165 protein-coding genes, 1 tRNA gene, 3 pseudogenes, 1 riboswitch and 1 other annotated feature are annotated in these 180,647 nt (G+C 43.0%); of the genes and pseudogenes, 138 read left to right on the top strand and 31 right to left on the bottom strand.

What is annotated here, in order from left to right; genetic code table 11:
- Positions 1-166 precede the first annotated feature (166 nt).
- The 12 genes from LIZ08_RS00840 to LIZ08_RS00785 all read left to right on the top strand — a co-directional run bounded on the left by LIZ08_RS00840 (position 167) and on the right by LIZ08_RS00785 (position 13,079).
- Complete coding sequence (locus LIZ08_RS00840) at positions 167-1,264, top strand: cystathionine gamma-synthase (RefSeq protein WP_227038072.1); 1,098 nt, start codon at positions 167-169, stop codon at positions 1,262-1,264.
- Between the two features lies 1 nt (position 1,265).
- The gene (locus LIZ08_RS00835) at positions 1,266-2,429 is read left to right on the top strand and encodes a MalY/PatB family protein (RefSeq protein WP_227038070.1); all 1,164 of its coding nucleotides are present in this window, start codon (positions 1,266-1,268) and stop codon (positions 2,427-2,429) included.
- A 35-nt stretch (positions 2,430-2,464) separates the two neighbouring features.
- A riboswitch (M-box (ykoK) riboswitch) is annotated at positions 2,465-2,621 on the top strand.
- Positions 2,622-2,829: 208 nt separating this feature from the next.
- The gene (gene mgtA / locus LIZ08_RS00830; RefSeq protein WP_227038067.1) at positions 2,830-5,490 is read left to right on the top strand and encodes a magnesium-translocating P-type ATPase; all 2,661 of its coding nucleotides are present in this window, start codon (positions 2,830-2,832) and stop codon (positions 5,488-5,490) included.
- 219 nt (positions 5,491-5,709) lie between these two features.
- On the top strand, positions 5,710-6,339 hold the full coding sequence (gene upp, locus LIZ08_RS00825; RefSeq protein WP_003005574.1) for a uracil phosphoribosyltransferase: 630 nt from the start codon (positions 5,710-5,712) through the stop codon (positions 6,337-6,339).
- 128 nt (positions 6,340-6,467) lie between these two features.
- Positions 6,468-7,058 carry an ATP-dependent Clp protease proteolytic subunit gene (locus tag LIZ08_RS00820; RefSeq protein ID WP_003008286.1) on the top strand — a complete coding sequence of 197 codons (591 nt, stop codon included), beginning with the start codon at positions 6,468-6,470 and terminating at the stop codon, positions 7,056-7,058.
- A gap of 277 nt (positions 7,059-7,335) precedes the next feature.
- On the top strand, positions 7,336-7,614 hold the full coding sequence (locus LIZ08_RS00815; RefSeq protein WP_223345218.1) for a DUF2129 domain-containing protein: 279 nt from the start codon (positions 7,336-7,338) through the stop codon (positions 7,612-7,614).
- Positions 7,615-7,722: 108 nt separating this feature from the next.
- The gene (locus LIZ08_RS00810) at positions 7,723-8,880 is read left to right on the top strand and encodes an ABC transporter substrate-binding protein (protein ID WP_223345219.1); all 1,158 of its coding nucleotides are present in this window, start codon (positions 7,723-7,725) and stop codon (positions 8,878-8,880) included.
- Between the two features lie 81 nt (positions 8,881-8,961).
- Entirely contained in the window at positions 8,962-9,831 is an 870-nt protein-coding gene (locus LIZ08_RS00805; protein ID WP_021153669.1) for a branched-chain amino acid ABC transporter permease, read from the top strand.
- A 3-nt stretch (positions 9,832-9,834) separates the two neighbouring features.
- Positions 9,835-10,782, top strand: coding sequence for a branched-chain amino acid ABC transporter permease (locus LIZ08_RS00800; RefSeq protein ID WP_031576352.1), 948 nt, complete (start codon positions 9,835-9,837; stop codon positions 10,780-10,782).
- Positions 10,782-11,546 carry an ABC transporter ATP-binding protein gene (locus LIZ08_RS00795; RefSeq protein WP_195487790.1) on the top strand — a complete coding sequence of 255 codons (765 nt, stop codon included), beginning with the start codon at positions 10,782-10,784 and terminating at the stop codon, positions 11,544-11,546. The genes LIZ08_RS00800 and LIZ08_RS00795 overlap by 1 nt, the downstream gene beginning before the upstream one ends.
- Positions 11,546-12,256 carry an ABC transporter ATP-binding protein gene (locus LIZ08_RS00790; protein WP_003005434.1) on the top strand — a complete coding sequence of 237 codons (711 nt, stop codon included), beginning with the start codon at positions 11,546-11,548 and terminating at the stop codon, positions 12,254-12,256. Before LIZ08_RS00795 ends, LIZ08_RS00790 begins: the two co-directional genes overlap by 1 nt.
- Before the next feature lie 166 nt (positions 12,257-12,422).
- Complete coding sequence (locus tag LIZ08_RS00785; protein ID WP_003005183.1) at positions 12,423-13,079, top strand: CBS domain-containing protein; 657 nt, start codon at positions 12,423-12,425, stop codon at positions 13,077-13,079.
- Between the two features lie 42 nt (positions 13,080-13,121).
- Here the strand turns inward: LIZ08_RS00785 and LIZ08_RS00780 are convergent, their stop codons facing one another.
- On the bottom strand, positions 13,122-14,009 hold the full coding sequence (locus tag LIZ08_RS00780) for a YitT family protein (RefSeq protein ID WP_227038065.1): 888 nt from the start codon (positions 14,007-14,009) through the stop codon (positions 13,122-13,124).
- A gap of 149 nt (positions 14,010-14,158) precedes the next feature.
- Between LIZ08_RS00780 and tmk the strand changes: the two genes are divergently transcribed.
- From tmk to LIZ08_RS00740, 8 genes are all read left to right on the top strand, one after another.
- Positions 14,159-14,797, top strand: coding sequence for a dTMP kinase (tmk, locus tag LIZ08_RS00775; RefSeq protein WP_227038063.1), 639 nt, complete (start codon positions 14,159-14,161; stop codon positions 14,795-14,797).
- Positions 14,794-15,687, top strand: coding sequence for a DNA polymerase III subunit delta' (locus tag LIZ08_RS00770; RefSeq protein ID WP_227038062.1), 894 nt, complete (start codon positions 14,794-14,796; stop codon positions 15,685-15,687). The genes tmk and LIZ08_RS00770 overlap by 4 nt, the downstream gene beginning before the upstream one ends.
- A 9-nt stretch (positions 15,688-15,696) precedes the next feature.
- Positions 15,697-16,017 carry a DNA replication initiation control protein YabA gene (gene yabA / locus LIZ08_RS00765; RefSeq protein ID WP_003005416.1) on the top strand — a complete coding sequence of 107 codons (321 nt, stop codon included), beginning with the start codon at positions 15,697-15,699 and terminating at the stop codon, positions 16,015-16,017.
- A 2-nt stretch (positions 16,018-16,019) separates the two neighbouring features.
- Positions 16,020-16,877 carry a 16S rRNA (cytidine(1402)-2'-O)-methyltransferase gene (gene rsmI, locus LIZ08_RS00760; protein WP_227038060.1) on the top strand — a complete coding sequence of 286 codons (858 nt, stop codon included), beginning with the start codon at positions 16,020-16,022 and terminating at the stop codon, positions 16,875-16,877.
- Positions 16,878-16,894: 17 nt separating this feature from the next.
- Positions 16,895-17,476: a GNAT family N-acetyltransferase gene (locus LIZ08_RS00755; protein ID WP_031576369.1), complete on the top strand. Its 582-nt coding sequence runs from the start codon at positions 16,895-16,897 to the stop codon at positions 17,474-17,476.
- On the top strand, positions 17,460-17,951 hold the full coding sequence (locus tag LIZ08_RS00750) for a methylated-DNA--[protein]-cysteine S-methyltransferase (protein ID WP_227038058.1): 492 nt from the start codon (positions 17,460-17,462) through the stop codon (positions 17,949-17,951). Before LIZ08_RS00755 ends, LIZ08_RS00750 begins: the two co-directional genes overlap by 17 nt.
- Before the next feature lie 5 nt (positions 17,952-17,956).
- Positions 17,957-18,310, top strand: coding sequence for an arsenate reductase family protein (locus tag LIZ08_RS00745; RefSeq protein WP_070595289.1), 354 nt, complete (start codon positions 17,957-17,959; stop codon positions 18,308-18,310).
- A 363-nt stretch (positions 18,311-18,673) separates the two neighbouring features.
- Positions 18,674-20,215 (top strand): ABC-F family ATP-binding cassette domain-containing protein, encoded by a 1,542-nt coding sequence (locus LIZ08_RS00740; protein WP_227038056.1) that lies wholly within the window; start codon positions 18,674-18,676, stop codon positions 20,213-20,215.
- Between the two features lie 311 nt (positions 20,216-20,526).
- On the opposite strand, the gene LIZ08_RS00735 is transcribed toward LIZ08_RS00740, so the two are convergent.
- Positions 20,527-21,372 (bottom strand): peptidylprolyl isomerase, encoded by an 846-nt coding sequence (locus LIZ08_RS00735; protein WP_201089560.1) that lies wholly within the window; start codon positions 21,370-21,372, stop codon positions 20,527-20,529.
- A gap of 222 nt (positions 21,373-21,594) precedes the next feature.
- On the opposite strand from LIZ08_RS00735, the gene LIZ08_RS00730 reads away from it, so the two are divergent.
- The 8 genes and pseudogenes from LIZ08_RS00730 to LIZ08_RS00700 all read left to right on the top strand — a co-directional run bounded on the left by LIZ08_RS00730 (position 21,595) and on the right by LIZ08_RS00700 (position 30,032).
- On the top strand, positions 21,595-22,500 hold the full coding sequence (locus LIZ08_RS00730; RefSeq protein ID WP_201089562.1) for a hypothetical protein: 906 nt from the start codon (positions 21,595-21,597) through the stop codon (positions 22,498-22,500).
- Between the two features lie 42 nt (positions 22,501-22,542).
- Positions 22,543-23,307 (top strand): hypothetical protein, encoded by a 765-nt coding sequence (locus LIZ08_RS00725; RefSeq protein WP_201089564.1) that lies wholly within the window; start codon positions 22,543-22,545, stop codon positions 23,305-23,307.
- A gap of 69 nt (positions 23,308-23,376) precedes the next feature.
- Complete coding sequence (locus tag LIZ08_RS00720; RefSeq protein ID WP_201089566.1) at positions 23,377-24,243, top strand: hypothetical protein; 867 nt, start codon at positions 23,377-23,379, stop codon at positions 24,241-24,243.
- Positions 24,236-24,739 (top strand): hypothetical protein, encoded by a 504-nt coding sequence (locus LIZ08_RS00715; RefSeq protein WP_227038054.1) that lies wholly within the window; start codon positions 24,236-24,238, stop codon positions 24,737-24,739. Before LIZ08_RS00720 ends, LIZ08_RS00715 begins: the two co-directional genes overlap by 8 nt.
- Before the next feature lie 152 nt (positions 24,740-24,891).
- Positions 24,892-25,554, top strand: a pseudogene (locus LIZ08_RS10450) (DNA translocase FtsK); the annotation flags it as partial.
- A 243-nt stretch (positions 25,555-25,797) separates the two neighbouring features.
- A pseudogene (locus LIZ08_RS10445) lies at positions 25,798-27,252 on the top strand (DNA translocase FtsK); the annotation flags it as partial.
- 66 nt (positions 27,253-27,318) lie between these two features.
- Positions 27,319-27,705 carry a VOC family protein gene (locus LIZ08_RS00705; RefSeq protein ID WP_195326747.1) on the top strand — a complete coding sequence of 129 codons (387 nt, stop codon included), beginning with the start codon at positions 27,319-27,321 and terminating at the stop codon, positions 27,703-27,705.
- Between the two features lie 8 nt (positions 27,706-27,713).
- Positions 27,714-30,032 carry an HAD-IC family P-type ATPase gene (locus LIZ08_RS00700; protein ID WP_227038051.1) on the top strand — a complete coding sequence of 773 codons (2,319 nt, stop codon included), beginning with the start codon at positions 27,714-27,716 and terminating at the stop codon, positions 30,030-30,032.
- A 191-nt stretch (positions 30,033-30,223) separates the two neighbouring features.
- Here LIZ08_RS00700 and LIZ08_RS00695 read toward each other — a convergent pair whose 3' ends face one another.
- On the bottom strand, positions 30,224-30,568 hold the full coding sequence (locus LIZ08_RS00695) for a DUF3397 family protein (protein WP_021153646.1): 345 nt from the start codon (positions 30,566-30,568) through the stop codon (positions 30,224-30,226).
- Positions 30,569-30,728: 160 nt separating this feature from the next.
- Here LIZ08_RS00695 and rplK point away from each other — a divergent pair, with 160 nt between their 5' ends.
- The 7 genes from rplK (at position 30,729) to LIZ08_RS00660 (ending at position 35,665) form a co-directional block, all read left to right on the top strand.
- Positions 30,729-31,154, top strand: a complete 426-nt coding sequence (gene rplK, locus LIZ08_RS00690; RefSeq protein ID WP_003005369.1) for a 50S ribosomal protein L11 — start codon at positions 30,729-30,731, stop codon at positions 31,152-31,154.
- A gap of 97 nt (positions 31,155-31,251) precedes the next feature.
- Entirely contained in the window at positions 31,252-31,941 is a 690-nt protein-coding gene (rplA, locus tag LIZ08_RS00685; protein WP_003005355.1) for a 50S ribosomal protein L1, read from the top strand.
- A 163-nt stretch (positions 31,942-32,104) separates the two neighbouring features.
- Positions 32,105-32,836, top strand: coding sequence for a UMP kinase (gene pyrH, locus LIZ08_RS00680; protein WP_003005706.1), 732 nt, complete (start codon positions 32,105-32,107; stop codon positions 32,834-32,836).
- A gap of 19 nt (positions 32,837-32,855) precedes the next feature.
- Positions 32,856-33,413 carry a ribosome recycling factor gene (frr, locus tag LIZ08_RS00675; RefSeq protein WP_003005165.1) on the top strand — a complete coding sequence of 186 codons (558 nt, stop codon included), beginning with the start codon at positions 32,856-32,858 and terminating at the stop codon, positions 33,411-33,413.
- A gap of 99 nt (positions 33,414-33,512) precedes the next feature.
- Positions 33,513-34,367, top strand: a complete 855-nt coding sequence (gene cvfB, locus LIZ08_RS00670) for an RNA-binding virulence regulatory protein CvfB (RefSeq protein ID WP_125826753.1) — start codon at positions 33,513-33,515, stop codon at positions 34,365-34,367.
- A gap of 10 nt (positions 34,368-34,377) precedes the next feature.
- Entirely contained in the window at positions 34,378-34,593 is a 216-nt protein-coding gene (locus LIZ08_RS00665; protein ID WP_031576407.1) for a YozE family protein, read from the top strand.
- Positions 34,594-34,672: 79 nt separating this feature from the next.
- Entirely contained in the window at positions 34,673-35,665 is a 993-nt protein-coding gene (locus LIZ08_RS00660) for a PhoH family protein (RefSeq protein WP_125826752.1), read from the top strand.
- A gap of 335 nt (positions 35,666-36,000) precedes the next feature.
- Here LIZ08_RS00660 and ald read toward each other — a convergent pair whose 3' ends face one another.
- On the bottom strand, positions 36,001-37,113 hold the full coding sequence (ald, locus tag LIZ08_RS00655; protein ID WP_049498637.1) for an alanine dehydrogenase: 1,113 nt from the start codon (positions 37,111-37,113) through the stop codon (positions 36,001-36,003).
- Between the two features lie 200 nt (positions 37,114-37,313).
- Here ald and LIZ08_RS00650 point away from each other — a divergent pair, with 200 nt between their 5' ends.
- The 15 genes from LIZ08_RS00650 (at position 37,314) to tehB (ending at position 50,739) form a co-directional block, all read left to right on the top strand.
- On the top strand, positions 37,314-37,922 hold the full coding sequence (locus LIZ08_RS00650) for a GNAT family N-acetyltransferase (protein ID WP_003008216.1): 609 nt from the start codon (positions 37,314-37,316) through the stop codon (positions 37,920-37,922).
- A gap of 12 nt (positions 37,923-37,934) precedes the next feature.
- A tRNA-Thr gene (locus LIZ08_RS00645) sits at positions 37,935-38,007 on the top strand.
- Positions 38,008-38,400: 393 nt separating this feature from the next.
- Entirely contained in the window at positions 38,401-40,125 is a 1,725-nt protein-coding gene (tetA(46), locus tag LIZ08_RS00640) for a tetracycline efflux ABC transporter Tet(46) subunit A (RefSeq protein ID WP_227038049.1), read from the top strand.
- 1 nt (position 40,126) lies between these two features.
- A complete protein-coding gene (gene tetB(46), locus LIZ08_RS00635) occupies positions 40,127-41,863 on the top strand; it encodes a tetracycline efflux ABC transporter Tet(46) subunit B (protein WP_227038048.1) in 1,737 nt (578 codons plus the stop codon).
- Between the two features lie 96 nt (positions 41,864-41,959).
- Positions 41,960-42,457 carry an rRNA maturation RNase YbeY gene (gene ybeY, locus LIZ08_RS00630; protein ID WP_003005431.1) on the top strand — a complete coding sequence of 166 codons (498 nt, stop codon included), beginning with the start codon at positions 41,960-41,962 and terminating at the stop codon, positions 42,455-42,457.
- A complete protein-coding gene (locus LIZ08_RS00625) occupies positions 42,438-42,836 on the top strand; it encodes a diacylglycerol kinase family protein (protein WP_024055698.1) in 399 nt (132 codons plus the stop codon). Before ybeY ends, LIZ08_RS00625 begins: the two co-directional genes overlap by 20 nt.
- A gap of 29 nt (positions 42,837-42,865) precedes the next feature.
- A complete protein-coding gene (gene era / locus LIZ08_RS00620) occupies positions 42,866-43,765 on the top strand; it encodes a GTPase Era (protein ID WP_003004993.1) in 900 nt (299 codons plus the stop codon).
- A gap of 45 nt (positions 43,766-43,810) precedes the next feature.
- Entirely contained in the window at positions 43,811-44,635 is an 825-nt protein-coding gene (mutM, locus tag LIZ08_RS00615; RefSeq protein ID WP_129824032.1) for a DNA-formamidopyrimidine glycosylase, read from the top strand.
- The gene (gene coaE, locus LIZ08_RS00610) at positions 44,636-45,232 is read left to right on the top strand and encodes a dephospho-CoA kinase (RefSeq protein ID WP_227038046.1); all 597 of its coding nucleotides are present in this window, start codon (positions 44,636-44,638) and stop codon (positions 45,230-45,232) included. It begins immediately after the preceding gene.
- A 16-nt stretch (positions 45,233-45,248) separates the two neighbouring features.
- A complete protein-coding gene (locus LIZ08_RS00605) occupies positions 45,249-46,448 on the top strand; it encodes a multidrug efflux MFS transporter (RefSeq protein WP_227038078.1) in 1,200 nt (399 codons plus the stop codon).
- Positions 46,438-46,587: a 50S ribosomal protein L33 gene (gene rpmG / locus LIZ08_RS00600; protein ID WP_227038044.1), complete on the top strand. Its 150-nt coding sequence runs from the start codon at positions 46,438-46,440 to the stop codon at positions 46,585-46,587. Before LIZ08_RS00605 ends, rpmG begins: the two co-directional genes overlap by 11 nt.
- A gap of 41 nt (positions 46,588-46,628) precedes the next feature.
- Positions 46,629-46,862: a preprotein translocase subunit SecG gene (gene secG, locus LIZ08_RS00595; RefSeq protein ID WP_003008189.1), complete on the top strand. Its 234-nt coding sequence runs from the start codon at positions 46,629-46,631 to the stop codon at positions 46,860-46,862.
- Positions 46,863-46,958: 96 nt separating this feature from the next.
- Complete coding sequence (gene rnr, locus LIZ08_RS00590; RefSeq protein WP_227038042.1) at positions 46,959-49,319, top strand: ribonuclease R; 2,361 nt, start codon at positions 46,959-46,961, stop codon at positions 49,317-49,319.
- Positions 49,282-49,749 (top strand): SsrA-binding protein SmpB, encoded by a 468-nt coding sequence (smpB, locus tag LIZ08_RS00585; RefSeq protein ID WP_009731435.1) that lies wholly within the window; start codon positions 49,282-49,284, stop codon positions 49,747-49,749. Before rnr ends, smpB begins: the two co-directional genes overlap by 38 nt.
- Positions 49,750-49,878: 129 nt before the next feature.
- Positions 49,879-50,739: an SAM-dependent methyltransferase TehB gene (gene tehB, locus LIZ08_RS00580; protein WP_003005609.1), complete on the top strand. Its 861-nt coding sequence runs from the start codon at positions 49,879-49,881 to the stop codon at positions 50,737-50,739.
- 128 nt (positions 50,740-50,867) lie between these two features.
- Here tehB and LIZ08_RS00575 read toward each other — a convergent pair whose 3' ends face one another.
- Together LIZ08_RS00575 and LIZ08_RS00570 are read right to left on the bottom strand one after the other, a co-directional pair.
- The gene (locus LIZ08_RS00575; RefSeq protein ID WP_003005482.1) at positions 50,868-51,410 is read right to left on the bottom strand and encodes a TetR/AcrR family transcriptional regulator; all 543 of its coding nucleotides are present in this window, start codon (positions 51,408-51,410) and stop codon (positions 50,868-50,870) included.
- Positions 51,411-51,903: 493 nt separating this feature from the next.
- Positions 51,904-53,250: an Nramp family divalent metal transporter gene (locus LIZ08_RS00570; RefSeq protein ID WP_003005441.1), complete on the bottom strand. Its 1,347-nt coding sequence runs from the start codon at positions 53,248-53,250 to the stop codon at positions 51,904-51,906.
- A 168-nt stretch (positions 53,251-53,418) separates the two neighbouring features.
- Here LIZ08_RS00570 and LIZ08_RS00565 point away from each other — a divergent pair, with 168 nt between their 5' ends.
- The 4 genes from LIZ08_RS00565 to LIZ08_RS00550 all read left to right on the top strand — a co-directional run bounded on the left by LIZ08_RS00565 (position 53,419) and on the right by LIZ08_RS00550 (position 58,426).
- Positions 53,419-54,120: an ABC transporter ATP-binding protein gene (locus tag LIZ08_RS00565; RefSeq protein WP_227038041.1), complete on the top strand. Its 702-nt coding sequence runs from the start codon at positions 53,419-53,421 to the stop codon at positions 54,118-54,120.
- Between the two features lie 13 nt (positions 54,121-54,133).
- Entirely contained in the window at positions 54,134-56,857 is a 2,724-nt protein-coding gene (locus LIZ08_RS00560) for an ABC transporter permease (RefSeq protein WP_227038039.1), read from the top strand.
- A gap of 165 nt (positions 56,858-57,022) precedes the next feature.
- Positions 57,023-57,865: a metallophosphoesterase family protein gene (locus LIZ08_RS00555; RefSeq protein ID WP_227038037.1), complete on the top strand. Its 843-nt coding sequence runs from the start codon at positions 57,023-57,025 to the stop codon at positions 57,863-57,865.
- A 111-nt stretch (positions 57,866-57,976) separates the two neighbouring features.
- Positions 57,977-58,426, top strand: a complete 450-nt coding sequence (locus LIZ08_RS00550) for an Rrf2 family transcriptional regulator (protein ID WP_023918737.1) — start codon at positions 57,977-57,979, stop codon at positions 58,424-58,426.
- Positions 58,427-58,666: 240 nt separating this feature from the next.
- Here LIZ08_RS00550 and LIZ08_RS00545 read toward each other — a convergent pair whose 3' ends face one another.
- Positions 58,667-59,749, bottom strand: a complete 1,083-nt coding sequence (locus tag LIZ08_RS00545; RefSeq protein WP_227038036.1) for a M24 family metallopeptidase — start codon at positions 59,747-59,749, stop codon at positions 58,667-58,669.
- 160 nt (positions 59,750-59,909) lie between these two features.
- Between LIZ08_RS00545 and ccpA the strand changes: the two genes are divergently transcribed.
- From ccpA to thrS, 5 genes are all read left to right on the top strand, one after another.
- Positions 59,910-60,914: a catabolite control protein A gene (gene ccpA, locus LIZ08_RS00540; RefSeq protein ID WP_227038034.1), complete on the top strand. Its 1,005-nt coding sequence runs from the start codon at positions 59,910-59,912 to the stop codon at positions 60,912-60,914.
- 141 nt (positions 60,915-61,055) lie between these two features.
- A complete protein-coding gene (locus tag LIZ08_RS00535) occupies positions 61,056-62,054 on the top strand; it encodes a glycosyltransferase family 4 protein (protein WP_227038033.1) in 999 nt (332 codons plus the stop codon).
- Position 62,055: 1 nt separating this feature from the next.
- Complete coding sequence (locus LIZ08_RS00530) at positions 62,056-63,378, top strand: glycosyltransferase family 4 protein (RefSeq protein ID WP_227038032.1); 1,323 nt, start codon at positions 62,056-62,058, stop codon at positions 63,376-63,378.
- A gap of 302 nt (positions 63,379-63,680) precedes the next feature.
- The gene (locus LIZ08_RS00525; protein WP_223345244.1) at positions 63,681-64,076 is read left to right on the top strand and encodes a hypothetical protein; all 396 of its coding nucleotides are present in this window, start codon (positions 63,681-63,683) and stop codon (positions 64,074-64,076) included.
- An 87-nt stretch (positions 64,077-64,163) separates the two neighbouring features.
- The gene (thrS, locus tag LIZ08_RS00520; protein WP_227038030.1) at positions 64,164-66,107 is read left to right on the top strand and encodes a threonine--tRNA ligase; all 1,944 of its coding nucleotides are present in this window, start codon (positions 64,164-64,166) and stop codon (positions 66,105-66,107) included.
- A gap of 211 nt (positions 66,108-66,318) precedes the next feature.
- On the opposite strand, the gene LIZ08_RS00515 is transcribed toward thrS, so the two are convergent.
- Positions 66,319-67,368 (bottom strand): DUF389 domain-containing protein, encoded by a 1,050-nt coding sequence (locus LIZ08_RS00515; RefSeq protein WP_227038029.1) that lies wholly within the window; start codon positions 67,366-67,368, stop codon positions 66,319-66,321.
- Between the two features lie 500 nt (positions 67,369-67,868).
- Between LIZ08_RS00515 and yycF the strand changes: the two genes are divergently transcribed.
- The 12 genes from yycF to ftsY all read left to right on the top strand — a co-directional run bounded on the left by yycF (position 67,869) and on the right by ftsY (position 80,951).
- On the top strand, positions 67,869-68,570 hold the full coding sequence (gene yycF, locus LIZ08_RS00510; protein ID WP_227038028.1) for a response regulator YycF: 702 nt from the start codon (positions 67,869-67,871) through the stop codon (positions 68,568-68,570).
- Positions 68,563-69,915, top strand: a complete 1,353-nt coding sequence (gene vicK / locus LIZ08_RS00505; protein WP_227038026.1) for a cell wall metabolism sensor histidine kinase VicK — start codon at positions 68,563-68,565, stop codon at positions 69,913-69,915. The genes yycF and vicK overlap by 8 nt, the downstream gene beginning before the upstream one ends.
- Positions 69,916-69,922: 7 nt before the next feature.
- Positions 69,923-70,732 carry an MBL fold metallo-hydrolase gene (locus LIZ08_RS00500; RefSeq protein WP_023918725.1) on the top strand — a complete coding sequence of 270 codons (810 nt, stop codon included), beginning with the start codon at positions 69,923-69,925 and terminating at the stop codon, positions 70,730-70,732.
- Positions 70,733-71,337: 605 nt separating this feature from the next.
- Positions 71,338-71,886 (top strand): hypothetical protein, encoded by a 549-nt coding sequence (locus tag LIZ08_RS00495; protein ID WP_227038025.1) that lies wholly within the window; start codon positions 71,338-71,340, stop codon positions 71,884-71,886.
- Between the two features lie 40 nt (positions 71,887-71,926).
- On the top strand, positions 71,927-72,343 hold the full coding sequence (locus tag LIZ08_RS00490) for a hypothetical protein (RefSeq protein ID WP_227038024.1): 417 nt from the start codon (positions 71,927-71,929) through the stop codon (positions 72,341-72,343).
- Positions 72,344-72,883, top strand: a complete 540-nt coding sequence (locus LIZ08_RS00485) for a DUF3592 domain-containing protein (RefSeq protein ID WP_024054734.1) — start codon at positions 72,344-72,346, stop codon at positions 72,881-72,883. It begins immediately after the preceding gene.
- Positions 72,884-72,960: 77 nt separating this feature from the next.
- Positions 72,961-73,347 (top strand): YbaN family protein, encoded by a 387-nt coding sequence (locus LIZ08_RS00480; protein WP_023918721.1) that lies wholly within the window; start codon positions 72,961-72,963, stop codon positions 73,345-73,347.
- A 99-nt stretch (positions 73,348-73,446) separates the two neighbouring features.
- Positions 73,447-74,148, top strand: a complete 702-nt coding sequence (rnc, locus tag LIZ08_RS00475; protein WP_041826398.1) for a ribonuclease III — start codon at positions 73,447-73,449, stop codon at positions 74,146-74,148.
- The gene (gene smc, locus LIZ08_RS00470) at positions 74,139-77,675 is read left to right on the top strand and encodes a chromosome segregation protein SMC (RefSeq protein ID WP_227038023.1); all 3,537 of its coding nucleotides are present in this window, start codon (positions 74,139-74,141) and stop codon (positions 77,673-77,675) included. Before rnc ends, smc begins: the two co-directional genes overlap by 10 nt.
- A complete protein-coding gene (locus LIZ08_RS00465; RefSeq protein ID WP_061591312.1) occupies positions 77,665-78,471 on the top strand; it encodes a Cof-type HAD-IIB family hydrolase in 807 nt (268 codons plus the stop codon). The genes smc and LIZ08_RS00465 overlap by 11 nt, the downstream gene beginning before the upstream one ends.
- Entirely contained in the window at positions 78,468-79,289 is an 822-nt protein-coding gene (locus LIZ08_RS00460) for a Cof-type HAD-IIB family hydrolase (protein WP_227038021.1), read from the top strand. The genes LIZ08_RS00465 and LIZ08_RS00460 overlap by 4 nt, the downstream gene beginning before the upstream one ends.
- On the top strand, positions 79,290-80,951 hold the full coding sequence (ftsY, locus tag LIZ08_RS00455; protein ID WP_227038020.1) for a signal recognition particle-docking protein FtsY: 1,662 nt from the start codon (positions 79,290-79,292) through the stop codon (positions 80,949-80,951). It abuts the gene before it with no gap.
- 91 nt (positions 80,952-81,042) lie between these two features.
- Here ftsY and zwf read toward each other — a convergent pair whose 3' ends face one another.
- The 4 genes from zwf to LIZ08_RS00435 form a co-directional block, all read right to left on the bottom strand.
- A complete protein-coding gene (gene zwf / locus LIZ08_RS00450) occupies positions 81,043-82,509 on the bottom strand; it encodes a glucose-6-phosphate dehydrogenase (RefSeq protein WP_125826491.1) in 1,467 nt (488 codons plus the stop codon).
- Positions 82,510-82,702: 193 nt separating this feature from the next.
- Complete coding sequence (locus LIZ08_RS00445; protein WP_070466311.1) at positions 82,703-83,518, bottom strand: TIGR03943 family putative permease subunit; 816 nt, start codon at positions 83,516-83,518, stop codon at positions 82,703-82,705.
- Entirely contained in the window at positions 83,515-84,420 is a 906-nt protein-coding gene (locus LIZ08_RS00440; protein WP_070846006.1) for a permease, read from the bottom strand. Before LIZ08_RS00440 ends, LIZ08_RS00445 begins: the two co-directional genes overlap by 4 nt.
- Positions 84,420-84,569, bottom strand: coding sequence for an SPJ_0845 family protein (locus LIZ08_RS00435; RefSeq protein WP_173018773.1), 150 nt, complete (start codon positions 84,567-84,569; stop codon positions 84,420-84,422). The genes LIZ08_RS00440 and LIZ08_RS00435 overlap by 1 nt, the downstream gene beginning before the upstream one ends.
- A 148-nt stretch (positions 84,570-84,717) precedes the next feature.
- On the opposite strand from LIZ08_RS00435, the gene LIZ08_RS00430 reads away from it, so the two are divergent.
- From LIZ08_RS00430 to LIZ08_RS00395, 8 genes are all read left to right on the top strand, one after another.
- On the top strand, positions 84,718-86,874 hold the full coding sequence (locus LIZ08_RS00430) for a Tex family protein (RefSeq protein ID WP_413743224.1): 2,157 nt from the start codon (positions 84,718-84,720) through the stop codon (positions 86,872-86,874).
- Positions 86,861-87,316, top strand: coding sequence for a SprT family protein (locus LIZ08_RS00425; protein WP_227038018.1), 456 nt, complete (start codon positions 86,861-86,863; stop codon positions 87,314-87,316). Before LIZ08_RS00430 ends, LIZ08_RS00425 begins: the two co-directional genes overlap by 14 nt.
- A 74-nt stretch (positions 87,317-87,390) precedes the next feature.
- On the top strand, positions 87,391-87,672 hold the full coding sequence (locus LIZ08_RS00420; protein ID WP_070595071.1) for a PspC domain-containing protein: 282 nt from the start codon (positions 87,391-87,393) through the stop codon (positions 87,670-87,672).
- A 12-nt stretch (positions 87,673-87,684) separates the two neighbouring features.
- Entirely contained in the window at positions 87,685-88,059 is a 375-nt protein-coding gene (locus tag LIZ08_RS00415) for a hypothetical protein (protein ID WP_070595070.1), read from the top strand.
- Between the two features lie 170 nt (positions 88,060-88,229).
- Positions 88,230-89,162, top strand: a complete 933-nt coding sequence (gene hprK / locus LIZ08_RS00410) for an HPr(Ser) kinase/phosphatase (RefSeq protein ID WP_021153591.1) — start codon at positions 88,230-88,232, stop codon at positions 89,160-89,162.
- Complete coding sequence (lgt, locus tag LIZ08_RS00405) at positions 89,159-89,941, top strand: prolipoprotein diacylglyceryl transferase (protein ID WP_049482776.1); 783 nt, start codon at positions 89,159-89,161, stop codon at positions 89,939-89,941. Before hprK ends, lgt begins: the two co-directional genes overlap by 4 nt.
- Positions 89,942-89,944: 3 nt before the next feature.
- Positions 89,945-90,328 carry a DUF948 domain-containing protein gene (locus LIZ08_RS00400; RefSeq protein WP_013903891.1) on the top strand — a complete coding sequence of 128 codons (384 nt, stop codon included), beginning with the start codon at positions 89,945-89,947 and terminating at the stop codon, positions 90,326-90,328.
- Between the two features lie 14 nt (positions 90,329-90,342).
- On the top strand, positions 90,343-90,801 hold the full coding sequence (locus LIZ08_RS00395; protein ID WP_003008108.1) for a YtxH domain-containing protein: 459 nt from the start codon (positions 90,343-90,345) through the stop codon (positions 90,799-90,801).
- Between the two features lie 285 nt (positions 90,802-91,086).
- Here the strand turns inward: LIZ08_RS00395 and LIZ08_RS00390 are convergent, their stop codons facing one another.
- Positions 91,087-91,380 (bottom strand): DUF3270 family protein, encoded by a 294-nt coding sequence (locus LIZ08_RS00390; protein WP_201088058.1) that lies wholly within the window; start codon positions 91,378-91,380, stop codon positions 91,087-91,089.
- A gap of 129 nt (positions 91,381-91,509) precedes the next feature.
- On the opposite strand from LIZ08_RS00390, the gene LIZ08_RS00385 reads away from it, so the two are divergent.
- Positions 91,510-92,439, top strand: a complete 930-nt coding sequence (locus LIZ08_RS00385; RefSeq protein WP_049482781.1) for a peptidase U32 family protein — start codon at positions 91,510-91,512, stop codon at positions 92,437-92,439.
- A 95-nt stretch (positions 92,440-92,534) separates the two neighbouring features.
- On the top strand, positions 92,535-93,821 hold the full coding sequence (locus LIZ08_RS00380; protein WP_003002878.1) for a peptidase U32 family protein: 1,287 nt from the start codon (positions 92,535-92,537) through the stop codon (positions 93,819-93,821).
- A 15-nt stretch (positions 93,822-93,836) separates the two neighbouring features.
- Here the strand turns inward: LIZ08_RS00380 and LIZ08_RS00375 are convergent, their stop codons facing one another.
- Complete coding sequence (locus LIZ08_RS00375; protein WP_227038017.1) at positions 93,837-94,169, bottom strand: hypothetical protein; 333 nt, start codon at positions 94,167-94,169, stop codon at positions 93,837-93,839.
- A 90-nt stretch (positions 94,170-94,259) separates the two neighbouring features.
- On the opposite strand from LIZ08_RS00375, the gene LIZ08_RS00370 reads away from it, so the two are divergent.
- The 3 genes from LIZ08_RS00370 to LIZ08_RS00360 all read left to right on the top strand — a co-directional run bounded on the left by LIZ08_RS00370 (position 94,260) and on the right by LIZ08_RS00360 (position 96,519).
- Positions 94,260-94,472 carry a YdbC family protein gene (locus tag LIZ08_RS00370; protein WP_003002541.1) on the top strand — a complete coding sequence of 71 codons (213 nt, stop codon included), beginning with the start codon at positions 94,260-94,262 and terminating at the stop codon, positions 94,470-94,472.
- Between the two features lie 160 nt (positions 94,473-94,632).
- Entirely contained in the window at positions 94,633-95,775 is a 1,143-nt protein-coding gene (locus LIZ08_RS00365) for a 5-methyltetrahydropteroyltriglutamate--homocysteine S-methyltransferase (protein ID WP_227038016.1), read from the top strand.
- A 12-nt stretch (positions 95,776-95,787) separates the two neighbouring features.
- Positions 95,788-96,519 (top strand): cyclase family protein, encoded by a 732-nt coding sequence (locus LIZ08_RS00360; RefSeq protein WP_003015569.1) that lies wholly within the window; start codon positions 95,788-95,790, stop codon positions 96,517-96,519.
- Between the two features lie 193 nt (positions 96,520-96,712).
- Here the strand turns inward: LIZ08_RS00360 and gorA are convergent, their stop codons facing one another.
- Entirely contained in the window at positions 96,713-98,062 is a 1,350-nt protein-coding gene (gene gorA, locus LIZ08_RS00355) for a glutathione-disulfide reductase (protein WP_070595068.1), read from the bottom strand.
- A gap of 179 nt (positions 98,063-98,241) precedes the next feature.
- On the opposite strand from gorA, the gene LIZ08_RS00350 reads away from it, so the two are divergent.
- The 4 genes from LIZ08_RS00350 (at position 98,242) to lysS (ending at position 103,175) form a co-directional block, all read left to right on the top strand.
- Entirely contained in the window at positions 98,242-99,399 is a 1,158-nt protein-coding gene (locus tag LIZ08_RS00350) for an efflux RND transporter periplasmic adaptor subunit (protein WP_070595067.1), read from the top strand.
- Positions 99,383-100,078, top strand: coding sequence for an ABC transporter ATP-binding protein (locus tag LIZ08_RS00345; protein WP_003002759.1), 696 nt, complete (start codon positions 99,383-99,385; stop codon positions 100,076-100,078). Before LIZ08_RS00350 ends, LIZ08_RS00345 begins: the two co-directional genes overlap by 17 nt.
- Complete coding sequence (locus tag LIZ08_RS00340) at positions 100,078-101,415, top strand: ABC transporter permease (RefSeq protein ID WP_070595066.1); 1,338 nt, start codon at positions 100,078-100,080, stop codon at positions 101,413-101,415. Before LIZ08_RS00345 ends, LIZ08_RS00340 begins: the two co-directional genes overlap by 1 nt.
- Positions 101,416-101,684: 269 nt before the next feature.
- On the top strand, positions 101,685-103,175 hold the full coding sequence (gene lysS, locus LIZ08_RS00335; protein WP_003016025.1) for a lysine--tRNA ligase: 1,491 nt from the start codon (positions 101,685-101,687) through the stop codon (positions 103,173-103,175).
- Positions 103,176-103,211: 36 nt separating this feature from the next.
- Here the strand turns inward: lysS and LIZ08_RS00330 are convergent, their stop codons facing one another.
- From LIZ08_RS00330 to LIZ08_RS00320, 3 genes are all read right to left on the bottom strand, one after another.
- Positions 103,212-103,835 (bottom strand): histidine phosphatase family protein, encoded by a 624-nt coding sequence (locus tag LIZ08_RS00330; protein ID WP_049497414.1) that lies wholly within the window; start codon positions 103,833-103,835, stop codon positions 103,212-103,214.
- A gap of 22 nt (positions 103,836-103,857) precedes the next feature.
- Positions 103,858-104,331, bottom strand: a complete 474-nt coding sequence (locus tag LIZ08_RS00325) for an aminoacyl-tRNA deacylase (protein WP_227038015.1) — start codon at positions 104,329-104,331, stop codon at positions 103,858-103,860.
- A gap of 140 nt (positions 104,332-104,471) precedes the next feature.
- Positions 104,472-105,347 (bottom strand): GH25 family lysozyme, encoded by an 876-nt coding sequence (locus LIZ08_RS00320; RefSeq protein WP_070674302.1) that lies wholly within the window; start codon positions 105,345-105,347, stop codon positions 104,472-104,474.
- 249 nt (positions 105,348-105,596) lie between these two features.
- On the opposite strand from LIZ08_RS00320, the gene ftsW reads away from it, so the two are divergent.
- The 4 genes from ftsW to tpiA all read left to right on the top strand — a co-directional run bounded on the left by ftsW (position 105,597) and on the right by tpiA (position 112,099).
- A complete protein-coding gene (ftsW, locus tag LIZ08_RS00315; RefSeq protein WP_227038014.1) occupies positions 105,597-106,838 on the top strand; it encodes a cell division peptidoglycan polymerase FtsW in 1,242 nt (413 codons plus the stop codon).
- 38 nt (positions 106,839-106,876) lie between these two features.
- On the top strand, positions 106,877-109,702 hold the full coding sequence (ppc, locus tag LIZ08_RS00310; RefSeq protein WP_227038013.1) for a phosphoenolpyruvate carboxylase: 2,826 nt from the start codon (positions 106,877-106,879) through the stop codon (positions 109,700-109,702).
- A 277-nt stretch (positions 109,703-109,979) separates the two neighbouring features.
- Positions 109,980-111,176 (top strand): elongation factor Tu, encoded by a 1,197-nt coding sequence (tuf, locus tag LIZ08_RS00305; protein ID WP_003008055.1) that lies wholly within the window; start codon positions 109,980-109,982, stop codon positions 111,174-111,176.
- Between the two features lie 164 nt (positions 111,177-111,340).
- Complete coding sequence (gene tpiA, locus LIZ08_RS00300) at positions 111,341-112,099, top strand: triose-phosphate isomerase (RefSeq protein ID WP_003002560.1); 759 nt, start codon at positions 111,341-111,343, stop codon at positions 112,097-112,099.
- A 351-nt stretch (positions 112,100-112,450) separates the two neighbouring features.
- Here tpiA and LIZ08_RS00295 read toward each other — a convergent pair whose 3' ends face one another.
- From LIZ08_RS00295 to LIZ08_RS00280, 4 genes are read right to left on the bottom strand one after another with little or no spacing between them, the layout of a single operon-like run.
- Positions 112,451-113,626 (bottom strand): aminoacyltransferase, encoded by a 1,176-nt coding sequence (locus LIZ08_RS00295; protein ID WP_227038011.1) that lies wholly within the window; start codon positions 113,624-113,626, stop codon positions 112,451-112,453.
- Positions 113,627-113,631: 5 nt separating this feature from the next.
- Complete coding sequence (locus LIZ08_RS00290; protein ID WP_227038010.1) at positions 113,632-114,843, bottom strand: aminoacyltransferase; 1,212 nt, start codon at positions 114,841-114,843, stop codon at positions 113,632-113,634.
- 3 nt (positions 114,844-114,846) lie between these two features.
- The gene (gene yidA / locus LIZ08_RS00285; RefSeq protein WP_227038009.1) at positions 114,847-115,653 is read right to left on the bottom strand and encodes a sugar-phosphatase; all 807 of its coding nucleotides are present in this window, start codon (positions 115,651-115,653) and stop codon (positions 114,847-114,849) included.
- Entirely contained in the window at positions 115,643-116,953 is a 1,311-nt protein-coding gene (locus LIZ08_RS00280; RefSeq protein ID WP_049488865.1) for an HD domain-containing protein, read from the bottom strand. The genes yidA and LIZ08_RS00280 overlap by 11 nt, the downstream gene beginning before the upstream one ends.
- Before the next feature lie 115 nt (positions 116,954-117,068).
- Here LIZ08_RS00280 and LIZ08_RS00275 point away from each other — a divergent pair, with 115 nt between their 5' ends.
- The 3 genes from LIZ08_RS00275 to LIZ08_RS00265 all read left to right on the top strand — a co-directional run bounded on the left by LIZ08_RS00275 (position 117,069) and on the right by LIZ08_RS00265 (position 121,130).
- Positions 117,069-117,452 (top strand): DUF1934 domain-containing protein, encoded by a 384-nt coding sequence (locus LIZ08_RS00275; RefSeq protein ID WP_003008038.1) that lies wholly within the window; start codon positions 117,069-117,071, stop codon positions 117,450-117,452.
- 203 nt (positions 117,453-117,655) lie between these two features.
- Complete coding sequence (locus LIZ08_RS00270; protein WP_227038008.1) at positions 117,656-120,340, top strand: calcium-translocating P-type ATPase, PMCA-type; 2,685 nt, start codon at positions 117,656-117,658, stop codon at positions 120,338-120,340.
- 121 nt (positions 120,341-120,461) lie between these two features.
- Positions 120,462-121,130, top strand: coding sequence for an MIP/aquaporin family protein (locus tag LIZ08_RS00265; RefSeq protein ID WP_227038007.1), 669 nt, complete (start codon positions 120,462-120,464; stop codon positions 121,128-121,130).
- Positions 121,131-121,158: 28 nt separating this feature from the next.
- Here LIZ08_RS00265 and LIZ08_RS00260 read toward each other — a convergent pair whose 3' ends face one another.
- Positions 121,159-122,016 (bottom strand): metallophosphoesterase, encoded by an 858-nt coding sequence (locus LIZ08_RS00260; protein ID WP_125826479.1) that lies wholly within the window; start codon positions 122,014-122,016, stop codon positions 121,159-121,161.
- Between the two features lie 175 nt (positions 122,017-122,191).
- Here LIZ08_RS00260 and prfB point away from each other — a divergent pair.
- From prfB to ftsX, 3 genes are all read left to right on the top strand, one after another.
- A protein-coding gene (gene prfB / locus LIZ08_RS00255; protein ID WP_100209015.1) for a peptide chain release factor 2 occupies positions 122,192-123,287 on the top strand; the annotation gives its coding sequence in 2 pieces (ribosomal slippage) (positions 122,192-122,263 and positions 122,265-123,287; 1,095 coding nt in all).
- Positions 123,288-123,331: 44 nt separating this feature from the next.
- Positions 123,332-124,024 (top strand): cell division ATP-binding protein FtsE, encoded by a 693-nt coding sequence (gene ftsE, locus LIZ08_RS00250; RefSeq protein ID WP_003008021.1) that lies wholly within the window; start codon positions 123,332-123,334, stop codon positions 124,022-124,024.
- Positions 124,017-124,943, top strand: a complete 927-nt coding sequence (ftsX, locus tag LIZ08_RS00245; RefSeq protein WP_070588819.1) for a permease-like cell division protein FtsX — start codon at positions 124,017-124,019, stop codon at positions 124,941-124,943. Before ftsE ends, ftsX begins: the two co-directional genes overlap by 8 nt.
- Before the next feature lie 75 nt (positions 124,944-125,018).
- Here the strand turns inward: ftsX and LIZ08_RS00240 are convergent, their stop codons facing one another.
- Positions 125,019-125,654, bottom strand: coding sequence for an MBL fold metallo-hydrolase (locus LIZ08_RS00240; protein WP_227038006.1), 636 nt, complete (start codon positions 125,652-125,654; stop codon positions 125,019-125,021).
- Positions 125,655-125,772: 118 nt separating this feature from the next.
- On the opposite strand from LIZ08_RS00240, the gene LIZ08_RS00235 reads away from it, so the two are divergent.
- The 9 genes from LIZ08_RS00235 to LIZ08_RS00195 all read left to right on the top strand — a co-directional run bounded on the left by LIZ08_RS00235 (position 125,773) and on the right by LIZ08_RS00195 (position 137,429).
- Positions 125,773-128,226, top strand: coding sequence for a bifunctional DnaQ family exonuclease/ATP-dependent helicase (locus LIZ08_RS00235; protein WP_227038076.1), 2,454 nt, complete (start codon positions 125,773-125,775; stop codon positions 128,224-128,226).
- A 4-nt stretch (positions 128,227-128,230) separates the two neighbouring features.
- A complete protein-coding gene (locus LIZ08_RS00230) occupies positions 128,231-129,211 on the top strand; it encodes a YeiH family protein (RefSeq protein ID WP_061590999.1) in 981 nt (326 codons plus the stop codon).
- Positions 129,212-129,244: 33 nt separating this feature from the next.
- Positions 129,245-130,474 carry an FtsW/RodA/SpoVE family cell cycle protein gene (locus LIZ08_RS00225; RefSeq protein WP_227038005.1) on the top strand — a complete coding sequence of 410 codons (1,230 nt, stop codon included), beginning with the start codon at positions 129,245-129,247 and terminating at the stop codon, positions 130,472-130,474.
- 19 nt (positions 130,475-130,493) lie between these two features.
- Complete coding sequence (locus tag LIZ08_RS00220; RefSeq protein WP_227038004.1) at positions 130,494-131,045, top strand: DJ-1 family glyoxalase III; 552 nt, start codon at positions 130,494-130,496, stop codon at positions 131,043-131,045.
- A gap of 165 nt (positions 131,046-131,210) precedes the next feature.
- Positions 131,211-131,774, top strand: coding sequence for an HAD-IA family hydrolase (locus LIZ08_RS00215; RefSeq protein WP_227038003.1), 564 nt, complete (start codon positions 131,211-131,213; stop codon positions 131,772-131,774).
- A 12-nt stretch (positions 131,775-131,786) separates the two neighbouring features.
- A complete protein-coding gene (gyrB, locus tag LIZ08_RS00210) occupies positions 131,787-133,736 on the top strand; it encodes a DNA topoisomerase (ATP-hydrolyzing) subunit B (RefSeq protein ID WP_227038002.1) in 1,950 nt (649 codons plus the stop codon).
- An 86-nt stretch (positions 133,737-133,822) separates the two neighbouring features.
- Positions 133,823-135,547 carry a septation ring formation regulator EzrA gene (ezrA, locus tag LIZ08_RS00205; RefSeq protein WP_227038000.1) on the top strand — a complete coding sequence of 575 codons (1,725 nt, stop codon included), beginning with the start codon at positions 133,823-133,825 and terminating at the stop codon, positions 135,545-135,547.
- A gap of 113 nt (positions 135,548-135,660) precedes the next feature.
- Complete coding sequence (serB, locus tag LIZ08_RS00200; protein ID WP_031574069.1) at positions 135,661-136,329, top strand: phosphoserine phosphatase SerB; 669 nt, start codon at positions 135,661-135,663, stop codon at positions 136,327-136,329.
- Positions 136,314-137,429 carry a glycerate kinase gene (locus LIZ08_RS00195; RefSeq protein WP_227037998.1) on the top strand — a complete coding sequence of 372 codons (1,116 nt, stop codon included), beginning with the start codon at positions 136,314-136,316 and terminating at the stop codon, positions 137,427-137,429. The genes serB and LIZ08_RS00195 overlap by 16 nt, the downstream gene beginning before the upstream one ends.
- A gap of 43 nt (positions 137,430-137,472) precedes the next feature.
- On the opposite strand, the gene LIZ08_RS00190 is transcribed toward LIZ08_RS00195, so the two are convergent.
- Positions 137,473-137,925, bottom strand: coding sequence for a DUF1694 domain-containing protein (locus tag LIZ08_RS00190; protein WP_227037997.1), 453 nt, complete (start codon positions 137,923-137,925; stop codon positions 137,473-137,475).
- Between the two features lie 211 nt (positions 137,926-138,136).
- On the opposite strand from LIZ08_RS00190, the gene eno reads away from it, so the two are divergent.
- The gene (eno, locus tag LIZ08_RS00185; protein ID WP_227037996.1) at positions 138,137-139,441 is read left to right on the top strand and encodes a surface-displayed alpha-enolase; all 1,305 of its coding nucleotides are present in this window, start codon (positions 138,137-138,139) and stop codon (positions 139,439-139,441) included.
- A 258-nt stretch (positions 139,442-139,699) separates the two neighbouring features.
- Here the strand turns inward: eno and LIZ08_RS00180 are convergent, their stop codons facing one another.
- Positions 139,700-139,885: a hypothetical protein gene (locus LIZ08_RS00180; RefSeq protein WP_031574544.1), complete on the bottom strand. Its 186-nt coding sequence runs from the start codon at positions 139,883-139,885 to the stop codon at positions 139,700-139,702.
- 94 nt (positions 139,886-139,979) lie between these two features.
- Positions 139,980-140,990, bottom strand: coding sequence for a lactonase family protein (locus LIZ08_RS00175; RefSeq protein WP_031574541.1), 1,011 nt, complete (start codon positions 140,988-140,990; stop codon positions 139,980-139,982).
- Between the two features lie 168 nt (positions 140,991-141,158).
- Between LIZ08_RS00175 and LIZ08_RS00170 the strand changes: the two genes are divergently transcribed.
- From LIZ08_RS00170 to budA, 3 genes are all read left to right on the top strand, one after another.
- The gene (locus LIZ08_RS00170; protein WP_024054839.1) at positions 141,159-142,334 is read left to right on the top strand and encodes an AI-2E family transporter; all 1,176 of its coding nucleotides are present in this window, start codon (positions 141,159-141,161) and stop codon (positions 142,332-142,334) included.
- Positions 142,324-143,553, top strand: a complete 1,230-nt coding sequence (locus tag LIZ08_RS00165) for a tetratricopeptide repeat protein (RefSeq protein ID WP_024054840.1) — start codon at positions 142,324-142,326, stop codon at positions 143,551-143,553. The genes LIZ08_RS00170 and LIZ08_RS00165 overlap by 11 nt, the downstream gene beginning before the upstream one ends.
- Positions 143,554-143,625: 72 nt before the next feature.
- The gene (budA, locus tag LIZ08_RS00160; RefSeq protein WP_227037995.1) at positions 143,626-144,342 is read left to right on the top strand and encodes an acetolactate decarboxylase; all 717 of its coding nucleotides are present in this window, start codon (positions 143,626-143,628) and stop codon (positions 144,340-144,342) included.
- Between the two features lie 192 nt (positions 144,343-144,534).
- Here budA and LIZ08_RS00155 read toward each other — a convergent pair whose 3' ends face one another.
- Complete coding sequence (locus LIZ08_RS00155; RefSeq protein ID WP_227037994.1) at positions 144,535-146,196, bottom strand: NFACT family protein; 1,662 nt, start codon at positions 146,194-146,196, stop codon at positions 144,535-144,537.
- A gap of 150 nt (positions 146,197-146,346) precedes the next feature.
- Positions 146,347-146,579 (top strand) — a binding site (T-box leader).
- Positions 146,580-146,712: 133 nt separating this feature from the next.
- On the opposite strand from LIZ08_RS00155, the gene trpX reads away from it, so the two are divergent.
- From trpX to pheT, 5 genes are all read left to right on the top strand, one after another.
- The gene (trpX, locus tag LIZ08_RS00150; protein ID WP_024055230.1) at positions 146,713-147,714 is read left to right on the top strand and encodes a tryptophan ABC transporter substrate-binding protein; all 1,002 of its coding nucleotides are present in this window, start codon (positions 146,713-146,715) and stop codon (positions 147,712-147,714) included.
- A 123-nt stretch (positions 147,715-147,837) separates the two neighbouring features.
- Positions 147,838-148,257 carry a ParB-like protein gene (locus LIZ08_RS00145; protein WP_227037993.1) on the top strand — a complete coding sequence of 140 codons (420 nt, stop codon included), beginning with the start codon at positions 147,838-147,840 and terminating at the stop codon, positions 148,255-148,257.
- Positions 148,258-148,571: 314 nt separating this feature from the next.
- Positions 148,572-149,618: a phenylalanine--tRNA ligase subunit alpha gene (pheS, locus tag LIZ08_RS00140; protein WP_013903845.1), complete on the top strand. Its 1,047-nt coding sequence runs from the start codon at positions 148,572-148,574 to the stop codon at positions 149,616-149,618.
- A 2-nt stretch (positions 149,619-149,620) separates the two neighbouring features.
- The gene (locus tag LIZ08_RS00135) at positions 149,621-150,136 is read left to right on the top strand and encodes a GNAT family N-acetyltransferase (RefSeq protein ID WP_227037992.1); all 516 of its coding nucleotides are present in this window, start codon (positions 149,621-149,623) and stop codon (positions 150,134-150,136) included.
- A gap of 157 nt (positions 150,137-150,293) precedes the next feature.
- Positions 150,294-152,699, top strand: a complete 2,406-nt coding sequence (pheT, locus tag LIZ08_RS00130; RefSeq protein WP_227037991.1) for a phenylalanine--tRNA ligase subunit beta — start codon at positions 150,294-150,296, stop codon at positions 152,697-152,699.
- Positions 152,700-152,752: 53 nt separating this feature from the next.
- Here the strand turns inward: pheT and LIZ08_RS00125 are convergent, their stop codons facing one another.
- Complete coding sequence (locus LIZ08_RS00125) at positions 152,753-153,223, bottom strand: GNAT family N-acetyltransferase (protein ID WP_049472354.1); 471 nt, start codon at positions 153,221-153,223, stop codon at positions 152,753-152,755.
- A gap of 235 nt (positions 153,224-153,458) precedes the next feature.
- Between LIZ08_RS00125 and LIZ08_RS00120 the strand changes: the two genes are divergently transcribed.
- From LIZ08_RS00120 to LIZ08_RS00065, 12 genes are all read left to right on the top strand, one after another.
- Positions 153,459-153,767 carry a hypothetical protein gene (locus tag LIZ08_RS00120; RefSeq protein WP_227038074.1) on the top strand — a complete coding sequence of 103 codons (309 nt, stop codon included), beginning with the start codon at positions 153,459-153,461 and terminating at the stop codon, positions 153,765-153,767.
- A 12-nt stretch (positions 153,768-153,779) separates the two neighbouring features.
- Entirely contained in the window at positions 153,780-153,989 is a 210-nt protein-coding gene (locus LIZ08_RS00115; protein WP_227037990.1) for a helix-turn-helix transcriptional regulator, read from the top strand.
- 2 nt (positions 153,990-153,991) lie between these two features.
- Positions 153,992-154,777 (top strand): DUF3169 family protein, encoded by a 786-nt coding sequence (locus tag LIZ08_RS00110; protein WP_227037989.1) that lies wholly within the window; start codon positions 153,992-153,994, stop codon positions 154,775-154,777.
- A gap of 11 nt (positions 154,778-154,788) precedes the next feature.
- The gene (locus tag LIZ08_RS00105) at positions 154,789-155,682 is read left to right on the top strand and encodes an ABC transporter ATP-binding protein (RefSeq protein ID WP_227037988.1); all 894 of its coding nucleotides are present in this window, start codon (positions 154,789-154,791) and stop codon (positions 155,680-155,682) included.
- Positions 155,679-156,893: an ABC transporter permease gene (locus tag LIZ08_RS00100; RefSeq protein WP_227037987.1), complete on the top strand. Its 1,215-nt coding sequence runs from the start codon at positions 155,679-155,681 to the stop codon at positions 156,891-156,893. The genes LIZ08_RS00105 and LIZ08_RS00100 overlap by 4 nt, the downstream gene beginning before the upstream one ends.
- A gap of 97 nt (positions 156,894-156,990) precedes the next feature.
- Positions 156,991-157,914, top strand: coding sequence for an aldo/keto reductase (locus tag LIZ08_RS00095; RefSeq protein WP_227037985.1), 924 nt, complete (start codon positions 156,991-156,993; stop codon positions 157,912-157,914).
- A 149-nt stretch (positions 157,915-158,063) separates the two neighbouring features.
- Positions 158,064-158,639: a TetR/AcrR family transcriptional regulator gene (locus LIZ08_RS00090; RefSeq protein WP_227037984.1), complete on the top strand. Its 576-nt coding sequence runs from the start codon at positions 158,064-158,066 to the stop codon at positions 158,637-158,639.
- On the top strand, positions 158,636-159,316 hold the full coding sequence (locus tag LIZ08_RS00085) for an ABC transporter ATP-binding protein (RefSeq protein WP_004182281.1): 681 nt from the start codon (positions 158,636-158,638) through the stop codon (positions 159,314-159,316). The genes LIZ08_RS00090 and LIZ08_RS00085 overlap by 4 nt, the downstream gene beginning before the upstream one ends.
- A 3-nt stretch (positions 159,317-159,319) precedes the next feature.
- Positions 159,320-160,465 carry an FtsX-like permease family protein gene (locus tag LIZ08_RS00080; protein ID WP_227037983.1) on the top strand — a complete coding sequence of 382 codons (1,146 nt, stop codon included), beginning with the start codon at positions 159,320-159,322 and terminating at the stop codon, positions 160,463-160,465.
- 258 nt (positions 160,466-160,723) lie between these two features.
- Positions 160,724-162,487: a glycerophosphoryl diester phosphodiesterase membrane domain-containing protein gene (locus LIZ08_RS00075; RefSeq protein ID WP_227037982.1), complete on the top strand. Its 1,764-nt coding sequence runs from the start codon at positions 160,724-160,726 to the stop codon at positions 162,485-162,487.
- A gap of 394 nt (positions 162,488-162,881) precedes the next feature.
- A complete protein-coding gene (locus LIZ08_RS00070) occupies positions 162,882-164,627 on the top strand; it encodes an ABC transporter ATP-binding protein (protein ID WP_227037981.1) in 1,746 nt (581 codons plus the stop codon).
- On the top strand, positions 164,617-166,485 hold the full coding sequence (locus LIZ08_RS00065; protein ID WP_227037980.1) for an ABC transporter ATP-binding protein: 1,869 nt from the start codon (positions 164,617-164,619) through the stop codon (positions 166,483-166,485). The genes LIZ08_RS00070 and LIZ08_RS00065 overlap by 11 nt, the downstream gene beginning before the upstream one ends.
- A gap of 35 nt (positions 166,486-166,520) precedes the next feature.
- Here LIZ08_RS00065 and LIZ08_RS00060 read toward each other — a convergent pair whose 3' ends face one another.
- Positions 166,521-167,003: a glutathione peroxidase gene (locus tag LIZ08_RS00060; protein WP_227037979.1), complete on the bottom strand. Its 483-nt coding sequence runs from the start codon at positions 167,001-167,003 to the stop codon at positions 166,521-166,523.
- Between the two features lie 159 nt (positions 167,004-167,162).
- On the opposite strand from LIZ08_RS00060, the gene rexB reads away from it, so the two are divergent.
- Genes rexB through LIZ08_RS00045 form a run of 3 tightly spaced genes read left to right on the top strand, consistent with a single transcriptional unit; the run spans position 167,163 to position 174,412 of the window.
- Positions 167,163-170,429 carry an ATP-dependent nuclease subunit B gene (gene rexB / locus LIZ08_RS00055; RefSeq protein ID WP_227037978.1) on the top strand — a complete coding sequence of 1,089 codons (3,267 nt, stop codon included), beginning with the start codon at positions 167,163-167,165 and terminating at the stop codon, positions 170,427-170,429.
- Complete coding sequence (addA, locus tag LIZ08_RS00050; protein ID WP_227037977.1) at positions 170,426-174,091, top strand: helicase-exonuclease AddAB subunit AddA; 3,666 nt, start codon at positions 170,426-170,428, stop codon at positions 174,089-174,091. The genes rexB and addA overlap by 4 nt, the downstream gene beginning before the upstream one ends.
- A gap of 3 nt (positions 174,092-174,094) precedes the next feature.
- Positions 174,095-174,412, top strand: a complete 318-nt coding sequence (locus LIZ08_RS00045) for a DUF4298 domain-containing protein (protein ID WP_049475317.1) — start codon at positions 174,095-174,097, stop codon at positions 174,410-174,412.
- 364 nt (positions 174,413-174,776) lie between these two features.
- Here the strand turns inward: LIZ08_RS00045 and LIZ08_RS00040 are convergent, their stop codons facing one another.
- The gene (locus LIZ08_RS00040; RefSeq protein WP_003014881.1) at positions 174,777-174,947 is read right to left on the bottom strand and encodes a DUF3042 family protein; all 171 of its coding nucleotides are present in this window, start codon (positions 174,945-174,947) and stop codon (positions 174,777-174,779) included.
- Positions 174,948-175,030: 83 nt separating this feature from the next.
- Between LIZ08_RS00040 and miaA the strand changes: the two genes are divergently transcribed.
- From miaA to LIZ08_RS00005, 7 genes and pseudogenes are all read left to right on the top strand, one after another.
- Entirely contained in the window at positions 175,031-175,918 is an 888-nt protein-coding gene (miaA, locus tag LIZ08_RS00035; RefSeq protein ID WP_227037976.1) for a tRNA (adenosine(37)-N6)-dimethylallyltransferase MiaA, read from the top strand.
- Positions 175,911-177,158, top strand: a complete 1,248-nt coding sequence (gene hflX / locus LIZ08_RS00030; RefSeq protein WP_227037975.1) for a GTPase HflX — start codon at positions 175,911-175,913, stop codon at positions 177,156-177,158. Before miaA ends, hflX begins: the two co-directional genes overlap by 8 nt.
- A complete protein-coding gene (locus LIZ08_RS00025) occupies positions 177,142-177,771 on the top strand; it encodes a cystathionine beta-lyase (RefSeq protein ID WP_227037974.1) in 630 nt (209 codons plus the stop codon). Before hflX ends, LIZ08_RS00025 begins: the two co-directional genes overlap by 17 nt.
- Positions 177,772-177,774: 3 nt before the next feature.
- Entirely contained in the window at positions 177,775-178,704 is a 930-nt protein-coding gene (rnz, locus tag LIZ08_RS00020) for a ribonuclease Z (RefSeq protein ID WP_227037973.1), read from the top strand.
- A 1-nt stretch (position 178,705) separates the two neighbouring features.
- Complete coding sequence (locus LIZ08_RS00015; RefSeq protein WP_045759634.1) at positions 178,706-179,461, top strand: SDR family NAD(P)-dependent oxidoreductase; 756 nt, start codon at positions 178,706-178,708, stop codon at positions 179,459-179,461.
- A gap of 10 nt (positions 179,462-179,471) precedes the next feature.
- Positions 179,472-180,182: a class I SAM-dependent methyltransferase gene (locus tag LIZ08_RS00010; protein WP_045759633.1), complete on the top strand. Its 711-nt coding sequence runs from the start codon at positions 179,472-179,474 to the stop codon at positions 180,180-180,182.
- 1 nt (position 180,183) lies between these two features.
- Positions 180,184-180,586: pseudogene (locus tag LIZ08_RS00005) on the top strand (GNAT family N-acetyltransferase).
- The last annotated feature ends 61 nt before the right edge of the window (positions 180,587-180,647 follow it).

Genomic DNA, 180,647 nt, shown 5'->3' with positions numbered 1-180,647 from the left:
GGAGGTGGGACGACGAAATCGAATTCTAACGAATTACCGATTTCTGTCCCACTCTATTTTCTTATAGTTTGAAACTATAGCTAGGTCTTGAAAATGGGAAAACCGCTCTCCTCATAATAGTGATAAAATAGTAATCAGTTAGATTGAATGTTTATCGGAGGGCGATATGAGTAAAAAACGCAATATCAATACGATTTTGGCACAGGCAGGAATCAAGTCGGATAAAGCAACGGGAGCTTTGACAACTCCTTTGCATTTCTCTACGACTTACCAACACCCAGAATTTGGTCAGTCTACAGGTTTTGACTATACCCGTACGAAAAATCCAACACGCGCAACAGCTGAGAAGACTTTGGCAGCTATCGAAAGTGCAGACTATGCTTTGGCGACAAGCTCTGGAATGTCAGCCATCGTGCTTGCTTTTAGCATTTTCCCAGTTGGTTCAAAAGTCTTAGCCGTTCGTGACCTTTATGGAGGTTCTTTCCGTTGGTTTAACCAACAAGAGCAAGAAGGTCGTTTCTCTTTCACCTATGCCAATACAGAAGAAGAACTGATCCACCATCTAGATAATGATCCGGTGGATGTCCTCTATATTGAAACACCAACAAATCCATTGATGTTGGAATTTGATATTGCTCATTTAGCCAAATTGGCCCATGCAAAAGGTGCCAAAGTCGTGGTGGACAATACTTTCTATAGCCCTATCTATCAACGCCCAATTGAAGAGGGAGCGGATATTGTTCTTCATTCAGCAACCAAGTACCTAGCTGGTCACAACGATGTCTTGGCTGGTGTTGTCGTGACAAATGAGGCAGACTTGTATGACAAACTCTTTTACAACTTGAACACGACAGGTGCTGTTCTTTCCCCATTTGACAGCTATCTGCTGATCCGTGGTCTCAAGACGCTCTCTATCCGGATGGAGCGCTCTACAGAGAATGCTCGCAAGGTGGTCGAGTTTTTGAAAACCTCCCCTCAGGTCAAAGAAGTCCTCTACACTGGAAAAGGTGGAATGGTCTCCTTTAAAATTCAAGATGAGAAAAAAATTCCTAACTTGTTGAATTCCCTTCAAGTCTTTACCTTTGCAGAAAGCCTGGGCGGAGTTGAAAGTTTGATCACTTATCCTACCACTCAAACTCATGCGGACATTCCTGCAGAAGTTCGTCATTCATATGGTTTGACAGATGATCTTCTTCGTTTGTCCATCGGAATCGAAGAAGCGGATGATTTGATTGAAGATTTGAAACAAGCATTGGAGGCTTAAGATGACCAAATATGATTTCACGACTTTACCGAATCGCTTGACCCACCATACTTACAAGTGGAAAGAAACAGAGACAGATCCAGAAATCATTCCGGCTTGGATCGCGGACATGGATTTTAATGTCATTCCAGAAGTACGAGAAGCTGTTATCGGCTATGCAGACCAAATGGTCTATGGCTACACCTATGCATCGGATAGCCTCTACCAGTCTATCCTTGATTGGGAAAAAGAAGAGCATGGCTATTCCTTTGACAAGGAAGCTGTCGTCTTTATCGAAGGTGTTGTTCCGGCTATTTCAACAGCTATTCAAGCCTTTACTAAGGAAGAGGATGCTGTCTTAATCAATACGCCGGTCTATCCTCCATTTGCCAGAAGTGTCAAACTCAATCGTCGAAAATTGATCGAAAATTCATTGGTTGAAAAGGATGGTCTTTTCCAAATTGATTTTGATCAGCTGGAAAAAGACATTGTGGAGCAAGAGGTGAAACTCTATGTTTTGTGTAATCCGCACAACCCTGGAGGCCGTGTATGGGATCGTGAAGTCTTGGAAAAAATCGGCCACCTCTGTCAAAAACATGGTGTCCTTCTCGTTTCAGATGAGATCCACCAAGATTTGGCCTTGTTTGGCCACCGTCATACCAGCTTTAACACGGTTGATCCAAGCTTTAAAGATTTCAGCTTGATCTTAACCAGTGCAACTAAGACTTTCAATATTGCAGGAACAAAAAATTCCTATGTGGTCATTGAAAATCCAAAGCTTCGTACGGCTTTTAAACAACGGCAATTGGCCAATAACCAACATGAAATCTCAGGCTTGGGCTATATTGCTACAGAAGCAGCTTATCGCCATGGCAAACCTTGGTTGACAGAGCTCAAGCAAGTCTTTGAAAAACACATTGACTATGTTGTAGATGAATTGCAGGAAAAGACCAATATCCGAGTCATGAAGCCCCAAGGAACCTATCTTCTTTGGTTGGACTTTTCAGCCTATCCTTATACCGATGATGAGCTACATGCTAGAATCCATGACCAAGCCAAATTGATTTTGAACCGTGGAACAGATTTCGGAAAAGAAGGAACCTTGCACGCCCGCCTTAATGTAGCGGCTCCTTTCTCTCTTATTGAAGAAATTACCAAACGTTTAGTTGATACTTTTCACAAATAAGTGTTGACTTTCTGTAAGTGAAGGAGTAAAATATACTCGAAATACGGTAGGTGAGGCTACCACAAGGATACGGATGACTACCGCAAAGCAGTGGAGACACTACTCGTTGGTCAACAGTCCTGATCGCAAAGGTCAAGACTAAGCTCATTTCATTGCCTTGCGGAGCTAAAGCTTGAACGGTCAATTTTTTAAGAGTTTTGATTAAAAAATAAATGATGAGTTTCATGAGTCCTACCGATCGAGGGTAGGACTCTTTTTTATGCCTTACCAAGAAAAGTGAAAGGAGAGAGCTATGATACAAATCGACGATCATCCCGAGCCGCACCGAGCCAGCCAATCGCTGATTTGTGTCGTAGGGACTCCAAAAGTGATTGGCTCCTGATTGAAAAAGGAGATACCAATGCAAACAAATAAAGAAAGATTCATTACTGCTCTTCAAGAACCACTTGAAACCACCTTTGCCACCTACAAAACCAGTGCCCTTGGTCTAGTTGACGATCAAGTAGAAGAAAACCGCGATACCTATGGCGAAAATGTCATCACAAAAGGTCAAGAAGATTCTATGATCAAAAAGATCTACGAATCGATCATCAATCCTTTTACGGTGATTTTGTTGGTCATTGCGCTGGTTTCCTTCATCACCAATGTCTGGCTAGCGAAGCCAGGTGAGCAGGACCCAACGACCTCCATCATCATTGTGACCTTGGTCTTGATTTCTGGTGGGATCCGCTTCATTCAAGAATTGCGAAGCGACAAAGCTGCCAGCAACTTATCACGTATGATTGTCAATACAGCGACCGTTCTGCGTGATGGATCCGAACAAGAAATTCCGATCGATGAAATCGTTGTCGGAGATGTGATCAAACTGAGTGCCGGCGATATGATCCCAGCAGATGTGGTCTTGATTGATTCTCGTGACTTTTTTGTCCAACAATCTGGCCTCACAGGGGAAAGTGATGCTGTTGAAAAGGTTTGTCTCAGAAAAGCCGACAGTCAAAATTTAGATAGTCTCTTGGAGAGTGAAAGCTTGGCCTTCATGGGGACCAATGTCATCTCCGGCCGGGCGACAGCCTTGGTCTTGGTCGTGGGAGATGAAACCATGATGGGCGCCATTGAGCAAACCATCAACACCTATGACGAACCAACTTCATTTGAGAGAGAAATGAATACCATCTCTTGGCTCTTGATTCGGCTCATGTTAGTCATGGTGCCCGTTGTCTTTGTGATCAATGGCCTCACAGACGGTGACTGGTTAGAAGCAGGCGTCTTTGCCCTCAGCGTTGGGGTTGGTTTGACTCCTGAAATGTTGCCGATGATTATTACGGCGAGTCTTGCCAAAGGCTCCATCATCATGGCCAAGGAAAAAGTCGTCATCAAAAAACTCAATGCGATCCAAGACCTTGGGGCTATCGATATTTTGTGTACAGATAAGACAGGAACCTTGACCCAAGATGAAATCGTTTTGGAGTATCCGCTTGATATCCATGGCGATTTGGATCTATCAGTCCTTCGCCGGGCTTATTTGAATTCCTATTTCCAAACTGGGCTAAAAAATTTGATGGACCGGGCGATTATCAATCGAACCCATAAAGAAGCCAAGAAACATGAGATCGTCCGAGATCTAGATCAAACCTTCCATAAGATAGATGAATTGCCCTTTGATTTTGAACGTCGTCGCATGAGTGTCATTGTTAAAGACGAAGACGGTGTGGTCAGCATGGTGACCAAGGGTGCCTTGGAAGAAATGCTTTCTGTATCGACTTATGTTGAGTACAAGGGTGATATCAAACGATTAACAGACGAGGTCCGTCAAGAGGTCCTCGCTGAGGTCGCTCAATTAAATGAACAAGGTCTTCGTGTTTTGGGCGTCAGCTACAAAACCGACTTGGACGAAAATGACATCTTTAGTGTTGAAGATGAAGGAGACATGATCCTAACCGGTTACCTGGCCTTTCTTGATCCACCAAAACCTTCTGCAGCTCCAGCGATCAAAGCTCTTGCAGAATATGGGGTTACCACTAAGATCTTAACTGGCGACAATGATAAGGTCACCCAAGCTGTCTGTGAAAAAGTAGGACTAGATGTCGAGCGGATACTTTTGGGAAGCGAAATCGATACGATGACAGACCAAGAGTTAGCACAAGTTGTGGAAACAACAACGGTCTTTGCCAAATTATCACCAGATCAAAAAGCGCGGATCATCCTCTGTCTCAAGAACAATGGCCACAAGGTGGGTTACATGGGAGATGGGATTAACGATGCTCCATCCATGAAGGTCTCAGACGTTGGGATCTCCGTGGATACCGCTGTGGATATTGCCAAGGAAACAGCAGATGTCATCCTTCTAGATAAGGACTTGATGGTTCTTGAAAAAGGCTTGGTCGAAGGCCGCAAGGTCTATGCCAATATGACCAAGTACATCAAGATGACGGTCTCTTCTAACTTCGGGAACATCTTTTCTCTGCTCTTTGCCAGCATCTTTTTGCCTTTCCTTCCAATGGCTCCCGTTCATTTGATTGTGCTCAATCTTATCTATGATCTTTCTTGTATCGCCCTTCCTTTTGACAATGTCGACAAGGAATTCCTCAAGAAACCTCGTATCTGGGAAGCAAACTCTATCATGCGTTTTATGGCCTGGATTGGTCCCATTTCATCTGTATTTGATATTATTACCTACATGCTTCTTTACTTCCTTGTTGTTCCTATGATTTTAGGTCATGGCTACAACCATGGAGCAGCAGATGCAGCAGCCTTTATCATGGTGTTCCAAACTGGATGGTTTATCGAATCCATGTGGTCTCAAACCATGGTTATCCATATGTTGCGTTCACCAAAACTGCCATTTATCCAAAGTCGTCCAGCCTTCTCAGTCGTGGTGACGACCCTAGCAGCAGCCTTCTTTGTAACCTCCCTTCCATATAGTCCTTTGGCTTCTATCTTGAAGTTGAGCCAACTAAATGGATTGTACTTTGTTCTATTGTTTGCTATTATCGTCCTTTATATGCTGAGTGTGACGGTTGTCAAACGTATCTATATTAAGAAATACAAAGAATGGTTGTAATTGATTGATAGAAAGAGTGAGTCCGAACTTAAAAAATTAAGTGTAAGGGCTCTCTTTTTTTTGTAAAATTTGGTATAATAAGAGGAATGTAAAGTTGGAAATGAAGATTTCCATGTGCTGTGAGTATCAAAGAGGGACTGAAAGAAAGAGTAGAGCTTGACTCCACTTTTATCATAGTTCTTTTTTGAAAAATAACAGCTTAGAAAGAAGGATCTCAAAATGGGAAAATTAGAAGTTATTACACATCCACTGATTCAACACAAATTGTCTATTCTCCGCCGCACGGATACCTCTACGAAGGCCTTTCGTGAATTGGTAGATGAAATTGCTATGTTGATGGGCTACGAAGTGTTGCGTGAATTGCCTCTTGAAGATGTTGAAATTGAAACTCCTATTACTAAAACCGTTCAAAAGCAAATCGCAGGGAAGAAGTTGGCTATTGTCCCAATTCTTCGTGCAGGGATTGGGATGGTCGATGGTCTCTTGAGTTTGGTACCAGCTGCTAAGGTTGGCCATATCGGGATGTACCGTGATGAAGAAACCTTGAAACCAGTTGAATACTTGGTGAAATTGCCAGAAGATATTGATCAACGTCGTATCTTTGTAGTAGACCCGATGCTTGCTACGGGTGGATCCGCTATTCTAGCGATTGATTCCTTGAAAAAACGTGGCGCTAGCCATATCAAATTTGTCTGCCTAGTATCAGCGCCAGAAGGGGTGAAAGCTCTTCAAGAAGCTCACCCAGATGTTGATATCTTTACAGCAGCCCTCGATGATCATTTGAATGAACATGGCTACATTGTTCCTGGTCTTGGAGATGCGGGTGACCGTTTATTCGGTACCAAATAAGAAACCATTCATGATTCGTCCGAAAGGTGCTTAAGATTTGACCTTTTTTGACCATTGGTTTATAATAGCACATATACTTTGAACCTCACGAATTGTGAGAATGAATGGATACTAAAGGAGAAGAATAGATGATTCCAGTAGTTATTGAACAAACCAGTCGTGGAGAACGTTCTTACGATATTTATTCCCGTCTGTTGAAAGATCGAATTATCATGGTAACAGGACCAGTTGAGGACCAAATGGCTAACTCCATTATCGCTCAATTGCTCTTCTTGGATGCCCAAGATAATACAAAAGATATCTATATGTATATCAATACACCAGGTGGCTCTGTCTCGGCAGGTCTAGCCATTGTAGATACCATGAACTTTATCAAGTCAGATGTCCAAACCATTGTCATGGGGATGGCAGCTTCTATGGGAACAATTATCGCTTCAAGCGGCGCGAAGGGCAAACGCTTCATGTTGCCAAACGCCGAGTATATGATTCACCAACCAATGGGTGGTACTGGTGGTGGTACCCAACAAACCGATATGGCGATTGCAGCAGAACACTTGCTCAAAACACGGAATAACTTGGAAAAAATCCTTGCGGAAAATTCAGGTCAATCCATTGAAAAAGTGCATGCTGATGCTGAACGTGACAATTGGATGAGCGCGCAAGAAACACTTGAATATGGCTTTATTGATGAAATCATGGCCAATAATAAATTGGACTAAACCATCCTATGGGAAGGTCCGTCAAGAGGCTGGGACAAAAGTCCTAGCCTCTCAATTATTTTTGGATTGTCGAGCAAAACGTAGTGGTTGAGTGGGCTCTACTACGCTGATTTCATCAGCTTTTACAGCCCTACTCAACTGTGCGGAGGTGGGACGATGAAATCGAATTCTAACGAATTACCATTTTCTGTCCCACTCTCTTTTTTGCTCTCATAAAAGAGTAGTTCTTTTTCTTGAAATTTGATATACTAGTAACAGAACGAGAAAGGGATTGACCATGTTTGAGAAACAAGAAAGAACAGGCTTGATTGTTAAATTGTATTACAATCGAGACGGAAAAAAATTACAATCTGTCGGAGATGTCTTGTACCATTCTAAGAAATGCCGTTATGTCCAATTGTATGTGGACAGTGACAAGGCCGATCAAGTCATGGAAGACTTAAAAAAAGAACGTTATGTCAAAAAGGTCTTGCCTTGCCATCTCAAAGATTTAGATACAGATTTTGTGGGGAGTTTGCAACGATTGGAGACCCCATCTGTGGTCATAGAAGTTTAGAAAACGCAATCATTTGATGGATTGTGCTTTTTTTATTGACAATTGTCAGATAATTCGGTATATTCTTAATGTATTTAATTTAAGATTCATTTAAGGAGATCATTACAAATGAAGAAAAAATTTGCTCTTTCATTTTTAACCATTGCAAGCATCGCTCTTCTTGCTGCTTGTGGTGAAGTTTCTACTTCAGGTTCAAACACAACTGGTAACGAAATCGGCAAGGAACTAAAAGTCGGTTTTAACTTTGAAAAAACTGGTGAAGTAGCAGCCTACGGTAGCGCTGAACAAAAAGGTGCTCAATTGGCCGTTGATGAAATCAACGCTAAGGGTGGAGCTGATGGCAAAAAGATCGTTGTCACAGATAAAGATAACAAGTCTGAAACAGCTGAAGCAGCTACAGTCACTACAAACCTTGTCACTCAATCAAAAGTGAACGCTCTTGTTGGACCTGCAACTTCAGGTGCTACTGCAGCAGCGGTTGCCAACGCTGGTAAAGCAGGTGTTCCATTGGTAACACCATCTGCAACTCAAGATGATTTGACAAAAGGTCAAGATTACCTCTTCCGTGCTACCTTCATCGATAGCTTCCAAGGAAAAATCATTGCCAAATACACAACTGATAACTTGAAAGCGAAGAAAGTCGTTCTTTACTACGATAACTCATCTGACTATGCGAAAGGGATTGCTGAAGCCTTCAAGAAATCTTACAAAGGTGAAATCGTAGCAACAGAAACCTTCCAATCTAAGGATACAGACTTCCAAGCTGCTCTTACAAAAATCAAAGATAAAGATTTCGATGCGATTGTTCTTCCAGGTTACTACACAGAAACTGGTAAGATCGTAAACCAAGCGCGTGGTATGGGAATCAAACAACCAATCATTGGTGGGGATGGATTTAGCGATGCTAAGTTCGTTGAACAAGCAACACCTGCCGCAGCTACAGATATCTACTACGTAGCTGGATTCTCTACTGAAGGTGAAATGACTGATAAAGCCAAGAAATTCGTAGAAGCCTACAAAGCGAAATACAATGAAGAACCTTCAATGTTCGCAGCTTTGGCTTATGATTCAGTTTACATGGTTGCAGAAGCATCTAAAGGTGCTAAGAACTCTGTCGAATTGAAAGATAACCTTGCGAAGTTGAAAGACTTGGAAGGTGTGACTGGTACAATGTCAATTGACAAGAACCACAACCCGGTTAAATCAGCTCTTATGATTGGCTTGAAAGATGGTAAAGTCAAATCAGTTGAGTCTGTTAAACCATAATTATCATTTGTTGTTTGTACAAGAGGCTGGGAGAATGAAAATTCCTGGCCTCGCTCTTTATTGTTAGAAAGGATGGTTCAAATGCTCCAGCAATTAGTGAACGGTCTAATCTTGGGGAGTGTCTATGCACTCTTGGCCCTTGGTTATACCATGGTGTATGGAATTATCAAATTGATCAACTTTGCCCATGGGGATATCTACATGGTAGGTGCCTTTATGGGATATTTCTTATTGAACTCATGGAAAGTGAACTTCTTTGTCGCCTTGCTCCTAGCCATGGTTGGGACAGCTATTTTAGGGGTTGTAATTGAATACCTGGCTTATCGTCCGCTTCGTCATTCGACTCGGATTGCAGCCTTGATCACAGCCATCGGGGTTTCCTTCTTGCTCGAATATGGGATGGTCTTCTTCGTCGGTGCCAATACCCGTTCCTTCCCGCAAGTGATTAAAACGGTTCGTTACAACTTCGGTCCTATTTCAATCTCCAATATTCAGTTGATGATCTTGGGAGTATCTGTTTTCTTGATGGTCGCTCTTCAATTTATTATTCAAAAAACAAAGATGGGGAAAGCCATGCGGGCTGTATCTGTGGATAGTGATGCCGCTCAATTGATGGGGATTAACGTAAACCGTACGATCAGCTTTACCTTTGCTTTGGGATCAGCCTTGGCAGGTGCTGGTGGTGTCTTGATTGGTTTGTATTACAACTCGATCGAGCCTTTGATGGGGATGACACCAGGGATCAAAGCCTTTGTCGCAGCCGTTCTTGGAGGAATCGGAATCATTCCAGGTGCTGCCCTAGGTGGATTTGTTATCGGTTTGTTGGAAACCTTCGCTACAGCGATCGGTCTTTCAGACTTCCGTGATGCCATTGTGTATGCCATCTTGATTGTGATCTTGCTCATCCGTCCAGCAGGTATCCTCGGTAAAAATGTGAAAGAGAAGGTGTAAGCCATGAAACAAAATTTAAAACTGAATTTAGTCTGGCTTGGTCTTTTGGTCGCAGGTTTTGCCTTGATCCAAGTCTTGGTTGCAGCGGGTGTGCTCAACCTCTTCTATATCCAAATTTTAGAACAAATTGGAATTAATATTATCCTTGCAGTTGGCTTGAACCTCATTGTTGGTTTCTCAGGTCAATTCTCACTCGGGCATGCCGGATTTATGGCGATTGGTGCCTATTCTGCAGCCATTCTCGGTTCCAAATCACCAACCTATGGGGCTTTCTTTGGCGCGATGGTTTTAGGTGCTTTGATTGCTGGTGTCGTTGCCTTGATCGTTGGGGTTCCAACCCTTCGTTTGAAAGGGGACTACCTCGCGATTGCGACACTTGGGGTTTCTGAAATCATCCGGATCTTGATCGTCAATGGGGGTACCCTCACCAATGGTGCTGCTGGGATCCTTGGTTTGCCAGCCTTTACAACTTGGCAATTGGTTTACCTCTTTGTTGTCATTACAACGATCTTTACGATTAACTTCTTACGTAGTCCAATTGGACGCTCTACCCTTTCTGTTCGTGAAGATGAAATCGCAGCAGAATCTGTTGGGATCAATACGACCAAAGTCAAAGTCATCGCCTTTGTATTTGGTGCGATCACAGCGGCGATTGCTGGATCTCTCCAAGCCGGCTTTATCGGCTCTGTTGTTCCTAAAGATTACTCTTTCACCAATACCATTAATGTCTTGATCATTGTCGTGTTTGGTGGTTTGGGATCAATGTCCGGAACAGTTGTGGCAGCCATCGTCTTGGGTATCTTGAACATGGTGCTTCAAGACTTCTCAAGTGTACGTATGATCATTTACTCATTGGCTTTGATTCTCGTAATGATCTTCCGTCCAGGTGGTCTTCTTGGAACATGGGAATTCAGCTTGAAAAAACTACTCTCAAAAAAGGAGGCTAACTAATGGCACTTCTTGAAGTAAAAAATTTAACAAAAAACTTTGGTGGTTTGACAGCCGTTGGGGATGTGACCATGGAACTTAATGAAGGGGAATTGGTTGGTTTGATCGGACCCAACGGTGCCGGTAAAACAACCCTCTTCAACCTCCTAACAGGGGTATATGAACCAAGTGAAGGGACCATTACCTTAGATGGTCAGTTGCTAAATGGTAAAGCACCTTATAAAATCGCTGCAGGTGGTCTGGGACGGACTTTCCAAAATATTCGTCTCTTTAAAGATTTAAGCGTTTTGGACAATGTCTTGATTGCCTTTGCCAATCACCACAAACCACATGTCTTTGCGAGTCTTTTCCGCTTGCCAAGCTATTACAAGAATGAAGAAGCTTTGAAAGCGAAAGCCCTTGAATTGTTAGCGATTTTTGGTTTGGAAAAAGAAGCAGATACCTTGGCCAAAAACTTAGCTTACGGACAACAACGTCACTTGGAGATCGTTCGTGCCCTTGCTACAGAGCCAAAAATCCTCTTCTTGGATGAACCTGCTGCAGGGATGAACCCTCAAGAAACATCAGAATTAACCCAACTGATCCGTCGCATTCAAAAAGAATTTAATATTACGATCATGTTGATCGAGCATGATATGAGTTTGGTTATGGAAGTAACAGAACGGATTTATGTATTGGAATATGGCCGCTTGATTGCCCATGGTACGCCAGATGAAATCAAGAACAACAAACGTGTAATCGAAGCCTATCTAGGAGGTGAAGCCTAATGTCTATGTTAAAAGTTGAAAATCTTTCTGTACACTATGGCATGATCCAGGCTGTCCGTGATGTCAGTTTCGAGGTAAATGAAGGAGAAGTTGTTTCTCTTATCGGTGCTAACGGTGCTGGGAAAACATCTATTCTTCGTACCATTTCAGGTTTGGTGCGTCCAAGTGCTGGGAAAATTGAGTTTTTGGGTCAGGAGATTCAAAAGGTTCCAGCTCAAAAGATTGTAGCAGCAGGACTCTCCCAAGTTCCAGAAGGCCGTCACGTCTTTCCAGGCTTGACCGTTATGGAAAACTTGGAAATGGGAGCTTTCTTGAAGAAAGATCGAGAAGAAAATCAAGCTAACTTGAAGAAAGTCTTCTCCCGTTTCCCACGTTTGGAAGAACGGAAGAACCAAGATGCAGCCACCCTATCTGGTGGGGAGCAACAAATGCTTGCAATGGGTCGTGCCCTCATGTCGACGCCAAAACTTTTGCTCCTGGATGAACCTTCTATGGGATTGGCCCCAATCTTTATCCAAGAAATCTTTGATATCATCCAAGATATCCAAAAACAAGGAACAACTGTTCTCTTGATTGAACAAAATGCCAACAAGGCCCTTGCCATCGCAGACCGCGGTTATGTTTTGGAAACAGGGAAAGTCGTTCTTACCGGAACAGGAAAAGAACTCTTAGCCTCAGAAGAAGTCCGCAAGGCCTACCTTGGTGGATAAGATTTTTAAGTTTGTTTGAAAGGAAAGGTCGAATGGCCTTTCTTTTTTTCACCTCTCTTGTTTGATTTTTCTAAATTTTGAAAACAAGAGAAAACTGCTGAAAGCGTTTGAAATCATTCTTAAAATCAAGTATAATAAAAATAATAAAAGCATAGGAGAACTTGTTATGGCTGTTAAAGATTTTATGACACGTAAAGTGGTTTACATTAGTCCAGATACTACAATTGCCCACGCGGCAGATTTGATGCGCGAACAAGGTTTGCACCGTTTGCCAGTCATTGAAAACGATAAATTGGTTGGTTTGGTGACAGAAGGTACGATTGCAGAAGCAAGTCCATCTAAAGCAACAAGCTTGTCTATTTTCGAGATGAACTATCTGTTGAACAAGACTAAGGTTAAAGATGTCATGCTTCGCGATGTCATTACCGTCTCTAAATTTGCAAGCTTAGAAGATGCTACTTACCTCATGTATAAGAACAAGGTGGGAATTCTTCCAGTCGTGGACAATGACCAAGTATCCGGTGTCATCACAGATCGTGATATTTTCCGTGCCTTCCTTGAAGTATCCGGTTATGGAGAAGAAGGAGTTCGTGTTCGCTTTGTGACAGAAGATAAGGTTGGCGTTCTAGAACAAATCATTCACTTGATTGTAGAAGAAGGGTATAACATCGCAAATACAGTCAATATCCCAACCAAAGACGATCGTGTCGTTATCGAAGTTCAAATTGATGGGGTGACAGATCTAGAAGGAATCCGTAGTAAATTTGAAGCCAACGGTTTGAAAGTCGATGAAATCACTCGAACAACCGCAAAAGCTATTTAATAGAAAAATCAGGCTGGATGACAATCCAGTCTGATTTTTCTATTAACGGTTAATGGGTTGTTTTTCTTTATCTAAAGTGAAGCCTTCGCCCAGAATTTCATGGGCTTCTGAAATGGTGATAAAGGCGAATGGATCGATCTGATTGATGATGTCTTTCATTTGTTTCATCTCATTCCGTGAAACGACACAGTAGACAATATCCAGATCTTTACGGCTGTAATAGCCCATCCCGCGAATAAAGGTAATCCCGCGACCCAGATCGTCAGAAACCTTTTTGGCAATTTCTTCTGGTTTAGAGGTAACGATAAGGAAGCCTTTTCCAGCAAAACCACCTTCCCCAATCAAGTCGATGACAAGGGTGTCAATCAGGATAAAGAAGAGGGTATACATAGCGGTGCGGACATCTTGGAAGACTACGACAACAGTTATCAGAACAATGGCATCGACAATCAACATGAGTTTTCCCATACTGAGGGAAGTGTATTTATTAAAGATGCGAGCGAGGATATCTGTTCCTCCAGTGGTTCCTCCAGCATTGAAGATGATCCCTAGCCCTAAACCAAGGACAACCCCTGAGGCGATACAGGCAAGCAGAATATCTCCTTTAAAGGCGTCAAAGATGAAGTGATGGTAGCGGTGGCTGAGGGGCATGGCTTCAAAAATAGCCATCCAAGCCGAAACTGAGAAAGTCCCCAGTAAGCTCAGATAAAGAGATTTCTTGCCCAGCAGCTTCCAAGCCAAAACGAAGAGAGGGATATTGATCAGCAAGTTCATGATGGATACAGGGATTTTGAAAAGGTAATAGGTGATCAAGGTAATCCCTGTTGCTCCTCCTTCATAGAAGTGAAAGGGAATGACTAAAAAATAGATCCCAAACGAAAAAATGCCGGCCCCAAAAATGATAGCCAGAATATCTTTAAATTTAAACATGATAGGTTGTCTCCTAAAACTTTATAAGAATATTGTAACAAAAAAGTGAAAAAATGAAAATGACTTTGAAAAATTTTCTCTCCTTAAATACAAGATTTTTACCCTTATTTTTGGTAAAATAAAAAGAAGAAAAACAGAAAGAGGATACTATGGTAAACGGTACATTAATTTCATTTGAAGGTCCAGAAGGAGCGGGAAAATCATCGGTCCTAGAAGCCATTTTGCCTCTACTTGAAGAAAAAGGAATTCCTTTTATTACAACCCGTGAACCAGGTGGTGTCGACATTGCCGAAAAGATCCGCCAAGTCATTTTGGATCCAGACCATACTAGTATGGATGCCAAGACCGAGTTGTTGCTCTATATTGCTAGTCGCCGGCAGCATTTGGTGGAACGTGTCTTGCCAGCTCTTGCAGCTGGGAAGGTTGTCTTGATGGACCGCTTTATTGACAGCTCGGTGGCTTATCAAGGGTATGGTCGCGGTCTGAGTGTGGAAGATATCGAGTGGCTCAATCAATTCGCAACAGATGGCCTTAAACCAGACCTAACCCTTTACTTTGATCTGGATGTCGAAGAAGGGCTCGCACGAATTGCGAAAAACCAAGAGCGGGAAGTCAATCGTTTGGATTTGGAAGGATTGGAGCTTCACCAAAAAGTCAGACAAGGTTATTTAGCTTTGTATGAAAAGGAACCAGAGCGCATCGTGAAAATCGATGCCAGTCAATCCTTTGAAGCAGTCTTTGTGGATGTCTTGGCTGTTTTAGAAAATCGCTTGGGGACATTGAAATGAATCTAGAAGAGATCCAACAGCTCCAGCCAGAATTGGTGGAGCGCTTCACCCAGATCCTAGAACACAAACAGCTTAGTCATGCTTATCTCTTTACAGGTTCTTTTGCCAGTTTTGAGATGGCCCTCTTGCTAGCTCAAAGTCAGTTTTGCGAAGATTTGCAAGGAGTCTGGCCTTGTGGCAAATGCCGATCCTGTCGCTTGATTGCTGAAGAAGAATTCTCAGATGTGAAGATCGTGCGTCCAGTCAACCAGATCATAAAGACCGATCGTATTCGCTCGCTCGTTCAAGACTTTTCTCAATCCGGGTTTGAAGGAAGTCGGCAGGTCTTTATCGTCCAAGATGCGGACAAGATGCACACCAATGCAGCGAATTCTCTCTTAAAGGTTATGGAAGAGCCCCAGAGTGAGATCTATCTCTTCTTGTTGGCATCCGATGAAAACTTGATTTTACCGACCATCAAGAGTCGGGCCCAGCAGGTCCATTTTCCCAAAAAGCAAGCCTACCTTACCGAACGTCTAGAAAAAGAAGGTTTGATTAAATCGCAGGCAAGTCTAGTAGCTCGATTTAGTTTTAGTCTTGAAGAGGTAGAGCAGCAAAAAAAGAATGCTACTTTTTTTGAGTTGGCTAAAGTTTGTAATCAGTTCATCGAACGTTGTCACTCCAATTTGAATCGCGCCTATTTGGAAGTGACCCGATTGGTGAGCTTAGCAGATGATAAGGAAAAACAAAGCCAGGCTTTTCGTTTGATGGAGTTGTCTTTAGAAGAGCAGTTACGTTTGAGCAGATCCCAGCAGCTGCTGGAAAAATTGAGTCTTGCTCGCACCATGTGGAAGGCCAATGTTTCTTTTCAAAATGCTCTAGAATATATGGTTTTGAGCTTAGAAAGTTAAGGAGTCAGAATGAATAAAAAAGAATTATTTGATGCTTTAGACGGCTTTTCTCAGAATTTGTTGGTCACCTTGGCTGAAGTTGAAGCCATCAAGAAAAATTTGAAACAAGTCATCGAAGAAAATACAGCTCTTCGCTTAGAAAATGATAAATTGAGAGAACGTTTGGGGGAAGTTGAGAAGACTTCATCCGCAAAGTCACAACACCACGGCCGTGAAAATTTGCAACGTATTTACAACGATGGTTTTCATATCTGCACTTATTCCTATGGTCAACGCCGTGAGAACGATGAAGAGTGTATGTTTTGTGACGAGTTGTTATTTAGGGAGTAAGCATGCAGATCCAACGAAGTTTTAAAGGGGAAAAGAAAACTGGGGTGCTTTACTTGGTCCCAACACCGATCGGTAACCGGGAGGATATGAGTTACCGCATGGTCCAGACCCTAAAGGATGTGGACTTGATCGCAGCTGAGGATACTAGAAATACAGGCCTCTTGCTCAAGCATTTTGAGATTGCGACACCCCAGACCAGCTTTCATGAGCACAATGCCATGGAGAAAATTCCAGATCTGATCGCCCATTTAGAATCTGGAAAAGACTTAGCGCAAGTCTCAGATGCAGGACTCCCTAGTATTTCTGACCCTGGTCATGATTTGGTCAAGGCAGCGATTGAACGCGAGATTCCTGTCGTAGCTGTGCCTGGTCCTAGTGCAGGTATAACGGGTTTGATTGCCAGTGGCCTAGCCCCTCAACCTCATATTTTTTATGGATTTCTGCCTCGCAAAGAGGGGCAACAAAAGGCCTTTTTCCAAGAAAAAGTGGCCTACCCTGAGACTCAGATCTTTTATGAGTCGCCCCATCGGGTGAAGGCGACCTTAGAGAATATGTTGGCTGTCTATGGGGATCGTTCGGTCGTCCTGGTTCGTGAATTGACCAAGATCTACGAGGAATATACTCGTGGCAGTATTTCTGAGTTAGTCGCATTTCTTGAAGAAAATCCCCTCAAAGGGGAGTGTCTCTTGATCGTCGAAGGAGCCAAGGAAGAAGAGCTAGACCTAGAAGAGGTCGACTTGATTCAAGAGATCGACACCTTGGTCCAAGAGGGCATGAAGAAAAATCAAGCAATTAAACAGGTCGCCAAACAATATGGCCTGCAAAAGAGTGAGCTCTATGCTCGTTACCATCAAGACTAGGAAAGGTTGGAAGCAGGATGGAAATTAGAATGGCTTATCCCAATGAGATTAAGCGAATTATGGAAATCATCCAAGATGCCAAGGAAAGCCTGGCTCAAAGACAGGTCGACCAGTGGCAGGATGGCTATCCAGATGAAGAGATCATTTTTGAGGATATTCTAGAAAGTCGTGGCTATGTGGCGGTTGAAGATCAGGAAGTCGTCGCCTATGCAGCCGTCCACAAGGGAAATGAAGCGGCCTATAATGAGATTTATGATGGCAAGTGGGAGCATGACAACTATATGTATGTCACTTTTCACCGTGTCGCTGTAGCCAAAGAAGCTGCTGGCAAAGGGGTGGCTCAGACCTTCCTTCAAGGTTTAATCGAAGGAGAAAAAGGCCCAGATTTCCGTTGCGATACGCACCCGGATAATCTGGTCATGCAACATTTGCTTGAAAAATTGGGCTACCATTATTGTGGAAAGGTCCCTATTGATGGAGTCCGTCTGGCTTATCAAAAGATCAAACGAAAAGCAGAAACTAGTCTATTCCAAGTGGTCTCAGAAGAGGACCGCTGGGACCAAAGAGCGGAAGCAGCCTACAATGACTCTCTATCTTAAACAATTTTATGAAAGCCCTATGGGGCTTCTTTCGATCGTTGTCAGTGAAGAAGGCCTTGTTGAGCTTGATTTTTATGATCCGAAAGAGGAGGCGCCTGATCCCTATGGGGCGCTGGAACAGGTCCATCCCTACCATGAGAAGGTGAAGGAGTGGTTGGACCACTATTTTGTGGGAGATCCAATCGCTATCAGCTTTCCACTAGCACCGCAAGGGACAGCTTTTCAAGAGCGGGTGTGGCAGTTATTGCAAGAGATCCCCTATGGTGAGACTAAGACCTATGGGCAGCTTGCCCAGGATCTTTCTTGTGGTTCAGCCCAGGCCGTAGGACAGGCTGTTGGACGCAATCCCTTGACAATTCTAGTCCCTTGTCACCGCGTGATGGGAAAAAATGGAGAATTGACAGGCTATGCGTCTGGACTCGATCGTAAACGCTGGCTCTTACAACACGAAGGAATTACCTGGAAGGAGAAATGAAATCGATGTATACCTTTATTGAATACCCAAAATGTTCGACTTGTCGAAAGGCTAAATCAGAATTGGACGGTCTCCAATGTGAGTTTCAGAGCCAAAATATTGTAACCGAAACACCGACTAGTCAAGAATTGCAAGACTGGATGGCAGCGTCTGGCCTACCGATCAAATCTTTCTTTAATACCAGCGGGATGAAATACCGGGAACTTGGCTTGAAAGATAAGGTAGATCAACTGACAATAGAAGAAGCAGCGGATCTTTTGGCTAGCGACGGTATGCTGATCAAGCGCCCCCTACTTGTCAAAGACGGAAAAGTGGTTCAAGTAGGTTACCGGAAACCATACGCAGACTTAGATTTGTAAAAGAAAAGGGAGTTGGATTTTCTTTAGAACTATAATAAAAGTATGCCAGAAACTTTCCTTAGGTGAGTACGGACGTCAGCGAACTTCGAAGAAGTTCCATGACTTAGTTTTGAGCCTGAGGTCTCAAAACTCCCGAGTGCTAGAAACAATAATGTTTCTAGCACTTTTCTCACGGCGAAAAGTTTCGGTATATTCTTTATGAGATTCATAAGTTAGAACTTATTTTGATTTCTTGACAAAATCGCGTAACCTATCTTACTTATAATTTATTTTTATATATTCTAAAGGGAGTTGGACTCCCTTTTAATTTTGTATTGAAGATGATATAATCATACGAGTGAAATCAATGAAAGAGAGTCAATCATGAGTATTTTAGAGGTGAAAAATTTAAGCCATGGCTTTGGAGACCGGGCTATTTTTGAGGATGTGTCCTTCCGCTTGTTAAAGGGAGAGCATATCGGTTTGGTTGGAGCCAATGGTGAAGGGAAATCCACCTTCATGAGCATCGTGACCGGCAAAATGCAACCCGACGAAGGGAAGGTTGAGTGGTCTAAGTATGTGACCGCGGGCTATCTGGACCAGCATGCTGTCCTAAAAGAAGGGCAAACGGTGCGCGATGTCTTGCGGACAGCCTTTGATGAACTCTTTAAAGCAGAGGCTCGCATCAATGACCTCTATATGGAAATGGCTGAGGATGGAGCGGATATGGATGCTCTCATGGAAGAAGTCGGAGAGCTCCAGGATCGGTTAGAGAGTCGGGATTTCTATACCTTGGATGCCAAGATTGATGAAGTGGCGCGTGCTCTTGGGGTCATGGACTTTGGCATGGAGACCGATGTGACGACCCTTTCAGGTGGGCAGCGGACCAAGGTCCTTTTGGCTAAATTGCTCCTTGAAAAACCAGATATCCTTCTCTTGGACGAGCCAACCAACTACTTGGATGCGGAGCACATCGATTGGCTCAAACGTTACTTGCAGAACTATGAAAATGCCTTTGTCCTTATTTCCCACGATATTCCTTTCTTGAACGATGTGATCAACATCGTCTACCATGTGGAAAATCAGCAGTTAACCCGCTATTCAGGAGATTACTACCAATTCCTTGAAGTCTATGAAATGAAGAAATCGCAATTGGAAGCGGCTTATGAGCGTCAGCAAAAAGAAATTGCTGATTTGAAAGATTTCGTAGCCCGTAATAAGGCGCGTGTGGCTACACGGAATATGGCTATGTCTCGTCAGAAGAAGCTGGACAAGATGGAACTCATTGAGTTGCAAAGTGAGAAACCAAAGCCATCCTTTGACTTTAAAAATGCCCGTACTCCGGGACGCTTTATCTTCCAGGCCAAGGGTCTCCAGATTGGGTATGACCGTCCTTTGACCAAGCCTTTGAACCTAACGTTTGAGCGCAATCAAAAGGTAGCCATCATCGGTGCCAACGGGATCGGGAAAACCACTCTCTTGAAGAGCTTGCTGGGAATCATCCCACCTATCGCTGGAGAAGTAGAGCGTGGAGATTACCTAGAACTTGGCTACTTCGAGCAAGAGGTCGAAGGGGGCAATCGTCAGACACCGCTAGAGGCAGTTTGGAATGCCTTTCCAGCTCTCAACCAAGCAGAGGTCCGTGCAGCTCTTGCCCGCTGTGGGTTGACCACTAAACATATCGAGAGCCAAATTCAGGTATTATCCGGTGGAGAGCAAGCCAAGGTACGCTTCTGTCTCTTGATGAACCGTGAAAACAATGTCTTGGTACTAGACGAACCAACCAACCACTTGGATGTAGATGCCAAAGAAGAATTGAAACGGGCCCTGAAAGAATACAAGGGATCGATCCTCATGGTTTGCCACGAGCCAGACTTCTATGAAGGCTGGATGGACCAAATCTGGGACTTTAATGAATTAACGTAAACACAAAAAGAGAACCATGCGGTTCTCTTTTTAGATTGACGTTACATACTTCTTAGAAACTTTCCTTAGGTGAGGACGGACGTCAGCGAACTTCGTAGAAGTTCCATGACTAATTATTGAGCCTAAGGTCTCAATAATTCCGAGTGCCTGAAACTGTATTGTTTCAGGCACTTTTCTCACAGCGGAAAGTTTCAGTAGATGAATGTCTTAAATAATTAGAATTCATTTTATTTACCAATGAATCTATTAGGTAATTTTATGTAAAATGTTTATCAATATTTTAAAAAGAGAACCGTGCGGTTCTCTTTTCATTATTTTTTGAAATTATAGTCTTTTAAAATCTCGATTTTTTCAATCTTGATGTCTGTTTTTGGTTTGTCCTTATCATCAGTTTCGGCAGACGCAATTTTATCCACCACATCCATGCCATCGATGACTTGCCCAAAGACAGTGTAGTTGCCACCATCAAGGGTTGGATTTCCACCATTTTTATAAGCATCGATAATCTTAGCTGGGAAGCGATCAGTCGGGAGCTTGCTAGAAATATCTTCCTTATTTTGGTTGATATAGAATTGACTACCGTTGGTATTTGGACCAGAATTGGCCATGGCTAGGGCTCCACGAAGGTTGTAAAGGTATGGAGAATACTCATTCTCAAAACCAGTACCTGAATCTTTGGATTTGTCTTTGCCCTTCCAGATGGATTCACCACCAGTACCATCTCCCTTAGGATCCCCAGTTTGGATCATAAAGTTGTTAATGACACGATGGAAAAGTAAGCCATTGTAGTAGCCTTCTTTTGCATGGGTCAAGAAGTTTTCAACTGCAAGTGGGGCATATTTAGGGAAGAGCTTCACAGTGATGTCGCCTTCTGTCGTTGTGATTTTAACCTCCGCTTCGTCTTCAGCCACGTCAGTTGAAAGTTGTGGGAAGACGGCATTTTCATTGGTCATGGCGTCGTTAAAATCTTTGCGCAGTTGTTCTAATTTCTTTTGATCTTCTTCAATTTTCTTTTGATCTTTTTCACTAGAGCTAGAAGTTGCTGTCTGCTCTGTCTTTTCTTTGCTTGAGCTTGAAGAGTTAGCGTCTGTCTTATTGGACGAACAAGCTGTTAAAGCCAAGCCGGAAAATAATAGTAGTGCGATTAATTTTTTCATATTCTTCCTTTCCAACATAGTTGTCTTTCTCTATTGTACCTTAATTTTGCGATACTTTCAAATTTAGATGGAAATCTCTATTCACTAGAGTTATTTCAAGATTGACAAGGGTTGATAAATCACTAGTTAAAAAGGAAGTTGCGTTGAGATAGAAAATTCGGTATGATGGGAGATAAGTTGATTGGTTTAAGAAAAAAACGATAGGTTTTGTAGAGGAAAAGAATGAAAAAATGTTTAAAGAGTAAGATGGCAGGAGTGATATTTAGTTTGCTACTTATTTTTGGGTGTGTACTCGTATTGATTTATCCAAAATCGAATCATCACAAGAAAACTGAATCTGCTTCAACATATGTAGAAGCAGGGGATATTAAGAATGTATCATACTGGGGCGATCATAACGAGTATATTCTAGCTAAAGATTTTTATTTTGTAGGGAATCGTTATTTGGTCAGTTTTAATTATAATGAAAAACAAGACAAAAACAATTTACAGAAAGAATATACTGGATTTCGATATTATGATATAAGTAGAGATATGGCAGAAACGAAAGTTGATTTCATAAAAGATATTCGAAAAAAATTTCCAAAGGCTTACTCGAAAAATTTCGATGTGATAAATAATAAAGGTCAAAGTCTTGTATGGTTTCGCTATTATGAGTCAAAGGATTCAGAAAAATCATATGAATTATTTTATGATTTAGATCATCATGAATTTATTGAATCCGAAAGTATAGATACAGAAGTGTCAACTATTGACGCAATCCTTACTTCCTATACTAATTTAGGTGGTTTGGTAGTGAAAAATTCAGGGTATCGTATTGGGTCAAGAATAGAGCTTAATGAGTATAGAGATAAGAATAGCGTAAATCTAAATATTTTTAAAGAACATCCTGAATTGAAAGAAAAGCTTTCAAAGGAAGGTTACATCTTATACCCACGTCAAGACTCTATGTCTAATGCGGAATATTTTGACCAACTACTTCACTGGTTTGCTTATATCGGTCAAGATCGAATCTCTGGAGTAAAGATAGATGCTTACTACTCAAAAGATGGACAGGAGCATGAAATCCATTCTTATGAAGAGTTTAAACAATACTACAATGGAAAAGATGGCGAATTACAGGATTGAATCTAGCCACATTGAAAACAGGAATAGAAAAGAGTGATGTGTATGAATTATGGTCAAATGCGCAAAAACTATAGACTCTATATTAGATCTGCTGGCTTGTTGGCAATGCTTCTGATTGTTTGTATAGGATTATTGGTCAGAGATCCCCTTCTTCAGACTGCGGGCCTCTTATTGGTCCTTGCAGGCTTGTTTTTATTCATCCACTTGCTCAAGAAGAGCTACACCAACAAGTGTAACACCATTCTCCATGTAGACTTAGATTTAGCTTTTTGGCAGCAATACCTTCAGTTGAACAAGAATGTGAAAAAGCCCATTTTACAGATAGATATGAAGCTAACATCGGTCGCCTATTCTTTTATGATGGGAGATTTCGATGCTGTTATAGAGGAAGCTAGGGAGGCACTTAGTCAGAAGGAACTACCGCAGAAATATAAGAACTTTTTTGAGAGTTACCTCATGCGATCGACTGTCCTGACAGATCCTGATTTGACTAGAGAAGAGCTAGAGGCTCAGTTAAATGAATTGACCATTACAGACCCTACACTGGCTGAGAAAACAAAAGAGGTCTGTCTCGCTCTTTATGATTTAACCATTGCGCACCAAAGCAATGATTATTTCGAAGACTTAAGCAATGACTTCAAGTACCAGCAGTTGGAAATCATCTACTACCAAGCCTTGAATGCTGCTCTCAAAGGAGATCAGTCTAGAGCTGAAGAGCTCTTTCGCAAGTTGGTTTCAGAAGATGAGTCGCTCTATATCGTTCGAAAGGCTAAACGATACTTGAAGGATGAATTCAGTCATCTGTAAGTCCTACAATCGAAATAGACATTAATTGAAAGAGCCTGAAAAAATATAAGGAGTTATTGGAAGATAAGAATGAAAAAATCAATCTTTAGGGCCAATTTTTATGAGAGCCGTCGTTTGCGTCATGATGGCTTTATCGATTATATGGTCAAGGACACAAATAGCCGAAAAATCTACACAAAGCCATTTAGTATTGCGAGGAAACTATTTTCATTTATGGGGATACTGTTCATGTTTGGATTTTCTGCATTAATGGAGTCGCAAACTCATCACCCTGATCCAGATGCACCAGTTGAAACCTGGGGGATCAATTTCTATCCACTCTGGCTGTTTTTCTTGTGTTGGTTTTTATGGTTTCTTGTTTGTAGAAAAAATCTGCGTAGAAAATATGATGCAAAGATTCCTTATACTAGTATCTTGAATTTGAATCTGTATCTGATTTGGATGGTGCTTGCTCTGAATTTGTTTTTTATCACCGTCATAGGTAGATACCTTACGATTTTGGGTTTGGTTTTTTTCTATGTTCTTACCGGAATCATATTGTTTATGATTGTCCAATTTAGAATGAAATCGCTAAAAATTCGTCTTTATGGAGTGCAGGATCCTAGTGTAACTGCTAGACAGCAAAAGATCATAGAAGTCATTGCTGGACTAGGTGGAATAATTGTAGCAGGTTGGATGGTTCTGAAATTTCTTTTCCCCAAAATTGGAGAAGTAAAAGGTGATTTTTTAGGAACCATCTCATTTATAGGAATGGTATTTTTTGCAAATATTATTGTTTTGAGTATGGAAGTAGTGATGATGTTACCCTATTCACTGTATGGTTATTATCGAAATAAATATTCAGAGGAATATCGCGAGTTCGAAGGGAAATCGCTGGAAGAATGGTATGGCAAAAAGTATTTGAAGAAACACCAGGAGTACTTGAAACATGAATAAACATTTTGAAGAGATGTCGTTTGATGAATTGAAATGCTACCGTAGAGAAGGTCTATGGAGATCTTTGGGCTTATTACTGGTCATTAATTTAGTGATTACGGGTATGGTTCTGATGGAAGTGAACCATGTTTCTCCATCGAATCAGAATCGTTTTCGGGGTATTGGTTTGACAACGGTCATTGCGCTCTTTGGCTACATGAAGCCTCTGATAGCAGCAAATCGCGTGATGTTAGACCATCCGGATTGGGTCAAGAAATCAGGTTTCCGAGCGAAAATTCCTTTGCCAATGGCTTGGCATGTCAAAAGGCTTTGTGTCCTTGGAGCGAGTCTCTTGGTGATTGGAGTAGGATTTGCCTCGTCATTCAAACCTCAAGTCCAACAAACAAATGTACAAGATCAAATCGATATCATTCAAATGGATAACGAATTGGAAAGAGAGCAAAAAGTCGATCAAGTTCTAGATACCATCACACCGGAGGATAAAAAATCTGAGTAAGATCCATTTTGGAATTTGAACATCATTGAATATCGTTCTAAACAGCTCTAAAGAACAGTGCCCACTCGGTGCTGTTTTTCTGCTTTCTGCTACAAATTTGTGGAAGTGATTTTACTAGAGAACTAGCTTGAAAATGTGATATAATAAAGGTTATGGCAAACAATAATCAATCAAAAAAAACACGGTCGACAAGACGACTGTCCAAAGCAGAATTAGAAAGAAAAAAAGCAATTCATCGCATGATTGCGACCATTCTGATTAGTCTGGTCTTAATTTTTGCGGCCTTGAAATTGGGGGCAGTAGGGGTCTTAGCCTACAATTTGATCCGACTCTTTGTTGGGAGTTTGGCTTACTTAGCTATTTTAGCGACCTTTTTCTACCTTTATGCCTTTAAATGGCTGGATAAACACGAAGGGGTGATTTCAGGATTCCTAAGTTTCTTTGCTGGGGTTCTCCTGATGTTTCAGGCTTTCTTTGTATCCTCCCTTCATTTAGACAATGATGGAATCAAGGTCACTTTTTCAAGAATCATGGCAGACTTGATTCATCTGCGGGTGGAGAGTTTTGCGGGTGGTGGTATGATCGGTGCCCTTCTTTATGCTCCGATTTCCTTCCTGTTTTCAAATATTGGCTCTTATTTTATTGGCCTTCTCTTTATTGGATTGGGGATCCTCTTGATGAGTCCTTACTCCATCTATGATTTGTTTGAAAAGGGATCGGAAGCCTTCCACGCTTCTATGGAAAAACGCAAAGAACGTCGCGAGCAGAAATTCCTTGAAAAAGAAGCGAGAGCTGCTGAGGAAGCTGCTGCAGCTGAACGAGAGCAAGAAGAAGCAAGTGCAGTTCTTCCAACTCCCCTTTCAATGGAAGGGCATCCTGTAGATCCTGAAACGGGAGAGGTGCTGGCGGAAGAGCCGTTCACAGAGACCTTCCCAGAAGCCGAAATTGTTGCACCAGCCACACCAGAGATCTACCTGCCAGATGAAGAATGGCCTGAAGAGCCTGAAGCATACGAAGAGCTTCCGGAAGTCGAAGAATTCGAGGACGATGGGGAAGAAGTTCAAGTGGATTTCACACCTAAGGAATTGCTCCAGTACAAGCTTCCAACCATTGATCTTTTCGCACCTGACAAGCCCAAAAATCAATCCAAAGAGAAAAACATCGTTCGCCAGAATATCCGCATTTTGGAAGAGACCTTTGCAAGCTTTAACATCAAGGCGACAGTGGAGCGGGCGGAAATCGGTCCTTCTGTTACCAAATATGAAGTCAAGCCGGCTGTCGGTGTGCGGGTCAACCGTATCTCCAATCTAGCAGATGATTTGGCTTTGGCCCTAGCAGCCAAGGATGTGCGGATTGAAGCACCGATTCCAGGGAAGTCTCTGGTCGGGATTGAAGTGCCCAACTCAGAGATTGCAACCGTTTCCTTCCGTGAATTGTGGGAGCAGTCCAAGACAGACCCAGCTAAACTCCTTGAGATTCCTCTTGGGAAGGCCGTAGATGGTTCAGCTCGGACCTTTGATTTGGCTCGGATGCCTCACCTCTTGGTAGCGGGTTCTACTGGATCTGGTAAGTCAGTAGCGGTTAATGGGATTATTTCGAGTATCTTGATGAAGGCCCGTCCGGACGAAGTCAAGTTTATGATGGTCGATCCAAAGATGGTGGAGCTTTCTGTCTACAATGATATTCCTCACCTTTTGATTCCAGTGGTGACCAACCCACGCAAGGCCAGTCGAGCTCTGCAGAAGGTCGTTGATGAGATGGAAAATCGCTACGAGCTCTTCTCAAAAGTGGGGGCTCGCAATATTGCTGGCTTTAATGCCAAGGTGGCAGAGTATAATGCCCAATCTGAGATGAAGCAAGTGCCCCTCCCATTGATCGTGGTCATTGTCGATGAGTTAGCAGACTTGATGATGGTCGCAAGTAAAGAAGTGGAAGATGCTATTATTCGACTGGGACAGAAGGCGCGTGCAGCAGGGATCCACATGATCTTGGCGACTCAGCGGCCATCGGTTGACGTTATCTCAGGTTTGATCAAGGCCAATGTGCCTTCCCGTGTCGCTTTTGCGGTATCATCTGGGACCGACTCACGGACCATCTTGGATGAAAATGGCGCAGAGAAATTGCTCGGTCGTGGGGACATGCTCTTTAAACCGATCGATGAAAATCATCCAATCCGTCTACAAGGATCCTTTATCTCAGATGACGATGTAGAGCGGATTGTCAACTTTGTCAAAGAGCAGGCAGAAGCCGATTATGATGATGCCTTTGATCCAGGAGAAGTATCGGAGTCAGACTTTGACGGAGGCATGGGTGGCTCAGACGAAGGCGATCCTCTCTTTGAAGAGGCCAAAGAACTCGTCATCGAGACCCAAAAAGCCAGTGCTTCGATGATCCAGCGCCGCTTATCGGTTGGTTTTAACCGGGCGACTCGCCTCATGGAAGAGTTGGAAGCAGCGGGTGTGATTGGACCAGCTGAAGGAACCAAACCTCGAAAAGTGTTGCAACAATCATAAGGATAGGGAAAAAGGGCATATGGCCCACTCCCTTTTCTTTTTATAGAAAATAGAAAGTAGGACCAGATGAAGTTAGACACGATTCATCATATTGCCATCATTGGACGGGATCGCGACGCCATGTTGCACTTTTATGTGGACCAGTTGGGCTTTGCGATTGTCAGTGAGTATGACCGTCCTGAACGCGGAGATATCTTGATCAATCTCCGTCAGGGGCAGCTGACTTTAGAACTCTTTATCAAACCGACGGCCCCAGACCGGCCTAAGCTCCCCTTGCCTGAGCATGCGGGACTGCGTCATCTGGCCTTTCAAGTGGACGATGTAGAGACCTATCTAGCTAGATTGGATCAGCTAGGTATTGAGAATACAGGTCTTCGCTATGATGATTTTGATGGCAAGAAGATGGCATTTTTCTTCGATCCAGAAGGATTGCCCTTGGAAATACATGAGTGAGGAAAGCAATGGTTAGATTAGAAGGACTCAGTCAGGAAGAAGTAGCGAAAAAGATCCAAGAGGGCAAGCAAAATAAGGTCACGATTAAGACAGAAAAAAGTGTAGGGCAGATCATTCGAGACAATGTCTTTACCTACTTTAATCTGATTTTCCTGGTCTTAGCTGTCTTGCTGGTAGCAGTGAAGTCTTGGAACAATCTCTTGTTTGTTCCGGTCGTCGTGGTCAACTCCTTAGTTGGAATTGTGCAGGAAGTCCGCTCTAGACGGATCTTGCGTCAGATGCAATTTCTGCATATAAGTGAGGCGATCGTTCTTCGTGAAGGAAAAGAAGTCGCTCTATCTATCGATCAGCTGGTAGAGGGCGATCTGGTTCGTTTTCAAGCTGGAGATCAGATCTATGCGGATGGGGTCTTGCTGGAGGGCGAGCTAAAAGTCGATGAGTCGCAATTGACCGGTGAAGCCGATGAGGTCAAAAAAGGAGCACAAGACGCACTCATGTCAGGTAGTTTTGTGATCGCTGGCCAAGGACTGGCGCGATTGGAAAAAGTTGGGAACGACTCCTACATCAACCAACTGAGCCTGGAAGCCAAGCAAGTCAAGTCTCATGAGGAGTCTGACATGGTTCATGCGGTCAATCGTATTGTGGGGATCATTGGTCTCCTTATCATTCCGCTAGGTTCGCTCCTTTTTCTTCGCAGCTATATCAGCTTAGGTGATAGCCTCAAGCTCAGTGTGACTTCAACAGTCGGGGCCTTGATCGGGATGATTCCGGAAGGCTTGTATCTCTTGATGACCTTGGCACTGGCTCTGGGTGCTGTCAGATTAGCCAAGGAAAAGGTCCTGCTCAATAGCATGAAGGGGATTGAGACCTTATCGCGCGTGGATGTCCTTTGTGTCGATAAGACAGGGACCATTACAGAGCCAGGTATGGAAGTGACAGAGATTCGTCCAGTTAAAGACGCTCAAGACTTGGAGGCCCTAGCTCAGTATGTAGGAGCTAGTATGGATCAAAACGATACCATGGATGCCATCCGAAAATTTCACAAGACTCCAGTCAGCCAGCCTTGGAAGGCTCTTGAAATACAGCCCTTTACGTCTAAGAAAAAATATGGGGCCATTGCCTTTGAATCAGGGATCTATGTATTGGGGGCTCCAGAATTTGTCTTACGAGAGGGCTTCTCTGAGGTTGAACAGGAGATAGCTCCTGCTACTCAGGCTGGCAATCGGGTCTTGGCCTTTGGGAAATATCGGGGAGAACAACTGGGAGAGACTTTAGAGGCTCCTGTAGACTTGGTGGCCTGGATTGTTCTCTCCAATCCTTTGAGAAAAAATGCCAAAGAAACCTTCGCCTACTTCAAACAACAAGGAGTGACCATTAAGGTCATTTCAGGGGACAACCCAGCAACAGTCTCAGCTATTGCACAAAAAGCAGGCATTGAAGGAGCAGAGGGGCTAATCGATGCTAGAACCTTATTGACGGAAGAAGACTTGCACCAAGCGGCGAGCCAATATACGGTCTTTGGACGAGTGACACCAGAGCAAAAGAAAAGCCTTGTAGAAAGCTTGCAGGCAAAGGGGCATAAAGTCGCCATGACCGGAGATGGCGTTAACGATATTCTGGCCCTCAAAACAGCGGATTGTAGTATTGCGATGGAATCTGGAAATGATGCAACCAAAAAGATGGCGCAAGTGGTTTTACTGGATTCCGACTTTGGAAAGATGCCGTCCATCGTGGCAGAAGGTCGGCGGGTGGTCAATAATATTCAACGATCAGCCAGTCTCTTTTTGATCAAGAATATCTTTTCTATTTTGTTGGCTATCTCAGTGACGCTCTTAGCTTTTACCTATCCCATCATGCCGTCTCAGATGTCTTTGATCAGTGGTTTTACGATTGGGATTCCAGGATTCTTTCTAGCGCTTGAGCCCAATAGCGAGCGCATCAAAGGACGCTTTATCGAAACGGTCTTTAAAAATGCGCTACCTGCGGCCTTGACGGATTTTATACTGATCTTCAGTATGGTCTTGCTGTCTTCTACATTTGGCATGAGGTCGGAAGAACTCTCGAGTGCAGCCATCTGCTTGATGGCCTTCGTAGGCTTTACCATCATCTACCAAGAATCCCAGCCTCTCAATCACTACAAGAGACTGGTTCTTCTAGGAAATATCCTAGCCTTCCTGGTTTCAAGTAGTATCCTAGGTAGATTCTTTAACATGAGCCCCTTGAGACTTCAAACACTGGTTATCTGCGCCATCATGGCGGTTCTTGCTCTCATCTTGATTCAAGTCTTCAAGAAACTAGTGGGATGGTTCTTTCATCGGAAGAAATAAAAAAAAAGAGAGTAGGACAGAAATCGGTAATTCGTTAGAATTCGATTTCGTCGTCCCACCTCCGCACAGTTGAGTAGGGCTGTAAAAGCTGATGAAATCAGCGTGGTAGAGACCACTCAACCACTGCGTCTTGATCGATAATCCAAAAACAATTAAGAGGCTAGGACTTTTGTCCCAGCCTCCTTTTGGCATTAGATAAACAAACTAGCTGTTAAGATCAGATAGAGTAAGAAGGTGACTAGAAATCCAGCACGCCAGAAGTATTTGATAAATCTAGGGTAATAAAAACACTTTTTCTTTTTTAAGAAATAAATCGTTAGCCCCAAAGCTAAAAGCGAAAGGCTTAAAGCTAGCAGCGGTAAGAGGCTGTGATAAAAGACGCTGTCTGAGATCAGGTAGTACTCTAGGGCAAATAAAGGAAAGGCAATATCGGTCGATCGCCATCCTCTTTTTTGAAGCTTAAAGAGGTGAACAATGATGCCACTCAGAATCAGCGTTAAAAAAATAAATAATACAGAAGCAACTTTGATTAACATAGCTTCATTCTATCATAAAACGAAAAAAAAGTTTACTATATTTTAATTTTTTCTTGCAAAAAAAGAGAAATCGTGTATAATAGAAAGGTATGCACAAAGCATACTTGTGGGAGGTAAAAATCTGTAATTACCGCCAAAACCACAAAGGAGGATTTAAGAAATGGCTAAAAAAGTCGAAAAACTTGTAAAATTGCAAATCCCTGCTGGTAAAGCTACTCCAGCTCCACCGGTTGGTCCAGCGCTTGGTCAAGCAGGTATCAACATCATGGGATTCACTAAAGAGTTTAACGCTCGTACAGCTGATCAAGCTGGTATGATCATCCCAGTTGTAATCACTGTTTATGAAGACAAATCATTCGATTTCGTTACAAAAACACCACCAGCTGCTGTTCTTTTGAAAAAAGCTGCAGGTGTTGAAAAAGGTTCAGGTACACCGAACAAAACGAAAGTTGCAACTGTAACTCGTGCACAAGTACAACAAATCGCTGAAACTAAGATGCCAGATTTGAACGCTGCAAACATTGAGTCTGCAATGCGTATGATCGAAGGTACTGCTCGTTCTATGGGATTCACTGTTACTGACTAATTGTAACAATCCTATTTGCCCGCAATACACTTGATCAAATGACGAGTGACGTGGGAGATGAAAATCGATATGACCACATTACAAGGAGAAAGATAAAATGGCTAAAAAAAGCAAACAACTTCGTGCTGCTCTTGAAAAAATCGACAGCACAAAAGTCTACAGCGTAGAAGAAGCTGTAGCTCTTGCAAAAGAAACTAACTTTGCAAAATTTGACGCAACTGTAGAAGTTGCTTACAACTTGAACATCGACGTGAAAAAAGCTGACCAACAAATCCGTGGTGCAATGGTATTGCCAAACGGAACTGGTAAAACAGCTCGCGTTCTTGTATTTGCACGTGGTGCAAAAGCTGAAGAAGCAAAAGCTGCTGGTGCAGACTTCGTAGGTGAAGATGACCTTGTTGCGAAAATCAACGATGGTTGGTTGGACTTCGACGTAGTTATCGCTACACCTGACATGATGGCTCTTGTTGGACGTCTTGGACGTGTCCTTGGACCACGTAACTTGATGCCAAACCCTAAAACTGGTACAGTAACAATGGATGTTGCGAAAGCAGTTGAAGAGTCTAAAGGTGGTAAAATCACTTACCGTGCTGATAAAGCAGGTATCGTTCAAGCGATCATCGGTAAAGTTTCATTCGATGATACTAAATTGGTTGAAAACTTTAAAGCTTTCAACGACACAATCCAAAAAGCAAAACCAGCTACAGCTAAAGGTACTTACGTAACTAGCTTGACTTTGACTACAACTCAAGGTCCTGGTATCAAAGTGGATGTTAACTCACTTTAATTGAAATGAAAAGCTGCCTTCGGGTAGCTTTTTTTGTACTCCATTTTTATTTGCTACAGTTGGTAAAACTAATCGGATGGAAAAAAGAAAATTTTGATAGATATGACTATATAAAAAACGTAATTTATGGTAAAATAATACAGATCAAAAAAGGAGAGAGAAAATGGTAGAACCTAAGTATAAACGTATCTTAATCAAGCTATCTGGTGAGGCTCTTGCCGGCGAACGTGGTGTCGGAATCGATATCAAAACTGTCCAAAATATGGCCCAAGAAATCAAGGAAGTTCATGAACTTGGAATTGAAATTGCCTTGGTGATTGGAGGGGGAAACCTTTGGCGTGGAGAACCTGCTGCTGAAGCAGGGATGGATCGTGTCCAAGCAGACTACACAGGTATGCTCGGTACTGTCATGAACGCTCTTGTGATGGCTGATTCGCTTCAACAAGTTGGCGTGGATACCCGTGTTCAAACAGCGATTGCCATGCAACAAGTCGCAGAACCTTATATCCGTGGTCGTGCCCTTCGTCACCTCGAAAAAGATCGGATCGTGATCTTTGGTGCGGGGATCGGTTCTCCTTACTTCTCAACAGATACAACCGCAGCCCTTCGTGCAGCTGAGATTGAAGCAGATGCCATTCTCATGGCTAAAAATGGGGTCGATGGTGTTTACAATGCCGATCCGAAAAAAGATGCTTCAGCTGTGAAATTTGAGGAATTGACTCACCGTGATGTGATCAACAAAGGTCTTCGCATCATGGACTCAACAGCCTCTACTCTCTCCATGGACAACGACATTGACTTGGTTGTCTTTAATATGAATGAACCAGGCAATATCAAACGCGTTGTCTTTGGTGAAAATATCGGTACAACTGTATCGAATAACGTAGAAAAATAATAGAAAATAGAGGAAGATTATGGCAAACCCAATCGTAGAAAAAGCAAAAGAAAGAATGACCCAGTCTCACCAAAGTTTGGGACGTGAATTTGGTAGCATCCGTGCTGGACGTGCAAATGCAAGTCTTTTGGATCGTATTTTCGTAGAATACTACGGAGTAGAGACACCATTGAACCAATTGGCATCTATCACTATTCCAGAAGCGCGTGTCTTGTTGATCACACCATTTGATAAATCATCTTTGAAAGACATCGAGCACAGCATCAATGCTTCTGACCTTGGTATCACTCCAGCCAACGATGGATCTGTTATCCGCTTGGTTATCCCAGCTTTGACAGAAGAAACTCGTCGTGACTTGGCAAAAGAAGTGAAAAAAGTGGGTGAAAATGCTAAAGTAGCGATCCGTAACATCCGTCGTGATGCTATGGATGAAGCGAAGAAACAAGAAAAAGCAAAAGAAATCACAGAAGATGAATTGAAAGGTCTTGAAAAAGAGATTCAAAAAGTTACGGATGACGCTGTTAAGCATGTAGATGAAATGACAGCGCACAAAGAAAAAGAATTGATGGAAGTTTAATCTATCCCAACCATTACAGGAAAGAAAGACTCAGTTGGCACTGCTGGCTGGGTTTTATTTCCATTATTCTTGTGAAGAGGCAAGAGGAAAGAAGGAAACATGAATACGAATCTAGCAAGCTACATCATGGGAATGGTCATTGATGAAAATGATCACTTCTATTTTGTTCAAAAAGATGGCCAGACCTACGCGCTTGATAAAGCAGAAGGCCCACACCAAGTCGGAGAAAGTGTCAAGGGCTTTGCCTATACAGATATGAAGCAAAAACTACGACTCACGACACTTGAAGTCACTGCAACTCAAGAAAGCTTTGGCTGGGGAACGGTCACGGAAGTGCGCAAGGATTTGGGAGTCTTCGTGGATACAGGGCTTCCAGATAAGCAGATTGTTGTCTCACTAGATATCCTACCGGAGATCAAAGATCTATGGCCTAAAAAGGGCGATCGTCTCTATATTCGTTTAGAAGTCGATAAGAAAGATCGGATTTGGGGGATCTTAGCCTACCAGGAAGATTTCCAGCGTTTGGCTCGTCCTGCTTACAACAATATGCAAAACCAAAACTGGCCAGCCATTGTCTACCGCTTGAAATTGTCTGGAACCTTTGTTTACCTTCCAGAGAACAATATGCTGGGCTTTATCCACCCAAGTGAGCGCTATGCAGAACCACGTTTGGGAGAGGTCTTAAATGCCCGCGTCATTGGATTTCGTGAGGTGGACCGGACCTTGAACCTATCTTTGAAGCCACGTTCGTTTGAAATGTTGGAAAACGATGCCCAAATGATTTTGACCTATTTGGAAGCTAATGGAGGCTTTATGACCTTAAATGATAAGTCCTCTCCAGAAGAGATCAAGGCAACTTTTGGGATTTCAAAAGGCCAGTTCAAAAAGGCTTTGGGTGGCTTGATGAAGGCAAAAAAGGTCAAGCAAGACCAGTTTGGAACAGAGTTGATCTAAGAGGAGGCTTATGCGAAAATCGTTTTATACTTGGTTGATGACGGAGCGCAATCCTAAAAGCAATGCTCCTAAGGCCATTCTAGCAGATCTTGCATTTCACGAGTCTGCTTTTCCCAAGCATACAGATGACTTCGATGAGGTCAGTCGCTATCTAGAAGAGCATGCCAGCTTTTCCTTTAATCTTGGTGATTTTGATGTGATTTGGGAAGAATACCAAGCCCACTAGAGAAGGATAGGTCGAGGATGGTTTTTTCTCGGCCTCTTTGTTATAATAATAGAAAAACACAGGTAGAGAGGTTCTTTATTTGCAAGAACATTCAGTTGAAATTACATTAACGCATCCAGACGATCTCTTTCATTTGTTTGGATCTAACGAACGCCATCTTCGTTTGATGGAGCAAGAATTTGGGGTAACTATTCATGCCCGGACAGAAATCGTCCAAATCATTGGGGAAAAAGAAACCTGCGAGCAGGTTCGTCAAGTCATCCAGGCTCTTTTGGTCCTCGTTAACCGTGGCATGACCATTGGAACGCCGGATGTGGTGACCGCCGTTACCATGGTGAGAAATGGGGAATTGGATAAGTTCATCGCTCTCTATGAAGAAGAGATTATCAAGGATAGTTACGGCAAGCCCATTCGAGTTAAAACGCTTGGTCAAAAGATCTATGTCGATAGTGTCAAGAACCATGATGTCACTTTTGGGATTGGACCAGCGGGGACTGGGAAAACCTTCCTAGCAGTGACCTTGGCCGTGACTGCCCTCAAGCGTGGTCAGGTCAAGCGAATCATTTTGACCCGTCCTGCTGTAGAAGCTGGAGAGAGCCTTGGTTTCCTACCAGGGGATCTTAAAGAAAAAGTAGACCCTTATCTACGTCCGGTCTATGATGCTCTTTACCAGATTTTAGGGAAAGACCAAACCACTCGGATGATGGAGCGGGAGATTATCGAGATTGCGCCTTTGGCTTATATGCGGGGGCGGACCTTGGACGATGCCTTTGTCATCCTCGATGAAGCGCAAAATACCACCATCATGCAGATGAAGATGTTTTTGACCCGTCTTGGTTTTAACTCTAAGATGATTGTCAATGGTGATACCAGCCAGATTGACCTTCCTCGAAATGTTAAATCCGGCTTGATTGATGCCCAGGAGAAATTGAAGAACATTTCTCAAATTGACTTTGTGCATTTCTCTGCCAAGGATGTCGTTCGCCATCCAGTAGTAGCAGAAATTATCCGGGCCTACGAGCCTATTCCGAATCCGGTCCTCAAAGAAGAATCGGATGTGGAAGATGAATAAAAGAAAAGGCAAAGATCATCGGATCTTTGCCTTAAATTGACGATGAAATCATCTCCTAGCCTTTCCTTAGGTGAGAACGGAGGTTAGGTGAAATTATCCAGTGGATGATTTCAGCAATCCAAGAAGTTCCATGACTAATAATAGAGCCTAAGGTCTCAATTATTCCGAGTGCTTGAAACTAAATTGTTTCAAGCACTTTTCTCACGGCGGAAAGACTCTGAAAATGATTTAAAAAACTCAAAACAACTTGTTTTTTCCAAAACAGTTTTAATTAGTTCATATGAAAAATAAGTTGCTAATGTTTTTCGATGATAATTCTTTAAATATATGATAGTTTAAACCAATTCATCAATTGGTGTGAAGTCGCGCTCTAAACCAGTAGCAACGGGTTGGCTTGTGATATGGCCTTGGTAAGTAGTGACACCTTGGCGCAAGCCTTCATCGAGGGCGATGGCCTTGTGGAAGCCATTGTCAGCTAGGGATTCAACATAAGGAAGGGTCACATTGGTAAGGGCGATAGTAGAGGTACGAGCGACAGCCCCTGGAATATTGGCAACGGCATAGTGGAGCACGCCATGTTTTTCGTAAACTGGCTCCGTATGCGTTGTGACACGGTCTGCTGTTTCAATAACCCCACCTTGGTCAACGGCCACATCGACGATGACTGAACCGGGACGCATTTGTTTGACCATATCGTCTGTCACTAATTTAGGAGCTTTAGCACCAGGAATCAAGACAGCACCGATGACAACATCAGCATCACGGACGCTGGCTTCAATGTTAAATGGGTTGGACATAAGGGTTTGGATTTGATGACCAAAGACATCTTCCAGAACAGCCAAACGTTTAGCGCTGATATCTAAGATGGTCACTTGGGCACCTAGTCCAAGGGCAATACGAGCCGCGTGGGTTCCAACGACCCCGCCTCCGATGATGGTAACTTTTCCTTTGGGAACACCTGGCACCCCACCTAGGAGGACTCCTGATCCACCTTCTTGTTTGGTCAGGAAGTGAGCACCGATTTGCACGGCCATCCGTCCAGCAACCTCACTCATTGGTACCAAGAGTGGCAACTGTCCATCTAAATCTCGAACGGTTTCGTAGGCCACTCCAGTTGTCTTGGCTGCGACCATAGCATCTGCTAATTCAGGTGCGGCAGCCATATGCAAGTAGGTGAAGAGCAAGAGGTCTTCACGAAGGAAACCATATTCTTCAGCAAGAGGTTCTTTGACTTTGACTACCATCTCAGCGGCCCAAGCTTCTGTAGCAGTCGCAACGATGGTTGCCCCTTGCTTAGTATAATCTTCATCCGCAAAGCCAGAACCAAGTCCAGCATTTGTTTCCACCAAAACTTGATGTCCTTTCTTCACCAAGCTTTGTACGCCTGCAGGTGTCAAACCGACCCGATTTTCGTTGTTTTTAATTTCTTTAGGAATTCCAATGAGCATTCTTGCCTCCTTGCTCAGATTTAGGTGTAAAAAGGCCATTGGTGTGAGATGGCTCCCTTGACTCAATGACCTTTTCACTCCTTATCTGATTGTTTTGATTGATTTAATTGTATAGAAAAGTGGGTTAAAAAGCAAGAAAAATTTGAGCTTGCCTTCCTTTATGTTATTTGCTAAACTAATCCCTAAAGAAGGAGAGTCAAATGGAAAATTTATATGTGAAGTTAGCGGCTTATCGAGAAATAGAGACTGAGCGCTTGCACTTGCGTCCGGTCACTCTTGAAGACGCACCGGCTATGTTTGAGTATGCTTCTGATGAGACAGTTACGCGCTATACCTTTGCAACCAATCAAAGTCTAGAAGAGACGCGTAATAATATTGCCCTCTTATACCTAGCGAGCCCACTTGGAAGATGGGGGATCGAGCTCAAAGAGAATGGAAAATTTATCGGGACGATTGATTTACTGGATTTGGATCTTTGTCTGAAGAAGGGGAGTATCGGCTATGTTCTGAATAAAGACTATTGGAACCAAGGTCTTGCGACAGAGGCTACCAAGGCAGTCATTGCCTTGGCTTTTGAACAGTTAGGGATGAACAAGCTCATTGCTGTTCATGATCAGGACAACCCAGCTTCTGGACGGGTGATGGCCAAATCAGGGATGAAATATTCTCACGAGGAGCCCTACGCGATGCTAGACTTGCATGAAGAAGGGAGAATGGTGACGAGAGTTCATTATGTCCTCACGAAAGAAGAATATTTGGCAGAAAAAATGAGTCAGGATATTGACAAAAGACCTATCTCCATGATATAGTAGATAGGTACTGCTGGTTTAGCTCAGTCGGTAGAGCGCATCCATGGTAAGGATGAGGTCGCCGGTTCAATCCCGGCAACTAGCATAGCAGAAGAGGGAAGCTTAGAGAGGGTCTAGGCTTCTTTTTTTGCGAGTCCATCTTTAAAAGTCCAGTTTTTTCAACAATTTTCAAAAAAACGTTGACAAGCAAGGAAATCCGTGGTAAAGTTAGAACAACAAAGAGAAAGGAGAAAACCATCATGAACAAAGTAGATGTTTTGATGACACAATTGAATACACAGCTTCTCCAATCTCAGTTGAGTTCGATGTAAACTATAAATGAAACCCAAAATGGAGGATTCTGTCTTGGGTTTTTTGTATGCATTTTTGCCTGCCTTAACTGAATTGGTGACAGGCATCAGAAGGCCCAAGTGTGGATTGAGTATGTACTCAGCTCCTTGCTTGGGTTTTTTCTGTGCCATTTTGAAAAGGAGAATATATGATCAGAGCTATTTGGGAGTATATCAGGGAGCGCAAGTGGCGATATGTGAAGATCGCTATGGTCCTGATTCTTTATGATTACACTTTATTGATCCCGACGCAAGTCATCCAGCGCTTAGTGGATCATTTGAGTCAGCAGACGCTGACACAATCTAACTTTGTATGGGATATGGTCCTCTTGGTAGGATCGGCCATCCTTAACTATTTGACGGCTTTTTATTGGCAGTTGCGCCTCTTTCAGTCGTCAGTCCATTTCAAGGCGACCCTTCAGGGACAAGCGTTTCGTAAGCTAGTAGCTATGCGGCGTCCCTTTTTTGAGAAATTCCGTTCAGGAGATCTCTTGACGCGCTTTACGACAGATGTGGATGGGATGGCCGATATGGCTGGTTACGGGATGATGGTGCTCCTGTTTGGCGGTGGCTTGTTTGCCTTTATTATTCCGACCATGTTTTTTATTTCTTGGCAATTAACCTTGATTTCCTTTATTCCCATGATCTTCCTCGTCGTCTCTACCTATTTTTTGAGTAGAAAGCAGGAGGAGTATGTTGAGCAAAACCGGGAAGCGGTCGCTCAGTTGAACGATGAAGTCTTGGAGTCAATCGAAGGGATCCGTGTCATGCGGGCCTATAGTAGACGGGATCAGCAGGTCAAACAGTTTCAGAAAAAAACGGCCAGTCTATCCAAAACGGGGGATAAAATTGCCTCTATCCAGTATTCTTTTGGACCTTTAGCTCTGTTGTTTATTGGATTCTCGACAGTCTTGCTCCTGCTATTTGGAGGCCAGTCCCTGGCAAGCGGGCAGTTGAGCCTTGGTAAGTTATTGGCTTTACAGCTGTATTTGGTCTTCTTAATTGAGCCTATGTGGATGATGGCGGACCTGATCTTGGTCTACCAGACAGGGCAAATGTCCTATAAAAAATTAAAAGAAGTGATTGATGAAACGGATGATCTGGAGCTAGATGGTCCTCACTACTTAGAGCAGATTGATTTGGTGCAGTTTAAGGACTATTCTTTCAGCTATCCTGGTGCTGAGCGAAAGAGCCTGTCAGGCATTGATTGGACTATTCAGAAAGGACAGACGGTTGGAATTGTTGGTCGTACCGGTGCAGGAAAGACTACCCTTGTTCGACAATTCTTGCGGCAGTACCCAGTTGGTGAGGGAGAATTCTTGGTTAACCAGCAACCGATCGTGGACTACAACCGACACTCGATTGAAGAAAAAATTGGCTATGTTTCCCAAGAACATATTTTATTCTCCAAGTCTATCCGTGAGAATATAGCGCTTGGTAAAAAAGGAGCCAGCCAAGATGACTTGGTGGAAGCAGTAGCCCAAGCTGCTTTTACGGATGATCTCGAGCGGATGTCTCAGGGAATGGACACCCTGATCGGTGAGAAAGGGGTATCTGTATCAGGTGGTCAAAAACAACGGATCTCCCTGGCGCGTGCCTTCTTAAGAGATGCTGAGCTCTTGCTGTTAGATGATTCCCTTTCGGCAGTGGATGCGAAGACTGAACAGGCCATTATTGACACAATTCAAAAGGAACGAAAAGACAAGACGACCCTCATTGTTTCTCATCGCTTGTCTGCTGTTCATCAGGCGGATTGGATCATCGTCTTGGATCAAGGGCAGATTGTAGAAGAAGGCAGGGCTAGTGATTTATTAGCTCAGGAGGGATGGTATTATGAACAATACCAACGGCAACAAAAACAGGAAGGAGAATAAGATGAAAGTATTGAAACGATTATTATCGAGGATCACGCTTTATCCAACTGTCTTTCTTGCTGGCTTTGTTTGCCTCTTACTAGCCACTATTTTTTCTGAATTGTCACCCTTTCTTCTCCAAAAGATGATCGATGGGCCTTTGACTGCATTGACCCACGGTGGCGGGCAAGGGGACTTGCTTCAGATGGGAGGTTTTTATCTCTTGGTCTTGAGCCTGGGGCAGCTTATTAGCTACATGGGCAATCGGATCTTGCTACATGGAAGTAACCAAGTAACCGCTAGTCTGAGAGACCAAGCCTTTCAAGTCATGCAAGGGCTGCCTATTTCTTATTTTGATGATAAGCCGGCTGGGAAGATCGCGACAAGAATTGTCAATGATACAGAGACCTTGCGGACCCAGTTTTATAACTCTTGTATGATTTTAGTCATCTATTTGGTACGCTTTCTCTTTATCCTAGGGATTCTCTTTTACCTGAGTCCTATGATGGGACTTCTCTTGTGTTTGGTCTTTCCGATTTTCTATGGGATCCAGTATCTCTACAAGGTCATGACGGACCAGCCGATGAAGGATTTCTTTGATGCGCGAAGCGAGGTCAATACCCAGGTCAATGAACTCTTGCACGGTGCCAGTATGATTCAGCTCTATCATCAAGAGCCTGGTGTGGTGGAGGAGTTTGAAGCCACTACTCAGAAGATGTTAGGAGCCAATGATAGAATTCTCTTAGCCGATTCTATTGCTTCTTGGACCTTGACGGAATTGCTCAAGTTTTTAGTGATTGCAGGCATTTTGACTATCGCTGGGATTTCATTCCTACAAGGTAATATTGGTGTGACGGCTGGTTTCCTATTTATCAATATTAACTATGTGATTAATCTATTTGATCTCATGGCCAATCTTAGTCGTCAATTCCCAAATATTCGGCGATCCTTAGAAACGGGGAGTCGCGTCCTTGCTTTCTTAGATCAACCCTTAGAGGATGATGGTGTATCGGAACTGAAGATGGAAAAGGCAGAAGTCGTGTTTGGCGATGTTCAATTTGCCTATGAAGAAGGCAAGCCAGTTCTGAGAGATATTGCCTTTCAGGCTAGCCCTGGGGAAACCATCGCTCTTGTGGGCCATACTGGATCAGGTAAGTCTTCGATTATGAATCTGTTCTATCGTTTTTATGATCCTCAAGAAGGAGCGATTTTGATCGATGGTCAAGATATTCGCCAAGTCTCTCGTGAGAGCCTACGAAGCCATATGGGGATTGTCCTGCAGGATCCTTATCTATTTACAGGGACCATTGCTAGTAATGTGGCCATGAATCAGGATCACATTGATCGGGATGCAGTCCAAGATGCCTTGAAAAAAGTCGGGGCTTGGCCCTTTGTAGAGCGCCTTGAAAAGGGGATCGACCATCCAGTCGTAGAAAAAGGATCCGCCTTTTCAAGTGGTGAGCGCCAATTGATTTCCTTTGCGCGGACGCTCTATATGAATCCGCAAATTCTGATTTTGGATGAGGCAACCTCTCACATCGATACGGAAACAGAAGAAATCATCCAGAAGGCTATGGCAGTCCTGCAAAAGGGCCGGACCACCTTTATCATTGCCCATCGCTTGTCCACTATCCAAGATGCGGATCAGATCTTAGTCTTATCCGAAGGACGCATTGTGGAGCGTGGTAGACACGAGGAACTAGTCACACAAGGCGGGATCTATGCTCAGATGAATGCCATCCAGCAAACAGTGGTGTAAAATTGTCCTGCAAAGAAAAAGATTGAAAACCAGCCTGTATCTAGTATATAGGCTGGTTTTATGCTATAATGAAGTGATAATAGTGAGGTGATCCAGATGTATATTGAAATGGTAGATGAGACTGGTCAAGTCTCTGACGAAATCTTAAAACAAACGCAAGAAATTTTAGAATTTGCTGCTCAAAAAATTGGGAAAGAAGACAAGGAAATGGCTGTGACTTTTGTAACCAATGAACGCAGTCATGAACTAAATCTTGAATACCGTGATACGGATCGTCCGACGGATGTCATCAGTTTAGAATACAAGCCGGAGATGGAGATTTCTTTTGACGAGGAAGACCTTGCAGAAAATCCAGAATTGGCAGAGATGATGGCTGAATTCGATACCTATATTGGTGAGCTCTTTATTTCAATTGATAAGGCGCGTGAGCAAGCTGAAGAATATGGCCACAGTTTTGAGCGCGAAATGGGATTTTTAGCAGTGCATGGTTTTCTTCATATCAATGGCTATGATCACTATACGCCGGAAGAAGAAAAGGAAATGTTTGGCTTACAGGAAGAGATTTTGACAGCCTATGGACTCACAAGACAATAAGCGAAAATGGAAAAATCGGGACTTCACTTCAAGTCTGGAGTTTGCGATAACAGGAATTTTCACGTCAATCAAAGAAGAGCGCAATATGCGCAAGCATGCCTTATCAGCCATCGTAGCAATTCTTGCTGGTTTGGTATTTAGGATTTCTGCGACAGAATGGCTCTTTTTATTGCTCAGCATCACCTTGGTGATTGCGTTTGAAATTATGAATTCAGCCATTGAAAATGTGGTGGATTTAGCTAGTAACTACCATTTCTCCATGTTGGCAAAGAATGCCAAAGACATGGCAGCTGGAGCAGTCCTCGTCGTATCAGGCTTTGCCCTACTGACAGGACTGGTGATTTTTGTGCCCAAATTCTGGGCCTTGGTATTTGGATAAGAGGGAGTATGCCCTCGTGAAAGGATAATATGACATTTAAATCAGGCTTTGTAGCCATTTTAGGACGTCCCAATGTTGGGAAGTCAACGTTTTTGAACCACGTCATGGGGCAAAAAATTGCCATCATGAGTGACAAGGCGCAGACAACGCGCAATAAGATTATGGGGATTTATACGACGGATAAGGAACAGATCGTCTTTATCGATACCCCAGGGATTCACAAACCCAAGACAGCCCTTGGAGACTTCATGGTGGAGTCGGCCTATAGCACCCTTCGAGAAGTGGATACCGTTCTCTTTATGGTGCCAGCAGACGAGCCACGTGGGAAAGGCGATGATATGATTATCGAACGCCTCAAGGCTGCTAAGGTGCCGGTTATTCTGGTGGTCAACAAGATCGACAAGGTGCACCCTGACCAACTCTTGGCGCAAATCGATGACTTCCGTAGTCAGATGGATTTCAAGGAAATTGTACCGATTTCAGCCCTTCAAGGGAACAACGTTTCGCGTTTGATTGACATTTTGAGCGAAAACTTAGAAGAAGGTTTCCAATATTTCCCTGCCGATCAAATCACTGACCATCCAGAGCGCTTCTTGGTCTCTGAAATGATCCGTGAAAAGGTTTTGCATTTAACGCGGGAAGAAATTCCCCACTCTGTGGCAGTAGTAGTGGATTCTATGAAGCGGGATGAAGAGACAGATAAGGTCCATATCCGAGCAACCATCATGGTCGAGCGCGATAGCCAAAAAGGGATTGTCATCGGAAAAGGTGGCGCCATGCTCAAGAAGATCGGAACCCTTGCGCGGAAGGATATTGAGCTCATGCTAGGGGACAAGGTCTTCCTAGAAACCTGGGTCAAGGTCAAGAAAAATTGGCGGGATAAGAAATTGGATCTTGCCGATTTCGGATACAACGAAAAAGAATATTAAGAAGAGGTGGGCAGAAGCCTGCTTCTTGTTTTTGAAAGGAGTTCTATGCCTGAATTACCAGAAGTAGAAACGGTTCGACGCGGTCTTGAGAAATTAATTCTTGGGAAAACCATCCAATCCGTGGAAGTAAAGTATCCAAAGATGATTCAGACGGATCGGGATGCTTTTCGTCAAGATCTCCCGGGGCAAGAAATTCGGGCCATGGGGCGCCGCGGGAAATACCTCTTGTTTTATCTGACGGATCTGGTCCTCATCTCGCATTTGCGGATGGAAGGCAAGTATTTCTTTTATCCAGACGAGGTTCCTCTTCGCAAGCATGCCCATGTCTTCTTTCATTTTACAGATGGTAGCACCCTGGTCTATGAAGATGTCCGCAAGTTTGGGACCATGGAAGTCCTAGTACCTGAGCTTGTCGACAGCTATTTTTTGGCGAAAAAAATTGGTCCAGAGCCGACAGAAGCGGATTTTAAAGCACCAGCCTTCCAAGCAGCTCTTAAAAAATCAAAGAAACCCATTAAATCAGCTCTTTTAGACCAAAAATTAGTGGCTGGTTTGGGCAATATTTATGTGGATGAGGTTCTTTATCGAGCCAAGGTTCATCCAGCACGTTTGGGTCAAAGCTTGACTGCTAGAGAAGCCAAAGCAATCCGCAAAGAAACGATTGCTGTGCTTGCTCAAGCTGTTGAAAAGGGTGGCTCCACCATTCGCTCCTACAGCAATGCTTTTGGAGAAGACGGCACTATGCAGGAAGAACACCAGGTCTATGGAAAAACAGGCCAGCCGTGTTTGCGCTGCGGGACGCCGATTGAGAAAATTCAGCTGGGGGGACGTGGAACCCATTTTTGCCCTCACTGCCAAAAGGAGAACTAGATGGCGAGAATCATTGGATTAACAGGAGGGATTGCTTCAGGAAAGTCCACTGTCACCTCCTATTTGAGAGAAAAAGGCTATCCGGTAATTGATGCTGATCGAGTGGTCCATGACTTGCAAGCACCAGGAGGAGCTCTCTACCGTGTCTTAGTAGATCATTTTGGGAGAGAGATCCTTACCAAAGAAGGAGAGCTGGACCGCGTCGCTTTGGGTCAGCGGATCTTTTCAAATCCTAGTGAAAGAAACTGGTCCAATCTCGTCCAAGGCAGGCTTATTCGTGAGGCTCTAGCTGAGGTAAGAGATAGACAAGCTGCACAATCCGATCTCTTTTTTATGGATATTCCACTCTTAATCGAGCAAGGCTATGAAGAGTGGTTTGAATCTGTCTGGTTGGTAGCTGTATCAAAAGAAACCCAGCTCAAACGCCTGATGGAACGCAACCACTTATCAGAACTGCAGGCCCAAGAACGCATTGCGTCTCAAATGCCGCTAGATGAAAAAAGCGCCCATGCAGATCTGGTCTTAGACAATAATGACGATCTAACGGCCCTCTATGCCCAATTAGATGCAGCCCTAAAACAATTAGAAAGAAGATGATTTTATCACAAGAGAAATCAATTGGCGTAAAAATCTATATATTGCCTGGATCGGCTGCTTTTTCATCGGAGCCAGCCTTTCTTTAGTCGTTCCTTTTATGGCCCTCTTTGTGGAAGAGTTGGGTGTTACGGGCAAGGCTGTTCCCTTTTATGCTGGGATAGCCGTCGCGAGTTCTTCTGTGACCTCTGCGATCATGTCTCCCATCTGGGGGAGCTTAGCCGACCGCTATGGTCGAAAACCCATGATGCTTAGAGCCTCCATTGCCATGACGCTGACCATGGGAGGCATTGCCTTTGTTCCATCAGTTTTTTGGCTCTTGGTCCTGCGCTTGCTCAATGGGGTCTTTTCAGGCTTTGTTCCCAATAGTACAGCCCTGATTGCCAGTCAAGTTCCCAAGGACCAATCTGGCTATGCCCTAGGGACCTTGTCGACTGGTGTCGTGGCTGGAACCTTGATGGGTCCTTTGATTGGAGGACTCATTGCCGAAAATCTGGGAATGCGCAATGTCTTTCTCTTGGTCGGCTTCTTCTTATTTTTGGTTTCCCTCTTAACCTTCTGGGGTATTGAGGAAGAGTACGAGCCCCTTCCAAAAGAAGAACAAAAATCCAGTTGGCAGTTGCTCATGTCCATTCAGCAAAAAGATATCCTCTTGGGACTCTTTTTGACCAGCATGACCATTCAAATGATCGCCCAATCTATTTCTCCGATCCTGCCCCTTTATGTGCGAGCTTTGGGACAAAGAGATAACCTGATCTTTGTATCGGGGATGATTGTTTCGGCTATGGGAGTCTCTAGTATGCTCTTTTCAGGTTGGATGGGAAAACTTGGAGACCGAATCGGGAATCACCGGCTCTTATTAATCGCCCTTCTTTATAGTGGCTGTCTCTATATCCTTTGTGCCCAAGCGCAAACACCCCTACAATTAGGGATTTTACGCTTCCTCTTTGGGATCGGGACAGGAGCCCTACTACCAGGAGTTTCCGCATTATTGAATCGATTAACCCCTCCTGAAGGGATTTCTCGGATCTTTAGCTACAACCAGCTCTTTTATTATTTAGGTGGCGTATTAGGACCAATGATGGGATCGAGTATTTTCATGCATTTTGGCTATCATTGGGTATTTTACGGTACAGCCCTTTTGGCCTTTACCGATTTGATGTTCCTCTTATTCTTATTTAGAAAGTATTTGAAAGTGAGAGACGTACGTGCGAATTAAAGTTCAATTGACCTGCACCAGCTGTGGGAGTCAGAATTATTTGACCAGTAAAAATTCCAAAACCCATCCTGAAAAGATCGAGGTCTTGAAGTATTGTCCCAAGGAAAGAAAAGTAACCTTACATATTGAATCAAAATGATTTTCATGGTATAATAGTGAGGATTTTAAGGAGTTTTGAATATGAGCGGAGCATTAACAACTATTTTACTAGTATTATCAGTATTGATTATTATCGCAATTTTTATGCAACCAACAAAAAACCAATCGAGCAACGTCTTTGACGCAAGTTCAAATGACTTGTTTGAACGTTCAAAAGCGCGCGGGTTTGAAGCCGTGATGCAGCGTTTAACAGCTATTATGATCTTCTTTTGGTTATTGATCGCGATGATCTTAATGGTACTTTCTAGTAGATAAGATAGGCTCAGACAATGTCTTTGCCTATTTTTATTTTGTAAAACAAAGACACAAGTAGATAGAAAAAAGGAGGCTGGATAACCAGCAAATAAATCAATGAAAACAAGTATTAAAGAATATTTACAAGAGCATGACAAAGCCCAGATCAATGATCTGGCAGCAGCTCTAGGAAAGGAAGGGTCTAAGGATTTCCGTGACTTGGTCAAAACCATCTCTCTGATGGAACGCCGCCATGAGTTGAAATTCGAAGATGATGGCTCTCTTCGTTTGGCTCAAAAGAAGGCCCCAGCTATTACCCTCAAGGGGATCTTTCATGCGCATAAAAATGGCTTTGGCTTTGTCAGTTTAGAAGGCGAAGAAGAGGACCTCTTTGTTGGCCGAAATGATGTCAACCACGCTATCGATGGTGACACCGTTGAGATCGTCATTACCAAGGTGGCAGACCGAAACAAGGGAACGGCAGCAGAAGCTAAGATTATTGATGTCTTGGAGCATAGCATTAAAACGGTAGTTGGACAAATTGTCCTGGATGAGGAAAAGCCTAAATATGCCGGCTACATTCGTTCGAAAAATCAAAAGATCAGCCAGCTGATCTATGTGAAGAAGCCAGCCATCCAATTGGAAGGGACCGAAATCCTCAAGGTCGAAATTGATCAATACCCGAGCCGCAAGCACAATTATTTTGTGGCGACTGTGCGGGATGTGGTTGGTCATGTAACAGATCCAGGAATCGATGTCTTGGAAGTGTTAGAATCCATGGACATTGTCTCAGAATTTCCAGAAGAAGTGCTGAAAGAGGCTGAGAATGTTCCAGATGCACTGTCTGCAAAGGATTTAGAGGGACGCTTGGATCTGCGAGAGGAGATCACCTTTACCATCGACGGAGCAGATGCCAAGGACTTGGACGATGCGGTCCATATCAAGCTACTCAAGAACGGTAACTTTGAGCTGGGTGTTCACATTGCAGATGTCTCTTATTACGTTCAGGAAGGTTCAGCACTCGACAAGGAAGCTCTAAATCGTGCGACCTCTGTCTATGTGACCGACCGAGTAGTACCCATGTTACCAGAGCGTCTCTCCAATGGGATCTGTTCTTTAAATCCAAATGTGGACCGCCTGACCCAGTCTGCCATCATGGAGATTGATCCTCATGGCAAGGTCGTCAAGCACACCATTACCCAAACAGTGATCAATACGACCTTCCGAATGACCTATAGCGATGTCAATGATATCTTAGCGGGCGACGAAGAAAAGGCTCAAACCTTTAAGAAAATTGTTCCAAGTATTCATCAAATGGCCACCTTGCATGGCATTCTAGAAAGCATGCGGATTCGCCGCGGAGCCCTCAATTTTGATACAAATGAGGCTAAAATTCTGGTCAATAAAGAAGGAAAACCGGTCGATATCGTCCTTCGTCAAAGAGGAATTGCCGAGCGGATGATCGAGTCCTTTATGCTGATCGCTAATGAGACGGTGGCGGAGCACTTTACGCGACTGAAACTGCCATTTATCTACCGGATCCATGAAGATCCAAAGGCAGAAAAAGTACAGAAGTTTATCGATTATGCTTCCAGTTTTGGAATCCAAATCTACGGAACGGCTAGTGAGATGAGTCAAGAAGCCCTGCAAGAAATTATGCGCAAGGTCGAAGGGGAACCCTATGCAGATGTCCTTTCGATGATGTTGTTGCGCTCGATGCAACAAGCTCGCTACTCAGAGCATAACCATGGCCACTATGGGCTTGCTGCTGAGTATTATACCCACTTTACCAGTCCCATCCGTCGGTATCCGGACCTGATGGTTCATCGAATGGTGCGCGAATATGGAAAATCTCAAGAAGTGGCAGATCACTTTGAACAAGTCCTTCCAGACATTGCCAGCCAATCCTCTAGTCGGGAACGCCGGGCTATTGATGCGGAGCGCGAAGTAGAAGCCATGAAGAAGGCTGAATACATGGAAGACTATGTTGGGGAAGAGTACGATGCTGTGGTTTCCAGTGTGGTGAAATTTGGCCTCTTTGTGGAGTTGCCAAATACGGTTGAAGGTTTGATCCATATTACCAATCTCCCTGAATTCTACTATTTTAATGAACGGGATCTAACCCTTCGCGGAGAAAAATCAGGAGTGACCTTCCGTGTCGGTCAGCAAATCCGGATCAAGGTAGAAAGAGCCGACAAGATGACCGGAGAGATTGATTTCTCTTATATTCCAAGTGAATGGGATATCGTCGAAAAAGGCCTCAAGGCTAAAGGACGTGACCGAGATGGCAATCGCAGGGATCGCAGACGCAAAGACAAAAAAGTTTCTAAGGGATCAACCGTTAGAAGAGATGACAAACGGAAAGATTCTTCATCTAAATCCAAAAAGAAAAAAGGGAAGAAACCATTTTACAAGGAAGTAGCAAAGAAAGGAGCCAACCATGGCAAAGGGCGAAGGAAAGGTAGTCGCACAAAATAAAAAGGCGAGACATGACTACACCATCGTGGATACAATAGAAGCAGGGATGGTGCTGACAGGTACAGAGATCAAAAGTGTCCGTGCAGCACGCATTAACTTGAAAGATGGTTTTGCACAAGTTAAAAATGGAGAAGTTTGGCTCAGCAACGTCCATATTGCCCCTTATGAGGAAGGCAATATCTGGAATCAAGATCCAGACCGTCGTCGCAAGCTTCTTCTTCATAAAAAGCAAATCCAAAAGCTGGACCAAGAAACCAAAGGAACAGGAATGACCTTGGTGCCTTTAAAGGTCTATCTCAAGGATGGCTATGCCAAATTGCTTTTGGGACTCGCCAAAGGGAAACATGATTATGACAAGCGTGAATCCATCAAACGTCGGGAACAAAACCGGGATATCGCACGGGTCATGAAACAATACAATACACGTTAAACTAAGAAGGCATTTCTGAAACTTGTTTCAGAAATGCCTTTTTTATCGGAGAGGGGCCTCTTTTTCCAACTTGTAAAAAGGGGCTTTTTTATGTATGATAAGGGTAGTGAAAGAAAAAGGAGAAGCAGCATGACACAAAAATTGATTGCTTACAAGCGCATGCCTATCTGGACCAAGGATACCATGCCAGAAGCTCTTCAAAGAAAGCACAATACCAAGGTAGGAACCTGGGGAAAGATTACAGTTTTAAAGGGTCAGTTACGATTTATTGAATTGACCGAAGAGGGGGAAGAAATCGCAAGCCACCTCTTTGAAGCAGGAGCAGAGAACCCCATGGCCGAGCCCCAGGCCTGGCATCGTGTCGAAGCGGCGACTGACGATGTGGAGTGGTACCTAGAATTTTACTGTGAGCCAAAAGACTATTTCCCCAAAAAATACAACACCAATCCTGTCCATTCAGAAGTGCTAGAAGCAGTGGGAATTGTCCCCGCTGGAAGGGCATTGGATCTAGGATGCGGGCAAGGACGCAACGCCCTCTTTTTGGCCCAACATGGCTTTGACGTGACGGCAGTCGATCAAAATGAACTAGCTCTTGAGATCTTACAAAGTATTGTCGCTGAGGAAGATCTAGAGATGCCTGTGGGTCTCTATGATATCAATGCTGCTGCACTCACCCAAAACTATGATTTCATCGTATCGACTGTGGTCCTCATGTTTTTAGACGCTGATCGGATTCCAGCGATTATCCGCAATATGCAAGAGCATACCAATCCAGGTGGCTACCATCTCATTGTCTGTGCCATGGATACAGAAGATTATCCTTGCCAGATGCCTTTCTCGTTCACCTTTAAAGAAGGAGAATTGGCGGAGTATTACAAGGATTGGGAATTGGTCAAATATAATGAAAATCCTGGCCATCTCCATCGTCGAGATGAGAATGGCCATCGGATTCAACTTCGATTTGCAACCATGTTGGCAAAGAAAAAATAGAGAAAAAGCAGGATCCTAGCATCCTGCTTTTTTGCTTTCTACAAACAAGTTGAACAAGGTGATCTGAATGTTGTTCACTTGCCAAAAAGAAAAACCTTCTCCATAAAGGTAGGAGAAGGTTGGGGAATTTAGTTCCAGCTAGCAAAGTCGCAGACGCTGAGAATGATCGTCCCGATTTCGATTGGCTCTTCTTTCGCACCGGATTCTAACCAGGTCACAATCACAGATTCAATCGTAGCTATGAAAATCTCTAGACCATACTTGTATGGAACTTGAAAATCTGAAATGATATGTTCCTTTGCATGGGGAGTATCGTCCAGTGCATGTAGGGTAAAACTTCTTACCAATTTACGGAAGTCCGAGCAACAGGATTGTGACAATGCATAAATAAAATCATAATTCTCTTTAATAGCAGTCAAGACATTGAGAAAGTTCACCTTGACAGGGCTTCCTTCAACGAAGAGGCTATCTAATTCTTGCATCATGTCCAATTTCATTTGCTCAAACATGTCGTATTTATCGACATAGTGCAAGTAGAAGGTCCCGCGGTTAATTCCAGCGGTTTCGGTTAATTGTCGAATAGTGATGCTTTCAAAAGGTTGTTGCAAGAGGAGTTTTGAGAGCGCATTTCGTAAGTCTGACTTGGTTGTTGTTTGTCTTTGGCGTACCATATGTTCCTTTCTGTAGTTGTATCAATCTGTTTATTTTTATTTGACGTTAAAATAATTTATATGTTAAATAATTTTACGACACTAACAAATAGCATTATACTCCAAAAGAATAAATTAGACAACAATTCTCATTTTTGTACAGATAACGAAAAGTGTACAAAAATTTTACAAGTTTATGAATGACGGGCACTGACAAGATTTTGTGAAAACCTCACAACAATTAGTGATTTAAAATAATTCCCTCCTAAAAAAATGGTCAGGAAATTTTTAGGAAATGGAGGAGCAAGATGGAAAAGGGAGTGTAATAAATAAAAAGAGGCTGGGACAAAAGTCCTAGTCTCTCAATTATTTTTGGATTGTCGAGCAAGACGCAGTGGTTGAGTGGGCTCTACTACGCTGATTTCATCAGCTTTTACAGCCCTACTCAACTGTGCGGAGGTGGGACGACGAAATCGAATTCTAACGAATTACCGATTTCTGTCCCACTCTCTCTTTATTTGATAAAAGTTGTCACGATCAAATTGAAATTTAAGATAGTTAAGACAATCGCAACGAGATAGCCTAAGAAAGTATTCCATTTCGCATTAACATGTTCTCCCATGATTTCCTTGTTGGAGGTGAAATAAACCAGAGGGAAGATGGAGAATGGAAGAGCCGCTGATAGGAAGACTTGAGAGTAGACTAGAAGGTCGTCGAGGACATGTTCCTGATCTCCAAATAAGATCGCAACGACGATGACAGGAAGAAGGGCAATGATCCGAGTCATGAGACGAACGACCCATTGTGGCAGGCGGAATCTCAAGAAACCTTCCATAACGATTTGACCGGTTAGGGTCCCAGTAATGGTTGAATTTTGACCACTGGCTAACAAAGCGATAGCAAAGAGGGTGGACAAGAAGGGACTGGCGATAGCACCGGCAATGTGATTATCCTTGAGGGCGTTGTACATGCTAGAGAAAGCACCGATCTTATCTCCGTGACCAAAGAAGAGGGCCGCTCCAAGAATCAAGAGGAGGGAGTTGACGACAAAAGCCAAACTCAATTCAATATTTGAATCCCAGGTCATAAAGCGCACTGCCCGCTTGATATCTGCTGGATCCTTGTAATCAACTTTTCGTGTTTGCGAAATGGAAGAGTGGAGGTAGAGGTTGTGGGGCATTACCGTTGCCCCGATAATTCCAAGCGCCAGGGTTAAGGCTTCATTTCCTTTTGGTAGCCCAATTCCTAGCACCTCTTTTTGAGGGAGGAAGCCAGCGAAGATTCCTCCGATATCTGGTTTCGATAGGAATACCAGATAGCCAAAAATTGCAAGGATCGTGAGGATTAAGGTTGATACGATGGCCTCTATCTTTCGAAATCCTAGATGCATGAGCCCCAGTAATAGGAAGACATCAAAGATAGTAATCAGAATGGAAAAGAGCAGAGGCCAACCAAAAAGAAGGTGAAGGGCAATTCCTGAGCCGATGACTTCCGCTAAATCTGTCGCCATCAAGGCAAGCTCAATCACAATCCAAAGGGTATAGCGAAGCCATTTGGGTAAATGATGGGCGGTTGTTTGGGCCAGATCCTTACGATGGACAATCCCTAGTTTACCAGCCATTTGTTGCAACTGCATGGCGATTAAAGACGAGAGAAGAACCACTGATAAGAGGAGGTAGCGGTATTGGGCCCCTCCAACGACACTAGTAATCCAGTTTCCCGGATCCATATAGCCGACAGCTACTAGACTTCCTGGTCCTGAAAAGAGCAGGAGAGTCTTCCAAAAAGGGATCCCTTTTGGCACGTCAATAGATTGGTTGATTTCTTGAAGTGACTTCCTTTCAAACTGTTGTAAACTCACAATGAGCCTTCTTTCTAAGAATAAATCAAATTTGTCTCTAATTATAGCATAAAATTTATAATAGTTCATGATAATTTAGGATAACCTTGTTTTTCACTACCTCGATTTCTTTGTAATCTATCAGAAAAGGACTATAATATAGATAGGAAGTAGGAGGGAGGAGAGGAAATGGCCTACATCGAAATGCAGCACTGTTACAAGCGCTATACGAGTGGAGAGACAGAGATTTTCGCTAACCAGGATGTTTCCTTTGAGATTGAAAAAGGCGAGTTGGTCATTATTTTAGGGGCGTCAGGAGCTGGAAAATCAACGGTTCTCAATATCTTAGGAGGGATGGACACCAATGACGAGGGGCAGGTTCTGATTGATGGGGTGGATATTGCAAAACTAAATTCCCATCAACGAACCAATTATCGACGAGATGATGTTGGTTTTGTCTTTCAATTTTATAATTTGGTCCCTAATTTGACAGCTAAGGAGAATGTTGAGTTGGCTTCAGAAATTGTTTCTGATGCTCTAGATCCGGAAGCTGTTTTAAAAGAAGTAGGACTTGGCAATCGTCTTGATAATTTTCCTGCCCAATTGTCAGGGGGAGAGCAACAACGGGTGGCGATCGCTCGGGCAGTGGCTAAAAACCCTAAAATTCTCCTTTGTGATGAGCCAACGGGAGCCTTGGATTACCAGACGGGTAAGCAAGTATTGGGGATTTTACAGGATATGTCTCGAAAAAAGGGAGCGACGGTCATCATCGTAACCCATAATGGTGCCCTAGCTCCGATTGCAGACCGTGTGATTCGCATGCATGACGCCAAGGTCAAGTCGGTAGAAATCAATGAGCTTCCTCAAGATATTGCTACGCTAGAATATTAGAAGAGGTGGTAGCATGAAACGAAAAGTCTATTGGAAGGATTTGTTTGCTTCCTTTACACATTCAAAAGGACGTTTTCTCTCCATCTTAACCTTGATGTTATTGGGAAGCTTGGCCTTGGTTGGCTTAAAGGTGACCACTCCAAATATGCATCGAACGGCTAACCAGTTTATTCAGCAACAAAAGATGCTAGATCTTGCTGTCATGGGGGACTTGGGATTAGACCAGGCAGACCAAGAGGAGCTTTTAGGAGTCAAAGGGGCGCGTGTCGAATTTGGTTCACTGCTGGATTTGACAGTGAAAGGAACAGGAAAGGCAATTCGACTTTTTTCTGCTCCAAAAAGTCTTTCTTCTTTTCGTGTGACCAAGGGGCGCCTGCCCAAAAAAGAAGGGGAACTGGCCCTAGCAAGTTTTTGGGAGGATCGCTATCAGATAGGGGATACCCTCACACTTGAAGAAAAGGCTGGAACTCGCTCTAGTTTAAAGCGAAAGCAATTCACCATTGTTGGCTTTGTTCAATCCTCTGAGATGTGGTCTCAAAAGAATTTAGGCACTGCCATGAGTGGCAGTGGAAATCTAGATGCCTATGCACTAGTTTCAAAAGAGGTCTTTACGACTAAACTTCCCGCGATGGCTCGGATCCAGTTTGATGATCTGAAGTCTTTAGATTCTTTTTCGCAAGTCTACCAAAAAGGGCTCAAAGCTCATCAAGAAGAGTTAGAAAAACTTCTGAAAGACAATGGAAAGGCCCGCTATCAAAGACTCAAGCAGGAGGCGGATGGGCAGATTCAAAAAGGCCAGAAAGAACTCAGTCGTGCCGAGGAAACCCTCCAGTCAGCTAAAAATCAGATCGATCAGGCTCAAAAACAATTAGACTTGCAGGAGGCCCAGTTCAAGAAATTAGCTCCATTTCTGCCAGCTAAAGAGCAAGTAGCCAGTCAAGAAAAGCTCCATCAAGCCCAAGAACAAATTGATCAGAAAAAGAAGGACTGGACTGCAGGTGAAACGGAGCTCGCAAAAAAAGAGGAGGAGCTGAAAAAAGCGCAAAGGGAGCGAGATCAGCTGGAAATTCCAACTTATCATGTCTATGACCGCAAGACCATGCCAGGTGGACAAGGTTACCTGATGTATAGCAATGCCAGTAGTAGTATCTCTGCTGTCGGAAATATTTTTCCAGTCGTTCTTTATCTGGTAGCTGCCATGGTGACCTTCACCACGATGACCCGCTTTGTCGATGAAGAGCGAACCAATGCAGGTATTTTTAAGGCACTGGGCTATCGTACCAGGGATATCATTCTCAAATTTGTCCTCTATGGATTCTTTGCAGGGACGATCGGGACCCTACTAGGAACCCTGCTGGGCCATTATTTCCTATCGGGGATCATTTCCAACATTATTACGCAAGGGATGGTGATTGGAGAGAGCAGAGAGTATTTTTATGGGGATATGACTCTGATTGCGCTCGGACTGTCTTTCGTCGCGAGTGTGCTTCCGGCTTACTGGGTTTCGCGTAAGGAATTAAAAGAAGAAGCCAATCTGTTATTACTGCCCAAACCACCGGTATCTGGTTCGAAGATTTTCCTGGAGCGTCTCCAGTTTATTTGGAAGCGTCTGAGTTTCACCCACAAGGTCACTGCTCGTAATCTCTTTCGTTACAAACAACGGATGCTGATGACCATATTTGGAGTGGCAGGTTCTGTTGCTCTTCTCTTCGCAGGGCTAGGGATTCAATCCTCTGTAGGAGGGGTTTCCAAACGCCAATTTCAAGAGATCCTATCCTATGAGTTGATTGTAGCCAAAAAAACGAATGCCTCCTACCAAGAAAGCAAAGAACTAACCAATCGTCTGGCAAAATCAGACATCAAGGATTATCGAGCCATCTATAGTAAGGTCATTGAAGCTTCTTTAAAAAATGGACACGACAAGCAGACCGTTACGATGTTGGTTACGGATCGTGCAGATTTTTCTCCCTTTGTCAGCCTGCGTTCATTCAAGCAAGGGGAATCCTTGTCTCTAAAGAAAGGGGTTATCATCAGTAGCAAACTGGCACAACTAGCCCGGGTTACAGTCGGTGATCGACTGACCTTAGATGGTCACACTTTTAAGGTAGCAGGAATCACTGAAAATTATGTCGGCCATTTTATCTATATGGATCAGGCAAGTTACCAAAAAATCTACGGAAAGCGGACTTCAGCAAATAGCTATTTGGTGCAGTTGAGAAATCCTTCTACACGACAAGTGCAGGCTGTCAGTCGGGACATGATGGAACTTGCAGCTGTGAAGGCGGTTAGTCAGAATGCTTCGATGATTTCCCTCTTTAATTCAGTTGCCAAATCCTTGGACACCACTATGATGATTCTAGTAGTCGTATCGATCTTGCTAGCCATCGTGATCTTGTATAATTTAACCAATATCAATGTGGCAGAGCGGATCCGTGAATTATCGACCATTAAGGTCTTAGGATTCCATAATAAGGAAGTGACGCTCTATATTTACCGCGAAACCATCTTATTGTCTATCATAGGGATCCTCATGGGATTAGTGGGTGGTTATTATCTTCATCAATTCCTCATTGCCATGATTGCACCAGATGCCATTCTCTTTTACCCTAAAGTAGGACTTGGCGTGTTCCTCTTTCCTGTCGGAGGAATGCTCCTTCTCTTGCTCCTGTTAGGAATTTATGTTGACCATTATCTCCGAAAAGTAGACATGTTCGAAGCCCTCAAATCAGTAGACTAAGATACAAAGCCGTTAAGCAACTCTTTGGAAAAAGATAAATCCAACGACGAAGCGTCCGCTTCTAGCCTGAGTTTTCATTTCTGGTAGCATGGAATGTTCATAAAACTTTCACCTTTGGGTGGAAGTTTTTCTTCTCTTTGTTATAATGGAGAGAAGGAGAAGATCATGACTAAAATTGCTTTACTTTCAGATATTCATGGAAATACGACAGCATTGGAAGCTGTCCTAGAGGATAGTCGAAAAGCCAAGGTGGATGAATATTGGCTCTTAGGAGATAGTTTGATGCCTGGAACAGGGAGACGGGCCCTCTTGGAGCTGTTAGAGGAGTTACCGATTACGGTCAAAGTCCTTGGGAACTGGGAGGATAGTCTTTGGCGGGCTATGAGTGGGATGTTGGATGAGACCAGACCCAGTCATCGCTACCTCATGCGCCAGTGTCAATATATTCTTGAAGAAATCACACCCCAGGAAATTGAAGACATGCAGAAAATGCCCATGCAGGTCCATAGAGAAATCGCAGGTTTAAAGATCGGTATTACCCACCACTTACCTGATAAGAATTGGGGTCGCGAATTGATCCACATTGGTGAGCAGAAGGATTTTGATCGCTTGGTGACGAACCCGTCTTGTGATATTGCAGTCTACGGACACATTCACCAGCAGTTTTTCCGCTACGGGACAGGAGGAGAACTGATTATCAATCCTGGATCGATCGGTCAACCTTTCTTTTTAGAAAAGAATCTTCGCAAGGACCTTCGGGCCATGTATGCTATTCTTGAATTTGATCAAATGGGGTTAAAAGATGTAGATTTTAGACGGGTGGACTATGATGTCCAAAAAGAATTGCAACTCGCAAAAGACCTCCATCTTCCTTATTATCAAGTGTATTATGAAAGTTTGGTCAATGGCATTCATCATACCCACAATCATGAGCTCCTTCATGAAATTGAGCAGAGAGAAGGTCATGATCGAGAAATCGATGCTTGGCTAGAAGACTTCTTCCAATAGTGTAACTGTTGACATTACAACTAAAAAGAGTATAATAGGAATAACGAAAGTCGTCCCTTGACGGTTGTTCAATAGACTCTACCTTCAAAACGGGTAGAAAGGAGTGAAGTTATGCAAATTTCGAGTCGCTTTACCATTGGGACTCATGTCTTGATCATGATTGCTCTACAAGGAGAAAAAACAAAAGTAACCAGTGATTTTTTGGCAGGAAGTGTCGGTGTGAACCCTGTTATTATTCGAAAGACCTTGTCTCAGTTGAAGAAAGCTGGATTGATTCACGTAGCGCGTGGGACAGGCGGAGCTGAGCTCGCAAAAGCAGCCGATGAGATCAGCCTGCTGGATATCTATCAAGCGGTAGAATGCTTAGGTTCGACAGGTCAATTATTTGGTTTTCATGACAATCCGAATCCAGCCTGCCCAATTGGCCACAATATCCACAATGTTTTAGATGGGAAGCTTGAGGACATTCAGACTGCTATGGAAAAAGAAATGTCCCAAACCACTTTAAAAGACGTTGTAGAAGATACGCAGAAAAGAATGAATCTCGAATCGGTTTCATAAGAAAAATGAGAGTGGGACAGAAATCGGTAATTCGTTAGAAATCGATTTCGTCGTCCCACCTCCGCACAGTTGAGTAGGGCTGTAAAAGCTGATGAAATCAGCGTAGTAGGGCCCACTCAACTACTGCGCCTTGCTCGACAATCCAAAGATAATTAAGAGGCTAGGACTTTTGTCCCAGCCTCATTTTTTATCATTATTAACGAAACATTCTGTATGGTGCGACTTGGACCTACAAAAGGCTTAGTCAAAGTAAAGTAAGTCTTTGCTGGTTTCTGTGAAGAGTCCAAATCCGTCTTTTGTTACGTACCCACAATCTTCGATACGGACACCGACTTTACCTGGAATATAGATTCCTGGTTCGACTGAGAAGCACATGCCTTCTTCAAGCACCATGTCATTTCCTTCCATAATAGAAGGGAATTCATGCACGTCCATTCCGATCCCGTGTCCGAGGCGGTGGTTGAAGTATTCACCATAGCCAGCTTTTTCGATGACGCTCCGTGCAGCACGGTCGACGTCATGTGCTGTTACACCTGGTTTGATCATGTCAATGGCTGCTTGTTGAGCTTCTAACGTCAAGTGGTAGATTTCTTTTTTGAAATCATCTGGTTTCCCAACAGCAACGGTACGAGTCATATCTGACGCATAACCATTGACCATACAGCCAAGGTCAAAGAGCAAGAGAGCATCGTTTTCGACTTTGTTGCTTCCAGGAATTCCGTGTGGGTTAGCTGCATTGTTTCCAGTCAAGACCATGGTTTCAAAGCTCATTTCATAACCCAAGCGTTTGATACCAAAGTCGATTTCTGCTACGATATCAGTTTCTGTTTTATCCAGTGAAATGGCGTCGAATCCCATATTGACAGCCTTATCTGCGTATTGACCAGCCACCAACATCTTTTGGATCTCATCAGCAGATTTGATCAAGCGCATGCGGTTAATCCGTGGTGTTAAGTTAGTAAATACCGCTTTTTCAAAGACAGTGCGCAAACCATTGTACTTGGTCAGAATCAAGTTATCATATTCAAGTGCAACAGTTTTGGCATCTGGTTTAGCGATAGCGCCTTTAATCTTTTCCCAAGGGTTTTCAGAATCCACATAGCCAACTACTTGGAAATCGACAACTGCAGTCGCCCGTTCCACTTCAAGTGCAGGAACGAAGAGAAGGGGTTCGTGGTCTGTATAGACGAACAAGAAAAGTTGGCGTTCGTGGGGATCACTGTAAAATCCAGTCAGGTAATTGATCGTGACAGGATCAGATACAACAGCGACGTCTGTTTTTTCAGTTTCAAGAAAATCGACGATTTGATCTAATTTAGACATAATGCTACCTTCTTTCTATGGATCTATTTTGTCAAATTTTCCCTAAAAAAGCAAGAGTTTACAAAATTTTACCAAAATACTTGAAAGTGTTTACAATCCATGATAAAATAGGATTAATTAGAGGATGAAAACGAAATTTTCAATAATGAAAGGAAATCTTATGAATACAGACGATACAGTAACGATTTATGATGTCGCCCGTGAAGCAGGGGTTTCAATGGCAACCGTTAGTCGTGTAGTGAATGGAAATAAGAACGTTAAAGAAAATACACGTAAAAAAGTTTTGGAAGTGATCGAACGCTTGGATTACCGTCCAAATGCTGTTGCGCGTGGTCTTGCCAGTAAGAAAACCACAACAGTCGGTGTTGTGATTCCAAACATTACCAACAGCTATTTCTCTACCTTGGCTAAAGGGATTGATGACATTGCGGAAATGTACAAGTACAACATCGTCCTTGCAAATAGCGATGAAGACGATGACAAAGAAGTTTCAGTAGTAAACAACCTCTTTTCAAAACAAGTGGATGGAATCATTTTCATGGGCTATCACTTGACAGAAAAGATTCGCTCAGAATTTTCACGCTCTCGGACGCCAGTTGTCCTTGCTGGGACAGTGGATGTTGAACACCAATTACCAAGTGTCAATATTGACTACAAGCAAGCGACTGTTGATGCTGTTGCGCAATTGGCAAAACACAACAAGAAAATTGCTTTTGTAAGTGGCCCATTGGTGGATGATATCAATGGAAAAATCCGTTTGGCTGGCTATAAAGAAGCTTTGAAAACGAAAAAATTGAGCTACAGTGAAGGACTTGTCTTTGAATCGAAATACCGTTATGATGAAGGTTACAACTTGGCAGAACGCATCATTGTGTCAAAAGCAACAGCTGCTTTTGTGACAGGTGATGAATTGGCTGCAGGTCTCTTGAACGGCTTGTCTGATCACGGTATCAAAGTACCAGAAGACTTTGAAATCATTACTAGTGATGATTCACAAGTCACTCGTTACACGCGTCCAAATCTATCAACGATTGGCCAACCCTTGTATGACCTTGGTGCGATCAGTATGCGCATGTTGACCAAGATCATGCACAAAGAAGAGTTGGAAGAACGCGAAGTACTGTTGTCTCATACGATCAACCAACGTGGAACGACTAAAAAATAAGGATTAGTAGACTAGAGTCTCGACATGGGAAGACGTGTCTACTAGTCTAAGAGGCTAGAACAGAACTGTTCTAGCCTCTTTTTTATACTGCAAACAGGTAGAGACTTGCTGGGCACTCTTTATTTCGGTATAATAGAAGGTATGAAAGTTTTACTGTATTTAGAAGGAAAATCCGTCTTACAAAAATCAGGAATTGGTCGAGCCTTGCAGCATCAAATGCATGCGCTTTATTTGGCTGGGATTCCGTATACGACAGATATTTTAGGAGATTATGATGTGGTGCATATCAATACCTATGGCCCACGGAGTTTCCTTTTGCTCCATGCAGCAAAGCGTCGTGGAAAGAAAGTCATCATGCATGGCCATTCAACCCGTGAGGATTTTGAAAATTCCTTTATCGGGTCTAACTTTTTTGCGCCCTTGTTTGGGAAGTATTTGGCTCACATGTACCAAAAGGCAGACTATGTGATCACACCATCTGAGTATTCCAAACACCTGATTCAGTCTTATGGGGTGACCACACCGATTATTGCGGTCTCCAATGGGATTGATTTGGAAAAATATGAGAAGGATCCGAAAAAAGAAGAAGTCTTTCGCAAGCATTTTAATATCCAAGAAGGCCAAAAGGTTGTCATCTGTGCAGGGCTTTATTTTAAACGCAAAGGGATTGAAGATTTCGTAGAAGTGGCCCGTCGCATGCCGGATGTGCGCTTTATTTGGCTAGGTTCTATCAACAAATGGATCATTCCGCGTAAGATTCGTCGTATCGTCGAAAAGGATCATCCGAGTAATGTGGAATTCCCTGGCTATTTCAAGGGAGTGGTCTTCCAAGGGGCTATGACGGGTTCAGATGCTTTCTTCTTCCCATCTTATGAAGAAACGGAAGGAATCGTTGTTTTAGAAGCTTTGGCCAGTCATCAGCACACGGTCTTGCGGGACATTCCCGTTTACAATGGCTGGATCGACGAGAGCTCATCTGAATTGTGCCACAATGTGGATGAATTTGTGGATTCCTTGAACAAGGTCTTGAACGGACAAGTAGATAAGCGGGAGGCTGGCTACAAGGTCGCTGAGAGTCGTTCGATCGACCGAGTGGCTCATCAATTGGTCGAAGCCTATCAAACAGTTTTGGAGATGTAAGATGCGTGTAGGATTATTTACAGATACCTATTTCCCGCAAGTTTCGGGAGTGGCGACCAGCATTCGGACGCTCAAAAAAGAATTAGAAAAATTAGGTCACACGGTCTTTATCTTTACGACAACGGATAAAGATGTCAACCGCTATGAAGATTGGCAGATCATTCGGATTCCAAGTGTGCCTTTCTTCGCCTTTAAGGACCGCCGCGTTGCTTACCGTGGATTCTCAAAGGCGCTTGCCATTGCCAAGCAATACCAGCTGGATATTATCCATACCCAGACTGAGTTTTCACTGGGCCTTTTGGGAGTGTGGATTGGACGTGAGTTGCGGATTCCAGTCATTCATACCTACCATACCCAGTATGAGGATTATGTCCGCTATATTGCAAGAGGTATGGTCATTCGCCCAAGTATGGTCAAATACATTGTGAGAAGTTATATGAACGATCTGGACGGAGTGATCTGTCCTAGTGAGATCGTCTATGACTTGCTCCAAAAGTACAAGGTCAAGGCAGAAAAACGCATTATTCCGACAGGGATTGATTTGGCCAAGTTTGACCGACCGGAAATCACTCCGACAGAGACGGCTGCTCTTCGTGAAAAATATGAAGTCGCAGAAGATGAAACGCTTTTATTGAGCCTGTCGCGGGTCTCCTATGAAAAGAATATTCAGGCTGTTATCGCGGCCTTTCCAGATGTCCTCAAGGTCAATCAAAAAGTTAAGTTGATCGTGGCTGGAGATGGTCCTTATTTGGATGATTTGAAAAAACAAGCGGCGAAACTGGGGATTTCAGATGCGGTTGTCTTTACAGGGATGATCCCACCAAATGAGACAGCTCTCTACTATAAGGCGGCTGACTTCTTTATTTCAGCTTCAACGAGTGAGACGCAAGGGTTGACCTATTTAGAGAGTATTGCAAGTGGTACCCCAATTATCGCTCATGGCAATCCTTATCTCGATCATGTGATTGATGACCCTATGTTTGGAAAGCTCTTTTATGAAGAGAGCGATCTGGCACAAGCGATTCTTGAAGCAATTGACGAGATGCCTGCAATCGATGAGACCAAGTGGGCAGAAAAGATTGATGATATTTCTGCAGCAACCTTTGGCCGTCGGGTCTACGAATTTTACTTGGATAAAATCATCTCGAAAGACTTTTCAAATGATTTGAATCCTGAACAAAGTCGGGTCAAGCGGATGTCTAAGACCATTGTGAAAATCCCGACCAAGGTGATTGCTCTTCCGGTCAATGGATCTGTGAAGATGATGAAGGCTTCGGTCAAACAAGTGAAGAAAATCCGGAAAATCACGCATTTCTTTGATTGAAAATGAAACTTTTTCTTGCAAAATTTTTCAATCGTGCTATAATAACTGACAGAGACATATCAAATCTAGGAAATCTGATAGAGAGCGCGTGGGGCTGGAAATCGCGTAGAGGATAGGTTTGGGACTACTCGTGATTCTTTTATGCAAACATAAAACGGTGGCTACGTTAGAGCCAATCAGAGGTGTCCCTCTTTTTTGAGGAACATAAATGAAGGTGGAACCACGTTGCGACGTCCTTTCGAGGAGGTCGCTTTTTTGTTTGGAGAATAGTTAATCGCAAAAAAGTGAAGATGGAGATTGATATGAAGAAAACATTGTTCTGGGTGATTGCCTGTATCTACTTTATAGTCTATGTATGGCTAATGAAAACTCTTAGTCTATGGGGTTCAACGTACATTGTTTTCTTTGCATTTATGGCATTTATCCCTCTTATACCATTTCTTGCTCCTTTTCTCGGTATCTTAATGTTTTTTAAGAAAAAGGAACTCGTGATAGCAGGATATCTTTTAAGTCTTACTGCTGGTATTTATCTATTCAACGCACTAAAAAGCTATCCGATAAGGATATACATGAGTAGTAAAACAATGACTGATGAGCAATATATGTCTTTAATCCTTTCCTTGGTAAGTTATTTACTAATTTCTACAGTTTGTTTTGTTTATAGAATGAAAATGTTAAAGCATCATTCAGTTAGATAAACAAATATAATTGTTCTTTATAACTAACCCTTTGCTATTTCTTCAAACCTCAATTTTAAATTACGATAAATTTTTAAGGAGAAAATCATGATTAAGATTACTTTCCCAGATGGCGCTGTTCGTGAATTCAAATCTGGCGTTACAACTTTTGAAATTGCCCAATCAATCAGCAATTCTTTGGCTAAAAAAGCTCTTGCTGGTAAATTCAACGGCAAATTGATTGACACAACTCGTGCCATCACCGAAGATGGAAGCATTGAAATCGTGACACCTGATCACGAAGACGCTCTTCCAATCTTGCGTCACTCAGCAGCTCACTTGTTTGCCCAAGCAGCTCGTCGCCTCTTCCCAGATATCCACTTGGGTGTTGGTCCAGCGATTGAAGATGGTTTCTACTACGATACAGACAACCAAGCTGGTCAAATCTCTAACGAAGACCTTCCTCGTATCGAAGAAGAAATGAAGAAAATCGTGAAAGAAAACTTCCCATCTATCCGTGAAGAAGTGACCAAGGATGAAGCGCGTGAAATCTTCAAAAATGATCCATACAAATTGGAATTGATCGAAGAACACTCAGAAGACGAAGGTGGTTTGACCATCTACCGTCAAGGTGAATACGTTGACCTTTGCCGTGGCCCACACGTCCCATCAACTGGTCGCATCCAAATCTTCCACCTTTTGAATGTGGCAGGTGCTTACTGGCGTGGGAATAGCGACAATGCGATGATGCAACGGATCTATGGTACCGCTTGGTTTGACAAGAAAGACTTGAAGAACTATCTCCAAATGCGTGAAGAAGCTAAAGAACGTGACCACCGTAAACTTGGTAAAGAGCTTGATTTGTTCATGATTTCTCAAGAAGTTGGTCAAGGTCTTCCATTCTGGTTGCCAAATGGTGCGACCATCCGTCGTGAGTTGGAACGCTACATCGTTGATAAAGAAGTAGCAGCAGGCTACCAACACGTCTACACTCCACCAATTGCTTCTGTAGAACTTTATAAAACTTCAGGTCACTGGGATCACTACCGCGAAGACATGTTCCCACCAATGGATATGGGGGATGGAGAAGAGTTTGTTCTTCGTCCAATGAACTGCCCTCACCACATTGAAGTCTACAAACACCATGTGCACTCTTACCGCGAATTGCCAATCCGTATCGCTGAAATCGGTATGATGCACCGTTATGAAAAATCTGGTGCCCTTACAGGACTTCAACGTGTGCGTGAAATGTCTCTGAATGATGGTCATACCTTTGTGGCTCCAGAACAAATCGAGGAAGAATTCAAGAAGATCCTTCAATTGATCATCGATGTGTATGAAGACTTTAACCTGACAGATTATCGTTTCCGCTTATCTTACCGTGATCCTGAAGACAAACACAAATACTTTGATAACGATGAAATGTGGGAAAATGCTCAACGCATGTTGAAAGCAGCCGTTGATGATATGGGTGTTGACTACTATGAAGCTGAAGGGGAAGCAGCCTTCTACGGACCAAAATTGGATATCCAAGTGAAAACAGCTCTTGGTAAAGAAGAAACTCTTTCAACTATCCAATTGGACTTCTTGCTTCCAGAACGCTTTGATCTTCATTACATTGGAGCAGACGGGGAAGAACACCGTCCAGTCATGATCCACCGTGGGGTAATCTCAACCATGGAACGCTTTACTGCGATCTTGATTGAAAACTACAAGGGAGCTTTCCCAACCTGGCTTGCGCCACACCAAGTAACCCTCATCCCAGTATCGAACGAAAAACACGTGGACTACGCTTGGGAAGTGGCTAATAAACTTCGTGACCGCGGTGTTCGTGCCGATGTGGATGAACGCAATGAGAAAATGCAGTTCAAGATTCGTGCTTCTCAAACTCAAAAAATTCCTTACCAATTAATCGTTGGGGACAAGGAAATGGAAGAGCAGGCTGTAAACGTTCGCCGTTATGGTCAAAAAGAAACAGAAACCATGCCGGTAGATGCATTTGTAGAATTGATTCTTGCAGATATTGCAAATAAATCTCGTGTTGAGAAATAAAACGATCACAGTCTGAGAAATATTTTTTAGTAAGAAAAAGCAACAACTATTTCAGTTGTTGCTTTTTCTATTTTGTTTAACCTGAGCCAGTAGTGATCGGTCAAACCACCACAAATAGTATCCTTATCAACAATCCTTTCTATCCATTAACTTTTGGATATAGGATATCCTCCTAAGATTTGCTTCCATGAGTTAGATAAGTTGACTATCCTCAATCCTTGTCTGCTTTATTTTCTTTTACGAGATCGTTTTGTGAATCTTTTTCAGAGAGTTTTTGATCGATATACTTGTCAATGTTTTCGTAAAATTCCTTGGTCGTCTCACTATCTAATTTTGTCGAATTATGGACTTGATTGACTTTCAATTGAACAGATTGAATACCGTAAGAGGCTTGTTTTTGGCGAATGGTTTCTAATTCTTCTTCTGAAATCGGATCTCCAACAACCGTCAAGACCAATTCATTATTCCTTGACTTGTAGACTTGATTAATGACCGTATGATTGGCGAACTCTTTTCCTACAAACTGTTTGATTCCTTCTTTTCGTGCTTGATCCATCGTCAGAGTGACTGCTGAATAGCTGGCTGGAAGAACCAATAATACAATCAAGGATATCAACCCAATTCTCATTTTCATGTTTAGCTCTTTAAATGAACTTAAGGGAGATTGTCTCATCATAATTCTTGTTCCAACAATATTGATTAGCATGATAAAGACACAGTTGATCAAGAAAAGATAGAGAGCCCCAAATAAAAATCGTACATTTCCATTAGCTAAACCATAACCTGCAGTGCAGATAGGTGGCATCAGAGCTGTTGCAATGGCTACTCCTGGCACGATATTGTTTGCTTCTTTTTTCCTTGAACCAATGACACCTGCTATCCCACCCGCAATACCAATGAGAACATCCCAAATGGTTGGAGAGGTTCGTGCAATCAATTCGCTACTTGCATAAGATAAGGGAGAAATCCAGAAATATAGAGTCGAGACAAGCAAACTGACCAATACTTGAGTAAATAAAACCCCTAGAGATTGCTTGATTAAACGCGTATCAAAAATAGCTAAACCAAACCCCAGTCCAATAATCGGTGTCATAAGAGGGGAAATCAGCATGGCTCCAATAATGACAGCTGTTGAATTCATATTTAGACCTATAGAGGCAATAAAAATCGAACACATCAAAATCACTGTATCTCTTAATCGAACATGAAGGTCATCATATAGTTTCTCGCGGAATTCACGTGTTGAATAGTTTCCGGACATTGGTTACTCCTTTTATTTCATATAATCTTGTTTCTGCATGGATGATGTTAGAGAGACCTCTGTCCAATCTTACATATTTTTAATTCTCACCTGTCATTCTTTTGAACATAATTTTTTAAATATCCATCAGTCCATCCTTGATATTATATCAAAAAGTTTACAGTCTTTCTCTGAAGAACTCAATCAATTTAAAAGATAGTGAGGGCAGAAATTTTTGTATCCTTATCCGAAGAAGAAAAACGATATCTCCTCTGAAAGTAGATACCGTTTTAATGTTTAAACATGATGAGTATGTAGCAGCAATCCTAGCTGATATCTCCAACAAATCCCGTGTTTCAAAATAATGCAAAAAGAAAAGATTGAGATGTCATGATCTCAATCTTTTTGCTTTGTCTTATTGGAAAGTCCAGCAATTGAGACTCCACATTTCTTCATAAGTTTGATATAATAAGAAGATAGAGATTGATAAGGAAAAGTAGCATTAGAAACAGGTATGTAAGATGAAAAAAATATTAGTAGTTGATGATGAAAAACCAATTTCAGATATTATCAAATTTAACATGGCAAAAGAAGGCTATGAAGTCTTGACGGCCTTTGATGGTCGGGAAGCTTTAGAGGTCTTTGCGGCTGAAAATCCGGATATTATTATTCTAGATTTGATGCTACCAGAAATTGATGGTTTGGAAGTAGCGCGTACGATTCGTAAGACTAGCAATGTGCCGATCATTGTCCTATCTGCTAAGGATACGGAATTTGATAAGGTCATCGGGCTTGAAATCGGGGCGGATGACTATGTAACCAAACCCTTCTCGAATCGGGAATTGCAAGCGCGTGTGAAAGCCTTGTTGCGTCGTTCTGAGTTTGCGGCTGATTCTCAGCTTGAAAATGAGGCCGATACGGAAATTGTCATTGGTGATCTTCACATTCTTCCAGATGCCTTCTTGGTTCAAAAAGGCAACAAAGAATTGGACTTGACCCATCGCGAATTTGAATTGCTCTATCACCTTGCGACCCATGTCGGTCAAGTGATGACTCGTGAGCACCTTCTTGAGACGGTGTGGGGCTATGATTACTTTGGTGATGTTCGAACAGTAGACGTGACAGTTCGTCGTTTGCGTGAAAAAATCGAGGACACACCGGGACGTCCAGAATATATCTTGACCCGCCGTGGTGTCGGATATTATATGAGAAACAATGATTGATCAACTAAAACAATTTGTAATGTCGTCGAACTTTGTCTTTGTTCTGATTACGGTTGGGTTTATCATTGTGGTAGCCTTGCTTTTGCTAGAAAACCGTAGGGACAATATCAAGCTCAGACAATTAAACGCCAAAATTAAAGATCTGATTGCAGGGGACTATTCTGAAGTGGTCGACATGCAAGGAAGTCCAGAACTGACGGATATGACCAATAGTATCAATGATCTATCTGAGGTCATTCGCCTGACGCATGAAAACTTGGAACAAGAAACTAAGCGTTTGACCAGTATCCTTTCTTACATGACAGACGGGGTGCTTGCGACCAACAGACGCGGTCAGATTATCATGGTCAATGAAATGGCAGCCAAGCAATTGAATGTTAATAAAGATGAGGTGCTCAATACCAGTATTCTGGATTTGCTTTCGCTTGGAGATGACTATGATCTGCGAAGCTTGATTACAGAAGTACCAGAGTTGACCATCGATTCCCAGGATGAAAATGGGGAATACATAAGTCTTCGTGTGCGCTTTGCCTTGATTCGTCGCGAGTCAGGTTTTATCTCTGGTCTGGTAGCTGTTTTGCACGATACGACAGAGCAGGAAAAGGAAGAGCGGGAACGTCGCCTCTTTGTCTCCAATGTGAGTCATGAATTACGGACACCTTTGACCAGTGTGAAATCCTATCTGGAAGCCCTAGACGATGGCGCTTTGTCAGAGCCGGTAGCACCAGACTTTGTAAAGGTTTCACTCAATGAAACCAACCGCATGATGCGCATGGTCACAGATCTATTGAGCTTGTCACGAATCGATAATGAAACCAGTCAGTTGGACATCGAGTTGACCAACTTTACGGCCTTTATCACCTTTATTTTGAACCGGTTTGATAAGATCAAGAGTCAATCGCAAGAAGATACTAAGAAGTATGAACTGATTCGTGAATATCCGATCACCCCAATCTGGGTGGAAATTGATACGGATAAAATGACTCAGGTGATCGACAATATCTTGAACAATGCTATCAAGTACTCTCCTGATGGTGGAAAAATCAAGGTAGGGATGAAAACGACAGATGCTCAGTTGATTATCTCTATCTCAGATGAGGGCTTGGGGATTCCCAAGAAAGACTTGCCACGTATTTTTGATCGCTTTTACCGAGTGGATAAGGCGCGTAGTCGGGCCCAAGGCGGGACGGGTCTGGGCTTAGCCATTGCTAAGGAGATCGTTAAGCAACACAAAGGCTTTATTTGGGCCAAGAGTGAATATGGCAAGGGATCTACTTTTACCATTGTCTTGCCGTACGACAAAGATGCTATTAAAGACGACTGGGATACAGAAGAGGAAGAATAAGGAGTCAATGACAGAAGAGGGATTTAAGTATAGTATTTTAGCTTCAGGTTCTAGTGGGAATTCTTTCTACCTTGAGACGCCAAAGAAAAAACTGCTTATTGATGCAGGATTATCAGGGAAAAAGATTACGGGACTATTGGCTGAAATTGATCGCAAACCAGAAGACTTAGACGCCATTTTGATTACGCATGAACACTCAGACCATATCCATGGTGTGGGTGTTTTAGCGCGGAAATATGGCATGGATCTATATGCTAATGAAGCAACTTGGAAGGCTATGGAAGGCACCAAGTATCTAGGGAAGGTCGATGATGCTCAAAAGCACATTTTTGAAATGGGAAAGACCAAGACATTTGGCGATATCGATATCGAAAGTTTTGGGGTCAGTCACGATGCTGCTGCCCCTCAATTCTATCGCTTTATGAAGGATGGCAAGAGCTTCGTCATGCTGACGGATACGGGCTATGTGAGCGATCGCTTGGCAGGTATTGTCGCGGATGCGGATGGCTATCTGATTGAGTCCAATCATGATGTAGAGATCCTTCGAGCAGGTTCGTATGCTTGGCGCTTGAAGCAGCGGATCTTGTCAGACCTAGGCCACCTTTCTAACGAAGATGGTGCAGATGCCATGATCCGAACCTTGGGAAATCGCACCAAGAAGATTTATCTGGGACATTTGTCAAAAGAGAACAATATCAAAGAATTGGCCCATATGACCATGGAGAATCAACTGGCTCGAGCAGATCTAGCTGTTGGCCATGATTTTGAGGTGCTAGATACCTCGCCAGATACCGCGACCCCTTTGACGAAGATATAAGATGGAAAACCACCTAAGGGGAATTTCAGACTGAAGACAAAGTCAACTTGAAAACTTTCCTTAGGTGAGTACGGACGTCAGCGAACTTCTATGAAGTTCCATGACTAATTATTGAGCCCAAGGTCTCAATAATTCCGAGTGCCTGAAACTATAACGTTTCAGGCACTTTTCTCACAGCAGAAAGTTTTGGTATTTTCTTGATTTAATCTAAAACTCGGAACTCATTTTTCATTTCTTTGCAGAATTGATTAACTTATTTCACTTTTAAATAGTTTGTCTACATTATAGAACCAGCTGCGACTGGTTTTTTGCATGCTTATTCGAGGATTTCTATATCTAGTGATGAATTTGCTCTTTACCCTAAAATTGTGTATGATAGGAGTACTTTAGCTTTCTTAATAATTGGGCGGGGAATTTGGAATTATGAAACTATATATCGGTTATTTGGATTTAAAATGGATTTATTTTGACGAAGAAAACGAAGTATTTCAATATGAAGAACCAAAAATTGCTTCCAATTGAAAAATGATAATTCTAATGGCCCCAAATTCTATAATTACTTAGATGAAAAGTATGATAACTACTAAAATAAGAAGGTGCGAGGAATGAAAAAAATTTTTAAGAGTAAATTAATTTATTTTGGACTATTTACAATTATCTTTCTAGCTATATTATTTGTTAAACATTCATTTGATAAAAATAAATTATTTCAATATAAGTATTGGATTGCTGATACAGAAATCACAGATTATGAATTTCTTGAAAATGGAGATGCAATCAGTGTTTCATGGGCTGCGAAAAAGAAAGTGGTAGATGAATTAAGAATTCTAGGAGATAAAGTTAAGACAGGCGGTCCGGGGCATGCTGTAGGACAAAAGTTTATTATTTCTCAAGGTGCGAAATTGAATTCCGAACCGTCAAGAGATATAACGCATAATAACTTTCCTTATTTGAATCGAAATATACCTAAGGATGGGGAATATTGGCATATTAACGTTTATGATACCTCAAATTCTAAATTAATAAAGAAAGAATTGGATGTATTTAAAATAACTCGAGAATTTAACAAAAATTATTTTCCGCTGTTTATATCTAACTCTCAGAAAATAATCGTTGATGGAGAAAATGAGTATATAACTTTAAATAGTTGGTAAAATTGGAGATAAATCTTTTCAGGAACAAAAATTAATTAATTTGAAAACAGGTAAAATAATAGATAATCGAAATGATAAAATTAAAACTCACTCTCTAAGTGTTGGTGTTGAATGGCTTGAATCTTTTTCTAAGTTATTTAAAACTAATGGGTTTGATGTTGAAGATAATAAATTCCATTTTTGGAACGTAGGAAATAACTGGCTCCTAGATACAAAGTATCCAAAAACAAGAAAACTATTATTGAATAATATAGATAACAATTTTATTTATGTTCTCAATCCTAAAAATAGATTAGAAACAACTCTTAATGTTGTTAAATTGGCATTTCCATCTGGCACAAATATTTTTAAAGATATCAGGATACCGGCAGAAAACTCTACAGATAGCAAAGAACATGTTGTTCAAAGTGAAGAGGAGTTTTTACAGTACTACCAACCAAATTCGGAGGAGAAATAAATGTCAACTAAAATGCTACTGTTTTGGCTCTCAACAATAGTTATATTTTTAGCATTAGTTTTTTTGAGTGGTACTTATTTTTATCTTTATTTCCGTGATAAAAAGATGGTTCGGCTTGCTACATCATCCATCAAAGGAACCGTTGTGGGCTATAATCGATTTCGAGGGGGAAATCCTCCGATTGTTGAATATGAGGTAAATGGCGTGGCTTATAAAAAATCTTTTCGTTATTTTCTGGTAAAAACGATCTCTACTCCATGGGGACCTAGAAATGTGCCAAACATCTATACTAGAGAAGATATGTTAGCCAATTCGATTACCTTTTATCGAAATTCATTTGTTTCTTTCAATACAGCCCTTCAGACCCAATTTCCACTTTGCTCTTCAATGACGGTTTGGTATGATCCTGAAAAACCAAGTAGAGCTTATGTGGAGCGTTATTGTGGTGTGAATCGCTATTATAAATGGGCAGGAATCCTTTATGGAATCTTGCTTCTTCTAGTCTATGCTGTGGTGTTAGTTGCTTTTTTTAAAAATTGAGAAAAGGAATAGCAAAAGATAGTGAGTCAACTATGAACTGACTTTTAACAAAAAAGAAACATACAAAGGAGAAGAAAATGCGCCTTGTTTATCTTACGATTGGTTTTATATCATTGGGACTAGGAATTATTGGGATTCCTTTGCCTATTTTACCGACAACCCCCTTTTTACTCTTATCTATGGCTTGCTTTGCCAAAAGTTCCAAACGCTTTGAAACTTGGCTTTACCAAACCAAGCTTTATCAAACCTATGTAGCGGATTATCGAGAGACCAAATCGATTGCCAAAGAACGGAAAAAATGGATCCTTCTTCAGATCTACATTCTGATGGGGATTTCGATCTATCTGGCACCGATTATTTGGGTGAAGCTTGCTCTAGGTGCTTTGACGATTTTTATCACCTATTATCTCTTAAAAGTGATCCCTAATAAGCCTGAAAATCCAACGGAAGAAAATCCTGATTAAAATTGGAGAAATCAGGCCCTAGAACTAGGAAAAGAAGTGCGTTCGTGCTTCTTTTTTGGTATACTTAAGAGTATGAATTTATTAGAAAGTAGGCTTCCCATGGAGAAATTACAAACCCTGTTATCGGAACGGTTTCAGATCGTTTTTTCAGATAGCAGTTTATTAGATACAGCTTTTACACACACCTCTTATGCCAATGAGCACCGCCTCTTAAAAATTTCACATAACGAACGTTTGGAATTTTTAGGAGACGCTGTTCTTCAATTAGTTATTTCCGAATATTTGTATAAGGAACACCCAAACAGACCGGAGGGAGATTTGTCCAAATTCCGTTCCATGATTGTCCGTGAAGAAAGTTTGGCTGGTTTTTCTCGGGATTGCCAATTTGACCGTTATATCAAACTAGGCAAAGGCGAAGAAAAATCTGGTGGTCGGGACCGCGATACGATTCTTGGCGATTTATTTGAAGCCTTTTTAGGTGCCTTGCTCTTAGATCAAGGTGTGGAAGCGGTCAAACGCTTCATCTATCAGGTCATGATTCCAAAGGTTGAAACGGGTCAATTTTCTCAAGTCATTGACTACAAGACCCGTCTGCAAGAATTGTTACAGGTTCACGGAGATGTGGAGATCCAATACCAAGTGGTCAGCGAGTCCGGTCCAGCTCATGCCAAAGAGTTTGAAGTAGAAGTGTTCGTGAACGGTCAAACGATGGGACATGGTCATGGTCGTTCCAAGAAATTAGCGGAGCAGGAAGCAGCCCGCAATGCAGTTGAAACGAGGAATGATTCCCCATGTATCTAAAAGAGATTGAAATCCAAGGCTTTAAATCCTTTGCGGATAAGACAAAAGTCGTATTTGACAAAGGGGTCACTGCCGTTGTAGGGCCTAATGGATCTGGAAAATCAAATATCACGGAGAGCTTGCGCTGGGCCCTGGGTGAATCCAGTGTCAAGAGTCTACGTGGGGGCAAGATGCCCGATGTCATTTTTGCAGGGACAGAATCGCGAAAACCGCTGAATTATGCCTGTGTCACAGTTGTCTTAGATAACCAAGATGGTTTTATCCAACAGGCAGGGAAAGAAATTCGTGTCGAACGGCATATTTATCGTTCAGGAGACAGCGAGTACAAGATCGATGGCAAGAAAGTACGTCTCAGAGATGTTCATGATTTGTTCATGGATACGGGATTGGGACGTGATTCCTTCTCCATTATCTCCCAAGGTCGGGTAGAGGAGATCTTTAACTCCAAACCGGAAGAACGCCGGGCAATCTTTGAAGAAGCTGCAGGTGTCTTGAAATTTAAGACGCGGCGCAAGGAAACCGAGACCAAACTCAACCAAACCCAGGAGAATTTGGACCGTCTGGAGGATATCCTCTATGAATTAGAAGGACAAATCCAACCTCTTGAAAAGCAAGCGACTGTCGCTCGCCGTTTCTTGGAATTAGACCAAGAACGGCAGGTTCTCTTGCTGGATGTTTTAGTTGCTCAAGTCTATTTAACAAAGGACCTTTATGAAAAGGCTGATCAAGAAGAAAAAGCCATTCAAGAACAGTTGGCTTCTTATTACCAACGTCGTCAGGTTTTAGAAGAAGATAATGTACGTATCAAGAAGGCCCGCCATCAGTTGGATGAAAGCTTAGCTGAGGACCAGGCCAGCTTACTTGAGGTCACTCGTTTGATCAGTGATTTGGAAAAGCAAATCGAAGTAGCTAAGTTGCAATCGAGTCAAGCAGCCCATAGTCGCAGGGAAAATCTTGAGCGTCTGGATGCTGTTTTAGCCCGTCTGGAAGAAGCGAAACAAGAGCTGGCTCAAAAACAAGAGATGCTAGCTGAGCTTCAACAAAGACTGACAGAGAACCGTCAGCAACAAGAAGAGTTGGAAAAAGAATTAGCCAACTACGAAGAAGATCCGGAACAAGTTATTGAGCATCTACGTGAGCAGTATGTCGCGCTCTTGCAGACGGAGGCTGAAAAATCGAATGAGCGGACAGCCATTGAGAGCCGGATCCAAGCACTCCTGCAAGAATCAAGCCATCGTCAAGAGGATTTGACCAAAGCACAAACAAACTTTGAAACTGCCAAGGAAAAAGAAGTCCGACAATTGGAAGAGTTGGATCAGGCACAAGCAACGGTCAAAGGTTTACTAGTAGAATATCAAGAGCAATTGGTAAAAGTGGAGCAAGCCAAAGCTGCCTACCAAGAGGCTCAAGCGGCCATGTTTGACTTGATGGATGAGAGCAAGAATAAGCGGGCGCGGATCAATAGCTTGGAAGCTATTCAGAAGAATCATAGTAACTTCTATGCAGGCGTCAAGAGCGTTTTGCAAGAAGCAGAACGGTTAGGAGGCATCTGTGGGGCTGTTAGTGAGAATTTGAGTTTCTCAAAAGACTACCAGACGGCGCTTGAAATTGCTCTGGGAGCTAGCAGCCAACAGATCATTGTCGAGGATGAAAAGGCTGCAACGCGAGCGATCGATTTCTTGAAACGCAATCGTTTGGGACGGGCAACTTTCCTTCCGCTAACGACCATCAAAGCCCGTCAACTATCCCCTCGGAATCTGGAATTGATTCAAGCCAGTGCAGGATTTCTAGGAATCGCGAGTGACTTAGTGACCTATGAGCATCGGTTTGAACAGATTTTCCAAAACTTGCTTGGAGTAACGGCCATCTTTGACACGACGGAGCATGCGCGTGAGGCAGCTCGTAAAGTCAATTATCAAGTCCGGATGGTGACCTTGGATGGGACCGAATTGCGGACCGGAGGATCGTACGCCGGTGGTGCCAATCGTTCCCAAAATACGGTCTTTGTCAAACCAGAATTGGATAGTTTGAAGCAGGAAATGCAAGCTCTGGATGCTCGTTTGAGAGAAGCTGAGCAGGAGGTAGAGACCAAGGACAATCTGCTCAAGCAGGCGCAAGAATACTTGGCTTCTATTCAAAATCAAGGTGAGCAAGCACGCCTGGAGCAACAGCGGGCCCAATTGGCCTACCAACAAAGCCAAGAGCAACTGAAAGAAATCCAGGAGCTCTTAGAAGCTTTGAAGTCAGAATTGGCAACAGATGCAACCCAGTCTCTCCAAGAAGAGCTGGAGTCCCTTACCAAGCAATTGGCAGAAATTGAGCTTCAAAAAGAAAATCTGAATCGCGACATTGAAACCATGAAGTCGGACAAAGATGTTCTGCAACAAAAAGTGCAAAACTTGCAAGAGCAATTGGCAGAATTGCGACTTCAACAGACCGAATATAAGAGCCAACAAAGCTATGAGCAAACAGATGCTCGTCGCTTGGAAGAAACGATCTCCCAGTTGGAAGTAGAAGAGCATCAGTTGCAATTGCTGATTGAACAAGGCGATGCCAAAGTTCAGACAGTGGATGTGGAGCAGCTGGCCAACCAATTGTCGCAGGCACAAGCCAAGAAAACGGATTTGGAACAAGGGGTCATTCGGAAACGCTTTGAGCTGGATGATTTGGAAGGCCAAGCCGAAGATGTGGCAGAACAGATGGAACAAGCGCGCAAGAAAAACGAAGAGTGGATTCGTCAACAAGCCAAGGCTGAAGCGACACGTGAAAAGCATGCGGATCGTTTGAACAAGCTCTTAACGCAAATTACCGATGAATTCATGCAAAGCTTTGACCAAGCCAAAGAGCAGGCTAAACCTGTTGAAAATCTTGCAGCAGCTGAAAACCAGCTCAAGAGCATCGAAAAAGATATTAAGGCACTTGGTCCAGTCAATGTGGATGCGATCGAGCAGTACGATGAGGTGAAGGGGCGCTTTGATTTCCTATCAAGTCAGCGTGAGGATGTCTTGGCTGCGAAAAACATGCTTCTGTCTACCATCAACGACATGAATGACGAAGTCAAGGAACGCTTTAAATCGACTTTTGAAGCTATTCGTGAATCCTTTAAAGTCACTTTCCGTCAAATGTTTGGTGGGGGTTCTGCTGATTTGATTCTGACAGAGCCAGATCTTCTGACAGCTGGTGTTGAGATTTCTGTGCAGCCACCTGGTAAAAAGATCCAATCCTTAAACCTCATGAGTGGTGGAGAAAAAGCCTTGTCTGCCTTAGCTCTCTTGTTCTCGATTATTCGTGTCAAGACCATTCCATTTGTCATTCTAGATGAGGTAGAGGCTGCTCTAGATGAGGCCAATGTCAAGCGTTTTGGGGATTATTTGAACCGCTTTGATAAGGAAAGCCAGTTTATTGTCGTGACGCACCGGAAGGGGACCATGTCAGCTGCAGATTCCATCTATGGTGTGACCATGCAGGAATCTGGGGTTTCTAAAATCGTCTCAGTAAAATTGAAAGACTTAGAAAATGAAGAATAATGATATTAAATTGATCGCTACGGATATGGATGGGACCTTTCTAAATGACCAACATCAGTACGATCAAGACCTTTTACGCAAGGTGTTAGCAAGCTGCAAAGAAAAAGGCATCTATTTTGCTGCTGCGAGTGGCCGTGCCCTTCTTTCTCTCAAATCTCTCTTTAAAGGCTTTGAAGACCAGATGATTTTCATTGCTGAAAATGGCAGTGTGGTAGAATTTCATGGAGAAGATCTCTACGAAGCGACCATGTCCAAAGACTTTTATTTGGGTGTTTTTGAGGCTTTGAAATCCTCTCCTTATGCAGACCCGAATAAACTGCTTTTGACTGGGAAAAAAGGGAGCTATGTCTTAGAAACAGTAGATCCCGACTATCTGGCCTTGAGTCAGCACTACAATGAAAATATTCAAAAAGTGAAAAGCCTAGCGGATATTCAGGATGAAATTTTCAAATTGACCACCAACTTTGATGCAGCTCTTGTGCTTAAAGGTGAGCAATGGGTCACTGAGAATATCCCCGGTGTCAAAGCGATGACGACAGGTTTTGAATCGATTGATATTGTCCTCGATTATGTCGATAAGGGAGTGGCCATTACCGCCTTAGCGGATAAACTAGGGATCTCGATGGATCAGGTGATGGCTTTCGGGGATAACTTAAATGACCTCCATATGATGCAAGTCGTGGGCCATCCTGTAGCGCCAGAAAATGCACGTCCTGAAATCTTGGCGATTGCTGAAACAGTCATTGGTCACCATGAGACTGGTTCTGTCCTACGCTACATGGAGGAAATTGTATGAGTCAGATTTCCTTGATTGCGCTGGATTTAGATGGGACCCTTCTCAATTCAGAAAAAAAGATCTCCCCTCGCAATAGAGCAGCCCTCGCTGCTGCACAGGCTCAAGGTGTCAAGGTGGTTCTAACCACTGGTCGTCCCTTGAAAGCCATGGATTTTCTTTTGGAAGAATTGGGAACAGCAGGCCTCAAAGAAGAGTATACGATTACCTTCAACGGTGGTCTAGTGCAGCGAAATAATGGAGAAATCCTCTCAAAAGTTGTCTTGGCACCAGAAGATGTCGCAACAATTCATGATGAAACAGCCCGTCTAGGACTTCCGCTGGATGCGATCAGTGAGGGAACGGTTTATGAGATTCATGCAGATCGAAAGTCTCTCTATTCCCTTTACAATCCCTACCTGAACTTTATTGAAACAGATTTTAAAGACCTGCCATCCACGATTTCCTACAACAAGTGTGTGACAGCAGTCGATCAAGACTTTTTAGATGCAGCGATAAAGCAGATCAAGCCGGACTTATTTCAAGACTATGAAATTTTTAAATCTCGGGAAATGTTGCTGGAATGGTGCCCTAAAAATGTTCACAAGGCGACAGGTTTAGAGGCACTTGCTTCTATTTTGGGCCTTAAGGCTGATCAAGTCATGGCCTGTGGAGATGAAGCCAATGACCTGTCTATGATCCAGTGGGCTGGACTGGGGGTTGCCATGGGCAATGCGATTCCAGCAGTGAAGGAAGTTGCAGCGCTGGTGGCCCCTGTGACCAATGACCAGGATGCCGTCGCATGGGCGATTGAAAATTATGTGCTAAAGGAGAGTGAATAAATGGGATTATTTGATCGTTTATTTGGAAAAAAAGAAGAAACTGAAAAAATGCTTCCGTCTTCTGAAGAAGTGACGGAAAGTACGGAGGTTGAAGAAACTGTCAAAGAGGAGCCGGCGGCTACCTTAAATGACAAGGAAGAGCAAAAAATCGCTGATATGGAGGCTTATTACCAAGAGCTCAAAGCGCGAATTGCAGCCACTCATCAACCTGTTTCAACCGTCGCTCAAGAAGAGCCGGCAGAGGAAGCTCTTGTAGAAGAAAAAGTGACATCAGAGACTCATGAAGACCAAGTACCAGTAGAGGAGTCTCCAGTTGTTTTTGAACCTGTTCAAACAGAAGCAAGTCCTCAAGAAGTTTCACCACTAGCTGATGAAACGGAGGAGACTGAGCCTCTTGAAGAAGTGAAAATTGAAGCGGAAGTTACTGAAAATGGTGAGGAAGCAGATGGGGCTAATACTTCAGAAATGAAGGAAGAGCCACCAATTGCCTTTCCATCATCTGAAGCTGAGCTAGTAGAAGGGAGCACGACAGAAGAGGAGGCTCCAGAACTAGTAGAAGCTCAGGATGAAGTTTCAGAACCTGAAGTATCAGAAGCGATTGCTCAAGTGGAGGAAACTTCAGAAGTAGCAGAAGCCGAGTCTAGACTTCCTGAAGGAGAAGCAGCATCAACCGTTGAGGAAAGAACTGTTGAAGAGGCAGAAGAGCCAATTCCAGACGAGATTGAGCCTCAGCAAGAAACCATTCAGGAAAAATACGATCGTAGCTTGAAAAAGACACGAACTGGATTTGGAGCACGTCTCAATGCCTTCTTTGCCAATTTCCGTTCAGTCGATGAAGAATTCTTTGAAGAATTGGAAGAACTCTTGATCATGAGTGACGTTGGGGTTCAAGTGGCCTCTAATTTAACCGAAGAGTTGCGCTATGAAGCCCGTTTGGAAAATGCCAAAAAACCAGATGCTCTCAAGCGCGTGATCATCGAAAAATTGGTGGACTTGTATGAAAAGGATGGCCAATTTAATGAAGCCATTCGTTTTCAAGATGGTCTCACGGTCATGCTCTTTGTTGGGGTCAATGGAGTTGGTAAAACCACATCTATCGGGAAGTTAGCCCACCGCTACAAACAAGAGGGCAAGAAAGTCATGTTGGTTGCAGCAGATACTTTCCGTGCAGGAGCAGTAGCTCAACTGGCAGAATGGGGACGCCGCGTAGATGTTCCAGTTGTAACAGGTCCTGAAAAATCAGATCCTGCTAGCGTCGTCTTTGATGGAATGGAACGCGCGATCGCTGAAAACATCGATGTTCTGATGATTGATACAGCTGGTCGTCTGCAAAACAAGGACAACCTCATGGCCGAGCTTGAAAAAATCGGCCGCATTATCAAGCGTGTGGTACCTGATGCACCGCATGAAACCTTGCTGGCCCTCGATGCATCAACCGGTCAAAATGCCTTGGTGCAAGCCAAAGAGTTTTCAAAAATTACGCCTGTAACAGGAATTGTATTGACCAAGATCGATGGAACGGCTCGAGGTGGGGTCGTCCTTGCGATCCGTGAAGAGTTGGACATTCCAGTGAAGTTGATTGGATTCGGAGAAAAGATTGATGACATCGGACCATTCCATTCAGAAAACTTCATGAGAGGCCTCTTGGAAGGCTTGATTTAAGAGTCGAATAGAAAAAGACAAATTGTTGGAAGAACAATTTGTCTTTTTGTTTCCTTGCGCTATCAAAAAAACCACCCGAAGGTGGCTTTCCTTAATTCTTAGGTTCAGGTTTCCAAACCCATTCGGCTCCGTATTCTGCAAGGAGATCATCGGATGCAGTTGGTCCCATGGATCCAGACTTGTATTCATAGAGTGGTGCTCCATTTTCGGCCCATAGTTTTTCGATTCGGTCAATCAATTGCCATGAAGCACGAACTTCGTGCCAGTGGCTGTAATTGGTTGAGTCATTGTTCAAAACGTCAAAAATTAATTTTTCATAAGGCTCTGGGGAAGCTCCAGTTGCAGTCGCATCTGTTTCGTAATCAAAGGAAATCGGTGCGATGCTGAATGTTTCTCCGACCTCTTTCCCGTTGATGCTCAATGAGAAACCTTCGTTTGGTTGGATATAAATGGTCAAGACATTTGGTTGCAAGTCATGTCCAAAGATGGAGTCGGTTTGCTTGAAGACCACATTGACCATGGTTCCTTTTTGTGTCAAGCGTTTTCCGGTACGGAAGAAGAAAGGCACACCGCGGAAGCGATCGCTATCAACAAAGAACGTACCAGAAGCATAGGTCTCTGTAGTAGACTCAGGGTCGACATTCGGCTCACTGCGATAAGAGATATCTTTTTTCCCTTCGATCGTACCTGAATGGTATTGACCACGGATAAAGAATTTCTTTAACTCATCATCTGTTGGATTGTGCAATTGCTCAAAAACTTTGATCTTCTCTGCCCGAATCGCATCCTTAGTAAAGGTAGCTGGTTTATCCATGGCAAGCAATGACAAAAGCTGAAGGGTATGATTTTGCACCATGTCCCGAAGGGCCCCCGAGTGATCATAGTAACCACCGCGTTCTTCAACCCCCAAGCGTTCAGCAAAGGTAATTTGGATATTGTCAATAAAGTCTCGGTTCCAGAGGTTGTCAAAAATGAGATTGCCGAAACGGATAGCAAAGATGTTTTGGATCATTTCTTTGCCAAGGTAGTGGTCAATCCGGAAGATTTGTTCTTCATCAAAGGTTTCTTCCAATTCCTGGTTGAGCTGACTAGCTGTTTCCAGGTCTGTACCGAAAGGTTTTTCAACGATCAAGCGCTCAAAGCCTTGTCCATCCACAATTCCTTCGGATTTGAGGTGTTTGGCAATGGTTCCAAAAAATTGAGGAGCCATGGATAAGAAGAAGACCTTGTTGTGTTCTGTTTGGTATTTCTCATCCAAGCTGTTTTGTAATTCGCGTAGAGCGATGTAATGTTCGGTATCATTGACATCGTGGCTTTGGTAGTAGAAATGGCTAGCGAATTCTTGAGCTTGTTGAGGGCTATCGGCCAGATCTGTGATGGATTCTACCACGACTGATTCAAAGTATTCCTTGCTCCATGGTCTGCGGGCTGTTCCGATAACTGCAAAGTGTTCAGATAGATTTCCTGATTTATAGAGTCTAAAAAGGGATGGGTAGAGTTTGCGCTTGGCTAAATCTCCACTGGCCCCGAAAATGGTTACAATAACTTTTGAAGACATTTAAGTACCTATTTCCTATTTTATTAACCATATTTTACCATAAAATCTACAAGATTTCTTTGATGGAATCGTTGTTACGAATATTTTCCGGTTGGATTAGGGGATTTGAGAGGAAAGCATAGAAAAAGCTAGAACCAATGTGGATTCTAGCTTGAACAGTTATAAGATGTTTGGATCTACAACGGAAGCTCCATCAGAATACGCGGTAGACATATGGATTGGCCGGTTTCGTAATGGTCTGGCAATCGCTAATGTGGAGGACAGGCAAGCTTTGCTTGAGTTGCTTGTGGTATTCAATGGACAAGGTTCCTTTCGCATGGATCCAGGTATTGTTTTCGAAATGCTGGGGAGCACCGGTTGTTAAGAGACCGTAGACGCCGGAATCTGCGATACAGTGAATGATCCCAAAGCGAAAGATAAATTGGCTGTCCTTGTTATTGGGATCATTGTAAACAAAGCCGGTCAGCTCGATCGTCTTTCCTGCAAATTGGTCAGGATAATCATAAAGTACTTCCATGACTTCCATGTAATTCTCAGTGGTCACCTGGATCACTTTTTTATCAACATATTTCTTTGCCGCCTGCTTCATTTCTGACTCATAGGCTGACTTGGTAAAATAGCTACTAGTATCTGGTTTGAGATACTGGGTTGTTGTCCCTTCGTCCTGCTGGATTTCCTTGGAAGATCCAGCCGCAACCGGGAAGTGGTAGCCTTTGGCAGAAACTGTTTGGGAATCCAGTGTCACTGTAGGGAAAAATAGCCCGACAAACAAAGGAATACAGAGCAAGAAAATACTCGCCACTTTTGCCCAGAAGCCAGAAAGATGACTGTGGATCTTCATCTGCTTGACCCAGATGATCAGCTGCACAAGAGCTAAAACAAAGGACAAGAACATGGAAATATAAGCCAAGTAAGAATAGTGTAAGTTGATGTATTGATTGAGCTTACCAGATAATTGCAGGTACATGGTGAGCTCAAAATAGCCAGCTAATATCAAGAAACGAATCATAGCACCACCCCCACAAACCAAGCATAAAGGAGCACAACTCCACTAACAATTCCGATAAATTGCCAGATAAAACGGGTCTTGAGATAATTTTTCATCATGAGGAGATTTTTGACATCAAGCATAGGCCCAATCACCAAAAAGGCAAGAACCGGCGCTACTCCAAAACTCGTCAGAAGAGAGGATCCAACAAAGGCGTCCGCCTCGCTACAAAGTGAGAGGAGAAAGGACAAGAGCATGAGAAGGAGAATAGCAATAACTGGTGTCGCGCTGATCGAAGTGAGGATCCGTGTTGGGACATAGACTTGGACGAGGCTGGCAAAGAGGCAACCAAATACCAGGTAACGTCCCGTATCAAAGAATTCATCAATGGCTTGTACCAAGACTTGGAAGAGCTTTTGACCTTTGCTCAAGTCCCTAAAATCATGTTCATGTACAGCCTTACGATGTTCTTTTTGGATCGAATCTGTCTGAATAAAACCAAGAAAGATCCCTAGCACCGTTGCGACCAATAAGGAACCAAGGGCGCGGTAGAGGGCCATCTTGACAGAATTCCCAAAGGCTGAGTAGGTCGCAAAGAGAACGATAGGATTGATGACCGGTGCTGTCACCAAAAAGGGAACAGCAGTATAACTTGGAACTTTCTTTTCTAGAAAGCGATTGATAATGGGAACAATCCCACATTCACAGGAAGGAAAGATAAAGCCGATAAAGGTCCCAAAGAAGATCCGCCCAAATTTATTCTTGGGAAGAAAGCGGTAGACCCTCTCGGGGGTGATATAGACCTCAATAATCCCTGAAATGATACTTCCGATTAGGACAAACGGTAGGGCCTCGATAATAATCGAGAGAAAAATAGCCCCAGCCTGCAAGACGCTAGAGGGAAGGTGTTGAAAGAATGTCATTACTTAACCTTCTTTGCTTCTTTAGCTGTAGCAGTTTCTGCCTTCTTTTTTTCTTCAGGAAATTCTACTTTCTTTTCTACATCCGGAAAACTCGCAAAATTTTCAAACATTTTATCAAGATCATCTGTTTTTGAGAATTTAATAGCCATTGTTGGGCCTCCTTTTTATTTTCTTTCATTATAACAAAAAGGAAAGAGCAAGGGGGAAATGGAGCATAAAAGGAAAGAACATGAGGGTCAAAATTATTCTATGAAAAATCCCTGAAACAGAGACCAGAACAGGCGATCTCACCCCTTGATGGCAGCAAAATATGCTATAATAGAAGCTATGGATAAATATGAAAAAATAGCCCAAGAATTGGGTGTTAGCTTAAAACAAATCGATACCGTATTGAGTCTGACCGCAGAAGGCTCAACTATTCCTTTCATTGCTCGCTATCGAAAAGATATGACGGGAAATTTAGATGAAGTAGCGATCAAGGCCATTATTGACCGGGACAAATTGTTAACGGCTCTGGCTGAACGAAAGGAAACCGTCCTTGCTAAGATTGAGGAACAAGGCAAATTGACAGAGGCGCTCAAGCGGGCTATTGAGGCTGCTGAAAAATTAGCGGATGTCGAAGAGCTTTATCTCCCATATAAGGAAAAACGGCGGACCAAGGCGACGATTGCTCGAGAAGCAGGACTTTTTCCTTTGGCACGTCTCATTTTGCAAAATAGTCCAGACTTGGAAGCAGAGGCTCAGAAATTTACCTGTGAGGCCTTCCCAACTGAAACTGCGGCTTTAGCTGGTGCAGTGGATATTCTGGTAGAAGCTATTTCAGAGGATACCCAATTACGGGCCCTCACCTATCAAGAAATTCATGGGCATTCCCTCATGACATCAACCTTGAAGGATGAAAGCTTAGATCCTAAGAGAACCTTTGAAATCTATTATGATTTTTCTGAGAAGATCAAGAGTATGCAAGGCTACCGGACCCTGGCGCTCAATCGTGGGGAAAAATTGGGCGTTCTCAAAGTTGGATTCGAGCATCAACTGGATCGGATCATTCGTATTTTTGAGGCTCGTTTTAAAACGAAAAATGCCTATGTCGATGAAGTTATTCAACAAGCGGTTAAGAAAAAAATCGTTCCTGCGATTGAACGTCGGATTCGGACAGAGTTGACGGAGGTGGCAGAAGACGGAGCCATTCAATTGTTCTCTGAGAATCTACGGAATCTATTGCTCATTCCTCCATTAAAAGGGCGCGTGGTCCTTGGATTTGACCCAGCCTTTCGGACAGGTGCTAAACTAGCCGTTGTCGATGAGACAGGAAAGATGCTTGCCACCCAGGTCATCTATCCAGTTGCTCCTGCAAAACCAGCTCAGATCGAGCAGGCTAAAAAGGAACTGTCTTCCTTGATCAAGGAGTTCGGAGTAGAGATTATTGCAATTGGAAATGGAACAGCTAGCCGTGAAAGTGAGGCCTTTGTCGCAGAAGTGCTCCATGACCATCCAGGAGTTCGCTATGTTATTGTCAATGAAAGCGGAGCCTCTGTCTACTCAGCTAGTGAGTTGGCCCGTCATGAGTTCCCAGAGCTAACCGTTGAAAAACGCTCGGCCATCTCCATTGCCCGTCGCTTGCAAGATCCGCTAGCAGAATTGGTGAAAATCGATGCCAAATCCATCGGTGTCGGTCAATACCAACACGATGTCAATCAGAAAAAACTGACAGAAAGCTTGGATTTCGTGGTAGATACTGTCGTCAACCAAGTTGGGGTCAATATCAATACGGCTAGTCCCTCTCTCTTAGCCCATGTAGCAGGACTCAATAAAACCATCTCTGAAAATATTGTGAAATACCGGGAAGAAGAAGGAATGATTCTTTCACGAGCACAGATTAAAAAAGTCCCTCGTCTCGGCGCCAAGGCTTTCGAGCAAGCGGCTGGATTCTTACGCATTCCTGAAAGTAAAAATATCTTGGACAATACCGGCGTTCACCCTGAAAGTTACAAGGAAGTTGAAAAACTTTTTCAACTTCTTGAAATTACCGACCTCGATGCATCCGCTCATGAAAAATTAAAAGCTGTGAACATAAAGGAGATGTCTACTCAGCTGGATCTGGGACCAGAAACCCTGAAAGATATCATTGCCGATCTCCTAAAACCAGGTCGCGATTTGCGGGATTCCTTTGATGCACCCGTGCTCCGTCAGGATGTCTTGGATATTAAAGACCTCCATATAGGCCAAAAATTAGAAGGGGTTGTGCGCAATGTGGTTGACTTTGGGGCCTTTGTCGATATTGGCATTCACGAAGATGGCTTGATTCATATCTCCCATATGAGCAAGCAGTTTATCAAGCATCCAAGCCAGGTCGTCTCAGTAGGTGATTTGGTAACCGTCTGGGTGAAGAAGATTGATGTGGAACGCGAAAAAGTCAATCTCAGTTTGGTAGCTCCGAATGAATCTGACTGAGTATGTACGCCAGGTATCTCTGGAAGATTTTGGTAGGGAATTCCGCCATCAAGCAGTGTGGAATCCGCGTCTGCAAACCACAGGAGGCCGTTTCTTTCCTAAGGATCGGCATCTTGATTTCAACCCCAAGATTTACCAGACTTTCGGATTAGAGACCTTTCGGAAAATCGTCCGCCATGAGCTCTGCCATTACCATCTTTACGATCAAGGAAAAGGCTATCGCCACAAAGATCCAGCCTTTAAACAGCTCCTTCAGCAAGTGGATGGACTTCGATTCACACCACCTCTACCAGAAAAGAGTGGACGAGTCAAGCGGATCTATTTCTATCAATGTCCTCACTGTGGTCAAGAGTATAGGCGAAAGCGAAAAATCGATCTGAAGAAATATGCTTGCGGTCGCTGTCACGGTCGTCTTCAATTCCTTGAAATGAGACAGGAATGAGAATCGGTCTTTAGGCGGATCTCTTTCTAGTTAGACTCTGCTAAAATAGGTCTAACTAGAAAGAGGAAAATCAAATGACATCATCATTTTACAAATCAAAACGCCACCGCCTGGTTTCAGGTGTGCTAGCTGGCCTAGCTGATAAATTTGGTCTGAGTGTAACTCTCCTACGCTTCTTGTTTATTCTTTTTACGGTTTCTCATGCCTTTATCGGTGTGATTATCTATTTACTGTTAGATACGACCTTGCCTTATAAGGACGAGGAGGAGCAGGAAATGTTTGACTATGGCCCTCGACCTCGTCGGAGAAAAGAGGCCGAACCCATTCATGATCAGAATGATAGTCCGTTTTTCTAAAAGGAGATCCGGGTGAAGCAGAAGTTCTATTACCTTGCTTTTATTCTATATCTCTTCTTCAGTTTTATAGGACAGTTTTTCATTTTAAATCGTGTTTTTGGAGAAGAAGTTGGAACAGTTTTTATCGGAATGCTCCTTTTTCCACTGGGCATTTGGAATAGTCTCTTCTACCTCTTGTTTCTGACAACAGAAAGGGCAAGAGAGCCACAAATTTATCGGTTTTCGATTTTATTTCTGCCGATGTTGTACCTGGTTTTGTCCTTGTTGGGGGGAGGACCTACCGCCTTTATGCTCGGCTTGATCGCATTTCCTTCAAATGCGGTGGTCTATGCTGTCTCGACTGGAATCAAATCCATGATTAAAGATTTCTTGCAAGGCCAAGGCTAGAGCATTCTTCATATGTTCCCATCATTTCCTAGAGGTTGGAGACCTTTGTCTTGGCCTCTTTTTGCTTATTAAAAAAGAGTTTAAAATGGATCTTTCAAATGACACTTCAGTCTCTCGTCTGAAGAGAAAATCTGCTATAATAGAGAGAGAATTTGAAAAGGGAGAATGATATGGCAGTTACTGTTCGCGATCTACAGGAAAAGCTTCGTCTATCGGTTGTTTATGGGGATGATAAACTCTTAAGCAAGGAAATTACGACTGCGGATATTTCACGTCCAGGTCTTGAAATGACGGGCTATTTCGACTATTACACACCTGAGCGGATTCAGCTTGTAGGAATGAAAGAATGGTCCTACCTGGTGAAGATGAGCTCTCACAACCGTCATCAGGTCCTGCGCAAGATGTTCCAGCCAGAGACACCTGTCATCATTGTCGCGCGGAATTTAGAAATTCCAGAAGAAATGTTGCGTGCTGCGGAAGAGAAGCAACTAGCCATTTTAAAGAGCAATGTTGCAACGAGTCGTTTATCTGGAGAGCTTTCTAGCTATTTGGATAGTCGGCTAGCAGAACGTACGAGTGTACACGGTGTCTTGATGGATATTTATGGGATGGGTGTCTTGATTCAAGGAGATAGCGGAATCGGAAAAAGTGAGACAGGTTTGGAACTTGTCAAGCGGGGTCACCGCCTCGTAGCAGATGACCGAGTCGATATCTATGCGAGAGACGAGATGACCCTTTGGGGAGAGCCAGCTGAAATCCTACGCCACTTACTAGAGATCCGTGGTGTCGGGATTATCGATGTCATGAGTCTCTACGGTGCAAGTGCTGTCAAGGATTCTTCACAAGTCCAAATCGCCGTTTACTTGGAAAATTATGCTAAGGATCAAGTTTATGATCGTCTTGGTAATAATGCAGAAGAGTTGGAAATCGGTGGTGTGACCATTCCTCGGATCCGCATCCCTGTGAAGACTGGTCGGAACATTTCGGTCGTGATCGAAGCCGCAGCGATGAATGTTCGGGCCAAAGAAATGGGCTATGATGCTACCAAAACTTTTGAAGAACGTTTGTCCCAGTTGATTAGTCAAAATGAGGTGAAGGAATGAATCCAGTAGCCCTTCAATTAGGTCCGATCAGTATTCGTTGGTATGCGATTTGTATTGTCTCTGGCTTAATTCTAGCCGTTTATCTTTCCATGAAAGAAGCGCCCCGTAAGAAAATTGATCCAGATGATATCATTGATTTCATTTTGATCGCTTTTCCGCTTGCGATTGTGGGTGCCCGACTCTATTACGTTATTTTTGAATGGGGCTATTATAGCCAGCATCTTGGTGAGATTTTCGCCATCTGGAACGGAGGAATCGCGATTTATGGTGGCCTCTTGACAGGTGCCCTTGTCCTCTATCTATTCTCTCGTAGACGCTTGATTGAGCCAATTGATTTCTTAGATATTGCGGCCCCAAGCGTCATGATTGCACAGAGTATTGGACGCTGGGGAAACTTCTTTAACCAGGAAGCTTATGGAGCTGCTGTCAAAAGTCTCAACTACCTACCCTCTTTTATTCGAGATCAAATGTATATAGACGGCAGTTATCGTCAACCAACCTTCTTATATGAATCCAGTTGGAATCTGCTAGGATTTCTCTTGATCTTGATTCTTCGTAGGAAGCCACAATTTTTGCGACAAGGTGAGATCACAGCCTTTTACCTTATCTGGTATGGTTTTGGTCGGATGATCATCGAAGGAATGCGGACAGATAGCCTGATGTTTGCGGGCTTACGTGTTTCCCAGTGGTTGTCGATGATCCTGATTCTAGTTGGACTCGCCATCATCATCTATCAACGTCGCAAAAAAGCCCCTTATTATGTAGAAGCAAAGGAGTAATATATGTTTATTGAAATTGCCTACGGTCTCTTAGGCCTTGCCTTAGTAGCACTTGTCATTTATATGATTTTTTTCCTCTCAAAGATTGGAAAAGTTGTAGATGAGACGCAAAAAACCATCCAAGTTTTGACATCAGATGTCAATGTCACCTTGCATCAGACCAATGATCTATTGGCAAAAGTCAATGTTTTAACGGATGATTTGAATCAAAAAGTTGCAACGATTGACCCACTCTTTACAGCCGTGGCGGATCTTTCAGAGTCTGTTTCAGATTTGAATGATCAAGCCCGTCAATTGAGTGTCAAAGCTGTATCAGCTGGTGGAAAAACAGTGAAAGCCTCTATCGGATTAAAAGCGATTAAGATGGCTTCAAAATTATTTAAATAGAATCGAGGAAGAATATGGGACGTTTATCTAGTTTATTAATTGGTGTGATTTCAGGTGCTTCAGCAGCCTACTATTTATCAACAGAGCAAGGAAAGAAAGTCACTAAAAAAGTGGTGCGCTTCGTAAAAGATTATCAAGAAGATCCTCAAGAAGTACATGAATCGGTGAAACAAACTGCTAAGGATGTTTCCAAACAAGCAGCAGAAGTGATCCAACAAACCAAAGAAAAAGTTGGTTCTGGAGAAATTACGACAGGAACTGTTTTGGAATCTGTCAAAGAAAAGACGCAAGATGTAGTTGAAAAATCTCAAGAAGTCTATCACTCATTTAAGGATAAACTTCAAAAAGAAAATCTAAGTGGCAATGACTTGGTTCAATCCATTCGCAAACAAACAGAATCAGAAGACATCGTGTTAGAGTTGGATGAAAAAGATTCTAAAGAAGCAGCCGAAGAAGAAACAAAAGAAGTATAAAAAAGAGAGTGGGACAGAAATCGGTAATTCGTTAGAATTCGATTTCGTCGTCCCACCTCCGCACAGTTGAGTAGGGCTGTAAAAGCTGATGAAATCAGCGTAGTAGAGCCCACTCAACCACTGCGTCTTGCTCAACAATCAAAAAACAAATGAGAGGCTAGGACTTTTGTCCCAGTCTCTTTTTATGGAAGGTAAGATAGCAATTGGCAGTTAAGTTTTGTCTTCCAATTGTTATTCCAATTAAAAAAATTCGAGGAAAATAAAAGAATCAGGCGAACCTGATTTTTATTTTTTTCGTTTATTGTAGTAAATTCGGAACCCTTGAATACTAGCAAAGCTAGAACCAATCGCTAAAGCAAACGCAAAGAAGGTATTCATTTTTGTTGCTAAAAAGATAAAACTAAATACAACCGTCAACACACAGAAAACAGCGATATTTAAAAAATATAGCAATTCACTTAATTGAGGTGCGGGTTCAACTTCAGGAGCATAGTCCTGAATAGGGGTTTCTTGGGTTTGTTTAGTTAATTCGATATAATCGAATTCTTCTTCATAGTGTCTTAAATTTCTTACGGGCATTTTCTCTCTCCTAACAGTACTCTATTATTCTATCATGAATTCAGGTATATAAATGTTACAAAAATGTTACAAATTTTACAAAATAAATAAATTTTTCTAGAATATCGGAATTTTTGTTATAATGGTTCTATGAAAAATATTATTATTACAGCAACAGCAGAGAGTGTTGAGCAAGCGCAAGCCCTGATTGATGCAGGGGTTGACCGAATCTATGTCGGTGAAAAAGATTACGGATTACGATTGCCTCAAACTTTAAGCTATGACGAAATAAATCGAATTGCCCAACTGGTCCATGCTGCTGGCAAAGAATTGACAGTAGCTGTAAATGCACTGATGCACCAATCGATGATGGATTCAATCAAGCCTTTCCTAGATTTTCTAAAGGAAATTCAGGCTGATTATATTACTGTCGGAGATGCGGGCGTTTTTTATGTCTTGAAACGAGATGGCTATCCATTCAAAACGATTTACGATGCCTCAACCATGGTCACTTCTAGCCGCCAGATCAATTTCTGGGGAAAACAAGCAGGGGCTTCTGAAGCTGTTTTGGCTCGTGAGATTCCGTCTGCCGAATTATTCGTAATGGCTGAGAATCTTCAGATTCCAGCAGAAGTCTTGGTCTATGGCGCTAGCATTATTCACCATTCGAAACGACCTCTTCTTCAGAATTATTACAACTTTATCAAGACAGAAGAATCTGTGACCAAAGATCGCGATCTGTTCTTAGCAGAACCAGGAGATCCCAATTCTCATTATTCAGTCTACGAGGACAAACATGGAACCCATATCTTCTCAAATAATGACTTGAATATGATGACCAAATTGTCTGAGTTGGTAGAACATGGCTTTGATCATTGGAAACTCGATGGTGTCTACTGTCCGGGTGAAAACTTTGTCAAGATTACAGAGTACTTTGTCAAGGCCCGTGATTTGATTCAAAATGGAACATTTACACAGGATCAAGCCTATCTGTTTGATGAAGAAATCCGCAAATTGCATCCAGCCAATCGTGGTTTGGATACTGGTTTCTATGATTATGAACCAGATCGTGTAAAATAATAAAAAAACTAGGGCTTCTTCGTTTGTGAGTTTTCCTTTTTCAGGGAACGAAGAGGCTATTCATCATATCGACAATCTTGTAAATTGGAGAAAACATGACAAATACAAAAAAACGTCCAGAGGTCTTGGTACCTGCTGGAACATTAGAAAAATTAAAAGTTGCCGTTAATTATGGGGCAGACGCTGTGTTCGTTGGTGGACAAGCCTATGGTTTGCGTAGCCGTGCTGGAAACTTCACCATGGATGAGCTTCGTGAAGGAATCGAGTATGCGCATGCACGTGGCGTAGATGTACACGTGGCTTCGAACATGGTAACCCATGAGGGAAATGAACAAGGGGCTGGTGAGTGGTTCCGCGAATTGCGGGATATGGGCCTTGATGCCGTGATCGTCTCAGACCCGGCCTTGATTGAAATCTGTGCAACCTATGCACCTGGACTCAATATTCACTTGTCTACGCAAGCTTCTGCAACCAATGTGGAGACCTTCCATTTCTGGAAAGAATATGGCTTGACCCGTGTTGTCTTGGCCCGTGAGGTATCCATGGAAGAGTTGGCAGAGATCCGTAAGCGTACCGATCTTGAGATCGAAGCCTTCGTTCATGGAGCCATGTGTATTTCTTATTCCGGACGTTGTACCCTTTCTAACCACATGTCTGACCGGGATGCCAACCGTGGTGGTTGTTCTCAATCTTGTCGTTGGAAATACGATCTCTACGATATGCCATTTGGCCAAGAACGCAAGAGTATCAAAGGGCAAGTCCCAGAAGAATACTCTATGTCAGCCGTGGACATGTGTATGATCGAAAATATTCCAGACATGATTGATAATGGGGTTGATAGCTTGAAGATTGAAGGACGGATGAAATCTGTCCATTATGTATCAACTGTTGCCAACTGTTACAAGGCAGCTTGTGATGCCTATATGGAAAGTCCAGAAGCCTTTTATGCCATCAAGGATGATTTGATCAATGAATTGTGGAAGGTTGCTCAACGTGAATTGGCGACTGGATTCTACTACCAAACACCGACTGAAAATGAACAATTGTTTGGGGCACGTCGTAAGATTCCTCAATACAAATTTGTAGGAGAAGTGGTGGACTTTGATCCATCTACCATGACTGCGACGATTCGCCAACGGAATGTCATCAATGAAGGCGACCAAGTGGAATTCTACGGACCAGGCTTCCGTCATTTTGAATGCCAGATCCAAGACTTGCATGATAAGGATGGAGTGAAGATTGATCGCGCACCAAATCCGATGGAGCTTCTCACGATCACTGTCCCACAAGAAGTCAAGCCAGGAGATATGATTCGTTCTTGCCAGGAAGGTTTAATCAATCTCTACTCAAAAGATGGGGCAAGTAAAACTGTTCGAGTATAACAAAAAAAGAGAGGGTTAAACCTCTCCTTTTTGTTGGGCGATGCGAATATTATTGGGGACCAAACTGATTTTCTGGATCTCAGAAATCCGAATAATCGTGGACATACTCTTTTTAAAATTTTTCACGATTAGTTGTCGGCGTTCTTGGTCATACTTGACAATATCGCCTGTAAAACTCTTATTTGAAAAAATAACATGTACCCCTTGTTTTTTTCGCAATGCTTGTTGAATGATTTCAATAATTCCCTCATCTTCTAATGGGGCAGGGGTACTGACTTTTCCATTGAAAAATTCATTTGCTCGGTCTTTAACGATCTCGAGAAATTTTTTCATAGCTAAATTCTCCATAACTTGATACAATATATTATAGATAATTTCAACGATTTTGTAAATGATTTACGAATATTAGAGATGAGAAGGCAAGAAAGGAGTCGTGAAATGGCAGAATTTTCATTCCAAATCGAAGAACATTTATTGGTCTTGTCAGAAAATGACAAGGGTTGGACCAAAGAATTAAACCGTGTGAGTTTTAATGGTGCTCCTGCTAAGTATGATATCCGGACCTGGAGTCCCGACCATACAAAGATGGGAAAAGGCATTACACTCACGAACGAAGAGTTTCAAGTCATGCTCGATGCATTTAAAAATTAAGAAAAGAGGTCCTTCAAGGACTTCTTTTTTGTTATAGCCTAAGGCTATATAGATGTCAAAGATATTAGATTATCCTAAACCCTTGTTTATCAAGTTTTAGACTGCTATAATGGTTGCATTGATGAATTAATGTAAAACTTATAGGAAAGAGGGAATCATATTGACATATACACATGCACCTTATCGTGTAGACCATGTTGGTTCATTTCTTCGTCCAGCCGCTTTGGTTCAGGCTCGTGAAGATTTCGCAGCTAGAAAAATCAGTCAGGCTGACTTAACAAAAGTAGAAGATCAGGCTATTCGTGACTTAGTTGAAAAGGAAATTGCTGCTGGTCTGAAGTCAGTAACAGATGGAGAATTCCGCCGTGCTTATTGGCATTTGGATTTCTTCTGGGGCTTTGGTGGCATTGATCATGTCCAAGCTGCTCAAGGTTATCAATTCCATGATGAAACAACCAAGGCGGACTCAGCACTTGTCGTTGGAAAAATCACAGGAGCCAATCATCCATTTGTAGAGCATTACAAGTTCTTGAGGGATCTTGTGGCAGATGTAGATGGTGTAGAGGCTAAATATACCATCCCAGCACCTGCGCAATTCTATTTTGAATTGATCCGTGATGCAGAACATGTAGAACAATTGAATACCATCTATCCTGATTTTGCGGCTGTTCGTGAAGACATCAAGCAAGCCTATCTTCAAGTGATTCAAGATTTGTATGATGCAGGACTTCGGACCCTTCAAGTAGATGACTGTACGTGGGGTGTCTTGGTAGATGATAATTTCTTGACGGCTTGGGGAGCAGCTCAAGGCAAGTCAAAAGATGAGGTTCGCCGAGAACTCGCTGATCTCTTCTTGACCTTTAACAACGATGTCTACCAAAATGTTCCAGCTGGTTTGACCGTCAATACGCACGTTTGTCGTGGGAACTTCCATTCTACTTGGGCTTCATCAGGTGGCTATGCGCCGATTGCAAAAGAACTCCTTGGAGAAGAAGCCGTCAATGCTTACTTCCTAGAGTTTAATACTGATCGGGCTGGTGGTTTTGAACCACTTGCGGAAGTAACCCCTGGAAAAGGAGTGGTATTAGGCCTCTTGACATCTAAGAGTGGTCAACTGGAGAACAAGTACGAAGTGATTGCTCGTATTAAAGAAGCGAGTCAGTATGTACCGTTGGAAAATCTATACCTATCTACTCAGTGTGGCTTTGCTTCGACAGAAGAAGGAAACATTTTGACAGAAGAAGACCAATGGAAAAAAATCGGTTTGATTAAGGAAATTGTCGCTGAAGTTTGGGGCGAATAAGGAGGAAGAAACATGTCAGATTTACTAAGTATTTATAAAGAATTGCAAGCTAAAAAATGGGTGGACTTGAGCCACCAAATCAATGCGGAAAGTCCACACTTCCCAGCCCTTCCTGCCTTGCAGCAAGAAGATCTTTTCACATTAAAAGATGGTTTCCATGTTCAAAAATTTACAGTGGTTGGTCAATACGGAACGCATATTGATGCGCCGATTCACTTTGTAGAAGGGGGTCGTTGGTTGGATGAGATTGACCTCAAAGATCTCCTCTTGCCACTCTATGTTATCGACAAGTCTAAAGAAGTTGCAGCCAATCCAAACTTTATCTTGAGCAAACAAGATATCTTAGACTTTGAGGCAGAGCATGGACAAATTGCTGAGGGTGCTTTTGTTGCCTTCCGAAGTGATTGGTCAAAACGTTGGCCAGATCAAGATGCTATGCGCAATCTTGATGAAAATGGGGTTCAACAAAGTCCAGGATGGAGCCGTGAAGCCTTGGAATTCTTGATTCATGAACGCCATGTTAAGGCTGTGGGTCATGAAACCTTCGATACAGATGCAGGTATTCCAGCAGCAGAGCATGGCTTGGTCAATGAATACTACCTCTTGGAACAAAATATCTACCAAGTTGAAGTCTTGAACCAATTGGACCAAGTTCCAGCTGTAGGTGCTTTGATTTCGATTGCTTTCCCTCACTGGGACAAGGCAACTGGTTCACCTGTCCGTGCCATTGCCATCTTACCATAAACAAAGAAAAAGAGGCTGGGACAAAAGTCCTAGCCTCTCAATTGTTTTTTGATTGTAGGGCAAGACGCAGTGGTTGAGTGGGCTCTACTACGCTGATTTTATCAGCTTTTACAGCCCTACTCAACTGTGCGGAGGTGGGACGACGAAATCGAATTCTAACGAATTACCGATTTCTGTCCCACGCTCTTATTTTTTATCTCATTGTCACAAATTCTTCGGATCCGGTTGGGTGAATGGCGACAGTTGCATCGAAATCGGCTTTTGTCGCTCCCATCTTGATAGCAACTGCAAATCCTTGGATCATTTCATCGACTCCGTAGCCAAGACCATGAAGGCCAACGACCCTTTCTTCGGGACCAGCAGTGATGAGTTTGAATTTTGCTTGCTGGCGGTGTTGGGTAACAGCAGTGTACATGGAAGCAAATTGAGAAGTATAGACTTTGATATGCTCTTTTCCATAAGTTTGCTGGGCTTCTTCCTCCGTTAGGCCAACGGTTCCGATAGCGGGGTGAGAAAAGACAACAGTCGGGATATTTGTATAATCCATTTTGGCATTGACTTTTCCATTGAATAGTCGTTCAGAAAGAGTGCGTCCAGCTTTAATAGCGACAGGGGTTAATTCTTTTTCTCCTGTGACATCCCCAAGAGCATAGATTCCTGGAATAACTGTATTCTGGTATTCATCCACTGCAATGAATCCTTTTTCATTTAAGGTGACGCCTGCAGCTTCTAGATTGAGATCCTGGACATTTGGTTTTCGTCCTGTTGCCCAGATAACATGATCTGCCACGTGGCTGGTCATATCTTCAAAATAAATCTTCACACGACCATCTTCTAATTTTTCAAGCTTCATGGGAACCTTGTGTTTGTGAAGCGGAAGGTTTTGTTTTTCCATTTCTTCCATTAAGCCATCGACAATGTAGGAATCAAACTTTCTTAATGGACGATTACCGCGAACGAAGAGATCGGTCTGAACACCAAGGGCATGGAGCACACCGGCTAGTTCCACTGCGATGTAGCCAGCTCCAATAATGGCAACAGATGTAGGAAGTTCTTTCCAAGCAAAGACATCATCAGAAGTTTCGCCAAATTCAGCTCCAGGAACAGAAGGAATAAAGGGATGGGCACCGGTCGCAATTACGATATGCTTGGCCTTAATGGTTTCTCCATTTACCTCAACCGTATGAGCATCCACAAAACGGGCACGTCCTTCAATTCGTTCAACCCCATTGCGTTTGAAACTGCCATCATAGGAATTACGGGAACGGTCAATATAGGCTTCGCGATTTTTTCTTAAGGTTGCAAAATCAAATTTTGTCTGTTCAGAAGTAAATCCATAGTCTGGTCCATAATCGCGAATTGCTTCTGCAATTTGTGCACCATACCACATAATCTTTTTAGGCACACATCCTCTGTTGACACAGGTGCCACCCAATTGTTTTTCTTCAATGACAGCAGCGCGCGCTCCGTACTCTCCAGCCCGGTTCATCGTAGCGATTCCTCCACTACCTCCACCGATTGAAATAATATCAAATTCTTTCATGTTTTCCTCCTAAATGGGACTTCAGTTTGATTGTAATATCAACTGTTACAAAAGTCAAGGGTTTAGCATGTTACCAAGCATTTAAATTTCATGTTGCCGTGTCAATTTTAGATAGAAAAGTAAGGAAATATGGTATACTATGGTATAGAATAAAACGCTTTCTTTGATGGAGAAAAACGATGAAGAAATTGAAAAAATGGCAACTATTTACAGCTGCAGGTGCAGCAATTGTGGTGATTGGAACAGGAAGTGTGATGATGTTTTCGCACCCAAGTACACTTGATCAAGCAGTCACGAAAGAAACTCCAATGGTGCAAACGGTCAAGGATGGCTCGATCGCTTCTTCTGTCTTGTTAACTGGGAAAGTCACTGCCAACCAGGAACAGTATGTCTATTTTGATGGAACCAAAGGGGATTTGCAGTCAATTTTGGTCAATGTAGGAGATCAAGTAACAGCCGGTCAGCCGATTGTTCAGTATAGCAGTACAGAGGCCCAAACCGCTTATGATGCAGCCGTTCGTGCTGTCAATAAGGCAGATCGTCAGTTAAATGATTTACTGACAAATGGTGTGACCATTGATACGACAGGAGATGAAGAAGCAGATGCCAAATCAGCTTCGCAGACCCAACGAACAGTCGATTCTCAAGCTAGCGATTTACGAGATGCTAAGTCAGATGCGGTCGATAATATGAACAAGGCTAAGGCTCTTCTGGATGCGACAACAGTTAGGAGTAATACAGATGGTACCGTGGTCGAAGTCAATAAAGATGTTTCAAAATCGACTACAGGGACCAACCAAACTTTGGTTCACATTGTGAGCAACGGAAATTTACAAGTCAAAGGGGAATTGTCTGAATACAATTTGGCCAATATCTCTGAAGGTCAGGAAGTGGTCCTCACTTCCAAGGTATATCCGGATAAAACCTGGACAGGAAAGATTTCTTATGTAGCCAACTATCCGACCGACGCGGGTCAAGCAGGTGCCAATGCAGCAGGTGGAACACAAGGAAGCGGAGGAGCCAAGTACCCATTCACAGTAGAAATTACCAGTGAGATTGGGGAACTCAAACAGGGCTTTTCTGTCAATATTGAAGTCAAAAGTTCTACTCAACATCCCCTTGTTCCCGTGACAAGTGTCATGGCTGATGGGGATACGAGTTATGTATGGACGGTCGAAAATGGCAAGGCTAAGAAAGTAAAAGTAACTCTTGGTAACGCCGATGCTGAAAACCAGGAAATTTTGTCAGGTTTAAAGAAAGATGCTCAAGTTATTGTAAATCCTAATGAGAAACTGGAAGATGGAAAAGAGATCGGAAAATATGACAAAATTGATTGAACTAAAAGGAATCAATAAAACCTATAAAAATGGGGACCAGGAACTTCGTGTCTTAAAAGACATCGATTTAGAAGTCGAAGAGGGAGAATTTGTGGCCATTATGGGTCCATCGGGCTCAGGGAAATCGACCTTGATGAACGTCATTGGCTTGTTGGACCGCCCGACCAGTGGAGAGTATTTCCTAGAAGGTCAGGAGGTTGGAAATCTCAGTGAGAAAAAATTAGCACGTGTTCGTAATGAACAGATCGGTTTTGTCTTTCAACAATTCTTTCTTCTCTCTAAGCTCAATGCCTTTCAAAATGTGGAACTGCCTCTCATTTATGCAGGAGTTCATCCTGCTAAACGGAAGGAATTAGCTGAGCAGTACCTTGAAAAGGTAGAGCTCCATTCTCGCATGCACCATTTGCCTTCAGAACTCTCAGGAGGTCAAAAACAGCGGGTTGCGATTGCCCGTGCCCTTGTCAATCAGCCAGCCATCGTCTTAGCAGATGAGCCGACTGGTGCCCTAGATACCAAGACGGGGGAGCAAATAATGGACTTGTTAACCAAGCTAAACCAAGAAGGAAAAACCATTATCATGGTTACACACGAGCCAGAAATTGCAGCCTTTGCGCATCGTCGCATCGTCATTCGTGATGGAGTGATCTCCTCAGATAGCAAGCTGGAAAGGGGGACCTAATGCAAAATTGGAAATTTGCGATCAGCTCGATTATGAGCCATAAATTACGGTCTTTCTTGACCATGGTGGGGATCATTATTGGGGTTGCTTCTGTGGTTGTCATCATGGCTCTTGGAGATGGAATGAAAGCTGGTGTCACCAAGACTTTTACCAAGGACCAAGAGTATGTACAAATCTCTTATTCTCCGAACAAGAGTGGCTATGTGACAGGAATCAATATTGGCCCTTCTGAAGATACAGGAGAAGGCGGAGGTGAAAGTGGCCCTGCAGCTGAAGACCGAGGGATGGCTGCTCCATCGGATATTGATGGGGAAAATGCTGAAGATGTTGATGGTCAAATCCAAGAAGCACCACCAGTTGTGCAAGAATCTTGGGTCAAGGAATTAACCAAGATTCAAGGCATCGATGGTTACTATGTTAGCAATACCTCCAATGCAACCATTGCTTTTCAAAAGAAAAAAGCAGACGGTGTGAACATCCAAGGGGTAAATGAAACCTATTTTTCTGTCAAAAAGGTTGAGCTCTTATCTGGACGAAAATTAACTCCTTCAGACTATAGTAATTTCTCACGGGTAGTGCTCCTTGATGAAGGATTGGCTCAACAATTATTTGGAACGGAGAATCCACTGAATCAGGTGGTCTCTGTTGGGGACAATAATTATCGCGTCGTTGGAATTTTCAAGGATCCAAATGCAGGGACAGCCCTCTATGGAGCTTCTTCAGGTGGCAGTGCCTTGATGGCCAATACCCAACTCGCCTCTGAATTCGGAACGGATGAAATTCAAAATATTGTCGTTCACGTTCCAAATGTGAAAGAAATCAAATCTGTTGGGATCGAAGCTGCTCAAAAGCTAACAGAGCTTTCAGGTGTTCGCCAGGGAGAATTTCAAATCTTTAATTTGGATAGCATCCTAGAGGAAACCAATAAAGTAGTAGGAATTATGACGTCAGTGATCGGTGCCATTGCAGGGATTTCCCTTTTGGTTGGCGGGATTGGAGTAATGAATATCATGTTGGTTTCTGTGACAGAGCGGACGAGAGAGATCGGTCTTCGCAAAGCATTGGGAGCAACCCGAGGTAAGATTCTGGTTCAATTTTTGATTGAGTCGATGGTCTTAACCATCATTGGTGGACTAATTGGACTTGGCCTTGCTTATGGTGTGAATAGCTTGATTACTACACTCGCAGCAGCCTCCCTAGAAGGACCACCGATTATCTCCTTAAATGTCGCCATCGGCAGTATTATTTTCTCTGCTTTTGTAGGCATCATCTTTGGAATTTTACCAGCGAATAAGGCTTCTAAGTTAAACCCGATCGAAGCCCTTCGTTATGAATAAAAAAATAGGAGCGTGTCAGGATGAATGGTTCAAGATTCTCCACGCTCCTTTTTGCTGCCGTTGTGGAATAGCTTGTCGAAATTTTTCAATCATCTCGCCCTGTACAGGTTAAACAGTTTAAGCAGTCAACGACAGTTTTCAGATATTATTTGAGTATAGCTTCGAGAGGTTACATTTTACCTAGCCTTATTTTTGTTTAATTGGTAAATATTAGTGAATTTCTGGCCTAAATATGATAGAATAGGGGAGAATAACTTAGGAGGTTCCAAATGACTACTGAACATATGGAAGAATTGAATGACCAGCAGATTGTCCGTCGTGAGAAAATGGCGGCCCTTCGTGAACAAGGAATCGATCCATTTGGGAAGCGATTCGAACGCACTGCAAATTCAGGTCAATTAAAAGAAAAATATTCAGAATTAGATAAAGAACAACTCCACGACTTGAACGAAACAGCTATTATTGCTGGTCGTCTCGTTACAAAACGTGGAAAAGGAAAGGTTGGTTTTGCCCATCTTCAAGACCGTGAAGGTCAAATTCAGATCTACGTTCGTAAGGATGCTGTTGGAGAAGAAAACTACGAAATCTTCAAAAAAGCAGACCTTGGTGATTTCCTTGGTGTTGAAGGGGAAATCATGCGCACAGACATGGGTGAGCTTTCCATCAAAGCAACTCATATCACTCACTTGTCAAAAGCCCTTCGTCCCTTGCCTGAAAAATTCCACGGACTTTCAGATGTTGAAACCATCTATCGCAAACGTTATTTGGATTTGATTTCAAACCGTGAAAGCTTCGAACGCTTTGTAACCCGTTCAAAAATCATCTCTGAAATCCGTCGTTATTTAGATGGTCAAGGCTTCCTTGAAGTGGAAACACCAGTGCTTCACAATGAAGCTGGTGGTGCGGCTGCTAAACCATTTATCACTCACCACAATGCACAAAACATTGACATGGTGCTTCGTATCGCGACTGAGCTTCACTTGAAACGTTTGATTGTTGGTGGGATGGAACGCGTTTACGAAATCGGACGGATCTTCCGTAACGAAGGTATGGATGCCACTCACAACCCTGAATTCACTTCGATCGAAGTGTATCAAGCTTACGCTGACTTCCACGATATCATGGACTTAACAGAAGGCATTATCCAACATGCTGCGAAAGCGGTCCATGGTGATGGTCCAATTGACTATCAAGGAACAGAAATCAAAATCAATGAACCATTCAAACGGGTTCACATGGTTGATGCGATTAAAGAAATCACAGGTGTTGACTTCTGGCAAGACATGACCTTTGAAGAAGCTGTAGCACTTGCAAACGAAAAACATGTACCAGTTGAAAAACACTACACAGAAGTGGGACAAATTATCAATGCCTTCTTCGAAGAATTCGTTGAAGAAACCTTGACACAACCAACTTTTGTTTACGGTCACCCAGTAGCAGTATCTCCATTGGCTAAGAAAAATCCAGAAGATCCACGCTTCACTGACCGTTTCGAACTCTTTATCATGACCAAAGAGTATGCCAATGCCTTCACGGAATTGAATGATCCAATCGATCAATTGCAACGGTTTGAAGCGCAAGCGCGTGCCAAAGAATTGGGAGATGACGAAGCTACAGGCATCGACTATGACTATGTTGAAGCCCTTGAATATGGTATGCCACCAACAGGTGGACTTGGAATTGGTATTGACCGTCTCGTTATGTTGTTGACCAATGTAACAACAATTCGCGACGTCCTACTCTTCCCAACTATGAAATAAGCTAAAAGAAAACACTGATCGCAAGATCAGTGTTTTTTAGTCTTCCATATAAGAGGTGTCGTTCCAAGTGTCTAAGTGATAGTGCTCAAAATCATCTGTTGTCAGAATCGTCACGCTGGCATTATCTAGTCCGCCATTTTTGCGGAGTTCTCCTGTGTCATAACCAAGCAAGGTTCGAATAGAAGCTGTCAAATTAGCCCCATGTCCAACGATGAGAACAGTATCGAGCTCTTTTCCTTTCAGGCTTTTTACAAAATCACAGGTACGTTTGGTCGTTTCATAGACAGATTCTGCATCAAAGATTTCATTTTGAAAGCGGGCTAGGTTATGGCGAAAGGCATCCATTTGTTGGGGATAGATAGCTGAAATGGTAGAAATTTTAGCACCTTCCAGTTTTCCTAAATTCCACTCACGAAGAGCAGGCGTTGCTTGCAATTCTAGAGGTGTCTCCAATTGATCGAGGATGATCTTTGCGGTATGGACTGTTCGTGGCAGATCACTTGCAAAGGCTGCATCAAAAGGAACACTAGCTAGGTGCTTTCCTAATTTTTCAAGCTGATGAATAGAGGCCGGTAACAGCGGAGAATCGCCATTTGATCCCTGAAAACGTCCTTCTTCATTCCATTCTGTCCGTCCGTGTCGAATAAAATATAGTTTCACAATCTTGTCTCCTTCTCTGTCATTATTCTAAAATATCTGCAAAAGTCGCTTGTACGAAGTCTGCTAGAAGTTGTGGTTTGATTTGAATACTATGGCCGATTTCCCCGGCAGATACGATCATGGTCTCTAACTGAAGGGCTGATTCATCGAAAAAGATTGGGAAAGGATGCTTTTGACGAATGCCCACGGGATTATTGGCACCATGAATATAACCTGTTGTTTTTTCGAGATCCTTTTGAGGAATCATTGCCACTTTCTTATTTCCTGATAATTTGGCCAATTTTTTTTCTGACAAGTGGGCAGAGATGGGAACAATCCCGATGACAGGACCAGTTTTATCGCCTGTTAGAGCCAGTGTCTTAAAGATTTGATCGGTCGTAATCCCATCTGGAATGATTCCTTCAAGGGCGTTGATTTGTAAGCCTATGTGCTCAATTTTTGCTTTTGTTAAGATCTGCTCGACCAAGGTTTTTTTCACTTTATTTTTTTTTGCCATGGCTTTCTCCTTTTCTCTTTTTCTCTACAAAACCAGATTTCATTAGACCATTATAACATATAATAGTGGCAATATTGCCTTCTCCTGAAAAATAGAAAACAGCAGAAAAAGTGAAGATCACTTGATCTGCTGTTTTAAGGCTATGAGGAAGAGTTATCTTTTTGTACCTTGAAAAGTTTCCGATAAATCGCTTCTTGGTCTTGCGTCGGAGCAATTTGGTTGAGATCCAAGTAGTGTGAGAATCCATTTAATTGCCCTTGAGAGGTATATTGATGCAAGTCGTATTCCGTGTTGGTATCTGGTGCAGCATTATAGTAGCCATCATCAAATCCATAAGTAGGAATCCAAAGAGCCGTAAATTTATCAGTGGAGATACTGTGTTCTTCCATGAAGTAGGTTCCGATATAGAGTCCAATATTTTTTGCACCCAAAGCTTGTAGTTTTGCTCGGAAAGCTTCAACACCTGCGTTCATATCCTTCATGGTTTTTTCCTCAACGTCTAACCAATAGTAGGTCGGTTTGTAAGGAGAAGCAGCCTTGTAAAATTCTTCTGCTTCTTTTTCCATTTCTTTTTTATCCTTAGCCGCGACATAAGCATAGACTGCGACTGGGATATTTCGTTTTTGGAATTCTTGGATATGGGTTTTAAAAGATTTATCCAGACCATTTAAGTAGGTTGCTGCATTTTCCTTTTTAGCTTGAGCCCCACTATGGACACGTACGATTACACCTCCCACATTTTGGGAAAGGACATCGTAATCAATTTCACTAGGCAATTGCCAGCCTGAGATATCAATGATCGGACGGCCAACCAGTTCTGGATTGATGTCTTCTTCTTTTTGAGAAGAAGAGCTTGCAGTGGTTGTTTTTTTAGGTGTATTGGAGTTCGGAATCGTTTGGGTTGTTTCTTGTCGCTCTCTGGCTTGCAGATCGGCAATCGTTCGTGAAAGAACGAGAAAAGAAATGAAACCGATAAAAAAGACCAAGAGAACAACGGGTTTTATCCTTTTTCTCATACAGAAACATTTTACCGTAAAAAAAACGAAAAGGCAAAACTTAATGCTTAAAAGATGCTGATTTCAGCCATTATTTTCAAAAAAAAAGGAATCTTTTCATCGAAAAAGGATAAAAATATATGAAAATAAGAAGAATGATTAGAATATTTCTTGAAAATGGGGAAGAAGCCGAATCTTTTCTGGCCTTTCCTTGGTTTTGCTTCTTAAAAATGATATAATGAAGGTTGAATATTAGGAATATGGTGAATTATGAAAATTGAAAAAAGACATCTTTTAAATTATTCCATCCTCATTCCCTATTTGATTTTATCCATCATTGGCTTGATTGTTGTCTATTCGACAACAAGTGCCTTGGCAATTCAAAGTGGAGTGAGTTCGATTCGGATGGTCCGGACACAGGGGCTCTTTTTTATCCTAAGTCTCCTAACCATCGCCTTGATTTATAAATTTAGCCTAAACTTCCTTCGAAATAAAAAAGTGCTGGCTGTTGTCATTTTTATTGAAGTGATTTTGTTGATTCTGTCTAGGTTTATCACAGATACCGTCAATGGAGCTCACGGTTGGTTGACGATTCCTGGAGGGTTTAGTATCCAGCCGGCAGAATACCTCAAGGTGATCTTAGTCTGGTATCTAGCCTTGATCTTTTCTAAACGACAAGACGAGATACGCGATTATGATTATCAAGCCTTGACCCACAATGAATGGATTCCAAGGAATTTAAACGATTGGCGTTGGCTGACCTTGATTCTGATTGGAATCGTTGTGATTATGCCGGACTTGGGAAATGCGACGATCTTGGCCTTAACGGTCTTGATCATGATTACGGCTAGTGGAGTGGGCTACCGTTGGTTTACCTCTTTACTTGGTTTAGTTGTTGGAGTATCGTCCATTGTCCTTGGTTCAATTTGGATTATCGGTGTGGACCGTGTCGCTAAAATTCCAGTCTTTGGTTATGTAGCCAAACGCTTTAGTGCCTTCTTTAACCCCTTTAATGACTTGTCTGGCGCAGGTCACCAATTAGCCAATTCTTACTATGCCATGAGTAACGGTGGTTGGTTTGGCTTGGGACTTGGAAATTCCATTGAAAAACAAGGTTACTTACCAGAAGCTCACACAGATTTTGTGTTTGCGATTGTGATTGAAGAATTAGGTTTTGTTGGAGCTAGCTTGATTCTTGCTCTCTTGTTCTTCTTAATTCTTCGGATCATTTTAGTCGGTATTCGAGCAAAGAACCCTTTTAATTCGATGATGGCCATTGGGATCGGTGGGATGATCTTGGTACAAACCTTCATTAACATCGGAGGTATTTCTGGTTTGATTCCGTCTACAGGTGTGACCTTCCCCTTCTTATCTCAAGGGGGAAATAGCTTATGGGTCTTATCCGTAGCGATTGCTTTTGTTTTGAATATCGATGCGAGTGAAAAACGGGCCAAGATGGAACAAGAAGGCATGGTTTTTGAAGAAAAAGGTAAAATTAAACCATATTATTAAAAGGGTATTGTTTAATGGCTTTTCAAAAAGGAGAAAAAATGGTTTTAAAAAAATTAGAGAACTATAGGAATAAAGGCATTCTTACAGAAGAGGTCGAAATTCTAACAGATTTATTAGATGATATTACTAAAAATTTGGTTCGTCCGGAAACCTTTGATAAAATTACACAGTTGAAGGATTTATCAAAAACACAGAATTACCGCGACTTGAATCAACTAGTGGGACAACTATCTAATGAAGAGATGACAGTGATTTCACGTTATTTTGCGATTTTACCACTCTTGATTAACATCTCAGAAGATGTCGATTTGGCCTATGAAATCAATCATTTGAATAATGTGGATGGCGAATACCTTGGAAAACTTTCTTCAACCATTAAAGAAGTTGCGAAGAATGAAGATGCGCAAGAAATTCTTGAAAATCTCAATATTGTACCGGTTTTAACAGCCCATCCAACTCAAGTGCAAAGAAAGACTATGCTGGATCTGACTAATCATATCCATGCTCTTCTTCGTCAACACCGGGATGTTAAAGCGGGATTGATTAATGAAAACAAGTGGTATAATAACCTTCGTTGTAATATTGAAATTATGATGCAAACGGATATGATCCGTGATAAAAAATTGAAGGTGACCAATGAGATCACCAACGTCATGGAATATTACAATAGCTCCTTCTTGCAAGCTGTTCCAAACTTGATGTTGGAGTACAAACGCTTGGCAAAAGAGCATGGATTAGAGCTTGAACAACCACGTCCAATTACAATGGGCATGTGGATTGGGGGAGACCGGGATGGAAATCCGTTTGTAACAGCTGAGACCTTGAAACGTTCTGCAACCATTCAAAGTGAAGTCATTTTGAACTATTATATCGAAAAGATTTCTAAATTATACCGTCATTTCTCACTTTCAACGAGTCTTTCTAAAACAAGTGAAGCAGTAGCTGAAATGGCAGCCCTATCAAGTGATACATCTGTTTTTCGTGAAAAAGAGCCATACCGTCGTGCTTTCCACTATATTCAGTCAAAATTGATCCAAACCTTGGTCAACTTAAAAGAATGGACGATGGTTGGGGAAACTAGAGAAGATCGTTATGCTGTCGAGAGGTTATTAGGAGCAAACGCTCATCAACAAGGGCCAGTTTCTGATTATATCGGCAATCGTATCTCTGGAGCTTTAAAGAAAATTTCTGAGAAAGAAGCTCCAGCTTATGCCTCTGCTCAAGAATTTAAAGAAGACCTTAAAAAGATCAAAGATTCCTTGTTAGAAAACAAGTCAGAGTATTTGATTTCGGGTGAATTTACAGAACTTCTAGAAGCCATCGATGTTTTTGGATTCTATCTCGCCTCTATTGATATGCGCCAGGATTCTAGTGTGCATGAAGCCTGTGTAGCAGAATTATTGAAATCAGCAGGGATTAATGACCATTATTCTGATTTATCAGAGGAAGAAAAGTGTCAAGTTCTCTTGAAAGAACTCTTAGAAGACCCACGGATTTTATCAGCCACCCATGCTGAAAAATCTGAACTACTTGAAAAAGAATTGGCAATTTTCCAAACAGCTCGTGAATTGAAGGATCGTTTAGGAGAAGAAGTCATTCGTCAAAACATCATTTCTCATGCAACAAGTGTATCAGATATGTTGGAATTGGCTGTGATGTTGAAAGAAGTGGGCTTAGTTGATACGGAAAAAGCTCGCGTGCAAATCGTACCTTTATTTGAAACAATCGAAGATTTGGATCATTCAGAAGAAACTATGAGAAGCTACTTGTCTCTTCCAATTGCCAAACGTTGGATTGCTTCCAAGAACAACTACCAAGAAATTATGTTAGGTTACTCGGATTCTAACAAGGATGGTGGCTACTTGTCTTCTTGTTGGACCCTCTTTAAAGCCCAACAACAATTGACCGCTATCGGAGATGAGTTTGGAGTGAAGATTACCTTCTTCCATGGTCGTGGTGGTACGGTTGGTCGTGGTGGAGGTCCTACCTATGAAGCCATCACTTCTCAACCGTTGAAATCCATTAATGACCGTATCCGCTTAACCGAGCAAGGGGAAGTGATTGGCAATAAATACGGGAACAAAGATGCCGCCTACTACAACCTTGAGATGCTTGTTTCTGCAACTATTAACCGAATGATTGCCGAACAAAAGAGTCCATTCTCTATGTTTGATCGTTTCGGGGAAGTCATGGATAAAGTCGTGAATCGCAGTTACGATATCTATCGTGATTTGGTCTTTGGAAATGAGCACTTCTATGACTACTTCTTTGAATCAAGTCCGATCAAAGCAATTTCAAGCTTTAATATTGGTTCACGTCCTGCTGCTCGTAAGACCATTACAGAAATCGGTGGTTTGCGTGCTATCCCATGGGTCTTCTCATGGTCACAAAGTCGGGTGATGTTCCCTGGTTGGTACGGAGTAGGTTCTAGCTTTAAGGAATTTATCGATGAGGATCCTGAGAATATCGAAACCCTTCGATACATGTATAAAAACTGGCCTTTCTTCCAATCTCTCTTGTCAAATGTGGACATGGTCTTATCCAAAGCCAACATGGATATTGCCTTTGAGTACGCTCAATTGTGTGAAGAAGAAGAAGTTCGCAATATCTATCAGATTATCTTACATGAATGGCAATTGACCAAGGACATCATCTTGATGATTGAGGAACAAGACGAGTTGCTCGCGGAAAACCCTTATCTGAAAGAAAGTTTGGATTATCGGATGCCGTACTTTAACGTCTTGAACTATATTCAGTTAGAATTGATTCGACGTCAACGGACTGGACAACTATCAGCCGATCAAGACAAGCTAATCCATATCACCATCAATGGAGTGGCTACAGGATTACGAAATTCAGGTTAAAAAAATCGGAACATTGTTCCGATTTTTTCTGCTCTGAAACGAAGTGATAGAAGATGTTTAACGAGTTTAAATTAAAGATTTCAAATGAGGATTTTCAAAGCTTGATCAGGATCTTTCAGCAAGAGGACAAAACAAAAGGAAAGAAGAGGAATAATTAAGAAAATATAGGTAAAAGGCTTGCAATTTTATCTAAAATTCGATAGAATAGTAAGGAAAGTTAGACTGTATTGCCTACTGTCTATCTATAAAATATATTTTATTGGAGGCTTTTACTCAAATGGCAAAAGAAAAATACGATCGTAGTAAACCGCACGTTAACATCGGTACAATCGGACACGTTGACCACGGTAAAACTACCCTAACTGCAGCAATCACAACTGTTTTGGCACGTCGCTTGCCTTCATCAGTTAACCAACCAAAAGACTATGCGTCTATCGATGCTGCTCCAGAAGAACGCGAACGCGGTATCACTATCAACACTGCACACGTTGAGTACGAAACTGCTAAACGTCACTACGCTCACATCGACGCTCCAGGACACGCGGACTATGTTAAAAACATGATCACTGGTGCCGCTCAAATGGACGGAGCTATCCTTGTAGTAGCTTCAACTGATGGACCAATGCCACAAACACGTGAACACATCCTTCTTTCACGTCAGGTTGGTGTTAAACACTTGATCGTCTTCATGAACAAAGTTGACTTGGTTGACGATGAAGAATTGCTTGAATTGGTTGAAATGGAAATCCGTGACCTTCTTTCAGAATACGATTTCCCAGGTGATGATCTTCCAGTTATCCAAGGTTCAGCTCTTAAAGCTCTTGAAGGTGACTCTAAATATGAAGACATCATCATGGAATTGATGGATACTGTTGATGAGTACATCCCAGAACCAGAACGCGATACCGACAAACCATTGCTTCTTCCAGTCGAAGACGTATTCTCAATCACTGGACGTGGTACAGTTGCTTCAGGTCGTATCGACCGTGGTGTTGTTCGTGTCAACGACGAAATCGAAATCGTTGGTATCAAAGACGAAATCCAAAAAGCAGTTGTTACTGGTGTTGAAATGTTCCGTAAACAACTTGACGAAGGTCTTGCAGGGGATAACGTTGGTGTGCTTCTTCGTGGTATCCAACGTGATGAAATCGAACGTGGACAAGTTATCGCTAAACCAGGTTCAATCAACCCACACACTAAATTCAAAGGTGAAGTTTACATCCTTACTAAAGAAGAAGGTGGACGTCATACTCCATTCTTCAACAACTACCGTCCACAGTTCTACTTCCGTACAACTGACGTAACTGGATCTATCGAACTTCCAGCAGGAACTGAAATGGTAATGCCTGGTGATAACGTGACTATCGACGTTGAGTTGATCCACCCAATCGCCGTTGAACAAGGTACTACATTCTCAATCCGTGAAGGTGGACGTACTGTTGGTTCAGGTATGGTTACTGAAATCGAAGCTTAATTCGATCTAGTTCCCAGATTAACAATTATATAGACAGACAGAAAACCCCGTGAAGACGGGGTTTTTATTTTGGGAAAAAGTAAAATGAGCTTGTGCAACCTTTCATTATGACGAAAATTATGGTAAAATAGATAGTATAAAATTAGAAAAAAGAGGTATGTGAAATGTCACGTAAACCATTTATCGCTGGTAACTGGAAAATGAACAAAAATCCAGAAGAAGCAAAAGCATTCGTTGAAGCTGTAGCATCAAAACTTCCTTCAGCTGACCTTGTTGAAGCTGGAATCGCGGCTCCTGCAGTTGACTTGACTACAGTACTTGCTGCTGCTAAAGGTTCGAACCTTAAAGTTGCTGCCCAAAATACTTACTTTGAAAATGCTGGTGCCTTCACTGGTGAAACTAGCCCACAAGTTTTGAAAGAAATCGGTACTGACTACGTTGTTATCGGTCACTCAGAACGTCGTGACTACTTCCACGAAACTGATGAAGACATCAACAAAAAAGCAAAAGCAATCTTTGCGAACGGTATGCTTCCAATCATCTGTTGTGGTGAAAGCCTTGAAACTTACGAAGCTGGTAAAGCAGCAGAATTCGTAGGTGCTCAAGTTTCAGCTGCTCTTGCTGGATTGACTGCAGAACAAGTCGCTTCAACAGTTATCGCATATGAACCAATCTGGGCGATCGGTACTGGTAAATCAGCTTCACAAGACGACGCACAAAAAATGTGTAAAGTTGTTCGTGACGTTGTAGCTGCTGACTTTGGTCAAGAAGTGGCTGATAAAGTTCGTGTTCAATACGGCGGTTCAGTTAAACCTGAAAACGTTGCTGAATACATGGCTTGTCCAGACGTTGACGGAGCTCTTGTAGGTGGTGCGTCACTTGATCCAGAAAGCTTCTTGGCATTGCTTGACTTCGTTAAATAATGACATATAAAAAGGCGAGAGGTTTCTCGTCTTTTTTTATAGTAGAAAGAGGCTGGGCAAAAACTGTCCAGCCTTTGATGTTTGATAGGAATAAGTGCAAGACGTAGTGGTTGATTGCTCAAAGCACTGCTTTGAGGTGGTGGATAGGACTTGCGAAGCAAGGTTCCTAAGTATTTGTTCGCCTTTTAAGCTCCAAAGATGACCTAATGAGGGAAACAAAGTTTCCTTTATCCACAACCTTCAACAGTCTCCCAGACTGTTGAAGCTATGCGGGGGTGGGAAGATTGAAAAGGTTTGGGGAACCTTTTCAACTTTTTTTATTTTACGGAGTTCTTTCCCACTCCCTTTGAGTTAGGAACGTCCTAATAGTTTCTTAATGAGAGAAATCATTTTGTATTTCAGAGGATGGGGATAATAACGGAAGGTTCCCATCTTACGAACGATGTAGCCATTGAAGTTCTGTTTAAAACGAAGAACACCGTCTGACCCGTCAAAGATTCCTTGAATGCCTAGGAAGTTATATAAGGTGATCCCTTTTTGTAATGCTCGCTTCATTGAATGGTATTGAATCAAGAAAGCAGCAGAAAATTTCTGATATTTAGTATAAGATCCTCCAAATAAATAAGTGACTTCTGAGGGGGTATAGATTATGAGAGCACATGCTAAAGGAACTGTTTCAGATTCTTTACCAGCTAAAGTTTCCCGAACAATATTCTTTTGTTTCTCTAGTTTTTGTAATTGTTGTTCATATTGTTTAGAGGATGGATTTAGCAAGGAAATTTTCTGATCCAAGTGGGCAAGGGCAGCTGTTGAATTGATCTCAGCAACTACGAATTCCGCATTTGGACCAAAACTATCATACAAATCATAGTAGTAACTCAGACTTTTATCTTCAAAACCTTGTCTCTTACCAGTTTCCTCGATAATTTGTTTAAACTGAGGGATTTCTTCTCTGGTAATGTTTCGGATGGAAATATCATAGTTTAGGGCAGTCGTAATATTGCGACTACAGTTTTTGTTGAAGGATTTTAGTAGAGATTTTGAGTCAGCTTCCTTGATAGTTTTTAGATAGTGCCAAACAGGTTCTCCTCCAGGATAACCTGTTTGGAAACCATCATGTTGATAACCTAAGTTTTTAAGTGTATCTAAAAAATGGCTCTGTTCTTCACTGATTGGATTGCCGTCACTGTCAAAGGTTTGATAGTGATCATAGGGTTTAATAACTAGTTCAATAGCGCCATTTTTTTTCGCATAGTCTTTTAAGGCTGCATAGAAGGGTTCTAGCAGGGTTTCCTCTTGGTAGAGGGGTCCAGAATTGATTTCCATATGGAGACCACCAGTCATGGAAAGACTGTACAAAATAGCCGCTACTTGGACTTGATCGTTTTGTTTCCAAGCGATAAATTGAACGGTATTTCCTCGCTTTTCAAGCAAATTTGCCATTTCTACAGACTGGATGAAAGAGCGATGTGAGACGGTATTAGCAAATGAGGTAAATTCTTCTTTTGAAATTGTCGTGAGGGTCATGTGACTTATTTACTCCTTAATTTTTTCCGGATCTTGTAGGCCTTGTTTACAAGTGGATAGAGTGGACTGGTTGGAAGGTTGAATTCCCCAACAAATTCTTCTATGACAGGATTAAATTTTGATTTAAAATGATAGAGACCACCATCGAGTGAATTTTCAATGCCCCCCATATTTTGCCAAGAAGCCCCCCGGTCAAAAGCGTGTTGGGCGGTTTCATACCAGGTGAGGATAGCAGGTTGGTAACGGCGGAATTCTTCATCCATCCCTGCATAAACATTTTCAGACGTCCCACCGAATTCAAGGGTTAAGGTCCCAGATAAAGGAACAACCTGTCTACCTGCTTGGAGATGTTGCTCAAGAAATTGCAGTTCTTCCTCTATGCGCTCTTTTTCTTTTTGGTTATTCTCAACCTTGCCAGGCTTTGTTTTTTCTGTGAATTTTTTAGCTTCAGCCTTGTTTTTTTCAAGATCTTTTGTAAGGGAGCTTTTCCGTTTCTCGAGATCTAGAGTAGACAAAGTAATGTAGGATTGTCCTTGGTAGGTTGTGAGCAGTTTTTCGTAGTAGTCTTTTCCACGTAAATGAATACTTTTACGAGCTTCTGTCTTTTTCATGAGAGAAGCAAAGTCTTCTAACAATTCAGTCCCGCCAAATTGTACTTGGATCCCTTTGTTCCGAGCAGTTCGGATGGCTTGTCGAGTAGATTTTGAAAGATCTTTTTCGGTGAAAAACTCTTTGTGGATATTCGCTTGAAAGCGTGGTTGGATATTTTCTGCCATATCATTTGTTCGGCCAGTCCATTCAATCCCTTCTTTTGTTAAGGTATCGATCACCGCTTGCACAGCAGGAGTTTCCGTATTTTCTTGTTCAATCAAGTGTTTGCTCAAGAAAATACTTGGATCAAATTTCACAAACAAGGCCTTGTATTGCTTGGCAATTTTTTTAAGGGACTGGATCACATATGAAACCAGCTCTTTGTTTTGGTAGTCCATAATGGGGCCGCGAGGAATATAGAGCATGGAAAAACCAAGTGGCAGGGGTTGGATCAAGATGCTTGCAACAGCGACTAACTGGTCTTCTTGATAAAAACCAACCCGTTCATTTCCCCAATTATCTTTGATTTTTGCCCACGAGCTACTCTGCAAGAGGTTGGTCTGATTACTCTGAATGACAAATTCATCATGTTCGGTGGTAGAAATTCCTAGTTGGTAATGGTACATTTTTTATAATACCCACTTTCTAATGGCATATGCAACGCCAGATTCATCATTTGATTTGGTAATATGTGTAGCAATTTTTTTGAGGGCTGGATTTCCGTTTTCCATAACGACAGAATGACCGACAACCTCTAACATAGAACGATCATTTTCCTCGTCTCCAATGGCCATGGTTTCTTCATTCTTGATTCCAAGTTGTTTAGCCAGATGGAGAACGGCAGCACCTTTATTAGTAGTTTTTCCTAGAATTTCTAAATAAAAAGGAGCTGATTTGACAATCGTGAAACGATCCTGAAATTCTTTTGGGATTCTTTTTATCGCAACATCCAGAATTTCTGGTTCATCGATATACATGACTTTGACAAATTCTTTCTCTCTAACTTCTTCAGGAGTTCGGTAAAAAACTGGCATATTGACCAGTTGAGATTCATGAATGGTATAGCGCCCAATATCTCGATTACTGGTATAAATGCCGTCTTTTGTAATGGCATGAGAGTGAATCTGAAGCTTGTTTGCAAGAGACTCGATATCGAGATAGTCCTCATAGGTTAAGAGGTCTTTGATAAGTTCATTTCCAGTAGCAGTTTCTTGAACCAAGCCACCGTTAAAAGTAATGACATAGTCTCCAGGATCCATCAGATGGAGTTCCTTTAAGAGTTTTGAAACGCCTGCAATGGGACGTCCAGTTGTAATGACAATTTTGACTCCTGCGGCTTTAGCGTCTTGAATGGCTTCAAATACAGAAGGTGTGATCTCTTTTTTTGAATTGAGAAGTGTACCATCGATATCGATCGCAACTAATTTAATGGACATCCGTCTCTCCTGTAAAATAATCATTGGTGATGTAGGAAGTGAATTCCTCTACTTGCTTACTGAAAAGTCCATTAACCTCCAGCATTTCTTTTGGGAAATAGAAGCGGTTGTCCCCATAGCGAGTTCCTGCTAAAGCAGCGACGAGTGGAGACAACTGAGACAATTCAGCGAGACTCCCATCTTTTCGAATCATCTCGATCTGGGTCCGTGGCTTTTCAAGCTCTGGTCGATAAATATCGTAGGGCAGGTCGAAATTTTTATGAATAGCGGTGTAGTAGGTAGGATTAAACCCAACCTCTTTAATCAATTTTTCAAGGATTGCTAAGTCTTTTCGCTTATCTTCTGTAAATAGAATCGATTTGAAGACTTTCCGATTAATATAGCGCTGAGCAAGATCGGACAGGATGGTATCCGGGCTATCCATCCAGACTTGGAAATAGGTATTCATCACACCGTCATCTAGATTTAGGTAGTCTTGAATGGTCACCTCTTTTTCAAAAAATGGAATCAAGCGAGGCGAAGTCAGTTGAAAATACTCTTTCTGATCTGGATAAATGGTTCTAGCGCGTTTGAGTAGATTTTGAAGGAGGACTTCCATGGCACGAGTAGCCGGGTGGAAGTAGACTTGCATATACATTTGGTAACGGCTGACCACGTAATCCTCGACAGCGTGCATGCCATTTTGTTGGAAGGCAATGCCATTTTCAATCGGACGAATGACGCGCAAAATACGGGTCAAGTCAAATTTTCCATAGGAAGCACCCGTAAAGTAGGCATCCCGCAGTAAATAATCCATCCGGTCCACATCAATTTGACTAGAAATCAATTGCACCACTTGTTTATTGGGGTAGGTATGATCAATGACGCTGGCTACACGATTTGGGAAATCAGGTGCTACCTGTAAGAGGATCTGATTGACCTCCGTCTCTGGACTGGTGATGATCAGCTGGGTCATTTTTTCATGATCGGTCCCAAAGAGTCCTTCGAAGGTATGGGAATAGGCACCATGTCCAATGTCATGAAGAAGAGCGGCTGTCATGGTCAGTAAGTTTTCATCAGAATTCCATTGCTCTGCATACTTTTCCTCAAAAATGGACAGAATGCGTCTTGAAATTTCATAGGCGCCAAGACAGTGAGAAAAACGACTATGCTCCCCACCGTGGAAGGTAAAACCAGATGTCCCCAGTTGTTTGATGCGGCGTAGTCGTTGAAATTCTTTACTATTAATTAATTGATAAATGATGGGATGATCCACATGAACGTAATCATGCACGGGATCGCGAAAGACTTTTTCATTCATGGGTCTATTATAGCAAAAAAAAGCCTATTTTGCGATCTAGAGGCTAATAGGGGCAGTCAAAATGCGTAAAATTTGATAGAATAGTAAGGCAAGAAAAGAAGAGAAGGAGACAAAGATGCAGATTCGCATTCAAAATACCATTCGATTTGGAGAAGAAATGGAAATCGTTGATCAGTACTATCAAGGTGAATGGAAGGAAAAAGCAGGTTTTCAATATCTCTTGTATACCAATGAAGAAGATGAAAAGGTTGCTTTGAAATTTTCCAATGATGAATTGGTCATGACACGATTCTCAAGTCCTAAATCCATCATGCGTTTCTACAAAAATGAAGATGGTGGGGCAATCATCCCAACTCCGATGGGCATTCAGCAGTTTTTGATTACAACAGACCTCTTTCAATTAGAAGCAGGTCATTTGCAAGTCTCTTATCGCTTGTTAACTCTCGATGGAGAACAGGAATTTGCTAATTATCAATTACTGGTGGAATGGGAAGAATAGACCTCATTAAATTATTAGAGATCCCGCTTGCTTTATTCTATAAAAATGGTATAATAAAACCATTCAAGGGAGTAGCTGGCGGTTTTCCGCGATAGTGTCGTCATTACGAATTATTTCCGGCACTATATTAAACAGCGAGACTTGTTTTTTTAAAAAACAGGTCTCTTTTTTTGTAAAAAGAGGCCAAAAAGGAGGAGACTGTTTTGTCAAAAGAACAAAATAAAGATTTGTTTTACACGCAATCTTCTGAGGAAGTCCTAAAGAACTTGGACTCATCTGTCGAAGGTTTGTCAACCGCCCAGGCTCAAGAACGCTTAGCGAATTATGGTCGTAATGAGTTGGAAGAGGGTGAAAAACGTAGCCTACTAGCTAAATTCCTTGATCAATTTAAGGATTTGATGATTATCATCTTGCTTGTGGCAGCGACACTTTCTGTGATTACAGAAGGAATGGACGGTCTAACGGATGCCATGATCATCTTGGCCGTTGTTGTCTTGAATGCTGCCTTTGGGGTTTACCAAGAAGGGCAAGCAGAAGCAGCCATTGAAGCTCTGAAAAATATGTCTAGCCCCATGGCTCGTGTTCGTCGTGATGGCCATGTTATTGAGATTGACTCAAAAGAATTGGTACCCGGAGATATCGTCTTGCTTGAAGCGGGAGATGTCGTGCCTGCAGATATGCGTTTGTTTGAAGCAGCTTCTCTTAAAATTGAAGAAGCAGCTCTTACAGGGGAGTCTGTGCCAGTTGAAAAAGATGTGACAGGACTTGTTGAAGCAGATGCTGGTATTGGGGACCGCGTTAATATGGGTTACCAAAACTCAAATGTAACTTATGGTCGTGGTATTGGTGTCGTAACAAACACTGGTATGTATACAGAAGTTGGTAAGATTGCAGATATGTTGGCCAATGCCGATGAGACTGAAACACCATTGAAGCAAAGCCTGGAACAATTATCTAAAGCCTTGACTTACTTAATTGTTGTGATTGCGGTCATTACTTTCTTAGTTGGTGTCTTCGTTCGTGGAGAGCATCCATTAGAAGGCTTTATGGTTGCGGTAGCCCTTGCGGTTGCGGCCATTCCAGAAGGACTTCCTGCCATTGTAACTATCGTTCTATCTTTGGGAACTACAACCCTTGCCAAACGCAATTCGATTGTTCGTAAATTACCAGCGGTTGAAACTCTTGGTTCAACAGAAATCATCGCATCTGATAAAACAGGTACTTTGACTATGAACCAAATGACTGTTGAGAAGGTCTACACCAACGGTCAATTGCAAAGCTCAGCAGCTGAGATTGCTGCTAGCAACAATACCCTTCGTATCATGAACTTTGCCAATGATACTAAGGTGGACCCATCTGGCAAGTTGATTGGGGACCCAACAGAGACTGCTTTGGTACAGTTTGGTTTGGATCACAATTTTGATGTTCGCGAAATTTTGAAGGATGAGCCACGTGTGGCAGAATTGCCATTTGACTCTGACCGTAAGCTTATGTCTACTATCCATAAGGAAGCAGACGGTTCTTACTTTATCGCTGTCAAGGGGGCTCCTGACCAATTGCTCAAACGTGTGACACGTATTGAAGTCAATGGGGAAGTTCGTCCTATCACAGATGAAGATAAGAAAGCTATCCTTGCTACCAACAAAGACTTGGCTAAACAAGCCCTTCGTGTCTTGATGATGGCTTATAAGACAAGCAACGAAATCCCTACCTTGGAATCTGAAATTGTTGAGTCTGACCTGATCTTCTCTGGTTTGGTCGGCATGATTGACCCTGAGCGTCCAGAAGCAGCAGAAGCTGTTCGTGTCGCTAAGGAAGCAGGTATCCGTCCAATCATGATCACGGGTGACCACCAAGATACAGCTGAAGCCATTGCCAAACGTCTCGGTATCATCGATCCAAATGACACAGAAGATCACGTCTTTACAGGAGCTGAGTTGAATGAACTCTCTGATGAAGAATTCCAAAAGGTCTTCAAACAATACTCTGTTTATGCTCGTGTATCACCTGAACACAAGGTTCGGATCGTAAAAGCATGGCAAAAAGAAGGTAAAGTTGTTGCCATGACAGGTGACGGAGTCAACGATGCGCCATCACTTAAGACAGCTGATATCGGTATCGGTATGGGGATCACTGGTACAGAAGTTTCTAAGGGAGCTTCAGACATGGTCCTTGCAGATGATAACTTTGCAACCATTATCGTAGCGGTAGAAGAAGGACGTAAGGTCTTCTCAAATATCCAAAAATCTATCCAATACCTCTTGTCTGCCAATATGGCTGAAGTCTTCACCATCTTCTTTGCAACCCTCTTTGGATGGGATGTTCTTCAACCAGTACATCTTCTCTGGATTAACCTGGTTACCGATACTCTTCCAGCCATCGCTCTTGGTGTGGAACCAGCTGAGCCAGGTGTCATGACCCACAAACCTCGTGGACGTAAATCCAACTTCTTTGATGGCGGAGTCTTCGGAGCTATTCTTTATCAAGGTGTCTTCCAAACCATGCTGGTTCTTGGTGTTTATGGCTGGGCCTTACTCTATCCAGAACATGCGACTCGTGCCGAAATCCATGCAGATGCTTTGACTATGGCTTTTGCAACTCTTGGTTTGATCCAATTGCTCCATGCCTTTAACGTTAAATCGGTTTACCAATCGATCTTTAAAGTGGGACTCTTCAAGAACAAGACCTTTAACTGGTCGATTCCAGTTGCCTTTGTTCTCTTGATGGCGACCATCATTGTCCCTGGATTTAACAAACTCTTCCATGTCTCTCATTTGAGTTTGACACAATGGTTAGCAGTTATGATTGGTTCGCTCTTGATTGTTGTTCTCGTTGAGATTGTCAAAGCCGTTCAACGTGCACTTGGAAAAGATAAAAATGCCATTTAAGCATAAAAAAAGTCATCTTCGGATGGCTTTTTTTGCGGGCAAAATAGACTGGGCATATTTCTTGAGGTACGTGTGGATTTTTTATAAACTAGTCAACAGTTTGAAGAAAGGAAACTTAGTTATGAAAAAGTTTTTTGCTGAAGTAATCGGCACATTTATGCTTGTCTTTATCGGGACTGGCGCAGTTGTTTTTGGAAATGGAACAGAAGGTCTGGGACATTTAGGAATTGCCTTGGCATTCGGTTTATCCATTGTTGCAGCAGCTTACTCAATTGGGACTGTTTCTGGTGCCCACTTGAACCCAGCTGTTTCGATTGCCATGTTTGTGAACAAACGCTTGTCTTCAAAGGACTTGGTTAATTATATTGCAGCTCAAGTAGTGGGGGCGGTTCTCGCATCTGCAACAGTACTCTTCCTCTTGTCAAATTCAGGTATGTCAACAGCTAGTCTTGGTGAAAATGCCCTAGCGAAGGGTGTGACTCCATTTGGCGGATTCTTGTTTGAAGTAATTGCTTCCTTTATCTTTATTTTGGTCATCATGACAGTGACATCAGCTAGCAAAGGTAATGGCAAGATCGCTGGTCTTGTGATCGGCTTGAGCTTGACTTTGATTATTCTTGTTGGTTTGAACATTACAGGACTTTCTGTTAACCCAGCTCGTAGCTTGGCACCTGCCCTCTTTGTTGGTGGTGCGGCTCTTCAACAAATTTGGATCTTTATCTTGGCTCCAATTGTCGGTGGTATTCTGGCTGCAATCGTTGCAAAAAATCTCTTGGATACAGAAGAGTAAAAAATTGGTTCCAGAGGGACCAATTTTTTTATAGTTCAAGGATCGTCATGGCTTGAGAAAATTCATGAGCGAGCTGTTTTTTCTTGTATGCTTTAAATTCGGGGAGGTCTTTGATTCTGCGATAGCGTTTGTAGGGATCGTATCGTTTTGGAAAATCATATTCAGGAAAAGCTTCGAAAAATTGTTTGCAAAGCTCCCATTCTCGGACATAGCCTAAAGGTCTAGCATGATAGGTGATGTTGTCAATGGTTGTTGCTGGCATTCGATGGTGGCTATGACCAAAAATCACCTCTTTGACAGGATATTGTCTAAACAGTTCATGAAAGGCTTGGCTCCCTAGAAAAGCATTAAAGCGTTCAAAATAAGGGTGGCGCATAAGAAAATGACTATGAGGCACAAAGTGCATGGCGATGATCAGGGGTTGGTCTACTCGCATGAGCTCTTGTTCCAGCTCTTGCAACAGACGTTGGGTAATGGCTGGATCAGATCCCATTCGTTGGAGGCGTCTGTCAAACCAAAATAGATTTTTGGTTTGGAGATGTTTTTGGGGAGAGATAGTAGGAACAAAACTGTAGTCATACCAGCCCGAAAAGGCAAGAAGCGTATGATTGGAGAAGGGAATCTTTTGAAATTCAAAAGGTCTCATGGCTTCTTCTGATAGGCCTAGCATATCATGATTTCCTAGGCTAAAGGTCACTGGAAGGTGACATTGAAGTTGGTCTAAAAATTCCTGTGACGTCTTTTCAAAGCCGTTGGCAATATCTCCTGCAATATGGAGATGTTGAATTTTTTTGTCCTTGAAAAGAGTGATCAGGGTCTCTAATTCTTCTTTGCCGAAGTTGTTTGAATCAATATGTAAATCGGACATAAAAGCTACTGTTGTCATGCTACCAGTCTAGCATAAGAGGATCTTTTTTTCTAACAATTAGGTTACAAATGAATAGAAAAAATGCTGAAAATCAGCTGGCTTGGCAGTGGTCAACCAGTAGATCCAATATTGAAAGGTGGGCAAATAGTGAAGGTTATGATATAATAGACTAGATACATAGAAAGAGGTACTTATGGACATTTCAGAAATTCGTCAAAAAATTGACGCAAATCGTGAAAAATTAGCTTCTTTCAGGGGGTCTCTTTGACTTAGAGGCATTGGAAGAAGAAATTGCCATTTTAGAAAATAAAATGACAGAACCTGATTTTTGGGATGATAACATTGCTGCGCAAAAGACATCTCAAGAATTAAATGAACTCAAGCAGACCTATGAAAATTTCCATCAAATGGTGGATCTCTTTGATGAGTCAGAAATCTTACTGGACTTTTTGGCAGAAGACGATTCGGTCAAGGAAGAATTGATCGAGAAGTTGGAGGAGCTGGATAAACGTATGACCAGCTATGAGATGACCTTGCTATTGTCTGAACCCTATGACAATAATAATGCCATCCTAGAAATCCACCCAGGTTCAGGAGGAACAGAAGCTCAGGATTGGGGCGACATGCTTCTTCGGATGTATACTCGTTTTGGAAATGCCCACGGTTTTAAAGTTGAAGTCTTGGACTATCAGGCTGGGGATGAGGCTGGAATCAAGTCTGTAACCCTATCCTTTGAAGGGCCACATGCATACGGTCTTCTGAAATCTGAAATGGGGGTACACCGTTTGGTTCGGATCTCTCCATTTGACTCCGCTAAACGTCGTCATACCTCCTTTACATCTGTTGAGGTCATGCCCGAATTAGACGATACTATCGAAGTCGAAGTTCGTGATGATGATATCAAGATGGACACCTTCCGCTCTGGTGGAGCTGGTGGACAAAACGTCAACAAGGTTTCTACAGGGGTGCGCTTGACCCACATTCCGACAGGGATTGTAGTGGCATCCACCGTGGATCGGACCCAATACGGGAACCGTGATCGTGCGATGAAGATGTTGCAAGCTAAACTCTACCAATTAGAGCAAGAGAAAAAAGCAGCAGAAGTGGACTCTCTAAAAGGGGATAAAAAAGAAATCACCTGGGGAAGTCAAATCCGCTCCTATGTTTTTACCCCTTATACCATGGTTAAGGATCACCGGACCAACTACGAAGTAGCGCAGGTGGACAAGGTGATGGATGGAGATATCGATGGGTTTATCGATGCCTACCTTAAATGGCGTCTCCAATAACCTCGAGGGAATCAACCAGAAAAGAATGAAAGGAATTTCATTACATGTCAATGATTGAAATGAAAGATGTTGTCAAAAAGTATGACAACGGGACAACGGCCCTTCGCGGGGTCTCTGTCCAAATTGAACCAGGAGAATTTGCCTACATCGTAGGACCTTCTGGTGCAGGGAAGTCGACCTTTATTCGACTTTTATACCGTGAAGTCAAACACGATAAAGGAAGTTTGAAAGTAGCTGATTTTGATTTGGATAAAATCAAAAAACGCGATATTCCTATGTTGCGACGCAATGTGGGAGTGGTCTTCCAAGATTATAAATTGCTTCCAAAGAAAACCGTTTATGAAAATATTGCTTACGCAATGCAAGTTATCGGTGAGCGCCGTCGCAATATTAAAAAGCGTGTGATGGAAGTTTTGGATCTTGTCGGATTGAAACACAAGGTCCGCTCATTCCCGAATGAATTGTCCGGTGGGGAGCAACAACGGATTGCGATTGCTCGTGCGATCGTCAACAATCCGAAAGTCTTGATTGCGGATGAGCCAACGGGGAACTTGGACCCAGATAATTCATGGGAAATCATGAATCTTTTGGAGCGGATTAATCTGCAAGGGACCACAGTATTGATGGCGACTCACAATAGCCAGATTGTAAATACTTTACGTCACCGTGTCATCGCGATTGAAAATGGTCGTGTAGTGCGTGATGAAGCGGAAGGAGAGTACGGATACGATGATTAGAAGATTTTTCCGACACTTAATCGAATCGCTTAAAAGCTTGAAACGAAATGGTTGGATGACGATGGCAGCGGTCAGCTCGGTTATGATTACCCTTAGCTTGGTTGCTATTTTCGCCTCTGTGATTGCCAATACCATTAAGCTTTCAGATGATATTCAAAATAGTGTGCGGGTTGTAGTATACATGCGCAAGGATATTCAAGATCAGAGCGAGCAGATTGAAAAAGACGGTCAAACCGTGACCAATGAAAACTACCATAAGGTCTATGATGCTCTGACAGCCATGAAGCATGTCGATAAGGTTGATTTTTCTAGCAAGGAAGAACAGTATGATAAACTGATCAAAACGGCTGGGAACAACTGGAAGATTTTTGATGGAGATGCCAATCCTCTCTATGATGCGTATTATGTAGAGACAACAGCTCCTAAATATGTGAAGCAAGTCTCAGCAGATGCCAAAAAAATTGAAGGGGTCTCTGAGGTTAAAGATGGTGGGGTCGATACCCAACGCTTGTTTGCTCTTGGAACCTTCATCCGAAACTGGGGCTTGATTGGTGTAGCTTTATTGATCTTCATCGCGGTCTTCTTGATTTCGAATACCATTCGGATTACCATCATTTCACGTAGTCGTGAGATTAAGATTATGCGACTGGTAGGAGCAAAAAATGGTTATATTCGTGCACCATTCCTTTTAGAAGGTGCTTGGATCGGTCTCTTGGGAGCCTTGGTTCCTTCAGCTTTGGTCTTTTATGTTTATAATGTTGTCTATACATCTATGAACAATAACTTGGCAGATCAAAACTTGTATCTCTATAGCCCTCATCTCTTGGTACCGATCATGGTCGGTGGCCTCTTTGGATTAGGAATTTTGATTGGGGCGATTGGTTCTTCAATCTCCATGAGACGTTTTCTTAAGATATAATAAAAAAGCAAGTTCGCACTTGCTTTTTTTGTTTACTTTGATGAGGACAGGAAGGATGATAAGGATTCTTTAGGATTATCTAAAGAAGGGATTGAACATCTTCTCGTGACCAATAGAGGTTTCAGGGCCATGACCGGGATAGACAGTGTAGGAAGATGGAAGGGTAAAGAGTTCTTCTCTAATACTGCTAAGTAACGGTGTTGCGTTCCCTGTTGGAAGATCGGTCCGTCCAATGGTTTCGCGAAAAAGGGCATCACCAGATAGAACCAGGTGATTCTGAGGAAAGACGATGGAAACCCCTCCGGCAGAGTGGCCTGGTGTCTCCAGAACATAAAAGTGGAAATCAGCTATTTGGTAATCGGAGCGAATGTCATAAAGGAAGTCGGCCTCCTTGCATACAACATCTTCTAAATCCGCATGACGATCCAAACCAGATAAATTATCGACAGGAGAAGACAACCAACTGGCTTCTGCTGAATGGACATAAACAGGTGGGAAATGATAGGTCTGACGAACCTTTTCAAGACTCATAATGTGATCGTAATGCGTATGGGTTAAAAGAATCGCTACAATTGGTTTTCCGATGCGATCTATTTGTTTTTGAATAGTCGTCCAGTCGCTACCTGGATCGACAAGAATGAGGGAGTGGTCATTTTCAAGGTAGTAGGTGTTTTCATAAGCTACAGGATTAACAGTACGATAGATTTTCATAAGGACTCCTTTCTAGAATAGTGTATCAAATTGCGAGGAAAATAACAGGATTGAAGTCAGCATGAAAGGAGAAAAAAATCTGCAGAGCTTGCTCAAACGTGATATAATTTTAAGTATTATGACAAGACAGAAACGGAAATATGCCATTGTGGACCTGGAAGCGACCAGTGCTGGAAGCAATGCTAAGATCATTCAGGTTGGGATTGTCATCATTGAAGATGGTAGGATTACGCAATCCTATGAGACGGATGTGAATCCCCATGAGCGATTGGATGAGCATATCAAACAATTGACTGGCCTGACAGATGCTCGCTTGAAAAAAGCTCCAGAGTTTGCACAAGTGGCAAAAGAAATTTTTGAATTAATAGAAGATGCCGTCTTTGTGGCCCATAATGTCAAATTTGATGCGAATTTATTGGCAGAAGCCCTTTTTTGGGAAGGATTTGAGCTAACGACTCCTCGGATTGATACGGTTGAATTGTCTCAAATTTTCTATCCGACTTTAGAACGCTACAATTTAGGAGCGCTTGCGGCTGAACTGGAAATTGAGTTGCACCATGCTCACTCCGCTTTAGCGGATGCTATGGCAACAGCCCAGCTGCTGTTGAAATTGAGAGAGAAAATTGCGAGCTTACCAAGAGGATTGATCGAAAAACTTCTTTCGATGGCAGATTGTTTGATTTATGAATCGCGACTCTTAATAGAAGATGCGCTTGAAGACAGTAGCCTTTTTTTACCAGCTCATTTAGTAGAAGTTCATGGTCTCTATCTGCGCAAGCAACAGCAGTTTTTAGAAAGTCGTCATTTGTCTGAACAGTTTGAACTCAATATGCAGTTGTTGGGAATGGAGGCTTATCCGGAGCAAAGAGAATTTGTTGCTTATATCGAGGACAGTTTGCAACGGCCACTTCCGAGTTTTATTGAAGCGCCAACGGGTATCGGGAAGACCTATGCCTATCTATTAACGCTTTTGGCGAAAACCTCCAAGCGCATTCTTGTCAGTGTTCCCACTAAAATTCTTCAGGATCAAATTATGAAGAAGGAAGGAAAGACCATCCAAGATCTTTTCCAAATTCCCTTTCATAGCCTGAAAAGTCCCAAGGATTACATCCAACTCGATAAATTTTATGAGGCCTTACAGAGTGAGTCAGATAATGGGATGGTTCGACGCTTTAAAATGCAACTCTTGGTTTGGCTGACCATGACAGAAACGGGAGAGTTCAGTGAAATTGGTCAACTCTATCGTCATCTTCATTTTGTATCTGAAATATGCCACGATGGCCAATTGTCGAAACGTTCGCTTTTTTATCAGGAAGATTTTTGGCGTCTCGGCCAGGAAAAAGTGAAAACCAGCCGAGTAATTCTGACCAATCATGCCTATCTGTTAACCCGTCTAGAAGATGATAAGAGTCTACTTCAAGAATCTGTTCTGGTAGTGGATGAAGCGCAAAAACTCTTCTTTGCTTTAGAGCAGTTTTCACAGAGAGAAGAAACCTTGCAATCTCTTCTTCTAAGCTTGCAACACGCCATCGAAGAGGAAAAAGATCTGCTGCAGCGACGGTTGCTGGAGAGTATTCAATTTGAACTAAATGCCTGCTCTAAGGAAGTTGTACAAGGAAAAACAGCGATCTTATCAGATCAAACAGTGGCAAAAATTCGACAGGATGTATCGGAATTAAAAAACGAATCTTTAGAGAATCTAAGGGAATTGTTTGATGAGCGATACCAGATTTTTTGGATGGACAAGGAAGTGGTCGAAAGCCACCAGATTCTTCGTCTCCATGGAGGAGTTGAGGACTTGCTATCCTTTAAGGAGTTTGTGCCTGAAGAAGTGCCCGTGCTCTTTGTATCAGCGACGATCGCGATCAGTAAAAAGGTGCATTTACCTGCCCTTTTGGGATACCAAGAGCATCAAATCTACCGGGTGCCAATAACAGTCAAACAACACCAGGAATTGTTGGTGCCGATAGATTTTCCAGATGTCGTTTCTTTATCTTCCGTGGAGTATGCAGGAGAGATTTGTCAGCTCATCGATGAACTCCTTCCTCTAAGAAAACCAATTTTTCTTTTGTTTACCTCAAAAGAATTGTTACTGGAGACGTCAAATGCCTTGAAGTTTCCTCATTTGGCCCAGTATCGAAATGGCGATGCAGCTAATATTAAGCGACGATTTGACCGAGGAGAAAGCTCTATTTTATTGGGAACAGGAAGCTTCTGGGAGGGAGTCGATTTTTCCCAACAAAAAGAAGTGATTCAAATCATCACGCGCCTTCCTTTTGACAACCCTAAAGATTATATGGTTCAAAAGCTGAATACCCAACTCAGAGAACAGGGGAAAAATCCCTTTTATGACTATAGCCTTCCAGTCGCAATTTTAAGGCTCAAACAGGCTATTGGGAGAACCAGCCGTTTTCAAGACCAGGAATCGTTGGTCCTCTTATTGGACCAGCGGGTGGTGACCAAACGATATGGAAAACAAATTTTAGATGGTTTGCAGCAAGTGTTGCCCCTTCACACGACAGTGAGAGAGCGGCTTGTTGAGCAAGCAGCTGCCTTTTTTGAAAGGAATTGAGAGAATGAAAAATAAAGGATTTGGACTTGCAATTGCATTTGTACTGGCTCTTTGCGCCATGTTTTTGGGAACTTTCTTTCCCATCATTGGCTCCAGTGTCTTTGCTTTGATTTTAGGAATTGTCCTCAATGAATTAGTAGATTTGCCGGAGAATTCACGACCAGGACTGAACTGGTCCGGTAAGAAATTATTGCAGTATTCGATTATCTTCATGGGATTTAGCTTGCCGATTGCGACGGTTGCCTCTACAGGCTTGTCTTCTTTGAAGATTAGTCTGCCAACGATAACAGTTGCCTTTCTTGCAGCGATGATCTTTGGGAAAGTCTTCCATCTGAAATCTCACCTACGGACCTTAATTGGATTTGGAACGGCTATTTGTGGTGGATCAGCTATCGCAGCAGCTGCTCCGATCATTGAAGCAGACGAAGAGGAAATTGCCTTATCTATGTCAACTATCTTCTTCTTCAACATTCTGGCTGTCTTTATCTTTCCAGTATTAGGGCATGTATGGCATATGTCTAATTTTCAATTTGGCCTCTGGTCAGGAACAGCTATTAACGATACGTCATCAGTTGTAGCAGCAGCGTTTTCTTATAGTAAGGCGGCGGGTGAAATGGCGACCATTGTTAAGTTGACACGCGCCCTGATGATTGTACCAGTTTGTTTGGGCTTGATCGGTTTAAAATGGTATCGGAGCAAGCAACAAGGAAGAAACAAAGGAATGTTAAAGAAAATTATTCCTTGGTTCATCATTTGGTTTATTGTGGCTTCTATTCTTTCATCTATCGGCTTGGTACCTAAAGTGGTTCTTCCTTACCTAAAGGACCTTTCTCATCTCTTTATGGCCATGGCCTTGGTCGGAATCGGAAGCAAGGTTTCTTGGAAACAGTTCCGTGCAGCAGGAGCAGCCCCCCTTCTAGTAGGGTTGATTGCTTGGTTTTGTGTAGCAGGATCTAGCTTGATTCTACAAATGTTGTTCTATTAATTGATTTGATGATTCTCACAGAAAGGAACGTGAATGAAGAAACATCATTTTTTGACGATTCACCTGGATTATTCGATCATTGGGATTGTCTTCGCCCTTCTCATGATTGGGATTTTATCTGTTTATGTAGCAGTTTCTCATGACTATCCCCAAATGGTGTGGCCTTTTTTAGGGCAGCAATTGGCCTGGATTGGTGTGGGATGCGTCATTTGCCTGATTGTGACGATTTTTAGCACGAAATTTCTTTGGAAAATCACTCCCTTTCTTTACCTGCTTGGCCTGGCCTTGATGGTTCTTCCCCTTGTTTTTTATAATCCCAACTTGGTAGCTTCGACTGGAGCTAAAAACTGGGTGGCTTATGGGAACATCACCTTATTTCAGCCCTCAGAATTTATGAAGATCCCCTTCATCCTGATGCTGTCACGCTCTATTGTCCGATTTTTGCAAAGAAATAAGGGGCGTGAGCGATTATTACGACAAGATTGGTTTTTGATTCTAGAGTTGACCATCTATACGATTCCGGTCTTTGCCTTATTGGCTCTCCAACAGGACTTGGGAACGGCCTTAGTATTCTTGGCCATCTTTGCGGGCTTAGTGCTCGTTTCAGGAGTTTCCTGGAAAATTATCTTGCCGGTCATCTTGCTTCTGGCAGGTGGGTTAGCAGGCTTTCTCTTCCTCTTTCTTTCAGAAGGGGGGCGAGCTTTTCTGCACCAGCAAGTAGGGATGCCAACCTATCAGATGAACCGTATTTTAGCCTGGTTAAATCCTTTTGACTATGCACAAACCACCACCTACCAGCAGGCACAAGGACAGCTAGCTATTGCTAGTGGTGGTCTCTTTGGGCAAGGCTTTAATGTCTCCAATTTATTGGTTCCCGTACTGGAAAGCGATATGATTTTTACGGTCGTCGCAGAAGACTTTGGCTTTGTTGGAGCTCTGGTGCTGTTGATTTTATATGTGACCCTGATTTACCGCATTTTAAAAATTACCCTCCAGTCCAATAACCAATTTTATACCTATATTTCCATCGGATTTATCATGATGCTGGTCTTTCATATTTTTGAAAATGTCGGAGCAGTAACGGGTCTTCTCCCTTTGACGGGGATTCCCCTCCCCTTTATCTCACAAGGTGGATCGTCTATTATTAGTAATCTGATTGGTATTGGTCTGGTCCTCTCAATATATAATCATAGTAGCAAAAAGAAAGAGCCAGAAGAAGGGCCTCCAATCCGTAAAAAAGTAGTCCTTAAAAAGGCGCAATAGATAGAAAGAAGGAATGAAAATGAAAAAAGTAGCAACGATTTTAGCAAACGGTTTTGAAGAAATTGAAGCCTTGACCATTGTCGATGTTTTGAGACGGGCTGGGATCGACTGTGACCTTATTGGCATGGAAGAAACGGTCACAGGTTCTCACCAGATCACAGTGGAAGTCGATCGCCTCTGGAATGGGGGCCTGTCAGATTATGATGGAATCTTCTTACCAGGTGGGATGCCGGGAGCTGCGAATTTGCGGGATAATTCGGAATTGATTGCAGCTCTTCAAGAAGAAAGTAGAAAAGGAAAAATCATTTCTGCGATTTGTGCAGCACCAATTGTCTTGGCACGTGCCGGCCTCTTAAAAGATAAACACTATACGTGTTACGATGGTTTTGAAGAAGAGATTCAAGATGGGCACTATCAGAAAGAAACAGTGGTGAAAGACGGGAATCTCTTGACCAGTCGTGGTCCTTCAACTGCGCTTGCCTTAGCTTATGCCTTGGTAGAGCAATTTGGAGGAGATGCCCAAAGCCTTCGTCAAGGAATGCTCTATCAAGATGTTTTTGGAGATGCTTAAAAAAGCTCTTTTGGACACCATATTTTCTGGTAAAAGATCACATTCTATGACGAGAAATGACTTCTCTATGATTTAAAATGAAATGACCGTAAAAAATGGCTAAAATCCCCCCTAAATGAGGGTTTTAGCTTATTTTTTTTGTCCATTTGTGGTATAATATTGACTATGAATTATCATGATTTTATATGGGATCTTGGTGGGACGCTATTGGATAATTACGAAACGTCCACAAATGCCTTTGTAGCGGCATTGAAGGACTTTCACATCCAAGCCGATCATGATTCTGTTTATGCAGCATTAAAAATCTCAACACAGGATGCAATTCAAACCTTTGCCCCTCATATTTCCAATTTTCGTACGGAATACAAGAAAAAAGAAGCCTTGGGCTTGCAAGAGCCGGTCTTATTTGAGGGAGCAAAAGAGTTACTAGAAGAGATCCAAGCACATGGAGGACGCCATTTTTTGGTATCTCATCGGGATCGCCAAGTTTTGACCCTTATTGAACAGACAGGCATTGCACCCTACTTTACGGAGATTGTAACAGCAGACGAGGGCTTTCCTCGAAAACCAGATCCAGCCTCTATGCTTTATTTGAAGGAAAAATATGGCATTCAAGACGGTCTGGTCATAGGAGATCGTCCGATCGATATAGAAGCTGGGAAGGCTGCAGGGCTTTCGACCTATTTATTTGATTCCATGCCCCACTTACACCAGTTTATATTTGAATAGAAAAGGGAAATTATGACAGAGGATAAACAGCAAGAAAATCAAGCACAAGAATATGATGCCAGTAAGATTCAGGTCTTGGAAGGACTAGAAGCCGTTCGGATGCGTCCGGGAATGTATATTGGATCTACCTCAAAAGAAGGTCTACATCATCTGGTCTGGGAAATCGTTGATAACTCGATCGACGAAGCCTTAGCTGGTTTTGCTAGCCATATTGAAGTTTTCATTGAAGCAGATAATTCTATCACGGTTGTCGATGATGGTCGTGGGATCCCAGTGGATATCCAAGAAAAGACAGGTCGACCTGCCGTTGAAACTGTCTTTACTGTGCTTCACGCGGGAGGAAAATTTGGCGGAGGCGGCTACAAGGTTTCTGGTGGTCTTCACGGGGTAGGGTCATCCGTTGTCAACGCCCTTTCCACATCCCTCGATGTTCGCGTCTATAAAAATGGCAGTATCCATTACCAAGAGTATCGACGTGGACACGTTGTGGATGATTTGAAAGTCATCGGGGAGACAGATCGGACAGGGACAACCGTCCACTTTATTCCAGACCCAGAAATCTTCACGGAAACCACCGAGTATGATTTTGAAAAATTAAATAAACGGATTCAAGAGTTAGCCTTTTTGAATCGTGGCTTGCGTATTTCTTTGACGGATAAGCGAGAAGGCTTGGAGCAAGAAAAGCATTACCACTACGAAGGTGGGATCTCTAGTTACGTCGAATACATCAATGAAAACAAAGATGTCATCTTTGATAAACCAATCTACACAGATGGTGAAATGGATGATATTACCGTTGAAGTAGCTATGCAATATACCACAGGCTACCATGAGACGGTCATGAGTTTTGCGAATAACATTCATACCCATGAAGGTGGGACGCATGAACAGGGCTTCCGTACAGCTCTCACTCGTGTGATCAATGATTACGCTAAGAAAAATAAACTCTTAAAAGAAAACGAAGACAATCTAACTGGGGAAGATGTTCGAGAGGGCCTAACAGCAGTGATCTCTGTTAAACATCCAAATCCACAGTTTGAAGGACAAACCAAGACCAAACTTGGAAATTCAGAAGTTGTTAAGATTACCAATCGACTCTTTAGTGATGCCTTTTCTGATTTCCTTTTGGAAAATCCGCAAATTGCTAAGAAAATCGTCGAAAAAGGGATTTTAGCAGCGAAAGCTCGCGTAGCTGCTAAGCGAGCGCGTGAGGTGACCCGTAAGAAATCAGGGCTTGAGATTTCCAACCTACCTGGTAAATTGGCAGATTGTTCTTCAAATAATCCACAAGAAACAGAACTCTTTATCGTCGAAGGGGATTCAGCCGGAGGATCTGCAAAATCTGGTCGAAATCGGGAATTCCAAGCGATTTTACCAATCCGTGGTAAGATCTTGAACGTTGAAAAAGCAAGTATGGACAAAATTCTAGCCAATGAAGAGATCCGTAGTTTATTTACTGCTATGGGAACTGGATTTGGTGCCGAATTTGATGTTACAAAAGCGCGTTATCAAAAATTAGTCATCATGACCGATGCCGATGTCGATGGCGCTCATATCCGAACCCTTCTATTGACCTTGATCTATCGCTATATGAAACCAGTCTTGGAAGCGGGATATGTTTATATTGCGCAACCACCAATCTATGGGGTCAAAGTCGGTAGTGAAATCAAAGAATATATCCAACCTGGTGCCAACCAAGAAGCCGAATTAGCTGCAGCTTTGGAACGTTATTCAGAAGGTCGCTCAAAACCAACCATCCAACGCTATAAAGGTCTTGGAGAAATGGATGATCACCAATTATGGGAAACAACCATGAATCCAGAACATCGCTTGATGGCACGAGTATCAGTAGACGATGCTGCGGAAGCAGATAAGATCTTTGATATGTTGATGGGGGACCGCGTGGAACCACGTCGTGAATTTATCGAAGAAAACGCTGAATATAGTACACTCGATGTATAAAATTCACCGAACGCTTCCCATTAATGGATATTTTATGGTATAATTACTAGGATTACGTTCAAGTAATACGATGAAGGAGTTTTTATATGTCTAGTGGACTAATTGTTCTCATCTTTATTGTCGCCCTTATCTTGATTGTAGGATATGTGGTTGCAGTCATTTTGAGAAAACGAAATGAAGCCTTACTGGCAGCACTGGAAGAACGAAAAGAAAAGTTATACAACCTTCCGGTCAACGATGAAGTAGAGGCCGTAAAAAACATGCATTTGATTGGTCAAAGTCAAATTGCATTTCGTGAATGGAATCAAAAATGGGTAGATTTATCCTTAAATTCATTTGCTGATATTGAAAACAATCTGTTTGAAGCGGAAGGCTATAACAATTCTTTCCGTTTCATGAAGGCTAAACAAGCCATTGACAATATCGAAAGTCAGATCCAATTGATCGACGAAGATATCAAGGCGATTCGCAAAGCCCTTTCTGATCTGGAAGAGCAGGAACAAAAGAATAGCGGTCGTGTGGTTCATGCCTTGGATATGTTTGAAGAACTTCAAAAAGAAGTCACTTCAGACCCAGATCGTTATGGCAGTGCGCTTCCTGAAATTGAAAAACAAATTGGAAATATTCAATCTGAGTTCTCACAATTTGTAACCTTGAATTCTTCAGGTGACCCTGTTGAAGCGGCTGAAATCCTTGATACAGCTGAAAATCATATTGTAGCCTTAAAACAAATTGTTGAGCGAGTGCCAGAAATTGTCACTGCCCTTCAAGCAAAACTTCCAGACCAATTAGAGGATTTGGAAAGTGGCTACCGCAAGCTTTTGGAATCTGGCTACCACTTCACTGAAACAGATATTGAATCTCGTTTCCAACAGTTGCATGCTTCCTTGAAGAACAATATGGCAAATGTATCCGCCCTTGAATTGGACAATGCCATTTACGAAAATGAACAAATTCAAGAAGAAATCGATGCATTGTATCACATCTTTACTCGTGAAATTGAATCACAAAAAGTTGTGAAGAAGTTAGTGAAACAACTGCCTGGCCATTTGAAACACGCAAAAGATAACAATAGCAACCTTGCAGCAGAAGTGGAACGCCTTGGTAAAACATTCGTCTTGAATGAAAGCTTCAGCCAACAGTTAAAAGAGTTGGAAGCTGAGCTATCTTCACAAGAAAATGTGGTAGAAGATGCCTTGAAAGATTCATCTGAAACACAAAAAGCTTATTCTATCGTAGAAGAAGAGTTAGAAGCTATTGAGGCTCGCTTGAAAGAAATCGAAGATGAGCAAATCGGCTTGAGTGATTCCCTTTCAAAAGTTGAAAAAGACGATGCCAATGCTCGCCAAAAAGTTAACATCTATGCCAACCGTTTGCATGCCATTAAACGCTATATGGACAAGCGAAACTTGCCAGGAATCCCTCAAGAATTCTTAGAAATTTTCTTCACTGCAAGTAACAATACAGAGGCTTTGATGGATGAGTTGGAAGGGGATAAAATCAACATCGAGTCAACCAATCGTTTGTTAGATATTTTGACAAATGATATGAATGAATTGGAAGAAGCGACTTATCGAATTGTACAAAATGCTACTTTAACCGAGCAGTTATTGCAATACTCGAACCGTTACCGTTCATTTGATGATCATGTGCAAGCAGCTTTTGATGAATCCCTTTATATTTTCGAAAGAGAATATGACTATGCAGCTTCCTTTAAGGTGATCTCAGATGCTTTGGAGATGGTAGAAGCTGGAGTGACAGATCGCTTTGTTACTTCGTATGAAAAAACTCGGGAGCAAATTCGCTTCTAATAACAAAAAAACGACTTTTTAGGAGGTCGTTTTTTTTATCTTCAATTGATCATTGAAACTTGAAATTTAAACCCTATTTTTGTATAGTAAGGGAGAAATAAGAAAGGAAAGCGATGAAAGAAGTAACAGGTCTCCTCGTTATGGATGTAGATGGAACTTTGATCCAACAAGAAGGAATTGATTTACTAGCTCAAGAAGCTGGCGTGGGACAAAAAGTAGCAGAGATTACGGCCCAAGCAATGAATGGAGAGTTAGATTTTAAAGCATCTTTACAGGCGCGTATCGCTTTATTGAAGGGATTAGAGGCCTCTATTTTTCCGAAAATTATAGAGCAGATGGACGTCACACCGGGAGCTAAGACCTTAATCACGGAACTTCATCAAAGAGGTTACAAGGTTGGCCTTGTTTCAGGGGGATTTCATGAAGTCATCGATCCTATCGCGAGGTCTTTAGGAATTGATCTGGTCCGAGCCAACCGTTTAGAGGTTTCTGATGGCCGTTTGACAGGAGAAGTCCTCGGTGAGATTGTGACTCCTGAAATGAAAAAAGACTCCCTCCTGACATGGGCGAGAGAAAATCATATTCCACGAAGTCAGACGATTGCGATGGGAGATGGTGCCAATGATCTTCCGATGATTGAAACAGCCGGTATCGGGATTGCCTTTATGGCCAAGCCAATCGTCGCTGAGCGAGCCCCATATCGTATCGAGAAGAGGGATTTAAGCCTTGTTCTTGAAATTCTAGACCAGCATAGAAAGGAAACAGCATGCATATCCTACTAGCCCCGGATTCATTTAAAGAATCCTTATCCGCCAAACAAGTAGCAGAAGCCTTAAAAAAAGGATTTCAAGAGGCTCTACCAGATGCAACTTTTGACCTCCTTCCTATTGGGGATGGAGGCGAAGGCACCATGGAAACCCTAGCTGGAGTTCTGGATGTAACGGAGTACCAAACTCAAGTAACCGGACCATTTGGACAGCCTGTTTCAATGTCTTACTACCAAAAAGATGAGATGGCTTTTTTTGAGATGGCTTCACTTGTCGGTTTAGGCACCATTCCAGCTGAAAAACGAAATCCTCTTGAACTGGAAACACGAGGAATTGGTGAACTGATTTTGCAATTGGTTGACCAAGGGGTTAAAACGATCTGTGTGGGAATTGGCGGTTCTGCAACGAATGATGGTGGGATTGGGATGGCAGCTGGATTAGGGGTAGCCTTCTATGATGATCAAGGCCATCTGCTTCGTCCTGTAGGGGCTTCGCTCGGTCGTGTGGCTAGAATAGATACCAGTGCGGTTCCAAAAGCTTTAGAAGACATCGAGCTCCAAGTCTTAACGGATGTAGCCAATCCTCTCTGTGGCAGTCAAGGAGCGACCTATATCTTTGGTGGGCAAAAGGGATTGAATCCCCTTCTATTTCCAGCTGTTGATCAGACTATGCAGGATTTTTACCAGCTAGCTGATGCACGAATTTTGTCTATGCCTAACGCCGGAGCTGGAGGTGGGATGGCTGCTGGCTTGGTTGCTTTTGCGGGAGGTCAGATTTCCTCAGGAATTGAGAAAAGTTTGGATCTAATCGACTTCGATCGTAAGGTTCAAAAAGCGGATCTGGTCGTCGTAGGAGAAGGTAGGATGGACCTCCAATCTTTGTCTGGAAAAGCTCCTGTCGGGGTAGCCAAACGAACACCAGAGAAGATCCCAGTGCTTGCTATTTGTGGCGGCTTAGCAGAGGATTTGCCAGCTTTCCCAAGTCATCATATTGAGGCTGCCTTCTCTATTGTACCAGGTCCTTGTGAGGTGGCAGATGCACTTACTCATGCTGAAAAAAATCTGATTTCCTGTGCTCGAAATATTGGTAACCTCTTAAAAATGAAAGCAAACTAAAAAACCAATTGAAAAGGAAATTCCTTTTCAATTGGTTCTTTCTTTAGCCAAAGAGGCGTTTCCAAAATGATTTTTTTTCAGGTGCTGTGCTCTCTTCTTTCTTTTCAAACAAATTTGGATACTGGAGGCTGATATCGGTTGGAGAAATTCCAGATGGATGATCCGTATGGATGATGAGACCAAAGGGAGAGTGGCGACAGTCATCTGAAACAATGCTTGCCACAAGACCAAGATCCTTTGTTTTTTTCAAATATTGAAGTTGGCTACTTTCATCTAAGGCAGGCGAAATCTTGACCAATACAGGTTCAAAGCGTTCTGAAATGTTCGTAAGAATTGAAGAATAGTGCTCCAAATAGAGATTGTCCCTTGCCTCCTCCAAGGTACATGATGCAATCACACGCTCCTCATATGTCTCCAAAAATCGACGCTGTTCATCAGGATTGAGCCGAGTAGGACCAGCAGCTTTTTCTAAAATCGTTTTATTAATATCTGTCATAAGTTTAGTATAGCATAAAGCGTAGCAGAAGAGTAGAGGAATGCTAAAAAATTAAATAAGGAGGGGAAATGGAAGAAAATAAGGTAGTGGAACCGTTTTCTTGTTAAAAACTTCTCAATTTTCGTATATTTCCTTGTTTTTTCTTGAAAAAATAGCCTAATTACGATATGATAGAGGAGTAAAAAATATAACTCAATAAGGAGAGTAAGAAATGTCAATTATTACTGATGTTTACGCTCGCGAAGTCCTAGACTCACGCGCTAACCCAACACTTGAAGTAGAAGTTTATACTGAATCAGGTGCTCATGGACGTGGTATGGTTCCATCAGGAGCTTCTACTGGTGAACACGAAGCAGTTGAACTTCGTGACGGTGACAAATCTCGTTACGGTGGTCTTGGTACTCAAAAAGCTGTTGACAACGTAAACAACATTATTGCTGAAGCTATCATCGGCTATGATGTACGTGATCAACAAGCTATCGACCGTGCTATGATCGCTCTTGACGGTACTCCTAACAAAGGTAAATTGGGAGCAAACGCAATCCTTGGTGTGTCTATCGCTGTAGCTCGTGCTGCTGCTGACTACCTTGAAATCCCACTTTACAGCTACCTTGGTGGTTTCAACACTAAAGTTCTTCCAACTCCAATGATGAACATCATCAACGGTGGTTCTCACTCAGATGCTCCAATCGCTTTCCAAGAATTCATGATCGTACCTGCTGGTGCACCAACATTCAAAGAAGCTCTTCGTTGGGGTGCTGAAATCTTCCACGCACTTAAGAAAATCCTTAAAGGTCGTGGTCTTGAAACAGCCGTTGGTGACGAAGGTGGATTCGCTCCTCGTTTCGACGGAACTGAAGATGGTGTAGAAACTATCATCGCTGCTATCGAAGCTGCTGGTTATGTTCCAGGTAAAGACGTATTTATCGGATTTGACTGTGCATCATCAGAATTCTACGATAAAGAACGCAAAGTTTACGATTACACTAAATTCGAAGGTGAAGGAGCTGCTGTTCGTACTGCTGAAGAACAAATCGCTTACCTTGAAGGATTGGTTGATAAATACCCTATCATCACTATCGAAGATGGTATGGATGAAAACGACTGGGACGGTTGGAAAGCTCTTACTGAACGTCTTGGTGGTAAAGTTCAATTGGTTGGTGACGACTTCTTCGTAACAAACACTGACTATCTTTCACGTGGTATCGAAGAAGGTGCTGCTAACTCAATCCTTATCAAAGTTAACCAAATCGGTACTCTTACTGAAACATTCGACGCTATCGAGATGGCGAAAGAAGCTGGTTACACTGCCGTTGTATCACACCGTTCAGGTGAAACTGAAGATTCAACAATCGCTGATATCGCAGTTGCAACAAACGCAGGACAAATCAAGACTGGTTCACTTTCACGTACAGACCGTATCGCTAAATACAACCAATTGCTTCGCATCGAAGATCAACTTGGTGAAGTAGCTGAATACCGTGGATTGAAATCATTCTACAACCTTAAGAAATAAGCTAGTTTACTAGCTAGACTAAAAAGAGGCTGGGACAAAAGTCCTAGTCTCTTCTTGTTTTTGGATTGTCGAGTAAGACGCAGTGGTTGAGTGGGCTCTACTACGCTGATTTCATCAGCTTTTACAGCCCTACTCAACTGTGAGGAGGTGAGACGACGAAATCGAATTCTAACGAATGACCGATTTCTGTCCCACTCTCTTTTTTTTTCAATTTAGCCAAACAAAAACTCCCCAACACATGGTTGAGGAGCAGTTCTTTTAGAACAAGCCTTTCAGTTTGTCCAAGGCACCGCTGACCATTTCGTTTCCTGAAACAAGTCCTTTTGCTTGTTCAAGATAATCACCGAGGTTGTCTTTGTTGTCTTCGACAAATTTCTTGGCAGCATCGAAATCTTTCTTTTCGATCATCTCTTTCACTTGGTTAAATAAGTCCAATGGATTCATGTTATGGCTCCTAAAATATAAGTTGTGAAGTCAGGCTCACGCCTTTTTCTCATCTATTTAATCATTTTTTAAAAGGTTTGACAACTGAAACGACTTAATGAAAAACGGTACAAACGGCTTCTGGAACGTAAAAGTCATGGGATAGTGAAGACAAACGTCCAGTAGCTGGATCACGTTTGAAGACAGTGGCATTTGGGGAATCTTGATGGGCTGCAATGAGGTAGTGTTGATCGGGACTGAGGGTGAAATCACGAGGATTTAGGCCACCTGTTGGGACGATCTCGATAAGTTTCAAGCTCCCGTCAGCAATCACTTCAAATACAGCAATAGAATTGTGTGCACGGTTAGAGGCATAAAGGAATTTTCCATCAGCTGAGAGCTTGATCGCAGAAGCCCATTTTTGACCATCGTAGTCTGATGGAAGTGTGGAAACAGTTTGGAAGTGTTCGAATTCACCCATACCGTCATAAAAGAGCACATCGATCGTAGCATTTAATTCATTGATGAGATAAGCAGTCTTATAGTGAGGATGAAAGACCAGGTGACGAGGTCCTGCCCCTGGGGCTGTTTGATACTGATTGATCAGGGTTAGATTTCCTTCCTCGCTGACATCATAGACATGCAAACTATCTGTTCCTAGGTCACACGTGATCAGGTACTGATCTGGTGTCAGATCAGCGAAGTGAACATGGGGACTGGCTTGGTTTTCGTGTGGTCCCTTGCCTTCGTGAGTGTCTTGGTCGATGAAGCTCAGCTGGCCGTCGTCTTCTATCTTGTAGACGAGCACTTGCCCTTTGTGATAGTTGGCTCCGTATACGAGTTGGCGCTTGTCATCGACAGAGACATAGCAGAGTGGAGCTCCCTCTTCAACAACGTGATTGAGCGGCTGAAAATCAGCTGTAAAACTTGCGATTCCTCCTTTTCCCTCTTCAGCTCCGACGCTATAGAGGTTGCCTTTTTCAGAAAAGGCGATATAGGTTGGATTGGGCTCAGCTGCCACTAGTTCCAGATGGTTCAATGTCCCTGTTTCAGGGTCAAATTGTGCCTTGTATATTCCTTTGGATTCTTTTTTGGTATAGGTACCGAAATAAATGGTTTGAGACATAGGTCACCTCGTATGATTTGTTAGGTTTATTATATCAAAGGTCCTATTGGAAGGCAATTGCTAGTTGAAAAGGCGAGGGCCTTTCTTTCTTATTTTGCTAGTTTTTTCGTAACTTCAAGCTCAAAAAATGCTAAAATAGAAACAGATTGAAATGAAAAGGAGTTCTCTGTGGATAATAAAGAAAAACAGTTTAGTTTGTCCTGGTTTTTTAGATGGTTTTTAGACAACAAGGCCATTACCGTATTTTTAGTTACCTTGCTGTTGGGCTTGAACCTTTTGGTTTTGAGTAAAATCACCTTTATTTTTATTCCTATTTTTGAGTTTGCAGGAGCCGTCATGCTGCCTGTCATTATTTCTGGTTTGCTCTATTACCTGCTTAACCCTATTGTTGACTTTCTTGAAAGAAAAGGACTCAAGCGGATTTTTGCGATTTCCTTAGTCTTTTTCTTGATTGCAGTGCTTTTAATTTGGGGTCTAGCTGTAGTGATTCCATCCGTCCAACGACAAGTGGTGAGTTTCTTTCATAACCTGCCAACTTATTTGGAAAAGGCCAATGCAACCATCGATGATTTTCTAGATAATCGCGTCTCCTCAGATATCAAGCCCCAGTTAGATGAGATCACCAAGGAATTGTCTGCAAACATTACTTCTTGGGCGAGTTCGATCTCTGGGCGGGCTGTCAATTGGGTCAGCAACTTGATCGGAGTGGCTTCGCAAGTCATTGTTGCCTTGATCATCATGCCTTTTATTGTCTTTTATCTTCTGAGAGATGGAAAAAATTTAAAGGGCCACATTGTTCGCTTCTTACCGACTAAGATTCGTAAATCGGCGGAACAGGTTCTCTCAGATGTCAACACTCAACTCTCCAACTACGTTCGAGGGCAAATTACGGTAGCTATTGTCGTCGCCATTATGTTCATCATCTTCTTTAAGATCATTGGCTTGCGCTATGCGGTGACACTGGGGATCTCTGCGGGGATCTTGAATTTGATCCCTTATTTGGGTAGTTTCTTAGCTATGTTACCTGCCTTAGTATTGGGCTTGGTAGCAGGACCAGAGATGTTTATCAAGGTCTTGATTGTATTTGCAGTGGAGCAAACCATTGAAGGACGTTTTGTATCACCGTTGGTTTTGGGAAGCCAGTTAAATATCCATCCGATTACCATTTTATTTGTGCTCTTGACGTCAGGATCTATGTTTGGAATCTGGGGAGTTTTCCTTGGAATTCCAGTCTATGCATCTGCTAAGGTGGTGATCGGAGCTATCTTTGAATGGTATAAGGTCGTCAGTGGCTTGTATGAAGAACACAATGAAATAGAAGAGGAAACACACAGTGAGTCATAGTCAACAAATGGTAGAGGCTCTCGATCGGCAAGAGCTAGAAGAGGCAGAAGTTCAATTTCAACAGGCTTTGTTAGAAGATAGTGAAGCACAATTATTGGATTTAGGTCAATATCTTGAAAGTATCGGTTTTTACCCTCAGGCAAAAGAAATCTATGAACAGATTGCAGAAACCTACCCAGAAGTGTATCTGAGTTTGGCAACCATCCTTGCAGAGGAAGGCCAAACGGAAGAGGCCTTTGCTTATTTAGAAGAAATTGGACCTGAATCAAACTGGTATGTGGCCAGTCTCTTGGTTAAGGCGGATCTCTATCAGATGGAAGGCCTAGCAGATGTGGCGCGTGAAAAATTAGTTGAAGCTGCTCATTTGTCTGATGATCCGATCATTCAATTAGGGCTAGCTGAAATTGATCTGGAATTGGAACGCTACCAAGAGGCTATCCAAGAGTATGCCCAGTTAGACAATCGGGAGATTTTAGAAGCAACAGGAATTTCCACCTATCAACGAATTGGGTTTGCCTATGCCAATCTTGGTAAGTTTGAAGCAGCTGTTCCTTTCTTAGAGAAAGCTCTGGAGATTGAATTTGATGACCAGATTGCTTACGAATTAGCGACCTTATTGTCTGACCAAGAAGAATTCCAAAAAGCCCTGATCTACTACAAACAAATTGATACCTTGTCGCCTGATTTTGAGGGCTATGAGTACGGTTATGCCTTGGCTTTACAGGCTGAAAATGACCGTGAAAAAGCGCTTGAGATTGCTAAACAAGGGATCCAGAAGAATCCATTTGATGCCCAATTGAAGCTCCTTGCTTCTCAGCTTTCCTATGAACTCCACCAGCCTGAGCAAGCAGAAGCTTATCTATTAGAGGCTAAAGAAGTGGCAGATGATCTCGAAGAGATTGCTCTTCGCCTGACCACTCTTTATTTGGAACAGGAACGCTTTGACCAAGTCTTGGCTTGGCAAAATGAAGAAGTCGAAACAGTTGTCACTCGGTGGAACATTGCCCGTGCCTTGGCTGCCTTGGAGAAAACAGAAGAGGCCGTCTCAGCCTACCAAGAGCTCTATGAGGATTTAAAGGACAACCCAGAATTCCTCGAAGCCTATGTTTATTTGTTGCGTGAGGCTGGAGATGTGACGAAGGCGCGTGAAGTGGCTAACCAGTATTTGGCCATCGTACCAGACGATGTGCAGATGCAAACCCTCTATGATAGCCTCTAATCAAAACCATATCGTGAAGATTCGGAATAGTTTGTGGTATACTGGTAGAAGATAGAATGAGGAGAGAAAAACATGGAACCAGTGAAACTTTTTCAATACAATACCTTAGGTGCCCTAATGGCGGGTCTGTACGGGGGTTCATTTACGATTGGAGAACTCTTGGAACACGGAGATCTCGGAGTTGGGACGCTTGATTCTATTGATGGAGAGTTGATCGTTTTAGATGGTAAGGCATATCAGGCCAAGGGATCAGGGGACCATCCTGAAATAGTCGAAGTTTCTCCTGATGCCAAGGTTCCTTATGCAGCAGTTGTTCCTCACCAAGCAGAAGTGATTTTCCGTCAACGTTTTGAAATGACGGACGAGGAATTGGAAGCTCGTATTGAGTCTTATTACGATGGCGAAAATCTTTTTCGCTCCATTAAGATTCGTGGTGACTTTGTCAAGATGCATGTCCGTATGATTCCAAAATCAACACCAGAGATGAAGTTTGCAGAGGTTGCAACCCATCAGCCAGAGTATACACGCGAAAATGTCACAGGGACCATCGTCGGCTTTTGGACACCAGAAATTTTCCATGGCGTGAGTGTGGCAGGATACCATTTGCACTTTATTTCAGATGACCACACCTTTGGTGGCCATGTCATGGATTTTGTCATCACAGAAGGAATTGTAGAGGTGGGGGCCATCGATCAGCTGGATCAACGTTTCCCAGTTCAAGACCGTCAGTACCTCTTTGCCAAATTCAATGTTGATGAGGTCAAAGAAGACATCAATAAAGCAGAATAAAAAGAGGCTGGGACAAAAGTCCTAGCCTCTCAATTATTTTTGGATTGTCGAGCAAGACGCAGTGGTTGAGTGGGCTCTACTACGCTGATTTCATCAGCTTTTACAGCCTTACTCAACTGTGCGGAGGTGGGACGACGAAATCGAATTCTAATGAATTACCGATTTCTGTCCCACTCTCTTTTATTTTTGAAATCAGTCCGTTAGTTTCATGGCTTTGATTTTTTCTTCTTCTGGGGTGACCCGCAGAGTCTTCTGGCCGGTGTAGGTGACAAAGCCTGGTTTTCCACCTGTTGGTTTATTGAGTTTCTTGGCTTCGATCATATCTACTTGGACCAAGTTTGAGAGACGGGCCTTGGAATAGTAGGCGGCCAACTCTGCAGCATCGGTCTTCACTTCATCCGATGGATCGAGATTGCCAGTAATGACGACGTGGCTTCCTGGAATATCTTTGGCATGGAACCAGAGTTCGTCTTTTTTAGCGATCTTAAAGGTCAGTTCATCGTTTTGGAGATTGTTGCGCCCGACTAAAATAATGGTTTTCCCGTCAGAAGCTAAATACTTCTCTGGTTTTTTCCGTTTGTGGATCTTTTCTCGGTTGCGTCGTTTGATGAAGCCGGTTTGGATCAGCTCTTCTCGGATCTCGGCGACTTCAGAAAGGCTTGCTTGGGCAAGGGCTGTTTCGACTGTTTCCAGGTAGGAGATGGTTTCCTTGGTTTCCTGAATGAGAGAGGTCAAATGTTTAACAGCTTCTTTTAACTTCTGGTAACGCTTGAAGTAGCGTTGGGCATTTTGGTTGGGGGTTAGTGCCTTGTTGAGTTGGATGGTGATCGGTTCGTTGGTATAGTAATTGTCTAGGACAACCTGATCTTGGTCGTTGGGTACCTGATGGAGGAAGGTGGTCAGTAATTCCCCTTTTTGGCGAAACTCTTCCGCATTGTCGGTCTCTGCTAACTCGGCTTCTTGTTTAGCTAATTTTTTTCGGTTCTTTTCAAGATCATTTTCGACCTTCCGGATCAATTCGCTGGCCTGTTGTTGCACCCGATCGCGCTCAGCCTTGTCTCGGTAATAGTCATCTAGCAGATCTGGAAGTGTCTCAAAGGTTTGGCTAGTGGCATCTTCAAAGGGAATAGCCGAGAAGGATTTGGTTGTTAAGCGAGGCTCAGTTGGAGCTTGGAAAAAGGCACGGAAGGTCCTTAATTTTTCATCCGTCTCAAGTCGCTTAGCTAATTCTTGAGCCGTATCTCGCCCCAAACCTTGGAAACATTTTTGAAGGTTCTTTGGGCTTAACTCTTCTTTGTGAAGAAGGGCAAAAAGGGCTTCATCTCCAATTGTAAAAGGATTAACCGCGTCTGTTTTCGGAGGCGCTACATAGGTCGATCCAGGGAGAATGGTCCGGTAGCTATTTTGTGAGAAGCCGACGTGTTTGATAGCTTCGATGATTTTATTGCTGGTGCGGTCCAGGAGAATAATATTACTGTGCTTGCCCATGATTTCGATCATGAGGCTGACAGAAATAGCATCTCCAATTTCATTTTTATTGGAGACACGGATTTCGAGAATCCGGTCGTTCTCCATTTGTTCAATCCCTTCGATGACAGCGCCTTGAAGATATTTGCGCATAACCATAATAAAGGTATTGGGAAAGGCTGGGTTTTCAAAGTTGGTCTGGGTCAGTTGGATTCGCCCGAAGACAGAATGGGCAGAGAGCAAGAGTTTTTGGTTTTTCCGATTGCCTCGGATTTGGAGCACCAATTCTTGCTCGAAGGGTTGGTTAATTTTTTGAATGCGACCACTCAAGAGTTGGGCCTTCAATTCTTGCACCATATGGTGTAAAAAAAATCCATCAAAAGACATGGGATTCCTCATCATTCTAGCTGTTATTCTAGTAAATTATATCAAAAATAGATCGGAAATCCCAGAAAGAAGCAAGAGGATGTAGAATAGAAAATACGAACGTTTCCAAAAAAATACTGAAAAAGTATTGACATTTTTGAAAGAAAACTTTAAAATGTAAGAAATTAGAAAAGTAGTAAATGAAAGTTTCAAGAGAGCCCACGGTTGCTGAGAGTGGGTAGCGGCAGTTTATGAAATTGGACTAATGATGAGATGAATTTGAAACAATAAAAATTCGGTTGGCACACCTTATCGTGCAACTTGTTGCTAGACAAGACAGAGATATGGGGAGAGACTATCCTTTTCCCATAAGTGAGGTGGCACCGCGATGACACGTCCTCACATAGCTTTTGCTATGTGTGGGCGTGTTTTTTGTTTTAGATGAGAAGGGAGAAAAGATATGAAGAAACGATGGCGTCTCAGTCTTTAGATTGATAGAAAGAAAAAAAGAATATAAAAATAGAAGAGGTATTAAAAATGAAAAATAAACGTTTAATGGGAATTATTGGTTTGATTGCAGCAGCAGTCATTGGGACAGCGATCTATTCAGCTACAGCAGGCAAGGATAACAAGGCAGCAAGCAGCAATGAAAAGGCTAAAGTTGGGGTCTTACAGCTGGTCAGCCACCCTTCGCTTGACTTGATCTACAAGGGAATTCAAGATGGTTTGGCTGAAGAAGGTTATGATAAGGATAAAGTGGACATTGATTTCCTTAATGCTGAAGGCGACCAAAACAAAGTTGCAACCATGAGTAAACAATTGGTAGACAAGGATAACCAAGTCTTGATTGGAATTGCAACTCCATCTGCTCAAGGATTGGCTAGTGCAACCAAAGACAAACCCATCGTTATGGGAGCTGTCACTGATCCGGTCGGCGCAAACTTGGTCAAAGATTTGAAAAAACCAGGTGGCAATATCACTGGGGTATCTGACCACAATCCAACTGAGCAACAGTTGAAATTAATCAAAGAATTGACTCCGAACGTGAAAACAATTGGGATCCTGTACTCAACCAGTGAAGATAACTCAAAATCTCAAGTAGAAGAATTTACAAAATTGGCTGAAAAAGCAGGCTACAAGGTCGTTCCTTATTCTGTTCCTTCTACAAACGAAATTGCTTCCACTGTGTCTGTAATGTCAGGCAAAGTCGATGCCATCTGGGTTCCAATCGACAATACCATCGCTTCAGCCTTCTCAACAGTTGTCGAAGCCAACAAAACAGCTAAAAAACCAATCTTCCCAAGTGCGACAGCTATGGTAGAAGCTGGTGGTCTTGGTTCAGTCGTTGTCGACCAACACGATCTTGGAGTAGCAACTGGTAAAATGGCTGCGAAGATCTTGAAAGGTCAAAAACCTGCGGATACACCTGTTGAAATCTTTAGCCAAGGAAAATCTGTCATCAATAAAAAAGTCGCAGATGAATTGGGTATTACTATTCCAGAATCTGTCTTGAAAGATGCTGGACAAGTCATTAAATAAAAAGAAAACGAATCACAAGAATGGCGGGGGAATTTGGCTTTGGCAGGTCTTTAAATTGTGACCTTTGAAAATGTCTACCAGTGCCCAGAACCAACTTTTATACTCTTGGTAGAGGAGAAAGAAATGGAAGTCAAGATAACAGATCTTCATCCGACCCAACTTTATTTATCAGAAAAGAAGTTACAAGCTATCCAGATGCTGGATCAGTCGGCAGAAATCATCAATGTGGATCCAATTAGTGTTCTTGCATTTGGAAATCGCTTCTTGATTACAGACGGGCATCACAGGGCTTATCAGGCTTTATTGGCAGGTCGGGATACGATTACTGCTGAGTTTGATAGAGATGGTGGCGATGAGTTGTATGCTCTCTATGCGCAAGCTTGCGAGGAAAGAAAGATAACCTCTGTTTTGGATTTAAAACATCGTATCTTGCCTCAAGATGAGTATGAAGCAAAATGGTATAACTGGTGTGATGGTTTTAACCAAGCAGCCACTCTTCTATTGGAAAGGCAAGTAGATGAAATAGACAAGGCAAATAGATAATGCACTGCGTCTAGTTCCTTTTTCTAGTGAATTAGTCTCATCTAACTTGTTTTTTAACTAAAAATCTGATAAACTATGAAGTAATTGAATAGAAATCTGCAAGACTAGTATCTCAAGGGAAGTGCTACAGGGAGAAGAGCCGTGACTGAAAGCTCTTTGCATGAAAGCTGAGTGAATTCACTTGCGTAAAGGATTTAGAAATTAAGGTCTGGTTTACGGATAAAAAACGGATGGTACCGCGTGTCAACGCTCCGAATGTGGGTGTTGGCGCGTGGTTTTTTCTATGTCTGTAGAGGGACCATGATGGAGGAAATATGTCAACGATTGAAGAACAATTAAAAGCGCTTCGTGAAGAAACGCTGGCAGCTTTGAAGCAGATCTCTGCTGAAAATGAAAAAGAATTGCAAGAACTACGGGTCTCTGTCCTTGGGAAAAAAGGTTCCCTTACTGAAATCCTCAAAGGGATGAAAGATGTCTCTGCTGAGATGCGTCCGGTTATCGGGAAACACGTCAATGAAGCTCGCGATGTCTTGACGGCTGCTTTTGAAGAAACAACCAAACTCTTGGAAGAAAAGAAAGTCCAAGCTAAACTAGCTAGCGAAAGTATCGATGTGACGCTTCCAGGGCGTCCGGTTGCTAGTGGTTACCGTCATATCTTGACCCAAACCAGTGAAGAAATCGAAGATATCTTTATCGGGATGGGCTACCAAGTCGTGGATGGCTTCGAAGTGGAGCAAGACTACTACAACTTTGAACGTATGAATCTGCCTAAAGATCACCCAGCGCGGGATATGCAGGATACCTTCTATATCACAGAAGAAATCTTGCTTCGGACCCATACCTCACCAGTACAGGCACGGGCGATGGATGCGCATGATTTTAGCAAGGGGCCATTGAAGATGATCTCTCCAGGGCGTGTTTTCCGTCGGGATACAGATGATGCGACCCACAGCCACCAATTCCATCAGATCGAAGGCTTGGTCGTTGGGAAAAACATCTCAATGGCAGATCTTCAAGGAACGCTTCAATTGATCGTGCAAAAGATGTTTGGGGCAGAACGTCAAATCCGTCTGCGTCCTTCTTATTTCCCATTTACCGAGCCATCGGTAGAGGTGGACGTATCTTGCTTCAAATGTGGTGGAGCTGGATGTAACGTATGTAAGAAAACTGGTTGGATTGAAATCATGGGAGCCGGTATGGTTCACCCACGCGTCCTTGAGATGAGTGGTATTGACCCAACAGTTTATTCAGGATTTGCCTTTGGACTTGGTCAAGAGCGTGTGGCTATGCTTCGTTACGGAATCAATGATATCCGTGGCTTCTATCAAGGGGATATCCGTTTTTCAGAACAATTTAAATAATAATGTTAGTTAGAGTAAAAATCGATCAATTACAGACCTTACGTGACCTAGAGGTGGAAACTTATCGGGATACCTTCGGTCCCTATATTGTTGAGAAAGATTTGGAAGACTACTTCTCAACGGTTCTCTCATTGGAGCAAATCGAGAAGGATCTGTTAGATCCAGAATCCGAAACCTATTTTGTCCTCAATGAAGAACAAGAAATCTGTGGTTTTCTCAAGATCAACTGGGGTCAGGCGCAGACCGAGCCAGTAGAGATGGACAAGTCCTTTGAGATCCAACGGATCTATGTCAAAAAGGAATTTCATGGGGCTGGTTTTGGCAAGGAAATGTTTAGCTTTGCGCTGGATCAAGCCAAGAGCCGTGGCTTTGAGTGGGCTTGGCTAGGTGTCTGGGAACGCAACTTTAAGGCGCAAGATTTTTACTATCGCTTTGGATTTGAACGATTTAGTGAACACCAGTATATCACCGGAGATACCGTGGATACAGACTGGTTGTTGAGAAAGAAATTGATCTAGAAGGAACAAGAAACTTCTATTCTAGAGAAGGGGAGGCTATGAGACCTACCTAAGCCAGCCTCGAGCTGGAAAACACAAAATGAAAGGATCAAAACGAGGGTGGATGGAGATCTAGGAAAGATAACTAGATTTCTGCTTAGCCCTTGGTATCTTACATATGTTAGTTAGTTATAAATGGTTAAAACAATTGGTGGACGTGGATGTGCCATCAGAGGAGTTGGCTGAAAAAATGTCAACTACAGGGATCGAGGTAGAAGGTGTGGAATCACCTGCTGCTGGACTCTCAAAAATTGTTGTCGGAGAAATTTTGTCTTGTGAAGATGTGCCAGAAACACACTTGCATGTCTGTCAAGTCAATGTGGGTGAAGAAGAAGTCCGTCAAATCGTCTGTGGAGCACCAAATGTGCGCGCTGGCATCAAGGTCATGGTAGCTCTTCCAGGTGCTCGTATCGCAGACAACTACAAGATCAAAAAAGGGAAAATCCGTGGTTTGGAATCTCTCGGAATGATCTGTTCTCTTGGTGAATTGGGAATTTCTGACTCAGTTGTACCGAAAGAATTTGCAGATGGGATTCAAATCTTGCCTCAAGATGCTGTTCCTGGGGATGAAGTCTTCTCTTACCTCGACTTGGATGATGAAATTATTGAACTTTCCATCACTCCAAACCGTGCAGACGCTCTTTCGATGCGTGGGGTAGCTCACGAAGTAGCAGCCATCTATGACAAGGCAGTCAACTTCAAAGACTTTACCTTGACCGAAACAGACCAAGTTGCAGCGGATGCTCTTTCTATCAGCATTGACACAGACAAGGCGCCTTATTATGCAGCTCGTATCTTGGACAATGTAACCATCGCACCAAGTCCACAATGGTTGCAAAACCTCCTCATGAACGAAGGCATCCGTCCCATCAATAATGTGGTTGACGTGACCAACTATATTCTGCTTTACTTTGGTCAGCCTATGCATGCCTTTGATTTGGATACCTTTGAAGGAAACGACATCTGTGTGCGTGAAGCGCGTGCAGGTGAGAAATTAGTGACCTTGGACGGGGAAGAGCGTGAGTTGGAAACAAGTGACCTCGTGATTACGGTTGCTGACAAACCAGTAGCCCTTGCAGGTGTCATGGGGGGAGAGGCTACAGAAATCTCTGAGAAATCTACTCGTGTCGTCCTTGAAGCAGCTGTCTTCAATGGCAAATCGATCCGTAAGACAAGCGGTCGCCTCAACCTTCGTTCTGAATCATCTTCTCGCTTTGAAAAAGGTATCAACGTGGCAACCGTTAATGAAGCCCTTGATGCGGCAGCAAGCATGATTACTGAATTGGCTGGTGCAACCGTGCGTAAGGGCATCGTTTCAGCAGGCCAGTTGGATACTTCAGATGTGGAAGTTTCTTCCACTCTTGCAGACGTGAACCGTGTCCTTGGAACAGAGCTTTCCTACGCGGATGTCGAAGATGTCTTCCGTCGTCTTGGTTTTGGCCTTTCTGGAAATGCAGAAAGCTTCACAGTCAGCGTTCCTCGTCGCCGTTGGGACATCACTATCGAAGCGGACCTCTTTGAAGAAATTGCTCGAATTTATGGTTATGACAAATTACCAGCAACCCTTCCAAAAGATGATGGGACAGCAGGTGAGTTGACAGCGACTCAAAAATTGCGTCGTCAAGTTCGGACCATTGCTGAAGGTGCTGGTTTGACAGAAATCATCACTTATGCACTGACAACTCCTGAAAAAGCAGTGGAGTTCACAACTGCACCAAGCAACTTAACAGAGCTCATGTGGCCAATGACTGTGGACCGTTCGGTTCTCCGTCAAAATATGGTTTCAGGAATCTTGGATACAGTAGCCTACAACGTGGCTCGTAAGAATAAAAACTTGGCTCTTTATGAGATTGGAAAAGTCTTCGAGCAAACGGGTAATCCAAAAGAAGACTTGCCAAATGAAATCAACAGCTTTGCTTTTGCTTTGACAGGTTTAGTTGCTGAAAAAGACTTCCAAACTGCAGCTGTTCCAGTTGACTTCTTCTATGCAAAAGGAATCCTTGAAGCCCTCTTTGCTCGCTTGGGTCTTGATGTGACTTATACAGCAACACAAGAAATCAAGAGTCTCCACCCAGGTCGGACAGCCTTGATCTCACTGGGTGACCAAGTGATTGGGGTCTTGGGACAAGTCCATCCTGTAACAGCTAAAGCTTATGATATCCCAGAAACCTATGTGGCAGAATTGAACTTATCTGCTATTGAAGCAGCTCTTCAACCAGCCGCAGCCTTTGTGGAAATCACTAAATTCCCAGCTGTGAGCCGTGATATCGCCCTTCTCCTCAAAGCAGAAGTGACTCACCAAGAGGTGGTCGATGCCATCCAAGCAGCTGGCGTGAAACGTTTGACAGATATCAAACTCTTTGACGTCTTCTCAGGCGAAAAACTAGGACTTGGTATGAAGTCAATGGCTTATAGCTTGACCTTCCAAAATCCAGAAGATAGCTTGACAGATGAAGAAGTTGCACGCTACATGGAAAAAATCCAAGCTTCTCTCGAAGAAAAAGTAGACGCAGAAGTACGTTAAAATGTGTATAGAAAAAACCGTTGATGACTCATCAACGGTTTTTAAAATTCATTTTACAAGATGGTTTCCATGACCGTTTCTTGAGGTTTCATGCCCTGTCTTTGATAGAAGCGAAGGGCTCCTTCATTGTCATTCCAGACATTAAGAGTCAGGTTGTAGCAGCCGATTTCCTTGGCATAGCTGACAGCGAATTGATAAAGTTGATCACCGATCTTTTGTCCACGCGCTGCTTGATCGACACACAAGTCTTCGATGAAGAGGGTTTTTATCGGATGAAGCACAGGATTGTCAGAGACTTCTTTAATGGTGATGAAGAGATGTCCTAGGATCTGGTCATCCGCATTTTCGTAGACGAAAATCGGTGTCTGCTCTTGCGTCATTAACTTTTTCAATTCTTCTTCACTATATTTTCCGCCACTTTCTTTGAAAATATCGGGACGGGCTTGGTGGTGAACGGAAAGAATTTGTTCTAAGAGACCAAGCAAAGCAGGAATATCTTTTGGTTGAGCTGAACGAATCGTCATGTAGATCCTCCTTAGTAGTATTTTCTTCATTATAAAAATTTTTTCTAAATCTTGTCAATGGAAAAAGGAACGCTAAAAGGTGCGCAAATACGGACCTTTTATTTCTTACCTCAAATGATCTTGTCAATCATATTTTTATTTTTGACAAATATTTTTATTTTTTTGACAAATATACTTGTCAAAAAGAAAAAGAAGTGTTACAATGATTTTAGTTGAAAGAAGGGGAGGGTTTCTTATGGGAGCCATATGGATTCTATTTATCCCTTTTCTGGTTATCATTTATGCAAGCTCAGAAAAGAAGATAAAAAGGTTGAACAAACGCATTAGACGATTAGAAAAACAAGTGAAAGGAAATCAAGACATGTCTAGACTTTTAGAAGAATTGAAAGGCCAAACGGTCACTGTCACAGTAAATGGTTTTGGAACCAAATATGAAATTATGGATATCGATGAAGATTGGGTCAAACTGACTCGTGTGATTAATAAACAACAAAGCGAGACAAAATTAGTTCGCATCGAAGATATTCAAGGTGTTCAGCTATAGGAGGCGAAAGCCATGATCTTAAAAAATCGATTGAAAGAGCTGAGGGCGCGTGATGGGCTCAACCAATCCGAGCTAGCCAAGCTAGCAGGAGTCTCGCGCCAGTCCATCAGTCTCTTGGAGAGAGGGGAGTACACCCCTTCGGTTATCATTGCTATCACCATCGCCCAGATTTTCAAGGAACCGGTGGAGAATGTTTTTAGTCTAGTAGAGGGAGGAGAATAAAAGTGAAAAAGCAACAACAAGAACGATCTGATCGTTACCGTTTTTGGAGAAATGTGGGAATCATCACAGTTTCCGTTTTGATTGGAGGAGTTATAGGATTTTTTACAGTGATGTTTGGATCCAAAAAGCCCCTGGAAATCCAATCATTCTTTAGTAAAGAGGTGCTCCTTTTGGGTTCAGTAGTTTTATTCTTGGTCGTGTTTATGATCACGATGGTCCTATTGATGCGGGTAAGTAAACTTCATTACAAGATTCTCCATATAGAAGACGAGGATGAAGCTTATCACTATGATATCCAGAAGGAAAAACTGTATGGGTTAGCGACCATCTTTAAAGGAATCATGATCTTGCCATACTTTTTTATTATCATCTTTTATATTCAATTGGTGTATTTGGATAAACCTGCGGCCTTTATCTTTGGACCTTTTACCATGCTTTATCTTTTTCTTGCCTTGATTGTCCTATTTTTCCTAGTGAGTATCTTCTATCGTAAGACCTTTAACTTGGTTTACGGGAAACCGATTCCCCGCAATGCCGATGCCAAGGAAATGCGTGAATTTATGATGAGTATGATGGATGAGGCAGAAAAACAGATAAACTACGAGGAAAATTTCGAAGTGGTGGTTAAGTTAAGCAATTATATCTTGCCGAGCTTTCTCCTTGCTCTCCTCCTCATTGGGATTGCCTTCAAAACGGATATCCTCTTGGCGTTGTTCGTCGTATCCATTCTCTATATTTATATCCTTATTTCACAATACAAAATTACCAAACGTTATTATAAAGAGTAAAGGAGTCATCCATGTTAGAAATTAGACATTTAGAAAAAAGCTTTGGGAATAAGCAGGTCCTCTTTGGAGTGGATCTGACAGCTCAACAAGGGCATATACTTGGCTTAGTTGGGAAAAATGGGGCTGGGAAAACAACTATTTTCCACAGTATCTTGCGCTTTTTGGACTACAGCGGTGAGATTCGCCTAGGTGGCAAAGCGATTACACAAGAAACTTACAAAGAAATTGGCTATTTGCCAGAAGAGCGCAGTCTTATGCCAAAACTCACGATTTTTGAGCAGGTCCGCTATTTGGCTGCCTTAAAAGGAATGAGCACCGCCGAGGTCAAGGAAAAATTACCGATTTGGATGGAAAAACTCCAAGTAAAAGGGAAATTGACCGATAAGATCAAGAGCCTTTCAAAAGGGAACCAACAGAAGGTGCAACTGATCATCACCTTAATCCATGAACCTAAATTGATCATTTTAGATGAACCCTTTAGTGGGTTGGATCCGGTCAATACAGAAGTGCTTAAGCAGGTCATCTTTGAAGAAAAAGAGCGTGGGGCAACCATTATCTTTTCTGACCACGTCATGACCAATGTCGAAGAGTTGTGTGATGATATCCTAATGATCCGTGATGGTTCGGTTGTCCTTTCAGGGCCTGTCCAAGAGGTCCGAAATAGCTATGGCAAGACTCGCCTCTTTGTCTCTAACGACTTTAGCAAAGAAGAGCTAGAAGCTCTGCCACACGTGACCAAGGTCAGCATGACCAAGCAAGGGACTTGGAAGCTGATCTTGGATGATGCGTCAGCAGGTCCAGACCTCTTTGACCAGTTGACCAAGGGTCGCTATCTAGCAACCTTTGACCAACAAGCCCCAACCATTGATGAAATCTTTAAATTAGAATCAGGAGTAGAAGTATGAAACAGATGCTGATTGTTATCAAAGAAACTTATTTACGCCAAGTGAAATCATGGAGTTTTCTCTTCATGGTCTTCGGTCCCTTCCTCTTTTTGGGATTGGGCGTCGGAATCGGTTATTTGACGGATTCTTCTACAGATGCCAAAAACCAGGTGGCCTTAGTGACAGAAGTTCCAGCTGTCAAAGAAAGTCTCAAAGGAACTGATGGCTTGACCTTGGACTACAAGGATGAAGCTGCAGCTAAAAAAGCCATCAAGGATGAGAAAGCAGCTGCTTACCTAACGGTCGATGAAAAAGATGGCCAGCTAGAAGCCACTTATGTGGGCGACCAAGCCATGAAAACAGATTTGAAATCGCTTGTCGCTGCGAAATTAAGCCAAGTCCAACAAGGAATCAATCTAGCGCGTGCTAATCTAAGCAAAGAGCAACTAACAGCCTTGTCTCAACAGGTTTCTCTGAAAGAAAAAATTGATGAGAAAAAAGAAGGCTTGAAAATGGTGCAAACCATGGTTGCAGGTGGTCTGGGAATGTTGCTTTATATGATTTTGATCTTCTACTCTAGTATCACAGCCCAGGAAGTGGCCAGTGAAAAAGGAACCAAGATCATGGAAGTGGTCTTCTCTAGTATCAAAGCAACCGACTATTTCTTCGCACGCATGCTCGGACTCTTCGGAGTGATTTTTACCCATATTTTTGTCTATGTCGTTGGGTTAATAGCTGTTTGGATCTTTAGAGCAGATATCCCAGTTGTCAAGGATATTCTCGCTCCAAACTCTCCGATTACCCAACACCTTGCAGAGTCGATCTCGCTCAATACCGTCTTCTTCATTATCCTTGGGATCTTTATGTATGTGGTGCTCTCTGCCTTCTTAGGCTCCACAGTTGCACGACCTGAAGATTCAGGAAAAGCGATTTCGCCACTAATGATGTTAGTTATCTTTAGCTTCCTTGGGGTAACCACCTTGGGAAGTGCCGGTGATGTCTTCTTATTGAAGATCGGTTCCTACATTCCTTTCATCTCAACCTTCTTCATGCCTTTCCGTACCATTAATGGCTATGCGACTGGTCTTGAATCTTGGGCTTCATTGGGAATTGCGGTCCTCTTTACCATCGTGGGAACAGTGCTCATTGCTCGTATCTATGCGAGCCTGATCCTTCAGACCGATGACCTCGGACCATGGAAGACCATCAAACGTGCTCTTAGCTATCGCTAATTAGATAAGCTCTCAGTTACAGCTGGGGGCTTTTTGATTGCAAATTGACTTTTGCAAGCCTTTTCACTACAATAGAACTACAGAAAAGGAGGCGGACATGAACTATATTGAGTTTGCTGAAAATGAGCGTCTGTCCACGATTGTCCTTGGGATGATGCGGATCAGTCAGTTGAGTGAAGATGAGGTGGAGGCCTTGGTGGAGGCAGCCTTGTCAATTGGGATCAACACTTTTGATCTGGCGGATATCTATGGCGATGGCCAGTGTGAGCTCCTGCTGGGTAAGGTTCTCAAGCGTCGTACGGATCTTCGGGACCAGATGTGGATCCAGTCCAAGTGTGGGATTCGCAAGGACGGCTTTACCTATTTTGATTTTTCCAAAGATTATATTTTGGATTCCGTCGATGGCATCCTCGAGCGTCTGCAGATCGAGCGCTTGGATAGCCTCCTCCTTCACCGACCGGATGCCCTCATGGAGCCTGAAGAGGTGGCGGAAGCTTTTGATCAGTTGGAGCAAGCGGGCAAGGTCCGTCATTTTGGGGTGTCCAATCAAAATCCTATGATGATGGAATTGCTTAAAACGGCTGTCAAACAACCTCTCAAGGTCAACCAGTTGCAGTTGAGTGCCGCCTTTACACCGAGCTTTGAAGCTGGTTTTCATGTCAACATGGAGGGGCCAAAAGCAGCAGTTCGTGATGGTAGTGTCTTTGAGTATTGTCGCTTAACTGATACGGTGATTCAAGCTTGGTCTGTCCTCCAGCATGGCTATTTCAAGGGGAATTTTGTCGGCAAGGAAGAGTTTGCGGCCCTCAATCACGTGCTCAATGACTTGGCGAAAAAATACCAAGTCACACCGACAGCCATTGCCCTCGCTTGGGTCCTTCGCTATCCAGGTAAGATGCAGGCCGTCATCGGAACGACCAAGCCCCAGCATGTCCTTGAAGCAGGGAAAGCAGCAACAGTCACTTTGACACGCAAGGAATGGTACCAAATCTACTTGGCGGCGGGAAATGATTTGCCTTAGAATCTTGTTAGTAAACCAGTCCTCACTTATATCAGTGGGCTGGTCTTTTGCTTTATACTTTACGAATTTTTCTTGACAAGTCTTATTTTGTTATGGTATTCTTTTAGGTAACAAATGTTGCGCAACGACTGTTGCGTGAAAGGAGTCTTATGCCACCAAAAGTTAAATTTAGTAAAGAGGCTATGATTGGGACAGCTTTACAATTGGTGAGAGAAGAGGGCATGGCTAGTTTGACGGCTAGAGCATTAGCGGAGAAACTGGGAGCTACACCAAGAGTCATTTTTGGGCAATTTGCTAATATGGCTGAGTTACAAGCAGAAGTTATTGGTGCTGCGGAAATGGTCGTGGTGGAGTATATTCGCAAGGCCTTAGAAGATGAAAAGCCTTTCCGATCTGTCGGGGTTGCTTATATCCTTTTCGCCTCAAAAGAGCCCCAACTTTTTCAATTGCTTTTCCAAAATCCTAGCAAAGATCCGATTCGTCGCTTTCAAGATTTTCTTCCCATGAAGGATCATAGTTACCAATTGGTTCTGGATTCGATTGTTGCAGACTATCCTTTGACTGTAGAGGAAGCTAGTCGCTTGTACCAGCATCTATTTATCTACTCACACGGGATGGCCTCTATGGTTGCTTCTGGCATTTATCAGTTCAGCATGGAAGAAGTGATTGGTTTATTGACAGAAGTTTGTCAATCTCTCATCAAAGAAATGGTAGGAAAGAAATGATTCAACTAGAAAATGTTCACAAAAGTTACGGCCAAACCAAGGTTTTAAAAGGGATTGATTTGCAGATTCAAGACCAGGATGATGTGGTTATCCTGGGACCTTCTGGATCAGGAAAGTCAACCCTCTTAAACGTGTTATCCGGATTAGAAAAGGTAGATGAGGGGCATATTCTCATTCAAGGACAGGATTTGTCTCAACTCACGGATGCTCAATTGACAGCCTTTAGACGTGAGAAGATCGCCTTTATTTTTCAGCAGTATTATTTATTACCGAATCTCACGGTTAGACAAAATGTAAAGATGGGGGCAGACCTAGCAAACAATCATGATTTTTTGCAGATCATCGAGGATTTGGGACTTGGCGATAAGCTGGACAAGTATCCGAGTGAATTGTCGGGTGGGGAACAGCAGAGAGTGTCCATTGCTCGGGCCTTGGCCAAAAAGCCAGAGATTCTTTTCTTAGATGAGCCGACGGGAGCTCTGGATGAAGAAACAGGGCGCAAGATTCTCGACTATATCTGGAAACTGAAGGAAAAGCTGGGCTTTACCCTCATCATGGTGACGCATAACCAAAATATTGCGGATATGGCTAGAACCATCATTCGTGTCAATAGTGGCAAGATTACAGAAGTTGTGACCAATGATCAGCCTCAGACTGCCTATGAGATTGGATGGTAAGCCATGTTTTCAGTAAAAGATATTCGAAAATTAGTTGTCGTCAGTATCATTGGAGCTTGTGCGGTCTTTGTGGCTAATCTCTTCTTGAATTTTTACCTGGATATCGAACAGTTAGAGATTTCGAAAACCAATCCCATGATGCAGACCTACTATGATGCCCAGGTTTCGCTTTCCTGGATGGTAGCCATGGTCAGTGGGGTCGTCTTGTCCTTGACGTCGGTCCTTCTAATGTGTTTTTATATCAAACAATTTGTCGATGACCACAAGGAACAATTAGGAATTTTAAAGGCTTTGGGATATAGCAATGGCCAGTTGGCGAAACGATTTTGGGCCTTTGGACTCAGTTTTGGAGCTGGAGCGCTTCTTGGCTATTTTGCTTCTTTTCTCATGATGGGACATTTTTACGACTTCCGCAATGAGAAGGGGATTTTGCCAGAAATTACCATTCACTTTCACTGGCAGCTCTTGCTTGCTTTGGTGATCCTGCCAACGACCTTCTTTATGCTTCTCGCGATTAGCTATGCTAGAAGACAACTACAAACGCCGGCGCTTCGCTTATTGAAAAAATCTCCAAGTCCGATCAAGGTCAAAAGGAGAAAGAAGGCTCCCAAAAAAGACAAATCCTTCCTAAAAGAGCTATCTTCGTCACTGATTTGGGGGAGAAAATCTATCTTGTTTTTTGTGGTCTTTGGATCCATGTGTTTTGCGGCCATGGTTCAATTGTCCTTTGGCCTCAGGGATTACACAGATGATATCATCCAAACCATGATGATCATGATTGGCTTGATCCTTTCTTTCTCGATTCTCTTTTTGTCATTGGGGATTGTTGTCTCAGAAAGCCGCGAAACCTTGGCTCTTATGAAGGCATTTGGCTACACCGATCGTGAATGCCAAAGTCATATTCTCGCTCCCTATCGTTTTTGGGCTTATTTAGGATTTGTTCTTGGGACAGCTTATCAATATGGCATCATGGAAATCTTGATCAGTGTGATCAAAGATACGGTTCCTGAAAAGATTGAGCATCACTTTGATGGGAATGTGTGCTTCTGGACCTTGATTGGCTTTGCTGTAGTTTACGAAAGCCTCTTTTATCTATCCAACAGAAAACTCCAAAAACAAACCATCAAAGAAGTGCTCTTAGCTGAATAAATAGAAAAGAGAGTGGGACAGAAATTTGTAATTCGTTAGAATTTGATTTCGTCGTCCCACCTCCGCACAGTTGAGTAGGGCTGTAAAAGCTGATGAAATCAGCGTAGTAGAGCCCACTCAACCACTGCGTCTTGCTCGACAATCTAAAGACAATTGAGAGGCCAGGACTTTTGTCCCAGCCTTTTTCTTGTAGAATCATTGACAGGGAGAGGCTTTTCCGCTATTCTAGGGGAATAAAAGAAAGGAAAGAGAGACAGCATGAAACGGAGTTATTGGCAGGACCTGAAGGGGGCCTTTTACTTAATCTGGCGCAACAAATGGTCCTTTATCTCTGTGGGGATCCTTTTGCAGTTTGTCGTTGGCATTGGGGCTGCGGCCTTGAGCTGGGTCTTTCAACTGGCCCTCCTCTTATCGGGTGAGTCCAACATTGATAAGAACAACCTTGTCTCTGTCATGAGCCATCCCTTGAGCTTGCTGGCTCTTTTGATCTTTATCATGGTTTTTGCTTTCTTATTTATGCTGGAGATGCGGACCCTGATTTCGGTCATTTACCTGTCGCGAACCGATCGGCACTTGTCCTTTAAAAAGGTGCTAGGCCAATCATTTGGTCGCTTGAAGGATCTAGTGGGGAGAAACCTGCTTTACTTTCTGCTCTATCTCCTTTTGACCTTGCCTGTCGCAGGCGTCTTGATTGGATCGACTCTGACAGATGGTCTTTACATTCCAACCTTTATCACAGGGGAGTTTGAAAAGACCACGATTGGCTCCATCGGGCTCTTAGTGGTGCAGCTGACCTTTATCTATCTCAATCTTCGCCTCATCTATACGGTTCCTAACCTCGTGGTAGAGGAGCTGCCATTTGGTCGTGCTTTGAAAAAAAGCTGGAGCATGACCAAGAGAGGAGGCTTTCGTCTCTTATGGAGAATTCTGTCCTTTGAGTTTCTCTTAACCTTTCTAGGGATTTTATTGATTTTGGGTCTGGTCTTTACCTTGACCGTAATCGATAAAGAAGGTCAGTATTTTTGGGTGGAGACCATCTTTTTGGTCTTGATTCGGACCTTCCTGTTCATATTCACAGTCTTGACAAAGGTGGGATCGCTCGGCATCATCTTGGATTCTGCATGGGAAGTACCGAGCCGTTCGGTCATGCACTCGAAAGGTAGTCGAAAGATGAAGGGGCTCTTTGCTCTGACAGTGGTCTTTCTCATGGTCCAATCGGGGATCTCAGTCTTTGAACTGGCAACCCTAAAGGTGAATGATCAGATCAAGCTCATCGCCCATCGTGGCGATGTCTCTAAAGGGGTAGAAAATTCCCTGGAAGCCCTAGAAGCAGCAGCCAAGGGAAAGGCGGCTTATGCAGAGATGGATATTCTTCTCACCAAGGACCATCAATTTGTTGTCATGCATGACTACAACCTCAAGCGCCTGGCTGGGGTGGACAAGGATGTGAAAGATATGACCCTAGCTGAGGTGCAAGGCCTCAAAATTCAGCAGGATGGTCACACGAGTCATATCCCTTCTTTTGAAGAATATGTAAAACGGGCCAAAGAATTGAAGATGAAGCTCTTGGTCGAGCTTAAGCCTCACGGTGCAGAACCGGAAAACTACGTGGATCTTTTCGTCCAGAAGATGCGGGACTTGGGGAACGAGAAAGACTATCCGGCTATGTCTTTGGATCTGTCGGTCATGGAAAAGGTCGAGAAAAAAGCCCCTGAAATCAAGACCGGCTACGTCATTCCGATTCAATTCGGCCGCTTTCAAAACGATTCGGTCGACTTCTTTGCGATTGAAGATTTTTCCTATCAGGAGGATTTAGTGACCCAGGCCCATGAGATGAAAAAAGAGCTCTATGTCTGGACCATCAATGACAAACAGAAGTTGACGAAGTATTTGCAACAACCCATTGATGGCTTGATTACGGATGAATTGACAGTGGCACAAAGACTGAAAAAGGATTTGAAACAAAACAAGTCCTACTTTGATCGCTTCTTGAATCTCGTCGCTACGTCTAAGGAAGAATAAGACAGGATACGCTTAGAGAGAGTGGGACAGAAATCGGTCATTCGTTAGAATTCGATTTCGTCGTCCCACCTCCGCACAGTTGAGTAGGGCTGTAAAAGCTGATAAAATCAGCGTAGTAGAGCCCACTCAGCCACTGCGTCTTGCTCGACAATCCAAAAACAATTGAGAGGCTAGGACTTTTGTCCCAGCCTCTTTTGTACTAGATCAACAGAAAAACGGATGCTGTCTAAAAATCTTGCATTTTTTGGCAATTTAGGTTACAATGAAGACTATAAAAAACGCGTAATCCCTAGGGTCTTTCCCTCAGGGAATTTTGTGTGTTTTGACCTATTTTCGATGGAAAGAAGCTTTGCTTCTACCGCAGGAAAAAGTATGAATAACATTGGAGGTAATAATGATTCGATCCTTAATTTCCGAGATCAAAGAATTCAAGAAGCCCTCGATTTTGGCTTCCTTGTTCATGGTCTTTGAAGTCATGTTTGAGATTTCGATTCCCTTTGTCATGGCGAGTCTTTTGGACCAAGGTGTTCAACAAAGAAACATGAACAATATTTTGTTTTACGGTGGGCTCATGCTGGTCTGTGCCTTTCTCTCCCTCTTTTGTGGGATGCAGTCGGCTCGTTATGGCGCCTATGCATCGGCTGGTTTTGCCAAAAACCTTCGTCGGGCTATTTTCAAAAAGGTTCAAACCTTCTCATTTGAGAATATTGATCAGTTCTCATCAGGTGGGTTAGTCACTCGGATGATGACGGACGTGACCAATGTGCAAAATGCCTATCAAATGGTCATTCGGATCTGTGTTCGGGCACCGCTTAATTTGATCTTTGCTATTGTGGCTTGTTTCATGATCAATGCGGAAATGGCCATGATTTTTGTCTATGTGACCATCTTTTTGGCAGCTGTCTTAAGCATCATCATGAAGATTGTTTATCCGCTCTTCACAGAAGTATTTGAAGCTTATGACAATCTCAACAACAGCATTCAAGAAAACATCACCAATATGCGGGTGGTGAAGTCCTACGTTAAGGAAGCAGATGAAACGGTTAAATTCAAGAAGGCTTCTCGTCGAATTTATAACATGTTTATGAAGGCTATCCGTGTCGTTGTCTTGAGTAGCCCAGCTATGATGCTTTCCATGTATGCTTCTTTCCTTTTGATTTCTTGGATCGGGGCTCATCTGATCGTTGGTGGTCAACTCTCTACTGGGAATTTGACCTCTATGTTTAGCTACACCATGACCATTCTCATGTCGCTCATGATGTTCATGATGATCTTTGTCATGTTGTCAATTTCCATGGCCTCTGTCGAGCGGATCAATGAAGTCTTAACGACCAAAACGACGATTGACTCTCCAGAAAATGGGATCAAAGAAGTCGCTGATGGTTCGATCAACTTTGAGGATGTGACCTTTGCTTATACCGATGAAAATGGCGACAAGACCCATGTCTTACAAGGGATTAATCTTTCCATTCGTTCAGGGGAAGTGATTGGTATCTTGGGAGGAACAGGATCAGGGAAATCAAGCTTGGTTCAGTTGATTCCTCGTCTCTATGATGTTGAGTCTGGTCGGGTGACAGTAGCAGGCCACGATGTCAAAGAATACGATCTTGATTCCCTTCGTAAGCAAGTGGCCATGGTTCTTCAGACCAATGTTCTTTTCTCTGGTACGATTAAAGAAAATATGCGCTGGGGAAATAAGGATGCGACGGATGAAGAGATCATTGCAGCTTGTAAGATTGCCCAAGCCGATGAATTTATTCAAGATTTCAAAGAGGGTTATGACACCATGATTGAGCGTGGGGGATCCAATGTTTCTGGTGGTCAACGCCAGCGTCTCTGTATCGCGCGTGCCCTTCTCATGAATCCGAAGATTTTGATCTTGGATGATTCGACTTCAGCGGTCGATACCAAGACGGATAGTTTGATCCGTCAAGGATTGGCAACCAGCTTGAAAGAGACTACCAAAATCATCATTGGTCAACGGATTTCCTCTATTCAAGATGCAGATCGCATCATCGTGATGAATGATGGCCAAATCGATGCGATCGGTCGTCACGAGGAATTGCTTGCGACCAATGCCATCTACCAAGAAGTATATGAAATGCAAACACAAGGGAAAGGAGAAGCAGATGAAAACTAAGAAAAAAGCAAATCTAGGCTCTATCCTTCGCCTGCTCGACTTCCTTTGGAAAAACTACAAGGTATCCTTGATTGTTTCCTTTATCTTAATCATTCTATCGTCTCTTGCGACGGTCAATGTAACAGCTTCGATTCAGTCCTTGGTCGATGTCTATGTGGAGCCCATGCTTACAAGTAATAGCCATGATTTTGGACCGCTCTTGTCCTTCTTAACACGAGTCGGTTTGATCTGTTTGATCGGGGTACTTGCCAACTATGGCTTTACCTTGATTATGGCGACTGTTTCACAAGACTCACTTAGAAGTCTTCGAAATCAGTTGTTTGCCCGCATGCAAAAACTGCCAGTTCGTTACTTTGATACCCACCAACACGGGGACATCATGTCCATCTATACCAATGATATTGATGCTCTTCGCCAAGCGATTGAACAGTCCATTCCTCAACTTCTATCCTCAGCAATTACCATCCTTGGGGTAACGATTACCATGCTGACGGTTAGTCCACTCTTGTTCTTGATTGTTCTCTTCATGGTTATCGTCATGGTCTTTATCATCAAGGATGTTTCTGGCAAGTCAGGTCGTTACTTCGGGGCCCAACAAAAGAACTTGGGGATTGAGAACGGCTTTATTGAAGAAATGATGTCTGGTCAAAAAGTGGTCAAGGCCTTTGTGCATGAAAGAGAAAGCATTGAAGATTTTGACCGCATCAATGATCAACTCTTTGAATCTTCCTACCAGGCCAACCGCTATGCCAATGTCCTCATGCCGATTCTTGGGAACTTGGGAAATGTTTCCTTTGTTCTAACAGCCTTGATCGGGGGACTCTTTGCGCTAAACGGCGTTGGTGGTTTAACCATTGGTGGTCTCATGGCCTTCTTACAATTGAACCGTTCCTTCACAGGTCCCATTGCCCAAGTTTCTCAACAATTGAACTTTGTCCTCATGGCCTTGGCTGGTGGAGATCGTGTCTTTGATCTCTTGGATGAAGAAGAAGAGGTCGACCTTGGAAAAGTGACGCTGGTCAATTATGAACTGGTCGATGGAGAAATGGTTGAAACCGATCAGAAAACTAACAAGTGGGCTTGGAAACACCCTCGTCCAAATGGCAGCTACCAGTTGGTCAAACTGGTGGGGCATGTGGTCTTTGACCATGTTGATTTCTCCTATGATGGGAAAAAGCAGATCCTAAAAGGTATCAATCTCTATGCGGATAAGGGTCAAAAAGTGGCCTTTGTCGGTGCAACCGGTGCGGGTAAGACCACCATTACAAACTTGATCAACCGATTCTATGATATCCAATCCGGAATGATTACTTATGATGGGATCGATATCAAATTGATCGAGAAAGATTCTCTTCGTCGCTCTCTTGGAATCGTTCTTCAAGATACCCACTTATTCACTGGTACGATTGCGGAAAACATTGCTTATGGCCGTGCCGATGCATCGCGTGAGGAGATCCTTGAGGCGGCTCGGATTGCCAATGTGGATTCCTTTGTTAAGCATTTGGATCAGGGCTATGAAACGGTCTTGACGGATGATGGGGCTGGCCTTTCAAATGGTCAACGACAATTGATCGCCATTGCCCGTGCAGCCCTTGCCAATGCACCGGTCTTGATTCTGGACGAAGCGACGTCTTCGATTGACTCTCGGACAGAGAAGATGGTGCAAGAAGGGATGGACCGCCTGATGGAAGGTCGGACTGTCTTTGTCATTGCCCACCGTCTGTCGACAATTGTCAATTCCGATGTCATCATGGTGATGGACCATGGACGCATCATCGAGCGAGGCAATCATGCTTCCTTGATGGCAGAAAAAGGAACCTATCACCGTTTGTACACCGGTGGACTTGAAATTGATTAAGATAAAAAGCTTGAGCGCTGGCTCAGGCTTTTTGCTTATTTATCAAGTAATTCTTGGATTAAGTCTTCCATAGCAGCTGGTTCTGTTTTGGAGGAGAAGCGTTGGGCGACTTGGCCTTGTCGGTCGATGACAAATTTTGCAAAGTTCCATTCGATGCGTTTGCCCAGTGGTCCAGTTGCTTGGCTTTTGAGCCAGTCATAAAGAGGAAGGGCTTCTTTACCATTGACCTTGGCTTTAGCGAATCGTGGAAAGGTGGTCTGGTAGTTGAGGCTACAGAAGCTATTGATTTCTTCTGCAGTTCCTGGGGCTTGCCCCATGAATTGGTTACAGGGGATATCTAGGATTTCCAGCCCCTTTTCCTGGTAGCGCAGGTAGAGATCTTGCAGTCCTTGGTATTGCGGGGTTAGGCCACAGCCTGTTGCTGTATTGACCACGATGAGGACCTTACCTTGGTAGTGGGAAAGAGAAATTTCTTCCCCTTGCTGGTTTTCTAAAGAAAAATCATAAATGCTGGTCATCGGGATCGTCCTTTCTGTTTCTTTAGCTTTTATTGTAGCACAAATGTCCTAAAATTGGGGCAAGAGGAGCATGACTTCTTGCTTTAGTCCCTCCTGTGAAAATGATATAATAAGAAGATAATAAGCTCTCAAGAAAGTGCCCAAAGGAGAACGGATCGGATGAAATTACTCTATACGGATGTTCGGACCCCCTTGACCCAGGTCCTGACGCAAGAAGCCGTAAGGTTAGTAGAAGATGGCAAGCGTGTGTTTTACATTGCACCTAACTCTCTTTCCTTTGAAAAAGAAGCCAAGGTCTTGTCCTATTTAGAAGGTCAGGCTTCTTTTGCCATAACCGTTACGCGCTTTGCTCAAATGGCCCGTTATTTCATTCTGAATCAGGTTTTTGAGGAGCAAGCCTTAGATGACATCGGACTAGGCATGTTATTTTTTAAAGCTCTTTCCTACATGAAGGAGCAGGATCTTAAAGTTTACGGAGCCCTGCGCAAGGATCCTCAGTTTATCCAGCAACTGGTTCAGCTCTACCATGAATTACTGACAGCCCAGATGGATTTTACAGATTTAGAGTTGCTCGGGGAAGCTGAAAAAAGAGAGGATCTCATAGCGATTTTTGAAGCTGTCTCTGAGATGCTGGTCCAGCACCAGTATGAATCCCAGTCCAAGATTGCCGTTTTCCTCAACCAGGTCGAAGAAGGGCAGCTGGAAGAGCAATTACAGGATGTGGCGATCGTCGTCGATGGCTTCACGCGTTTTTCTGCAGAAGAAGAGGCTTTGATTGGTCTCCTTCACCGAAAAGGAGTGGAGATTGTCATCGGAGTCTATGCCAGTGAAAAAGCCTACCGGGCAAGCTTTAGAGAGGGAAATCTTTACCAAGCCAGTGTTGACTTTCTCCTCCAGCTGGCAAAGACTTTCCAAGTTCAGCCTCAGTATTGTGGGCAAGCGATCGAAGATTCCTTTAGTCGCATGACGCGTATGTTAGAAGCGCGCTACGATTTTTCACAAGTGGAAAATGAGCTGGAGGACCAAGATCGAACCGCTGTCCAACTCTGGCAAACCAATACGCAAAAAGAAGAGTTGGAATTTGTTGCCAAATCCATCCGTCAGCGTCTTCATGATGGGGCCCGCTATCGGGATATTCGGGTCTTGTTAGGCGATGTGGAAGCTTATCAACTGCAACTCAAGACCATTTTTGATCAGTATCAGATCCCCTTTTACTTGGGACGAAGTGAAGCTATGGTCCACCATCCCTTGATTCAGGTCATTGAATCGCTAGGGCGGATCAAACAGTTCAATTACCAGACAGAAGATGTCATCAATCTATTGAAAACGGGTCTGTATAGTGATCTGACGCAAGCAGAAGTCGATGCTTTTGAGCAATACCTTCGCTTTGCGGAAGTAAAGGGTGCTACAAAATTTCACAAGCCTTTTACTAGCAATCGTCAGGGCAAGTTTAATTTGGAAAAGCTTAATACTCTCCGAGAACGCGTCGTAGAACCTCTAGTCCCTTTCTTTTCACAGCGCAAACAAAAGGTGACCCAACTCTTAACCACCTTTACAGAGTTTCTGCAAGAGGCCCAGCTTTCTCAGAATCTACAAGCTTTGATCAAGGATCTAGCCTTGGAGGAGCAGGAGCGCTATGACCAGGTCTGGAAGGCCTTCCTCCACGTCTTAGAGGAGTTGAACCTGGTCTTTGAGGACCAAGAGCTGACAGTGGATGACTTTCTAGCTCTCCTCTTATCGGGGATGCAATTGTCTCAATACCGGACAGTTCCTGCTACGGTCGATGTGGTGACGGTTCAGTCCTATGACTTGATTGAACCCTTGACAGCGCCTTACGTTTACGCGATCGGGCTGACCCAGGAGCGTTTTCCAAAGATCGCTCAGAACACCTCTCTACTCAGTGAAGAAGAGCGCCAGCAGCTGAATGAGGCCACCCAAGAAGGAGCAGAGCTCCAGGTGGTGACCAGCGAAAATCTCAAGAAGAATCGCTTTGTGGCGGTTTCGCTCCTCAATGCGGCGACCAACCAACTGGTCCTATCGGCCCCTAGCTTGGTCAATGAAATGGAAGATAGTGTCTCTCCTTACCTTGTCGAATTGACCAAGGAACCTATTGCCATCGAGTGGACGACCAAACAAGCCCAAGCCTCGAGTGATGATATCGGGACCTACCGAGCCCTTTTAGCGCGCGTGATCGAACTCCATCAAGAAGAAATTACGAGTGAGTTGTCTCCTGAAGAAGCCAGCTTTTGGGGTGTGGCGGTACGGGTCTTGCGCAAGAAATTAGCCGCTGAAGGCATCCAGATTCCTCAAATTTCAACGGAATTAAAGAGCCGTCAGCTTCAGTCGGATACGCTTCAAGCGCTCTACCCTGAGGGCAAAGCCTTGACCTTATCCGCTTCTGCCTTGAATGAATACTACAAGCACCAGTATGCCTTTTATCTGCGCTATGTCTTGGGCCTACAAGAAGACGAAACCATCCGGCCAGATGCCCGCAGTCATGGGAATTTCTTGCATCGGATCTTTGAAAGAGTCTTAAAAGATAGCTCCGATCAAGCGTTTGATCAGCGTTTAAGCGAGGCGATTCGAGAAACCAGCCAGGAAGCAGAGTTCCAGCAATTGTATGGAGAAAATGGAGAGACCGAGTTTATTCGCAACTTGCTTCTTGATACCGCGAAAACAACGGGGCGTGTCCTCGCCCAGCAAAATGGGATCGAGACCATCGGTGAGGAGATCCTCTTTGGTGGAAGTACCCACACCTCTTATCCATTGTCCGATGGCCGTCTCCTGCAGCTACGAGGCAAGGTGGACCGTATTGATCAATTGAGGGATCGGGGAGCCCTCGGAGTCGTGGACTATAAGTCCAGTCTGACGCAATTTCACTATGACAAGTTCTTTAATGGACTGAATTCTCAATTGCCGACCTATCTTTCTGCCATTCAGGATTTGAAGAAATACCAAGAGGAGCAGGGGATTTTTGGAGCCATGTATTTGGAAATGGGAGATCCTGTGGTGGATCTGAAAAAGACCAAGACAGTAGAGGATGCCATCAACCAAACCATGAAAAGTCAACAGTACAAGGGGCTCTTTATGGCAGATCAGGCGCCTTATCTGGGCGAGGCCTATGACAAAAACAAGGCCATGATGCTGAGTAAGGAGGAACTGGACTTGCTCCTCTTGTACAACGCTTATCTCTATAAAACAGCAGCAGAAGGGATCCTCAAGGGGCAATTTGCCATCAATCCCTATAGTGAAAATGGGCGCAATATCGCACCATTCGTGGAGCAGTTTAAATCCATCACAGGCTTTGAAGCGGATCGTCACCTAGGTCAGGCACGGTTCTTGACCAAACTAGATCAAAAAGGAATACGCGGTGAAAAGGTGAAAGCCGCTTGGATCGAGAAGATGAAGGAGGTCTTGAACAAATGATCAAACAAGCATTTTTGACAAGAGAAGAAATCAAGGCCCTTCAGGACCAAGAGGCAGCTTCTACCAAAGAGCAAAAGCGGACACCAGAACAGATCGATGCCATCTATAGTTCGGGTACCAATATCTTGGTGTCGGCCTCTGCTGGATCAGGAAAGACCTTTGTCATGGTGCAGCGGATACTGGATCAAATGCAGCGAGGCATTTCGATTAAGGAGCTCTTTATCTCGACCTTTACGGTCAAGGCAGCAGGGGAGCTCAAGGAGCGTTTGGAAAGTGAACTTGGAAAAGCCCTGCAAGCGAGTGATGATCCAGAGCTCAAGCAACACCTGGCCCGTCAAATCGCAGATGTCGCCACCAGCGATATCGGAACCATGGATTCCTTTACCCAAAAGGTCCTAACGCGCTATGGCTATTTGCTTGGGTTGGCGCCTCAGTTTCGCATTTTACAAAATGCTAGTGAGCAGCGCCTCTTACAAAATGAAGTCTTTCAAGCTGTTTTTGACCGCTATTACCAGGGGGAAAATCAAGAGGCCTTTGTCCAGATGGTCAAGAATTTCACGAGACAGCGCAAAAATTTATCCTTGTTTAAAGAACAGATCTACCAGATCTATGACTTTCTTCAGTCGACCAGTGATCCGGAGAAATGGCTGGAAGAGCATTTCCTAAAAGGTTATGAAGAGACCGATTTTGACCAGGTGGAAGCTACTCTGATGGAGAGCATCCAGCAGGCCCTTTATGAGGCAGAGAGCTTTTTTGCCTTTCATTTGTCCAATGAAGGTCAAGCATTTGGCAAGGCCAAATATTTGGAAGCGGTGCAAGAGGTGCTCGATCAGATTGGAAGCCTGACAGGTCGCACCAATAAAGAGCAACTGACCTCTGTCCTAAAGGCGGTCGTGGCGATTAGTCGGGCTTCAAATGGGGGAGCCTTGACCAATAGAGCTCGTAAGGAAGAGTTGAAAGAGTTAGTCACGGCTTATAATCAGGATAAAACCATACATATCAATCGCCTCAGAGACTTGGAAAATCAGCTCTATCAGCTGGAATTTCAACAAGCCTACCACCAAGAAGAAGGCCCCATGCTCTCCTTGCTACGGGACTTTATCAGAGACTTTGCTCGCGCTTATCTGGAGCGAAAAATCCAAGAAAAAGCTTATGAATTTGGGGATATTAGTCATTTTGCCATTCAAATTTTAGAGCAATTCCCAGAGGTGAGACAAGCCTTTCAAGAGCGTTATCATGAGGTCATGGTCGATGAGTACCAGGATACCAACCATACCCAAGAGCGGATGTTGGATTTGCTGTCAAATGGCCACAATCGCTTTATGGTGGGGGATATCAAGCAATCCATTTACCGCTTCCGTCAGGCAGATCCACAGATTTTCAATGATAAATTTAAAGCCTTCCAAGAAGAAGGGGCGAAAGGGCGGTTGATCCTCCTCAAGGAAAATTTCCGGAGTCATGTGGAGGTATTGGACGCGACCAATGATGTCTTTCGCCATTTGATGGACGAAGAGGTGGGCGAGATTGACTACAATCAAACCCACTATCTAGTTGCAGGAAGCGACAAGCAGCGGATGGCCTTGCCACAACATCGAGCAGAATTTTTGCTTTATGATGGCACCCAAGACCAGGAAGAAAAGAACGAAGACGAGGAAGCTGCTTCTGGACTCGAGACGGTTTCCAAGGGAGAAATTCTCCTTGTCATCAAAGAAATTTTACGCCTTCATCGGGTAGAAAAAGTGCCCTTTAAAGAGATCACTCTCTTGACCGCGACTCGAACTCGAAATGACGCGATTCTGGAAGCCTTTGACCAGTATCGTATCCCGATTGTGGCAGATAGCGGACAGGCGCATTATCTTGAGTCGCTGGAAGTGATGGTCATGCTGGATACCTTGCGGACCATTAACAATCCCTTGCATGATTATGCCTTAGTGGCCCTTATGAAATCCCCCATGTTTGACTTTGATGAAGATGAATTGGCACGGATTTCCTTGCAGACCCTTCCAGAGCAAAAGCAAGTGGCCTTCTACCACAAGGTCCAGTTAGCCCTTGAAAAAACTGCAGAGCATGCAAATCTGATTGATGCCAAGCTCTCAGCTAAAATCGAGAACTTCCTCAAGGTTTTATCTACTTGGAGAGCTGCTGCCAAGACCTCTTCGCTCTATGATTTGCTGTGGAAAATCTATGAGGATCGCTATTACTATGACTATGTCGGCGCCCTTCCAAATGGGGCCCAGCGCCAGGCCAATCTCTATGCCTTGACGCTTCGGGCCAATGATTATGAGAAGGCCAGCTTTAAGGGCTTGTCGCGCTTCATTGCCATGATCGACAAGGTGATCGAAAATGAACACGATTTGGCTAGCGTACCTCTTGCGGCTCCAAAAGATGCCGTCCAGCTCATGACCGTCCATAAGAGTAAGGGGCTGGAATTCAAGTATGTCTTTATTCTCAATATGGACAAGGCTTTTAACCGTAAGGATCAATCGGGGCCAATTATTCTCAGTCGTCAAAAAGGGATTGGCTTTAAATATGTTGCGAACTTGCCGGTTGAGACAGAAAATCCAGCTGCTCCAGAGACTATTCGCCTGCAGATCGAAACACCTTGCTACCAACGCAATGTGGAAGAAACAAAATTGGCCACGATTTCTGAGCAGATGCGTCTTCTTTATGTCGCCATGACACGGGCTGAGCTCAAGCTCTATCTTGTCGGAAAAGGCCGGGAGGACAAACTGCGTGATACTGATTGGGGGACTAGTCGCAATGGCAAATTGGATCCAGAGAAGCGAAAAGAATGGACCTCTTATCAGGACTGGCTCTTTGCTATTCAAGATGTGTTTACCAAAAATACCCTGGCCTATGACACGCGTTTTGTGACAGATGAAGACCTGACACCAGACCAGTTGGAACCACTAGAGAAGGAGAAGGATTCCCGGCTTGATCAGCTCAAGGATGTCCGTCAGTCAGAGGATATTCGTCGGGCCTTGGATATCTTGGAAAATGTTGATCGGCTCAATCAGCTCTATGCTCCGGCCATTCATTTACCAATTGTTCGTACACCAAGTCAGATCAAGAAATTCTACGAGCCGGTCATGGATGCCAATGGCGTCCAGATCATGGATGCGAAGACTATGACGCCTGACTTTGAGCTGCCAACTTTTGGTCAAGAAAAAGCCGTGACAGGAGCCCAAGTCGGTAGTGCTGTCCATGAACTCATGCAGCGCGTGCCTCTTGGAGAAGAAATCACGCTGGATACGCTGCATCAAGCCTTGGAGCAAGTTCAAGCAGAGCCAGCGGTCAAAGCGCGCATCAAGCTAGAGGCCATCCTTGCTTTCTATGAGACGCCTTTGGGGACCTTGCTTCAAAAAGAGGCCTCTCGAGTCCGTCGCGAAGCTCCCTTTGCCATGCTGAAGAAAGATCCAGCCAGTGGAGAGGACTTCGTCGTGCGGGGGATCCTGGATGGTTACGTGGTGCTAGAAGACCGGATCCTGCTCTTTGATTATAAGACGGATCACTACAAGGTTCCTAGCCAATTGGTCGAACGCTACCGGGATCAGCTCGATCTCTATGCAGAAGCTCTTCGTCGTTCTTATGGCAAAGAGCAAGTAGAAAAATACCTCGTGCTTCTAGGTGGCCCCCATCTAGAAGTGGTGAAAGTGGAGTAAATCATGGCAATTGCACAGGAAAACATCGAACGGATCCAAAGAATGGAAGGTTATTTGAATGACTATGCCAAAACTTTGGAAGAAACTAAAAAAGCAGTGGATCAGCTAAGAGAGCATCAAGAAAGCTATATCCAACTTCGCGATTATTATAGTAGTCAGGTCTATTTTGATGATTTGGACTTGTCCAATCAAGCTGACTTTCCAGCAGATCTACCATGTGGTGTCTTGTCCGAAGATGCCGTCTATGATTTATTGGACGAGCATTTTCAGATGGGAGTCGAACTCTTGGAGATCGCAACGAAAATGATCAAAGAACGCTGAAATCATTATTTATATTTTATCTTTCCTTAGGTGACGGCGGACGCTAGGTGAAATTATCCAGTGGATGATTTCAGCAATCCAGGAAGTTCCATAGCTAATTATTGAGCCCCTTCGCTCTTGAAATTCTTAGCTCAGGCTAAAACAGTTCCCCGAACTGTTTTACTCTCAATAATTCCGAGTACCTGAAACAGCTCCTGTTTCAGGTACTTTTGTCACTGCGGAAAGAAAAATATGTAAATGATGACATAGAGAATTGTGGGATTACTTGACTAATTCATTGGATATTTCGACTGACTTATTAAAATGTAAAAGCAACTAACAATCACACAAAAAAAGCTCCGGTTTTCCGGAGCTTTTTGAATGATTAGTGTGAGACACGGCGACGTGCTGCTTTTTTGCGGTTTTCTTCGATGAAAGCTGCTTTCTTTTCTTCTGGCTCGATTACTTTTTTCTTGAATGTGTAAACTGCACCTGCGACAGCAGCAACTGTACCAGCAACACCAGTAACAAAACCTTTACCAAATCCTTTAGCCATGAGAATTTCTCCTTTTCTGAACTTTAAATATTTATGTTATAATATATGGTAACGAAAAAACGTGAATTTTGCAAGGAAAAACGATGAAAACCAAGATAATTGTGATTGTGGGACCAACTGCTGTTGGGAAAACAGCTCTTGCGATCGATTTAGCGCAAGCCCTCAATGGTGAAATTATCAGTGGCGATAGCCAGCAAGTCTATCGCAAGCTGGATATTGGAACAGCCAAGGCGACACCAGAAGAGCAAGCTGCAGCTCCCCATCATTTGATCGATGTGCGAGAGGTGACCGAGTCTTACTCGGCTTTTGATTTTGTAAGAGAAGCTAAGGCTGCGATTGAGGATATCACAGCCCGAGGCAAGCTTCCTATCATTGCAGGTGGGACGGGTCTTTACATCCAAAGTTTGCTCGAAGGTTATCATCTAGGTGGTGAAGTTCCTCATGAAGAGATTCTGGCCTATCGCGCTCAATTAGACGTGCTGTCGGATGAAGACTTGTACCAAAGAGTGGCGGAGCAAGGACTTGTGACTCCTCAGCTCAATCGCCGTCGGGCCATGCGGGCTCTTGAAATTGCGCATTTTGGGCAGGACCTCGCAAACGAAGAGACCGATTATGAACCCTATCTCATCTGTCTAGATGATGAACGGTCCTTGATCTATGATCGCATCAATCGCAGGGTTGATCGCATGCTAGAGGAAGGCTTGCTGGATGAAGCTCGATGGCTCTATGATGACCATCCGGAGGTTCAGGCAGCTAAAGGGATTGGCTACAAGGAACTCTTTCCTTACTTTAAGGGAGAGCAGAGCCTTGAGGAAGCCAGTGAGATCCTCAAGCGCAATACGCGGCGTTTTGCCAAACGGCAGCTGACCTGGTTTCGAAATCGGATGGAAGTAAAATTTTACGCCATTTCTGCCCCCCACTTCAAGGGGCAGGTTCTTGCAGATGTAAAGGAGTTTTTACAGCATGATTGAAACAGAAAAAAAACAAGAACGCATCCTTTTGGTCGGTGTGGAACTTCAAGGCATGAACAATTTTGATATGTCAATGGAGGAGTTGGCGAGCCTGGCTAAAACAGCTGGTGGAGATGTTAGGGGCTCCTACACACAAAAGCGGGAGAAATACGATACCAAGACCTTTGTCGGCTCAGGAAAACTAGAAGAAATCGCTCAAATGGTCGAAGCAGATGAGATTACGACCGTGGTGGTCAATAACCGCTTGACCCCGCGTCAAAATGTCAACTTAGAAGAAATCCTTGGGGTTAAGGTCATTGACCGGATGCAGTTGATTTTAGATATCTTTGCCATGCGGGCTAGGAGTCATGAAGGGAAGTTGCAGGTACACTTGGCCCAGCTCAAATACCTCTTGCCACGCCTTGTCGGTCAAGGGATCATGCTCAGCCGTCAGGCTGGGGGAATTGGTTCTCGTGGTCCAGGGGAAAGTCAGTTGGAGTTGAACCGCCGGAGCGTTCGCAATCAAATCACCGATATCGAGCGCCAGCTCAAGGCTGTTGAAAAGAACCGGGAAACCCTTCGTGAAAAACGCTTGGAATCACCTGTCTTCAAGATTGGTTTGATCGGCTATACCAATGCAGGAAAGTCGACCATTATGAATCAGCTGACCAGTAAGAGCCAGTATGAAGCCGATGAACTCTTTGCGACTTTGGATGCCACAACCAAGAGCATCCACCTAACAGGCAATCTGCAAGTGACCCTGACCGATACGGTTGGCTTTATTCAGGACTTGCCAACAGAGTTGGTATCGAGCTTTAAGTCGACCCTGGAAGAAAGTAAGAATGTGGATCTCTTGGTCCATGTCATCGATGCTTCCGATCCCAATCATGAAGAGCATGAAAAGACCGTTCTCTCTATCATGAAAGACTTAGATATGCTGGAGATTCCTCGCTTAACCCTCTACAACAAAGCGGATAAAGTAACGGACTTTACCCCAACCCAGACACCTTTTAGCTTGATTTCAGCTCGCTCTGAGACAGCCCGTGAGGATCTGCAGGCTTTGTTCCTAGAAAAACTGAGAGAACTCTTTGTTCCCTTTACTATTCGCGTTCCCTTTTCAAAATCCTATCGGATACATGACTTAGAGACGGTCGCGATCATTGACCAGCGCGAATTTGAAGAAGACGTCGAGGTCATTCAAGGCTATATCGCAGAGAAAAATAAGTGGAAGTTGGAAGAATTTTATGACGGATTACGTTGATTTAGCAATAAAATATGGGGGCTATACCAGTCTCGATCGGGTCTATCTGAAAAATCTATTAAGCACGATCCCTGAGGAATTGCGGCTCCGTGTGATTACACCTCCCCCAAGTGTGATCAATGCTTATTTCGCTGAGCTCTACCAAAAGAAGAGTCCCAAGGAGGCCATGGATTATTTCTTGGACTTGAGCCGAGCATTTGACTTATTCACAGTTCAGCAAAGTTTTGATGAACAAAAACCTTTTATCCGCCTCAACTTATCAGGTAAGTCTTATGGATTGGCTTACGTAAATGAAGAGCTAGCCTGTGTCTTTGCTGAAGATCCAGCAGAGGATATCAACCCTGCCATTTTATTCGAAATTGCAGAGATCTTTCCACATTGTTTGGTCTTTGAAAAAGATGATAAGATCTGCTTGCAAGAGGCTGAACCAGAAGTGGTCACTAAAACAGAAGCCCTCTCAGCCCTGACTGATTTGATGACCTTGGAAGATGGACGCTTGAAACTGTCAGGATATAACCAAGAAGAGCTTCTCGAGCTAGCGCAAGCCTACCCAGGCGACCTTTCTTTCCGTTCAGAGAACCGGACGGCCATGATTTATATAGATAGAAAGTAGACAATGGACATTCAATTTTTAGGAACGGGAGCTGGGCAACCCTCAAAATCCCGTAATGTATCGAGCCTAGCGCTCAAATTGCTGGACGAGATCAATGAAGTCTGGCTCTTTGATTGTGGCGAAGCGACACAGAATCAAATTTTAGAAACGACTATTCGTCCGCGAAAGGTTAGCAAGATCTTTATCACTCACCTACACGGAGACCATATTTTTGGTTTGCCAGGTTTCCTCTCTAGTCGGGCCTTTCAGGCCAATGAAGAGCAGACGGATCTGGATATCTATGGACCAGCAGGGATCAAATCCTTTGTGATGACCAGTCTTCGCGTATCAGGCTCTCGCCTGCCTTACCGCATCCATTTTCATGAATTCGATGAACATTCTCTGGGTAAGATTTTAGAAACCGATAAATTCACGGTTTATGCAGAAGCTTTGGACCACACCATTTTCTGTGTGGGTTACCGGATCATGCAAAAAGACCTCGAAGGGACGCTGGACGCAGATAAGCTCAAGGCAGCAGGGGTTCCTTTTGGTCCACTCTTTGGTCAGGTCAAAAATGGCCAAGATGTCACCCTGGAAGATGGTACTAAGATCATTGCTGCGGATTATATTTCAGCTCCTCGACCTGGTAAGATTATCACGATCCTCGGAGATACCAGAAAGACTGATGCCAGCGTCCGCCTCGGGGTCAATGCGGATGTCCTCGTCCATGAGTCTACCTATGGCAAGGGTGATGAGAAGATTGCTCGTAAACACGGCCACTCGACCAATATGCAGGCGGCAGAAGTGGCGCGTGAAGCTGGAGCAAAACGCCTTCTTTTGAACCACATCAGTGCTCGCTTCTTATCAAAAGACATCAGCCAATTGCGCAAGGATGCGTCCAGCATTTTTGAAAATGTCTATGTCGTCAAAGATTTGGAAGAAGTGGAGATCTAAGATGCGAACCATTCTCATAACAGGAGCAAGTGGAGGCTTGGCCCAAGAAATGGTCAAGCTCCTCCCTGAAGATCGGCTGATTCTCCTAGGCAGAAATCAAGAAAAACTGGAACAACTCTATGCCAGTCATCCTCAAGCTGAATGCATCGGGATCGATATCACTGATTCCTCAGCCGTCCAAGATTTGGTAGAAGAGCTCTATCAGCGCTACGGGCAAATTGATGTCTTGGTCAACAATGCTGGCTATGGAATCTTTGAAGAGTTTGACCAGATTACCAATGAGCAGATTCATGCCATGTTTGAAGTCAATACCTTTGCCCTCATGCAGTTTTCACGTTTGATTGGTGCGCACATGAAGGAAGCAGGAAAGGGTCACATTGTCAATATCGTCAGTATGGCGGGGCTCGTTGCATCAGCCAAATCCAGCCTTTATTCAGCTACTAAGTTTGCAGCCATCGGCTTCTCCAATTCCTTGCGGTTAGAACTGATGCCCTTTGGTATTCATGTGACGACGGTCAATCCAGGCCCCATCCGGACCACTTTCTTTGATCAGGCAGACCCTGACGGAAGCTATGTCAAAGCTGTGGATCGCTATATTTTGGAACCGGACTTTGTGGCCAAGAAAATCGTGAAGAACTTTGGAAAAGCAAAACGCGAGCTCAATCTTCCTTGGCTCTTGAACCTGACCCACAAGCTCTATACCCTTTTCCCTCGCATCTCAGACAAGCTAGCCTGCAAGATGTTCAATTTCAAATAGGAGGAGATAGATGGCGGCGAATATTCAAGCCTATTTAGAAAACCTCCAGCAACCCTGGGGACAGATCTATTATGATATTCTTTTTGAGCAATTACAGGACATCAAAGACAAGCACGTGCTTGATTTTGGCAGTGGCTTTGGCCTGGTGGCTAACCACCTAGCAAAAGACAATCAAGTCCTTGCTGTGGAGCCCAATGAGGAAATGGTGGCCTTGCGGTCCCAGGACCATCCCTACCAACAATTCGTCGGAAGTCTAGATCAGTTGGCAGCCCTTGAAGATGCCAGTTTTGATGTCATCCTCTGCCACAATGTCTTGGAGTATGTAGAGGATCGCAAGGTGGTTCTCAAGGCATTCACCCGTCTCTTGAAACCAGGAGGCCTGCTCTCTATCGTCAAGCACAATGAGGTTGGCCGCGTCCTGCAGACCGTCGTCTTTGAAAATGATCCTCAGAAGGCGCTTGATCTCTTAGCCGGTCAAGACCTGGAAACCCACTCCATGGGCTTGGCACAGGCCTATGATCTAGATAGAGCAGTAGACGATCTAGCCCTCGAAGTTCAGGACTACCAAGGGATCCGTGTCTTTTATGCCTTGCAGGACAATCGCTTTAAAGGACAAGAAGGCTGGCGAGAGTCTATGCTCAAGATGGAGCTGGCCGTTTGCCAAGAGTCCCCTTACAGAGATGTCGCCTTCTTCCAGCACTATAGCATAAAAAGGAGTTAAGATGTTACATTATAAAAAAAATTCCAGCGATGACAGACCTACTCGCACTCTACAGCTCAGTCGGCTGGACTAATTATACTAACAAGCCAGCTATGCTAGAAGAAGCTGTCAAAGCCAGTCTCTGGCAGTTGGCAGTCTATGATGAGAAAGAGCTCGTCGCCTACATTCGCTTGGTAGGAGATGGCCACTCTGTTATTTTTGTGCAGGACCTTTTGGTACGGCCAGATCACCAGCGCCAAGGCATTGGAAAGAAACTCTTAGAAGAGGCTTTAGGGACTTTCCCAAATGTCTACCAACGGCTTCTTGCCACTGAACGTAGCGAGAAAAATCTAGCCTTTTACCAGTCTCTTGGCTTTGTCGAACTTTCAGAGCAAGCCTGTACAGGGATGATTTATATGAAATAAGAGAGCGGGACAGAAATCGGTAATTCGTTAGAATTCGATTTCGTCGTCCCACCTCCGCACA

Source organism: Streptococcus sp. 210928-DFI.4.42 (assembly GCF_020554365.1).
Classification (GTDB): domain Bacteria; phylum Bacillota; class Bacilli; order Lactobacillales; family Streptococcaceae; genus Streptococcus; species Streptococcus parasanguinis_S.
The sequence above is the reverse complement of the archived record's forward strand: the minus strand, read 5'-3'. Positions and strand labels throughout refer to the sequence as shown.

What these genes read in the sequence shown, in the direction of transcription:
- LIZ08_RS00080 (WP_227037983.1), top strand. Translation starts at nt 159,320, where the DNA reads ATGTTTTCAGTAAAAGATATTCGAAAATTAGTTGTCGTCAGTATCATT.
- rplA (WP_003005355.1), top strand. Translation starts at nt 31,252, where the DNA reads ATGGCTAAAAAAAGCAAACAACTTCGTGCTGCTCTTGAAAAAATCGAC.
- LIZ08_RS00720 (WP_201089566.1), top strand. Translation starts at nt 23,377, where the DNA reads ATGAAAAAATCAATCTTTAGGGCCAATTTTTATGAGAGCCGTCGTTTG.
- ybeY (WP_003005431.1), top strand. Translation starts at nt 41,960, where the DNA reads ATGTATATTGAAATGGTAGATGAGACTGGTCAAGTCTCTGACGAAATC.
- LIZ08_RS00040 (WP_003014881.1), bottom strand. Translation starts at nt 174,947, where the DNA reads ATGGCTAAAGGATTTGGTAAAGGTTTTGTTACTGGTGTTGCTGGTACA.
- LIZ08_RS00380 (WP_003002878.1), top strand. Translation starts at nt 92,535, where the DNA reads ATGACAAATACAAAAAAACGTCCAGAGGTCTTGGTACCTGCTGGAACA.
- yycF (WP_227038028.1), top strand. Translation starts at nt 67,869, where the DNA reads ATGAAAAAAATATTAGTAGTTGATGATGAAAAACCAATTTCAGATATT.
- LIZ08_RS00750 (WP_227038058.1), top strand. Translation starts at nt 17,460, where the DNA reads ATGACTCTCTATCTTAAACAATTTTATGAAAGCCCTATGGGGCTTCTT.
- LIZ08_RS00280 (WP_049488865.1), bottom strand. Translation starts at nt 116,953, where the DNA reads ATGAATGAAAAAGTCTTTCGCGATCCCGTGCATGATTACGTTCATGTG.
- LIZ08_RS00015 (WP_045759634.1), top strand. Translation starts at nt 178,706, where the DNA reads ATGCGAACCATTCTCATAACAGGAGCAAGTGGAGGCTTGGCCCAAGAA.
- eno (WP_227037996.1), top strand. Translation starts at nt 138,137, where the DNA reads ATGTCAATTATTACTGATGTTTACGCTCGCGAAGTCCTAGACTCACGC.
- LIZ08_RS00010 (WP_045759633.1), top strand. Translation starts at nt 179,472, where the DNA reads ATGGCGGCGAATATTCAAGCCTATTTAGAAAACCTCCAGCAACCCTGG.
- serB (WP_031574069.1), top strand. Translation starts at nt 135,661, where the DNA reads ATGAAAGAAGTAACAGGTCTCCTCGTTATGGATGTAGATGGAACTTTG.
- LIZ08_RS00320 (WP_070674302.1), bottom strand. Translation starts at nt 105,347, where the DNA reads ATGAGAAAAAGGATAAAACCCGTTGTTCTCTTGGTCTTTTTTATCGGT.
- LIZ08_RS00350 (WP_070595067.1), top strand. Translation starts at nt 98,242, where the DNA reads ATGAAGAAATTGAAAAAATGGCAACTATTTACAGCTGCAGGTGCAGCA.
- LIZ08_RS00225 (WP_227038005.1), top strand. Translation starts at nt 129,245, where the DNA reads ATGAAGAAACATCATTTTTTGACGATTCACCTGGATTATTCGATCATT.
- LIZ08_RS00780 (WP_227038065.1), bottom strand. Translation starts at nt 14,009, where the DNA reads ATGTTTAAATTTAAAGATATTCTGGCTATCATTTTTGGGGCCGGCATT.
- LIZ08_RS00175 (WP_031574541.1), bottom strand. Translation starts at nt 140,990, where the DNA reads ATGTCTCAAACCATTTATTTCGGTACCTATACCAAAAAAGAATCCAAA.
- LIZ08_RS00060 (WP_227037979.1), bottom strand. Translation starts at nt 167,003, where the DNA reads ATGACCAGCATTTATGATTTTTCTTTAGAAAACCAGCAAGGGGAAGAA.
- LIZ08_RS00145 (WP_227037993.1), top strand. Translation starts at nt 147,838, where the DNA reads ATGGAAGTCAAGATAACAGATCTTCATCCGACCCAACTTTATTTATCA.
- LIZ08_RS00480 (WP_023918721.1), top strand. Translation starts at nt 72,961, where the DNA reads ATGCGCCTTGTTTATCTTACGATTGGTTTTATATCATTGGGACTAGGA.
- LIZ08_RS00395 (WP_003008108.1), top strand. Translation starts at nt 90,343, where the DNA reads ATGGGACGTTTATCTAGTTTATTAATTGGTGTGATTTCAGGTGCTTCA.
- era (WP_003004993.1), top strand. Translation starts at nt 42,866, where the DNA reads ATGACATTTAAATCAGGCTTTGTAGCCATTTTAGGACGTCCCAATGTT.
- LIZ08_RS00075 (WP_227037982.1), top strand. Translation starts at nt 160,724, where the DNA reads ATGAAACGGAGTTATTGGCAGGACCTGAAGGGGGCCTTTTACTTAATC.
- mgtA (WP_227038067.1), top strand. Translation starts at nt 2,830, where the DNA reads ATGCAAACAAATAAAGAAAGATTCATTACTGCTCTTCAAGAACCACTT.
- ftsY (WP_227038020.1), top strand. Translation starts at nt 79,290, where the DNA reads ATGGGATTATTTGATCGTTTATTTGGAAAAAAAGAAGAAACTGAAAAA.
- ftsW (WP_227038014.1), top strand. Translation starts at nt 105,597, where the DNA reads ATGAAAATTGAAAAAAGACATCTTTTAAATTATTCCATCCTCATTCCC.
- lysS (WP_003016025.1), top strand. Translation starts at nt 101,685, where the DNA reads ATGACTACTGAACATATGGAAGAATTGAATGACCAGCAGATTGTCCGT.
- LIZ08_RS00785 (WP_003005183.1), top strand. Translation starts at nt 12,423, where the DNA reads ATGGCTGTTAAAGATTTTATGACACGTAAAGTGGTTTACATTAGTCCA.
- ppc (WP_227038013.1), top strand. Translation starts at nt 106,877, where the DNA reads ATGGTTTTAAAAAAATTAGAGAACTATAGGAATAAAGGCATTCTTACA.
- LIZ08_RS00400 (WP_013903891.1), top strand. Translation starts at nt 89,945, where the DNA reads ATGTTTATTGAAATTGCCTACGGTCTCTTAGGCCTTGCCTTAGTAGCA.
- LIZ08_RS00240 (WP_227038006.1), bottom strand. Translation starts at nt 125,654, where the DNA reads ATGAAAATCTATCGTACTGTTAATCCTGTAGCTTATGAAAACACCTAC.
- rnc (WP_041826398.1), top strand. Translation starts at nt 73,447, where the DNA reads ATGGAGAAATTACAAACCCTGTTATCGGAACGGTTTCAGATCGTTTTT.
- tmk (WP_227038063.1), top strand. Translation starts at nt 14,159, where the DNA reads ATGGTAAACGGTACATTAATTTCATTTGAAGGTCCAGAAGGAGCGGGA.
- frr (WP_003005165.1), top strand. Translation starts at nt 32,856, where the DNA reads ATGGCAAACCCAATCGTAGAAAAAGCAAAAGAAAGAATGACCCAGTCT.
- LIZ08_RS00500 (WP_023918725.1), top strand. Translation starts at nt 69,923, where the DNA reads ATGACAGAAGAGGGATTTAAGTATAGTATTTTAGCTTCAGGTTCTAGT.
- rnz (WP_227037973.1), top strand. Translation starts at nt 177,775, where the DNA reads ATGGACATTCAATTTTTAGGAACGGGAGCTGGGCAACCCTCAAAATCC.
- ftsE (WP_003008021.1), top strand. Translation starts at nt 123,332, where the DNA reads ATGTCAATGATTGAAATGAAAGATGTTGTCAAAAAGTATGACAACGGG.
- thrS (WP_227038030.1), top strand. Translation starts at nt 64,164, where the DNA reads ATGATTAAGATTACTTTCCCAGATGGCGCTGTTCGTGAATTCAAATCT.
- LIZ08_RS00390 (WP_201088058.1), bottom strand. Translation starts at nt 91,380, where the DNA reads ATGCCCGTAAGAAATTTAAGACACTATGAAGAAGAATTCGATTATATC.
- LIZ08_RS00360 (WP_003015569.1), top strand. Translation starts at nt 95,788, where the DNA reads ATGTCAGATTTACTAAGTATTTATAAAGAATTGCAAGCTAAAAAATGG.
- pheT (WP_227037991.1), top strand. Translation starts at nt 150,294, where the DNA reads ATGTTAGTTAGTTATAAATGGTTAAAACAATTGGTGGACGTGGATGTG.
- LIZ08_RS00190 (WP_227037997.1), bottom strand. Translation starts at nt 137,925, where the DNA reads ATGACAGATATTAATAAAACGATTTTAGAAAAAGCTGCTGGTCCTACT.
- LIZ08_RS00530 (WP_227038032.1), top strand. Translation starts at nt 62,056, where the DNA reads ATGCGTGTAGGATTATTTACAGATACCTATTTCCCGCAAGTTTCGGGA.
- LIZ08_RS00115 (WP_227037990.1), top strand. Translation starts at nt 153,780, where the DNA reads ATGATCTTAAAAAATCGATTGAAAGAGCTGAGGGCGCGTGATGGGCTC.
- LIZ08_RS00295 (WP_227038011.1), bottom strand. Translation starts at nt 113,626, where the DNA reads ATGACCCTCACGACAATTTCAAAAGAAGAATTTACCTCATTTGCTAAT.
- LIZ08_RS00025 (WP_227037974.1), top strand. Translation starts at nt 177,142, where the DNA reads ATGACGGATTACGTTGATTTAGCAATAAAATATGGGGGCTATACCAGT.
- LIZ08_RS00565 (WP_227038041.1), top strand. Translation starts at nt 53,419, where the DNA reads ATGGCCTACATCGAAATGCAGCACTGTTACAAGCGCTATACGAGTGGA.
- LIZ08_RS00730 (WP_201089562.1), top strand. Translation starts at nt 21,595, where the DNA reads ATGAAAAAATGTTTAAAGAGTAAGATGGCAGGAGTGATATTTAGTTTG.
- addA (WP_227037977.1), top strand. Translation starts at nt 170,426, where the DNA reads ATGATCAAACAAGCATTTTTGACAAGAGAAGAAATCAAGGCCCTTCAG.
- LIZ08_RS00420 (WP_070595071.1), top strand. Translation starts at nt 87,391, where the DNA reads ATGACATCATCATTTTACAAATCAAAACGCCACCGCCTGGTTTCAGGT.
- LIZ08_RS00425 (WP_227038018.1), top strand. Translation starts at nt 86,861, where the DNA reads ATGAATCTGACTGAGTATGTACGCCAGGTATCTCTGGAAGATTTTGGT.
- LIZ08_RS00465 (WP_061591312.1), top strand. Translation starts at nt 77,665, where the DNA reads ATGAAGAATAATGATATTAAATTGATCGCTACGGATATGGATGGGACC.
- smpB (WP_009731435.1), top strand. Translation starts at nt 49,282, where the DNA reads ATGGCAAAGGGCGAAGGAAAGGTAGTCGCACAAAATAAAAAGGCGAGA.
- LIZ08_RS00535 (WP_227038033.1), top strand. Translation starts at nt 61,056, where the DNA reads ATGAAAGTTTTACTGTATTTAGAAGGAAAATCCGTCTTACAAAAATCA.
- pheS (WP_013903845.1), top strand. Translation starts at nt 148,572, where the DNA reads ATGTCAACGATTGAAGAACAATTAAAAGCGCTTCGTGAAGAAACGCTG.
- LIZ08_RS00215 (WP_227038003.1), top strand. Translation starts at nt 131,211, where the DNA reads ATGAATTATCATGATTTTATATGGGATCTTGGTGGGACGCTATTGGAT.
- LIZ08_RS00045 (WP_049475317.1), top strand. Translation starts at nt 174,095, where the DNA reads ATGGCAATTGCACAGGAAAACATCGAACGGATCCAAAGAATGGAAGGT.
- LIZ08_RS00220 (WP_227038004.1), top strand. Translation starts at nt 130,494, where the DNA reads ATGAAAAAAGTAGCAACGATTTTAGCAAACGGTTTTGAAGAAATTGAA.
- LIZ08_RS00155 (WP_227037994.1), bottom strand. Translation starts at nt 146,196, where the DNA reads ATGTCTTTTGATGGATTTTTTTTACACCATATGGTGCAAGAATTGAAG.
- LIZ08_RS00095 (WP_227037985.1), top strand. Translation starts at nt 156,991, where the DNA reads ATGAACTATATTGAGTTTGCTGAAAATGAGCGTCTGTCCACGATTGTC.
- tpiA (WP_003002560.1), top strand. Translation starts at nt 111,341, where the DNA reads ATGTCACGTAAACCATTTATCGCTGGTAACTGGAAAATGAACAAAAAT.
- LIZ08_RS00800 (WP_031576352.1), top strand. Translation starts at nt 9,835, where the DNA reads ATGAAACAAAATTTAAAACTGAATTTAGTCTGGCTTGGTCTTTTGGTC.
- LIZ08_RS00370 (WP_003002541.1), top strand. Translation starts at nt 94,260, where the DNA reads ATGGCAGAATTTTCATTCCAAATCGAAGAACATTTATTGGTCTTGTCA.
- LIZ08_RS00385 (WP_049482781.1), top strand. Translation starts at nt 91,510, where the DNA reads ATGAAAAATATTATTATTACAGCAACAGCAGAGAGTGTTGAGCAAGCG.
- hflX (WP_227037975.1), top strand. Translation starts at nt 175,911, where the DNA reads ATGATTGAAACAGAAAAAAAACAAGAACGCATCCTTTTGGTCGGTGTG.
- LIZ08_RS00820 (WP_003008286.1), top strand. Translation starts at nt 6,468, where the DNA reads ATGATTCCAGTAGTTATTGAACAAACCAGTCGTGGAGAACGTTCTTAC.
- LIZ08_RS00555 (WP_227038037.1), top strand. Translation starts at nt 57,023, where the DNA reads ATGACTAAAATTGCTTTACTTTCAGATATTCATGGAAATACGACAGCA.
- LIZ08_RS00065 (WP_227037980.1), top strand. Translation starts at nt 164,617, where the DNA reads ATGAAAACTAAGAAAAAAGCAAATCTAGGCTCTATCCTTCGCCTGCTC.
- LIZ08_RS00230 (WP_061590999.1), top strand. Translation starts at nt 128,231, where the DNA reads ATGAAAAATAAAGGATTTGGACTTGCAATTGCATTTGTACTGGCTCTT.
- miaA (WP_227037976.1), top strand. Translation starts at nt 175,031, where the DNA reads ATGAAAACCAAGATAATTGTGATTGTGGGACCAACTGCTGTTGGGAAA.
- LIZ08_RS00550 (WP_023918737.1), top strand. Translation starts at nt 57,977, where the DNA reads ATGCAAATTTCGAGTCGCTTTACCATTGGGACTCATGTCTTGATCATG.
- vicK (WP_227038026.1), top strand. Translation starts at nt 68,563, where the DNA reads ATGATTGATCAACTAAAACAATTTGTAATGTCGTCGAACTTTGTCTTT.
- ezrA (WP_227038000.1), top strand. Translation starts at nt 133,823, where the DNA reads ATGTCTAGTGGACTAATTGTTCTCATCTTTATTGTCGCCCTTATCTTG.
- LIZ08_RS00120 (WP_227038074.1), top strand. Translation starts at nt 153,459, where the DNA reads ATGGGAGCCATATGGATTCTATTTATCCCTTTTCTGGTTATCATTTAT.
- LIZ08_RS00815 (WP_223345218.1), top strand. Translation starts at nt 7,336, where the DNA reads ATGTTTGAGAAACAAGAAAGAACAGGCTTGATTGTTAAATTGTATTAC.
- LIZ08_RS00485 (WP_024054734.1), top strand. Translation starts at nt 72,344, where the DNA reads ATGTCAACTAAAATGCTACTGTTTTGGCTCTCAACAATAGTTATATTT.
- LIZ08_RS00195 (WP_227037998.1), top strand. Translation starts at nt 136,314, where the DNA reads ATGCATATCCTACTAGCCCCGGATTCATTTAAAGAATCCTTATCCGCC.
- trpX (WP_024055230.1), top strand. Translation starts at nt 146,713, where the DNA reads ATGAAAAATAAACGTTTAATGGGAATTATTGGTTTGATTGCAGCAGCA.
- LIZ08_RS00325 (WP_227038015.1), bottom strand. Translation starts at nt 104,331, where the DNA reads ATGGCAAAAAAAAATAAAGTGAAAAAAACCTTGGTCGAGCAGATCTTA.
- smc (WP_227038023.1), top strand. Translation starts at nt 74,139, where the DNA reads ATGTATCTAAAAGAGATTGAAATCCAAGGCTTTAAATCCTTTGCGGAT.
- LIZ08_RS00695 (WP_021153646.1), bottom strand. Translation starts at nt 30,568, where the DNA reads ATGTTAATCAAAGTTGCTTCTGTATTATTTATTTTTTTAACGCTGATT.
- LIZ08_RS00495 (WP_227038025.1), top strand. Translation starts at nt 71,338, where the DNA reads ATGAAAAAAATTTTTAAGAGTAAATTAATTTATTTTGGACTATTTACA.
- rsmI (WP_227038060.1), top strand. Translation starts at nt 16,020, where the DNA reads ATGCAGATCCAACGAAGTTTTAAAGGGGAAAAGAAAACTGGGGTGCTT.
- ccpA (WP_227038034.1), top strand. Translation starts at nt 59,910, where the DNA reads ATGAATACAGACGATACAGTAACGATTTATGATGTCGCCCGTGAAGCA.
- LIZ08_RS00755 (WP_031576369.1), top strand. Translation starts at nt 16,895, where the DNA reads ATGGAAATTAGAATGGCTTATCCCAATGAGATTAAGCGAATTATGGAA.
- LIZ08_RS00725 (WP_201089564.1), top strand. Translation starts at nt 22,543, where the DNA reads ATGAATTATGGTCAAATGCGCAAAAACTATAGACTCTATATTAGATCT.
- LIZ08_RS00545 (WP_227038036.1), bottom strand. Translation starts at nt 59,749, where the DNA reads ATGTCTAAATTAGATCAAATCGTCGATTTTCTTGAAACTGAAAAAACA.
- LIZ08_RS00260 (WP_125826479.1), bottom strand. Translation starts at nt 122,016, where the DNA reads ATGACAACAGTAGCTTTTATGTCCGATTTACATATTGATTCAAACAAC.
- tuf (WP_003008055.1), top strand. Translation starts at nt 109,980, where the DNA reads ATGGCAAAAGAAAAATACGATCGTAGTAAACCGCACGTTAACATCGGT.
- LIZ08_RS00650 (WP_003008216.1), top strand. Translation starts at nt 37,314, where the DNA reads ATGGAAAATTTATATGTGAAGTTAGCGGCTTATCGAGAAATAGAGACT.
- budA (WP_227037995.1), top strand. Translation starts at nt 143,626, where the DNA reads ATGGAACCAGTGAAACTTTTTCAATACAATACCTTAGGTGCCCTAATG.
- LIZ08_RS00235 (WP_227038076.1), top strand. Translation starts at nt 125,773, where the DNA reads ATGACAAGACAGAAACGGAAATATGCCATTGTGGACCTGGAAGCGACC.
- ald (WP_049498637.1), bottom strand. Translation starts at nt 37,113, where the DNA reads ATGCTCATTGGAATTCCTAAAGAAATTAAAAACAACGAAAATCGGGTC.
- rplK (WP_003005369.1), top strand. Translation starts at nt 30,729, where the DNA reads ATGGCTAAAAAAGTCGAAAAACTTGTAAAATTGCAAATCCCTGCTGGT.
- LIZ08_RS00810 (WP_223345219.1), top strand. Translation starts at nt 7,723, where the DNA reads ATGAAGAAAAAATTTGCTCTTTCATTTTTAACCATTGCAAGCATCGCT.
- LIZ08_RS00790 (WP_003005434.1), top strand. Translation starts at nt 11,546, where the DNA reads ATGTCTATGTTAAAAGTTGAAAATCTTTCTGTACACTATGGCATGATC.
- LIZ08_RS00745 (WP_070595289.1), top strand. Translation starts at nt 17,957, where the DNA reads ATGTATACCTTTATTGAATACCCAAAATGTTCGACTTGTCGAAAGGCT.
- LIZ08_RS00070 (WP_227037981.1), top strand. Translation starts at nt 162,882, where the DNA reads ATGATTCGATCCTTAATTTCCGAGATCAAAGAATTCAAGAAGCCCTCG.
- hprK (WP_021153591.1), top strand. Translation starts at nt 88,230, where the DNA reads ATGGCAGTTACTGTTCGCGATCTACAGGAAAAGCTTCGTCTATCGGTT.
- cvfB (WP_125826753.1), top strand. Translation starts at nt 33,513, where the DNA reads ATGAATACGAATCTAGCAAGCTACATCATGGGAATGGTCATTGATGAA.
- LIZ08_RS00575 (WP_003005482.1), bottom strand. Translation starts at nt 51,410, where the DNA reads ATGGTACGCCAAAGACAAACAACAACCAAGTCAGACTTACGAAATGCG.
- rexB (WP_227037978.1), top strand. Translation starts at nt 167,163, where the DNA reads ATGAAATTACTCTATACGGATGTTCGGACCCCCTTGACCCAGGTCCTG.
- LIZ08_RS00700 (WP_227038051.1), top strand. Translation starts at nt 27,714, where the DNA reads ATGGTTAGATTAGAAGGACTCAGTCAGGAAGAAGTAGCGAAAAAGATC.
- LIZ08_RS00625 (WP_024055698.1), top strand. Translation starts at nt 42,438, where the DNA reads ATGGACTCACAAGACAATAAGCGAAAATGGAAAAATCGGGACTTCACT.
- zwf (WP_125826491.1), bottom strand. Translation starts at nt 82,509, where the DNA reads ATGTCTTCAAAAGTTATTGTAACCATTTTCGGGGCCAGTGGAGATTTA.
- LIZ08_RS00435 (WP_173018773.1), bottom strand. Translation starts at nt 84,569, where the DNA reads ATGGCTATTAAATTCTCAAAAACAGATGATCTTGATAAAATGTTTGAA.
- upp (WP_003005574.1), top strand. Translation starts at nt 5,710, where the DNA reads ATGGGAAAATTAGAAGTTATTACACATCCACTGATTCAACACAAATTG.
- LIZ08_RS00840 (WP_227038072.1), top strand. Translation starts at nt 167, where the DNA reads ATGAGTAAAAAACGCAATATCAATACGATTTTGGCACAGGCAGGAATC.
- coaE (WP_227038046.1), top strand. Translation starts at nt 44,636, where the DNA reads ATGGCGAGAATCATTGGATTAACAGGAGGGATTGCTTCAGGAAAGTCC.
- LIZ08_RS00105 (WP_227037988.1), top strand. Translation starts at nt 154,789, where the DNA reads ATGTTAGAAATTAGACATTTAGAAAAAAGCTTTGGGAATAAGCAGGTC.
- LIZ08_RS00525 (WP_223345244.1), top strand. Translation starts at nt 63,681, where the DNA reads ATGAAGAAAACATTGTTCTGGGTGATTGCCTGTATCTACTTTATAGTC.
- LIZ08_RS00805 (WP_021153669.1), top strand. Translation starts at nt 8,962, where the DNA reads ATGCTCCAGCAATTAGTGAACGGTCTAATCTTGGGGAGTGTCTATGCA.
- mutM (WP_129824032.1), top strand. Translation starts at nt 43,811, where the DNA reads ATGCCTGAATTACCAGAAGTAGAAACGGTTCGACGCGGTCTTGAGAAA.
- LIZ08_RS00835 (WP_227038070.1), top strand. Translation starts at nt 1,266, where the DNA reads ATGACCAAATATGATTTCACGACTTTACCGAATCGCTTGACCCACCAT.
- LIZ08_RS00290 (WP_227038010.1), bottom strand. Translation starts at nt 114,843, where the DNA reads ATGTACCATTACCAACTAGGAATTTCTACCACCGAACATGATGAATTT.
- LIZ08_RS00135 (WP_227037992.1), top strand. Translation starts at nt 149,621, where the DNA reads ATGTTAGTTAGAGTAAAAATCGATCAATTACAGACCTTACGTGACCTA.
- tehB (WP_003005609.1), top strand. Translation starts at nt 49,879, where the DNA reads ATGACACAAAAATTGATTGCTTACAAGCGCATGCCTATCTGGACCAAG.
- LIZ08_RS00125 (WP_049472354.1), bottom strand. Translation starts at nt 153,223, where the DNA reads ATGACGATTCGTTCAGCTCAACCAAAAGATATTCCTGCTTTGCTTGGT.
- LIZ08_RS00515 (WP_227038029.1), bottom strand. Translation starts at nt 67,368, where the DNA reads ATGTCCGGAAACTATTCAACACGTGAATTCCGCGAGAAACTATATGAT.
- pyrH (WP_003005706.1), top strand. Translation starts at nt 32,105, where the DNA reads ATGGTAGAACCTAAGTATAAACGTATCTTAATCAAGCTATCTGGTGAG.
- LIZ08_RS00460 (WP_227038021.1), top strand. Translation starts at nt 78,468, where the DNA reads ATGAGTCAGATTTCCTTGATTGCGCTGGATTTAGATGGGACCCTTCTC.
- LIZ08_RS00430 (WP_413743224.1), top strand. Translation starts at nt 84,718, where the DNA reads ATGGCAGCAAAATATGCTATAATAGAAGCTATGGATAAATATGAAAAA.
- LIZ08_RS00770 (WP_227038062.1), top strand. Translation starts at nt 14,794, where the DNA reads ATGAATCTAGAAGAGATCCAACAGCTCCAGCCAGAATTGGTGGAGCGC.
- LIZ08_RS00715 (WP_227038054.1), top strand. Translation starts at nt 24,236, where the DNA reads ATGAATAAACATTTTGAAGAGATGTCGTTTGATGAATTGAAATGCTAC.
- LIZ08_RS00795 (WP_195487790.1), top strand. Translation starts at nt 10,782, where the DNA reads ATGGCACTTCTTGAAGTAAAAAATTTAACAAAAAACTTTGGTGGTTTG.
- LIZ08_RS00275 (WP_003008038.1), top strand. Translation starts at nt 117,069, where the DNA reads ATGCAGATTCGCATTCAAAATACCATTCGATTTGGAGAAGAAATGGAA.
- LIZ08_RS00665 (WP_031576407.1), top strand. Translation starts at nt 34,378, where the DNA reads ATGCGAAAATCGTTTTATACTTGGTTGATGACGGAGCGCAATCCTAAA.
- LIZ08_RS00560 (WP_227038039.1), top strand. Translation starts at nt 54,134, where the DNA reads ATGAAACGAAAAGTCTATTGGAAGGATTTGTTTGCTTCCTTTACACAT.
- yidA (WP_227038009.1), bottom strand. Translation starts at nt 115,653, where the DNA reads ATGTCCATTAAATTAGTTGCGATCGATATCGATGGTACACTTCTCAAT.
- lgt (WP_049482776.1), top strand. Translation starts at nt 89,159, where the DNA reads ATGAATCCAGTAGCCCTTCAATTAGGTCCGATCAGTATTCGTTGGTAT.
- LIZ08_RS00445 (WP_070466311.1), bottom strand. Translation starts at nt 83,518, where the DNA reads ATGATTCGTTTCTTGATATTAGCTGGCTATTTTGAGCTCACCATGTAC.
- LIZ08_RS00345 (WP_003002759.1), top strand. Translation starts at nt 99,383, where the DNA reads ATGACAAAATTGATTGAACTAAAAGGAATCAATAAAACCTATAAAAAT.
- rnr (WP_227038042.1), top strand. Translation starts at nt 46,959, where the DNA reads ATGAAAACAAGTATTAAAGAATATTTACAAGAGCATGACAAAGCCCAG.
- gyrB (WP_227038002.1), top strand. Translation starts at nt 131,787, where the DNA reads ATGACAGAGGATAAACAGCAAGAAAATCAAGCACAAGAATATGATGCC.
- LIZ08_RS00180 (WP_031574544.1), bottom strand. Translation starts at nt 139,885, where the DNA reads ATGAATCCATTGGACTTATTTAACCAAGTGAAAGAGATGATCGAAAAG.
- LIZ08_RS00085 (WP_004182281.1), top strand. Translation starts at nt 158,636, where the DNA reads ATGATTCAACTAGAAAATGTTCACAAAAGTTACGGCCAAACCAAGGTT.
- LIZ08_RS00740 (WP_227038056.1), top strand. Translation starts at nt 18,674, where the DNA reads ATGAGTATTTTAGAGGTGAAAAATTTAAGCCATGGCTTTGGAGACCGG.
- LIZ08_RS00735 (WP_201089560.1), bottom strand. Translation starts at nt 21,372, where the DNA reads ATGAAAAAATTAATCGCACTACTATTATTTTCCGGCTTGGCTTTAACA.
- yabA (WP_003005416.1), top strand. Translation starts at nt 15,697, where the DNA reads ATGAATAAAAAAGAATTATTTGATGCTTTAGACGGCTTTTCTCAGAAT.
- LIZ08_RS00705 (WP_195326747.1), top strand. Translation starts at nt 27,319, where the DNA reads ATGAAGTTAGACACGATTCATCATATTGCCATCATTGGACGGGATCGC.
- ftsX (WP_070588819.1), top strand. Translation starts at nt 124,017, where the DNA reads ATGATTAGAAGATTTTTCCGACACTTAATCGAATCGCTTAAAAGCTTG.
- LIZ08_RS00100 (WP_227037987.1), top strand. Translation starts at nt 155,679, where the DNA reads ATGAAACAGATGCTGATTGTTATCAAAGAAACTTATTTACGCCAAGTG.
- gorA (WP_070595068.1), bottom strand. Translation starts at nt 98,062, where the DNA reads ATGAAAGAATTTGATATTATTTCAATCGGTGGAGGTAGTGGAGGAATC.
- LIZ08_RS00265 (WP_227038007.1), top strand. Translation starts at nt 120,462, where the DNA reads ATGAAAAAGTTTTTTGCTGAAGTAATCGGCACATTTATGCTTGTCTTT.
- LIZ08_RS00440 (WP_070846006.1), bottom strand. Translation starts at nt 84,420, where the DNA reads ATGACATTCTTTCAACACCTTCCCTCTAGCGTCTTGCAGGCTGGGGCT.
- LIZ08_RS00340 (WP_070595066.1), top strand. Translation starts at nt 100,078, where the DNA reads ATGCAAAATTGGAAATTTGCGATCAGCTCGATTATGAGCCATAAATTA.
- secG (WP_003008189.1), top strand. Translation starts at nt 46,629, where the DNA reads ATGAGCGGAGCATTAACAACTATTTTACTAGTATTATCAGTATTGATT.
- LIZ08_RS00090 (WP_227037984.1), top strand. Translation starts at nt 158,064, where the DNA reads ATGCCACCAAAAGTTAAATTTAGTAAAGAGGCTATGATTGGGACAGCT.
- LIZ08_RS00375 (WP_227038017.1), bottom strand. Translation starts at nt 94,169, where the DNA reads ATGGAGAATTTAGCTATGAAAAAATTTCTCGAGATCGTTAAAGACCGA.